The following is a 224,318-nucleotide window of genomic DNA, read 5'->3' on the forward strand; positions in this document are numbered from 1 at the left end:
CGCCGACCCGCAGGCCGGCGCCGGCGCGGCGCCAGGCGGCCAGCGCCGGGCTGTCCGGCAGCGGCGCCGCCCACTGCGCGCCGCCCGCGGCCGGCGAGGGCGCCAGGCGAAGCTGCAGGCTGAAGGGGGCGGCGGGCGGCACGGCGGTGGCCGGGGCCGGATCCGCCTGCGCGGGCAGGCACAGCGCCAGCAGCGACGCCGCGAGGCAGCGGGCCAGGCGGCGCGGCTGCCACGTGGCCGGCAGATGCGTTCCCCGAGGCGGCAGACTATTGGCGGAGCATGGGGGAAAACAGCGGCACATAAGGCATTTCTCGTCAAAGGCAGGGGGGCCGGCAGGAACTGGGTGAGCTGCCGGGGCCTGGAGGAGGCCGCTGGATCGGGGGCGGCAATTGTGACAAATGTAAAGGCCGCCTTGGGCAGTTGCGTTGCGAAATATCCGAAATAGATGTCGGCCCTTTCCGGTGCTGGGGTACGCCATTGCCTAGGACGCGCGGCCTGGGAAGGGCAGGTGCTTTCCCCGTGCCTCGGCTCCGGCGCCGGCCTCGTTCCGGCGGGCCGTTGGCGAAAATGGCTTGCGTTGTGGCGCTTTGCGCGGTGACGGAGGAATCCGACGCGGTCCGAGGACGGTGCTTTCGGCGGTATGCCGTGGCGATGTTTTGCGGCATTCCGATATTCGGAAATTCGAATGAAAAATCAAATTCACCTGTCACGGAATTGACATGGGAGATGCGACAAGCATTTCGAATATCAGATGTAAATATTGGTTATTGGGTAATTCCCGGCCATTGCACATAATTCCCAGCAACCGGTGGACGGCCTTCGCCGCGCGCGTGCCCGCGGGCCGCCTGCGGCCAACGGCCAGGGCACGAAGAGACGAGCGGACGGAAGCACGAAAGGGTGGGAAGACCCGCGCGTCCCGGCACCGGACCCACCACAAACGCCACGCAGGAGGGGAGCCCGTGGACCGATTCGCGCGCCGCACCGAATTCAAGTCGCTGACCGTGCAGGACCTGCTCGAAGCGCGGGACCGCTATCACGTCCACATCGCCAACCTGCCGCACGTGGTGGGCACCGCGGTGGGCCGCTACCGCATCCGCAAGGACGACGACAACGCCAGCGACCCGCGGCTGAGCCACCGCCCGCCGGGCGCGGGCGCCCCGCCCAGGACGCTCGAGAACAGCGTCATCCGGGACTGGTCGTGGCCCGCGGTGCTGGTGTTCGTGGATATGTGGGTCGGGCTCGACACGCTCAGCCGGCATCCGGAGGCCATCGTCCCGCCCCGGCTGTACCTGCCGGACGGGCGCGTGGTGCCCACCTGCGTGGTGCTGGCCTCGCGGCGGCAGGCCGACCTGTCCGCCGGCGCCGGCCTGTCCTTTCCGACCGGTCTCGTCGGCGGCGGTTATCCGATCTTCCGCGACGCGCAGGGCACCACCCTGCGCGGCACCATCGGCGGCATCGTGTCCGACGGCGCGTACTCCTACGCGCTGACCAGCAGCCACGTGGCCGGCGATGCCGGCGAGCGCCTCTACACCTACGACCGCGGCGGCAAGCGCCAGCTCGGCACCGCCGAGGGCCGCATGGCGGGCAAGTACCCGCTGTCCGACCTCTATCCCGGCTTCGCGGGCGTGCAGACGCTGGTCACGCTGGATGCCGGGCTGGTGCTGATCGACGACATCCAGTCGTGGACCTGCCAGGTGCTCGGCGTCGGGCGCATCGGGGCGCCGCTCGACATCAACGCCAACACGCTCAGCCTCGACATCATCGGCTGCCCGGTGTTCGCCCGCGCGGCCGGCGCGGACAAGGGCGGCGCGCGCGGCGAGATACAGGGGCTGTTCTTCCGTTATGCCACGCTCGGCGGCACGGACCACGTGGCCGAGCTGCTGATCGGGCCGCGGGCCGGCGCCGCCTCGGTGGACACGCGCCCGGGCGATTCCGGCAGCCTGTGGTTCTGGGACGAAGCCGCGGACGCGCTGGCGTTCGGCGACGGCAAGGCCGGGGAGGAGGGACCGGGCGCGGAGGACGGGCAGGGCGGGAACGCGCGCACGCGGGCGTACCGCCCGGTCGGCATCCAGTGGGGCGGGCAGGGCTTCTTCGGCGCCGGCGCGCAGCCGGTGGAGTTCGCGCTGGCCAGCACGCTGAGCGCGGTATGCCGCCAGCTCGACGTCGAGATCGTGCGCGACTGGAACGTCGGGCACAGCCAGTACTGGGGCAAGGTCGGCCACTACAAGATCGGCTACGCGGCCTGCTTCATGGCCGGCGCGCCGGAGCTGGCCACGCTGCTCGCCGCGAACGCGCAGCGCATCTCGGTGAGCGACGAGGACGTCAGCGCCGGCAACCTGCCCGGCGCGAGCGACCGCACCGCCTTCGTCGCGCTGGCCGACGTGCCGGACCTGGTGTGGCGCTACACGCGCAAGATGGACGAGGCCAACCACTTCGCGGACATGGACCAGCCCGGCGAGGGCGAATTCGCCGGGCAGACGCTGCTCGCGCTGTGGGCGGCGGACAAGACCTCGCGCACGGCGCAGGCCTGGACCCGCTTCTACGATGCCCTGGCGCCGTCCCCGGCCGACAAGCACCGCGGGGCGCTGCCGTTCCGCGTCAGGCAGCTCTACGAGGCGATGGTCGGCTTCGCCGGCGACGGCGACGTGGCGGGCTACGTCTGCGCCGCCGGCGTGCTGGCCCACTACATCGGCGACGGCTGCCAGCCGCTGCACGTCTCCGAGCTGCACCACGGGCATCCGGGCCACCCGGAGGAGGAAAAGGTCCATTCGGTCTACGAGACCGCGATGCTGGACGCGAACGCGCCCGACCTGGTCGCGCGCATGGCGCGGCAGGCCAGGGGCAAGCGCGTGAAGAAGCGCTTCACCGGCGGCGACGCCGCGGCCGACGCCGTGGTCCAGCTCATGCGGCGCACGATCGCCGCGCTGCCGCCCGAGACGGTGGTGGACTGCTACCTCAGGAACAAGGGGCGCGGCCAGCTCGACGCCATGTGGGCGGAACTCGGCGAGGCGACGATCGCCCGGATGGTCGACGGCGCGCTGACGCTGGCGACCGTCTGGGAGTCCGCGTGGGAGGAGGGCGGCGGCGGGAAGATCGCCAAGTCGCGCCTCAAGGCCGTTCCCAAGGACACGCTGATGCGCCTCTACAACGACCGCGGCTTTGTCGAGTCGCGGTGGCTCAAGGACATGTAGCGCCCGCTTCGCCTCCCCTCGCTTCCCCTCGCCCGGGCGCCCGCCCGGGTGCCTTCCTTCCCTCCCGCATCGCTTCCCCCGCCTCCCCGGTCCGCCGGACCGCGCCGAAGACGCGCCGGCCCGGCCCGTTCGCGCGCCGCTTTCGGCGCGATAGGTCCGTGCTATGGTGTGTCGATAGTAATTTGCGATCGCCGTATTTGTGACGATAAATTGTACAAATAAAGACCGTCCCCCCAGAATCGGGTCTTCGCTGCAACACGCGGCCATCCACCCCCAAGCCACCCAGGAGCCCTACCCATGCTGCAATCCCGTGAAGGTCAACGCGTCCCCAACGTCTCGTTCCGCGTCCGCGAAAACAATGAATGGAAGACGGTGACCACCGCCGACCTGTTCGAGGGCAAGACCATCGCCCTGTTCTCGCTGCCCGGCGCGTTCACCCCGACCTGTTCGTCGACCCACCTGCCGCGCTACAACGAGCTGGCCCCGGTCTTCGCCAAGCACGGCGTGGACGCGATCCTGTGCGTCTCGGTCAACGACACCTTCGTGATGAACGAATGGGCCAAGGACCAGGAATCGGAAAACATCGTCATGATCCCCGACGGCAACGGCGAGTTCACCGAAGGCATGGGCATGCTGGTCGACAAGACCGACCTCGGCTTCGGCAAGCGCAGCTGGCGCTATTCGATGCTGGTCAAGGACGGCGTGGTCGAGAAGATGTTCATCGAGCCGGAAGAGCCGGGCGACCCGTTCAAAGTCTCGGACGCCGACACCATGCTGGGCTACATCGCCCCGGACGCCAGGAAGCCCGACCAGGTCGTGGTCTTCTCCAAGGTGGGCTGCTCGTTCTGCGCCAAGGCCAAGCAGATGCTGTCCGACAACGGCTACGAGTACATCGACGTGCCGCTCGAGCACAAGGTCCGCGGCAAGGTGCTGGGCGCCGTGTCCGGCAACATGACCGCGCCGCAGATCTTCATCAACGGCAGCCTGGTCGGCGGCGCCGAGGCGCTCGAGGCCTACCTCGCGCGCTGAGCGCGCCGGGCGTCCGCGCACGCCCCACGTTTCCAGTTTGACGCTTCACCGCCGCAAGGGCGCGGCACGCCGAGTGCCGCGCCCCCAGTCGGCGGACCCGATGGCGGCACCGGCTGCCGCCATCGGGTCCGCTGATTGAAGCAGACTCCACCAGGAAAGACATCGTCATGACCACCACGCAGAGCGAGCAGACCGTGCAGACCATCCACACCGACGTGGCCGTGATCGGCGCCGGCACCGCCGGCCTGGCCGCGTACCGCGCCGCGCGCGCCGCCGGCAAGCGCGCCGTCATCATCGAAGGCGGCCCCTACGGCACCACCTGTGCCCGCGTGGGCTGCATGCCCTCCAAGCTGCTGATCGCGGCGGCCGAGGCCGCGCACGAGCTGCGCCACACCGCGCCGTTCGGCGTGCACGTGGACGGCGCCATCCGCGTCGACGGCCGCGAGGTGATGGACCGCGTCAAGCGCGAGCGCGACCGCTTCGTCGGCTTCGTGGTGCGCAGCGTGGACGGCATTCCCGCCGAGGACAAGATCCGCGGCTACGCCCGCTTCATCGACAACACCGTGCTGGCGGTGGACGGCCACACCACGGTGCGCGCCAGCCGCGTGGTGATCGCCACCGGCTCCAGCCCGATGGTGCCGCCGCCGCTCAAGGCGTTCGGCGACCGCCTGGTGGTCAACGACGACGTGTTCGCGTGGGACGACCTGCCGCGCCGCGTGGCGGTGTTCGGTCCCGGCGTGATCGGCCTCGAGCTGGGCCAGGCCCTGTCGCGCCTGGGCGTGCATGTGCGCGTGTTCGGCCTGCGCGGCGGCGTCGGCCCGCTCACCGATCCGGCCATCAAGGCCAACGCCGTGGCCAGCTTCAGCCAGGAGTTCTACATCGATCCCGATGCGGCGCTGGGCGAGATGCGGCGCGACGGCGACGAGGTGGTGATCAGCTTCACCGGCCTCGACGGCAACCCGGTCACGGAGCGCTTCGACTACGCGCTGGCCGCCACCGGCCGCGTGCCCAACGTGCGCAACCTGGGGCTGGAGAACAGCGGCCTCGAGCTCGACTGGCGCGGCGTGCCGGTGTTCGACCCGGCCACGCTGCAATGTGGCACGGCGCCGGTGTTCATCGCCGGCGACGCCAACGACGTGCTGCCGCTGCTGCACGAAGCGGCCGATGAAGGCAAGGCCGCCGGCGAGAACGCCGCCGCCTATCCCGCGGTGCGCCCGCTGGCGCGCCGCGCGCCGATCGGCGTGGTGTTCTCCGACCCGCAGATCGCGATGGTGGGCCAGCGCCACGCGGACCTCGCGCCGGACAGCTTCGTCACCGGCGAGGTCAGCTTCGAGGACCAGGGCCGCAGCCGCGTGATGCTGAAGAACCGCGGGCTGATGCACGTCTATGCCGACAAGCGCAGCGGGCGCTTCCTCGGCGCCGAATGGACCGGCCCGCGCGCCGAGAACATCGCGCACCTGCTGGCCTGGGCTTACCAGCAGGCGCTCACCGTGGAGCAGATGCTGGCCATGCCGTACTACCACCCGGTGGTGGAAGAGGGCCTGCGCACCGCGCTGCGCGACGCGGCGGCGAAGCTCGCCGCCTAGCCCGCCGCCGCCGATGTCTGCCTCCCGCTGCCCGCCGCCCGCTGCCCGCCGCGCGGGTTTGCCGGTGCCTGCCCGCGTGGCCGGGGCGGCGCGCCGCCCACGCGGGCACGCGCTCACTTCGGCGCCGTTTTCCCGCGCGCGCCCGGCGCGGCATCGCATGGCGCGAGCGCCCTTCACATTCCTTGACGCGCGTGTCCGTTCCAGAGTAGGCGGGCCGCCGGCGAACCCGCCGCGCGGCAGTTGCCCGTTTTGTGGGCAGTCCGATGGGGTCCGCCTGCCAGCGCCGTTTGCGGAGCTTGTCGACAGTGTTATCCACACAAAGTGTGGATAACAGGGAGCGGCCGGGCGCCGGGCGAAAGTCGGAATATGTGAAATCTTAAGGAATTGTCAATAGCGGCAGCCGGCATCGGTACTCGATGCCGGCAACCGGTGCCCGCGGTCAGGGCAGGCAGGCCAGCCGCATCGGCAGCTCGCCGCCCGCGTAGACGGCGCGGATCTCGTGCGTGCCGGGCGGCACGTCGAACGGCCGGGTCAGGGTGCCGGTGGTGATCACGGCGCCGCGGCGCAAGGTGATGCCGCGCTCGGCCGCATGCGCCAGCAGCGCCTGCAATGCTTCGAGCGGATAGATGGCGTCGTCGCCGGCCAGCGGCAGCGCGCGCACCTCGCCGTCGAGCGTCACGCTGGCGCTGGCGCGCACGTCCTCCATGCGCTCGGCGTCGATGCGCGGGCCCAGCACCAGCGCGTGGAAGCCCACGTTGTCGCCGGCAAAGGCCGGCATGCCGACCGCGCCGCGGTCCTCGTAGCGCGACAGCACGACCTCGAAGGCGACCTGCGCGCCGTCGACGAGCGCCGCCAGCGTGGCCGGCGCGAGCGCTTCCGCCTGCGGCGGCACGTCGCGCGCGAGCCGTACCGCGATCTCGAATTCGATGGTGGCCACGGCGCCCGCGGGAACCGTCACGGTGCCGCCCGCGTCCAGGCAGCGCGAGGCGCCGACCTGGCCCGCCAGCGGGCGCGACAGCCCCGCGCGCCGCATGGCGCTGGCGCTGCCCACGCCCAGCTTCCAGCCCGCCACCGGATCGCCGAGGGCGGCGATGAAGCGGTCCTGCACGTCATAGCCCTCGGCCAGCGTGGCGGGCTTGGCCGCGGCGGGCAGGTCGCGCATTTGCGCACCGCGCTGGCAGGCGTCGGCCAGCAGTGCGGCTGCCGCGCCGGGATTGAAGTTCGCGCTCACAGAGTCTTCCTGTCGTTGATGTCGTTTGATGTGGTCGATGTCGTTGCGTTGCGCTCCCGCCGGCGCGGGCCGCGCGCTCAGAGGCGGTGCCGCTCCGAGGTGCGCGCCACGATCGACGCCCCCGCGATCAGCTCCTTGAGCAGGGCCTGCGAGGCCAGCCCGCTGGTGCGGTAGGGATCGAGCTCGCCGTGCGCGGAGTATTTCAGGATGGTCGCCATGTTGACCTTGCCCGTGTTGACCAGGCCCATCGCCCAGCCGGCGAACTCGCGCGCGAGGATCTCCTCGTAGTGCAGCAGCACCACGTCCTCATGGCGCGCGTCGCGCGCGATCAGCCGATACAGGCGCGAGACCTCGTTGCGTCCGCCTTCGAGCGCCTGCATGAAGATGCCGTTGCCGTAGCACAGCACGCCGGTGATGCCGTGCTTCGGGTTGTTGGCGACGCTGGTGGCGACGATGTCGTCGACCAGCGCGGGATAGGCCGGCTGGCATGCGCGGCTGGCATAGAGCAGGCGTACGAGCATGATGTCTCCCGTGGTGTCGGTGGTCGGGTCGGTGGCGCGCGCGGCCCGGGCTAGTCCCGGTGCCGGCCCAGCAGGGTCAGGAACTCGCGGCGCAGGCTGTCGTCCTTGAGGAAGGAGCCGCGCATCACGCTGTTGGTCATCTTGGCGTCGGTGTCGCGCACGCCGCGCCAGTGCATGCAGAAGTGCTCGGCCTCCATGACGATGGCCAGCCCGTCCGGGCTCATCTTCTCCTGCAGCAGGTCGGCCACCTGGGTCACGGCCTCCTCCTGGATCTGCGGGCGGCACATGATCCATTCGGCCAGGCGCGCGTACTTCGACAGCCCGATCAGGTTCGAATGCTGGTTGGGCATGACGCCCACCCACAGCTTGCCGATGATCGGGCACAGGTGGTGCGAGCACGCGCTGCGCACGCGCAGCGGGCCCACGATCATCAGCTCGTTGATGCGCTCGGCGTTGGGGAACTCGGTGACGTTGGGCTGGCTGACGTAGCGCCCCGCGAAGATTTCCTTCAGGTACATCTTGGCCACGCGGCGCGCGGTCTCGCGCGTGTTGTGGTCGCTCTCGGTGTCGATCACGAGGCTGCGCAGCACGTCTTCCATGCGCGACTGCACTTCCTCCTGCAGCGCGTCGAGCTCGCCCGGCTCGATGTACGCCGCGATGTTGTCGTTGGCGTGGAAGCGTTCGCGCGCCGCCTGCAGGCGCGACCGTATGCGGGACGACACGCTGTCTGCCGCCTCGTCGCGTTGCGGCGGAGATGCCTGGTGGTCGGATTCCATATCGTGCGGTGGTGATCGAAGGTGAAGGACGGGCGCCGCGCGGTCTCGCGCGGCGCCGGCAAGGCCATATCCTACGCCGTTCCGCGCGCCGGGGTGCGCCGCGCGCAACAGCGCGCGGCGGGGCGGCGGCGCCGCACGGCAAACGAGGGCGGCGCGGGGCCGGGCGCGCGCCGCGCTAGAGCGCGGCCTGCATCACCGTGGCGCAGGACGGGCAGGCCTCGCGCAGCGAGATGGCGTCGCGCAGTTCCTGCGGCATGCAGGCGCGCTCGATCCGCTCGAAGCCCAGCCGCGCGAAATAGCCGGCCGCGGTGGTGGTCTGCAGCACCACCGACTGCGCGCCGCGCGTGCGCGCCTCGGCCAGCATGGCGGCCACCAGCAGTTCGCCGAGCCCGGCCGAGCGCGCGCGCCCGGCCACGGCCACCGAGCGCAGCACCGCCACCTGCCCGTGATTCTCCACGCCGGCGCAGCCAAGCAGGCCCGCGTTGTCGCGGACCACTAGAAAGTTGCCGATCTGGCTCGCCACGCCGTCGAGCGGCAGGCCGCAGGCCGCCAGCAGATCCAGCACGTCCTGGCAATCCTTTTCCGTTGCATTGTGCGGGCGCATCATGCCCTCCTGTACTTCGGGCTGTCCTCCCTATCTTAAATTCAGACCACTCTCATCGTGCCTAGGGAAACTTCTTAAGTAGATTCGCGTATCGCGTTTTCGCCACCCGCGTGTGGCGGGGTGTCCCGCCGCGCCACCGGGGCGGGGCCGCGCGCGTGCCGCCGCGTGCCCTGCGCAGCCTGCGCGCGGTCGGGGCCGGTGCAAATCCGCTACCATTGCCCGCAGGCAGGACGCCCCGCGCGCACCCGGCGCGCCCGCGTCCGCCAGGGAACCCGCCGCGGTTCCGGGGAGCGACCCGCATGACCTCACCATCCCCTTCGCTGCTGCGCGCGCGCCGCGCGGGCGCCTTGACGACCGGCGAGCTGGGCAGGCGCGCGGCCCGCTCGCCCGACTACGCGGCGGAGTGCGTGGCGCTGCGCCGCCTGGCGCGCGCGCTGGTGTCCTCCGACCTTGCGCTGCTGCAATCGCTGGCCGATTCCGCGCTGCAACTATGCGGCGCGGGCAGCGCCGGCATCAGCCTGCCCGAGACCGAGGGCGACGGCACCGCGGCGCTGCGCTGGACCGCCACCGCGGGCCTCGCCGCCGCCGTGGCCGGCCATGCCGTGCCCTGCGACGACAGCCCCTCCGGCATCACGCTGGAGCTGGGCAGCGCGCAGCTGTTCGCTTATCCGCAGCGGTATTTTTCGTGCCTGCCCGCGCTCGCGCCGGAGATGGTCGAGGAACTGGTCGTGCCGATTCCCGGCGACGGCGAGCCGTGGGGCACCATCTGGGTCGCGGCCCACGCGCCGGGGCGCCGTTTCGACGAGGAAGACGGCCGGCTGCTGGACAGCCTTGCCAGCTTCGCCGGCGCGGTGCTGAGCATGTCGCGCAGCAAGGATGCCGCCATCGCCGAGGCGGCGCAGGCCAAGGCCGCGCGCGAGGCGCTGCAACTGTCGGACACGCGCAAGGACGAGTTCCTCGCCATGCTCGGGCACGAGCTGCGCAATCCCATCGCCGCCATCGACAGCGCGATCAAGGCCGGCCGCCGGCTCGCGGCGCAGCAGCAGTCCGCGGCCGGCATGCTCGATATCGCCGAGCGCCAGATGCGCCAGCTCAAGCGGCTCACCGACGACCTGCTCGACGCCTCGCGCATCAAGCAGGGCAAGATTCCGATCGTGCGCACCCGGGCCGGCATGCAGGACATCGTGGCCGACGCGCTGGCCGCGGTGGCGGCCGACATCGAATGGCACGGCAACGTGCTCACGACCGACCTGCCCGACGCGCCGGTGACGGTCCATGCCGACGCGGCGCGGCTCACGCAGGTCGTGACCAACCTCTTGTCCAACGCGATCCGGTACACGCCGCGCGGCGGCGCGATAGACCTGTCGGTGCGGGTCGAGCCGGCGGAGGCAGCGGCAGAGGCGGCAGAGGCGGCAGAGGCGGCAGAGACGGAGGACGCGCAGGCCGGGGCCGCCGGCTGCTTCGACATGCTGGTGATCACCGTCAAGGACAACGGCATCGGCATCGAGCCGGCCGACCTGCCCAACGTGCTCGACATGTTCAGCCAGTTCGCGGGCGACGCCCACGGCGGCGGGCTCGGCGTGGGGCTGGCGATCGTCAAGCGCATGGTCGAGCTGCACCACGGCACGGTCGCCGTGCGCAGCGAAGGCAAGGGGCTCGGCACCGAGGTGCAGGCGCGGCTGCCGGTGGTGTGCGCGGCCGCGGCCGGGGTGCCCGCCGCGCGCGGCGCGCTGGCGCCGCTGCGCATCCTGCTGGTCGACGACAACGCCGAAGGCCTGAGCGCGCTGGGCACGCTGCTCGAGCTCGACGGCCACGAGGTCAGGCTGGCGGTCAGCGGCGAGGACGCGCTCGCCATCGCGGCCGGCTGCGCGCCCGGGCTGGCGCCCGACCTCGCGCTGATCGACATCGGCCTGCCCGGCATGGACGGCTTCGCGCTCGCGCGGCGCCTGCGCGAGCTGCCGGCGTTCGCGCGCACGCGGCTGATCGCGCTGAGCGGCTACGCCTCGGAGGCCGACCGCGCCCGCGGCGCGGCGGCCGGCTTCGATTTCCACCTGGCCAAGCCGCTCGCGATGGAAGCGCTGGCGGACCTGCTGGGCCAGCCCTGACCTTGATGCGGGCGCGGGTGATGGCCTGTAGGACACCCGCCGCCGCGAATCAGCCATCGCCCTACGGCAGTGCCGTGGCGGCCTCTCCATACTGAAGGCACGCCCACATCACCTGCTGCCGATGCTTGCTTATCTTCTGCTCACCCTGGCAGGCCTCGGGATCATCGCCATCATCATCTGCCTGACGAAATGATCCCGCCGCGGTCCTGACCGTCCGTCACCACAGCAGGCAGGCCAGCGCGGGCACCAGCGCCACCGGCATCACTAGCGCGCCCAGGCGCAGGAACTGCCCCGCGCCGACGTTCTGGCCCTCGCGCCGCAGCGCGGTCAGCCACAGCAGCGTGGCCAGCGAGCCGGTGACGGACAGGTTGGGCCCGAGGTCGATGCCGATCAGCACCGCGCTGGCGACGCCGGTGCCGGCATGGCCCGCCGCCAGCGCGGACGAGGCGATCAGCCCGGCCGGCAGGTTGTTGACCACGTTGGCGGCCAGCGCCACCACCGCGCCCGGCAGCCACGTGCCGGCCGCGGGCGCGTGCCGCGCCAGCGCCTGCATGGTGGCCGCCAGTTGCGCGATCACGCCGGTCTTCTCCAGTCCCGCCACCAGCACGAACAGGCCCGCCACCAGCGGCAGCACGCCCCAGGAAATCTCGCGCAGCGCCGGCATGCACAGGGCGGGCCGGCGCGCGCACACCAGCGCCAGCGTGGCCACGCCGGCCAGGCAGGTCGGCCAGCCGAGATCGGCGCCGAGCAGCGACGCGGCCAGCAGCACCACGCCCATGACCACGATGCCGGCCGCGGTCAGCCGGGCCTCGGGCGACAGCGGCGGCACCGGCACCTCGGTGGCGATGCGCTCGGCGAGCGCGTGGCGCTGGGTCCAGTACAAGGCGGCGAAGGTGGCGGCGATCGCCAGCGCCGAGGGCAGCGCGAAGCGCGCCAGCCAGCCCGCGAGCGTGGGCATGTGCTCGCCGAACACCACCAGGTTGGCGGGGTTCGAGACCGGCAGCACGAAGCTCGCGGCATTGGCGATGAAGGCGCAGCTGTACAGGTAGGGCAGCGGGTGCCTGACGCGCGCGGCGCGCGTGGCCGCGAGCACGGCGGGCGTGAGCACCACCGCGGTGGCGTCGTTCGACATGAACACCGTGACCAGCGTGCCGATGCCGTAGACCAGCACGAACAGGCGCCGCGCCGAGCCGCGCGCGCTGCGCACCGCGAGCGCCGCCACGTGGTCGAACAGCCCGGTCTTGCGCGCCAGTTCGGCCGCCAGCATCATGCCGCCCAGGAACAGGTAGACGTCGTAGCCGCGCGCCACGGCGGCCAGCGCGTCGGGCACGGCCAGCAGGCCGGTCACGCACAGCAGCAGCGCGCCGGCCACGGCCCAGAAGGCCTCGGGCAGGCGGAACGGCCGCGTGATCACGCCGACCGTGGCCGCGGCGGCCACGGCCCAGATCAGCAGGCCGTTGTAGGGGGACAGGCTTGTCGGCATCGAAGAGGGGCGAGCGGGTCGGTGTGGCCGGCGGCGTGGGCGCGCGGCGGGGCGGTGGTCAGGTGCTCGGCTGCGGCGCGCGCGGCGCGGTCGCCGCCGGCGTGGCCGGCGAGGCGGCCTTGAGCGGGTCGGCGGGCGCGCCGAAGGGCGCTCCGGGCGCGGCCATGCCGTCCTGCTGCGCGTCGGCGGCGGGGTCCGGCGCCGACGCGGGCGGCGGGAAACCGAGCGAGGCGATGCCGTGGCTGCCGTCGGCGTATTCCGGATAGAGCCAGTCGTCGCCGCTGCGCACCAGGTCGGCGGGCGTGGCGAGCGCTTCCTCGGGCTGGCCGGCGAGGCGGCCCTCCATGTACGAGGCCCAGATCGGCAGCGCCGTGGTGGCGCCGAATTCGTGGCGGCCCAGCGTGCGGTTGTCGTCGAAGCCCATCCACGCCACCGTGACGACGCCGGCCGCGTAGCCGGCGAACCAGCCGTCCACCGAGTCGTTGGTGGTGCCGGTCTTGCCCGCCACGTCGGCGCGGTGCAGGTAGCGCTGCAGGCCGGCGCCGGTGCCGCTGGTCACGACGCTGCGCAGCAGGTTGTTCATGACGTAGGCGTTGCGCGCGGGGATCACGCGGCGCGGCTGCGGCTCGCTGGCCGCGCTGAACAGCACGTTGCCGGTGCCGTCGCTGATGCGGTCGATCAGGTAGGGCTCGGTGCGGTAGCCCTCGCTGGCGAACACGCCGTAGGCGGCGGCCAGCCGCAGCGGCGTGGTGGTGCCGGTGCCCAACGCCATCGGCAGATAGCGCGGCAACTGCTGCTCGGCGAAGCCGAACTTGCCGGCGTAGTCCACCGCGTAGGGAATGCCGATGGCCTGCAGCGTGCGGATGGCCGGCAGGTTGCGCGACTCGGCCAGCGCCTGGCGCAGGCTCACCGCGCCCAGGAACCTGCCGTCGTCGTTGCCGGGCTGCCAGCGCGACGACGCATCGAGCGGCGCGTCGTTGATGATGGTGTTGGACGACAGGCCGCGCTCGAGCGCGGCCGAATAGATGAACGGCTTGAAGGTCGAGCCCGGCTGGCGCTCGGCCTGGGTGGCGTGGTTGAAGCGGCTGGTGCCGAAGTCGGCGCCGCCGATCATGGCCTCGATGGCGCCGGTCCTGCTGTCGAGCGAGACCAGCGCGGCCTGCGGCGGCTGCGCGCCGGCGTGGCGCCGGCCGTACTGGTCGAGGCCGGCGTGCACGGCCTCGTAGGCCAGGCTCTGGCGCACCGACGACACCGTGGTGTAGACGTTCAGCCCGCGCGTGTAGGCCTCGTCGCCGAAGCGCTCGTAGGCAAGCTGGCGCGCCAGCTCGGCCACGTACTCGGCGTGGCCGTCGAAGCGGCCGTTGCGCCCGCCCGTCACCTGCAGCGTTTCCTGGCGGGCCGCCTGGTATTGCTCGTGCGTGATCATGCCCAGCGCCTGCATGCGCCCGAGCACGTACTGCTGGCGCAGCTTGGCGCGCTGGAAGTTGGCCACCGGGTTCATGGTCGAGGGCGCCTTGGGCAGGCCCGCGAGCATCGCCGTCTCGGCCAGCGAGAGCGCGTCCAGCGGCTTGCCGAAATACGCCTGCGCGGCGCTGCCGAAGCCGTAGGCATGCTCGCCCAGGTAGACCTGGTTCATGTACAGCTCGAGGATGCGGTCCTTGGGCAGCGAATGGTCGATCTTCCAGGCCAGCAGGATCTCGTACCACTTGCGCGACAGCGTCTTCTCGCGCGAGAGGTAGAAGTTGCGCGCCACCTGCATGGTGATGGTGGAGGCGCCCTGCGCGTAGCCCTCGCCGATGTTGGCCAGCGCGGCGCGGAAGATGCCGGGGATGTCCACGCCGGCATGCTGGTAGAACTGGTCGTCCTCGGCCGCCAGCAGCGCGCCCGACATCAGGCGCGGCATGCGCTCGAGCGGGACGAAATCGCGGTGCTCGGTGCCGAATTCGCCGATCAGGACGTTGTCGCTGGTGAAGATGCGCAGCGGCAGGTCGGGACGGTAGTCGCGCAGGGCGTCGACGTCGGGAAGCTGGCGCAGGCTCACCACGGCGGCGAACCCGGCAAGCAGGGTGGAGGCGGCGGCCAGCGCCAAAGTGGCGATGGCTGCCTTTGCTACGACTCGTTTCATGCGCGCATTCTACCTTGGCGCCCACGCCGGCATGCCGCGCAGGTCCGGGGTTTCGTCGTCGTCGGCCGCCAGCGGCGCCGGGCGCTCGCCCGGCAGGCCCACCTGCTGCGCGAATGCCGCCAGCGCCCGCCAGGTCTCGGCCCGCTCGATGATGGTGAAATGATCGGTGCCCGGCACCGTTTCCTGCGCCACCGGCATCGGCCACGCGGCCATCAGGCGCTCCGAGCAGGCGTGCGGCACCACGTCGTCGCTTTCGGCCAGCAGCACCTTGGTGCTCTGCACCACCTTCTTGCAATGGGAGATGGAATCGAAGTGGTGGCGCATCAATTGCCGCAGCGGCACCAGCGGAAAGCGCTTGCGCACGATCTCCAGCAGCGAATCGTAGGGCGTGATCAACTGCAGGCTTTCGAAATCCTGCAGGTCCGCAAGCTGGATGGCCACGCCGGTGCCCAGGCTGCGCCCGACCACATGCACGCGCGTGCCGGGAAAGACGCGGCGCAGGTGCAGCAGGAACTGGCTCGCGTCGGCCACGGCGGCGGCCTCGGACGGCGCGCCGTCCGAATGGCCCACGCCGCGGTAGTCCAGCGTGGCGAAGCCCACCCCCGGCGGCAGCCACGCCAGGTATTGCATGGTGACGAGGACGTCCTCGCCGCGCCCGGGCAGGTAGAACAGCAGGTCGCGCGCGGTTTCGCGCACGGCTTCGCGCGCGGTTTCCTGCGCCATTTCCCGCGCCATTTCCCGCGCCAGCGTCCGCTCGCCGTCCGGCGCCGGTGGCGCGCCGTACACATAGCCGCGCAGCAGGCCGCCGGGCACCTCGTGCGAATAGGCGGCGACGCCGGCGGGCAGCGCGCGCGGCGGCCGGCGGCGCGCGTCGAACAGCAGCCGGCCCTGGTTCACCGTGAGATAGGTCCAGTAGAAGGTGAAGCCGCCCGCCGTGAGCAGGGCGGCGGCGAGCGTCTTGCGGGAAAGGGATGACGACATGCTCGGTTCGCGAAATTATCCGGCGCCGCCGGGGGACGGCGCGCAGGCCCGCGGCATTGCGCGCGGCCACGGCTTCGACCGGGCCGGGCCCCGCCAGGTTCTTGCGCGCCCGGTTCCCGCGCGTCTTCTTGTACGATACGGCCACACATCAACGGCGGCCCGTGCGGCCGCGCACGGAGCCAGTCCCATGAGCGAGCAGAACGACCCGGCCCAGGCCGGCCAGAAACGCACCGAGGAAGCGCAGGCGATGGAGCGCGTGGTCGGCGCCACGCGGCAGGTGCAGGTGGCCTTCACGGCGCTGCAAGGGCAGTTCCCGCCACAAGGCACCGGCAATCCCTCCAAGATGGCGCTGACCACCTTCGACGCCGCGCTGCAGGCGCTCGAAGACGCGCAGGCCGCGTTCGACGACCTGCTCAACGACCTGCTCGACGGCAAGCGCTAGCCCGGCTCAGTGCGCCGGGTAGGACGCGACTTCGATCAGGTTGCCGTCCGGATCGCGGCAGTAGACCGACGTCATCGGCCCCAGCGCGCCGGTGCGGTGCACCGGCCCGGCCTCCACGGGCACGTGGTGCGCCAGCCAGTGCGCGATCACGCTCTCGGGCGAATTGCGCGTGATGAAGCACAGGTCGTCGCTGCCGGAGGTGGGACGCGCGCCCGTGAACCACGCCACGGTGTCGGTGCCGAGCGGGCGCAGGTTGATCTTCTGCTGGCCGAAGCGCAGCGAGACCCGCTTGCCGGTGCGCGAGTCGAAATCCTCGCGCGTCATGCCGAGCACGCTCTCGTACCACGCGGCGCTGGCCTCGACGTCCTTCACGTTGAGGACGATGTGGTCGAAGCGGTCTATCACGATGCTCATCATGTGCCTCTCGAAAGCGCGCGCGCCACGGGCGCGGCGGTAGCGGGGAAAGCACGTACTTTACACCCGGCCCGCGGCCGGCGCCGGCGCGCTGGCCCGGCCCCGGCCGCTTGTGATAAGGTTTCGCGGCAAGGCTGCCATGCGCGCCGGTCGCGCGCATCGAGACGGCCAGACCCGGCCAGGCCGGGATCCAGAACAGGAGACCAGCCGCCATGAGCAGCCCGCTTGCCCGCCACGCCGCGACACCATCCGACGACCAGGAGCGCGCCTCCCTGCTGGCCCGCGCGCACGCGCGCTCGCTCGGCTTCGGCCTCGAAGCCGCCCACGCGGGGGATTTCCATCCGCTGCCGCAGCGCGCGCTGCACGAACTGGTCGACGCCAGCCAGATGCTGTACAAGCACGCGCTGCCGGTGATGGAAACGCTTCATGCGCAGATCGCCGGCACCGACAGCATGGTGCTGCTCACCGACAGCGGCGGCGTGATCCTGCACAGCCTCGGCGACAGCGAGTTCGCCGAGCGCGCCCGGCGCGTGGCGCTGGCGCCGGGCGTGTCGTGGGCGGAGTCGAGCAAGGGCACCAACGCCATCGGCACCGCGCTGGCCGAGGCCCGCCCCGCCGTGGTCCACGCCGGTGAGCATTTCCTGCGCGCCAACCGGCTGCTGACCTGCTCGTGCGCGCCCATCGCCGGGCCCCACGGCGAGATCCTCGGCGCGCTCGACGTCAGCGGCGACCACCGCGGCTTCCACAAGCACACGATGGCGCTGGTGCGGATGTCGGCGCAGATGATCGAGAACCACCTGTTCGCCACGCATTTCACCGAAGGCGCGCTGGTGCGCTTCCATGCCAGGCCGGAGTTCGTCGGCACGCTGTTCGAAGGCATGGCCGCGTTCGCGCCCGACGGCACCTTCCTCGCCGCCAACCGCAGCGGGCTGTTCCAGCTCGGGCTGTCGCCGGGCATGCTGGACCGGCAGGACTTCGCCACGCTGTTCGGCATGCCGCTCGGCGCCGCGCTGCAGCGCGGCGGCGCGGACAGCGGGCAGTTGCTCACCCTCACGCTGCCGAGCCGCGTGCACGTATTCGCGCGCACCGCGCCGCTGCTGCCCGCGCGCCGCGCGGCGCCGCCCGCCGCGCCGCCGCGCCAGGCCTCGCCGCTGGCCGCGCTGGACACCGGCGACGCGCGCATGGCCGCCGTGCTGCAGCGCGTGGAGAAGGTGCGCGGGCGCGACATCCCGATCCTGATCCTCGGCCGCACCGGCACCGGCAAGGAATGGCTGGCGCGCGCCATCCACCGCGCCTCGCCGCGCGGCGAGGCGCCGTTCGTGGCGGTCAACTGCGCGTCGATTCCCGAATCGCTGATCGAGGCGGAACTGTTCGGCTACGAGGACGGCGCCTTCACCGGCGCGCGCCGGCGCGGCAGCCCCGGCAAGCTGGTGCAGGCGCACGGCGGCACGCTGTTCCTCGACGAGATCGGCGACATGCCGCTGGCGCAGCAGGTGCGGCTCATGCGCGTGCTGCAGGAGCGCGCGGTCACGCCGCTGGGAGCCGCGCGCGCGGTCCCGGTGGACCTGCGCATTATCTGCGCCACCCACCGCGACCTGCGCGCGATGATCGCCGCCGGCACCTTCCGCGAAGACCTCTACTACCGCATCAACGCGCTGGCGGTCACGCTGCCGGCGCTGCGCGAGCGCACCGACCTGCCGGTGCTGGTGGCGCGCATCCTGGCGCAGCAGCTCGCGCCGTGCGAGGCCGCGCACGGCGGCGGCGCGCACCCGCTGCGCGTGTCGGGCGAGGTGATGGCGCGCTTCCAGCGCCATCCGTGGCCGGGCAACCTGCGGCAGATGGTCAACGTGCTGCGCACCGCCGCGATCATGGCCGAAGGCGAGGACGAGATCGGGCTGGCGCATCTGCCGGAGGATTTCCTCGACGAGCCGGCCGCGGTTGCCCCGCTCGCCGCGTCCTCCGCGTCTTCCGCGCCCGCCGCGCCGTGCGGCGCGGCCGCCCCGCTGCGCGATGCCGAGGCCGGCCTGATCCGCCAGGCGCTGGCCCGGCATGCCGGCAACGTCAGCCTGGCCGCGCGCGAGCTTGGCGTGTCGCGCAACACCATCTACCGAAGGCTGAAGCAGGGCGGCTAGGATCCTCGGCAAGATCCTGGCCCGGAAGCGGGTTTTTCTTCGGGCTGGCGGCCATCGCGTCCGTCGCCCGGATTGCGGGTACGCCGCCGGCCATCAGCCGCCCGTCAGCCGGCCGCCACCTCGCCGAGCACCGCGTCCAGCGTGTCCGCCAGCAGGTCCGCCTGCGCGGCGCTGAACACCATTGGCGGCCGGATCTTGAGGATGCTGGCGTGCGGGCCGGTGGTGCCGACCAGCACGCCGCGCCGCCGCAGTTCGTTGACGACGCGCGCGGCCAGCGCGGTGGCGGGCGTCTTGCGCGCGTCCGCGACCAGCTCCACGCCGACGAACAGCCCCGCGCCGCGCACTTCGCCGACCGGCGCGTGGCGCCGCGCGAGCTGGCGCAGCCGGCCGCGCAGGTGCTCGCCCACGCGCCGCACGCTGGCGCCCAGCTGCTCGCGCTCGATCACGTCCAGCACCGCCATGCCCGCCGCCACCGCCACCGGGTTGCCGCCGAAGGTGTTGAAGTAGCGGCACCGGCGGCCGAACGCGGCCAGCACCTCGGGGCGCGCGGCCAGGCCGGCCAGCGGGTGGCCGTTGCCCATCGGCTTGCCCACGGTGACGATGTCCGGCACCAGGCCGTGGCGCTGGAAGCCCCAGAAATGATCACCGGTGCGGCCCAGCCCGGGCTGCACCTCGTCGGCGATGAAGATGCCGCCGGCGGCGCGCACGGCCGCCACGGCCTCGGCCAGGAAGCCGGGCGGGTCGGTGAAGATGCCGTCGCTGGAGAACACCGTGTCGACCAGCAGGGCGGCGGGGCGCATGCCGTGGGCGCGCAGGTCCCCGATGGCCGCGCGCACGCCGTCGGCGAAGGCCGCGCCGATCTGCCCGGGGGTGCCGCGGTAGCTGTCCGGCGCGGGCACCGTGCGCACGCGCTCGCCCAGCGTGACGTACTGCCCGAGCGAGGGCGATGCCTCGGCGAGCGCCTCGGTCACGCCGTGATAGGCGAAGCGCGTGACGATCAGCCCTTCGTGGCTGGTGTGGGCGCGCGCGATGCGCATGGCCAGGTCGTTGGCCTCGCTGCCGGTGCAGGTGAACATGGCGTGGCCGAGCGCGTCCGGCATGGTGGACAGCAGGCGCTCGGCGTAGTCGAGGATGCCGTCGTGCAGGTAGCGCGTGTGCGTGTTCAGCACGGCCGCCTGGCGCGCGATGGCTTCCACCACGTGCGGATGGCAGTGGCCGACCGCGGCCACGTTGTTGTAGGCGTCCAGGTAGCGCCGGCCCGCGGCGTCGTACAGCCAGGCGCCTTCGCCGCGCACCACGTGCAGCGGCTCCTCGTAGAACAGGCGGTAGGCCGGCCCGAGCACGCGCGCGCGGCGTGCCAGCAGGGCGGCGGTGCCGGGGTCGGCCGGGGCGGTGGTCATCTCGTTCCTTGTCGGTTGCGTGGTGTGCGCGTTCACGCCATGCCGCAGGCGCGGCGCAGCGCCGCGCGGGCCTGCGCGGCGCCGATGGCATCGCAGGCCGCCAGCCGCGCCCACGACACCGCGTTGTTGCGCAGCAGGTAGTCGGCGTTGTCCGGCTGGCGCGCGGCGCGCCAGCCGCTGATGGCCACCACCATGACCAGGCGCGCCTGCACCAGGTCGAACAGCACGTCGATCTCCTCCGCGCGCAGCGGCAGCACCGCGTGGTAGGCGGCGACGAAGCCGGCCAGCGTGGCCAGCGTGTCGGCGGCGGGATCGACCTGGTAGGCGGCGGCCACGGCCAGGTCGTCGACCAGCGGCGCGTGCACCATGTCGCCGAAGTCGAGGATGCCGGCGATGCGGTCGTGGTCGTGCGGGTCGACCAGCAGGTTGTAGATGTTGAAGTCGTTGTGGATGGGCTGGGCGCGCAGCGCGGGCAGGCGCGGCTTGACCTGCGCGTCGAAGCGGTCGAGCGCGCGCAGGGCCAGCGCGCGCCGCGCCGGATCGGCCACGCTGCCGAGCAGGCCGCGCACGCGGTCGGCGCGCTGGATGTCCCACGGCAGCGCCAGCGCGCCGGCGGGGTGGCGGAACTCGCGCAGCGCCAGGTCCAGCCGCGCCAGCATGCGCGCCAGCGCGCGCGCCTGCTCCGGCGAGCGCCGCGCCTTGGGCAGCGGCAGGCCCGGCAGGTAGCTGAACAGGCGCACCACGCGGGCCTCGCCGGCCGGCGCCTCGGCCAGGAAGGAAGGGGCGCCGTCGCGCGTCGGCACGATGCGCTGCACCGGCAGCGCCGGGTCGGCGCGCGCCACGTGCAGCAGGGCCTGGGTCTGGAAATCCGCCACCAGCGGGGTTTCCGCCGGGTGGGAGATCTTGAGCATGTAGCGCGCGGGCTCGCCCGCGCCGGCCGGCGTCTCCAGCAGGAAGTTGCGGTCGCGCTCGCCGGTGAGCGCGCTCAGGCTGCCGGCCAGCCCGTAGTGCCGGGCCAGCAGCGCGCGCGCCCACGCCAGCGGCGCCTCGGGCGAGCCCGCTTCGAGCACGCCGATTTCCGGTACGCCGGCTTCGGGCAGCGCGGCCGCCGCCGCGCTCATGCCGCCCCCGCGAAGCCGCGCAGCGCGCTCGACAGGTTGGGGCCGAGGTCGTCGGACAGGTAGCCGCCTTCCTGCACCAGCACGGTGGGCAGGCCGAGCCGGGCGATCTCGGCGGTGATGCGGGCGAAGCCCGGCGTGGTCACGGCGAGCGCCTGGTACGGGTCGCGCTCGTGCGCGTCCAGCCCCAGCGCCACCACCAGCGCGCCGGGCGCGTAGGCGCGGATGGTGGCGCAGGCCTCGGCCAGCGCGGCCAGGTAGGCGTCGTCGCCGGTGCCGCGCGCCAGCGGCAGGTTGAGGTTGTAGCCCAGCCCCTCGCCTTCGCCGCGCTCGTGCGCGTGGCCGGTGAAGAACGGCGTGAACAGGCGCGGGTCGCCGTGCAGCGACACCGTCAGCACGTCGCTGCGGCGGTAGAAGATGCCCTGCGTGCCGTTGCCGTGGTGCATGTCGATGTCGAGGATGGCCACGCGCGCGTGGAACTGGCGCAGGTGCTGGGCGGCGATGGCGCAGTTGTTCAGGTAGCAGAAGCCGTTGGCGCGGTCGACGTAGGCATGGTGGCCGGGCGGGCGGCACAGCGCGTAGGCGGCGCGCTCGCCGTCGGCCACCAGCTGGGCGGCGTGGGCCGCGGCGTTGGCCGCGCCGGTGGCGGCGCGCCAGGTGTCGGGGCCGATCGAGCAGGCGGTGTCGCCCATGTGGAAGCCGGCCTGGCCGACCACGCTGTCCGGATAGGTGCAGGGCTGGCCCGGAAACGGGTGGATGTTGGGCAGCACCTCCTCGGAGGCGTCGGGCAATTGCCGCCAGCGCGCGTAGGCGGTTTCCAGGAAGCGCAGGTATTCCGGCGTGTGGACCGCCGCGCGCGGGCCGGCGCCGAGGTCGGGCGGCGCGATCACTTCGTGGCCGTCGGCGCGCGCGGCCGCCAGCAGGCGCAGCGCGCGCTCGGGCTGCTCGTTGCTGCGCTGCATGCGGCCGCGCACGATGAAGGCGCGCGGATCGTGCGCCAGGTGATGATCGCTGTAGACGACTTTCATGGGGTTGGCTCCATCTGCGGCGCCTCGGCGGCGCCCTGCTTTTGCATGAACACGGCCCGCACGCGCACGCGGGCATCCTCGATGTGCAGGCGCAGCGCCGCCGCCGCGGCGGCTTCGTCGCGCCGCGCCAGCGCCTCGACGATCGGGCGGTGGGTCTCGGCCACGGCTCTGGGATCGTGGTAGACGCTGTCGATCAGCGCCACGATCATGCGGATCTCGGTCTGCATGTGCGAGAACACGCGGTGCAGGTAGGCGTTGCCGGACAGCTCGCAGATCGCGGTATGGAAGGCCAGGTCGCGCGCCACGCGCTCGATCTGCGGCAGCGACTCGGCCTCCTGCACCATGCGCTCGACCATCTCGCCGAGCAGCTGCAGGCCGGCCTCGGGCGCGTGGCGGCAGGCCAGTTGCGCGGCCATCGTCTCCAGGTTCAGGCGCACCGCGAACAGGTCGTCGATCTCGCGCGCGGTCACGGTGCGCACGGCAAAGCCGTGGCGCGGGCGCGAGACCAGCACGCCCTGGCGCTCCAGCCGGCGCGCGGCCTCGCGCACCGGCGCGCGGCTGACGTTCATGCGGCGCGCGATGTCGGCCTCGACGATGCGGCTGCCGGGCGGCAGGCGGCCTTCCACGATGGCCTGGGTGAGCTGGGCTTCCACCGCCGCCACCAGGTCGGAGACTTCGATGGAGGCGAACGGCGAGGCCGGCTCCTGCGGCGGGGTCGACGGCTTGGTCATGATCTCGATCCTTCGGTGTCCGGCATGGCCACGCCGCCGGCGGGCCGGCCGCGCCAGGCCAGATAGCCGCCCGACAGCACGATCAGCACGATGCCGCCCAGCGCCACGGCGTCGGGCGCGCGCTGGAAGACGAAGGTGCTGATCAGCACGGCGAGCAGCAGTTGAAAATAGTTGAGCGGCGCCAGCGTGGAGGCCGACACGCGGCGGAACGCGGCCAGCAGCAGCATCTGCGCCGCGCCGCTGCAGGCGCCGCCGGCGGTCATCAGCAGCAGCTCGCCGGCCGGCGGCAGGGTCGCGGGCAACAGCAGCAGCGCCGGCACGCCGGTTGCCAGCAGGCAGATCAGCGCGGTCCACGCGTACATGGTGGCGCCCGCCACCTGGCCGGCCAGTTGCCGCGTCAGCAGCTGGAACAGCGCGTAGCACACGGCCGACACGATCATCAGCGCGGTGCCCAGCGCGGGCAGGTCGCCGCCCGGGCGCACGATCAGCAGCATGCCGGCGAAGCCCGCCAGCACCGCGCCCCACTGCGCGCGCCCGACGTGCTCGCCGAGCAGCGCCGGCGACAGCGCCACCATCATCAGCGGCGCGGTGAAGTAGATCGCGGTGGCCTCGGCCAGCGGCATCTGCACCAGCGCCGCCATGAAGCAGGTGGCGACGATGGCCAGCGCCAGCCCGCGCGCCAGCAGCCGCCACCGGCACGGCGTGCGCCACAGCCGCAGGTCGCCCTGGCGCAGCAGCCACGCGAGCGCGATGGCGCTGACGCTGAGGTAGCGCGCCAGGTTCATCAGCGACGGCGGGTTGCCGCGCATCAGCATCCACTTGCAGAAGGCGTCGTAGGTGGCGAACGCCACCAGCGCGCAGAAGAACAGCGCGATGCCGTCGCGGCGCGCGCGGGCCGGGCAAGCCGGCAGCGCGCCGGCGGCGCCCGGTGCCGGGGCGGTGGCGGCGGTGGCGGGGGTGGGCATCAGCGCGGGGCCAGGCGCGGGCACGTCATGCCGCGCTCCCGCCGTGCCCGTGCTCGCGCTCGAAGGCCGTCATGGCCTGGTCGAAGCGCGCGAACAGCTCGTCGAGCTGCGCGGCGGTGATGATCAGCGGCGGGCAGAAGGCGATGGTGTCGCCCATCGCGCGCACGATCAGGCCGGCTTCCTGCGCCAGTTGCGCTAGCCGCGCGCCGGCCTTGCGGGCCGGGTCGAAGGCGCGGCGCGCGGCCGGGTCCTCGGCCAGCTCGATGGCGCCGATCAGGCCCACGCCGCGCGCCTCGCCCACCAGCGGCCGTCCGGCGTAGCCGCGCAGCAATTGCTGGAAGCGCGGCGCGAGCTCGCGCACGTGCGCGAGCAGGTGCTCTTCCTCGTAGACCCGCAGCGTTTCCAGCGCCACCGCGGCGGCGACCGGATGGCCGGAATAGGTGAAGCCGTGCCCGAAGGTGCCGATCCTGCCGCTGTTGGCGGCCAGCGCCTCGTGCACGGATTCCGTGACCATCACCGCCGAGATCGGCATGTAGCCCGAGGAAAGCGCCTTGGCGCAGGTCAGGATGTCGGGCCGCATGCCGAACGTGGTGGAGCCGAACATCTCGCCGGTGCGGCAGAAGCCGCAGATCACCTCGTCGGCGATCAGCAGCACGTCGTGCCGGCGCAGCACCGCCTGGATCTCCTCGAAGTAGGTGGCCGGCGGCACGATCACGCCGCCCGCGCCCATCACCGGCTCGGCGATGAAGGCGCCCACCGTCTCCGGCCCTTCGGCCAGGATCAGCGCCTCGAGCTCCCGCGCCAGCCGGCGCGCGAAGTCCTGCTCGCTCTCGCCGGGCGCGCCCTCGCGGTAGTGGTGCGGGCAGGCCGTGCGCAGGATGCGGTCGATGGGCAGGTCGAAATCGCGGTGGTTGGCCTGCAGCCCGCTCAGGCTGGCCGCGGCCACGGTCACGCCGTGGTAGGCGTTGCGGCGCGCGATGATCTTCTTCTTGGCCGGCTTGCCGATGGCGTTGTGGTAGTACCAGACCAGCTTGGCGGCGGTGTCGTTGGCCTCCGAGCCGGAGTTGGCGAAGAACACCTTGGACATCGGCACCGGCGCCAGCGACAGCAGCTTCTCCGCCAGCAGGATGGCGGGCGGATTCGAGCGGTGGTTGAAGGTGTGGTAGTAGGGCAGCGTGCGCATGGCCGCCACGCCGGCTTCGACCACGCGCGCGTGGCTGAAGCCGAGCGACGCGCACCACAGGCCGGACATGCCCTCCAGGTAGCGGCGGCCCTGGTCGTCCTCGACGTAGACGCCGTCGCCGCGGGCGATCACGAGCGGCCCCACGTCGGGGTGGGCGGCGAGATTGGTGAAGGGGTGCAGGTGCGCGGCGATGTCGCTGGCGGCAAGGCCGGCGTGCGGGGGCAGGGCGACGTTCATGTCAGGTGGGGTCCGGGGTCGGCGTTGGTATCGGTATCGGTATCGGTATCGGGAGATCGGTGGCGGCGCGTCTCAGTAGCCCAGCTGCGGGTCCACCGCCATCGCCGGGCGCTGGCCGCGCCGCAGCTGCGCCAGGTTGTCCAGGGTCTGGCGCGCGATGGCGGCGGCTTCGGTGCGCGCGGCGATGTGCGGCGTCACCACCACGCGCGGATGATGCCAGAACGGATGGCCGGCGGGCAGCGGTTCCTGTGCGAAGGCATCCAGCGTGGCCGCGCCCAGCGTGCCGTCGTCCAGCGCGCGCAGCAGGTCGGCTTCGACCAGGTGGCTGCCGCGGCCGACGTTGACCACGTGCGCGCCGCGCGGCAGCCGGGCGAACACCGCGGCGTTGAGGAAGCCCTGCGTCTGCGCGGTCAGCGGCAGCAGGCACACCAGCGTGTCGCAGCCGGCCAGGAAGGCGTCGAGCCCGTCCGGGCCGTGGAAGGACTCGACGCCGGCCGGCAGGCCGGCCTTGGGGCCGCGGCTCCAGCCGCGCACGCCGTAGCCCACCGCCAGCAGCGCCCGCGCGCAGGCTACGCCGAGCGTGCCCAGCCCGGCGATGCCGACGCGGTGGCGCGCCGGCGGCACGATGGGCTGCTCCTGCCACCGCCGCGCGGCGGCGCTGTTCAGGTAGGCGCCCATCGCGCGCTGCCGGTGGATCACCGCCCAGGTCACATAGGCCGTCATGGTGCCGGCCATGTCGGTATCGACGATGCGGCACAGCGCCGGTTCGCGCGGCAGCTCGGGGTCGGTGTGGAAGTGGTCGATGCCGGCGCCGAGCGACTGCACCAGGCGCAGGCGCGGCATGGCGGCGAGCACGCCGGGCGGCGGATACCAGCACACCGCGGCCTCGATCTCGCCGAGCGCGCCGAGGCTCTCCGGCGTGCTGCCCAGGCGCAGGTCCACCCCGGGCAGCAGCGCGCGGAAGGCCGCGGCCAGGTAGTGCATGTCGAGCACGCTGCTGAGCAGGGCGATGCAGGGCGGCTTGCCGGCGCCGCCGGCCGCGATCTCCGTCGGCTGCGCGCTCATGCGTAGCCTCCCGCGCCGCTGGCGCGCAGGCCGCCCGGCGCGAAACCGTCGGCGGCAGCGGGTATCGGCATGGCTGGCGGCGCCGGCTGCGCGGCCGGCGCGGCCTCGCGCGCCAGGCGCGGGATGGCCTCGATCAGCTTGCGCGTGTAGGCGTGCGCCGGCGCGTCGAGCACGCGCGCGGTGGCGCCGTATTCCACCACCTCGCCGCGCTGCATCACGGCGATCTGGTCGCACATCTGCGCGGCCACGCGCAGGTCGTGGGTGATGAAGACCATCGCCAGCTGGAACTGCTCGCGCACCTGGGCGAACAGTTCCAGCACCTGCGCCTGCACCGAGACGTCGAGCGCGGAGACCGGCTCGTCCGCCACCAGCAGCTCCGGCTGCATGGCCAGCGCGCGCGCGATGCCGATGCGCTGGCGCTGGCCGCCGGAGAACTCGTGCGGGTAGCGCTCGGCGGCCTCGGGCCCCAGGCCCACCAGCTTGAGCAGCGCCAGCGTGCGCGCGTGCGCCTCGGCGCGCGGCACGCCCTGGGCGATGGGGCCGGAGGCGATGGCCGCGCCGATGCGGTGGCGCGGGTTGAGCGAGGCGTAGGGATCCTGGAACACCATCTGGATCTTGCCGCCCGAGCGCTGCAGCAGGCCGCTGCCCTGCGACAGGTTGCGCCCGTTGAAGAGGATGCGGCCGCTGTCGAACGGCGCCAGGCCGACGATGCAGCGGCCCAGCGTGGACTTGCCCGAGCCGGATTCGCCCACCAGCCCCAGCGTCTGCCCGCGCAGCAGCTCCAGGTTGATGTTGCGCGCGGCGGGCACTTCGCGCGGGGGCCTGAACAGGCCGCCGCCGCTGCGGTAGGTCTTGCACAGGTCCTGCACCTGCAGCACGCGGTGGAATTCGGCGCCGTCCCCGGGCGCGCGCGCCTGGCCGCCCGGGATGGCGGCCAGCAGCTTGCGCGTGTAGGCGTGCCGCGGCGCGCCCAGTACCTGCGCGGCCGGGCCGGCCTCGACGATGGTGCCGGTCTGCATCACCGCCACCTGGTCGGCGATCTCGGACACCACGCCGAAATCGTGGGTGATGAACAGCACCGCCATGCCGCGCTTGCGCTGCAGCTCGCGGATCAGCTGCAGGATCTGCGCCTGGGTGGTGACGTCGAGCGCGGTGGTGGGCTCATCGGCGATCAGCAGGCGCGGCTGCAGCGCCATCGCGCAGGCGATCATCACGCGCTGGCGCTGGCCGCCGGACAGGCGGAACGGGAAGCTGTCGTAGAGCAGCCCGGGATCGGGCAGGCCCACGTCGGCCAGCGCGCCGACGATGCGCCGGCGCTTCTCGGCGGCGCCCAGGCTCTGGTGCGCGTCGAACACCTCGGCGATCTGCTCGCCGATGCGCATGACCGGGTTGAGCGCGGTCATGGGCTCCTGGAACACCATGCCGATCTGCTGGCCGCGCAGCTCGCGCAGGGCCGGCTCGCCGAGCTGCAGCAGGTCGCGCCCCCCGAACAGGATGCGGCCGGCCACCGGCTCCACGTGCGGGCGCGGCAGCAGGCCCATCACCGCGTTGGCGATCATCGATTTGCCCGAGCCGGATTCGCCCACCACGCACAGGGTCTGGCCCGCGTGCAGGGTCAGCGAGGCATCGGTGACGGCCAGCGCGCGGTCGCCGCCGGCCGGCAGGCGGATGCTGAGGTTCTGGATGTCGAGCACCGGGCTCGTGGCGGGGCCGTTCATCGTCCCCTCCCGCCCAGGCGCGTGTTGAGCGCGTCGTTGAGGCCCTCGCCGACCATGTTCAGCGCCAGCACCGTCAGCAGGATGGCCAGGCCCGGGAACACCGCCATCCACCAGGCCTGGCGCAGCACCGTGCGCGCCGAGCCCACCATGTAGCCCCAGCTCATGTGGTTGGGGTCGCCCAGGCCGAGGAAGCTCAGGCTCGATTCCAGCAGGATCGCCGTGGCCACCATCAGCGAGGCCATCACCACGATCGGCGAGGCGGCGTTGGGCAGGATCTGCGCCACGATGATGCGCAGCGTCGACTGCCCCGCCAGTTGCGCCGCGGCGACGAAATCGCGCTGGCGCAGCGACAGGAACTCGCTGCGCACCAGGCGCGCCACCGGCGGCCACGACACGACGGCGATGGCGCTGACGATGGAGGCGACGGACGGCTCGAAGATGGCCACCAGCACCAGCGCCAGCGCGAAGCTCGGCACCGCCTGGAACAGCTCGGTGAAGCGCATCAGCGCGGCGTCGATCCAGCCGCCGAAATAGCCGGCGATGGCGCCCAGCGTCACGCCGATCGCCAGCGAGACCACGGTCGAGACCACGCCGATCAGCAGCGAGATGCGCGCGCCGTGGATCACGCCGGCCAGGATGTCGCGGCCCATCGTGTCGGTGCCGAGCGCGAAGCCGGCTTCCTGCATGGGATGGAGGAAGGGCTGCTGCACCATGTCCCACGGATCGTGGCCGGCCAGCAGCGGGCCGAACAGCGCCAGCACCGCGATGCACGCCATCACCAGCAGGCCGAGCAGGGCCGCCTTGTTGCGGCAGAAGCGCCGCCAGAATGTGTTTTTCATTGCATCTCGATCCGTGGGTCGACCAGGGTGTAGACGAAATCCGTGATCAGGTTGAACACGACCGCCATCGCGGCGGTGACCAGGAAGCAGCCCAGCAGCAGGTTGTAGTCGCGCTGCAGCAGCGCGTCGAACATCAGGCGGCCGATGCCGGGCCAGGCGAACACGGTCTCGGTCAGCACCGCGCCGCCGATCATGCCGCCGGCCTGGATGCCGGCCAGCGTCACCACCGGCAGCAGCGCGTTGCGCAGGATGTGCGCGCGCTGGATCCGTCCCGGGCGCACGCCCTTGGCGCGCGCGGTCTTGACGAAGTCCATCTGCGCCACTTCCAGCATCGAGGCGCGCGTCATGCGCGCGTACACGGCCATGTAGAACAGCGCCAGCGTCAGCGCGGGCAGTACCAGGTGCGCGGCCACGTCGGCCACGCGCGCCAGCCCGTGCAGGTCGGCGCCCACGGTGAAGTAGCCGAAGCCGGGCAGCCATTCGAGCTGCACCGAGAACAGCAGCACCGCCATCATCGCCAGCCAGTACAGCGGCGTGGCGTAGAACACCAGGGCGAAGGTGGTGATGGCGCTGTCGGTCCAGCTGCCGGCGCGCCGGCTGGCCCACGCCCCCAGCGCCACGCCGAACAGCACCGAGAGCAGGAAGGCGCTGCCGGTCAGCAGCAGCGTGGCCGGCAGGCGGTCCAGGATCAGCTTCAGCACCGGCTGCTGCTGGCGGTAGCTGTAGCCCAGGTCCAGCTGCGCCACGTGCAGCAGGTAGTTGCCGAGCTGCTGCGGCAGCGGCTGGTCCAGGCCGAACTGCGCGCGCAGCTGCGCCACGAACTGCGGGTCGGAGGCGCCGGCCTCGCCGGCCATGACCGAGACCGGATCGCCGGGCGCGGCGCGGATCAGCAGGAAATTGACGGTGGCGATCACCAGGATGGCGAGCACGCCCTGGACCACCCGGTTGAGCATGCGCTGGGTACGACTCATGGCTTCCCCCTCGAACAGGAACGCGCCGCCATCACGCCAGCCAGGCGCGGCCGAGGCCGTCGTTCAGGCCGATGCCGGAATTGATCGGGTTGTTGACGCGGCTGCGGTACAGCGTGGGGAAGTTCAGCTCGTGCATCCACACCACCGGCATTTCGTCGAGCAGGATCTTCTGCACGTCGCGGTAGAGCGCCGCGCGCCGGGCCGGGTCCATCTCGCGCGCGCCGGCCTGGAACAGTTCGTCCACGCGGGCGTTGCGGTAGCCCTCCACGTTGTTGAAGGGCGAGCCCTGGGCGATGTTGTCCGAGGTGTAGTTGCGCGCCACGCCCAGCGCGGGGTCGCCGTACTGGTAGACGTAGGTGAAGGCGAGGTCGTAGTCCCACTTGTTGAGGCGCTCGCCCCAGCCGGCCACGTCGGTCGGCGTCATCTCGATCTTGACGCCGGCCTGCAGCAGGTTCTGCCGCACGATCTCCGCCGAGCGGGTCCAGGTCTCGCCGTAGGGCAGCGGCAGCAGGCGCAGCGCCTCGCCCTTGTAGCCCGACTCGGCCAGCAGCGCCTTGGCCCTGGCGAGGTCGCGCGGGTATTTGGCGACGTCGGTGCTGTAGTACTTGATGTGGCTGTTGAAGGGGCCGATGGCGGTCCTGGCGTAGCCCTGCCAGGCTACCTTGGCGATGGCGTCGCGGTCGATGGCGAAGGCCAGCGCCTGGCGGAACTTGACGTTGTCCATCGGCGCGCGGCGGTTGTTGACCCACAGCCACGAGTGCGGCGCGAAGAACTCCCAGCCCTTGGTGGTGACCTGCACGCCGGGCAGCTTGGCCAGCCGCGCCACGTCGAAGTATTCCACCGCGCCGCCCGGCACCAGGTCCACCTTGCCGGACTCGAACGCCGCCGCGCGCGCGGCCGCGTCGGGGATCACGTGGAAATAGACCGAGTCCACCAGCGGCACGTCGGGCAGGTGATAGTGCTCGTTGCGCACCAGCTGGATGTAGGAGCCGCGCACCCACTCCTTGAACTTGAGCGGGCCGGTGCCGATCGGGGTGGCGTTGGCCGGGTTGGTCAGGAAATCGGTTCCCTCGTAGATGTGCTTCGGCACCATCGGCATCGAGCCCACCTCGAAGATGCCGAGGAAGGGGCCGAACGGGTACTTGAGCTTGAACTCCACCGTGTACGGGTCCACCGCGCGGATGGTTTCCACCGCGGCCAGGTTGGCGCGCAGGCGGGCGTGGGTCTTGCGCAGGAACACGTCGGCGGAGAACACCACGTCGGCGGCGGTAAACGGCTTGCCGTCGTGCCAGGTCACGTTGCGCTTGAGCTTGAAGGTGTACAGCGTGCCGGCCGGGTTGACCGTCCAGGACGTGGCCAGCGCCGGCTGCGGGTCCAGCTTCTCGTCGTAGCGCAGCAGGCCCTCGTAGATATTGCCGGAGATCAGCTGGGTCGGGCCGTTCTGGGTGATGCCGATCATCAGCCCGGACGGCTCGGGCTGCACCAGCGCGTTGATCACGCCTCCCTTCTTGCCCTGCGCAAGCACGTGCAAGGGCACGCCCGCGAGCGACAGCCCCGCGGTGGCAACACCCATCTTGATCAGTTGGCGACGATTCATGGCGAGACTCTCCTGGGGCTAGGGATGTGTGGGTCAGGCAAGAAGGGAAAAACGGGGCGAAGCGCCGGCGCCGGGTCGCCGGCGTTCAGCCGCTGGTGTCCAGCCGCTGGCGCTCAGTCGCGGAACGAAGGCGCGGCGGCCGGCTCCAGCCGGCGCAGCAGCGCGCGCCATTCGCGCGCGTAGGGATCGGGCGCGCCCGGCAGGCGGTTGGTGTCGCCGCTTTCGTACTGGCGCGCGGTCTTTTCGCGGACCGCCTCGGGTACCGGGTATTCCGGCTGCCCGCTGGACTGGATCGCCACCTGCACGCGGCAGGCGCGCTCCAGGTTGTGCATCAGGATGAAGGCCTCCGCCACGCTGCGGCCCAGCGTGAGCAGGCCGTGGTTGCGCAGGATCAGCGCGCGCTTGTCCGGGCCGAGGTCGGCCACCAGCCGCTCGCGCTCGTCGAGGTCCAGCGCGATGCCCTCGAAGTCGTGATAGGCCACGCGCTCGTGGAACTGTAGCGCCCACTGGTTCGACGGCTTGAGGCCGCACGCCAGCGAGGACACCGCCACGCCCGCCACCGTGTGGGTGTGCAGCACGCAGGCCGCGTCGTGGCGCGCGGCGTGCACCGCGCTGTGGATGGTGAAGCCGGCGGGGTTGACGTCGCAGCCCGGCGGCGCGCTGATGATGCGGCCCTCCAGGTCGATGCACACCAGCGACGACGCCGTGATGTCGCGGAACAGCGTGCCGAACGGATTGATCAGGAAACGGTCCTCGGTGCCGGGCACGCGCGCCGAGATGTGGGTGTAGATGCTGTCGTCCATGCCGTACAGCGCGACCAGGCGGTAGGCGGCGGCGAGATCCTCGCGCACGCGCTGCTCCGCCGCGGAGATGGTCGCAACCGTGGCCGCAGCCGCGGCCTGGATGTGGAGGGAGGGGACCGTGTTGCCCATGTTTTCTGTCCTTTGGCTAGGCGTGGATAGGCGCCATCGGTGGCGCGCTGATCTGGTTGCCAACTGTCGACAGCCGGCAGTCGTCGCCGATACGCAAAGTTCAGGCCATGCCGGCCGGGACTCGGGCAAGGCGCCGCGAGCCGGTGGCAACTGTTTGATTTATCAGGGATTTACTCGGGCGAGGCGGGCGGCATGCACGCGCGTGGGGCGGCGCGCGCATGCCCGAGGCTGGCGCGCGGCGGCATGCCGGGCCCGGCATTGGGGAGCGATGCACGAGAGATGCGCCGGTCGGGATGCACCGATTGGTGCGTGTCGTGGCGCAAGGGACGCGCGGGACGGGGTGCCCGCGTGGCGGCGATGCGTGGCGCAGGCGCCGCGCCGCCGTGCGCCACGGATTGGCTGGCGGCTCAGTCTTCGTGCTCCAGCCGCGCCGCCTCCTCGTCGCTGAACAATTCCGAGCGCGTCAGGAAGCGCAGGCCGGTCGGCCCTTCCAGCGAGAACATGCCGCCGGAGCCGGGCACGGCGTCGATCACCAGCCGCGTGTGCTGCCAGTACTCGAATTGCGCGCGCGTCATGTAGAACGGCACGCCGCCGATTTCGCCCAGGCGGACGTCGGCCTCGCCGAGGATCAGCTCGCCGGCCGGGTAGCACATCGGCGCGCTGCCGTCGCAGCAGCCGCCGGACTGGTGGAACATCAGCTCGCCGTGCTGCGCGCGCAGGCGCTCGATCAGCGCCAGCGCGGCGGGCGTGGCGACCACGCGCCGCACGGCGCCGGTGGGGATGGCTTCGGACATGGGGGCGCTCCTTGCCGGGTCGGGATGCTCAGCTTGCGGCGAAGTCCATCACCACGCGGCCTTCGATGTCGCCGGCGCGCATGCGCGTGAAGATGTCGTTGATCTTCTCCAGCGGCGCGGTGGAGACCGTGGCCTTGACCGCGCCGTGCGCGGCGAAGTCCAGCGATTCCTGCAGGTCGCTGCGGGTGCCGACGATGGAGCCGCGGATGGTGATGCCCTTGAGCACCACGTCGAAGATCGGCGTGGGGAAGTCGCCCGGCGGCAGGCCGTTGAGGGCGATGGTGCCGCCGCGCCGCACCATGCCGATGGCCTGGCCGAATGCCTTGGGCGACACCGCCGTCACCAGCGCGCCGTGGGCGCCGCCGATTTCCTTCTGCAGGTAGGCCACCGGATCGGTGGTGCGCGCGTTGACGGTGACTTCGGCGCCGAGCTTGCGCGCCAGCTCGAGCTTCTTGTCGTCGATGTCCACGGCCGCCACGCGCATGCCCATCGCGCGCGCGTACTGCACGGCCACGTGGCCGAGGCCGCCGATGCCGGAGATGACCACCCACTGGCCCGGGCGCGTCTCGGTGACTTTCAGGCCCTTGTAGACGGTCACGCCGGCGCACAGGATCGGCGCGATCTCGACGAAGTCCACGCTGTCGGGCAGCAGGCCGACGTAGTTGGGGTCGGCCACCACGTATTCGCCGTAGCCGCCGTTGACGGAGTAGCCGGTGTTCTGCTGCTTCTCGCACAGCGTTTCCCAGCCTTGCAGGCAGTGCTCGCAATAGCCGCAGGCGCTGTACAGCCACGGCACGCCGACGCGGTCGCCTTCCTTGACGCGCGTGACGCCCGCGCCCACGGCGGAGACGTAGCCCACGCCTTCGTGGCCGGGAATGAAGGGCAGGGTGGGTTTGACGGGCCAGTCGCCTTCGGCGGCGTGCAGGTCGGTGTGGCAGACGCCGGAGGCTGCGATCTTGACCTGGATCTGTCCGCGGCCGGGCTCGGGCACGGGGACTTCATCGATCGTGAGCGGGGCGCCGAATTCGCGCACCACGGCGGCTTTCATCATCGCTGTCATGTGTCGACTCCTGAAGCTGATTCGGTTGGCGGTCGCGCCCGCCGCGCGGCGGGCGCCGATCCGATCATGCGCGCGCGGGCCGCGCTGCACCAGCGGTGCCGCGCGCGCATTCTTGCGCTGGATCAAAAGAAGCCGAGAGCGTTGGGGCTGTAGCTGACCAGCAGGTTCTTGGTCTGCTGGTAGTGGTCGAGCATCATGCGGTGGTTCTCGCGCCCGATGCCGGACTGCTTGTAGCCGCCGAAGGCCGCGTGTGCCGGATACGCGTGGTAGCAGTTGGTCCACACGCGCCCGGCCTGGATGCCGCGGCCCATGCGGAACGCGCGCGCGCCGTCGCGGCTCCACACGCCGGCGCCGAGGCCGTAGAGCGTGTCGTTGGCGATCTCCAGCGCCTCGTCCTCGTCCTTGAAGGTGGTCACCGCGACCACCGGGCCGAAGATTTCCTCCTGGAAGATGCGCATCTTGTTGTGGCCGGCGAAGACCGTGGGCTTGACGTAGTAGCCGGTGGACAGGTCGCCGCCCAGCGCGTTGCGCTCGCCGCCGATCAGGCATTGCGCGCCTTCCTGCTTGCCTAGGTCGAGGTAGGACAGGATCTTCTCCAGCTGCTCCTGCGACGCCTGCGCGCCGATCATGGTGCTCTTGTCGAGCGGGTGGCCCTGCTTGATCGCCGCCACGCGCTTGAGCGCGCGCTCCATGAAGCGCTCGTAGATGGATTCCTGGACCAGCGCGCGCGACGGGCAGGTGCAGACTTCGCCCTGGTTCAGCGCGAACATGGCGAAGCCTTCGAGCGCCTTGTCGAAGAAGGCGTCGTCGGCGGCCATCACGTCTTCGAAGAAGATGTTGGGCGACTTGCCGCCCAGCTCCAGCGTCACCGGGATGATGTTCTGCGAGGCGTACTGCATGATGAGCCGCCCGGTGGTGGTCTCGCCGGTGAAGGCGATCTTGTTGATGCGCGGGCTGGACGCCAGCGGCTTGCCCGCTTCCAGGCCGAAGCCGTTGACCACGTTGAGCACGCCCGGCGGCAGCAGGTCGCCGATCAGCTCCATCAGCACCAGGATCGAGGCCGGGGTCTGCTCGGCCGGCTTGAGCACCACGCAGTTGCCGGCGGCCAGCGCCGGCGCCAGCTTCCAGGTGGCCATCAGCAGCGGGAAGTTCCACGGGATGATCTGGCCGACCACGCCGAGCGGCTCGTGGAAGTGATAGGCCACGGTGTCGTGGTCGATCTCGGAGATGCCGCCTTCCTGCGCGCGGATGCAGCCGGCGAAGTAGCGGAAGTGGTCCACCGCCAGCGGCAGGTCGGCCGCGGTCGTTTCGCGGATGGGCTTGCCGTTGTCGATGGTCTCGGCCACCGCCAGCGTGACGAGGTTGGCCTCGATGCGGTCGGCGATGCGGTTCAGGATGTTGGCGCGCTCGGTGGTGGAGGTGCGGCCCCACGCGGTCTTGGCGCGGTGGGCGGCGTCGAGCGCGGCGTCGATGTCCTTCTGGTTGGAGCGCGGCACGCGCGTAAACGGCTTGCCGGTGACGGGCGTGATCGCCTCGAAGTACTGGCCGTCGGCCGGGGCCACCCAGGCGCCGCCGATATAGTTCTCGTACTGGTCCTTGTAGGGGTTCGCAACGCCCAGCTGGGCGATTTCCGCCATGTCCATGTCTCGCTCCGTTCTTTGATGTGGTCCGCTGTCGGGCGACAGCCGCCGTGCGGCGATGCCGCGCGCACGCCGCCTTATCCGCAAGAGGCATGCCCGCGGCGGGCGGCGGCGTGGCAAGGGCGTGGCGGCGCCACGCGGCGCGCAGATGCGGGCGCCCGCCGGGCGGCGCGGCGCGCGCGGGTGTGTCAATCTGGAACAGCGCGTGCGCCAGCGTGACACGGCGGTGTCACAGGCGCGGGCTAGCTGCCGCTGGCGTGGATCAGGAACTCGCGCAGCGCGTCGGCCGGCTTGTCGAGCGCGCGGCCGGGCTGCCACAGCAGGCCCACTTCCATGTCCGGCACGCCGTCGGCGATCGGCCGCGCCTCGATCTGGCGGCCTTCGAGCGACCACGGCCGGTACACCATGTCGGACAGCACGGTCACGCCGAAGCCATGCGCCACCAGCCCGCGCAGCGCCTCCATCGAACTGGTGCGGAACGCGACCGATGGCGCCAGCCGCTTGCTGCGCCAGTAGCGCAGGGTGGCGCGCTCGCTCTCGTCCACGGTGATCTGGATGTACGGATGGGCCGCGATGTCCTTGAGCGTGAGGCGCGGCAGCGCCAGCAGCGGATGCGAAGGCGAGGCCCACAACTGCCGCCGCGAGCGGATCAGCGTGTGATGGGCGAAGCGCTGCAGCTTCTCGATATTGGACAGCAGGCAGATGCCCAGCTCGATCTCGCCGTTCAGCACGCCCTGCTCGATGCCGGGGCGGTCCATGTCGTGCAGGTCGAAGTCGATGTCCGGGTAGTTGCTGCGAAAGCGCGCCAGCAGCCCCGGCAGCAGGTAGCCCAGCACGGTGTACGACGCCGCCAGCCGCACCGTGCCGGCGAGGTTGTGCGCCTGGAAGCGCGGCTCGCGCAGGGTGTCCTGCACCGCGTCGAGGATGTCGCGCGCGCGCTGATGCAGGCGATGGCCTTCGGCGGTGAGCGCCACGCCGTGCGGCAGGCGGTCGAACAGGCGCACGCCGAGCTGCTGCTCCAGCATCAGCACGGCGTTGGTGATGGCCGACTGCGACACGTGCTGGGCGGTGGCCGCCATCGAGAACTGCCCGGTCTCGGCCGCCGCGGCGAAGTAGCGGAACTGCCGCAGCGTGATTTCCTTGGCAAGGCGCGGCGCGCCGTCCTGTCTGCTGCTGCGTTCCTTCGGCATGGCTGTGCTCCCGATGGGTCACAGGGTTAACGCGTATTATCTGTCTCGCGCATACCTGTTCTCTGAATTCTTGATTTTACGATAACGGGCCGCCTTCCTACACTCAGCGCAGCCCCACAGAGCGCAGAACGGAGACCGCATCGATGAATGCCCCCCTATCCCCCGCCCAGCAAGCCGAACTGGCGTCCCTGGAAACGGTTTCGCTGGACGACAAATACACGCTGGAGAAGGGCCGGGTCTACCTGAGCGGCACCCAGGCGCTGGTGCGCCTGCCCATGCTGCAGAAGGCGCGCGACCGCGCCGCCGGCCTGAATACCGCCGGCTTCATTTCCGGCTACCGCGGCTCGCCGCTGGGCGGCGTGGACCAGGCGCTGTGGAAGGCCAAGGCGCACCTGGCCGCCAGCGACGTGGTGTTCCAGCCCGGCGTCAACGAAGACCTCGCCGCCACCGCGGTGTGGGGCTCGCAGCAGGTCAACCTGTTTCCCGGCGCCACCCGCGACGGCGTGTTCGCCATGTGGTACGGCAAGGGCCCGGGCGTGGACCGCTCCATCGACGTGCTCAAGCACGCCAACTCGGCCGGCTCGGCCAGGCACGGCGGCGTGCTGCTGCTGGCCGGCGACGACCACGCCGCCAAGTCCTCCACCGTGGCGCACCAGTCCGAGCACGTGCTGATGGCCGCGGGCATCCCGGTGCTGTACCCGTCGGACGTGCAGGAATACCTCGACTACGGCCTGCACGGCTGGGCCATGAGCCGCTACTCCGGCCTGTGGGTGTCGATGAAGTGCGTGACCGACGTGGTGGAGTCCAGCGCCTCGGTGGAGATCGATCCCGAGCGCGTGCGGATCAAGCTGCCGGAAGATGTCGCCATGCCGCCGGACGGCCTCAACATCCGCTGGCCCGACCCGCCGCTGGTGCAGGAAGCGCGCCTGCTGGACCACAAGTGGTACGCGGCGCTGGCCTACGTGCGCGCCAACAAGCTCAACCGCGTGGTGCTCGATTCGCCCGACGCGCGCTTCGGCATCATGACCGCCGGCAAGGCCTACCTCGACGTGCGCCAGGCGCTCGCCGACCTGGGCCTGGACGACGACACCTGCCGCCGCGTCGGCATCCGCGTGTTCAAGGTGGGCTGCGTGTGGCCGCTCGACGCGCAGGGCGCGCGCGAGTTTGCCACCGGCCTGGAAGAGATCCTGGTGGTGGAGGAGAAGCGCCAGATCCTCGAATACGCGCTCAAGGAAGAACTCTACAACTGGCGCGACGACGTGCGCCCCAAGATCTACGGCAAGTTCGACGAGCGCGGCAACCACGGCGGCGAATGGTCGTTGCCGCGCGGCGACTGGCTGCTGCCGGCGCACTATGAACTGTCGCCGGCGCTGATCGCCAAGGCCATCGCCACCCGCCTGGAAAAGCGCGACCTGCCGGCCGACGTGCGCGCGCGCATCGCCGCGCGCGTGGCGCTGATCGAGGCCAAGGAGCGCGAGGCCGCGCGCCCGCGCATCGCGGTCGAGCGCAAGCCGTGGTTCTGCTCGGGCTGCCCGCACAACACCTCGACGCGCGTGCCGGAAGGCTCGCGCGCGATGGCCGGCATCGGCTGCCACTACATGACGCTGTGGATGGACCGCAATACCGACACCTTCAGCCAGATGGGCGGCGAGGGCGTGGCGTGGACCGGCCAGATGCACTTCACCGGCGAGAAGCACGTGTTCGTCAACCTCGGCGACGGCACCTACTTCCACTCCGGCCTGCTGGCCGTGCGCGCGTCGATCGCGGCCAGGGCCAACATCACCTACAAGATCCTGTTCAACGACGCCGTGGCCATGACCGGCGGCCAGCCGGTCGACGGCGTGCTGACGGTGCCGCAGATCGCCCACCAGGTGCTGGCCGAAGGCGCCAGCAGGATCGTGGTCGTGACCGACGAGCCGGAAAAATACGGCGACGGCGCCATGCTGCCCGCCGGCGTGACCGTGCATCACCGCGACCGGCTCGACGAGATCCAGTTGCAGTTGCGCGATACCGCCGGCGTCACCGTGCTGATCTACGATCAGACCTGCGCCACCGAGAAGCGCCGCCGCCGCAAGCGCGGCACCTATCCCGACCCGGCGAAGCGCGCCTTCATCAACGACGCGGTGTGCGAAGGCTGCGGCGACTGCTCGGTCAAGTCCAACTGCCTGTCGGTGGAGCCGCTGGAGACGGCGCTCGGCGCCAAGCGGCAGATCAACCAGTCGTCGTGCAACAAGGACTTCTCCTGCGTCAACGGCTTCTGCCCGAGCTTCGTCACCGCCGAAGGCGCGCAGCTCAGGAAGCCGGCCGCCGCGGGCGGCAAGGGTGCCGATGTCGATTTTTCGGCGCTGCCGCTGCCGGTGCTGCCGGCGCTTGAGCGCGCCTACGGCGTGCTGGTCACGGGCGTGGGCGGCACCGGCGTGGTCACGATCGGCGGCCTGCTCGGCATGGCCGCGCACCTGGAGAACAAGGGCGTGACCGTGCTCGACATGGCCGGCCTCGCGCAGAAGGGCGGCGCCGTGATCAGCCACGTGCAGATCGCGCCGACGCCGGCCGCGCTGCACGCCACCCGCATCGCGATGGGCGAGGCACGGCTGGTGATCGGCTGCGACGCCATCGTCTCGGCCTCGGCCGAGGTCCTGTCCAAGACCCGGCCCGGCGTGACGGCCGCCGCCATCAACAGCGCCAACACGCCCACGGCGGAGTTCATCCACAACCCCAGGTGGAAATTCCCGGGCGCCTCGGCCGAGCAGGACCTGCGCGCCAGCGTCGGCGACGCCTGCGCGTTCATCGACGCCAACGCCTGGGCCGTGACGCTGCTGGCCGACTCGATCTACTCCAACCCGCTGCTGCTCGGCTTTGCGTGGCAGAAGGGCTGGATTCCGCTGCGCCGCGAAAGCCTGGCGCGCGCGATCGTGCTCAACGGCGTGTCGGTGGAAAAGAACCAGCTTGCGTTCGACTGGGGCCGCTACCTCGCCCATCACGGCGAAGCCGCATTGGGCGCGCTGCTCAGGCCGGCCGCGCGCGCGCAGGTGGTGTCAATGCCGGAAACGCTCGACGGCGTGATCCGCCAGCGCGAAACGATGCTCACCGCCTACCAGAACGCCGCCTATGCCGCGCGCTACAGCGCCGTGGTGGCGCGCGTGCGCGGCGCGGAGAAAGCGCTCGGCGCCGGCGGCCGCCTGCCGCTGACCGAGGCGGTGGCGCGCAACCTCGCCAAGTTGATGGCCTACAAGGACGAATACGAGGTCGCGCGCCTGTACGCCGACCCGGCCTTCCTCGACAAGCTGCGCGCCCGGTTCGAAGGCGAGCCGGGCCGCGACTACCAGCTCGGCTTCCACCTCGCGCCGCCGCTGCTGGCCAGGCGCGATGCCAGGGGCCACCTCGTCAAGCGCCGCTTCGGCCCGGCCACGCTCGGCGTGTTCCGCCTGCTGGCGCGCGCCCGCGGCCTGCGCGGCACCGCGTTCGACGTGTTCGGCAAGACCGCCGAGCGCCGCGCCGAGCGCAGGCTGATCGAGGACTACATCGGGATGGTGGACGAGTTCTGCGCCACGCTCGACGCCGCGCGGCTCGATACCGCCGTGGCGCTGGCCAGCCTGCCGGACGACATCCGCGGCTTCGGCCACGTGAAGGAAGCCAGCATGGAGAAGGCGGCGGTGCTGCGCGGGCAGTTGCTGGCGCGGTATCGGGAGGGTGGGGCGCGGGTGGCGGCTTGAGTTTTTTTTGAACCGTTGGCTTCGCTTGAGGTGGCGCCTAGCTAAACCGCCCCTCTCCCCGGCCCTCTCCCCGTGAGGGGAGAGGGAGGACACCTTGCTTGAGCTAGCTCTCGCGGCGTGGGCCCATTCGCGGGCTTCGTCAATCGCTCGGGGTTTGCTCCCCTCTCCCGCCCGCGGGAGAGGGGCCGGGGGAGAGGGCCGGCGCCCGCAAACAGCGCCACCGCTCAAACCACCCCAGCCCGATCACTCACCGCGGCTGCAGCACAATCACCGCCATCCCCGCAATCGCCACCGCCACGCCGGCCAGGTCCCACGGCGTGGGCCGCACGCCGTCGACCAGCCACAGCCACGCGATCGCCACCGCGATATAGACCCCGCCATACGCCGCGTAGACGCGCCCGGACGCATCCGGATGCAGCGTCAGCAGCCACGCGAACAGCGCCAGCGACAGCGCGCCCGGCACCAGCACCCAGGCGCTGGCGTTCTGGCGCAGCCACAGGTAGGGCAGGTAGCAGCCGAGGATTTCCGCGCAGGCGGTGATCAGGTAAAGGCCGAAGATCTTCACGCCGCGGGTTCCTCCGCCGGCGCGGCGGCGGGCGCTTTCCTGGCCCGCCTGCGCGTCTTGCTGCTGCCGAGCTCGCCGCCCTGGTAAGGCACCCGCCCCGACGGCACCACCGCGGAGGCCAGTTCCACGTGGCCTTCCTGGTCGTCGAAGAACATGTGCGCGCCGAAGGCTTGCAGCACCTGGTCCTTCGGCAGGCCGCCGAGGAAGAACGCTTCGTCGATGCTGACGTTCCAGGCGCGCAGCGTGTGCACCACGCGCGTGTGGGCGGGGCTGTTGCGCGCGGTCACGATGGCGATGCGCACCGGGCTCTCGCCGGGCGGGAAATGCGCCTGGATCTGGGCCAGGCGCAGCAGCAGCTTGGCGAACGGGCCTTCGGCCAGGGCCTTGTGGCGATGGCGCTTTTCGTTCTTGATGAAGGCCTCCAGCCCCTTTTCCTTGTAGATCCGCTCGGACTCGGGCGAGAACAGCACGGCGTCGCCGTCGAAGGCGATGCGGATCTGCCCGGGCGGGGCGCGGTAGGCGGCGGGAGCGTCGTACAACTGCGCCGCGGCCACGCCGCCGTCGATGGCGGCCTGCACGTCGGCGGCTTCGCGCGACAGGAACAGGTCGACCTTGAAGGCCTTGAGGTAGCGCGCGATCGGCGCGCCGCCGGTGAAGGCCGCGCGCGTGATGTCGAGCCGGTGCGTCTCGATGGCGTTGAAGGCGCGCAGTCCGGTGTCGGGCGAATTGCGCGAGATCACCACCACCTCCACCGGGCGCAGGTCCGGGATCAGGCTGTTGAGCCCGAGCAGGGCCTCCACCAGCGGGAAGGCGGTGCCGGGCAGCAGCGGCTGGTCCTCGTTCTCGCGCTGGTAGGCGGCGTAGGCCGCCACGCCCTGGGATTGATAGATGCCGTTCTCGTGCTCGAGGTCGAACAACGCCCGGGACGAGATGCCGATGACGAGTTTGTCGGTGAGATCGTAGGCCATGAGCGCGAGTATAAGGGCATCGAGGCGGGGCACCGAGGCAGGGCACCGGGTCCGAGCATTGCGGCAGGGCACCGGGTCCGCTGTTTACAAACTTTGACACTTTCCCGCTTGGCCGCGGCACCCCGCGCGGGTATCCTCGCCCGCATTTGCGAATGCGCCGGCCGACGTGCCGGTCAACGTGCCGGTCCGCTGCTGCCATGAATCGTCCCGATCTTCCCCTGCATGCCTTGCGTGGCGTGGCCGTGCTGGCCGCCGCCGCGCTGTGCCTGTCCGCCGCGGGCTGCAGCTCCCTGCTCAACGAGGGCACGGCCGCCGGCGCGGGCATTGCCGGCGCCGCGGTGGCCGGCGCGGTGACCGACAACGCCGCTGTCGCCACCGGCATCGGCCTGGGCGTGCAGGCCGGCGCGAAGGCGGCCCTGCAATACAGCCAGCGGCGCGTGCATGCCGCCGCGCAGGACCGCATCGCCCAGGCCGCCGGCGGCCTCGCGGTGGACGCGGTGGCCGACTGGAAGACCGACCATGCGGTGCCGCTGGAGCCGGCCGAGCATGGCCGCGTCACCGTCAGCCGCGAGATCGGCGGCAAGTCGCTGCCGTGCAAGGAGATCCTGTTCTCGGTGGACGAGGACGGCAAGCCGAGCGCCTTCTATATCGCGGCGATCTGCCGCGACGGCCAGAACTGGAAGTGGGCCACCGCCGAGCCGGCCACCGAGCGCTGGGGCTCGCTGCAATGAGCGGCCGCCGGCGGCCGCGCATCCTGGTCTCCGCGCCGGCCTCCGCCCTGGCCGCGCTGCTGGCCGCGGCGCTGGCCAGCGGCTGCGCCTCGGTGGGCGACCTGACCGGCGCGGTGGCCGGCGTGGCCACCGGCGCCGTCACCGGCAACCCGGCCATCGGCGCCAGCGTGGGCATCGGCGTGGCGGCGGCGGCGGATGCCGGCGCCAAGTACGTGTTCCGCAACTGGCAGCGCGCCGAGCAGGACAGCATCGCCGCCACCATCGGCGCCATGCCGGTGGACGAGCAGCAGCGCTGGGAAATCCGCCATCCCATTCCCTACGGCAACCAGCATGGCTGGGTGCGCGTGGTGCGCGTCATCCGCACGCCGCTGGCCGAGTGCCGCGAGGCGTTGTTCTCGGTGGACGACGACGGCAAGCGGCAGCGCAGCTGGTTCCTGACCACGGCCTGCAGGCAGCCCGGCGGCTGGAAGTGGGCGGCGGCCGAGCCGGCGGTGCCGCGCTGGGGCAACCTGCAATAGCCCGTCGCCACCGGCCGGTGGCCGGCGCCGCGCTGGCCTGACGCGCGCGCGCCGCGGCACGTCGTTCCGGCATTTCTCCGCTTCACGGCACAAGCACGCCGCCGCCGCGCCACTTCGCAGCACGTTCCGCTGCGCGCGGCCCGCCGGTTGCCCGAATTCGGCAGCTTCTGCGGCACCCCTCTCCCTACAATGAATTCCTGCCCGCGCGGCCCCCGGACCTTGCCGGAAAGGCGGTCCGCGCCCCGGTGCGACGCGGCGCCATCGATGCCGCCGCCCGCCACGCAACCCCACGGAGACAGCCATGCACGCGCAGCACCAAGCCGCCGCCGGCGACCTTGCCCACGGCGAGGACACCGATCACGAAGAAACCCGCGAATGGCTCGACGCGCTGGCCGGCGTGGTGCGCGCCGGCGGCGCGCCGCGCGCGCGCTTCCTGCTCGAGCGGCTGGCCGAGCATGCCAGCCATCTCGGCCTGGGCCACCGCGCACATCCGTACTCCGCCTACCAGAACACCATCGGCGTGGCCGAGCAGCCGCGCTATCCCGGCGACCTCGACATGGAGCAGCGCCTGACCTCGATCATCCGCTGGAACGCGCTGGCGATGGTGGTGCGCGCCAACAAGGCCTACGGCGAGCTCGGCGGGCACCTGTCCAGCTATGCCTCGGCGGCGGAAATCTTCGAAGTGGGCTTCAACCATTTCTTCCGCGCCGACGAGGGCGGGCGCAAGGGCGACCTGGTCTACTTCCAGCCGCACTCGGCGCCGGGCGTCTACGCGCGCGCGTTCCTCGAAGGCCGGCTGTCCGAGAGCCAGCTCGCCAACTACCGGCAGGAGGTGGCCGGCGGCGGCCTGTGCTCCTATCCCCATCCGTGGCTGATGCCGGATTTCTGGCAGTTCCCGACCGGCTCGATGGGCATCGGCCCCATCAGCGCGATCTACCAGGCGCGCTTCCTGCGCTATCTCGCGCATCGCGGCATCGCCGAGACCGCCGGGCGCCGCGTGTGGGGCGTGTTCGGCGACGGCGAGATGGACGAGCCCGAATCGCTGGCCGCGCTGTCGCTGGCCGCGCGCGAGCAGTTGGACAACCTGACCTTCGTCGTCAACTGCAACCTGCAGCGGCTGGACGGTCCGGTGCGCGGCAACGGCCAGGTCATCAATGAGCTGGAGGCGCTGTTCGCCGGCGCCGGCTGGAACGTGGTCAAGGTGGTGTGGGGCTCGGAGTGGGACACGCTGTTCGCGCGCGACACCAGCCACGCGCTGCTGCGCCGCTTCGCCGCGATGGTCGATGGCGAGTACCAGAACCTCGGCGCCAGGGACGGCGACTACAACCTCGCCAACTTCTTCAACCGCGCCCCCGAGCTCAAGGCGCTGGCCGCCGGCATGAGCAGCGCCGACATCGACGCGCTGCGCCGCGGCGGCCACGACTTCCGCAAGCTCCACGCGGCCTTCCGCGCCGCGCAGGAGCATACGGGCGCGCCCACCGTGATCCTGGCCAAGACCAAGAAGGGCTTCGGCATGGGCGAGGCCGGCGAATCGCGCATGACCGCGCACCAGCAGAAGAAGCTCGACGTGGACGCGCTGCGCGCCTTCCGCGACCGCTTCAAGCTGCCGCTGGACGATGCCGCGGTGGAGACGCTGCGCTTCTACAAGCCCGCCGAGGACAGCGCTGAGATGGCCTACCTGCATGCGCGCCGCCACGCGCTGGGCGGCTACCTGCCGGCGCGCAGCCGCCACGCCGACGCGCTGCGCATGCCGGACCTGATGCAGTACGCGCGCTTCGCGCTGGAGCCTGACGCGCGCGCGGTCTCCACCACCACCGCGGTAGTGCGGCTGTTCACCAACCTCATCAAGGACCGCGAAGTCGGCCCGCGCGTGGTGCCCATCGTGGCCGACGAGGCGCGCACCTTCGGCATGGCCAACCTGTTCCGCCAGATCGGCATCTACTCGCCGGCCGGCCAGCTCTACGAGCCGGAGGACGCCGGCTCGATGCTGTACTACAAGGAAAGCCGGCAAGGCCAGTTGCTCGAGGAAGGCATCACCGAGGCCGGCGCGCTGGCGTCCTGGACCGCGGCGGCCACCTCGTACAGCGTGAACGGCGTGGCCATGCTGCCGTTCTACATCTACTACTCGATGTTCGGCTTCCAGCGCGTGGGCGACCTGATCTGGGCCGCGGCCGACCAGCGCGCCCGCGGCTTCCTGATCGGCGCCACCGCCGGGCGCACCACGCTGGCCGGCGAAGGCCTGCAGCACCAGGACGGCACCAGCCAGCTGATCGCCTCCACCGTGCCGAACTGCCGCGCCTACGACCCTGCCTTCGCCAGCGAGGCCGCCGTCATCATCGACCACGGCGCGCGCCGCATGCTCGAAGACCAGCACGACGAGTTCTACTACCTCACCGTCAACAACGAGAACTACGCGCAGGCGCCGCTGCCGGCCGATGCGCGCGAAGGCGTCATCAAGGGCATGTACCGCTTCGGCACGCGCGGCCCGGGCGAGGGCGCCGCCGCGGTCAGGCTGCTCGGCGCCGGCGCCATCCTGCGCGAGGTCATCGCGGCGGCGGAACTGCTGGCCGAAGACTGGGGCATCCGGTCCGAGATCTGGAGCGTGACCAGCTTCTCCGAACTGGCGCGCGACGCGCGCGAGTGCGAGCGCGGCGGCCTGTTCGCGGCCGGCGGCGAGGCCCGGAGCTACGTGCAGCGCTGCCTGCCCGGCACCACGCCGGTGGTGGCCGCCACCGACTACGTGCGGGCCTGCGCGCAACTGATCGCCTCCTATGTGCAGGCGCCGTTCACCGCGCTGGGCACCGACGGCTTCGGGCGCAGCGACACGCGCGACGCGCTGCGCGGCTTCTTCGAGGTCGACCGGCATCACGTGGCGCTCGCCGCGCTGCGCGCGGTGTCGCCGGCCCTGCATGCGCAGGCGCTGGCGCGCTACGGCGCGGGCGGCGGCCAGGACGCGCCCTGGCTGCGCTAGGCCAGGCCGCGTGCCTGGCCCGCTCAGTCCGCGCCGGCCTCGGCGCGGAAATGCTCGATCGACTGCCCGGCGTTGACGGCGCGCTGCAGCCAGTGCGGCATCGCGCCGTGGCCGTCCCAGGTCTGGCCGTCGGCGTTGCGGTAGTGCTTCTGTTCTCTCTTTGGCGGCGGCTTGGTGGTCCCGATCGCGGTCGGGATCGCGGCCGGAAAGCAGCCGGCCGCGGCCAGCGCATCGATGGTCAGGCCGTATGCGGCCATGCGCTCGCGCACCCAGATGATGGCCGAGAGGCGTTCGATTTCGACGGACATGCGGGGGACCGGGAGTTGGACGACGACAACGTGGCGATGCGGCTCAACTGCCGCGCTGGTCGGCCGCGCCGGCCTGTTCCGGCTGCGGCCTGACGGCGGCCGGCTCGCTGGCGGCGTCGCTCTGCAGGACCCGTCGCTGGGCGCGCTGCTCGGCCCGCTTGGCCGCGCGGCCCTTTTCGATGACGGCGAAGTCCGGGCCGGCCAGTGCCGCGAGCGAGCATGCGAGTGCCGCCAGGCCGGCGGCCATCAAGGTCAGATTTTTCACGAGCGTTGCCTGTTCGGTGTGATTGCGGTCGGGTTGCGCAGCAACGCCGTGCGCCGGCGGCGCAACGGGGCGCGCATGCCGTCGCTAGGAAAAAAAACGGGGAGCGGGCCCTGGGCCGCTCCCCGCGGCTGGAGATAGCTCAGCCGTCAGAAGTGTGGCCGCACTGGAGCAAAGGAGAAGCACGCGGCCACAGAGCCACCTGTCTACCCGGATATCCATCCGGCGCGGGCCGGCGCCGGTGCCGGGCGCCGCCGGCAAACGGGCCTGCCGTCGTTCGCGCCGCCGGCAAGGGCGGCGTGGCCCGAGGCATGGGCCGCGGCGGCGCGGAACGCTGTGGCGGGCGCCACGGCTGCCAGGGCGATACCTCGGGTCTTCATGATGCGTCATCTCCAGGGGCGGCGGCGTGGCGGCGTCCGGTCCGACCGGCTCTTGGGCCTGTCTTGAACCTGACGAATCACGCTGGAACGACGGCAGTGTATGCCTGCGCGATGAATTCGAATAACGATATAAAACTATGTGTACCAGTCGTTTTTTTCATGGGGAAAAAACGCCATGCGCGACGCGGGATGACGGACATTTACGTCCCTGCAGCGGCATGTTCCTTGCCGGCGAGCCGCTGCCACACCACGGCGGTGCGGTACGCCAGGCCCGGCAAGAGAAGGAACCCATCCGATGAAAACACACGTCCGATTCTGCGTCGCCACAGTCCTGACGGCATTGAGCGCCGGCCCCGCCGCCGCGTGGGCGCAGGACCAGCCGCAGCAGGCGGCGGCCGAGGCCGGCCAGCAGCCCGCGCAGGAAGCGCAGGAAGCGCCGGCGCCGGCGCTGCAGCCGGCGATCGCGAGCACGTTGAGCGCGGCCCCCGTGCGCATCGACGCGGGCGCGCTCGGGCCGCTGTACGTGGGCGGCGTGCTGAGCGGGCTCGGGCTGGCGCAGAGCCACGCCGTGCCGGCGGACCGCAGCCGGCAGTTCGACCTCGGCAACGCCCAGGTCTTCGTCAACAAGGCCGATGGCCTGCTGCAGTTCTTCGTCCAGGCCGGCTACTACTCGACGCCGGTGCTCGGCGTGCCGTACCTGCGCACCTCGGATGCCACGCCGGCCTTGTTCAGCCCGCTGGCCCAGGGCTATCTCAAGATCGCCCCCACCGACACGCTGTCGGTGATGGTCGGCAAGCTGCCCACGCTGATCGGGGCGGAGAGCACCTTCTCGTTCCAGAACATGAACATCCAGCGCGGCCTGCTGTGGAACCAGGAGAACGCGGTGAACCGCGGCATCCAGGTCAACTACGCCGCCGGCCCGCTGACGCTTTCCGCATCGGTGAACGACGGCTTCTACTCGAAGCGCTATAGCTGGATCTCGGGGCTGGCCAGCTACGCACTGGACAGCAGCACCACCATCACGTTCAGCGCCGGCGCCAACACCGGCCACACCGACGTATCGACGACCGCGACGCCGCTGTACCAGAACAACCAGCAGATCTACAACCTGATCTATACGCGCACCCGCGGCGCATGGACCTTCCAGCCCTATCTGCAGTACACGCGCGTGCCCAGGCTGCCCGAGTATGGCACTAGCGAGGCGGCCTCGACCTACGGCGGCGCGCTGCTGATGAGCTACGACTTCGGCGCCGACGCCACGCCCGCCGGGCTGCGGCTGCCGGGGTTCAAGCTGCCGGTGCGGCTGGAGTACATCGCCTCGACCGGCACCGCGGCGGGCGGCGCGCCCAATCTCCTGTACGGCGCGGGCAGCGAGGCGTGGTCGGTCACGTTGACCCCGACGTACCAGTACAAGCGCTTCTTCGTGCGTACCGAGTTCGCCTACGTGGGCGCGCGCCGGACCGCGCCGGGCGCGGCCTTCGGCACCGACGGCAACCGCCGCGCGCAGGTGCGCGGCCTGTGCGAGATCGGCGTGCTGCTCTAGTCCGCCTCGGGGACGTTGCCGGAGGTCGGCGCCATGCGCGCGGGCCGCCCCGCTTCCGCGCCGAAGTATCGCTTGAGCGCCAGCAGCCTTGCCTCGAACAGATGCCACGTGGCAAGGCTGATCAGCATGCACGCCAGCAGGGAAACCAGCACGAAGCACAGGTAGCCGGCCGAGAACACGCTGCCCTCGTCCGGCAGCAGTTGCAGCCGCGCGCGGAACAGCCAAGCCACGGCATACAGCACCGGCGGGTGGAACACGTAGAGCGAATAGCTGTATTTCCCGAACGTGGTCAGCACGCGGTGGCCGAGGAACCGGTTCAGCCGCGCATCGGGCGGCAGCAGCAGCGTGGCCGCGATCAGCAGCGCGGCGCTGGCGCCGATGATGCTGAAGCCCAGCGTCTGCAGCGCCAGCCCGTTGCGCCGCAGCCCGCCGTCGAGCACGTCGACCAGTGCCGCGCCGGCGAATGCCAGCACCGCGAGCGCGCCCAGCACCTGCCGCGCGCTGGGCAGCGGCGCCCGGCAGCGCGCATACGACGCCACCAGCGCGCCCCACAGGAGCGGGTCGACGTGGGTGAGCGTGGACACGTAGATTGCCATCTGGTCCCAGCCGCGCGCGATCAGGGCCAGCCTGAGCAGCGGCGACGCCGCGCACAGGGCCAGCGACAGCAGCGCCACGCGCCGGGCCGGGCACAGGAACACCACCAGCGGCCAGGCCAGGTAGAACTGCTCCTCGATGGCGAGCGACCACAGTTGCGTCACCGGCACCGGCGAGCCCTGCGGCAGCCTGGCGAAATACCAGTTCTGCAGATAGCTCCAGAACCACGCCTGCGCGCGATGGAGGTCCGCATAGGCCTGCCCGGGCTGGTAGATGTCGGCCAGGAATGGCCGCAGGACCAGAAAGAACAGAACCAGGAAGAAGTAGTACAGCGGGAAGATCCGCAGCGTGCGCCTGGCGTAGAAATTGACGAAGTAGCGCGGCGCGCCTTTCGCGTCGAGCAGGATGCCGGTGATCAGGAAGCCGGACAGCGCGAAGAAGACGTCCACGCCGATCCAGCCCGACACCAGCAGCTTGAGCGCGAGATGGCCGATGGTTCCGCTGTCGCCGAGCGCGGCCGGCACCACCGAGTGATGGAAGAAGACCAGCAGGATGGCGATGCCGCGTATGCCGTCGAGCGGGCGCAGGTGGCCGCGCGCGAGGCGGCTTGCGGGCGCTGCCCGCGGGCCCGCGGTCGTGGCGCCGTTGCGCCGTGCGCCGCGCGGCTGTGAACGGGGATACTCGCTGCGCATTGACGCCCCATCCAGGTTTCCCGTATCGGCACGAGTGTACCGGCGTCCCCTAGGCATCGTCCGCCAAGTTCAACGCACGGCGCGCCGCGCCGCGTGGGCGGCACGGCGCGCCGTGCGCAAGGCGTCATGCGCCGATGCGTGGCATCGGGCCGGCCGCGCGCGGCGGCCGGGCAGCTTCGCGCGTGAGCGGGCTCAGCTCTTGGAGCCGTCCGCGCCGGCCTGCGGCGCGGCCGTGCTACGGGCGGGCGCGGCCTGCTGGCCGATGGTGTCCCGCGCCGGCACGGCAGCCACTTCGTGCTTGTAGACCACGCCGCGCGGCGTCACCGACGCCTGGGTGGTGGTGGCGGTGGTGGCCACGGGCTGGCTGACGGCGGCATGCTGCTGGGCGCGCTTGGCCTCGCGGGCCTTCTCGATGACGGCGAAATCCGGGCCGGCGAGGGCCGACAGCGAGCAGGAGAGTGCCATCAGGCCGGCACCGGCGAGAGCGATCTTTTTCATGATGTGTTTGTCCGGGGTAGTCGAGCCGCTGCGCGGCGCGCCGCATGCGGTGGAGGGGGCGGGCGGGCTCGTAAAAGTCAGGGGGCGACGGGTCTGCCGCCCCCTGCGGCTAGTGAATCATCAGCCGGGAAAGAAGCGGCCGCGCGCGAGCAGGGAGGGAGGTGCGCGGTCACTGGGTTCTGCATGATGGTTCGTCTTCACGGACGAGCACGGCGGCACCGGATGGTTCCGGGCCTGCATGCCGCGCCCGATGGAAAGCAGTGTAGGCCCGGGCCAGTAATTCCAGAAGCGATTTAAAACTATGAGATGAAGTCGTTTTTTTCATGGATGCCGGCGGGCGGGCGCGCGATCCGGCTGGCCACAGGACGTGGCGCGGATGCCGCCGCTCAGGCGCCCAGCACTTCCTCGCACACCGCGAACCACGCGCGCGCCGCGTGGGACAGGTAGCGCCCCGGCGACCAGATGTGCGCCAGCGTCCAGTCCATCGCCGGCTCGGACAGGCGCGCCACGGCGAGCTTGTCGTCGAGCTGGAGCCGCGCCAGCAGCGGCTGCGGCAGGAAGGTGGTGCCCAGGCCCGCGGCCGCCATCGAGGCGAGGAAGTCCCAGTGCCCGCTCTGCGCCACGATGCGCGGCTCGAAGCGGGCCTCCATGAAGGCCACGCGCAGCTTGCGCGTGAGCGAGAATTCGTCGGTCAGCAGCAGCAGCGGCTCGTCGCGCAGCGCCGCGAGGCTGACGGTCTTGTTCTTGGCCCAGCTGGCCTTGCGCGGCCCCGCCACCCAGACCGGGTACTTGGCGAACTCGCGCGTGGCCAGCGCCAGCCCGCTGTCGCCGGGCAGCACGGTCGCGCCCACTTCCAGCTCGCCGCTGGCCACCTGCTGCTCCACCATGTGGCCGCCGTGCTCGGCCATGCTCAGCTCCAGGTTGGGGTAGCGCTGGCGGAAGGCGCTCACGGCGGGCGTGAAGAACAGGTTGGCCATCGGCGGTATGCCCACCGTGAGCTGCCCGCGCCCCAGCGACGACAGGTCGGCCACTTCCAGCGTGAGCCGGTGCACCACGCCGAGCGCCTCCTGTCCGCGCTCGTAGACCACGCGCCCCACGTCGGTCAGCCGCACCTGCTTGCCCTCGCGGATCAGCAGCGGCTGGCCGACTTCGTCCTCCAGCTGGCGCACCATCTTGCTGATGGTGGACTGGGTGACGTACAGAGAGGTCGCGGCCTGGGTAAAGCTCTGCAGGCGCACGGTCTCGACGTAGTAGCGCAGGGCACGGATATCGATGGGCACGGGGGGCGTCCTGTTACCGGAGGGTGGGGGCTGGGGTTCGCATGAAAAAAGCGAATATGAAGGGTAATTTTAAATCATGTTCGGAATGACCGCCAGTTGGCTACACTTGCATCCCACTGCAGTTACTACAGGTTTGCGTCCCCATGGCATGGCCGAGCGCACGGCAATGGCTCTTTTCGCTCAAAGCGTTTGCCGCTTCGATGCTCGCGCTCTATATCGCGCTGGCGCTGGGTCTGCCCCGCCCTTACTGGGCGATGGCGACCGTCTATTTCGTCTCCCATCCGCTGACCGGGGCCACGCGCTCGAAGGCCGCGTACCGGGTGGCGGGCACGCTGCTTGGCGCCACCGGCGCGGTGGCGACCGTGCCGCCGCTGGTCAACGAGCCGGTGCTGCTGATGGCGGCCATCGCGCTGTGGACCGGCGCCTTGCTCTATTTCTCGCTGCTGCAGCGCACGCCGCGCAGCTATGTGTTCCTGCTGGCCGCCTACACGCTGCCGATCGTGGCGCTGCCCGCGGTCAGCGAGCCGGCCCAGGTCTTTCCCATCGCGGTGGCGCGCATCGAGGAGATCGTGGTCGGCATCGTGTGCGCCGGGATGGTCGGCTCGATCGTGTTCCCGGCCAAGGTGGCGCCCGCGCTGCGCGCGCGCTCGGCCACCTGGCTGGCCGACGCGGCGCTGTGGGCCTCGGACATGCTCTCGCCCGAGCCCGACGCCAACGTCGCGCGCCATGACAGCCGGCACCGGCTGGCCGCCGACATCCTCGCGCTCGACCAGCTGATCGCGCAGCTTTCCTACGACACGGAGAGCACCGACACCCTGCGCCATGCGCGCGCGCTGCGCGAGCGCATGACCATGCTGCTGCCGGTGCTGTCCTCGCTGGGCGGGCTGCTGCATGCCCTGCGCTGCCATGCGCAGGGCATGCCGGAACAACTGGCGCGCCACATGGCGGACATGCGCGCGTGGATCGACGGCGGCTTCACCGGCCCGTCGCCGGTGCTCGAGCCGGCCGCCGCGCCGTGGCGCGCCTACGGCAAGGCGCCCGGCTGGCATGCCGGGCTGGTGGCCACCGCCAACGACCACCTGCGCACGCTCGCGGCGCTGTGCGAAGACTGCCAGGCGCTGCAACGCTGCATCGGCGACCAGGCCGGCAACGGCGCCGCGCCCGCGCCCGCGCTGCGCTACCGCGCCGGCGCGGCCGGCCGCGCGCACCACCACGACCACGGCATGCTGCTGTACTACGCCTGCTCGACCAGCCTCGCGGTGTTCTGCGCGGGCCTGCTGTGGATCGCCTCGGGCTGGGAGGACGGCGCCGGCGCCGTGGTGGTGGCCACCATCGCCAGTTGCTTCTTCGCCACCGTGGAGGAGCCGCGGCCGGTGGCGCGCGCGTTCATGCGCTGGAGCGTGGTGTGCTTCCTGGTGTCGTGCTTCTACCTGTTCCTGGTGGTGCCGCAGGCCCACAACTTCGAGACGCTGGTGGGCATGCTGGCGGTGCCGTACATGGGCATCGGCCTGCTGATCTCGCGTCCGGGCTTCAACCTGATCGCCATGCTGCTGTCGGTCAACACGGCCTCGTTCGGCAATTTCCAGAGCCTCTACGACGCCAACTTCCTCGGCACCTTCAACACCAGCCTGGCCAGCGTGGGCGGCATGCTGTTCGCGCCGCTGTGGTTCATGGCCACGCGCCCGTTCGGCGCGCGCGTGGCGGTGCACCGGCTGATCCGCGCAAGCTGGAAGGACCTAGCGCAGGCCGCCACGCGCGGCGAGGCGCCGCAGCAGGGCAAGCTCGGCGCGCGCATGCTGGACCGCCTCGGCCAGCTGGTGCCGCGCCTGGCGGCCAGCGACGACAAGCTGTCCTCGGATGGCTTCGCCGAGCTGCAGGTCGGCTTCGGCGCGCTGGCGCTGCAACGCAACCTGGGCGCGCTGCGCCCGCCCGCGCGGCGCGCGGTCACGCGCGTGCTCAACGGCGCCGCCGGGCACTACCGCGCGCGCCTGAAGGCCGGCCACGCGATGGCGCCGCCCGAGGCGCTGTCCGCGCGCATCGACAAGGCCATGCACGAAGTGGCCGCGCAGGCCGACGACACCGCCGGCCACGCGGTGCGCGACACGCTGGCCGCGCTGTTCGTGCTGCAGGTCACGCTCTACCACGCGCAGCCGCATCCGGCCGCGCCCGCGCCGCTGCCTCACATTCCCGCGGCGGCGCCGGCCGCCGCGCGCGCGCAGACCGCATGCTGAACGCCGAGCTCGACCTGTACGGCGTGTTCGTGCCCATGCTGCTGGCGCTGATGCTGCTCGCCTTCGCCATGACCGCCAGCCTGCGCGCGCTGCTGGCGCGCCTGGGCTTCTACCGGCTGGTCTGGCACCGTTCCCTGTTCAATCTCGCCCTCTACCTGATCGTGCTCGGTGGCGTGGTCGCCCTGGCCCGCTCGCTGCAATCATGAAATTCAAGATCCGTTTGCTGGTTCCCGTGGTCCTGACCCTGCTGGCCGCGGTGGCGGCGCTGTTCGTCGTCAGGCATCTGTGGGATTACTACACCGTGGCGCCGTGGACGCGCGACGGCCACGTGCGCGCCGACGTGGTGCAGGTCGCGCCCGACGTGTCGGGCCTGGTCACGCAGGTGCTGGTCAAGGACAACCAGCGCGTGCGGCGCGGCCAGGTGCTGTTCGTGATCGACCAGGACCGCTACCGGCTGGCGCTGCAGCAGGCCCAGGCCAGCGCCGCCGCGCTGCGCGCGACGCTGGCGCAGGCGCGCCGCGAGGCCGCGCGCAACCACGCGCTCAACGAGGTGGTCGCCACCGAGGTGGTGGAAGAAGGGCAGGCCCGCGTGCAGCAGGGCGAAGCCGCGCTGGCGCAGGCCGAGGCCGAGGTCGGCGTGGCGCGCCTGAACCTGGCGCGCACCAGCGTCACCAGCCCGGTGGACGGCATGCTCAACGACCGCCTGCCGCGCCTGGGCGACTACGTCAGCACCGGCCGCCCGGTGCTGTCGATGGTCGACGCGGACTCGTTTCACGTGGAAGGGTATTTCGAGGAAACCAAGCTGCACCGCATCCATATCGGCAGCGCGGTCTCGGTGCGCATCATGGGCGAGCGCACCACGCTGCACGGCCACGTGCAGAGCATCGCCGCCGGCATCGAGGACCGCGACCGCAGCGCCGGCGCCAACCTGCTGCCCAACGTCAACCCGACCTTCAACTGGGTGCGGCTGGCGCAGCGCATCCCGGTGCGCATCGTGCTCGACGCCGTGCCGGCGGACGTGCAGCTGGTGTCGGGCCGCACCGCCACGGTGTCGGTGGCGGAGCCGCGCCAGATGGTGGCCGCGCGGCGCGCCGACGCATCCATCGAGGCCATCGATGCCATCGCGGCCAGCGAGGCGGCGCGATGAACCGGCTCGCCCTGGCCGTGCTGCCGGCGCTGGCGCCGCTGCTGTTCGCCTGCACCACGGTCGGCCCCGACTACAAGGTGCCGGAGCACGCGGCGGTGCGCGCGCCCGAGGCCAACGGCCCGCTGCTCGGCACGCAGGACGCGGCCGTCTCGGTGGCGCCGGTGCCGGACGACTGGTGGCGGCTCTACGACGACCCCAAGCTCAACCGGCTCGTGCAGGAAGCGCTCACCGCCAACACCAGCCTGCGCGTGGCCGCCGCCAACCTGCGGCGCGCGGTGGCGGTCTATCACGAGATGGAAGCCGAGAACCTGCCGCAGGCCGCGTTCTCGGCCAAGGCCGAGCGCGCGCAGGTGGCCGGCGAGAGTTTCCTCATCAAGGAGAAGATTCCCGTCTTCAGCCTTGGCGACTTCGGCTTCTCGGTGTCCTACCTGGTGGACTTCTTCGGCAAGCTCGCGCGCGCCGACGAGGCCGCGCTGGCCAGCGCCGAAGCCAGCCAGGCCGCGCTCGACATGGCGCGCGTGGGCGTGGTGGCGCAGACCGTGCGCGCCTACGTGCAGGGCTGCGCGGCCACGCACGAGCTGGAGGTTGCCGAGCACCAGCTCGCGCTGCAGGAGCGCGGCGCGGAAATCGCCGGCAAGCTGGTCGCCGCCGGCCGCGGCCAGCCCGCCGACCTGCTGCGCGCGCGCTCGCAGGCCGAGACCCTGCGCGCCGCGCTGCCGCGCTTCAAGGCCGAGAAAGAGGGCGCGGCCTACCGGCTGGCGGTGATGCTGGGCAAGCCGCCCGCCGCGCTGGCCGAGGATGCGTTCGCCTGCGAGGAGGAGCCGCGGCTGCGCCAGGCGCTGCCGGTGGGCGACGGCGCCGCGCTGCTCAAGCGCCGGCCCGACGTGCGCCAGGCCGAGCGCGAGCTCGCCGCGGCCACCGCCAGGATCGGCGTGGCCACGGCCGATCTCTATCCGTCGATCCGCCTCGGTGCCTCGGCCGGGCTGAGCGGCCTCATGGGCGATCTCGGCACCGGGCCCACGGCGCGCTGGGGCATCGGCCCGCTGGTCACATGGAACCTGCCCACCAACGGCGTGCGGCCGCGCATCCATGCGATGGAGGCGGGCGCCGACGCCGCGCTGGCGCAGTTCGACGGCGTGGTGCTCAAGGCCTTGCAGGAAACCCAGGGCGCGCTGAGCGAGTACACGCGCGAGCTGGAGCGCAACCAGTCGCTGCGCGTGGCGCGCGACGACGCGCGCGAGGCTGCGCATCAGCATCGCCAGTTGTACCGGGCCGGGCGTACGCCGTACCTGTCCAGCCTCGACGCCGACCGCACGCTGGCCGCGTCGGAGGCGGCGCTGGCCGCGTCGGACAGCCAGGTGGCGCTCGACCAGATCAACCTGTTCCTGGCGCTCGGCGGCGGCTGGCAGAACAGCCCGCAGGTGGCGCGGCGCGATGGCGCCGGCCACGCCGACGGGCACGACTAGCGCCGCGCGCCTTCCTTCCGATTCCCTTGCGCACCCTCTCCCGTTCGCGGGCGAGGGCGCGCGCGCGTCCGTGTCCGGCGCGTGCGCCGATGCGGCGGATTCCCGCGCCCGCGCTGGCCGGCAGGCATGTCGGGCCGTTCCCGGCGCCTCGTTGCCACTGTGAAAATTTCGACTGAAAACCAGAATTTTAATTCATCACAGGAATGCTTCGCGATGGCTACACTGCTGTCTGTGCCGGCGCCCCCAACTGTGCCGGTGCAAGCAAAAAGGCGAAACAGACGACATGCGGGACGCAAGACTCCGCCTATCCCGCTCCACCACAAGTGGAAAGTGCCGCCCCAATCTGGAATCCAGCAGCAATCATGAACAAGAAGCTCTTCACGACCCTCGTTTCCGCAGCAGCATTCGGCCTTTGCGTCATGGCATCGACGCAGGCCAACGCACAGGGTCCGAAAGACAGCGTCAACGCCGGTGACAAGTACGGCTACAACCTCCATAACGGCAAGCGCGATCCGTTCACCGACGGTGCGCGCGTCAACGACCGCCGCAACCCGTTTACCGACGGCGCGCGCGTCAATGACCGCCGCGATGCGTTCACCGACGGCGCTCACGGCGCCACGGCGCTCGACCTCGCCGGCCGCGACCTGACCGGCGTGTCGGCGGCGCCGGCCTACAGCGGCGACACCAGCGGCGCCAGCGCCTGACGGCGCTGGTCGGCCCGGCCGCGGGAGCCCTCCACCCGCGGCCGGGCCGGCCGATGCGGATTTTCTTGCATCATCCGCATCACCTGCATCACCCGCATCCTCTTCACGGCGCGCATTCGCCGCCCGCCGGTTCCGGCCAGCAGATTCCCCTCCCCGCCAACGCCATCGGCAGCCTCCCGCCGTTGCACTGCGCCGGCCCTGCGACCGGCCCTACGGCGCCTTCACCGCGATCACCATCCACGACACCCCGAAGCGGTCGGCACACATGCCGAAGCGCTCGGCGAAGAAGGTCTCGCCCGCCGGCATCAGCACCTGGCCGCCCTCGGCCAGCGCGTTGAAGACGCGGTCCACGGCGGCCGCGTCGGGCACCGTGACCGACAGCGAGAAGCCCTGGAAACTCGGCTCGCCGCCGCAGCGCCCGTCGGACATCATCACCGTGGTTTCGCCGATGCGCAGGGACATGTGCATCACCTTTTCCCCGTCGATGGGGCCGGGCGCGCAGCCCTCCGGCGCGGCCGACTGTTGCGGCGGCGCTTCCTTGAAACGCATCAGCATCTCGACCTGCGCGTTCAGTACGCGCTTGTAGAACTCCGCCGCTTCCTCGCAGCGGCCCTCGAAGAACAGATAGGGTTGAACCAGCATCGTCTCGTCTCCTTGCGGGATGTCCCGCGGTGGCGCATGCGCGACTTGCCGCAGCGCTGTGCAGGCCGCGCGGGCGGCCACCATCCCAGCATAGTCCGCAAGGTTGACGCCGCCGTGTCGCGGCGCCCGTTTTTCGCGCGCGGCGCCCGGTGCGCACCCCGCCGGCGAGCAGGGAGCGGCGCGGCATCGACGTTAGAATGCCGCTCTCGTTCCCTCGTGCTGCGGAGTTGCCGTGCTGGCTGAACAACGACAAAAATTCATCCTCGACCAGCTTGCCGCCAGCGGCGCGCTGGCGATCAGCGAGCTGGTCAGCGAGCTCGACGTCTCGCGCGAGACCATCCGGCGCGACCTCAACGCGCTCGCCGCGCGCGGCCTGCTGATCCTCACGCACGGCGGGGCGCTGTCGCCCGAGCGGGCCGAGCCCGACGCCCAGACCCGCGCCGCGGTCAATGCCGAAGGCAAGCGCGCCATCGGCATGCGCGCGGCGGAACTGGTGCCCGACGGCGCCTCCGTGATCCTCGACTACGGCACCACCACCCACACGGTGGCGCAGGCGCTGCACGGCCACCGCAACCTCGTGGTCTACACCAACGACATCGCCATCGCGCTGCTGCTGGGCCGGCGCAACGGCAACCGCGTGGTGTTGCTGGGCGGCGAGCTGCAGGAGAACGAAGACGCCACGCACGGCTGGGACGCCATCGAGCAGTTGTCGCGCTATCACGCCGATTTCGCCTTCGTCGGCACCGGCGGCATCACGGCCGAAGGGCAGATGAGCGACTTCTCGCGCGCCGCCGCGGAACTGCGCGGGCGCATGCTGCTGGCCGCCAGCGTGGCCTGCGTGGTGGCCGACCACACCAAGTTCGGCCGCCATGCCGGCGTGCTGGTCAAGCATTTCGACAAGGCCGCCTACCTGATCTCCGACATGGCGCCCGAGCCATCCATTGCCGCCGCGCTGAACGCGCGCGGCCCGGCGCTGCGCCTCGCCTGAGGCGCGCCGCTCTCCGGCTCGATTTCCGGCCTGGCTTCCGGCGCGCATCCGATGCGAATCCGGCGCGCGTCGGCGTCCGCCAGCGCGGCCGTTGATCGCACGGAAAAAGCGGCCGGTTCCGCTCTCCGGGTGGCGTTTCGTCATCGTTTGCCGCCGCCCCCATGCCTGCCAAGGCACAGCGGATGCTAAGCTTCCGCCTTGTAGATACATTCAGGATCACATATGAATGTATCTTCATGTCCGCGGCGGTGCCGCCCCTGAACGTCCCCGGGGCACGCCGCGGCATCTTCCGGCACGCCGGCGGGCACGTATCCGCGGCGGCCGTCCCGACCGAAGCTTCAGCACACAACCCGATACGAAGAGACACCCGTGAGACCTGCCTCCCTCGAAACCTTCCTGGCCGGCGTTGCCCGGCGCGATCCCGACCAGCCCGAATTCCTCCAGGCCGTGAAGGAAGTCATGATGACGCTGTGGCCGTTCGTCGAACAGCATCCGCGCTACGGCGAGCAGGCCCTGCTCGAGCGGCTGGTCGAGCCCGAGCGTGTGATCCAGTTCCGCGTGGCGTGGACCGACGACCGCGGCCACGTGCAGGTCAACCGCGCGTTCCGCGTGCAGCACAGCTCCGCCATCGGCCCCTACAAGGGCGGCATGCGCCTGCATCCCACCGTCAACCTGTCGGTGCTCAAGTTCCTCGGCTTCGAGCAGACCCTCAAGAACGCGCTCACCACGCTGCCGATGGGCGGCGGCAAGGGCGGCTCCGACTTCGATCCCAAGGGCAAGTCCGACGGCGAGGTCATGCGCTTCTGCCAGGCGCTGATGACCGAGCTGCACCGCCATCTCGGCCCCGACACCGACGTGCCCGCCGGCGACATCGGCGTGGGCGCGCGCGAGGTCGGCTTCATGGCCGGCATGATGAAGAAGCTCTCCAACCACGCCGCCTGCGTGTTCACCGGCAAGGGCTTGTCCTTCGGCGGCAGCCTGATGCGGCCCGAAGCCACCGGCTACGGCACGGTGTACTTCGCGCAGGAAATGCTGCACCGGCGCGGGCGCGGCCTCGACGGCCTGCGCGTGCTGATCTCCGGCGCGGGCAACGTGGCGCAGTTCGCCGCCGAGAAAGCCATCGAGCTCGGCGCCAAGGTGCTCACCGTGTCCGACTCCGGCGGCGTGTTGCACTATCCCAGGGGCATGGACCGCGCGCAGCTCGCCGCGCTGATGGCCTTCAAGAATGAAACGCGCGGCCGCCTGGCCGATTTCGCCGCCGCGCACGACCTGCACTTCGAAGCCGGCCGCACGCCGTGGCACGTGCCCGCCGACGTGGCGCTGCCGTGCGCCACCCAGAACGAGCTCGACGGCGCCGACGCCGAACGCCTGCTGGCCAACGGCGTGTTCTGCGTGGCCGAAGGCGCCAACATGCCATCCACGCTCGACGCCGTCGACCGCTTCCTGGCCGCGCGCATCCTGTACGCGCCGGGCAAGGCCAGCAACGCCGGCGGCGTGGCCACCTCGGGCCTGGAGATGTCGCAGAACGCCATGCGCCTGGCGTGGCACCACGCTGAAGTCGACGAAAAACTGCACGCCATCATGAAGGACATCCACGGCAACTGCATCCACTACGGGCAGAAGGCGGACGGTTATGTCAACTACGTGGAAGGCGCCAACGTGGCCGGGTTCGTGAAGGTGGCCGATGCGATGCTGGCACAGGGGGTGGTGTAGCGGCGGCCGCGGCCCGGTCTCAAAGATCGAGCTGCAACGACATGGAGCCGCTGCCCTCGTCGCCCGCCGCCGGCACCGCGCAGCAGATCAGCGCTTCCCCGTCCGACACCTCGAATTCCGGCGTGCCGGCGTAGGCCACCGCGCCCTGCACGATGCGTGTGCGGCAGGTGCCGCAACTGCCGTTGCGGCAGCCGAACTCGGGTGCGAGTCCGCGCTGTTCGGCCAGTTCGAGCAGCGAGCCGGCGGCGGGCGACCAGCGCGCTTCCTTGCCGGAGCGGGTGAAGACCACCGGCACCGGCGCCGTGGCGGGCCTGGCGGTGGGCGCGGCGGCGGGCTGGGCGGCGGGCTGGGCGGCGTTGTCGCGGCGGCGGCGGCGCAGCGCGGCGGGGCCGAAGGCTTCGGCGTGGATGCGGTCGTCGGCCACGTTGAGCGCGCGCAGGCCGTCGTAGAGGGACTGCATGAACGGGCCGGGGCCGCACAGGTAGAAGTCGTAGTCGCCGAAGGGCAGGTGGCGCTGGAGCATGGCGATGTCGATGCGGCCGGCTTCGTCGAAGTCCTGCTGCGGCTCGGCGTCGCGCGGGTCGCTGAGCACGCGCACGTATTGCACGGCGCCCTGGGCGCTGTCGGCCAGCGCGCCCAGTTCGCGCGCGAAGGCGCGTTCGGGCAGCGTGCGCGCGGCATGGAAGAAGTAGGCCGGGCGCGTGCGGCGGGTGCGCAGTCCTTCGTGGACGAGGTGGCGCAGCATGGCCAGCATGGGCGTGACGCCGATGCCGGCGGCCAGCAGCACGGCGGGGCGCGGCGCGGCTGCGTCGATGGTGAACGTGCCGGCGGGCGCGCGCGCTTGCACGATGTCGCCGACCTTGACGTGGTCGTGCAGATGCTGCGACACCGTGCCTTCGCGCTTGACGCTGATGCGGTAGACGCCGTCGGCCGGCGCCGACGACAGCGTATAGGTCCGGATCGCCGGCGCGGGCGGCGAGCCGGCCGTCACGCGGATCGGCAGGTACTGGCCGGCGCGGTGCGGCAGCAGCCCGGCGCCGTCGGCGGGTTCGAGGTGGAGCGAGCGGATGCCCATGCTTTCCTCGACCAGCCGCGTCACGCGGAACGGGCGCCACGTATCGGCCAGCGGACGCGCGCGCAGGCGCTCGGCGGCTTCGCGCCAGTCGCCGGTGAGCTCGACCGAGGGCGACGTGCCTTCGGGCTCGGGCGTCCAGCGCAGCGGCAGCGCGTCTTCGCGCCGCACCACGCTGGCCGGCATGAAGCGCCACAGGCGCTCGGCGCCCTGGAACGCGGCGATTTCCGGCGAGTCCAGGATGACCTGCGCCGAGCCGGTCATCTGCAGGAGTTCGCCGCTGGCGAAGTCCGCGAACACCAGCCCGGCGCGCGGGTTGGCCATGAAGTTGCCGAGCGTGTTGAAGAACAGGTTGCCGGAGAAATCCGGGATGGTCATGCCGCCGTCCTCGTCCAGCCGCACGAAGCCCGGCTTGCCGCCGCGATGGGATACGTCCACCTGGCGCGTGCCGTCGGGCAGGTCCACGTACGAGGCCACGAAGAAGGTATCGGCGCCGGCCACCAGCGCGCGGGCGCGCGCGTCCAGCCCGCTCATGCGCTGCGGCTGCGCGGCGCCCGGCGCGGCGGGGTCGCGCGTGAAGGCGTAGTTGCGCTGCTGGATGTATTGCGGGCAGTTGCCGAAGCTCTGTCCCACCATGATCTCGAACACCGCGGCGTCCGCCGCCGGCGCGTCGCGCCGGATGGTGCCGTTGAGGCGGTTGCGGCGCCGCGTCAGCAGGTCGATGCCGAGCAGGCCGATGGCATCGCCATGCTCCATGCCGCGCTCGGCGGGGTCGGCCGCCTCGCGCGGCAGGCGCGCGGCGAGCGCCTTGTCGTGCGGGGAATGCAGGAAGCCCGGCCTGCCCGCGCGCAGCGTGGCCCACACGTCGCCGTCCGGGTCCACCGCGCCGAGCACCACCACCGGCAACTGCGCGAAGAACTGGCGGTGCTGCTCCGGCATGTGGTCGCGCACGAAGCGCGCGCCGAGTTCCTCCATCTTGCGCGCCACCCCGGCGCGCTCCTGCAGCGTGCGTTCGCCCGCATGCCAGGGCAGCGGCGGGACCTGTGTCGGCGCGAGGGGCGAGGGCTGGGACATGATGGCGATCTCCGGAATGCGGCGCGGCCGCGGTGAGAACGATGGCGCGATGGCGCGGTGGCGCGGTGGCGCGGTGGTCAGGCGCTCAGGCGGCCAGGCCGGCCGGCGTCTGCTGGAAGGCGACGAAGCCGGGCAGCGCCTCGACGCGTGCGAGCCACGCATTGACGTTGGCATACGGCGCGAGGTCGACGAAGCCTTCGGGCGCGCGCGCGATGTAGCCGTAGAGCGCCACGTCGGCCAGCGTGGGATGGTCCGCCGCCAGCCACGGCGAGGCGGCCAGCGCATCGTCCACGCGCTTGAGCACGACGTGGGCGCGCGCGATGACTTCCTCCGCGTTCAGCGGCGCCCCGAACACCGTGATCAGGCGCGCGGCGGCGGGGCCGTAGGCGATCTCGCCGGCGGCGACCGACAGCCATTTCTGCACCGCCGCGGCGCCGGCGGGCGAGGCCGGCAGCCACGCGGTCTTGCCCAGGCTGGTGGCCAGGTAGACCAGGATCGCGTTGGAGTCCGAGACCACGTTGTCGCCGTCGACCAGCACGGGCACCTGGCCGAACGGGTTGAGCTCCAGGAACGCGGGTTCCTTGTGCGCGCGCTTGGCGAGGTCGACGTGGATGAACTCGGCATCCGCGCCGATCAGCGACAGGAACAGGCGGACACGGTGCGAGTGGCCGGAGAGCGGGTGGTGGTAGACCTTCATGGCTGGCATTCCTTGGGCAAGTGTGAGGGGGAATCGCCGCAGGCCGCGCGCCGGGCCGCGGTGGCCGCCGGCGTCTTGCCTGAGTGCGTGAAGGCATATTAGGAGCGCCGCCGCGCGGGAAAAACGGCGCCGGCGAGAAAGGACTCTTCTCGCTGGCCCAATAATGGGCGGCGTGGCGGGCGGTGTGCGGAGGGCGTGAAGCGGCGCGCAGGGCGCCGCGCTTCAGCGCAGCGAGGGATCGGCGCGCAGCGTGTCGATGGCCATGTCGAGGAAGGCGCGCACCTTGCGCGTGGCATGGCGGCCTTCCCGGTGGATGACGTTGATGGGCAGGGCCGGCGGCTCGAACTCGCGCAGCACCACCTGCAGCGTGCCGGCGCGCAGGTGGCCGGCGATCTGGTACGACAGCAGCCGCACGATGCCGAAGCCGGCCGCCGCCGCGACGATGGCCGACTCGTTGGTCGAGGTGGTCAGGCGCGGCTGCAGGCGCGTGACCACCTGGCTGCCGCCGGCGTCGAAGCGCCACTCGGGCGAGGCCGAGACCGCGCTGGCCACGATGACCGTGTGCCGCGCGAGATCCTCCGGCGCCTGCGGCACGCCATGCCGCTCGAGATAGGCGGGCGCCGCGCACACCACGCGCCGCACGCGCCCGACCGGCGCCGCCTGCAGCGACGAGTCCGGCAGCTCGCCGATGCGGATGCCCACGTCGATGCCTTCCTCGACCAGGTTGACGGTGCGGTCGAGCAGCAGGCAGGTGGCGTCCACGTCCGGGTAGCGCCGCAGGTACGCGGTGACGATCGGCATGGCGTAGGCCGCGCCGAACAGCACCGGCGCGGTGATGGTGAGCTGCCCGCGCGGCTCCGCGTGGGAGCCGGCGGCCAGCAGTTCGGCGTCGTCGATCTCGCCGAGGATGCGCCGGCAGTTCTCGAAGTAGGCCGAGCCGGTGTCGGTCAGCCGCACCAGCCGCGTGGTGCGGGTCAGCAGGCGCACCGCGAGATGCGCCTCGAGTTCGTTGACGATGCGGCTCACCACCGACGGCGAGACGTCGAGCTTGTTCGCGGCGGCGGTGAAGCCGCCGGTCTCCACCACGGTGACGAAGGTCTTCATGGCTTGCAGTCGGTCCACCCCTCGCTCTCCCCGTTCCGTGCGCCCGGCGGCGCTTCGTGGCGGAGTATAGCGCCGGTGCCGGCGCCGGCGCGGCCGGTGTTCAGCCCACGGCCAGCACGATGTTGCCCACGCCCAGGTTGGATTCCATGCGCCGGTGCGCATCGGCGGCGTCGGCCAGCGCAAACACGCTGTCCACCACCGGCGCGAGGCCGCCCGTGCCGAAACGGTGCAGCCACTGCCCGGCAAAGCGCTGCGTCATGGCGCGCTTGGCCTCCGGCGCGCGCGACTTCATCACCGTGCCGATGATCTGCAGGTGGCCGTACAGCAGCCGCTCCAGCGGCAGCACCGCGCCCTCGGTGCCGCCCAGCAGGCCCACCTGCACCAGCCGGCCGCCGTCGGCCAGCGCGCGCACGTTGCGCTCCAGGTAGGGCGCGCCGATGAAGTCCACCACCACGTCGACGCCGCGCCCGTCCGTGGCCCGCGCGACCGCCGCGGCGAAATCCTCCGTCTTGTAGTCGATGGCCACGTCGGCGCCGAGCGCGCGCACGCGCTCGAGCTTGCCCGCGCCGGCGGTGGCGAAGACCGTCGCGCCGGCGGCGCGCGCAAGCTGCACCGCCGCCGAGCCGACGCCGCCGGCCGCCGCGTGGATCAGCACCGCGTCGCCGGCCTGCGCGCGGCCCAGGTGGAACAGCGCCTCGTGCGCGGTGACGAAGACCTCGGGGATGGCCGCGGCCTCCACGTAGCCCATGCCGTCGGGGATGCGCATGGCCATGCGGTGGTCGATGCGGGCCAGTTCGGCATAGCCGCCGCCGCCCACGACGCCCATCACGCGGTCGCCCGGCGCGAAGCCGCGCACCTCCGCGCCCATGCCGATCACTTCGCCGGCGATCTCCAGCCCCATGATGTCCGAGTCGCCGAAGTGCTCGCGGCCGTAGCCGCCGCGCCGCTGGATCACGTCGACGCGGTTCACGCCGGCGGCGTGGTTGCGCACCAGCAGGTCGTGCGGGCGCAGCGCCGGCGCGGGCACGGTCTCCAGGCGCAGCACATCGGCTTCGCCGAAGTCGCGGAAGGTGATGGCGTTCATGGTGTTGGTCTTGTTCATGTGTGTGGTGCCCGGTTCCGGGCTGCGTGGTTGGATGGACCGAGTATAGGTTTGCGTGCTGATGTATTTGTGCTGCATTATTCCGCTCGACAAATGCAAATTTGCATCACACGGGAGCGGCTTTCCATGAACTGGGACGACACGCGGATCTTTCTCGCGGTACAGCGCGAGCGCACCTTGCGGCGCGCCGCGCGCACGCTGGAGCTCGACCAGGCCACGGTCGGCCGGCGCCTCGCGGCGCTGGAGCGGGCGCTCGGCGCCACGCTGTTCCTGCGCACTTCCGATGGCTACGCGCTCACGCCGGCCGGCGAGGCGGTGCTGCGCTCGGCGCTGAAGATGGAGCAGTCGGCGCACGAGCTGCTGCGGCAGGCGCAGGGCGCGGACACGCGGCTCGAGGGCGAGGTGCGCGTGACCACCACGGACTCGCTGGCGCTGGCGTTCCTGATCCCCGCCATCGGGCGCCTGCACGCGGCGCATCCTGACGTGAAGATCCTGCTCGACACCTCCACCAACGTGCTCAACCTGGCGCGGCGCGAGGCGGACATCGCCGTGCGCACCATGAAGCCCGAGAACCCCGACCTGGTGGCGCGCCGGCTGGCGCGCTGGCCGGTCGGGCTCTATGCCGCGCCGGCCTATCTCGAGCGGCACGGCGAGCCGGTGCCCGGCACCGCGTTCGCCGGGCACGACCTGGTGGTCTACCAGCCGCTGATGGCGGGCAACCGCGCGCCCACGCTGGCCGGCGAGCCGATCCACGGCGGGCGCATCGTGGCCGGCATGTATTCGAGCCTGATGCTGCGCAACGCCATCAAGGCCGGCATCGCCATCGGCGAAGTGCCGGTCCACCTGGGCGAGCGCGACGGGCTGGTGCGCGTGTGGCCCGGCAGCACGCGCGCCCAGCATTACGAGGTCTGGCTCGTCACGCACCAGGACCTGCGCCACACGGCGCGCGTGCGGGCGATGATCGACGAGATCGTGCGCGCGTTCGAGAGCCCGGAGGAGGCGGTCTGGTAGGTGGTCCGGCAGGCGGCCGGAGACGCGGCCTGAACGGGCGGGCGGCCCGCGCGTCGCGGGCGGCGGCGGTATGATCTGCGCTCGGCGCCCGCCGCGGATGACGCCGGCCCGAGCGCATTCCCCCAATGCACCGCGAAGAACAGGAGATCGCCAATGACCCGTCCCGCCGCCGAGAAGCGCGCCGCCTTCCGCGCCCTGCACCAGCAGGGCTGCTTCGTGCTGCCCAATCCGTGGGACGTGGGCAGCGCGCGCATGCTGCAGCACCTGGGCTTTGCCGCGCTGGCCTCGACCAGCTCGGGCCTGGCGTGGTCGCTGGGCCGCGCCGACAACGCGGTCGGCCGCGACGACGTGCTGCGCCACCTGGACGCGCTGTGCGCGGGCGTGGACCTGCCCGTCAACGCCGATTTCGAATCCGGTTTCGCGCACGCGCCGGAAGGCGTGGCGGGCAATGTGCGCCTGGCCATCGGGACCGGCGTGGCCGGCCTGTCCATCGAGGATCTCGATGCGCGCAGCGGCGCGCTGTACGACAAGGCGCTCGCGGTCGAGCGCATCCGCGCCGCGCGCGCGGCCATCGACGCCTCGGGCGAGGACGTGCTGCTGGTTGCCCGCACCGAAGGCATGCTGGCCGATCCCGCCGCGCTGGCGCCCGCCATCGACAGGCTGGTCGCCTTCGCCGAAGCCGGCGCCGACTGCCTCTACGCGCCGGGCGTGGTGGCCAGGGCCGACATCGAGGCAATGGTGCGCGCTGTCGCGCCCCGGCCGCTCAACGTGCTGATGATGCGGCCCGGCATGAGCGTGGCCGAGCTGGCCGGCCTCGGCGTGCGGCGCATCAGCGTGGGCGGCGGCCTCGCGCGCGCGGCCTGGGCCGGCATGCTGGCCGCCGCCGAGCAGCTCAAGGCGGGTTCGTTCGACGGGCTGGGCAAGGCGCTGCCGTCGCGGCAGCTCAACGACGTGTTCGGCGGTTTCCCGTGAGTCCCGTGAGTCTCTCTAGCCCTCGACGCTGCCGGCCAGCGCCGCCTTGGCGAAGTCGATGAAGACGCGCAGCTTCTTCGGCATGCCGGTCCGGTTGTAGTAATAGAGATAGAGGCCGGCGCGCGGGATCCAGCCGTCCAGCACGCTCACCAGCCGCCCGGCCTGGAGGTGCGGCTCGGCGATGCTGTGCTGGAGGTAGCCGAAGCCGAAGCCGTCCAGCGTGGACTGCAGCAGCAGCCCGCTGTCATTGGTGGCGATGCGCCCGGTCACGGCCATGCGCAGCTTCTCGTCGCCTTTCTCGAACTCCCAGCGGTACAGCGCGCCGTTGTCGGCGCTGCGGTAGTTGACGCACTCGTGCGCGAGCAGGTCGCGCGGATGGCGCGGCCGCGGCCGGGACTGCAGGTACGCCGGCGCGGCGACCACGCAGAAGCGCATCTGCGTGACCAGCGGCACCACCACCATGTCCTCTTCCAGCACGTTGTCGTAGCGGATGCCCGCGTCGAAGCCGCGGCCGACGATGTCCACCAGGCTGTTGTCCGCGATCACGTCGACGTTGATGTCGGGGTAGGCGGTGAGGAAGTCCTTCAGCACCGGCTCGATCACGCGCGGGATGGCGGAGTGGGGCACGTTCAGGCGCAGGGTGCCCATCGAGCGGCTGGAGGCGCCGGCCACGTCGTGCATCGCCAGCTCCAGCTCCTGCAGCAGCGGGGCGATGCGCGTGAGAAACTTGGCGCCGGCCTCGGTCAGGCTGACGCTGCGCGTGGTGCGGTTGAGCAGGCGGGCGCCGAGGCGCTCCTCGATCTTGCGCACCGTGTAGCTGACCGACGTGACCGGGATGCCCAGCGCGCGCGCGGCGGCGCTGAAGCTCTGTTCCTGCGCCACCCGGGCGAAAACCGACAAGGCCTGGAAATCAGCATGGTTCATTGTGCAATTTTCCTGCAAAGTCCTTTTGGATTATCTTCCTTCTTGATACGGTTCGCAACGTCCATACTCCGATGTGCCGGAGCCGCCCGCGGTGGCGACTCCATGCAGGCAACCGCATTTCAAGCAAACCATCTGGAGAAGTGATGAAAACCTGGTTCATTACGGGCGTGAGCACCGGTTTCGGACGTGCGCTGGCGCAAGCCGTCATCGCGCAGGGCGACAAGGTCGCGGGCACGCTTCGCAACGAAGCGCAGCGCGCCGAGTTCGCCGCGCTGGCCAAGGGCCAGTCCTTCGGCTACATCCTCGACGTGCGCGACGACGCGGCGATCCCCGGCGTGGTGGCGCAGGTCGAGCGCGAGGTCGGCCCCATCGACGTGCTGGTCAACAACGCCGGCTACGGCTACGAAAGCAGCATCGAGGAAGCCCCGCCGGCCGACGTGCGCGCGCAGTTCGACGTCAACGTCTTCGGCGCGCTGAGCGTGGCGCAGGCGGTACTGCCCTACATGCGCCAGCGCCGCCGCGGCCATGTCCTGAACGTGACCTCGATGGGCGGGCTGATGACCTTCCCCGGCGTCGGCATCTACAACGCCAGCAAGTTCGCGCTCGAAGGCATCAACGAAGCGCTGGCCAAGGAAGTGAACGGATTCGGCATCAAGGTCACGGCCATCGAGCCGGGCGCGTTCCGCACCGACTGGGCCGGCCGCTCGATGCAGCGCACCGCGTCGGAGATCGAGGACTACGCCACCATGCTCGCGCCGCAGCGGGCCGCGCGCGCGGCGCGCTCGGGCAAGCAGCCCGGCGACCCCGCCAAGGCCGCGCAGGCCATCCTGCGGGTAGTGGCCGCCGAAGACCCGCCGGTGCACCTGCTGCTGGGCACCGACGCGCTCGGCTTCGTGCGCGAGAAGCTCAAGGAGCTGAACGCGGAAATCGACAAGTGGGAACACCTCACCGTGAGCACCGACTTCACCGAGTGAGCGGTTCGGCGCGCAGGGCAATGAACGAAGCCGTCAGATACGCCCACGCCGTCAGCGCTGGCCCAAGCAAGGTGTTCTCCCTCTCCCCTCACGGGGAGAGGGCTGGGGAGAGGAGCGGTTTGACTAGGAGCCACATCAAGCGGGGCCAGCGGTGTGGTCCAGCACAGAGGCCACAAACGAAGCCAATGGTGGTGTCCAGCCCGGCTGCATTCGCCAGCCCCCGCCCTCTCCCCCGGCCCCTCTCCCACTTCGCGGGAGAGAGGAGCAGACCGCCGGTCGGCAGCCTCTGGCTGCCGGCCTACGCCAGCCCCTTGTTCGGATTGACCAGGAATTTCTCCCCGGTGGCGCGCTTGTTGTAGACCGCGATCTGCTTCAGGTCGAGCACCTCGGCCAGCGAGATTTCGCGCGCGTAGTGGCTGGCGAAGGTCGTCTTCAGTTCCGCCACCACGCGCGCCTTGAGCGCGTTCGCCGCTTCCGGGCCGATCTTCTGCAGGAACGGGAACACCAGCCAGCCGCCCATGCTCCACGCCATGCCGAAATTGCGGACGAACTCGGTCGGGCTGGGGTCCAGGCTGCCGTAGAGGTAGACCTGCTTGTGCGTCGACGAGCCATAGCGGCTGTAGGCGCGCGCGTTCCTGCTCAAGGCCGCTTCCATCGCGCCTAGGATCTGCCCGGCCAGCTTGCCGCCGCCGGTGGCGTCGAAGGCGATGGTCGCGCCGGTGGCGGCGATCGCCTCGGTCAGGTCCTGCGTGAAGGTCGGCGACGACATGTCGCACACATGGGCCGCGCCGAGCGACCTGAGCAGGTCCGCCTGTTCCTGCCGGCGCACGATGTTCACCAGGCCGATGCCGTCCTTCTGGCAGATCTTGTTGAGCATCTGGCCCAGGTTGGACGCGGCGGCGGTATGCACCAGCGCCTTGTGTCCCTCGCGCCGCATGGTCTCGGTCATGCCGAGCGCGGTCAGCGGATTGATGAACGACGAGGCGCCGTCCGCGGGCGTGGCGTCCGGCGGCAGCGCCAGGCTCTGCGCCACCGGCACGCAGCGGTACTGCGCGTACATCGCGCCGCCCAGCACCGCCACCGTCTTGCCGAGCAGCGCCTGCGCCGCGGCCGACGCGCCGGCCGCCACCACCACGCCCGCGCCTTCGTTGCCGACCGGCATGGCATCGTCGAGCCGGCCGGCCATGCTCTTCATCGCGCCCTCGGGCACGCGCGCGCTCACCACCGGCCGCTCCCGCGTGCCGCCGGCCTTCGCCGTGCTCATGTCGGCCGCGCCGAACAGCAGGCCGAGGTCCGACGGATTGAGCGGCGAGGCCTCGATGCGGACCAGCACTTCATCGGGACCCGGCGCGGGCACGTCGACGCTGGCGAGGGACAGTTCGAGTTCGCCGCTGGCCTTGATCAGCGAGCGGAGCTGGAGGGCGGTGCGTGGGATGTCGGCTGGCATGCGGGGTCTCCTGGTTGGCTGGGCGCGGCGAGCGGCGGCCGCGGAGCCGGCGCCCGTTTCGCGATGCGCCATCCTACTGCAAGATCGGAAACCGGGTCGGCGGGCTTGCGGCTGGCGCCGGCATGCGGGTTTGCGCGGCGGCAGGAGAAAGAACGGCGCCGCGAAGGCGGCGCCGGGGGCGGCAGGCTGGTGCCGTGGAAGAGAAAGGGCTGGTGCTTATCGAGGAGGGCAGAGCCGGCTTCGCGGTGGCGCCTGCCCTTTTCCCCGATCCCTCTCCCGCGCGCGGAAGAGGGGAGACCACACGTGTTACGGGCGGCTCCCTGTGGTCTCTTGCCGTCTTCTGCTTATCGCCTGTTGTTGACCAGTCCGCCGAGCAGGCCGCCGGCCGGGGCGTTGTTGCTGCCCGCGGTGCCGCCCGCCGCGCCGGTCAGGCCGGAGACCAGGCTGGTGACGGGGGCCAGCACGCCGGACAGCGGGTTGTTGCCGCCCGCCGCGCCGCCCACGGCGCCGGTCACGCCGGACACCACGCTGGTGACGGGCGTCAGCACGCCCGCCAGCGGACCGCCGCCGCTCCCGCCACCGCCCACGGCGCCGGTCAGGCCGCCGACCGTGTTGTTGAGCAGGGTCGTGACCGGCGCCAGCAGGCCCGCCGTGCCGCCGGTGCCGCCGCTGCCCGGCAGCGGCGGCAGGCTGCCCTGGAGGCCGCCGGTCAGGTTGCCCAGCAGGCTGGTGATCGGGTCGAGCGGGCTGCCGCCCGGCGTGCCGGACGGCGGGTTGAGCAGGCCGCCCAGCGACGCCACCGCGGTGCCGGCGGTATTCACGATGCCGCCCACGTTGGTCACGATGGGCGCGTTGGTATTGGTCAGCGCTGTGCCGAGCGAGGCCACGCCGCCGCCGACGGTGCCGAGCAGGTTGTTGGCCACCGGACCCAGCCCCGTGGCCGCGCCCAGCGTCTGCGTGGTGCTGACCAGCGTGGAGGTCAGCGGGACGATCGCCTTGCTCACGCCGCCGACGACCTGGTTGACCGGATCGGCCAGCGTCTGCGGCGACAGGCTGCCGACCAGCGCGCCGGTCTGGCTGACCACGGAGCCCACCGGCGCCGTCACCGCCGCCAGCGGGCCGGTGCCCAGGCTGCCGACGGTATTGCCGACGCTGCTGACCGCACTGCCGACCTGATTGAGCAGCGATGCCCCGGCGGCGCCCGTCGCGCCAGTTGCGCCGGTCGCGCCCGTGGGCCCGGTCGCACCCGTTGCACCCGTCGCGCCGGCGGGGCCGGTCGCCCCGGTCGCGCCCGTTACACCCGTTGCACCCGTTGCACCCGTCACGCCGGTCGCGCCTGTCACCCCCGTGGCGCCCGTGGCGCCGGTGGGCCCCGTGGCGCCGTCCGCGCCGCTGGCGCCAGTCGCCCCCGTCGCCCCCGTCGCCCCGGCCGGGCCGGTCGCCCCCGTGGCGCCGGTCGCACCGCCAGCCGGTCCGGTGGCGCCGGTCGCGCCGTTGTCTCCCTTGGCGCCGGCGGCGCCGGTCGGACCAGGGGTGCCGGCCGCGCCCGCGGCGCCGGTCGCGCCCGGGTCGCCCGTGGGCCCGGTGGCGCCCATCTTGCCGTCGTGCCCGTTGGCGCAGCCGCCAAGCAGCACCAGGGCACCCAATACACCAAGCAGATATTGCTGATTACGCACGGTCGACCTCTCTCCGGTTATCGTTCTCGACCAGGCGTTCACGCAATAGCTGTGCCCGACGCCGGCGGCGTCTTCCGGGCCCGCCGCGCGCGTCTCGCGGTCTGCCGGAAACCCGCGCGCGGCCTGGCTTTGCGGGCAGGCGGCGATGTCGTGGCAGGGCGTTTCATGCGGCCCATGTGTCGGCCGTTCCCGTTACGTGTTACGTAACGCGGCACGGCCCGCGCATGCGCCGGCGCGCTTGTCGATACAGGCGCCCCCCACCACGCGGCGCCCCGGCGTGCGGCGGATTCGGCGATACTTCTCCACCTCGCCACGCCGCATGCAGGGCGCCCCGCATGACCGCGCCGCGAGATGCCTTTCGTGGATTGCCTTCGAGGATTTCCTTCAAGACCGCCCTGAGCCATGCACCCGATCCGGCCGGACAAGACCCAACCCATCACCTTCCAGGGCGCGCTGGCGCTCACCTTCGTGGCCTGGTTCGCGGAGGTCATGGTGAGCATGCTGCTGCGCCCGTTCCTGCTGCGCCACGGCATGCAGCCGATGGCCGCGGCCAGCCTGGTGCGCGTGGTGTGCTACGGGCTGGTGTTCAGCGCCATGCTCCATGTCAACGGGCTGACCTACCGCCGCCTGTTCCATGAAGGGCCGGCCAGCGTGGGCGCGACGCTGGGCGTGTTGGGGCCGCCGCTGCTGCTGATGGTGCCGCTGATCCTGCTGCTCGACAGCCTCGCCATGATGGTGGTGGACGCGCTGCTGCCCATGTCGCGCGGCGAGGCGCAGATGATGTCCGAGATGGCGAACGGCAGCATCGGCGCGTGGGCGCTGGTCTGCATCATCGCGCCGTTCATCGAGGAGATGTTCTTCCGCGGCATCCTGCTGCGCGGCATGCTCAAGCGCTACGGCCAGGCCGACGCGACCGTCTACTCGGCCTTCGTGTTCGGCGTGGCCCACCTGAACGTCTACCAGTTCGTGATCGCGTTCGCGGTGGGGCTGTTCGTCGCGGCGCTCTATTGCCGCACGCGCTCGCTGTGGCCCGGCATCGTGCTGCACATGGGGCTCAACACGGGCGCGACGATCTATGCGGCGGTGGCGCCGGACGGCAACGCGCTGGAAACCCCGCTCGGCCTGTGGGCCATCGCCGTGCCGCTCGGCCTGCTGGGCGCGCGCATCCTGTGCCGGCTGCTGTGGCGGCCGACCGCGGACGCCGCGCCGGGCGGGACCGAGCCGCCGCCGGACGCGGCCTGAGCGGCGGCCCTGTCCGGGCTGCCGACGAAATCGATTGGCCGCTGGTTATCTCCCCTCTCCCGCGCGCGGGAGAAGGGAGACAACCTCCACACCCCGCTAGAACGGCTTGGACACCGCCACGTAGAACGCGCGCCTCGGCGCGTACTGCGGCGCGCCCACGCCGATGCCGGTACCGTCGCGCAGCTCGTACGAGTGGTTGAACAGGTTGATCACCGTCAGGCGCACCTTGAATTTGCCGGCGACCGGCGTATCGAACGTATGCGCTGCGCCGACGTTGACCTGCAGGTACGGCGGCAGGTGGCCGGTATTGGCGAAGCCGTTGCGCAGGCCGCTGCCGAACAGCGCATCGGCGGTGAGCAGCGTGCCGCGCCACAGGTAGGAGGTGCCGAACGAGCCGGCCACGGTCTGGTCGTGGTCCAGGTGCACCCAGTTGCTGGCGATGAAGGCCAGCTCGTCGGCCTCGAAGTTGAACTGGCCGGTCTCGATGCCCTTGGCCACCGCGTGCGACAGGCTCACGTTGGCGTAGGCGCCGAAATTCCCCTGCCGGTAATTGGCGGTGCCTTCCAGCCCGTAGATCTTGCCTTCGTCATAGTTGAACGAGGAGAAGATCAGCGCGTTGCCGAACTGGCCTTCGTCCTGCAGGTGGCGCACCTTGCGGTAGTAGGCGTCCAGGCCCAGCGTCAGGTTGCGCGTGGCCTGGTGCGAGATGCCCAGGTCGAAGTAGTCCGAGCGCTCCGAGCGCACCGCCGTGTTGGCGTCCGACGGCAGCGCGTTGGTGGTGCCCGTGAACCTGTCCACCGAGGTGGTGTCGATCTTCTCGGTCGCCGGCGGCGTGAAATAGCGCGCGTAGCCGGCGTGCAGCCGGGTCGCGTTGGTGAGCTCGTAGGTCAGGCCCAGGCGCGGGCTGAGCTGCTGCTCGCTGACCACCGTGTTGACGTGGTCGTAGCGCGCGCCGTAGTTGATCGTGAGCTTGTCGGTGGCCTTCCATTCGTCCTGCAGGTAGAAGCCCAGCGTGGTGCCCGTGTTGCTGGAGTTGTCGACGATGGACAGCGGCACGCCGCTGGTCTGGTTGCCGTCCGCGTCGGCCGGCAGCACGGTGGAGCTGTTGTCCACGCCGAACCGCTCGCGCTGCAGGAACAGCCCCGCGCGCAGCGTGTGCGCCGGGTTGAGGATGTAGCTGCCGTCGGCCTGCACGCCGTAGGCCTCGTTCCTGCGGGTGATGTCGGCGGCCACGCCGTTGTAGGCCAGGTCGCCGATCGGGTCCGGGTTGTAGTCCACCCGGCTGGTGCGGTGGAACAGCGAGACCTGGTAGTCGAGCGCGGACGAGACCTTGTTCTGGAACGAGAGGATCTGGAAGTCGGTCTTCTCGCGCTGGTTGGCGTTGAGCGCGTCCGAGGCCGGCGGGACCACGCCGTCGATGGAGAACGAGGGCGACAGGCCGGGCCGGTTCGGGATCTGGAAGCGGTTGTCGGCGCTGCCGAACATGAAGCTGATGCGGCTGTCCGGGTTGACCAGGTACGACAGCATGCCGAAGGCCTTGCCCTGGTCGGTGTGGTCGTGGATCGCGTTGCTGCCGCCGGTCGGGTTCTCGATGCCGAGGTTGTTCTCGCTGAACGAGCCGCTCAGGAAGTAGCTCCACGGGCCTTTCGCGCCCTGGATGTAGCCGTTGGCCTCATGGTCGGCGTGGCTGCCGATCACGGTGCCGATCTCGCCGCCGAAGGCACGCGGCTGGCCCTCGTCGTCGGTGGCCGCGCCCTTGGTGCGGATGTCCACGATGCCGGCCGTGCGGAAGCCGTATTGCGCCGGCAGCGCGCCAGTCACCAGCTTGATCTCGTCGGCGAAGCGCGTGTCCAGCATCTGGCCGAAGCCGCTGATCGGCTCGGGGATGGTGACGCCGTTGATGCGGTACTGCAGGTTGGCGTGGTCGCCGCGCACGTGCAGCTGGCCGAAGGAATCCTGCACCACGCCGGGCGCCTGCAGCAGGACCTGGTTCAGCGGCGTGTTGTCGCCCTGGGGCAGCGCGTCGATGTCCTCGCTGTCGAAGCGGTAGACCGAGCTGCCGGTCTCCGGCGACAGGGCGTTGCGCGCCTCGTCCAGGCGCTTGCTGGTGACGACGACCGCGTTGAGCGACTTGTCGCTGGCGGCTGCAGTGGCGGGGGTGGCCGGGGTGGCGGCCTGCGCCTGGGCTTGCCGCGCGGCGGGCGGCGTGGAAGGGACGTCGGCTGGCGCCGACTGTGCGTGCGCCGAGACGGCGAGCGCCGACGCGGCGCCGGCCGCAATGGCTCGAAGCTGGAAAACTGACATGGCAATGCCTCTGACGATATGGGAGTGTCGCGCGGGGACTCCTTGCCCGCGCCAATGCACTACGTGAACGACAAGCGGGTCAGAGGCGGGCCGCGGCTGCGGGGCCGCGGCGAGAATACGGGCGCGAGGTGGCGCTCGGCGGGCAGGGGATAGTGCCAGCGGCGCGAGCAGGCGATGAGCAGCCACGACGCCAGCGCCGGCATCGCCACCGCCAGCGCCGCGAAGGCCAGGCACTGCAGGCAGACATCCTGGTCGGGCTCGCACTGCCCGGCGTCGTCCGCCGCCACGCACGCGCTGCTTTGCAGTTGCGCGTGCAGGTGGGACAGCGCATGGACGTAGTTGCCCGCCTGCCCGAAGAGCAGGGCCACGACCAGCAGGAGGGCGAGCGAGCGTCGAAACACGGATGACTGCGGGGAGGGCGGGCGGCCGGTTTTCCGGAAAACAAACCGGCTATTGCAACAGAGTTGCGAGTTTGCCATCTGTTGGCGCGCTTCGCAATGGCTGATGCGGCACGTTGCGGCCAGCCGGCGGCGCCGGGGCCGGGGCTGGCTGGCGCGCAGCCGGTGTCGGAGCGGCTGTTGTGCGGCAAGCGCCACGCCGGTTTCCGCGGGCCGCTTGCCGCGGCGGGCCGGTTCGCATCCGCTCCACAGCGCGATTGCCCGCATCGGCCATCGAATTTCATCGGTTTAATTTTTCCTTAAGGAAACCATTCCTACACTGGCGGCCAAGCGCGCGCACCCACAGCGCAGCGCCTTCACCGCACCGCGCCCGCCGAGGCAGCGGGCGATGCCTGGATCGGGAGTCTTCCATGCAGGTGTTTTCCCATTTGGCACCGGCCGGCACCGCGCTGGCGTGCCTGGCCACCGCCTATGCGGGCGCCGCCGCCGCCGCCACCTGGCGGGCTCCGGCGCGGCACAGGTCTTGCGCGGCGCCGGCAGATGCCGGCCCGAAGCCGGTCAGCGTGCTCAAGCCACTGTGCGGCGCCGATCCCAATCTCTACGACAACCTCGCCGGCCTGTGCCGGCAGCGGCATCCGGCGTTCCAGCTGGTATTCGGCGTGCGCGCCGCCAACGACCCCGCCATTGCCGTGGTCGAGCGCCTGCGGGCGGAGTTCCCGGCGTGCGACATCGCCCTCGTGGTGTGCCCGCTCGTGCACGGCAGCAACCTGAAGGTCAGCAACCTGATCAACCTGCTGCCGCGGGCGCGCCACCCCTGGCTGGTGGTGGCCGACAGCGACATCGCGGCGGACCCGGACTACCTCGCGCGCGTCACCGCGCCGCTGGCCGATCCCGCCGTGGGCGTGGTGACCTGCCTGTACCGCGGCCGCCCGGTGGGCGGGCTGTGGCCGGCCCTCGGCGCGCAGTTCATCGACGACTGGTTCGCGCCCTCCGCGCGCGTGGCCCACGCCTGCGGCTCGCGGCGCTTTTCCTTCGGCGCCACGATTGCGCTGCGGCGCGAGGTGCTCGACGCCGTCGGCGGCTTCGCCGCGCTGTCCGACCGCCTCGCCGACGATTTCTGGCTTGGCGAGCTGACCCGCCAGCGGGGGCTGCGCACGGTGCTGTCGGAAGTGGAAGTCAGCACCGACGTGACGGAGACGCATCTGGCGGCGCTGTGGAGCCACGAGTTGCGCTGGCTGCGCACCATCCGCTCGATCAACCCGTCCGGCTTCGCCTTCATTTTCATCACGTTTACCTGGCCGATGCTGGCGCTGGCGGCATGGCTGGCGCCGCAGCCGCCGGTGCTGGCCGTCGCGCTGGCCGGGATAGGCGCGCGCAGCCTGCTGGCGGGCAGTCTCGGCGCGGCCCTGCGGGCGCCGCTGCGCGACGTGCTGCTGCTGGCCGAGTGGGTCGCCGCGCTGTTCGGCGACCAGGTGCGCTGGCGCGGGCAGATGCTGTCAACCCGCGACCGGCACGCGCCCGCCGCGCCGGCCGGCGGTGGCGGCGCGACAGGCGCGTACCCCCTTTCCCCACGGCCCGCGGGCACGGACAATGGCGAGCATGGCGCTTCGTCGTCCGTCCTGTCCGTCGATGGCAAATGAACCGGATGACCCATCAGAGACCGCTATGAGAACCCTCTTCCTGCAGGCTCCCTCTTTCGACGGCTTCGACGGCGGCGCGGGCTCGCGCTACCAGGCCAAGCGCGAGATCAAGTCGTTCTGGTATCCCACCTGGCTGGCCCAGCCCGCCGCGCTGGTGCCCGGCAGCCGCGTGCTGGACGCGCCGGCCGACGGCCTCGGCGTGGCGCAGGTGCTGGAGATCGCCGCCGGCTACGAGCTCGTCATCATCCACACCAGCACGCCGTCCTTCCCGACCGACGCGAAGTTCGCCGAGGCGCTGAAGCAACGCAAGCCCGACGTGATGATCGGCATGGTCGGCGCCAAGCCGGCGGTCGATCCCGGCGGCACGCTGGGCGCCAGCGCGGCCATCGACTTCGTGTGCCGCGAGGAATTCGACTACACCTGCCGTGACGTGGCCGCGGGCCTGCCGCTCGAGGACATCGCCGGCCTGAGCTACCGGCTGCCCGACGGCTCGTTCGGGCACAACGGCCCGCGCCCGATGATCGAGAACATGGACGAGCTGCCGTTCGTGGCCCCCATTTACAAGCGGGACCTCAAGGTCGAGAACTACTTCATCGGCTACCTGAAACACCCCTACGTGTCGATCTACACCGGCCGGGGCTGCCGCTCGAAATGCACCTTCTGCCTGTGGCCGCAGACCGTGGGCGGGCACCGCTACCGCACGCGCTCGGCACAGAGCGTGATCGCCGAGGTGAAATGGATCAAGGAGAACATGCCCGAGGTCAGGGAGATCATGTTCGACGACGACACCTTCACCGACTTCAAGCCGCGCGTGGAGGAGATCGCCCGCGGGCTGGGCGAGCTCGGCGTGACGTGGTCGTGCAACGCCAAGGCCAACGTGCCCTACAGCACGCTCAAGATCATGAAGGAAAACGGCCTGCGCCTGCTGTTGGTGGGCTACGAGTCCGGCGACGACCAGATCCTGCTGAACATCAAGAAGGGCCTGCGCACGGACATCGCGCGCCGCTTCACCGAGGATTGCCGCAAGCTCGGCATCACCATCCACGGCACCTTCATCCTGGGCCTGCCGGGCGAGACGCGCGAGACCATCGAGAAGACCATCGCCTACGCCAAGGACATCAACCCCCACACCATCCAGGTGTCGCTGGCGGCGCCGTATCCGGGCACCGCGCTGTACCGCCAGGCGGTGGACAACGGCTGGCTGGCCGAGAACAAGGTCATCAACCTGGTCAACGACCAGGGCATCCAGCTGGCCGCGATCAGCTACCCGCACCTGTCGCGCGAGGAGATCTACCACGGCGTGGAAACCTTCTACAAGCGCTTCTACTTCCGCCCGGCCAAGATCTGGGAGATCGTGCGCGAGATGCTCGGCAGCCGCGAAATGATGAAGCGGCGGCTGCGCGAAGGCGTGGAGTTCTTCCGCTTCCTGCGCTCGCACGAGGCGTGACGACGGCCGTGGGCAAGGCAACCGTGGAAACCGCCGCCGCAGCGCGGCGCGCCCTGATCCTCACCGCCGACGACTTCGGCCTGCACCCGGCGGTCAACGAGGCGGTGGAACGCGCCTGCCGCGACGGCGTGCTCAATGCCGCCAGCCTGATGGTGGGGGCCGGCGCCGCGGCCGACGCGGTGGCGCGCGCGCGGCGCCTGCCCGGCCTGCGGGTGGGCCTGCACCTGGTGCTGGCCGACGGGCCCGCGGTGCTGCCGCCGGCCCGCATCCCGGCGCTGGTGGACGCGCAAGGCCGCTTCGGCTCGGCGATGGCGCGCGACGGCGCGCGCTTTTTCTTCCTGCCTCACGTGCGGCGCCAGCTGGCCGCCGAGATCCGCGCGCAGTTCGCCGCGTTCGCGGCGACCGGGCTGGCGCTGGACCACGTCAATGCCCACAAGCATTTCCACCTGCATCCCACCGTGCTGGGGCTGGTGCTGCGGATCGGCCGCGAGTTCGGCCTGCGCGCCGTGCGCCTGCCGGGCGAGGCGCGCGCGCCGCGGCTGCTGCGGCCCTGGCTGGCGCTGGCGCGGCGCCGGCTGGACGCGGCCGGCGTGGCCCACAACGATTACGTGATCGGTATCGCCGACAGCGGCGCGATGGACGAGCGCGCGCTGCTGCGCGCATTGGCCCGCCTGCCGGCCGGCGTGGGCGAGATCTACTTCCATCCGGGCGTGGTGTCCGGCGCCGAGATCGCGCCCGCCATGCACGGCTATCGCCATGCCGACGAGCTGGCCGCGCTGCTGTCGCCGCGCGTGCGCGCCGCGCTGGACCACGCGGTGCCGCGCCGCGGCGGTTTCAGCGACCTCTTCCCCGATCCCCTCGATCTCCCCGATCCGCCGCCCGGCGGCGCGTCGGGAGCCGGCATGACCGCCGCATGAAGCGCCTGGCCTGTCTCGCGGGGCTGCTCGGCCTGCTGGCGCTGATCGCCCTGGTGATCCACGAGGGCGCCGGCGACGTGGCCGGCATCGTCGCCCGGGCCGGCTGGCCGCTGCTGCTGCTGGTGCCGCTGCACGCGCTGCCGCTGCTGCTGGACGCGCGGGGCTGGCGCGTACTGCTGGCCGCGGCGGACCCGGACGGGCGGGCCGGGCTGGGTTTCCTGTGGTGGGTCGCCGCCGTGCGCGAAGCCGTCAGCCGCCTGCTGCCGGTCGCCAGCGTGGGCGGCGAGCTGGCGGGCATCCGCCTGGCCCGCCTGCGCATCCGCGACACCACCGCCGTGACCGCCAGCATCGTGGTCGAAGTCATGGTCACGCTGTTCGCCCAGTACCTGTTCTGCGTGCTCGGCACGCTGCTACTGGTGGCCGCCCTGCACGACGGCACCCAGGCCTGGGTGGTGGCGCTCGGGCTGGCGCTGTCGCTCCCGGTGCCGGTGCTGTTCGCGCTCTCGCTGCGCTACGGCGGCATCTTCGCGCGGCTGGAGAGCGCGGCCGGGCGCCTGCTCGGCGCCGATCACCGCCTCGTGGCCATGCTCGACGGCGCCCGCCTCGACGCCGCCATCCGCGCCCTTAACCGGCGCCACGGCAGACTGGCGGCGGCGCTGGCCTGGCAGCTTGCCGGCTTCGCCGCCGGCGCGCTGGAAACCTGGTGCGCGCTATGGCTGCTCGGCCATCCGCTGCCGTTCTGGCAGGCCGTCGCCATCGAATCGCTGACCCAGGCGGCGCGCCAGGTGGCCTTCTTCGTGCCGGCGGGCCTGGGCGTGCAGGAGGCGGTGATGGTGCTGCTGGGCAACCTGCTCGGGGTCGATGCGCAGGTCGCGCTGTCGCTGGCGCTGGTCAGGCGCGCGCGGGAAGTGCTGTTCGGCGTGCCGGCGCTGCTGTCCTGGCAGTGGGTGGAGGTGCGGGGTTGGCGGCGGGGAGAGGCGGCGCGGCAGGTTTCCGGGAAGGCGCCGTGACGCCATGACGCTAGGTCGCCAGCGTCCACTGCGCCTTGCCGCCGAGCTTGGCCAGCGTCAGGGCCTTGTCCGCCGCGGTCAGCGCGGCCATCACGTCGGCGCCGTGCTCCGGTATCAGCGCGACCCCGACGCTCGCGCCGATCTCCACGCTGACGTCGGGCTCCAGCGTGAACGGCACCGGCACTTCGCTGACCAGCCGGTCGGCGAAGCTGGCGATCTCGGCCTGGTCGCCGGCGCGCACGATGACCACGAATTCGTCGCCGCCGATGCGGAACACCATGTCGTCCGGGCCCTTGAGCGCATCGAGCCGCTTGCCGATCGTGACCAGCAACTGGTCGCCGGCCTCGTGGCCGTGCTGGTCGTTGACCGGCTTGAAGCCGTCGAGGTCCATGTACAGCACCGCCGTCTTGCCTTCGCCGATCTGGTCCGCCTTGTACAGATGCGCGGAGGCGTGGACCAGCCCCGCGCGGTTCGGCAGGCCGGTGAGGGCGTCGTGGCGGGCGCGGTGGTCGTTTTCCCGCTCCGCCTTCATGGTGGTGACCAGCAGCTTGTTCAGGTGGAAGGCCGCGATGCTCATGGCGACCAGGTAGAACGGGATCTGCACGAGGGTCAGGCGCATCACGGCCTCGCCGGAAAGCACCGCGGCGATGCAGCACGGGCCGAGCGACAGCAGGATCATGATCGCCACCAGCCGCGGCGCGCCGAAATTGCGGAAGCAGATGCCGCCCACCATCGCGGCGGCGGACAGGCAGGACATGGTTGCCGCCACCCAGTCGCCGCTGAGGATGCTGATGAAGGTGCCGTAGCCCACGCTCGCGCCCCACAGCACCGCGAGCAGGATGTAGACGTCGGTGAAGGTGGAGCGGCCCGCCGTCGCCGCGCGGTGCGCCGCCGTCAGGACGCCCAGCCGCGTGCCGCACAGCAGGATCTCGATGATGACCCAGGCCACGAAGGCCGGGCTGGGGTCGCGCCAGGCGATGGCTATCGCCACGGCGACGGTGTTGAGCACGCCGCCGGCGAAGATGGGCAGGGTGCCGAACAGGCTGCCGATCAGCTTGATGCGGATGTCTTCAGGAACGTTCGCGCCCGGGTCGCATAACCAGGCCGTAGAGCGCCAACGTGGCAGGCTGAAAGCCGCTGTTTCCATGTTCCTCGATTCCCGTGAATTCCGCGCGTTGTGCCGCCGGTTCGCGTTGCAGCAATCGGAAAGGCAGGATTCTATCGGAAAGCGCTTTCATTTCCCCAACCGGATGGGCATTGGCGGCCCGTTCCGGGCCATGCCGCGCCAGCCGGGACGGCTTCGCCCGTGCCGCCGCGCGGGCGGACGGAGTCGCGGAAAGGCATTTCATACCCGTCCAATATCCGCGCGCGGCCTGCGCTGATACCGTGCTTTGCCGGTTGGCGCAGCGCCGGCAGGCATCCGTATCTCAACCCGCAGGCAAGAAAGGAGCAACCATGTCCCAGGACATTTTCCTGAAGCTGGCGGGCATCGACGGCGAATCCGCCGATGCCCGCCACCCGAACGAGATCGAGGTGCTGACATGGGACTGGTCGGTCAGCCAGCCGGCCAGCATGCACGAAGGCAGCGGCGGCGGCGCCGGCAAATGCAGCGTGGATGACCTCGCCTTCGAGCACTACGTCGACCGGGCGACGCCCGCCCTCGTGCAGTATTGCCTGGCCGGCAGGCACATCGACACCGCGGTGCTGGTCATGCGCAAGGCCGGCGGCACGCCGCACGAATACCTGAAGATCACGATGGAGGACGTGCTGGTCACGCGGGTTGCCGTGGCCGGCAACCACAACATGGCCATGCCGCGCGAGGAGGTCCGGCTGTCCTTCGCCCGCGTGCGGCACGACTACGTGCTGCAGAACGCGCAGGGCGGCAGCGCCGGGACGGTGGGCGCGGGATACGACATCAAGGCCAACAAGGCCATCTGACCACCGGAGGGAATGCCATGCTGTTCATTTCGAAGCAAGGCCATGTCGACGCGGAGCGCGTCAGGCTGGCCATCCATCCCGCGATCGAGCGCGGACCGATGCACAAGGTGAATGGGATTGTAGTGCATCAGACGAACGGGCCGACGGCGCAGAGCACGTTTCACAGCTACCAGCACAAGGATGCCAACGGCGCGCACTTTTTGATCGACAAGGATGGGACGATCTATCAGACGGCATCGCTGTCCACGCGGACCGATCACGTCGGGCGGTTGAAATCGCGATGCTTGTCGACGCACGAGTGTGCGCCTGCTGAACTCAAGGCAGTCACTACGATGCAGTACAAATACAAAAAACTCTCGAATCGGGAATATCGGAAGAAGTTTCCGGAACGTTATCCATCAAACATGGACTCAATCGGCATTGAGTTGGTCGGTGTAGCTCATGAGAGAGATGCCGCGGGAGGGAAAAAGAAGGAAAAGGTATATGAGACCGTGACAATAGAGCAGAACGCTTCGCTCCAATGGCTTGTGCGGGAATTGATCGAAACCTTTGGCGTCGAGGCGGACGAAGTCTATCGACATCCGGATCTGTCCAGAAAAAACCTCACCGAAGCGACTACAGCAAAATGGTAAGGCATACCTTGATCAAGGCCGTAGTTGTCGCAGGACTCATCGTGCCATCCATGCCCAGCCTTGCCAGGTCGGTTGTAAAGGTGGTCATTGACGAGGTAGGCCAGAACGCAGAGGAGAATGACAGGAATCTGACAGTGGGGTGCAAGGCGTTTGCGCCGACGGTTTCTCAGGTAAGGCGTTATTTCCTGAAAGCCTATCCCGTCGAAAGCCATGTGCTTACCACTGAACGATATTCCCCTTGCTATGCGACCGGGACCGTGGAGTTCAGCGATCACAGTTCAGGCAAATTTCAGTTGTACTCGGGAGGAGCCGCGACTCTTTTCTGGTCCAGGGGTGGTTCTGTGGACTTGCTGTACAAGCAGAATCGGTGGCACGACCCACTCGCCTGCACATATGGCTTGGGCGACAAGCCGGGGTGCTGATTCATGTTAGCCATTTCGAAGCAAGGTCATGGTATTTGCCAGGAACAAGACGGGGGCGAGTGCGGAAAAAGGTAAATCGACGTTTTGCAGGGGGGGGCGTCGGTCTCATGCTGCTTTGCGCCGTATTACTGTGCGAGGCCAGGACCGTGACAAAGGTCGTCATCGACGGAACGGGGCTGGCCCGGGGCGACTCCGATCCGTATGTCCAGGAAGAGTGCAGGAAATTCGTCCCGAACAAGAAGCAGGTCGCTCGCTTCTTCTCGAAGGCCTATCCAGTGGAGGGCCGCATCATCCATCATGATCGCTACTCTCCCTGCTACGCGAAAGGCACGGTGGAGTTCAGCGATCATAGTTCGGGCGAGTGGTGGCTTTATTCCGGCGGTACGGCCATTCTGGAGTGGCTGAGCGGCGACAAGGTGTACTTGCTGTACAAGCAAAACAGGTGGCGGGACCCGTTTGCCTGCATGTACGGCATGGATCCGGACGTTCCATGCAAGGACCAGTGACCGGGGCAGGCGGTGCCGGCAGTATTGCCGGCCGCCCCGACACTCACCCGTTCGCAATCCTCAACACCCGCGTGAATTCAGCCGGGTTCTCCGTCCTGAGCCGGGCCAGATGCCCGAGCAGCGCGTCGGACGACAGCGTGCCGTCGTCGGTCTTGAGCCATTCGATCTCGTCGCGGATGCGCTTGAGTCTCTCCAGCGAGTCGGCGGCGCGCTGCGGGTCGATGGCGGCGGGGTCCACCGCGTGCAGCAGCACTTCGGTGATGAGGCCGAGCTGGCGCCCGTAGGAGGCGATGTGGAAGGCCCGCCGTTCGATGTCGGCGTCGCCGGCGGAAGGCGAAATGGCGTTGAACAGCAGGTCGGGGTCGATGCGCTGGGCGACTGAGCCGCTCCAGGGGAAGTGAAGGTTGGGAGACCACAGCCAGATCCACGGAAACATTTTCCCTCCTGTATTCAGCCGGACACGGCGGACGTTGCGCCGCAATAAAGATTAGCAGACCGGCTGGCGGAGGGAAGGGCGGAATCGGCCGGTGTGTGGGGACCGAAACCGAAACCGGGTCCGGCGCCGGGCGCGGCCGGCCAAGGCAAGCGCGGGGATGGCAACCCATCCCCGCGCCCGGGATTCGCGCCGGCCGGCGCGCCGCTATTGGTCGCGCCAGCCGCCGCCCGCCGCCGCGAAGATGCGCACGAGGTCCTTGCGCAGGCTCGCATCCGAGGCGGCCTGCTTCGATTCGGCGTCGAGCAGGTCCCGTTCGGCGACCAGCACGTCGAGCAGGCCGACGTAGCCGTGGCTGAACTGCATCCTGGCCAGCTCGACCGCCTTGCGGTTCTGCGCCACCCCGGCCGAGAGCGAGGCGTTGCGCGTGTTCTCGTTGAGGTAGCCGGACAGCGCGTTCTCCATGTCTTCGAGCGCCTCCAGCACGGTCTGCTGGTAGCCGAGGAAGGCCTGCTGCTGGCGCGCGTCGGCCGCGTCGATCTGCGACGAGATGCGGCCGAAGTTCAGGATCGGCTGGACCAGGCCCGCGCCGATGCCCCAGGGCGTGGACGAGAACGGCGTGGCGTTCTGCGCGCCGAACAGCGCGGTCAGCGAAATGTTGGGGAACAGCTCGGCGACCGCCGCCTTCCGCCCGGAGATGCTGGCGGCGAAGCTGCGCTCGGCCACGCGCACGTCGGGGCGCTCGGCCAGCACCCTGGCCGGGGCCGAGACCAGGATGCCGTTGTCGAGTGGCGGCACGGTCGCGCGCGCCGCGGCGGCGCCGTCGAACATCCCGCCCATCGATTCCGGCGTGCGCCCGAGCAGGCTCGCCAGCCGGTTGACCGACTGGTCATAGCCGGTCTGCAGCGCGGGGATCAGCGCTTCGGTCGCGGAGACTTGCGCCGCCGCGCGCTGCACGTCGAAGTTGCTCGCCATCGCACCCTGGAACTGGGCCTGGATCAGGCTGAGCGTCTTGCGCTGGGTGGCGAGGTTGTTGCGCGTCAGCTCGATCTGGCGCGCGTAGTTGCCCAGGTCGAAGTAGGTGCGCGCCACCTCGGCCAGCAGCGCCACCCGCACGGCCTGCCGGCTCGCCTCGGCTGACTGCAGGATGGCGCCGGCCTGCGCGGCGCGCGCCTGGTTGCGCCCGAACAGGTCGAGCTCCCAGGTCGCGGCGATGTCCACCTGGTTGATGGTCACGGCCTTGTCGCTGGTCAGGAAGCCGCGGTTGCCGCGCTCGCTGCTGGCCTCGGCGTTGATCTGCGGCGCCAGCGCGGACTGCGCCAGCAAGCGCCCGGCGCGCGCTTCGTCGACGCGCGCCCTGGCAATCTTCAGCGTCTTGTTGTGGTCGAGCGCTTCGCGGACCAGCGCGTCGAGCGCAGGGTCGCGGAAGCGGCCCCACCATTGCTGGTCGACCTCGGCATCGGTGCTCGCCACCAGGAGCGCCGCGCCGGCGGTCTTGCCGTCGTTGGCGCCATCCTTGCCACCGTCCTTGCCGCCCTCGAGCCGGCTCCATGACGCGGCCGTGTCGATGCCCGACGGCTGCGGCCCGACCGGGCTCGTGCACGCGGCCAGGGAGGCGGCCAGCAACGCGGCGGCGGCGAGCGCCGCCATCACATTAGTCTTCAACATGGTGATGTACCTTTTCGGTTTTCGTGAGGCGCTTCTCCAGGCCGCGGGCCAGCACGTAGAAAATGGGAGTCAGGAAGAGGCCGAAGAACGTCACGCCGATCATCCCGAAGAAGACCGCCACGCCCATCGCATGCCGCATTTCCGCGCCGGCGCCGTGCGACAGCACCAGCGGCAGCACGCCCGCGATGAACGCGATGGAGGTCATCAGGATCGGGCGCAGGCGCAGGTGCGCCGCCTCGATCGCCGCCTCGTAGGTGGACTTGCCGTGTATCTCCAGCTCGCGGGCGAACTCGCCGATCAGGATGGCGTTCTTGCACGCCAGCCCGATCAGCACGAAGAAGCCGATCTGCGTGAACAGGTTGTTGTCCCCGCCCGTGAGCCACACGCCCGTGATCGCGGAGAACAGGCACATCGGCACGATCAGGATGATCGCCAGCGGCAGGAACACGCTCTCGTACTGCGCGGTGAGCACCAGGAAGACCAGCAGGATGCAGATCGGGAACACGATCAGCGCGGTGTTGCCCGAGAGGATCTGCTGGTAGGCCAGCTCGGTCCATTCGAACGCCATGTCGCCGGACAGCGTGTCGTCCAGGATCTTCGTGATGGCGGCCTGCGCCTGGCCGGTCGAGTAGCCGGGCGCCGGGCCGCCGTTGATGTCCGCCGAGCGGTAGCCGTTGTAGCGCGAGGCGCTGTCCGGGCCGGTGGTGTCGCTCAGGGTGACGACCGCGCCGAGCGGCACCATCTTGCCCTCGAAGTTGCGCACCTTGAGGTCGAGGATGTCGTCGCGCCTGGAGCGGAAGTCCTTGTCGCCCTGGGCGATGACCTGGTACGTGCGGCCGAACTTGTTGAAGTCGTTCACGTAGAGCGAGCCCAGGTAGATCTGCATGGTCTTGAAGACGTCGTCCACGTCGACGCCGAGCTGCGCGGCCTTGGTGCGGTCCACGTCGGCGAACAGCTGCGGCGTGGTGACGTTGTAGGTGGTGTACACCCCGGCCAGCTCGGGCGCCTTGCGCGCTTTCTCCAGCACCGCCGTCACGGACTTGCTCAGGGCCTCGTAGCCGGCGTCGCCGCGGTCCTCGATCTGCAGCTTGAAGCCGCCCGTGTTGCCCAGCCCCTGCACCGGCGGCGGCGGGAAGACGGCGATGAACGCATCCTTGATGGCGCCGAACTTGGCCTGCAGGCTATGCGCCAGGCTCGGGCCGCTCACGCCGAGCTTGCCCATCTCGTCGAAACTCTTCTCGCCGAAGAACACCGTGGCCGCCGACGGGCTGTTGATGAAGCCGTTGAGCGACAGCCCCGGCTGCTGCACGGCGTTGCGGTAGCCGGGCTCCTTGGAAGCGATGTCCGTCATCTGCCGCACCACGGCCTCGGTGCGGTCGAGCGTGGCGCCGTCGGGCAACTGGATCAGGTTGACCAGGTAGCCCTTGTCCTGGATCGGCACGAAGCCGGTCGGCACGTGGCTGAAGCCGAACACGGTGGCGCCGAGCAGCACGGCGTAGATCAGCAGCGAGCCGCGCTTGCGGTGCAGCGCGCGGGTCACGCCGCTGCTGTAGTTCTCCGAGCCGCGCTGGAAGACCCGGTTGAAGCGCGCGAAGAAGCCGCCCAGGCAGCGGTCCATGAAGCGCGTGAGGCCGTCCTTGGGCGCGTCGTGCGAGCGCAGCAGCAGGGCCGCCAGCGCCGGCGACAGCGTCAGCGAGTTGAAGGCCGAGATCACCGTCGAGAAGGCGATGGTCAGCGCGAACTGGCGGTAGAACTGGCCGGTCAGCCCGCTGATGAAGGCGATCGGCACGAACACCGCGCACAGCACCAGCGCGATGGCGATGATCGGGCCGGTCACTTCCTTCATGGCCTTGATGGTGGCTTCCCGCGGCCGGAGGCCGCTGGCGATGTTGCGCTCGACGTTCTCCACCACCACGATGGCGTCGTCCACCACGATGCCGATGGCCAGCACCAGCCCGAACAGGGACAGCGCGTTGATCGAGAAGCCGAAGCCGTGCATCACCGCGAACGTGCCGATGACCGAGACCGGCACCGCGAGCAGCGGAATGATGGCCGCGCGCCAGGTCTGCAGGAACAGGATCACCACCAGCACCACCAGCAGGATGGCTTCGAGCAGCGTGTGGATCACGGCGTCGATGGAGTCGCGCACGAAGGTGGTCGGGTCGTAGGCGATCCGGTACTCGAGGCCCTTGGGGAAGCGCTTGCTGAGCTCCGCCATCCTGGCGCGCACGTTGTTCGAGATCTCGATGGCGTTGGCGCCCGGCGACTGGAAGATGATCAGCGCCAGCGCCTGCTTGTTGTCGAGCAGCGCGCGCAGCGCGTACTCGGACGCGCCGATCTCCACGCGCGCCACATCCCGCAGGTAGGTGACGACGCCGTTCTCGCGCTTGATGATGATGTTCTCGAACTGGTCCACGTCGGTGAGCCGGCCCTGCACGTTGACCGGTAGCTGGATCTCGACGTTGTCCTTGTACGGCGCGCCGCCGACCACGCCGGCCGCGACCTGGATGTTCTGCTTGCGGATGGCGGCCACCACCTCGTCGGGGTTCATGTTGCGCTGGGCGATCTTCTGCGGGTTGAGCCAGACCCGCATGGCGTAGTTGCCCGAGCCGAACATGTTGATCTGCCCGATGCCGGTGATCTTCGACAGCTCGTCCTTGACGTTGATGAGCGCGTAGTTGCGCAGGTACAGCATGTCGTACTGGTCGTTCGGCGAGACCAGGTGGACCACCATCGTCAGGTCGGGCGAGCTCTTGACCGTGCTCACGCCGAGCTGGCGCGTCACGTCCGGCAGGCGCGGCAGCGCTTCGTTGACGCGGTTCTGCACGAGCTGCGTGGCGAGGTCCGGGTCGGTGCCCAGCTTGAAGGTGACGGTCAGCGTCAGCACGCCGTCGCTGGCGGCCTGCGAGGACATGTAGAGCATGTTCTCGACGCCGTTGATCTGCTCCTCCAGCGGCGTGGCCACGGTGGCGGCGATGACCTTGGGGTTGGCGCCCGGGAACTGCGCGCGCACCACCACCGAGGGCGGCACCACTTCGGGATACTCGGAGATCGGCAGGCGCGGGATCGCGATCAGGCCGGCGAGGAAGATGAGGATCGAGATGACCGCCGCGAAGTTGGGGCGGTCGACGAAGAATTTGGAGAGGTTCATCGCATCAGTCCGCCGTTTTCTTGGCCGGGTCCGCGTGGACCGCGGCGGTGGTCACGGGTTTGGGCGGCGCCGCGGCGGCTTCGGTGGGCGAGACCACCGCGTCCGGGCGGATGAACTGCAGCCCCTTGGTGACGACGCGGTCGCCGGGGTTGAGGCCGGCCAGCACGATGTGCCGGCCGTCTATGCCCGCGCCGAGCGTGACTTCGCGGTAGGCGACCTTGTTGTCGGGGCCGACCACGAAGACGAACTTCTTGCTCTGGTCGCTGCCCAGCGCCACGTCGGGCACCAGCAGCGCGCGGGTGTCGCTGCCGCTGGCCAGCCGCATCGAGACGAACATGCCCGGCACCAGCGCGCCGTCGGCGTTGGCGAACTTCGCGCGGGCGCGGATGGTGCCGCTGGCCGCGTCGATGCTGTTGTCGAAGGTGTAGATGGTGCCCTGGTAGGTGTGCCCGGCGTCGCCCAGCACCGTCATCTCCACCGGCAGCTTCTGTTCCTTGCTGTGCGTGTCGGCCTGGCCGCGGATGCTGCGGATGTAGCTCTGCTCGTCGACCTCGAAATCGGCGTAGATGCCGTCGCCGGAGACGATGCGCGTGAGCACCGGCGCGTTGGGCCCGGCCTGCACGAGGTTGCCCAGCGTGATCTCGGCGCGGCTGACGCGGCCCGCGATGGGCGCCTTGACGTAGGCGTAGTCCAGGTTGATGCTGGCCTGGCGCAGCGCCGCCTCGGCGGCGAGCACGGCGGCGCGGCCGACGCGGTCCTCGTTGCCGCGCTGGTCGTACAGGCTGCGCGGGATGGCCTCGGAGCCGATCAGGCCGCGGGCCCGCTCGTATTCCGTCGCGGCGAAGTCCGCGCGGGTGCGCGCCGCGGCGAGGTCCGCCTTGGCCCTGGCCACCGCGGCCTCGTAGGTGCGCGGGTCGATCACGAACATGACGTCGCCCGCGCGCACGGTCTGGCCGTCCTTGATGCGGACCTCGACGATCCGTCCGCTCACCTCCGGCCGCACCAGCGCCTCGTCCACGGCCTTGAGCCGCCCCGAGAAGCTCGACCAGACGCGCACGTTCTCCGGCGCCACCGACTGCACCTGGACCTCGGTCGGCGGCGGCGCCGACGACGGCGCGGCCCTGGTCTCGGTGCCGGCAAGGCCGGCAATAGCGGCTACCGCCGCGGCCACGGCCAGCGAAATGCCGGCCAGGACCGGCGGCTTGCGAAACAGGGATCTCTGACTGAGCATCTCACTACTCCTTAGTTGGATTCGGAAACCGGATTCGGGAACGGGTCGTCACGGCGCGGCGAGCCGCCGGCTGAAGAAGGCCGCGACCGCGGCCAGCGCGGCCGGGTCGGTGGCGATCGACCGGTGCGACGCCGCGGCATAGCGCGTCGTCTCGGTCGGCACGCCGGCGGCGATCAGCTCGCGGGCGTACGTCTCTCCTTCCACGTGTAGCAGGTCCTGCCCGGCGCTCACGATCAGCGCGGGCGGCAGCTGGGCGAGCCGGCGCGACTCGAGCGGCGCGGCATACGGATGCATGCGGTGCCGCACCTCGGGCAGGTAGCACCGGTAGCCGAGCGCGCATTCGCTGGCGGGCAGGTCCGGCGCCGCGATCTTGCTGGCGTCGGCCAGGCGGGTCATGCTCGGGTCCAGCAGCGGCGCCAGCAGCGCCTGCGCCCCCAGGCGGACCTCCTTGCGGTCGCGCGCCATCGCGGCGATGCCCGCGGCGATGCTGCCGCCGGCATCGTGTCCCGCCACGCCCATGCGCCCGGCATGGATGCCCAGCGTCCTGGCGTTGGCCAGCGCCCACGCGGCCGCGAGATGGCCGTCTTCGAGCGCGGCCGGAAACGGAAAGCGCGGCGAGAGCGAATACCCGACCGAGACGACCACGGCGGGCGTGAGGCCCGCGATGGCGCGCGCGGCGACGTCGGCGCTATCGAGGTCTCCGTGCATGAAGCCGCCGCCGTGGAAATACAGCACGACGGGCAGGCACCGGCTCGCCTGTACCGGGGTGTACGTGCGCAATTGAATGCGCTGGGCATGGCCACTGATTGTGGCGCTCTCGATGCTCAGGACCGGATTGCGGAGGGTCTTCATACATAGCCGGGCAATCCCTTTCGGTATATGCGCCCATGCCGACTGTTGCGATGCACGAATTCTGGTACATTGCCTTGCACGAATAAACGCCAATAACTTTCAACACAATTTGGCGAAACGGAACAGTGGCCGGCTTTTGCGCGGGTTTGCATGAAAGCGGCGTATTCCGGCATGACATCCCGGTGAGGAAAATGGATCGCCTGCAGGCAATGGAAGTATTTACGCGCGTAGTGGAAATGAGCAGCTTCGCGCGCGCGGCGGAATCGCTCGACCTGTCGCGCACATCGGCGACCACCATCATCAAGAACCTGGAGGCGCACCTGCACGTGCGCCTGCTGCATCGGACCACGCGCCAGCTCAAGCTGACCGCGGAGGGCGCCGAGTACTACGAGCACTGCATCCGCATCCTGGCCGAGGTGGCGGAGACGGAAGTCGCGCTATCGACGCTGGGAAAAGGCCCCAAAGGCAAGCTGCGCGTGGACATGCCGGGCACGCTGGGCCGGCTGGTGGTCACGCCGCAACTGCACCGGTTCCACCGCGGCTATCCCGACATCGACCTGATGGTCAGCCACAGCGACCGGATCGTCGACCTGATCCAGGACGGCGTGGACTGCGCCATCCGCGTCGGCGAGCTCGACGATTCCAGCCTGATTGCGCGCCGGCTGGGCGAAATGCGGTTTTCCACGGTGGCGTCGCCGGCTTATCTGGCGCAATACGGTATTCCGCGCACTTTGTCCGATTTGCAGCACCATACCGCCATTCACTATGTATCCAATAGAACCGGCCGGATAATCGACCTGGCTTTTATGGTGAACGGGGAAATGACGGAAATCCGCATGCCCGGAAAAGTCAGCTTCAACGATGCCGATTCCTACGTCACTTATGGATTGAGCGGCACCGGATTGCTGCAGGCGCCGCGCTTCATGCTCAAGGAATATCTGCAATCGGGCGCGCTGGTGGAGATCCTGCCGCAATGGCGCCCGCGCTCGCTGCCGATCTCGATCGTCTATCCGCAGAACCGGCACCTCGCGCCCAAGGTCCGGGTCTTCGTCGACTGGGTGGCGCTGGTGTTCGAGGAATGTCCGCTGGTGGGCGACGACTGCGCCACGGTGCCCGCGGACCCGACGCTGCTGGCGATGACCGAGCCGCGGCCCGCGTAGAGGCGGATGCGGTGCGGGCCAACACGGGCCAACACGGGCCAACACGGGCCAACGCGGGCCGGCGCCCGCCGCGCCGCTACTCCATCGCCGCGACGAGGTTGGCTCCCACGCCGGCGCCCTTGACCGGCGCCGTATCGGCCTCCCGCACCAGCGCGAACGCCAGCACGCCGGCAATGGCCGCCACCGCCGCGGCAACGAGGCTCGCCGCGGCGAAGCCGCCGGCGAACGCGCCGGCGGCCGCGGCATGCACCTGCGCCTGCAATCCGGCGGGCACGGCACCGAGGACGCCCGCCGTGTCGCCGGAAGCCACGCGCCTCGCGGCGGCCGCCGCCACGCCGGGATCCAGCCCCAGCGCCGCGCCGGCCGCCACGAAGCGCTGCGTGACGCCGTGCGACAGGACCGCGCCGAGGCCGGCCACGCCGAGCAGCAGTCCGACGAAGCGCGTGGTCGCCGACAGCCCCGACGCCATGCCGGCGCGCTGCACCGGCACCGCGCCCTGCATGACCTTGGCCGTTTCGCTGTTGAGCAGCCCGGCGCCCGCGCCGGCCACCAGCATGCCGGCGACGAACAGCGGATACGCCGCGTGCGCGGAGGCGAACGCCCACAGCAGCAGGTCGCCGCCCACGGTGGTCGCCAGTCCGAGCGCAAGCAGCGTCCGGCCCGAATGGCGCGTCGCCAGCCCCGCGCCGAGCCGCGGCGTGAGGAACATCGGCAGCGCGAACGGCAGCATCGCCAGGCCCGCCGCCGCGGGCGCGAAACCGTAGGTGTTCTGCAGATACAGCGGCAGGAAGAAGATCAGCACCTGCGCGCCCGCGGCATAACCGAGCATGGCGAACGCGGCGCCGAGGAACGTCGGCTGCCGGAACAGGCGGAAATCGACCATCGGCCGCGCCTGCCGCAGCTCGATCGCGACGAAGGCGGACAGCAGCGCGGCCGAGCCCGCGATCCGGCCCAGGATTGCCGCCGAGGTCCAGCCCGCGCCGGTGCCGTCGATCAGCGCCCAGATCAGCAGGAAAAGCCCGCTGCTGAAGGTCAGGATGCCGGCGAGGTCGAGCCGCTTGGCGTCCGGGTCGCGCGATTCGGTCAGCACCGCGGCGGCCGCGACAAAGAGCACCGTGCAGATCGGCAGGTTGATGAGGAAAGCCCAGCGCCAGCCGAACAGATCGGTGATCACGCCGCCCACGATGGGCCCGCCCGTGATGGCGATGCCCAGGCACGCGCCCCAGAACGCATAGGCCCGCGCGCGCTCGGCGCCGGCGAAGGCGTGGTTGATGATGGCCAGCGAGGCGGTCAGCAGCAGGCTCGCGCCGATGCCCTGCAGCGCGCGCGCCAGGTTCAGCATCAGGGCGGTCGACGCCAGCCCGCACAGGCCGGACGCCACCGTGAAGACGGCCAGCCCGATCAGCGTGGCGAGCTTGCGCCCGTGCCGGTCCGCATACGAGCCCGCCGCCAGCAGCAGCGCGGCGAAGGTGAGCACGTAGGCGCTCACCACCCATTCGATCTCGGTGAAGTTCGCCCCCAGCGTCTTCGCGATCGATGGCAGCGAGACCGCCACGATGTTGGAGTCCAGCATGATCAGCGAAGACACCAGACCCGCCGTCAGCAGGACCAGGAATTTCTTCTTCTTGTCTGCGGCCGCCTCGTCGGGCTCGGGCCGCTTTGCATCCGTGACCATGGCGGCCTTTTCAATGTGGGGTGGGACCGTTCTAGGCCGGGTTGACGAGGGTCTCGTCGGCGGCGATGTCGAGCAGCACCGCGCGCAGCGCCGCCGCTTCCGCCACGCCGAAACGCTGCTCGAAGCGCTTCTGTACTGCCTGCCAGAGCCGCCGCGCTTCGGCGAGTCTGGCGCGTCCCTGCGCGGTAAGGACCACATGCTTGCTGCGGCGATCCGTCTCGCTGGCCGCCAGCGCGACCAGGCCGTCGCGCTCCAGCGGCCCCAGGTTGTGGCCCAGAGTGGAGCGGTCCATGACCATCGCGTCGGCCAGCTCGCGCATGGTCGGCGGCTCGCCGCGCCGCCTGATCTCGGCCAGGATGGAGTACTGGGTGGACTTCAGGCCGGTCGGCGCCAGCGCGTTGTCATACATCTGCGACAGCCGCCTGGAGGCCTTGCGCATGGCCGTGCAGTTGCACGGGCTGGCTTCCGGGATGTCTGGGGAGCTTGTCATGTATCCGGTCGGGTGCGGTTAGGTGTATATGCACCTTTTAAGAGGGTATATGCCCGTATTGGGGGAGTCAAGGGATTTCGCCGCGCGTGCCGGGATGGGGCTCCGCCTTGGCGCATGGCTGCCGTGATCCATCCAGATCACGCCGCGGGCAGCCGCAGAATGCCAGCGCCTCAGTGCACGCCGAGCCGCTCGGCCAGCGAATACCGCTGCATCGTGCGCTCGAGACCATCGAGGAAAACCTGCTCGGCGGCGGTCATCTTGCGCGAGCGGCGCTGGAGTAGGTGAATGTCCACGTCGGCGATGCCCTCGTCCGGGGGCAGCCGCCACAGTCGCTGCTGCAGGAGATCGTCGCGGACGATGTGTTCCGGCAGGCAGCCGATGCCGTAGCCGGCGAAGATCAGCCGCCGGATCTCGTCCAGGCTCGACGACACCGCGACGATGCGCCCGGTAAAGCCCTGCTGGTCGCGGAACACGGCCAGCGGCGACAGGCTGTCGCCCAACTGTTCGGTCGTGAACGACACGAAGTTCTCCTCCAGTAGGTCCGCGACCGTCAGGCCCGGCCGGCCGAACAGCCGGTGATGGCGTCCGCAGAAGATGGCATAGCGCTGGTGCAGGAAGCAGCGCTGCTCCAGCTTGTCCTGCGGCGCGCGGCACAGCGCCAGGCCCGCGGTGGCGGTATTGCGCAGCAACGAGGAAACGATCTCCGAAGAGCGCATCACCTCGATCTGTAGGTCGACGCGCGGATGGGCGCGGTGGAATTCCGCGAGGAATTCGTCGTACACGGGCGAGTCCATGCGGCTTACCGTCAGCAGCCGCACCGTGCCGGTGATGTCGCCGCTGCGGTCGTCGAGTTCGGTTTCGAGCCGGGACATCTGCCCGTAGATCTCGCCGGCGAGGCGGTACACCTCCTCGCCGGCGCGTGTCGGCCGGAAGACCGTGCCGTGGCGCTGGATCAGCGTGCGGCCGAGCGTGTCTTCGAGGCGCTTGAGCGCCAGGCTGACCGCGGGCTGGGTGAGGTACAGCCGCGCCGCGGCGCGGCTCACGCTGCGCTCCTGCATGATCACGAGGAAGGTGCGCAGCAGGTTCCAGTCGAGCCGGTCATGCAGGAAGCGGGCGGCTTTGGTGCGGGGAGTCGTCATGGCGGGAGGGCGGCAGCTAGGCCGTCAACATAAGTCATGCTAATGATGTGAATAATAATTAGAAATTGGATTAATGTCAGTCAGCCGCTTATAAATCTCCCACTGCACTGCCATCCGACGCGCGCAGTACCAAGAGAGGAGACTTCCCATGACTTCCACGCTGCCCCCGCTGCGCCAGCCCAAACGGGCTGCGGCGGCCGCCTTCATCGGCACGGCGATCGAGTGGTACGACTTTTATATCTACGCCACCGCCGCCGCGCTGGTGTTCGGCGAGCTGTTCTTTCCGTCGGACGACCCGTTCATCAGCACCATGGCGTCGTTCGGGACCTTCGCGGTGGGCTTCTTTGCCCGTCCGCTCGGCGCGGTCGTGTTCGGCCACCTGGGCGACCGCTTCGGGCGCAAGCGCGCGCTGATGACCACGCTGGTGATGATGGGCGTGGCCACGGTCGGCGTGGGGCTGATGCCGGCGCGCCTGCCGGTGCCGTGGCTGGCGCCGGCGCTGCTGGTGCTGCTGCGCATCGTGCAGGGGATTTCCGCCGGCGGCGAGTGGGGCGGCGCGGTGCTGATGGCGGGCGAGCATGCGCCGGAAGGGCGCGGCACCTTCTTCGCCTCGTTCGCGCAGCTCGGCAGCCCGGCCGGGCTGCTGCTGTCGCTGCTGGCGTTCCGCGCGGTGAGCTCGATGGACCACGCCGACTTCATCGGCTGGGGCTGGCGCCTGCCGTTCCTGGCCAGCGCGGCGCTGCTACTGGTCGGCGTGATGATCCGGCTCGGCGTGGGCGAGTCGCCGGAGTTCGAGAGCGAGCGGCACAAGCAGCCCGCCGCGCGGCTGCCGGTGGTGGAGGTGTTCCGCGGCTCCGGGGGGCTGGTGGCCTTGTGCATCGGCGCCAATACCTTCGGCATCGCGGGCGTCTATTTCACCAACACCTTCATGATCTCGTACACCACGCAGTATGTCGGCGTGACGAAGTCTCTGATCCTCGATTGCCTGTTCGCCGTGGCGGTGATCCAGTTCTTCACGCAGCCGCTGGCCGCGTTGCTGGCGGAGAAGCTCGGCGAGGCGCGCTTCCTGAAGGCCGCCGCGCTGTGCGCGATGGTGTCGCCGTATCCGATGTTCCTGCTGGTGCGCAACGGCGACGGGCTTTCGCTGACGGCCGGCATCGCGCTGGCGGTGGTTTTCCTGGCTTCGTTCTACTCGGTGATCGCCGGTTTCGTGGCCGGCGTGTTCCCGATCCGCGTGCGCTACTCGGCCATCTCGCTGTCGTACCACGTGTGCGGTGCCATCGCCGGCGGCATGACGCCGCTGGTCGGCACCTGGCTTGCGCACCGCTACGTCGGCCAGTGGTGGCCGCTCGCGGTGTTCTATTCCTGCCTGGCTGCCCTGTCCCTGGCCTGCATCGTGGCGCTCGGCGTGCTCAAGCAGCGCCACGCCGCAGCCCGGGGCGCCGTCGCGCAGGCAGTCCATCAATGAGGAAAGACATGCTCACCTATTTCCACCCCGAACAGTTGCGGCACCATCCCCGCACTTATTTCTCGCGCGGCCAGATGCGCACGCCGCAGGAAGTGCCCGAGCGCGCGCTGCGCCTGCTGGAGGCCGTGAAGGCGCTGGAGTTCGAGGTGCGCGAGCCCGCCGACGCCGGCCACGCCCCGCTGGCCGCTGTGCACGGCATGGACTACCTGCGCTTTCTCGAAGAGGCGCATGCGCAGTGGAAGCAGATGCCGCCGGACTGGGGCGACGAGGTCATGTCCAACATCTTCGTGCGCGAGAACAATCCGCTGCGCGGCATCCTGGGCAAGGCCGCGCGCTACCTGACCGACGGCAGTTGCCCGGTCGGGCCGCACACCTACCGCTCGGCCTACTGGTCGGCGCAGAGCGCCGTGGCCGGCGCGCGTGCCGTCATCGGCGGGGCGCGCCAGGCCTATGCGCTGTGCCGCCCGCCCGGCCACCACGCGCGCGTCGAAGGCGCCGGCGGGCTGTGCTACCTGAACAACGCGGCGATCGCCGCGCAGGCGCTGCGCGAGCGCTTCGGCCGCGTGGCCATCCTCGACACCGACATGCACCACGGCCAGGGCGTGCAGGAGATCTTCTACCGCCGCGACGACGTCATGTACGTATCGATCCACGGCGACCCGGTCGACTTCTACCCGGTGGTGGCCGGCTACGAGGAAGAGCGGGGCGCCGGCGAGGGCGACGGCTACAACGTCAACCTGCCGATGGCGCACGGCGCGGACGAGGAGGTGTTCTTCTCGCAACTGGACGTGGCGCTGCGCGCGGTGGCGCGCTTCGACGCGGACGCACTGGTGCTCGCGCTCGGTTTCGACATCTACCAGGACGACCCGCAATCGGCGGTCGCCGTGACGACGCCGGGCTTTGCCCGCCTCGGCGCGGCCGTCGCCGCGCTCGGGCTGCCCACGCTGATCGTGCAGGAGGGCGGCTACCACCTCGAAAGCCTGGACGCGAACGCGCGGGCCTTCTTCGGCGGCTTCCTGGAAGGCTGCCGCGCAACGTGACGGCACCGCGCATCGGCAACGCCGCGCTCATAGCCATGACAAACATCTTCATCGACCCGGAGACCAAATGACCACCACCCCGACCAACCAGTCGCTCCATGCCAGGCGCCTCGCCGCCACGCCGCGCGGCGCTCCCGCCCAGGCGGATTTCTTCGTCCGCCGCGCGCGCAACGCGGAATTGTGGGACGTGGAGGACCGGCGCTACATCGACTTCGGCGGTGGCGTCGGCGTGCTCAACACCGGCCATGCGCACCCGCGCGTGACGGCCGCGGTGCAGGCGCAGGTGGAGGCGTTCTCGCATACCTGCTACAGCGTGGTGCCGTATGAGAGCTACGTCGGCCTGGCCGAACGCCTCAATGCGCTGGCGCCGATCGGCGGCGAAAAGAAGACCGCGTTCTTCACCACCGGCGCCGAAGCGGTGGAGAACGCCGTCAAGGTGGCGCGCGCGCATACCGGACGCGCGGCCGTCATCGCGTTCACCGGCGGCTTTCACGGGCGCACGCTGCTCGGCATGGGACTGACGGGCAAGATGCATCCCTACAAGGCCGGCTTCGGTCCGTTTCCCGGCGACATCTTCCATGCGCCGTTTCCCTCGCACGGCGTGTCGGTGGCGGAGTCGCTGGAGGGCGTCGAACAGTTGTTCCGCACCGTGGTGGAGCCGTCGCGCGTGGCTGCGCTCATCGTCGAGCCGGTGCAGGGCGAAGGCGGTTTCAATGTCGCTCCGCCGGCGCTGATGCAGGGCCTGCGCAGCCTGTGCGACCAGCATGGCATCGTGCTGATCGCCGACGAGGTGCAGGCCGGATTCGGCCGCACCGGCCGCTGGTTCGCCACCGAGCATAGCGGCGTGGAGCCGGACCTGATCACCGTGGCCAAGAGCCTCGCCGGCGGTTATCCGCTGTCGGGACTGATCGGCAAGGCGGCAATCATGGACGCCGCCGAGCCTGGCGGCCTGGGCGGCACCTACGCGGGCAGCCCCGTCGCCATCGCCGCGGCGCATGCCGTGCTCGACGTGATCGCCGACGAGCAACTGCTCGCGCGTGCCGATGCGCTGGGCGGCAGGCTGGTGAGCCGCCTCGAGGCGCTGCGCGGCGAAGTGCCTGCCATTGCCGACGTGCGCGGCCAGGGCAGCATGGTCGCGGTCGAGTTCGGGGTGCCCGGCGAAGGCCCGCGCGCGTTCGACCCGGCGCTGGCCAGGCGCGTGCAGTCGCTGGCGTGGCAGAAGGGGCTGATCCTGCTGATGTGCGGACCGGGGCCGAGCGCGATCCGCTTCCTTTATCCGCTTACTGTCGAGGACCGCGTGTTCGACGAAGCCCTGGATATCCTGATGGACTGCATCCGGGAGGCGGCATGACACTGGAACGCTTTGCGCACTACATCGACGGCGCATGCGCCGCGCCGGCCGGCGGCCAGTATCTCCCGAGCGACAATCCGTTCACCGGCCAGCCATGGGCGGAAATCGCCAGGGGCGACGCCCGCGACGTGGACCATGCCGTGCAGGCCGCGCACCGGAACCTGAAGTCCGGCGCGTGGCCGGCGCTCACGGCCAGCGAGCGCGGCCTGTTGCTGCACCGGCTCGGGGACCGCATCGCCGCGCGCGCCGCGCAGCTCGCCGCCCTCGAGGTGCGCGACAACGGCAAGCTGCTTTCCGAGATGTCTGCCCAACTGCACTACGTGCCGAAGTGGTTCCACTACTTCGGCGGGCTGGCGGACAAGGTCGAAGGGCGCGTGATTCCGCTGGACAAGAAGGACTACTTCAACTTCACCCGGCACGAGCCGCTCGGCGTGGTCGCCGTCATCACGCCGTGGAACTCGCCGCTGATGCTGCTGGCGTGGAAGCTCGCGCCGGCGCTGGCGGCGGGCTGCACGGTCGTCATCAAGCCCTCCGAGTACACCTCGGCGTCCACGCTCGCGCTGATGAAACTGGTCGAGGAAGCCGGTTTCCCGCCCGGCGTGGTGAACGTAGTCACGGGCCTGGGCAGCGAGGCCGGCGCCGCGCTGGTGGCGCATCCGCTGGTGCGCAAGGTGACCTTCACTGGCGCCGACGGCACCGGCCGGCTGATCGCGCAGCAGGCCGCGCGCGACCTGAAGCACGTCGGGCTGGAGCTGGGCGGTAAGTCGCCCAATATCGTGTTTGCCGACGCCAACATCGAGGATGCGGTCAATGGCGCCGTGTCCGGCATCTTCGCCGCGACGGGACAGACCTGTATCGCTGGCTCGCGCCTGCTGCTGCAGGACGAGATATACGACGACGTCATGGCGCGCCTGCTGGCGATCGCGCGCGCCGCGCGCATGGGCGATCCGATGGCCGCGGGCACGCAGATCGGCCCGGTCACGACGCGCGCGCAATATGAGAAGGTGCTGTCGTACATCGACATCGGCCGGCGCGAAGGCGCCCGGGTGGTGCTCGGCGGCGGGCCCGCCAGCCGTCCGGAATGCGGCCAGGGCTGGTTTGTCGAGCCGACCATCTTCGCCGGCGTGGACAACCGCATGCGCATCGCGCAGGAAGAGGTCTTCGGGCCGGTGCTGTCGGTCATCCGCTTCGAGGATGAGGCAGAGGCGGTCGCCATTGCCAACGACGTGCGCTTCGGTCTGGGCGCGGGTGTCTGGACCGGCGACATCGGCCGCGCCTTCCGCATGGCCGAGCGCGTGGAGTCCGGCACGGTATGGGTCAATACCTATCGCGCGGTCAGCTACATGTCGCCGTTCGGGGGCTACAAGGACTCAGGCCTCGGGCGGGAGAACGGGGCCGACGCCATGCTCGAATACCTGCAGACCAAGAGCGTCTGGATCAATACCGGCGCGGCAACGGCAAATCCGTTCGTGATGCGCTAGCGGTGCCGATGCTTTGACAGCCGGCCAGACGCGCCGGCGTGCCGCATCGGCTTTTCCGCTGCGCGCGCCTGCTTCCGACCGACATGGCGACACGGGCCAGCCCCCGGTCGGCGCTATACTTCCGCGTTTTCATTGTCGCCGCCAGGCCCAAGGATGACCCATGAGCACATTGCCCTCCTGCCCGAAATGCAACTCCGAGTTCACGTATGAGGACGGCGGCGTCTACATCTGCCCGGAATGCGCGCATGAATGGTCGGCGCAAGCCGCCGCGCCGGCCGAGACCGGCGAGCGGGTCTATCGCGACGCGGCCGGCAATGTCCTGCAGGACGGCGATACCGTCACCGTCATCAAGGACCTGAAGCTGAAGGGCTCGGCCGGCGTGGTCAAGATGGGCACCAAGGTGAAGAACATCCGGCTGGTGGACAGCGATCACGACATCGACTGCAAGATCGACGGCTTTGGCTCGATGAGCCTGAAGTCGGAGTTCGTCAGGAAGGCCTGATCGCGCTCGCGCGCATGGCGCGTGGCAGCTGCGGGGGCGGTCATTCCTGCCGGCGCAGGTCCGCCGGAAGGTCGAGGCCGCCGATGCCCTGGCACTCGCGCGCGAAACGGCCCGGCGGCTGGCCCACGTGCCGGCTGAACGCGGTGCTGAAGGTGCTGGCCGAGCCGTAGCCGACGCGCTCGGCGACCTCGGCGATGCCGCAGTCGTGGCGGCGCAGCAGGTCCTTGGCCACCGCCATGCGCCAGGCGAGCAGGTATTCCATCGGCGGCATGCCCACGGCGCGCAGGAAGCGCTCGAAGAATGCCGAGCGCGACAGCGCGGCTTTCCTGGCGAGCTGGGCCACCGTCCACGGGCGCGCGGGGTCGGCGTGCATGTGGCGCAGCGCCTGGCCGAGCCGCGCGTCGGCCAGGCCGCGCAGCAATCCGGGCGGCGCGTCGTCGCCCGAGGTCGCGCGCAGCGCTTCGATGAGCAGCACTTCCACCAGGCGCGTGAGCACGAGCTCGCGGCCCGAGCGCCGTTCCCCCGCCTCCTCGCCGACCAGGCGCACCAGCACCGACAGCCGCGCGGCGCCGCGCACGTGCACGAGCGCCGGCAGCAGCGGCACCAGCAGCTCCGCATCGGACGAATCGAAGACGAAATAGCCGCCGAGCAGCCGCACGTCGGGGCGCCCGCCGCGCGTGCCGTGGCGGACTTCGCCGGCCGGCGCGGGCTTTACCTTGGGGTCGATGCGCTCGGGCGTCACCGGCGCGAAGCCCGACAGCACGAAGCCCGGCGTTGCCGGCAGCAGCACGAAGTCGCCCGCCTCGAGCGTGAGGGGCGGCTGGCCGTCGACGGCCAGGCGGCAGCTTCCTTCCAGCACGGCGCAGAAGCTCGGCTGGCCGAAGTCGGCGTAGCGCACGCCCCAGCGGCCGGCGCCGCTGATGGACTTCGAGAACACGGCGCGCGGCTGAAGCAGCGAGATGACCTGCGAGAGAGGGTCGTTCATGGCTGGAATGGGCTGGAAGGATTGGACGATGGCAAACGAAATCTGGACTTTCCATTGTAGGAAGTCCGCCGTGCCGACGCTATCGTGGCGGACATCGCAACCACCAAGGGATGACTGATGAAAACCGTGCTGATTACCGGCTGCTCCTCCGGCTATGGCCTGGAGACCGCGCGCCATTTCCACGCGCAGGGCTGGAACGTCGTCGCCACCATGCGCACGCCGGACGAGGATGTCCTGCCGTGCTCGGACCGCCTGCACGTGCTCGCGCTCGACGTGACGAAGCCGGCGGGCATCGCCGCCGCGCTGGAGGCGAGCGGCCCCGTCGACGTGCTCGTCAACAACGCGGGCATCGGCCTGTTCGGCGCGTTCGAGGCCACCCCGATGGCCACGGTGCGCGAAGTGTTCGAGACCAACACCTTCGGCGTGATGGCGATGACGCAGGCGGTGCTGCCCGGGTTCCGCGCGCGCGGGGCGGGCGTGGTGGTGAACGTGACCTCGAGCGCGACGCTGGCGCCGATGCCGATGGTGGCCGTCTATACCGCGAGCAAGACGGCCATCGAGGGGTTCACCGCGTCGCTGGCGTTCGAGCTCGAAGCGTTCGGCGTGCGCGTGAAGCTGGTCGAGCCGGGCTACGGGCCGGGCACGCGCTTCACCGCCAACGGCGGCGCGCGCATGGCCGGCCTCGTTCCCGAAGCCTACGCGCCCGCCGCGCAGCGCATCTTCGCCGCACTGGCGCAGCCGGCCGCGCTGACCACCGAGGCCGAGGTGGCCGAGGCGGTGTGGCGCGCGGCGAACGACAAGTCCGGGCTGCTCCGGTTTCCGGCGGGCGCCGATGCGGTGGCGCTGGCCAATTCGAGGTAGGCGGCGGCAATTGCAGAGAAGGGGCCGGCGCGTGGCGGTGGTGGCGGCATCCGGTCTCGGCGGGCTTGCCGGTCAATGCCGCGCTTCGTTCTCGGACCTTTCGCCGAGCGTCCAGCGATCCGGCTGGAAATTCACCTCGAACTGCGACAGGAACGACTGGCCCAGCAGGCCATCGATCTTCGGGCCGAACGGCGTGCCCTTGACGATCGCGACGGACACGCCGGCCGCCTCGGCGGTGCCCAGCGTCACCGTCTTCGACGTGGTCAGCATCGCGTCGGTCAGGCCATTCGCGGTCCGCAACTGTATGCGGCGCGCCTTTTCCGCCGACACGCCGGCCTGCTGCGCGAAGGCTTCGCTGAACGACACGAAGCTGGCGCCGGTGTCCACCACGAACGTGCCCGGATGGCCGTTGACCGAGACGCGCGCCATCACCACCTCGCCGCGCTTGCGCGCGAATGTCTGGGGGCGCTTCGCCGTTGCCCGCTCGCACTGTCCCGCCTGTGCGTACTTCTCCGCCAGCGCGCGCGCCTGCGCGGTATTGCGCCGCGTCGGATCCCAGCCGATCCACATGCGGATCAGTCCGCTCGCCTCGCACGGCTGCCCGGTTTTCGCCCTTGCCTCGGCCGCGCCGGCAAACACATCGCCCGACACGCGGGCGGGCTGATCGGCGAGGGACAGCACCGCCATGTAGTCGTCGAGCGCTTCACTGTACCGGCCGGCGCCGCGCAGCACCTCGGCGCGCGCGAAGCGCGCCTGCGGGCTCGTGCCGTTCTCGGCCACCACGCGGGTTGCCGCCTCCAGCGCCGCCGGCAGGTCGCCGATCGACGTCAGGATCGGGACGGCGCCGGGCAGGAGCGCCACGCCCTGCGGGCATTTGCCGGCGAACTTCACCAGCACGTTGGCGGCCTCGCGGCGATACCCGGCGTTGAGCAGTGCCCGCGCCAGCGAAGACGCGGCCTGCCTGTCGCAGGCCTCGCGGGTCAGCTCGTCGAGCGGCTTCCCGATCTCCGGGCGGGAAATCTGCCGCGCGGGCACGGCGTCGAGCTCGTAGTCGCCGATGGTCTTCGCGTAGCGGCTGGTCTCGTCCGAGCAGCCGGACAGGACGGCCTGGACGGCGAGGCCGGTGCAGGCGGAAAGCAGATATCGGGTAGTCCGGGTGGTCCGGGGATTCCGGGTAGTCGATGGCCTTGTCATGGTTCCGTGGTTCGCGCCTCAACCGGCGCCGCTTTCGATCGCCTGACACGCTACTGGAAACTTTGTTGCGTTGCTACCTCATGGGGCAACACGCATGGGGCAACGCGCATGCAGCCCGCGCCGGGCCGGCCGGGCGATTGCCACGTCGTCTCGCGGCCGCGAGACCGCCGCGCGAGCCATGCCGGCAATGGCGCCGGCGCGGGAAACGGTGGCTTGCCCGCCGGGACAGGCGGCGGTTTGCGCTAGGCGGTCTTCGCCGCCCAGTAATGCGACTCGACTTCGCGCAGATGCTCCAGCATCGCGGTTTCCGCCGCGTCCGGCTGGTGCGCGGCGATGGCCGCGTGGATGCGCTCATGGGCCCGGAAGGCGGCCTGCTCGGCGCCGGCCGATTGCAGGGAGGTCGCGCGCTGTTCTTCGAGCCAGCGGGCCATCGCGGTATGCAGCGCCAGGAAAATGGGATTGTTCGGAATCCTGGCAATGGCCAGATGGAATTCGACGTCGGTCCTGGTGAATTCCGCGGCGTTGCCCAGCGCGTTCCGGTTGGCTTCGAGCGCCTGCCCGAGCGCCGCGATGTCGTCGGCCGAGGCGTGCTGCGCGGCGTAGCGCACCAGCGAAATCTCGTGCATGGTCCGCGCCTGCTGGAAGTCCCGCACGCCTTCCGCGGTCGACAGCAGATGGCGCACCGCGCCCGACAGCTCTCCCACGAGGGCGTCGGCGGACGGGCGCGTGACATAGGCGCGCTCGCCGTTGCGGATCACGACCAGCCCCATCTTTTGCAGCGCGAACAAGGCTTCCCGGATGGACGAGCGGCCTACCTCGAACGTGTCCATCAGCTCGCGCTCGGGGGGGAGGGTGTCTCCCGGGCGCAGCACGCCGCTGAGCATCATCGATTCGAGGCGCGACGCGACCTCTTCGTAGAGCTTCTTGCGGCGAATCGGCTGGTTGGGGATCGAAGATTGCATCTTGTGCGGTAACTAGGTCGGCTGTCTGCCTATTAGACCATAGGCCCAACCTTCTGTGGGCCTGCCCGGCGCCGTGGTTCCGCGCCGGGCCGCGCGTGCCGCCACGGCCATCCGGCGGACGATGCGCCACGCGAAACCGCTTCCTTTCCGCCCGCCCAAGGGTATACCCGGTTTTGCGCAAAGATCCCTGGCGTTTGGTCTGATAGGTGGATAGGATGTGGTCTGATAGGTCCGAACAAGTCCGATTAACAGACGCTCGAACGCATTGGAGACGGCATGAAAGCGCGGAAGAAACTGATCATCGAGGCACGCATCAACGAGTACATGCCCAGGTCCGAAAATCCGAACATCCCCTACACCCCGGAGGAGATCGGACGGGAGGCCGCCAAGGCGCGAGAGGCCGGGGCCAGCATCATCCATTTCCACGCGCGGCAGCCCGACGGCAAGCCGGCCCACGACGCGGAGACTTTTGCCGCCTGCATCCGCGCCATCCGCGCCAACTGCGACTGCCTGGTGTTCCCGACGCTCGGCCAGATTTCCAACGAAGGCGAGATGAGCCGGCTCGCCCATATCGAGGTGCTCGCGCAGTCGCCGGAAACGCAGCCCGACCTGGCGCCGATCGACTGCGGCAGCACCAACATCGACCGCTTCGACTACATCGCGAACCGCTACCTGACGGGCCATCTGACCTACAAGAACGAGACCAGGATCCTCGAGGCATTCGCGCGGCGCCTGCCCGAGCTCGGCGTCAAGCCGCAGTTCGTGAGCTGGACGGTGGCGTTTACGCGCTGCTTCAGCGCGCTGCGCGACATGGGGCTGGTGAAGGACACGCCGTACTTCATGTTCGAGCTGACCGACCACGGCATCCTGGGCGGCCACCCCGGCACCATCCAGGGCCTCCACGCGCATCTGCCGTTCCTGCCCAAGGCGCCGCTGGAATGGACCGTGTGCAACAAGATCGGCAATCCCACCGCGCCGGCGGTGGCGGCGATGGAGCTCGACGGCCACATCGCGATCGGCCTTGGCGACTACGGCTGGCCGGAACTCGGCACGCCCAACAACGGCGACGTGATCCACCATTTCGCGAAGATCGCCAGGATGATGGGACGCGAGATCGCCACGCCCGCCGAAACCCGCGAGATGTTCCGCATGGCATAGGCAGCAAATCAAAATAAAGGAGACAAGACAATGCAGAAGCATCAAAAGATACTGGCCGCGGTAACGCTGTCCTTCTTCAGTGTGGTCGCTGCCGCGCAGGATTACCCCACCAAGCCGATTTCTCTCATCGTCCCGTTCTCGCCCGGCGGCACCAACGACATCGTCGGCCGGCTCGTGGCCAAGGACATGTCCACCACGCTGAAGCAGTCGATCGTCCCGGAAAACCGTCCCGGCGCCAGCGGCACCATCGGGGCCAACTACGTGGCGAAGGCGCCCAACGACGGATACACGCTGCTGGTCACGGACCTGTCCTTTGCGATGGCGCCGGGCCTGTACAAGCACCTGCCCTTCGATCCGGTCAAGGACTTCTCGCACATCACGACGGTGGCGTCGGTGCCGTTCGTCATGGTCGTCAACCTCGGCGTGAAGGCCAGCACCGTCAAGGAGTTCGTGGCGCTGTCGAAGGCCGCGCCGGGCTCGATCAACTACGGCTCGGCCGGGCGCGGCACCAACACCCATCTGGGCGGCGAGCTGTTCCGGCTCAAGACCGGCGCCGATCTCACGCACATCCCGTACAAGGGCGCGTCGGCGGCGATGCAGGATCTGCTCGGCGGCCGCATCCAGGTCATCTTCACCGCGCTGCCGACCGCGCTGAACTTCATCCAGTCGGGCAAGGTGCGCGCGCTGATGGTCACGGGCGACAAGCGCGTGCCGATGCTGCCCAACGTGCCGACCGCCAGGGAGGCGGGCGTGCCCGACATGGCGCTCAAGTTCTGGGTCGGCATTGCCGCGCCGGCCAACACGCCGCCGGCGGTCGTGGAGAAGCTGAACAAGTCCGTGCTCGCGGGGCTTGCCGACCCGGAGGCCAAGAAGACCTTCGCCGATATCGGCATGGACGTGATCGGCGACAACCCGGCGCAGGCGACGAAGTTCGTGGAGGCCGAAGTGAACAACTGGCGCCAGGTCATGAAGGCGGCAAACATCACCGCGGAATAACGCGCGCTTGAGGCCGTGCGGCCGCGCGCTCGCGCGCGCGGGCCGGTCATCGAAGGCGCCCCGGCTGCCGGGGCGCCCTGGGGATAGTCAATTCGTGGAAGGAAGGGCGAAGCATGGAAGCCGCAAACACAGTTCGCGTGAGCGAATCGAGCTTGAAGACATACTGCGTGGAGATTCTCACGCGCGTGGGCGTGCCCGCCGGCGAGGCAGTTGAGATCACCGACAACCTCGTCGAGGCGGATCTGCGCGGCGTCGATTCGCACGGGGTCGTGCGTTTCCCGATCTACATCAAGCGGATCCTGGACGGGGGAACGAACGCCACGCCGAAGATCTCGCTGGTCCGCGACGGCCTGACCAGCGCGGTCATGGACGGAGACAACGGACTTGGCCATCTGGTCGGGATCCGCGCGATGGCGCTCGCCATCGAGAAAGGCAAGGGCGGAAACTGCGCGTTCGTGGCGGTGCGCAACAGCAACCACTTCGGCGCCGCGGCGTACTACTCGGAGATGGCCGCGCGCAACAACATGATCGGTTTCAGCTTCACCATCGGCGCGATCAACCACATGACGCCGTGGGGCGGCGCGGAAGCCGTGCTGGGCAACAACCCGTTCGCGGTCGCCTTCCCGACCCCGGGGGCGTTCCCGATCGTGCTCGACATGGCGTGCAGCATCGCCGCGCGCGGAAAGATCATCGTCGCGGCCAAGGAGGGCACGCCGATTCCGGCGGAATGGGCCACCGGCCCCGACGGCCTGCCGACCACCGACGCGGTCGAGGCGCTCAAGGGCTTCGTGGTGCCGGTGGGCGGCCCCAAGGGATATGCGCTGACGCTGATCGTCGGCCTGCTCAGCACCATGCTGTCCGGCGCGTTCTTCGGCCGCGACGTGGGCGATCTCTACGAGAAGACCACCACCGCGCAGAACAGCGGCCACCTGTTCGGCGTTCTGCCGGTGGACGCCTTCGATGATGTCGATGCCTACATGCAGCGCATGCAGAAGGCCATGACCGACGTCACCGGCGCCCGGCGCGCGACCGGCGTGGAGCGCATCTACCTGCCCGGCGAGCGCGAGTACATTTCCCTGGGTGCGCGCCGCCGCGACGGCATTCCGCTCGGCAATTCCCTTCTCGGGGAACTGCAGGAGCTCGGCGCCCAATACGGCGTCCCGCTGCCGCTGGCCTGACCGTTCGACCCTGGCGCGCGCGCCCCGGACGGCCCGGGGCGCGCCGCCGCAAGCATGGCGATCCGCCTTTCTCCTGAACCTCCACCGACAACGAGGTTACGCATGCACGCAGTCGTCGTGACTATTGAGGTGCTCCCGGAAAAGCGCAATGCGTTCCGGGACGCGATCCTGACCAATGCCGCGCAGTCCCTTGCCATCGAGCCGGGCTGCTTCACCTTCGACGTTCTCGAGAGCCCCACGGAGCCGGCGTTCCTGCTGTACGAGATCTACCGGGATGCCGCTGCGTTCAAGGACCATCTGGCGATGCGCCATTTTCACGATTTCGATCGCACCACCAGCGCATGGCTGGTGAGCAAGAAGGTCGCGGAATATGGCAGGCTCGAAAGTGAAAGGCTCGAGAGCAAGCCGTAGCCGCGGCCGGCCATTGCTGCCGATGAGAAAAATATAGACGCTGTTTTCGATTCACCGAAAGCCCCCGCGATATTTCCATCCTCGTTCCCGCCCCGGGAACGGATGCGCCTTTCCCGTCCAATCCAATTGGCTGCCGGTCCGATGCCGGAGGACCCTGCTTTCCCGCGGGGCCCGGCATGCCGGCCGCCGCCGCGGTCTTGTCACCGGAGAAACACATGAGCTTGCGTCGTGAACGCCACACAAAGATCGTGGCGACACTCGGGCCCGCCTCGTCGACCCATGAGGCGATCCGGCAGTTGTTCCTGGCGGGCGCGGACACCTTCCGCCTGAACTTCAGCCACGGCACGCAGGAAGACCACGCGATGCGCCTGCGCCTGATCCGCGAGATCGAGTCCGAGGTGGGCCGGCCGATCGGCGCGCTGCTCGATCTGCAGGGGCCGAAGCTGCGGCTGGGCACCTTTGCCGCGGGGCCGGTGGCGCTCGCGGCCGGCCAGCCGTTCAGGCTGCAACTCGCGCCGGTGCCGGGCAGCCAGGAGGTGGTTCAACTGCCGCATCCGGAGATCTTCGAAGCCCTGCAGCCCGGCAACGCGCTGCTCATCGACGACGGGCGGGTCCGCCTGCGCGTGACCCGCTGCGGCGCGGACTTTGCGGAGACGACCGTAGAGACCGGCGGCAAGGTCTCGGACCGCAAGGGTGTCAATGTGCCGGACTGCGCGCTGAAGCTGTCGGTGCTCACCGAAAAGGACCACCGCGACCTGGCCTTCGGCCTGCAGCTCGGCGTCGACTGGATTGCGCTGTCGTTCGTGCAGTCGGCCCGGGACATCGCGGCGCTGCGGCAGCTCGTCGGCCCCGGCATCGGCATCATGGCGAAGATCGAGAAGCCCGCAGCCCTCGCCGACATCGACGCCATCGTCGCCGCGGCCGACGCGATCATGGTGGCCCGCGGCGATCTCGGCGTGGAAATGCCGCCCGAGGAAGTGCCGGCCATCCAGAAGCGCCTGACGCGCCTGTGCCGCGAAGCCGGCAAGCCGGTGGTGGTGGCGACCCAGATGCTCGACTCGATGGTGAGCGCGCCCGCGCCCACCCGGGCGGAGGCGTCGGATGTCGCAACCGCCGTCTATGATGGTGTGGATGCGGTCATGCTGTCGGCCGAATCGGCAAGCGGCAGTTATCCGGTGGAGTCCGTCCAGATGATGGCGAGGATCATCCGCAACACCGAGAAGGACCGGCTCCAGCGGGACATCATGGGCGCCGTTGCCGCCACGCGGCACGCGGACGCCATCGATGCCATCGGGGCCGCCATCCGCACCGTCGCGGACGTGCTGCCGCTTTCCGCGTGCGTGACGTACACGCTCTCCGGCGCGAGTGCCTTGCGCGTGGCCCACGAGCGGCCGAACGTGCCGGTCATCGGCATGACGCCAAGCATCGAAACGGCGCGCAGGCTGGCGGTCGTCTGGGGCGTGCATGCCGTCCACGCGGCGGATGCCGGCAACGTGGAGGAAATGGTCAGCCAGGCGACCGACGTCGTGCGCGCCGAAGGGCTCGAGCCCGGGTCGCGCCCGTTCGCGATCGTCGCGGGCATGCCGTTCGGCACCCCGGGGTCGACGAACCTCCTGCGCATCGTTTTCCCTCCAACCGATTCCGCTCACTGAGGGTGGCACAGATGAATGCTCTCCAGACACACGCCGGGCTGGCGGCGCGCTTTCCGCGCCTCGAGGACATCCCGCCCGAATATCGCCTGCCCGGGCCGCTGCACCAGCGCACCATCCTGATCGGCGGCCAGCTGCGGGAGTGGGCGGGGCCCGCTCACACGGTGCTCTCGCCGGTGCGCGTGCGCGATCCCGACGGCGGCCTGCGGCCGTTCGAGCTCGGCAGCTATCCGATCACCACCGCGGCGGAAAGCCGCGAGGCGCTCGCGGCGGCCGTGGCGGCGTATGCGTCCGGCACCGGCCTCTGGCCGACCATGTCCGTCGACCAGCGCATCGCCCACGTCCAGGACTTCACCTGCCGCCTGTGCGAGAAGCGCGAGCTGATCGTGAAGCTGATCATGTGGGAGATCGGCAAGTCGGCGGTCGATTCGGCCAAGGAGTTCGACCGCACCGTCGACTACATCCGCCAGACCATCGATGCGCTCAAGGAGCTCGACAACAACAACTCGCGGTTCCAGGTCGCGGAAGGCACCATCGCGCAGATCCGGCGCGCCCCGCTGGGCGTGGTGCTCTGCATGGGGCCCTACAACTATCCGCTCAACGAAACGTTCACCACCCTGATCCCGGCGCTGATCATGGGCAACGTGGTGCTGTTCAAGCCGCCCAGGTTCGGCACGCTGCTGTTCGCGCCCATCCTGGAGGCTTTCCGGGACGCCTTTCCCACGGGGGTCGTGAACACCGTCTACGGCCGCGGCGAGGAGGTCGTGCCGCCTTTGATGGCGTCCGGGCAGGTCAACGTCCTGGCGCTGATCGGGTCGTCCCGCGTGGCCGACAAGCTCAAGAAGCTGCACCCGAAGACCAACCGCCTGCGCGCCGTGCTCGGACTGGACGCCAAGAATGCCGCCATCATCCTCGCCGACGCGGACCTCGACCTGGCCGTGCGCGAATGCGTGCTCGGCTCGCTCTCCTTCAACGGCCAGCGGTGCACGGCGCTGAAGACGATCATGGTCCATCGCTCGGTCGCCGAGGCATTCCTCGCCAGGTTCTGCGCCGCCATCGCGGCATTGCGCATGGGCATGCCGTGGGAGGATGGCGTCTTCATCACGCCATTGCCCGACAGCAACAAGCCGGCCTACCTCGCCGAGTGCCTGGCCGACGCGCAGGCGAAGGGCGCGACGATTCGCAACGCCGATGGCGGCCAGAGCTGCGAATCCTTGTTCGTCCCCGCGGTGGTGTATCCCGTGGACGAGACCATGAAGCTGTACCGGGAGGAGCAGTTCGGCCCGGTGGTTCCGGTCGTGCCGTTCGACGACATCGGCACCGCGCTGTGCTACGTGGAGAGCTCCGACTACGGCCAGCAGGTCAGCATCTTCGGCTCCGACCCCGACACCATCGCCACGCTGGTCGATCCGCTGGTCAACCAGGTCTGCCGCGTGAACATCAATTGCCAGTGTCAGCGCGGGCCTGACATCTTTCCGTTTACCGGGCGCAAGGATTCGGCGGAGGGCACGCTCTCGGTGTCGGACGCGCTGCGGGCGTTCTCGATCCGCACCATGATCGCCGCCAAATCGACCGCCGCGTCCAAGGCGCTGCTCGACGAGATCGTGCTCGGCCACAAGTCCGCGTTCATCAACACGCGGTTCATTTTCTGAAGGCCGCCGCCGCGGCCGGACCTGCGGGATTTCACTGGGAAGGACTGGATAGTGTCGAGACCACTGCTGGGCTGCATCGCCGACGACTTCACGGGCGGCACCGATCTGGCGAGCATGCTCGTCAAGGGCGGCATGCGAACGATTCAGACCATCGGCATCCCGCAACGGCGGCTGACCGGGACGGATGCCATCGTGGTGGCGCTGAAGACGCGCACCATGCCCGCCGCGCAGGCGGTGCGCGAGTCGCTGGACGCCCTGCGCTGGCTCAGGCAGGAAGGCTGCAGGCAGTTCTACTTCAAGTACTGCTCGACGTTCGATTCGACGCCGCGCGGCAACATCGGGCCGGTGCTCGATGCATTGATGCGCGAGCTGGACACGCGCTTCACCATCGCGTGCCCGGCGCTGCCCGACAATGGCCGGACCGTCTACAAGGGCCATCTGTTCGTGGGCGACGAGCTGCTGAGCGAGTCCGGCATGAGGAACCATCCGCTGACGCCGATGACGGACGCGAACCTGGTCAGGCTGCTCGCGCCGCAGACGGCGCATCGGGTGGCGCTGGTCGACCACGGCGTCGTGGCCAAAGGCCATGAGGCGATCCGGGCCGCGTTCGACCGGTGCCGGCAAGGTGACGCGCAGATTGCCATCGTCGACGCCATCGACAACGACGATCTCCATCGCATCGGCGCCGCCGCGGCGGACATGCCGCTGCTGAGCGGCGGTTCCGGCCTGGCGCTGGGCCTGCCCGAGAATTTCCGGCGGGCGGGGCTGCTCGCCGCCTCGACGCGGGCGGCGAGCCCGCGGGCGCGCCCCGGGCGGATGGTCCTGCTGTCGGGAAGCTGCTCGGTCGCCACCAACGTTCAGCTGGAGCAGTGGCTCAGGCACCGCCCAGGGCTGAAGATCGACCCGCTGGCGCTGCATCGCGGCGAGGATGTGGTTGCCGGCGCTGTCGCATGGGTTCTCGGGCACGACGAACCGGTTCTCGTCTACGCGAGCGCGCGGCCCGACGAAGTCGCCAGGGTGCAGGCCGAACTCGGCGCGGGGCCGGCGGGCCTGCTGGTGGAGGCGGCGCTGTCGTCGATCGCGGCAAGGCTGCGGCAGGCGGGATTCGACAAGTTCGTCGTCGCCGGCGGCGAGACCTCCGGGGCCGTGGTCAAGGCGCTCGAAGTCACGGGCCTGCGCATCGGCGAGCCGATCGCGCCCGGCGTGCCGTGGACGCAATCGATCGACGCGGCGCCGCTTTCGCTCGCGCTCAAGTCGGGGAACTTCGGCACCGCCGATTTCTTCGCGGAGGCAATGCGGCAATGTCCGTAGGGGCGTGCCCGGCGCTTTGTCCGGGCGCCGGCCCGCATTGCCCGCACCGTCCCGTCACTCGCGCGGACGCGGCGTGAAGACTGTCCGCGCGAGGCTGTCCGCGTTTTCCCAGTAGCGGCTCAATGCCGCGAGCGGGACCGCCTCGGTCGCGATCTGGAGTCCGGCGGGTACGGCCGCATCGAGCACCGCCTTCACCGCATGCAGCAGGCGCGGCAGGGCGATGCTGCCGATGCCGCTGCCCAGCAGGGTGATCGGGGCGGCGCGCAGCACCGCGCCCGGCAACTGGAGGTCGGCGCCGCTGACCGAGCCGATCTGGACGAAGCGGACCGGATCCGCCTCGGCGGCGGCTTTTGCCGCGGCGATCAGCAGCGAGCGCGCGCTGGCGCCCCACAGGTAGTCCAGCACCACGTCCACGCCCGCGCGGAAATGCGATTCGAAGGCCCGGCTCAGGCTGCTCTCGTCCTGTTCCAGCGAAATCGTGGCGTCGGCGCCGAGGCGCCCGAGCATAGCCAGCGCGGCCGCGTTGCGGCCGGTCGCGATGACCTTGCCGGCGCCGAGATATTTCGCGATCTGCACGGCGAGCCGCCCCGAGGCGCCCGTCGCGCCGTTGACCAGCACCGTCTCGCCCCGCGCGAAGCGCGCCCGCTCGGTGAGCGCCGCCCAGGACGACATGCCCGGGATCGCGATCGCGGCCGCGGTGACGTCGTCGAGCGCATCGGGCAGGGGAACGCAGTGCGCCGCGCGCGCGAGGGTGCGTTCCGCCATCGCGCCGAACGGCGCCTGCGGCCCGAAGAAATAGACGCGCTGGCCGTCTTCGCGCCGCCCGGTGCCATCGAGGCCCGCCACGAACGGCAGGACCTCCGACGACGAATAGTGCGAGCCCGCCGCCTTGGCGCGCGTGACGCGGCTCAACGCGGCGGCGGTGACGTCGACCAGATGATGGCCGTCCTGCGCGGCGGGGCAGGGGAAGTCGGCGTAGACCGGAGGCTGGCCGGCTTCCTTGACGACAGCGGCTTTCATGGCGGTTCCTTGGCAATGGCGATCAGGTGCGGCCAGTGTAGGCGTGCGCATGCGACCGGTCTCCGGTATAAATGCCATTCCATACCGTGTTTTGGCCATGTTCACGCCCATCATTCGCCCGGACCTCATGACCTCGCCGGCCGGCCCGTTCCTCGTCGCGGCCGAGCTCACGCAAAGCGAGGCGCGCGCCAAGTCGTCGCACAGCCACGCGCGCGGGCAGCTCATGGGCGCGCTCAGCGGCCTCGTCTCGGTCGGGCTGGACAAGCACCAGTGGGTCGTCCCCGCGATCCACGCGATCTGGATTCCGCCGCATTGTCCCCACGCGGTGCGCTCATACGGCCCGTTCTCGGGCTGGAGCGTGTTCATCGCCGAAGAGCGCTGCGCGCCGCTGCCGCGGGAGCCGCGCGCCATCCTGGCCACGCCCTTGCTGCGCGAAGCCGTGCGGCGCGCCGCGACCTGGCCCGGCGCCGCACTCGATCCGGCGCAGGCGCGCGTTGCCGAGGTCATCCTCGACGAGCTCGCCGCCTCGCCGGCGGCATCGCTCGGCCTGCCGCTTCCCGAGGATCCCAGGCTCATCCGCATCACGGACGCGCTGGCCGGCGACCTCGCGGACAACCGCCACCTCGGCCAATGGGCCGCGTGGGCCGGCGTCGCGCCGCGCACGCTGAGCCGCCGCTTCGTGGCGGAGACCGGCCTGACCTTCGCGCAATGGCGCCAGCAGGCCCGCCTGCTGCGCGCGCTCGAGCTGATCGCGGACGGGTTGCCGGTGACGACGATCGCGCTCGAGCTCGGCTACGACAACGTCAGCGCGTTCATCGACATGTTCCGCCGCGCGCTGGGGACGACACCCGGGCGATACATGGCAGACGCCGCGCCGGAGAACGGGCGCGCCGCACAGGGCGAGCACGGGCGGCCCGCCGCGCTATGATCCGTTACCTTGCCGCGGCCACCGCGTTATCCCGATCCCGATGAACCACCGCCCTCCACCGCATCCGGCACAAGACCAGCCCACTTCCTACTTCTGGAGCGGCGACGCCATCCGCAGCCGGCGCGTGAGCGGCGTCGTGCTGGCCGGCACGGTCGACATACCCGCGCCGCCCGCGCGGCTGCTGGCGGACTGGACCAGGGAATTGTCGTCCCGCCTGATCCTGGAACCCGGGGACGTCGAGGCCATGCCGCTGGCCCGGGCGCGGGCGCGCTGGCCGGACTACGCGCGCTGCGTGCAGGCGATGGCCGACTGGGCGGGCGCGCTCGGGCTGCCCGGCGTGCTCGCCGCCAGCGACGTCGCGCTCATGGCCTGCCGCGGCGCGCGGTATCACCATGACGGCACGCAATACGGCGGCGCGGCTTTCTGCAATCTCTTCGTGAGCGAGGACAAGGGCCAGGACGTGCATTTTCCCGCGCTGGATCTGCGCATCCCGCTGACCCGCGGCACGGCCCTGATATTCGATACCTGCCAGCCTCATGGCGTCATCCGGCGCGGCGGCAGCGGCTTTCACGCGGCCGACTTCCCGGCCGATCCGGACTGCACCCAGCTGTTCCTGACCTGGGAGCTTCCCATCGAAGACCCCCGCGTCGGGCAGGCGCTCGGGGTTGTCTTCGACGTGGCCTCCGCGACCGCGCCGCAGCCGCAGCCGCAGCCGCAAGAAGAGCAGGTCTGGCTGAACGGCGCCAGCGCCGGCGTGTGCCCGGATTCCGGCCGGTGGCGCCCGGCTGACGAGGTATAAGTTCGACCGTGGTGTGCGGCGGCGCGCCGCTCACTTGCGCTGTTCGGCACGCCACGCCGTCGGGAAGACGCCCACGATCCTCCTGAACACCTCCGAGAACCCCGTCGCCGATCCGAAGCCGCACAGGCCCGCGGTCTCGGCGACCGAGTCATCTGCGGCGTCCTGAATAAGGCCGGGGCCACTATCCACCGGGATGGAGGATGTTTCCACCCGGCGGCATTTATCTCCATTGCCCGCTCACTTACACTGCGACGCAGTTGAAGCGTTGCCCGCCAGGCCGCGGGCGACGGGCGGCAATGCCGCGCGCGGGCGGCGCCCGGCGCTTTTTCGCCGGCGCGCCGAATACGCGCCGGCACCGACTCCCCAGGTCCGTCATCCGTCTCGTCCCCCGCAACTCCAGCGGGTCAGGGGCCGTGCCTCGCACGCCGCCCGTCTCCCGATTTTCCGCCGCAAGGTCCCGCAAAAAGGTGATTCACATGAAAGTACACGACATAACCGGTTTTCCCAATCCGGCACGCATCCGCATCGCATTGGCCGAGAAGGGAATGGAATCGCAGGTGGAATTCGTTCGCGTCAATCTCTACGGCGCGGAACATCAGCAGGGCGCGTTTCGGGAGAAGAATCCGACCTCGACCGTTCCCGTGCTCGAACTCGACGACGGCACGTTCATCTCGGAGTGCATCGCGATCACCGAATACCTCGACAATCTCGACGGCAATCCCATCCTCACCGGACGCACCGCGCGCGAGAAAGCCGTCATCCACATGATGCAGAAGCGCGCCGACGATCAGCTGATCAACGGGATAGGCGTATTCTTCCACCATTCGACGCCCGGCCTCGGCAAGGCCAACGAAGCGTTCAAGAGCGCCGACTGGGCTTTCAGGAAGCAGTGGGGCGACAAGCATGGAGAGCGCGCGATGGCGGGCATGCGGTACTTCGACGGCGTGCTGCGCACGCAGCCCTACGTGGCCGGCGAGCAGTTCTCGGTCGCGGACATCACCGTATGGGCCGCGCTGATGCACGGCGACTACGCGGGGCTCGCGGTCCCGGCGGATCACACCGCGCTGCTCGAATGGCGCGCCCGCGTCGGCGAGCGTCCGAGCGTGAAGAACCGCAGCGGGCAGGACCTGATCGCCGAGGATCTGCCGTACCTGGAGCCGCTGATTGCCTACCTGAACGGCAAGGCGGAGCCGGCCGCGGCCGCCGGCTGAACGCCGGCGCGGGGGTGGTGACGCGGTGACGCAATGATGAAAAGGGGACTGGATTGAACAACCTGATGGCGATCCGCGTGTTCGCACGCGTCGTCGAGACGGGCGGCTTCACCAAGGCGGCGGACTCGCTCGGCATTCCGCTGGCCACCGCCAGCAAGATCATCCAGGACCTCGAAGCCGAGCTCAAGGTCAAGCTCCTGCGGCGCACCACGCGCATGGTCGCCGTCACGCCGGAGGGCGCCGCCTACTACGATCGCACCTTGCCCCTGCTGCACGCGCTGGACGAGGTCAATGCGTCATTCGGCGTGGAAAACGCCAGCCCGGCCGGGAAGATCCGGATCGGCGTGAGCGCCTCGCTGGCCAGCAGCTTCCTGATTCCGGTGCTGCCGGCGTTTCACGCGCGCTACCCGGACGTGGAGGTGGAACTGTGCGTGCGCGACGGCTTCACCGACATGATCCAGGAAGGCATCGACTGCACGGTGCGGGGCGGCCCGATGCGCGACGAGTCTCTCGTGGCCCGGGAAGTCGGCCGTGCGAACTGGACCACGTGCGCGACGCCGGAATACATCGCGCGCCACGGCATGCCCGCCGACATCGCGGACCTCGGCCGGAATCACATCCTGGTGGGGTATATCTCGCAACGCACCGGCCGCGTCGCGCCGTCGCCGTTCGGCGTCGGCAGCGCGGCCACCGAAGTGCAGCCGAACGCCTTCCTGAGCGTCAACGAAGGCAACGCGCACCTGGCGGCGGGCCTGGCCGGCATCGGCATCATCCACCTCTTTTCCTTCAAGGTCCGGCCGTATATCGAGAGCGGCAGGCTGGTCGCCTTTCTCGAGGACTGGCGGCCGCCGCCGTATCCGCTGCACGTGGTCTACCCGCAGAACCGGCACCTGAGCCAGCGGCTGAGGATATTCATCGACTGGCTCGTCGAGGTGTTCGACGAACTGGACCCCGGCCAGAAGCAGAAGGCGAAGGCGGGCGCGGCGAGCAGGAAGAGGGGATGAGCGCATCATCCGGCGCGTCGTCCGGCCGCGGGTCAGGCTTCGTCGCGATGGTTTTTCTCGGCAGTGGCGACTTCCGTCCCGCGACCGGGCTGGCTGTCGTCGGATTCGATGCCGGCGCCAAGGCCGGTTTCCCATCCGGTTTCCCACCCGGCACGGCGTTCCAGCGCGGCGAGCAGTTCCGGGCGCAGCCCGTCGCCGCGATGGGCCACGAGCGCATGCAGTGCGAGCAACGGCAGCATGATTGGACTCCCTCGGATCGGTGAACACGGGCCGGGAGCCGGAGCAGGATGCTTGAAGACGTATTCCGCGGCTCCCGGCGATTGCAGGCTATGGCAATCCGCCGGCGGGCGCTCGCCGTTTCTTGCTGTGAAATCCATTTGCCGCGCCGCGCCTTTTCGGTGGCGCCGCGCGCCGGAACCCGGCGCGGAATTCGACCGCAAGGAGCGGAGTTCGCGCAAACGACGGGCTTCCTACACTGGCGTCATTGCAGGCGGGCAATGCCGTCCTGCTGCGAAGGAGGATCACATCATGCAACTGTTCCTGAGCAAGCTCGCGTCGCCGCTGGGCGAGATGCTGCTCGTCACCGATGCGCAGCAGGTCATCCGCGCGCTCGATTTTGCCGATCACAAGGCCCGTCTGCATCGCGGCCTGCGCGAGCACTATGGCGAGCCGGACCTGGCGGATGCCGCCGCGCCGGCGCAGATCGCCGGGGCCATCGCCAGCTATTTCGCCGGGCACCTCGACGCACTCGACGCCCTGCCGACGGCCACGGCCGGCTCCGGGCTGCAGCGCCAGGTCTGGGCCGCGCTGCGCCGCATTCCGGCCGGGACCACCACGACCTACGGCAAGCTGGCGAAAGACCTGGGCTTCGGCGATCCGCGCGCGGCCATCGACATCGGCGCGGCCAACGGCGCCAACCCGGTCGCCATCGTCGTGCCGTGCCACCGCGTGATCGCCAGCAACGGCGACCTCAAGGGCTATGCGTGGGGCCTGCACAGGAAGCGCTGGCTGCTCGAACACGAGAAGGCGATCCAGCCGCCGCCCGTGGTGCCCCGGACCCAGGCGCTGCCGGGGTTCTGACTTGAACGGCACGGTCGCGGCCGGTGCCCGGACCTGGACCCTGATCGGCCGGGACGGCAGGCCATATCGGAGCCGCACGCCGGGCACGCTCGGCGGCCATCGGCGCGGCCGGATCTATGGCCGCCTCGACTGCCGCACTGCCTTGCGGGCCGTCGCCCGTGGCGGCTATGTGAAGCACCGCGTGTTCTTCGCCGACGAAGCCACGGCGCTCGCCGCGGGCTACCGGCCCTGCGCCGTCTGCCTGCCCGAGCGGTATGCGCAGTGGAAGGCCAGCGCAACGGCTGGCGGGCGCGCGTGGCCGTGACTTCAGCGGCGCCGTTTCCGTGATGGCGATGGCGGCGATGCCAGCGTGTCCGCAAGCACCGCTTCGATCGTCGTGGCGGCAAGCGTCCTGCGGACGCTGTCGTCGATCGACGCATAGACGTGGCCCAGCGCCGGGCCGATGCCGCGTCCGATCGGGCACGCCTGGCTGGGCCTGGAAGGGTGCAGCGCGAAGTGCGCGCCTTCTTCCAGCGCATCGAAGACGTCGAGCAGGCTGATGGCGTCCGCGCCGCGGGCCAGGCGCCATCCCGCGTTGGCGCCGCGATAACTCTCGACCAGGCCGGCTTTCGCCAGCAGCCCGAGCGTGCGGCGGATCACCACCGGGTTGGTATTGACGCTGGCGGCGATCCGGTCCGACGTGACCGGTTCAGGATGGTTCCGCGCGACGAGCGCCATCCACGCGAGGATGTGGGTCGCCACGGTCAGGCGGCTGTTGGCGCTCATGGCAGGCCTGTGATAGTCGGTTTGGTTGTAACCATATTCGTTACGGCATGGGTTGTCAATCCGGCTCGCCGGCAGCGAACGTTCACGACGAAAGACTTGTGCCGGCGGCGCGGATGGTTTATGTTGTAACCGATATTGTTACAACGAAGGCGGCGCGGCGATGCCAGCGGGCCTTGCGACGTGCCATAGCCAGCCGAAACCGAGCCACCGCTCCTTTCTTCTTCCATGCGCTGTTCCACACCGAAACGAGAAACCCGCAGATGTCCTCACTCTTCGATCCCGTCCAGATCGGCGCGCTGAAGCTGCCGAACCGCATCATCATGGCGCCGCTCACGCGCATGCGCGCGTTCGCCGAGCGCAGCCCGGGTCCCATCAACGCGCGGCACTACGCGCTGCGCGCGAGCGCCGGACTCGTCATTTCCGAAGCGACTTCGGTCACGCCCCAGGGCGTCGGTTATCCCAACACGCCGGGCATCTGGACCGAGAAGCAGATTGCCGGCTGGCAAGAGGTGACGGCGGCGGTGCACGCCGCGGGCGGCCTGATCGTCTCGCAGCTGTGGCACGTCGGGCGCGTCTCCGATCCGGTCTACCATGACGGCCAGCCGCCGGTCGCCCCGAGCGCCATCGCGCCGGAAGGCCACGTCAACCGCGTGCGCCCGCAGCGCCCGTACACCGTGCCGCGCGCGCTGGAGACCGAGGAGATTCCCGGCATCGTCGAGGACTTCCGGGTCGGCGCCGAAAATGCCAAACGTGCGGGCTTCGACGGCGTCGAGCTGCACGCGGCAAACGGCTACCTGTTCGACCAGTTCCTGCACGACGGCTCCAACCAGCGCACCGACCGCTACGGCGGCGCCATCGAGAACCGCGCGCGCTTCCTGCTGGAGGCCGTCGACGCGCTGCTCACGGTCTGGCCCGCGGACCGCGTCGGCGTGCACCTGAACCTGATGTCGAGCTCCTACTCCATGCGCGACTCGAACCCGCGCGCGCTGTTCACCTATGTCGCCGAGCAGCTCAACGCGCGCCACCTCGCCTTCATCTTTGCGCGCGAGTCGCTCGACCGCGGCGAGAACCGCATCGGCCGCGACGTGCGGCGCATCTTCAAGGGGGCCTACATCCTCAACGAAGGGTTGACGCGGGAGAGCGCGGAGGCCGCCATCGAACGCGGCGAGGCGGACGCGGCGGCGTTCGGGCGCCCGTTCATCGCCAACCCCGATCTGGTGGAGCGCTTCCGCCGCGGCGCGCCGCTCAACGCGGTCAACGCGGAGACGATCTACGCGGACGACGAAACGGGCTACAACGACTATCCGCTGCTGGACGAGGCGGTCTGAGCGGATGGCGTCTGCCGATGCCCCCGTGTTTCAGCAGGCGCTCGCCGGACGCTCCTTGAACTTCGCCGCGGCGGCTTCGGCGCCGCGCGCGAGCATCACCATGTCGACCGCCACGGCGACGAACAGCGCGCCAAGCGCCAGGCATTCCCTGGCGCGCGCCTCGTCGACCATCAGGATGCCGGGCGCCTTTCCGCAGGCGGCAACGCGCCGGATGGCCCTGTCGATCTCGGCACGGACCGCGGGATGCGCCGGCTGGCCCGGATACCCCAGGCTCGCGGCGAGGTCCGCCGGGCCGATGAACACGCCGTCCACGCCGTCGACGCCGGCGATGGCTTCCAGGTTCTCCAGCGCCTGCGCGGTTTCCACCTGGACCAGCAGGCAGATCTCGTCGCCGCACTGCTGCATGTAGTCGCGGGTGCGGCCGAAGCGCGTGGCGCGCACCGTGGCGCCGCCGACGCCGCGAATGCCGAGCGGCGGATAGCGGACCGCCCGGACCGCGGCCGCCGCTTCCTCCGCCGTCTGCACATAGGGAACGAGCAGCGTCTGCGCGCCGATGTCGAGGAAGCGCTTGATCAGCACATGGTCGTTCCAGGCCGGCCTTACCACCGCGGCAGTCTTGCGGTCCGGATCGGCGGCCACGGCCTGGAGCTGTTGCAGCACCATCGGCACGTCGTTGGGCGCATGCTCGGTATCCAGCATGATCCAGTCGAATCCCGCGCCGGCGAGGATCTCCGCGGTATAGTGGTTCGCCAGCGCCGACCAGATGCCGATCTGCGGTCGTCCCGCGCGCAGTGCCTGCTTGAAATGATTGGCGGCAATCGCCATTGCGGTGCTCCCCGAAGTCAACCGAAGTAGCACGAGACCGTGCCGAAGTCGCCATAGTCGGCGATGATCGTGTCGCCCTTCGCGACCTCCAGCGGGCGGATGAACGAGCCGGCGAGAATCACCTGGCCGGGCGCGAGCGCCACGCCGTAGCGGTGGAGCCGGTTGGCGAGCCACGCCACGCCATAGCCGGGATGATTGAGCACCCCGGCCGCCAGGCCGGTTTCCTCCACTTCGCCGTTCTTGCTGACGATGGCGCCGATGCGGCGCAGGTCGACGTCCTGCACGGCGGGGCGGAACGGGCGCCCGCCGAGCACGAGCGCCGCGTTGGCGGCGTTGTCGGAAATGGTGTCGAGCACGGTGCGCGTGCGCTGCGTCTGCGGGTCCACGCGCTGGATGCGCGCGTCCAGGATCTCCAGCGCCGGCGTGATGTAGGCGGTGGCGTCCAGCACGTCGAACAGCGTGCAGTCCGGGCCGGACAGCGGCTTGTCCAGCACGAACGCCAGCTCCGCCTCGATGCGCAGCTGCATGAAGCGCTCCGAAGGAATCGCCGCGCCGTCGCGGTAGAACATGTCGTCGAGAAGCACGCCGAAATCCGGCTCGCCGATGTTGACCGCCCGCTGCATGGCCTTGGAGGTCAGGCCGATCTTGTGTCCCTTGATGGTGCGGCCGTTCTCCTGCTTGAGGGCCATCCAGGCGTGCTGGATGGCGTAGGCGTCCTCTATGCGCATCTCGGGATAGTCGAGCGAGAACTGGCGGCAGGGCACGCGCGTGCGCTCCGCCTGTTCGAGCCGCAGCGCGGCGTCCTTGAGCTGCCCGGGCGTCATGGCCGCACCTCCTCGGCGCGCACGACGTTGGAGAGCACGCCGACGCCGGCGACCTCGACCTCGACCACGTCGCCCGCGACCAGGAAGCGCGGCGGGTCGAAGCGCACGCCGGCGCCGATCGGCGTGCCGGTGGCGATGATGTCGCCGGGATTGAGCGTGGCGAACTGCGACAGGTAGGCGATCAGCGCGTCGAACGGGAACATCAGGTTCGCCGTGGTGTCGTCCTGGCGCACTTCGCCGTTGACCCGGGTCGTCAGTCGGATGTCGCCGAAGTCCGGGAATTCGTCCGCGGTGACGATCCACGGGCCGATCGCGCCGGAAGCGTCGAAGTTCTTGCCCTGCGTCACGTTGAACTTGCCGTGGTGCAGCCAGTCGCGGATGGTGCCCTCGTTGATGCAGGTCAGGCCCGCGACATGGGCGCGCGCCTCCGGCCTGGCGATGCGGCGCCCGGTCTTGCCGATGACGATGCCGATCTCGCCTTCGTAGTCGAGCTGCTTCGATTCCGGCGGCAGCAGCAGGGATTGCCCGTGACCGGCGAGCGAGGCCGGCGCGCGCATGAAGACGCTCGGATACCTGGGCAGGTCGCTGTTGTCCTTGTACTCCGCGTTGCGGTGCGCGTAGTTGACGCCGATGCAGAAGATCTTCTCGGGGTCCGGCACCGGCGGCAGCAGCTGCACCGACGACAGCCGGTGGTCGATGCGCGCTTCGGCCGCGGCTTGCCTGGCCCGCGCGAGCAGGGGTTCGCCGCCCGCGAGCAGCGCCTTGACCGAGTGGATGCCGGGCAGGCGGCGCGCGAGGTCGACCACGCCCGCGGCGGCGCCTTCGCCGACCACGGCGCCCCAGGAAATGCCGGCGTCCACGCTGAACGTTGCGAGTTTCATGCTTCGAATCCGAAGAAGTTGGCGGGATTGTCCACAAGGATCTTGTGGCGCACGGCGGCGTCCGGCGCGAAGCGATACAGCAGCTCCAGCAGCTCGCCCTCGTTCGGCGGCTGCTTGACGGAAACCGGATGGGGCCAGTCGCTGCCCCAGACGCAGCGGTCGGGCGCGGCCTCGATCAGCCTCTGGGCGAGCGGCACCACGTCGTCCCAGGGCGCGCCTGCGCGCGAGATCTTCTCGCTGAGCGAGAGCATGACCCAGTAGTTGCCGCGCGCGAGCCGCTCCAGGACGGCGGCGAGCGTCGGGTCCGCATCGCCCCTGGCGGGATCGGCGCGCCCCATGTGGTCGAGCAGGATCGGCACGTCGAGCTTGTCGTAGGCGGCCAGTTGCGCGGCGATGCCATCGGGCTCCGGCTGGAGCTTGACGTACCAGCCCAGCTCCCTGATGCGCGCGAAGGCCTTGTCCTGTTCGGCCGCGCTCATGCTGATGCCGAGCCCGGCCCGCGTAAAGCGCGCGCCGCGCACGCCGGCGTCGTGCAGCCGCGCCAGATAGGCGTCGTCGCATTCGGTCAGCACGGCGGCGTTGGCGCATCCGAGGTAGGTGCGCGGTCCGGTGGCGGGGTTGAGATGCGCCAGCGCGTCCAGCACGACGGCGTGGTCGGCGCCGTAGGTGGTCGCCTGCACGATGACGCCGCGGCCGATGCCGAGCGTGCGATGCAGCCGCTGGGCAACCTGCCATGTCGCGCTCGGCATCTCGTAGGCCGCGCCGGGCCGCACCGGAAAGCGCTCGCGCGGGCCGAACACGTGGAACTGGCTGTCGCAACTGCGCGCGGGCGGCAAGGGCACGGGCGCGCGCGGATTCGGATCGAAGGGAAGATAGTCTGGCATGTCTGCTGGGTGGAAATGTGGGCCGGCTTCGGTGAAGAAGCCGTCTTCGTGGAACTGGCCTGGCGCGCGCCACGCGCTCACGTGGCCATGCGCTCATGCGCTCATGCGCTCACGCAATGTAGGCCGTGAAGTCGCATTCGATCAGCTTTCCCATGTCGAGGTCGGCTTGCATCGTGTGCCGCGCCGGGCGCGATTCCGGATCGGGGAACATCTCCAGCCAGGGCTTGTTGAGCGCCGGGCGCTGGTTGCGGTCCTGCATCCAGACCGTGAGCTTGACGATGTCGCCGGTGGTGCCGCCGGCCGCCTCGACGATGCGCCTGACGTTGGCCAGCATGTACTCGCATTGCGCCTCGATGGTCTGCGCCGGTTTCCCCGTGGCCGGATCGTTGCCCTGGATGCTCCCGCTCATGAGCAGCGGGCCGATGCGGCAGCCGGCGGGAATCGGGTTCTTGTGGCTGAACCCGGCCACGTAGACGCTGGCGCGGCGCGCCGGGGAGGCCGGCGCTTCCGCACTCATTCCGCGGTGATGTTGGCTTGCTTGATCAGCGGTGTCCATCGCTTGTCCTCATTGGTCAGGAATTGCTTGAATTGCTCCGGCGTGCTGCCGCGCGCTTGCGCGCCCAGCGCTTCGAACTTGGCCTGCACGTCCTTGTCGGCAAGGATCTGCCGCAGCGCGCCGGACAGTTTCTGCACGATGTCCTGCGGCGTGCCGGCCGGCGCGAGCAGGCCGGTGAAGGTTTCCACCGTCATGTCGGGGAAGCCGGACTCCTGGAAGGTCGGCACGTTGGGCAGCTGCGGCAGGCGCTTCGCGGAGCCCACGGCGAGGGCGCGCGTGCGGCCCTGCTGGATGAAGGGCAGCGCGACGGAAAGCTGGTCGAAGTTGAACTGGACCTGGCCGCCGAGCAGGTCGGTCGTCGCCGGCGCGTTGCCCTTGTAGTGCACGGTGATCCAGTGCGCGCCGGTCTTGTGCTGCAGGTATTCGCTCGCCAGGTGGTTCTGCGTGCCGGCGCCGGGCGAGGCCATCGTCAGGTCGTTGCCGGGCTTCCGGGCGGCGGCGATCAGCTCGCCGACGGTCTTGAACGGCACCGCGTTGTTGACCTGCAGGATCACGGGCGTGAACGACACCGAGCTGACGGGAATGAAGTCCTTCTTCCAGTCGTAGTTGTTCTTCCTGTAGATCATGGGCGAGAACAGGATCGGGCCGTTGGCGCCCAGGAACAGCGTATAGCCGTCGGGCCGGGCTCTCGCCACCGCTTCCGCGGCGATCATGCCGCCGGCGCCGGGCTTGTTGTCGACCAGGAACGGCTGCTTGAAGATCTCCTGCAGTTTCGCGCCGATGATGCGGCCGGCCGAGTCCACGTTGCCGCCCGGCGGATAGGGCACCACCACGCGGACCGGCTTGTCCGGCCATGCCTGCGCCAGTATCGGTGAAGCGAGGGAAGCCAGGATTGCGGCAACGGCGGCCCTGGCCGCGCTGCGCGCAAATTGCGCTTTGGTCATAGTGTCTCCGTTATGTCATCTGTTTGCCGGACGCTTCGATCCGGCCTGTGACAGCCTCACTTTACAAATCGGAGCGGATCTGCTGCAATGCAAAAACACCCAGATAGTCCATAAAGTGGACTATCGACGCATTGCGGGTTTCCGGCGCCACGGCCGCGTGGGCAGAATGGCCCCATTCCAACCCGAATGCAGGAGACAAGATGCAAGTCCTCGCCGAATCGCTCTCGCCGGAAGCCACCTACCGTCTGATGAGCGGGGTCGTCGTGCCCCGCCCCATTGCCTGGATCACCTCGCAGTCGCCCGCGGGCGTGGTCAACCTCGCGCCTTTCTCGTGCTTCACGTTCGTCTCGAACAAGCCGCCGCTGATCGGCGTCAACATCGGGCGCAAGGCCGGCGTGCGCAAGGACACCGGAGCCAACATCCACGCGAGCGGCGAGTTCGTGATCAACATCGGCGATGCCACGCAACTGCAGGCGATCCACCTGAGCAGCGAGGAACATCCCGCCGACGTGAGCGAGGTCGAAGTCCTCGGCCTGGCCACCGCGGCGTCCACCCTCGTTCGCACGCCGCGCCTGGCCGACGTTCCCGTCAGCATGGAATGCAGGCTGGAGCGCGTCATCGAGTTCGGCGAGACTGGCGCCGAATTCGTCGTTGGCGAGGTCCTGGCGTTTCATATCCGCGACGACCTGTACCAGGACGGCAAGGTCGACACGCGCGGGCTGAATCCGGTGTGCCGCATCGGCGGCCCCAACTACGCGAGCCTGGGTGAGATCGTGACGTTGCGCGCGGTGGCGCAGACGGCGAAGTCGGTCATGAGCGGGAATGGCCAGGCGGGCTAGCGCGGCGGCATCGGCGGCCGTGGCAACCGGCGACGGCGGCAGCCGGAACATGGAGACCGAGGTGGTCGACGTGGCGGAAAAGGGCAGGGGCTCCGAGGGAGCGCAGAGCATCCGCCGCGCGCTTGCCATCCTGCGGATCGTCGCCGCGGGACAGGAACGCGGCGTGCGCCTGATCGACGTGGTGACGAGCACGGGACTGAGCCAGCCCACCGTCCACCGGATTCTGCGCGTGCTGATCGAAGAGGGCGCGGCCGAGCAGAATCCGAAGACACGCCGCTACGCGATCGGCAACGAAGTCACGCTGCTGGGGCTGGCCCGCGTGGCCCGCTTTCCGCTGCGCGCGGCGGCCGAGCCATACCTGCAATACCTGAGCGAGACCCTGGGCGACACCATCTTCCTGACGATCGCGAACGGCGACGACTCCGTCTGCATCGGACGCTGGCCGGGCAGCTATCCGGTCAAGGTGCTGTCGATCGACGTCGGCGCGCGGCGCCCGCTCGGCGCGGGCGTAAGCGGGCTGGTGCTGCTGTCGTCCCGGACCGACGGCGAGATTCAGGCCATCGTCCAGCGCAACGCGAGGCGGCTGGCCGCCCTGAAGGTCGATCCCGCCGCGCTGATCGAGCGCGCGCACGAGGTCCGCGAACAGGGCTACAGCTATACCGCCAAGGGCGTGGTGCAAGGCTCGAGAGCGGTAGCCGTGCCGGTCTACGACGGCACCGGCGCCGTCGTCGCCGGGATCGCGCTGGCCACCATCACGGCGCGCCTGCCCGCCAGCCGGCTCTCGCCGGTGATTCAGGAAATGCAGAAGCAGGCGGAACTGCTGCGGCAACGCATCGCGGAGATCGGGCGCTCGCGCATCTGAGCCGCGCTCCGGCCACGGAAGATTACGGAAGATGCTGGCCGGCATCGCGGGCGGGCTGGCGGTCTCGACGGCGCGCGGCGGGGCTGGCGGCGGCTGGTTTTCACGAGCCGCCGAACCAGTTGTAGCCCTGGTCCACCCAATACCCGCCCGGATAGGTATTGGTCACGAACAGTTCCATGATGTGCTTGGGGTTCTTGTAGCCGAGCTTGGTCGGCATCCGCAGCTTCATCGGGTAGCCATACTTGGGCGGCAGGCGCTCGCCGTCGTAGGTGAAGGTCAGCAGGGTCTGCGGATGCAGCGCCGTGGCCATGTCGATGCTTTCGTAATAGTCGTCCGCGCACCTGAAGCCCACGTATTTCGCCGTGGGGTCCGCGCCGATGCGCCGGAGAAAGCCCGCGAACGGCGTGCCGCCCCAGCGCCCGATGGCGCTCCAGCCCTCCACGCAGATATGACGGGTGATCTGCTCGGCCCTGGGCAATGCGTAGAGCGCGTCGAGCGTCCAGCTGCGCTTGTCCTGCACCAGGCCGCCGACCTTGAGCCGGAAGTCGTCGCCGTTCACCACGGTCACTTCGTCGATGCCGTAGAACGCATTGAACGGAAACGGGCGCGTGATCTGCGCTTCGGTGTAGGTGGGCGCAAGCCGGTTCGGGTCGAACAGCCAGCCCTGCACCTTGTCGTTGACGCGCGAGACGCGCGTGAGGAAGGTCTCGACCGATGCCTCGTCGCTCAGGCTGCAGCCGGTGAGCATGGCGAGGCCGCCGAGCGTGAGGAGGCGCTTGCCGAACAGCCGGCGCGCGGGCTGGTCGAGTTCGCGGCGCACGTCGATGATCAGCGACGCGCGGTCGATCGCCGCGCGCTTCGGCCCTGAAGGTTTTGGGTTCACGGTTCGGGCTCCTGTGTCCTGGGTGGCGATGCGGTGATGGGGCGGCGAGGCGATGGGACGATGTGGCGATGTGGCGATGTGGCGTCAGCGTCCGCGAATCATCGTCAGCAGGCTGCGTGGCACCAGCGCCACCATCACCAGATGCACGACGACGAAGGCGGCCAGCAGCGACATGGCGCAGAAATGGACCACGCGCGCGAAGTCGTAGCCGCCCATGAGCTCGCGCAGCAGCGGAAACTGCACCGGTTTCCAGATCGCGATGCCCGACAGCACCAGCACGAGCAGCACGGCCATCACGAACAGGTAGGCCAGCTTCTGCACCGCGTTGTACCGGCTCGGGTCGGCGTGGGAGAGATGACCCTTCAGCGCGGCCGCGAGATCGCGCAGCACGGCACGCGGCGTCACCGGAAAGAACTTCCTGGCGAGCCGTCCCGTGACGATGTTCATGGCCAGGTAGAACAGCCCGTTGAAGAACAGCAGCCACATGGCCGCGAAGTGCCATTGCAGCGCGCCGCCGAGCCAGCCACCCAGTGTGATGCCGTTTGCAAAACGAAAGCCCGGAAAAACCGGCGAAGCGTTGTAGATGCGCCAGCCTGACAGCAGCATCACCACCGCGGCCAGCGCGTTGAGCCAGTGCGCAATGCGCACCCAGCCGGGCTGGATCACGTGCGGGGCGGAGGGCGGGGCGATCGCGTGAGGAGCGGTTTCCATCTCGGTCTCCAGAGTCCGGGCACCGCGCGAGGCCTGTCCCCGCGGCACCCGGTCCAGCCTGTTGGTCCTGCCTTACTTGCCGGCGCCGCCGGACATGGCGTCGCCGTCCTTGCCCATCTTGTCGTGCGGCTTCGACTTGCCCATCTTGTCCTTGTGCATGGCGTCCTTCGACATCGCATCCTTGGCCATGCCATCCTTCGACATGCCATCCTTGGACATCGCGTCCTTCGACATGCCTTCCTTGGCCATCGCGTCCTTGGCCATCGAGCCGCCGGTCTGGGCGAATGCCGGGGCGCCGCCCATCAGGAAGGCGGCGGAAAACACGGCGATTGCGATCTTGTTCATTCGTAACTCCTCATTGTGGTGACATCGGCCGGGACTGCCCCGGCCTCCGGAACGTCGCGCCGGCCAAAGGGGGTGGCCGGGGCCAGATTCACACGCTGTCGTGTGCGTCTGAAGGGGAATTCGCCGCCGGCGCGCGGGCGGTTACAGCCGGCGGAAATTTTTTCGCGGGCACGCCGCCCGGCCATTTCCTGGTGAAGCGCCTCGCACCACACACGATGGCAAGTGCGGCGTAGAATTCGGGCAAATCAACCGGCCCGGTGTAACCAACGCGAGCGATGGACCGAACTACAGACCAGGGAGCACTGCAAAGGCGCGAGGCGCACCTGCAGTCTCTCTTCGCGAACGGTCTGGCGGGAGATCAGGCCGCCTACGCGCGCTTCCTGGCCGAGCTGGCCACGTTGCTGCGCGGTTATCTGCGCAACCGGCTGCGGCGGCAGCCCGAAGACGTCGAGGATCTGACACAGGAGGTCCTGCTGGCCGTGCACAACGCACGGCACACCTACCTGCCGGGCCAGCCGCTGACGGCGTGGGTGCACGCCATCGCGCGCTACAAGCTGGCGGACCACTTCCGCGCGCACGCGCGCCACGACGCGCTGAACGATCCGCTGGACGAAGCGCACGAACTGCTGGCCGCCCCCGATCTCGAACCGGCGCAGGCCCGGCGGGACCTGAACGTGCTGCTCGACGCGCTGCCCGACAAGCAGCGCTTGCCGATCGTGCACGTCAAGCTGGAGGGGCTCTCGGTCAGCGAGGCCGCGCGCATGACCGGCTTGTCGGAGTCGGCGGTGAAGGTGGGGGTGCACCGCGGGCTGAAGGCGCTCGCGGCGAAGATGCGAGGAACGCGATGAAAACGGACGACCTGATTTCCATGCTCGCCACCGGCGTCACGCCGGTGGAGCGGCACCCGCTCGCGCGCCGCTTCGGCACCGCGATCGCCGCGGGCGCCGCGATGGCGGCCGTCCTGGTCGCCGCCACGCTCCACGTTCGCGCCGACCTTGCCGAGGTCGCGGCCACGCCGCTGTTCTGGGCGAAGGTGGCGCTGCCGTTCTCGCTGCTGCTGGGCGCGCTGTGGATGGCCACCCGGCTGGCGCGGCCCGGCGTGGCGCCGGGCGCCAGCTGGCTCGGCATCGGCGTGCCGTTCGCGTCGATCTGGCTGGCCGCGCTGTACGTGGCCGCGCGGACGCCGGACGGCGAGCGGATGGCGGCGGTATTGGGGCAGACCTGGCGGGTCTGCCCGTTCAACATCGTCATGCTGTCCGTGCCGGTGTTCATCGCCGTGTTCTGGGCGCTGCGCGGCCTGGCCCCGACGCGGCTGGCGCTGACCGGCGCCGTGGGCGGCCTGCTGTCCGGCGCGGTGGCCACGCTGGCCTACTGCCTGCACTGTCCCGAGATGGGCGTGGCGTTCTGGGGCGTCTGGTACGTGCTCGGCATGCTGCTGCCCACGGCGATCGGCGCGCTGCTCGGGCCGCGGTTGCTGCGCTGGTGAGCCGGCGGCGGCGCCGGCCGGGCGCTGTCGGGCTTTGCGCAGATCATCGCATCGCATGACGGCCGCCGGCGTGGCGGGAAGCGGATACCGCTAAGATACGGATGTTCTTGGCAAGGTATCCGTACATGACTACGTTAGCCGGTCGCCCCAACACAGCAGTCATCGTCATCGGTCTCGGCGGGGTCGTCGAATCCGTCGACGCCGGTTTCGCGCTCCGCGCTTCCTGACGCGAAGGCGTGACGACCGCATGACGGCTTCCGATTCCACCACCCAGCCTGCCGCCATCGGCCTCGGCAGCGCGGCGCGCGACCTCTATCGCGCGCTCTGGCGCCACGCGCACGGCGTCCGGGCCCACATGCTCGGCGCGGCCGGCCTGCTGTCGGCGGCGCAGTTGCTGCGGCTGACCATGCCGTGGCTGGCGGCGCAGGCGATCAACGCGCTGCAGCGGGACAGCATGGAGACGGCCGGGCGCTGGATCCTCTACCTCATCGGCATCTATCTGTTGTCGTGGCTGCTCCACGGCCCGGGCCGGGTGCTGGAGCGCAACGTCGGCGTGCGCGTGCGCGAGCGGCTGGCCGACCAGCTTTATGCGCGCATCGCGGCGGCGCCGCTGGCGTGGCGCGACGGCCGCCATTCGGGCGAGCTGCAGCACCGCGTGGTGCAATCCAGCCGGGCGCTGTCCGACTTCGCGCAGAACCAGTTCGGCTACCTGCAGAGCGCCTTCAACTTCGTCGGCCCGCTGGTCGCGCTGGCCTTGCTGTCGCGCACCAGCGGCGTGATCGCGGTGAGCGGCTACATGGTCATCGCGCTCATCATCCTGCGCTTCGACCGCGCGCTGATGCAGCTTGCGCGCGCCGAGAACGACGCGGAGCGCCACTATGCCGCCGCGCTGCTCGACTTCATCGGCAATGCCGGCACCGTGATCGGCCTGCGGCTGCAAGCCGCCTCGCGCAAGCTGCTGGACCGCCGCATGGCGGCGGTGATGGCGCCGCTGCGCCGCGCGGTCATGGTCAACGAAGGCAAGTGGTTTACCGTGGACCTGCTCGGCATGGGGCTGACCTGGATCCTGGTGGTGGTCTACGTGCTGCAGTCGCGCCAGCCGGGGCAGGCGGTGCTGCTGGGCACGATCTTCATGATCTACCAGTACGCGCAGCAGGCCGCGTCGGTGGTCGGGGCGATGGCCTCGAACTTCCAGAGCTTCGCGCGCATGCACACCGACTACGGCAGCGCCGGGCCGATCTGGGAAGTGCGCTGCGATCCGGATGCGCCGGTGCCCGCCGTGGTGCCCGACGCGCCCTGGCACACGCTGGAGCTGCATGGCGCCAGCTGGCGCCACGGCGACGACGCGCGCGGCGGCCTGCATGGCATCGACCTGTTGCTGCGGCGTGGCGCGCGCGTCGCGCTCATCGGCCCGAGCGGCGGCGGCAAGAGCACGCTGCTGCGTTTGCTCGCCGGCCTCTACCGCCCGCAGCACGGCGAACTCCGGCGCGACGGCGCGGCCCAGGACTGGACCGAACTGCGCACGCTCGCCACGCTGATCCCGCAGGAAGCCGAAGTGTTCGAGGCCAGCGTGCGGGAGAATCTCACCTTCGGCGAGCCGGCCGACGCGGCGGCGCTGGACGCCGCGGTACACACGGGCGTGTTCGACGAGGTGCTGCAGCGCCTTCCCGAGGGCCTCGCCAGCGCGCTCAGCGAGCGCGGCGCCAACCTCTCCGGCGGCCAGCGGCAGCGGCTGGCACTGGCCCGCGGCGCGCTGGCGGCGCAGGGAAGTTCGCTGCTGCTGCTCGACGAGCCGACCAGCGCGCTCGACCCGCAGGCCGAAGGCCGGGTGTTCGATCGCATGTTCGCCGCGTTCCCGGCGGCGTGCATCGTGGCTTCGGTGCATCGGCCGGGCTTGCTCGCGCGCTTCGACACGATTGTCGTGGTGGAGGCCGGGCGCGTGGTCGATGCGGGGCCGCGGGACGAGGTGCTTGCCAGGCGCGCGGGATGACTGGCGGGATGGCTGGCGGGACAAGCGGGATGCGCATTGGGCGCGGCCCGGTCGTCCACACCGCATCAAGCGCGCATCTGGACATCCTGTACTGACACCACGTGGAGCGGCGGGGCCGCAATCCACGCCGAAACTGCGCGTCCCCGCGTATGTTCCGCTCAGTAAGCCAGCCGCGCCTGGATGTACACCATGCGGGGCGCGCCGACCATGCGGCCGCCGTTGGTGTCGACATTGCGCGAGTAATAGCGCCGGTCGAACAGGTTGTTGATGCCGAAGGCGAGGTCGCTGCCTTTCCTGCCCGGGATCTTGTAGTTCACCTGCGCGTTCCACACGCTGAAGCCTGGCACCCGGCCATTGGTTGCGTCGGCCGATTCCTGCACGGTGTTGGCCGTGTCGGCGTATTGGCTGCTCTGCACCGTGGCAAACACGTTGAGCGCCCAGTTCTGCCTGGTGTAGCGTCCGCCCCATGTCGCCGTCTGGCGCGAGTAGAACGGCACGTCCTTGCCGTCGAAGTCGCCCGACTTCTGAATCGCGCGCACATAGGTGTAGTTGGCGTACAGGTTCAGGCCGGCGAGAAGACTCGCCTTGTCGAAGTCGTAGTCGATGGCGAATTCCACGCCGTTGTGGTTCGTCGCGCCCAGGTTGCGGAACACGGCGGGGTTGGTGCCGGGAATCGAGAGGATCTGGTTGTCGAAGCGCAGGTCGAAGGCCGTCAGTTCGGAGTGGACCTGTTCGCCGGCGAAGCGCGCGCCGACCTCCACCGTCTTGGCGACTTCCGGCTTCAGCGGATTCGCCGCCGACATCGAGTTCAACTGCGTGTACTGCACGGCGCCGAACGACGTGCTGTACGAGGTGTAGAGCGTGAGCTTGTCGTTGACCAGGTAGGCGACGTTCAACGAGGGCAGCCCACGGCTATTGCCGACGTCGAAGGGGGTGTCGTTGGTGGTCCCGCTCGGTTGCCGGTCGCTGCTGATTTTCTCGTAGCGGATGCCGGGCGTGACGCGCCAGCGCCCGTAGGCGATCCGGTCGTCCAGATAGACCGAGTGCGCGTTGGTCCCGTTGTCGAAGACCTGCGACGGACCGACCTGGAGCCCGGTGGCCAGCGACGTGGCGTAGCGCGTGTCGGTGCCGCTCTCGTGGATATAGCGGTAGCCGACCGTGAAGTCGTGCGTGGTGGGACCGAACTGCAGGCGCTGCGTGTAGCGCGGCTCGATGCCCAGCACCTGGTTGTCGCGCGGCTGGAAGTCGTTGCGGCCCTGGTCCGGGTTGATCAGGGAGCTCTTGCGCGAGCTCTCGTAGTAGTAGCTGCGGATCTCGAATTCCTGCGTGTCGGAGATCGAGTTGACGTAGCCGATGTCGACCTGGTCGCGCTTGCCCCGCCAGGAGTCGGTGGGGTGGGTATTCTGGAACGGATTCTGCCGGTACTGCGCCGCGGTCAGGCCGCCCGGCGTCATCGACTTGACGTCGTAGTGCGAGAGCTTGCCGTAGACCTCGGAGGTCGGGCTGATGGCGTAGCGCCATTTCAGTGCCACGTCGTTGTAGTTGTCGTGGCTGCCGTCCCGCCACTGCTCGCCGTCCAGGCCCGAATAGAGCAGCGCCACGCCGAAGCCGTTGTCCATCTGCGTGCCGGCGAACGCGCTGTACTGCTTGTTGGATCCGCCGTGGCTGTAGATGTTGTAGCGCGCGGACCCGTCCGCGGTCAGGCCCGGCGCGTTCGGAATCGCGCGGGTCTTGAAGTTGATGATGCCGCCGACGTTCTGCGGGCCGTAGCGCACGGCGCCGCCGCCGCGGACGACGTCGATCGAGTCGAGATTCCCCATGCTGACCGGCGACATGACCAGGTTGGGCTGGCCGTAGGGCGCCATGGCCAGGGGAATGCCGTCGATCAGCATGGTGGAGCGGAACGAGTTGCGGGGGTTCAACCCGCGAATCCCGACGTGCAGGCCGACCGAGCTGCCGGTGGCGCTGGTGCTGCCGCTGATTTGCACGCCCGGGATGCGGCGCAGCACATCGGAGATGTTCGACGCGCCGCTGTTGACGATCTCATCGCGTTTCACCAGCGTGCGGGCGCCGCCGAACGTCTGCACGCTGTTTTCCAGGCCGGTGCCGAGCCAGTCGCCGCTGACGGTGATGGCTTCGAGGGTGGAGACATCGGATTGGGGATTGGCCTCGGCGGCCGCCTGCGCGCGGGCGGCTCCGTTTGCCGGAGCCTGGCCGGCCTGGATCACGAAGCCTTCGCGAGCTTGCGGTACGGCCCGCAGGCCGGTGCCCGCCAACAGCGCCGCCAGGCCCTCGGCCGCCGTGTACCGGCCCTGCACGCCCTTCGTGGTCAAGCGCGCCGCATCCTCGGGGCGGAAAGACACCGTGACGCCGGCGTCCCTGGCGAATGCCGAGAGCGCGTCCGCGAGCGGGCCGGCGGCAATCCGATAGTCCCGGGTTTCCTGCGCTGCGGCTTGCGCATGCGCCTGCGGCGCGTGCATCGCGGTACCGGCCGTGATGCAGGCTGCAATTGCCGTCAGCGCGAAACGCCCGACGGTTTTTTTCCTGACGCGGCGTGCTCCGGCTGCGCTCCCAATGGCTTCAAAATGCGACGGCACCACTTCGTTTCCTCTCTGTGTACTTCGTTGACGCCCTGTATGCCGAACGACCGGGGCAAAAGGGGACACGAAGTCGGGCAGGAAACGAAAAAAATCCGGGCGTCCTCCCGCTCACCGGGTATTGGATGTCACCGTGACCCAGTACGCGGTGCGTCGGACGATCCGCACGGGAAGCGTCTCGCCGATGATGTCGAGGATGTGGTCGGTATCCCCGAGCACGAACATGCCGGAGACCCGGAGGCTCGCCACCTCCGGCTCGCAGCGCAGGATCCCCGGGCGGTAGCGCGCCAGCTCCCGCAGGAAGGCGTCGAGCCGCACGTTGTCCGCCTGCAGCATGCCTTTGGTCCAGCTTGGCGCGGCGGCGGACGGCTGGCCGGGAGGCTGCCGCGGGGACTCCGCCGCTTCGAAGGCCTGGTCCGAGAAGACGACGGTTTCACCGGCGCCGACGATCCTGCGCGAGCCGCTCGACTTCAACGTGATTTCGACGCGATGCTCCAGCACGGTCAACGCGGTCACGTCCTTGTCGCCCCGCGCCAGTTCCCTCACCACGAACCGCGTACCCAGCGCGCGCAGGCGGCCCTGCCTGGTTTCCACCAGAAACGGCCGTGACGGGCTCCGGAGATCGGCGGCGGTCTCTATATAGATCTCTCCTTGCCGCAATTGCAGCACGCGAGCCTCGTCGGAATAGCGCACCGCGATGTCGGTCGAGGTATTGAGCTGCACCAGGCTGCGATCCGCCAGGGCGACGCGCCGGTTCTCGCCCACGGCCGCGCGGTAGACGTCGCCGGTTTCGCCGCGCCACAGGCTGGCGCCCAGCCATCCGGCCGGCGCCACCACGCCCAGGATCGCGAGCGTCTTCACCACGGCACGCCGGTTGACCGTGCCCTGGCGCGTGAGGACGGGCACGCCGAGCGCGGGAGATACTGCCCCGAACTTCGCACTCAGCTTTTCGGCGCGCTCCCAGGCCCGTTCGTGATCCGGGCTGGCGCGGCGCCAGCGTTCAAACGCTTCATGGTCCGCGGGACCCGCTTCCCCGGAATGGAGGCGCACCAGCCAGCCCGCGGCCTCGCGAATGACGGCAGGGTCCAGCGCGGTGGTGGAATCGGGGGTGGGCACGGCAGGTCAGCGCATCAAGTCAGCACATCAGGGTCAGGCACAACGTAAAGCCCTGCGCCATGTAGCGCTTGACGGTGCGGTCGCTCAGCCTGGTGCGATCGGCGATCTGCTTGTAGGTGAGGCCCTCGAGCTGCGACAGCACGAAGACTTCGCGGGCCTTGGGGGCCAGCTCGGCGAGCATGGCGTCCAGATGCTGCAGCTCTTGCTGCATGGATACCAGATTCTCGGGGGACACGGCCATTTCGACGGGCAGCGCGGCCAGCGCTTCCAGCCAGGCTTCCTCGAGGGAGCGCCGGCGCCAGTGGTCGTTCAGCAAGCCGCGGGCGATGGTGGTCAGGAAGGCGCGCGGCTCGCCGATGCCGGGGACTTCGTCCGGCCGGCGGAGCAACCGCAGGAAGGTGTCGTGCGCCAGGTCCACGGCTTCGTCGCCGCAATCGAGCCGGCGGCGCAACCATTGGCAAAGCCAGTCATGGTTGTTCTCGTACAGAACTCGAATGGTGGTGGACATGGTCGTTGACCGGAGACACGGTGCTGAGCGCTGGATAATATCGAGAATTGTTCTTATTTGCAATACGGGGCCGGGGCGATTTGCTGGGACGATTCGGAGCGCTGCCCCGTGCTGGCCGCTCCCCGGCATGGTCGGAGCGGCACTCACCCCATCTGATGATATTTACATATTGACATATCTCAATATGTAAATTAGAGTGAAAACACAGCGCATATGGATGGCGCTAGCTTCCTGGGCCCGGAACGGCAGAGCAGTCGGGGCCCTGTTCTCAAACTTCTGGAGGTACGCAGTGCAAACCTTGAAAGACATTCCGCCGAGCTATGTTCCGGACCGCAGCTATGGCCTGTTCATCGACAATCAGTGGGTTGATGGTGCAACGGGCGAGACGCTGGATAGCATCAATCCTGCCAACGGTGAGTTCCTTACCCGGATTCCGAACGCGTCCGCGGAAGATGTGGATCGTGCCGTGAAGGCGGCCACCCGTGCATTCCGCGCGTGGCGTACAACCACAGCGATCGAGCGTTCCACCGCGCTGCTGAAGATCGCCGACCTGCTCGAGGCGGATGCCGAGCGTTTCGCCACGCTCGAAACGCTCGATGTGGGCAAGCCCATCCGTGAAAGCCGGGCTATCGATGTGCCGCTCGCCATCGATCATTTCCGATACTTCGCTGGCGTCATCCGAAGCCATTCGGACGAAGCGGTGATGCTCGATGAGAAGACGCTCAGCATTGTGCTGAGCGAGCCGCTAGGCGTTGTAGGGCAAGTCATTCCATGGAACTTTCCCCTTCTGATGGCGGCCTGGAAGATTGCTCCGGCAATTGCGATGGGCAACACCGTTGTGATCAAGCCGTCCGAGATGACGCCCGTCACCATCCTCGAACTGGCAAAGATCTTTGCCAAGGTGCTACCCGCGGGCGTCGTGAACATCGTGACGGGTACGGGTGTTTCGGCCGGCCAGCCGCTGCTCGACCATCCCGACATCAGGAAGCTGGCGTTCACTGGCTCGACCCGTATCGGCGAGGCCGTTGCCGTCGCGGCTGCAAAGAAGATCATTCCCGCCACGCTGGAGCTGGGAGGGAAATCCGCCAACATCGTGTTCCCCGATGCGAACTGGGACAAGGCCGTGGAGGGCGCCGCGCTCGCGATTCTCTGGAACCAGGGCCAGGTCTGCGAATCTGGCGCCCGCCTGTTCGTTCATGCGTCGATCTACGAGCGGTTCCTCGAAGAGCTGAAGGAGAAGTTCCGGGCAGTGCGTGTCGGCGATCCGATGTCGCCGGCGACGCAAATGGGTGCTCAGGTCAGCAAGACGCAGATGGAGCGAATTCTCGACTACATCGATATCGCCCAGGCTGAAGGTGCCCGCGTGCTCGTTGGCGGCGGCCGGCTCGTCGGTGGCGACCATGACGCCGGATATTTCATTCAACCCACCATCCTGGTGGACGTGCGAAACGACATGCGCGTTGCGTACGAGGAGATCTTTGGACCGGTTCTTTGCGTCATCCCGTTCAAGGATGAAGCAGAAGTCATCGCCATGGCGAACGATTCCGAGTACGGGCTGGCGGGGGGTGTCTGGACACAAGACCTCAACCGTGCGCTGCGGGTTGCCCGCGCCGTGGAAACCGGGCGGATGTGGGTGAATACCTATCATGACATTCCTGCTCACGCGCCGTTCGGTGGCTACAAGAAGTCCGGTCTGGGGCGCGAGACGCACAAGTCCATGCTGGAGGCGTACAGCCAGAAGAAGAACATCCTCGTGAGTCTGAGCGAGACGCCGCACGGTCTGTTCTAGGCAACGATGCTTTTCGACCCTAAACATCTATTATTCTCAATATCTAGGAATATGAAAATTAAGGCTACCTCACTGTTTTCCGCGACCAGCCTGGGGCCATACAGGCTGAAGAACCGGATCGTGCTCCCGCCGCTGACGCGCTCGCGGAGCACGCAACCGGGCAATATTCCCAACGATCTGATGGCGACCTACTACCGTCAGCGCGCCGGGGCTGGTTTCATGGTCACGGAGGGTACGCAGATCGAACCTCGCGGCCAGGGCTATGCCTGGACGCCAGGCATCCATAGTCCCGCGCAGGTTGAGGGATGGCGGAAGGTCACCAAGGCGGTTCACGACGAGGGCGGCGTCATTTTTGCGCAGTTGTGGCACGTCGGACGGGTTTCGCACACCTCGCTGCAGCCGGGCGGCGAAGCGCCTGTGGCGCCATCGGCCATTCCGGCCCAACAGGTCAGTGTTTTCATCGAAACCGGCCCCGGGGCAGGCACTTTGGCGCCGCCTTCCGAGCCGCGTGCCCTGACCACCGCGGAAGTCAGGGAGCTGGTCCAGCTCTATGCGCAAGCCGCCCGCAATGCCCTGGAGGCGGGGTTTGACGGTGTCGAACTCCATTGCGCCAACGGATATCTGGTCAACCAGTTCATCTCCGCGCATAGCAACAAGCGTGATGATGAATATGGCGGCTCGCTGGAGAACCGTCTGCGGTTCCTGCGCGAGATCGTGGCGGCCGTTGCGGAAGTGGTCGGCAAGAGTCGACTGGGCGTGCGGTTCGCGCCGTTGTTCGAAAGCACGGACGAAGATCGCGTTTACCTGGGTCTTGTCGAAGCGGATCCGCATACCACGTACATCGAAGCCATCAAGCTCCTGGAGCAATCGGGCATTGCCTATCTGTCGATTGCCGAGGCCGATTGGAACAACGCTCCTGACCTGCCAGAAGACTTTCGGCGAGCAGTCCGCGAGACGTTCAGCGGTCGCATCTTCTACGCGGGCCGATATACCGCCGAACGCGGTGTGCGCCTGTTGGATGCCGGTCTCGCGGATCTCATCGCTTTCGGCCGCCCATTCATCGCCAATCCGGACCTGCCGGCACGCATCGCGAACAACTGGCCGCTGAATCCGGTAGATCCCGGCACCATGTACGGAGGCACGGAGAAGGGCTACACGAGCTATCCGACCTATCAGGAGTAAGAGCCGGGTCCTTGTCCTGCATCAGGGCAAGGACCCGATTGGGTTCGGGTCGGACCTCGAGCCATAGCCGCTTTTCGTGGAGACGTGGCGCCAAGAAGTTCGTAGGCAATCTGGTGAGGCGTACAAGTCTTTCCTGCAATCGCTTGACATCGATCTTGATACTTCGCCATCGTTGCCGCCGTTACCGATGCATTTGGGATATAGGCCCGGAGCGGAATATGTTTTCGAGTTGCCGGAGGCGTTTCGGAGCGTCGGCGTGGATCGTATTATCTTGAATTTAAAGTACGGTCGCCGGCCCGCGGATGAGGTCATGGAAAAAAATGGTGCAAAAATCCTGACCCGATTCCATAAGTCATTTTGAAATTGTTAATGATGACAGGATGTGATGCATCGTTTGCGCGGGCAAGGAGCTTGGCATTCTCATCCCGTGAGGCGGTTGCAGGTTGCTATCGCATTGCGATCATCAGCCGACATCGGGGCCGACAACGCGAGCATTGGGTAACGGTCGCTTCTGGTGAGGCCTGGCGCGGGGTTGCTGTCGCAATGGCACGCAGGCCGTCGTTGCCGTCCTCGGCGCGATGGTAGCGATGCCTGATACTATACAGTCCGGAGGGATGGTATCGATCCCAGGTTTATTTTTCTCAAGCTAATGTGCAACTTATGAGCATCGATGTCGGCGAGGTACTGAAGGCTCTGGATAATCCAACTCGTCTGGCGATATTGGGTTGGTTGAAAGACCCGGGGAAGAGTTTTCCAGACCAAGAGTTTGACGCGGACAAATATGGGGTCTGCGTGAGCAGCATTCAGGAGCGGGCAGGACTGTCCCAGTCCACGGTGTCCCTGTATCTCGCATCGTTGCAGCGGGCTCAGCTGGTCACTTCGCAACGCATGGGGCCGTGGACCTACTATAAGCGGGAGGAGAAGAATATCGCCGCGTTTCTGAAGAAGCTCGGGGGATTAATCTGATGCCTAAGGGGCTTGCGAGCAGATGAGGCTGGCTGTCCGACATTGCCTGGGCGGAAAGAGAGCGCCGTTACAGGCGCCAGGCAAGCTGGCGAACTCCGACGACTTACCCATGACCAGTAGCCGGCCGCAAGAATGCCATTCGGAAAATGCCGTGTTGCTTACTCGGCTGTGACGCCTGAGCTTCGGATCACCACGGCCCATTTGGTGACTTCCTGCCCCAGATGCTTGCGCATCGCCTCGGGCATCCCGCCTTCAGGGGACGCACCCAGGGCAGCCAGATTGCCGCGCACGGAAGCTTCCTGCAAGGCGGCATTGATCTGCTGATTCAGCGCGTTCACGATCGCCGGCGGCGTGCGGGCCGGGGCAAACAGCCCATACCACGACTTCACCTCGTAGCCCGGCAGCGCCGAACCGCTTACCGTTGGCACCTGCGGCGCAAACGCCTGCGGCTGGCCGCTGGTAACGGCAAGCGCGCGCAGTTTGCCACTGCGGATGAACGGCAGCACCGACGGTGCGTTGTCGAACATCACCTGAACCTGGCCGGCCATGAGGTCGGTAAGGGCCGGCGCACTACCTTTGTACTGGACATGCTCCATCTTGATGCCAGCCATCGACTTGAACATCTCCGCTGCCAGGTGCGTGGACGAGCCGATTCCCGAGGACCCGTAGTTCACGCCGTCCGGGTGCGACTTCGCGTAGGCGATGAACTCGCCAACAGTCTTCACAGGCAGTGCGGGATTGACCACCATGACGTTCGGGAAACTTGTCACCAGAGCGACGGGAGCGAAATCCTTCTGAATGTCGAAGGTGAGCTTCTTGTAGAGCGTGGTATTGATGGCATTCGCGTTGGACCCAAGGAACAGCGTGTACCCATCGGCAGGCGCGCGCGCGACGCCGCTGGCGGCGATGCTGCTAGCTGCTCCGGGGCGGTTCTCGACCACGAACGATTGTCCCATCTGGATCGAGAGCCGGTTGGCGAGCAGGCGCGCGACCGTATCCGCCGATCCGCCGGGTGCGTAACCCACTATGATCTTGACAGGTTTGGACGGGTAGGCGGGTTCGGCGCTTGTGAGAGCCGTTGTGGTTGCGGCCAATATAGCCAATGCAATGCGGGAAACGTGCTTCATGGCGGGACGATGGATCTGATGTTGCAGGGAATGGGATGGAATGCGCGGCTCACGCCACAGGCAGGTATCGCTCGACCAGCCGGGCCCAGAAGGCGGCGCCAATCGGGAGGTTCGCGTCGTTGAAGTCGTAACGCGGGTTGTGGACCATGCAGCCTCCCTCGCCCATGCCCTGGCCGATGCCGTTGCCGAGTCGCAGGAAACACCCGGGGCGCTGCTGCAGCATGAACGCAAAGTCCTCGCTGGCCATGACCGGCTCGAAGGCCGCGTCGACATCGGCATCGCCCACAAGCTCACGCGCCACTTCGATGGCGAAGGCAGTCTCGGCGTCGCTGTTGACGACGACCGGGTAGCCGAGGACATAGTCAATCTCGACCGTGGCGCCGTAGCCGTGAGCCTGGGCATTGGCCAGCGCTTCGATGCGCTGGCGCAGCAGTTCACGAACCCGCGGGTCAAATGCACGAACACTCAGTTCCAGCCGGGCCGAAGCGGGAATCACGTTGTTCGCGGTACCGGCCTGGAGCACGCCTACCGTGACCACCGCCGCGGCGCCCGGATCGACATTGCGGGCCACGACCGTCTGCAATGCCATGACGATGCTCGACGCCACGACAACCGGGTCCACGCTCAGGTGCGGGCGTGCCGCGTGGCTCCCTTTCCCGCGCACCGTGATGGTGACCTTGTCTCCGGAGGCCATGAACGGCCCGCTCCGAAACAGGAATCTGCCGGCAGGCTGGCCGGGGTGGTTGTGCAGGCCGAACACCGCATCGCAATGGAAGCGCTCGAACAGTCCTTCGGCGATCATCCGCTCGGCGCCGCTGTTCACGCCGGCTTCTTCGGCCGGCTGGAAATAGAGACGCAGCGTGCCGTCGAAGCGACGATGCGTGGCGAGGTACTGCGCCGCACCCAAAAGGATGGTGGTATGGCCGTCGTGTCCACACGCGTGCATGACGCCGGAAACCGCACTCGCATAAGGCAGGCCAGTGGCCTCCTGAATCGGCAGTGCATCCATGTCCGCACGTATGCCGATGCTGCGGCCACCGTGGCCGGCTGTCAGGGTTGCCACCACGCCCGTGCCACCGATGCCGGTTGCTACGTCATAGCCCCATCGGCCGAGCAATTCGCCAACGAGCGAAGCGGTCGCGTGTTCCCGATAGGCGAGCTCGGGGCGTTCATGGATGTACCTGCGGAGACTCGTCAGAGCCTCCGCCTGCGACATGAGATCTTCCACCTGACATAGGTGCGCGTCGGGCATGGCATTTCCTTCTGCATTCGATGGCCGCTGTTGTGTACAGCATCATCGGTGCAACGGACCGTGCGATCAATGTATGATTTCGGTGAGTTTCGTTGCTCTAAAGTCAACAGTAGAGGTCGGCGCAATGACTGCGGGAACGCTGAATGAAAAGCGGCTGGGATATTTCTACGAGGCCGCCATGTGCGGATCGGTGCGGGGCGCTGCGGACAGGCTCAACGTTGAGCCGTCCGTGGTCAGCCGGCAGATCCAGTTGCTGGAACAGGATCTGGGAGTGGCGCTGTTTGAGCGCAAAGGCCGAGGGATCATTGCCACCGAGGCGGCTGCGCTGGTCATCGCGCATTGCCGCAATCGCATGGCGAGCGAAGAGGCGCTGCGGGAGCGTATCGACGACCTTGCCGGGCTGCGGCGTGGCACGTTGAACGTGGTGGCCGGAGAGGGGTATATGGATCTGCTGATGAACGGCATCGTCGATACGTTCGGCCAGCAGTATCCCGGGGTGCAGGTCAATGTCGAACTGGCGAGCGCAGCGGAGGCAGTGCGGAAAGTCGCCAGCGACGAAGCGCACCTGGGTATCGCCATGAATCCGCCAGCGCATCCGGATGTTCAGATCGTGCGGGAGCAAAGCCAGCCGGTCTGCATCATTGCCTGGCCCGACCATCCGCTGGCACGGCGTCGTGCAACCCCGTCATTGCAGGACGCGAGCCGCTACTCGCTGGCGACGATGGGCCCGGGCTTTGGCTTGCATCAGTTGATCCGGTTGGCCGAGTTCGCGGAGAATCTTCAGCTTGCGCCGACGCTCACCAGCAGTTCGATCGAGTTGCTGAAGCGGTTCGTGATGAAGCGGCTGGGCTTGACCTTTCTGTCCGCGGGAGCCGCGGCCAGCGAAATCGCACGCGGCGACCTCGTTGCGATTCGCACCGCCAACGCCGCGCTCGAATCCGCCAAGATGCGCGTGATCGTGCGAGCCGAGCGGATCCAGACCGCGGCAGCCCGCCGCATGCAGGAGCTCGTTGGGGCTGCGCTGGATGCACCGGCTGTCGCAAGGTCCGCGAGGAGAGCCAGGACCTGAGGAGGCGCTTATCGATGAGGTCGACGAGCAGCGTGCAGATGGTCCCGATGGCTTCTCTGTCAAGCCTCTCTCGTCGTCGTCTCGCGCATTGCGCTGCAAGCCACCGGGCGGAGGATCGGCCATCCGATCGGCTGCCTCGATCGGCGCGGTGACTTCCTGCTGGCACACCGCTGGAACAAGTTCGTCGCGCGTCGGGACGTGGCGGCAGGGCGTGGCGAGCTGACGTCCGCATCGCGTGTCTTCGAGGCCGACCCCCGAGCTTTCTTACGCTCGGGACGACTTGCGCGCCGTGGATCGTCCGCGCCCGCGCGGCGCCGGAGCCGCGAACATCGACATGTCGCGCAGGATGTGGTCCAGCAGCGTGTCCGCTGCCATGCCCAGCGGCCTTCCCGTTTTCACCAGCAACCGTGCCTTGGCAGCCTCGAACAGCGGATGGGCAATCGGTAGTGTCACCAGTTCGCCCGAGGCCAGTTCGCGATAGGCGGCAAACGCGCCGATCAGCGTGATGCCGTGATGGCGCTTGACGAAGTGCCGCAGCACGGCCAGTGAATTGGTGGTCAGCGTGGGACGGATCTGGATGTTCTCGGCATACGCCAGCATCTGCACGATCTGCCCGAGCCCGAACGCCGGCGGCATCATCGCCAGCGGATAGTCGGCCAGTTCCCGCACATCGACATTCGTGCCGCGCAGTGCCAGTGGATGTTCGGCATGGACCAGCAGTACCACCGGCTGCGACGACGTGGCCACCCAGCGCACGTCGGCATGCGAGGGCGGGTTGTAGGCCAGGCCGAGATGCGCCCGGCTTTCCGCCACCTCCTGCAGCACGTTGTTGACGGGCAGGACATCCACCGTGACATCGAGCCGCGGATACTGCGCGCAGAAGTCGGTCAGCACTTCGTCCATCAAGCCATCGACGTAGCCTTCGCTCGTGGCAATGCGTACCTGGCCGTGCTGCAGGCCGCGCAATGCCTGCAGGCGGTCTTCGAACAGCTCCTGCTGCGCGCGGCACCCCCGCCAGTATTCGAGCAGATGCAGAGCCACTTCGGTAGGCTGCACGCCGCGTGCGTGGCGGTCGAATAGTGGCGCGCCCACTTCCTCTTCCAGCAGGCGAATCTGGCGCGTGACGACCGATGGCGACGTGTTGATGCTGTCGGCCGCGCCCCGGATCGATCCGTGTGTGAGCACCTCGTGGAAATAACGCAGCCTGCGTTGGTTCAGTTCTCGCATATCGACGTCCGCCTGATGCATCGTGTTGCTGAATAGGCAACGATAACCGACTTAAGTTGCTCTTGCTATGTCGTTTTGTCTAACTCACGATGCTTGAAAACTAAAACACAGCTCCAGCACAACGTTCATCGCATCCACGAACGACCACGGGAAAAATCGTATGACTGCCACACTGCCCCCACGCACCACGCCGGCGCACGACAGCGCCGCGCAGCAGGCCCTGTACCGCAAGCTGAACTGGCGCCTGCTGCCATTCCTGCTGCTTTGCTACACCTTTGCCTACCTGGACCGCGTCAACATCGGGTTCGCCAAGCTGCAGATGCAGGGCGACCTGGGCTTTTCCGACGCCGTGTACGGGCTGGGCGCCGGCATTTTCTTCTTCGGCTACGTGCTGTTCGAAATCCCCAGCAACCTGCTGCTTCCCCGTATTGGTGCGCGCAAGACCATCAGCCGCATTCTGGTGCTCTGGGGCCTGACGTCGGCCTGCATGTTGTTCGTCCGCGACGAAACCACGTTCTACGTGATGCGCTTTCTGCTCGGCGTGTTCGAGGCCGGCTTCGCGCCCGGCATGATTTTCTACCTGACGTACTGGTACGGGCAGCAGCGCATGGCGCGCGTGATGGCCATCGTGATGCTGGCCGGGCCGCTCGGCGGCATCTTCGGCTCGCCGCTGTCGACGTGGCTGATGACCGGACTGTCCGGCACGCATGGCCTGGAAGGCTGGCAATGGATGTTCCTGGTGGAAGGGCTTCCGTGCGTGCTGCTGGGCGTGTTGGCCCTGCGCGTGCTGGCAGATCGCCCGGCCGATGCCAAATGGCTGACCGACGAGGAAAAGCGCATGCTCGCCGCCGAGCTGCACACGCCCGGCGCAGGCCACCACTCGTTCGGCCAGGTGGCGCGCGACCCGCGCGTCTACCTGCTGGCCTTCGCCTACTTCACGATGATCTGCGGCATCTACGCGGTGAGCTTCTGGCTGCCTTCCATTCTCAAGGCAGATGGCGTTACCGACACGATGAAGATCGGCCTGTATTCGATGATCCCGTATATCGCGGCCGCCATTGCCATGGTCGTCATCGGCCGGCGCTCGGACCGGCGCGGCGAGCGTCGCCTGCATAGCGCAGTGCCCGCATTCATCGGCGCCGTGGCGCTGGCCGTGGCCACGCTGTCCAGTGGCAACCTGGCGGTGTCGCTGTCCTGCATGACGATTGCCACGGCGATGATGTGGGCGGCCTACACGGTGTTCTGGGCCATTCCGTCCCAGTACCTGAAGGGCGACGCCGCGGCCGGCGGCATCGCGCTCATCAACACGATAGGCCTGATCGGCGGCTTCCTGAGCCCGACCATCATCGGCTGGGTGCGCACGGCCACGGGCAGCATGCAGGCCGGCCTGCTGGTGATGGTGGCCCTGCTGGTGGCCGGCGCGGTGACGTTGGTGGCCAACCGCATGCCCGCGCCGCAAGGCAGCCCGGCGACGGCCTGAAGATAACCATGAAGATGGAGAGTCCTGTGGTACCCCAGATCCTGATTGCCGGTTTCCAACACGAAACCAATACGTTCGCGCCGTCCAAGGCCACCTACGCCAGCTTCGAGCGCGGCGAGGGCTTTCCGGCCTTGGTGCGCGGCAACGATGTGCTGGCGCTGCGCGATGTGAATATCCCCGCCGGTGGCTTCATCCAGGCCGCGCAGCGCAATGGCTGGTCCCTGAGCCCGGTGATCTGGGCCGGCGCAAGTCCGTCGGCGCACGTGACCGAGGATGCGTTCGAGCGCATCGCGGGCGAGATCGTCGCGGCCGCCCGCGCGGGCGGCTTCGATGCCATTTACCTGGACCTGCATGGCGCGATGGTGGCCGAGCATGCCGACGATGGCGAAGGCGAACTGCTGGCACGGCTGCGCGACGTGATCGGCCCGGACGTGCCGCTGGTGGCGTCGCTCGACCTCCACGCCAACGTCACGCAACGCATGCTCGATGCCGCGGATGCGCTGGTGGCCTACCGCACGTATCCGCACGTCGACATGGCGGAAACCGGCGGGCGCGCCGCGGCACTGCTGAAGACCTTGCTGGCCGGCCCGCGCCGCTGGCGCGCTGCCGCCCGCCGCCTGCCGTTCCTGATTCCCATCAACGGCATGTGCACGATGCTGGAGCCGGCGCGCGGCTTGTACGCGGCGCTGGCCGAACTGGAGTCCGGCGCAGTGGCGTCGCTGTCGTTCACGCCAGGCTTCCCGGCGGCCGACTTTCCCGAGTGCGGACCTGTGATCTGGGGCTATGGCGAGGATGACGCCGCCGCCGAAGCTGCCGTGCAGGCGCTCTACGACAGGATGCTGGCCGAGGAGTCTGCCTGGGAGGTACCGTTCCTCTCGCCTGACGACGCGGTGCGCGAAGCCATGCGCATGGCGGAGGGGGCCACGCGTCCGGTGGTCATCGCCGATACCCAGGATAACCCCGGCGCCGGCGGCGATTCCAACACGATGGGCATGCTGCGCGCGCTGCTGCGCAACGGCGCGCGGGGCGCGGCCATCGGGCTGATCTGGGATCCGGCGGTGGCAGCGGCCGCGCATCGCGCAGGCGTGGGTGCGATGGTCGACGCGGCGCTTGGTGGCGTGTCGGGCGTGCCCGGCGACGAGCCGCTGCAGGCGCGCTTCGAGGTGCTGGGGTTGTCGGACGGTGTGTGCCGTTTTGGCGGCCCGATGATGCACGGCATGCAGGCCGATGTCGGGCCCGTGGCGCTGCTGGGCATCGAAGGCGTGCAGGTCGTGGTCAGCGGCGGCAAGGCACAGATGCTCGACCGCAATCTCTATCGCGTTGGCGGCGTCGAGCCCGAGGCGATGAAGATCCTGGTGAACAAGAGCTCGGTCCATTTTCGCGCGGACTTCCAGGGCATCGCGCACGCGGTGCTGGTGGCAAAGGCCCCCGGGCCGATGACCGCCGATCCGGCCGATCTGCCCTGGACGCGCCTGGCGCCCGGCATCCGCCTCAAGCCAATGGGCCAGCCGTTCGGCGGCTGACATCCGGCGCAATTCCGATTGCACGCTCGCCCGGTCGATGCCGGATCGCTGGCCGGCGGAGCCACCGGTGGCTCCGCCGGCATTGCGCCGTCACCGGCCCGTGCCCAACGGTACTCCGGGAATGTCGTGCCGCTGTTGACCTCGTCATACGCCGCGGAGAGGGCCGCGGGGCCAGTCGCATAGACGAGGCTGCCGCCATGTTCGCGGCCGAGCTTGCTGTTGCCTCGTCGTGATGACGGGCGTGGCAAAGCGCCTCTGGAGGTCGACACCTGTTCTGCATACTATGACCTCACTTTCAGAGGAAAAAATCATGCAGCGGACGACCTTGGAGAAGCAACTGAATTTTCTGAGAGAGATCGATCGGTTGAAGTCCGTCATGCGGCAATCACCGCTACTCGATAAAAGTCGAAAGGAGAATTCCGCCGAGCACTCATGGCACCTGGCAATGTACGCACTGGTGTTGAGCGAGTATGCCAATGGGCCTGTAAACGCCTACCGCGTGATACAGATGCTCCTGCTGCATGACGTCGTCGAAGTTGACGTCGGCGACTTCCCGATTCACGGGAAGGTGTGTGGAGAATTGCAGGCTGAACAAGAATTCAAGGCCGCGGTACGGCTGTTCGGGCTTTTGCCGCTGTCGCAACGAGACATGTTTCTCGATCTGTGGCAGGAATTTGAGCGTGCTGAGACTGAGGACGCGAAGTTCGCGAAGGCGCTTGATCGCTTTCAGCCGCTGCTCATCAACATATTCACCGGCGGCGGGACCTGGACGGAGAATGGCGTCTCGCTTGAGCAGGTTATCTCCCGATATGGTCCCGTCATCAAAAGGGGGGCACCCGAGCTATGGGACATTTGCGAGCGGTGGGTAACGCAACATTTTGCCGGACGTGGGGCGGGGAAAGTCGATGCGCTGCCCGGCGACGGAACCTGACATCGCAAGGCCACGTCCCGGAGGCCGCGTGACGTCATTCCGGTCGGGATGGATCAACAACGGCCATCCGAAGGATTGACACGGAACCGACCAACTAGTAGATTGGCTGGGTTGGTTGAGATAGCAAGCGCGCATGACACATTCCATGCGTGCCTTATAAGTAACTCGGATGAGTATCCATGAGCGTTGATCTGTCCCCCCGGGCGACCGAAATTGCAGAGCACACGAAGCAACTGCTTGTCGCAGGCGGCTATCACGGGTTCAGCTATGCGGATCTGTCCAAACTGGTGCACATCGGAAAGCCCAGCATCCATCATCATTTCCCGAGCAAGGCGGACTTGGTGCTGACGGTGGTCACGCGGCACCGGCAGCAGGCTCGGGAAGGATTGGCAGCTCTCGACCGGAACATCGAGGATCCCTTGGCACGATTGATGGCCTACGCCAATTATTGGGCCGAATGCATCCGCGATGGCACATCGTCAATGTGCATTTGCGTCATGCTTGCTACAGAATTGCCCATGATCCCGCAGGAGATTGCGGACCAGGTCAGGGGTTATTTCAACGACTTGACGACCTGGATCGCCACGGTTCTGGACAGTGGCGTGGCAAGGTCTCAGTTCAAGTTGTGCGACAGCGCGTTTGTTGAGGCTCAGACCTTCATGTCCACGATACATGGCGCGATGCTGACGGCAAGAGCCTTGGGCAATGCGGAGTCGTTTCAGGCCATTTCGAGAGTGGCAATAAGTCGCTTAAGCGCGGTCAGTTGAACATCCACCACCCATGCGGGCGCTACGGCGCCTAATTTTTGAATTGCTGTATCGACCAACTAGTTGGTTGTTTGTTTTGTAAGTCGTCATTGTCGCCCGTGCATTCATCCATGCTGCCGCCCGCGTTGCGGCGATCGGGGGGCCTTTCTTACCTTCAGAAGGAGTCATTGTCCTATGCCTAATCCCATCTCCGCGTTGGGCGCGAGTCACACCATTCTCAGCCTGGCGACTTTCGCAGCGGGTCTCTATAGCTTCGCCCGATATCAGAAAATGGATAGCATCAACCTGTCCACCAGGATCTACTTGTCCGGCATGGTGGTCTCGGTACTCACATCGTTTGGCTTGTCCAGCACAGGCGGTTTCAATGTCGGCCACGCACTGGGCATCGTTGCGCTGGTTGCGATATTGGGCGGCGTATTCGTTCCGCGGATAGGAATCCTGGGGCATGCGCGGCGATACCTGTCCCAGTTCGCATTCACGTTCAGCTTCTTTCTGTTGTTAGTCCCCGGGATCAATGAGACGCTGACGCGGTTGCCTGTCAGCCATCCCCTGGCGAGCGGTCCTGAGTCCCCCGTCGTGCGGGGCGCGCTTGCCGCGTGGCTGGGGATTTTCTTGCTGGGATCGTTATTGCAGTTCCTGTTGCTTCGTTCGTACCGCGGCCGTGCATAAGCGGAGTTTTGCGCCAACGACATTTCCCGACACGATCTTGTCGGGAAATGAAGTGCGATCCGTCGATCCTCTGGACTTCACGCCGCATCGATGCGGAGGCATGAATCTGGGAGCGAACCATGCATGCTGACAATGGCATAGTAGAGAACAACGGGAATCTGGAGAGCATGAAAATCATGCTTGACGATGACGAAGCTTTGGAGGGCGTGGAGGCGTGGCTGAATGGGCAAGGATTGACCATCAAACTAAGCGCAGGATACCCGGGGCGAAAAGCTGACGAGTACGTGGAGTCGTGCGCGGGTTGGTTGCTGCGCCTGATACAACATGCGCGCGCGGCAAACAACAAATAGCTGGCTGGCGGCCCGGGCAACTACGTGTATTTCCGTATCTTGTATCAGGGTATTGGCTGTTTCCGATGCCGACAAAACGCTACTGGCGCGAGAATCGAATGCGCGCGTCTGGTCCACCGGAAAGACATGGAGTCTCTATGGAAGAATCGTCGGCACACGGGGCCTTGCGGGACGCCTCTGAGAGAGCCATATCGTACTTGCAGTCAGTAAAAAATCGGTCGGTAATCGCCTCGCCCGAGGCCATGCGCCGTCTCGACGAACTGAGGCATGCGCTACCGCAAAAGGGCGTTGATTCGATCGAAGTCCTGCGACGCCTCGACGAGATCGGATCTCCTGCGACTGTCGCCACCGTAGGCGGACGTTATTTCGGTCTGGTGATGGGTGGCGCTTTGCCAGTTACCGTCGCGGCGAGCTGGCTGGCGACGGCGTGGGACCAGAATGCCTGCTTCCGATGGACTTCTCCGATTGCGGCGACGCTGGAAGATGTATCGCTGCAATGGCTTCGCGACTTGTTCGGCATGCCGGAAGGCGTCGCAGGGGCGTTTGTCAGTGGCGCATCCATGGCCAGCCTGACCGGGCTGGCATCCGCGCGCCACGCGCTTCTTTCGCGTCTGGGTTGGGACGTGGAAGCCAAAGGCATTTATGGGGCGCCCGAACTCCGTGTTGTTGTCAGTGAAGAGGTTCACGTGACGGTGTTGAAGGCGCTCTCGTTACTCGGCCTCGGACGCGAGCGCGTTATCCTGGTCCCGACCGACCGCCGCGGGCGGCTCAAAGTCGATAGCATGCCGGCGCTCGATGGCCGCACAATTGTCTGCATCCAGGCTGGTAATGTGAACACCGGTGATTTCGATCCGGCGGCGGAAATCTGCCTTCGTGCAAGGCAGGCCGGCGCCTGGGTCCATGTCGATGGTGCTTTCGGTCTCTGGGCACTTGCGAATCGGAATTTCGATGCGTTGACGGCTGGCCTGGCCGAGGCGGATTCCTGGGCGACGGACGGCCATAAGTGGCTCAACGTTCCTTATGATAGTGGCATCGTCCTTGTTCGGAACGCAGCGGATCTACGGGCAGCAATGTCGGCGAATGCGGCGTACCTGGCCGAGGGTGCCGAGGAGGGACGTGAGCCTTCCCACTACACACCGGAATCGTCCAGGCGGGCGCGTGGCGTCGAGATATGGGCCGCGTTGCTGCATCTCGGCCGCGACGGTATTGCAGAGCTCGTCGGGCAATTCTGCAGCCTTGCACGTCAGTTCGCTGACGGCCTTTCGAGCCACGGATACGAAATACTCAATGATGTCGTGCTTAACCAGGTGCTCGTATCATTCGGATCGTCCGAGGCAACGCGAGCCGTCATCGATTCGCTCCAGGCAGAGGGCGTCTGTTGGTGTGGCGGAACATCATGGCAGGGCCGCACTGCAATGCGCATCAGCGTTGCGAATTGGGCAACGACCGAGACAGACGTCGACCTCAGCATTCAAGCCATGGTAAGGGCCGCGACAGGTTCCCCGCGCGTGTGAGTGCTTGGAGCCTGTTTCGAGATTCGAGGATGGGCGATTCTGCGCAGCGGCACACCGCCCATCGCGATGTAGCGCGTCGCCTCGGATACATCCGGGCGTCGCTCGCGGTTCCTCACGAGACGACGCCAACGCACCGTCTGCCAAGGCCAGAATTCCTGGGCAACATGCGCCAGCCGCAACCGGAGCGCACCAGGTAGCACGGTGCATTGATCACCTCGCGCAGATAAGGCGAGTGTTTCGGGCGTTCTCATCAAATCGATCGTTGTCGTGCGCGCCCGGTGCGCCCTGGCGGGCCAGGACTTGCCTCGTCGACGACGCCGGCGATGCTGGACTCGTGGGAGTCGCTGGTTTCGGGCGGCAACCGGCCCCGATCCGCCGCCGCCAGTCCTGCGCCTGGCTCTCTTCCATGACGATGCCGCCGTGCTGCCGGCGACCGATCCCTCCCCGCGGGTCCCGATCGCGATCAGGGCGTGCGGCGTGGCCGACGCCAACCTCTTCCTTGGGGAACGACAGCCGCCGGTGTGCTTCCACAAGCACAATGATCTCCATTCATGGGAAACGTTTCCTCAAAATGGCGGGCGACGCTCAATTGGCCGCCATGCTGTCTGGCGGAAGATCAGCGCATACCCACGGAAATCAGGGATAAATAGGGGTAATCCCGGGCATCGTATGGTTTGACTTCCATGCCTGATGCGGCGAATATGAGAAAACGTTTTCTCAACAGGCTTTCCCCAGCCCAAAAAAGTCCCGATGCGTACCTCCCGCTTTCCCGCCGACACCCTTCCCCCCACTGGTAATCTGATCAACGGCAACTGGGTCGACTCCGGCGACCGCTTCGACGTGGACGACAAGTTCACCGGCGAGACCATTGCCACGCTGTCCTCCGCCACGCGCGAGCAGGTCTCGCAGGCCGTGCGCATTGCCAAAGAGGCGGTCGATGCCGGCCCGCAGGCGCCATACGACCGCAGCTTGGTGCTGCGGCGCGCGGCGGATCTGCTGGAAGCGTGGCGCAGCCGCTTTGTCGATGCGATGACCACCGAAGCCGGCTTCACGCTGGTCGACGCCAACAACGAGGTCGACCGCGCCAAGGTCACGCTGACCCTGTGCGCCAACGAATCCACGCAGTTGACCGGGGAAGTGGTGCCGTTCGCCGCCAGCCCCGGCGCGCACAAGCGCATCGGCTTCACGCAGCGTTTCCCGGTGGGCGTGGTGTGCGCCATCACCCCGTTCAATTCGCCGCTCAATACCGTGCTGCACAAGGTGGGGCCCGCGTACGCGGCAGGCAACGCGGTCGTCCTCAAGCCGTCGGCCTTCACGCCGCTGACCAGCGCGCTGCTGGGCCAGGTGCTGCTGGAGGCCGGCATGCCGGCGCCGTTCCTGTCGATCCTGCAAGGCGAGGGCGACACGGTGGGGGCGTGGCTGCTGGAAGAGCAGGACGTAGCCTTCTACACGTTCACCGGCAGCACGCGCGTCGGCCGCATCATCCAGCGCGCGGCCGGCCTGCGCCGCACGCAGATGGAGCTGGGCAGCATTGCCAGCACGTTCGTCGCGGCCGATGCCGATCTGGATCGCGCCATTCCCAGGATCGCCAATGCCGGCCTGCGCAAGGCCGGGCAGGTCTGCACGTCCGTGCAGCGCCTGTATGTGGACCGCCGCATTGCCGACGAGGTCGCGCAGCGCCTGGTCGCGTTCGCCGGGACGCTGGTGGCCGGCGATCCGCGCGATCCGGCCACGCGCGTGGGGCCGCTGATCAGCGAACAGGCGGCGATCCGCGCCGAGACGTGGATCGGCGAGGCCGCCGCCGCGGGCGCGCGCGTGCTGTGCGGCGGCGCGCGCCGCCGCTCGGTCATCGATCCGGTCGTCATGACCGACGTGCCCGACGAAGGCCGCGTGTGGTGCCAGGAAGCGTTCGCGCCGCTGATCGCGCTGCGGCCGTTCGACGATTTCGACGCGGCGCTGGCCAGCGCCAACAGCACGCCGTTCGGGCTGGCGGCGGGCATCTTCACGCAGGACATCGATCGCGCCATGAAGGCGGCGGCAACGCTGCGCTTCGGCACGGTGCAGATCAACGAGACGTCGAGCGCGCGCTCGGACGTGATGCCGTTCGGCGGCGTCAAGGACAGCGGCTTCGGCAAGGAAGGGCCGCACTACGCCATGCGCGAGATGACCGAAGAGCGTCTCGTCGTCTTCAATCCTTGATGAGGCCCGCCATGACATCGCGCGCATCCGGCCGCCGCATGGTCCTCAAGGCGGGCGGCGCGGCGGCGCTCGCCTTGCTCTCGGGCGGCGCTTTCGCACAGACGTATCCCGCCAGGCCGCTGACGCTGATCGTGCCGTTCGCGGCGGGCGGGCCCACCGACATTCTCGGGCGCGTCATCGCCGAGGGCATGGCGCGCGATCTCGGCCAGCCCGTGGTCGTCGAGAACCTGCCCGGCGCGGGCGGCACGCTCGGCACGGCCCGCGCGGTACGCGCCGCGCCGGACGGCTACACGCTGGTGATCGGCAATGTCGGCACGCTGGCCGCCAACGCCACGCTGTACAAGTCGCTGTCTTACAACGTGCTGAAAGACCTGATCCCGCTGGCCTCGGTCGGCGACGCGCCGCAGGTCATCACGGCGCGCAAGGATTTTCCGGCGACGGGTCTCGATCAGTTCGCCGCCTACGCGCGCCAGAACGCCGGCAAGATGAACGCGGGCGCGGCCGGCGTGGGCTCCGGCTCGTTCCTTGGCAGCGTGCTGGTGAATGCCAGGCTTGGCGTCAACGTCAATATCGCCAACTACCGCGGCGCGGGCCCGGCGCTCAACGATGTGGCCGCCGGCCACATCGACTACCTGGTGGACAGCACCACCACGTCCACCAGCTTCATCAAGTCGGGCATGGTCAAGGGCGTCGTCGTGCTGCGCCCCAGGCGGATCAGTGCGCTGCCCGACGTGCCGGCCGCCGGCGAGTCGGGCATCAAGGACCTGAACTACGACATCTGGAACATGGTCCTCGCGCCGAAGGGCACGCCGGCCCCGGTGGTGGCGCGACTCAACAAGGCACTGCGCAGCGCGGTGCGCGACCCGCAGACCCAGGCGCGGCTCGCGCCGGCCGGCGTGGAAGTGCCGGCCGAGCGCCAGCAGACGCCGGAAGGCGCGGCCGAGCTGCTGGCCGGCTCGGTGGCCACCTGGCGCACGCTGTTGTCCGGGCTCAACGTCACACTCGATTAGCATCCCCGGCCACAGGCCGAAACATAAGAAATTCTGGAGACAGACCATGATGCATTCCCTCAAGAAGATCGCGCGCACGGCAGGCGCATTCGTTGCGCTGGCCGCTGCGGCAGGTGTCGTGGCAGGTGTCGCGGCAAGTCCGGCCGTCGCCGCCGACTGGCCGACCAAGCCCATCACCATCGTGGCGCCGTTCACGCCCGGCGGCACCACCGACATCGTGGCGCGCGCGATCGCGGCGCAGCTGCAGCGCGAACTCGGACAAGCGGTGATGGTGGACAACCGCCCCGGCGCGGGCGGCACGCTCGGCGCCGCGATGGTGGCGCGCGCGCAGCCCGACGGCTACACGCTGCTGCTGGCGAACGTGGGCCACGCGGCGGCGCCGGCGCTCTACAAGAACCTGCCTTACGACTTCGAAAAGGACATGACGCAGATCACGACCGTCGCGGTCGTGCCGAACGTGCTGATCGTGCGCAAGTCGCTGCCGGTCAACAACGTCAAGGAACTGATCGCCTACATGAAGGAGCATCACGCCGAGGCGACGTACGGCTCGGCCGGCATCGGCACCACGCAGCACCTGTCCGCCGAGCTGCTGAAGAAGCAGGCGTCGTTCGATGCCGTGCACGTACCGTACAAGGGCGCCTCGCCGATGATGACCGACATCATCGGCGGCCGCGTGACCTTCGCGCTCGACTCCGCCGCCTCGGCCAACGCCCAGCTTGCCGGCGGCAACATCAAGGCGCTGGCGGTGACCACCGCGCAGCGCACGCGCTTCCTGCCGAACGTGCCGACGCTGAGCGAATCCGGCGTGCCGGGCTATCAGATGAGCACGTGGTACAGCCTCGCCGCGCCGCGCAACCTGGCCGCGCCGATCCGCGACCGCATCTACCAGGCCGTGGTGGCCAGCATGAAGGATCCCGCCATGCAAAGCACGCTGCAAGGCATGGCGGCGGAGCCGGGCGGCATGGCGCCGGCCGCGCTGACCACGTTCGTGCATGCGGAAACCAAGCGCTGGACGACCATCGCCGCCGGCTTCTCCGCGGCCGACTGATCGATCCCCATCGATTCCCTGTCGATTCGACTATCTTTTCATGTCCATTACCGATATCTCCACCTTCTTTTGCCCGACTCGCATCTACATGGGCGCCGGGTCCCATGAAAAAATCGCCACCATCGTGCGCGATCGTGGCTGCAAGCGCGTGTTCATCGCGGTGGATGCCGCGCTGCTCGCCAGCGATTTCTACGGGCGCGTGGCCGCGCTGCTGGAGCGCGAAGGCGTGGCCATCGCCACCTACTCGGAGATCGAACCCGACCCGAGCGCGCATACCGTGGCGCGCGCGCTGGAGGTCTGCCGCGCGCACGAGGCCACGGCCATCATCGCCATCGGCGGCGGCAGCACCATCGACGTGGCCAAGGCGGTCGGCATCGTGCTCGCCAACGGAGGCCGCATCCATGACTACGAGGGCATCGAGGCATTCTCGATCGCGCCGCCGCCGCTGATCGCGATTCCGACCACGGCGGGCACGGGCTCGGAGGTATCGGGCTCCTGCGTCATCACGGATACGGAAAAGAACCTCAAGATGTCGATTCGCCATGCCGCGCTCAACCCGGCGGCATTCGCGATCCTCGATCCGCTGGCACTGCGCACCGTGCCGGGTCATGTGGCGGCGCACTCCGGCATCGATGCCTTCGTCCATGCGTTCGAGTCGTACATCTCGCGCCAGTCCAACCTGATCACCGACGCCATCAATATCCAGGCGATCGAACTGCTGGCGGGGAACATCCGCCAGTTCGTGGCCGACCGGGAGAACCTGGAGGCCGCCACCAACATGCTGTGCGGCTCGGCGCTGGCCGGCATCACGTTCGGGCAGACCGGCCTGGGGAACGTGCACTGCATGGCGCGTTTCGTCGGTGCGGAGTTCCACCTGTCGCACGGGCTGTCCAATGCGCTGTGCCTGCCGGCGGTGGCGCGCTTCAACCTGATCGCCAATCCCGCCAAGTATGCGAAGGTGGCGGCGGCAATGGGACGGCCCGTGCAAGGGCTGCCGGTGCTCGACGCCGCGCGCATGGCGGTGGAAGCCATCGAGGCGCTTTGCGCGGACCTTGGCATCCCGCGCCGCCTGCGCGACGCGGGCGTGACCGGGGACAAGCTGGAGGGGATGGCGCAGTTGTGCGTGCAGGCCAACTATAATCGCTGGAATCCCCGGAAGACGACCCTTGCCGATTTCCGGAATCTGTTCCAAGAAGCCTTTTGATTCTGATCCGGAAGCCGATTTGACCAAGCGCGTGACTGTCCATGACGTCGCCCGCGCGGCGGGCGTCGCGATAGCGACCGTCTCGCGCGTGGCGAACGGGGTGCCTACCGTGGCGGAGGACGTGCGCGTGCGCGTCCAGGCCGCCATCGACGAACTGGGATGGAAGCCCAGCGTGGCGGCGCAGAGCATGCGGGGCGTGTCCGCGCGCATGATCGGCTTCATCTTCTCCGACATCCGCAACCCGATCTATTCGGCGATGGTCAAGGGTGCCGAAGGCATCCTCAGCGAACACGGCTACATGATCATGGTGGCCAGCAGCGACGGCAGCAGCGAGCGCGAACTCGCGCTGCTCGACCTGTTCCGGCAACGTGGCGCCGACGGCGTCATCTTCGCGGTGCAGGACGAATCCAACGGCAAGGTGCTGGCCAACATCCGCTCCGGCAACCTGCCCGTGGTGCTGCTCGAGCGCGAACTCGACGCCCCGGTCAATGCCGTCGGCGCCGATCACCTCAGCGGCACCCGGCGCGCCGCCGAATACCTGATCAGCCTGGGGCACCGCCGCATCGCCATGATCACCGGCGGCAGCGGCACGCGCGTGGCGCGCGACCGCCTGCTGGGTTTGCAGCAGGCCTACGACCAGGCCGGCCTGGCCGTGGATCCGCAACTGCTGCGGCTCGACAGCTTCTCGACCGAATACGCATACCGGGAAATGCAGATGCTGCTGAGCCTGCCGGAGCCGCCCACCGCGGCGATCGTGCTCGGCATGCCGCTTCTGTCCGGCGTGCTCCCGGCCATCCGCATCAGCAATCGCCGCATTCCCGAGGATATTTCGCTGATCGCCTCGAACGACAGCGAACTCGCCCAACTGGCCACCCCGCCAGTCTCCGTGATCCGCTATGACGCCCACGCGCTCGGCAACGAAGCCGCGCGCATACTGCTGCGGCAGTTGAAGGGCGAGGTGCCGCCTGACCGGATCCGCATCCAGATTCCGACGGAGCTGGTCCTGCGCGGGTCGTGCGCGCCGCCGGGGGGATGATTCGGGTCTGTTTCGTGCGCGTGATGACTCGGCAGCCGTTGGCGCATCTTTGGGAATGGCTTCGTGACCGGCTTACGCCACGTATCTTCTACGATGATCCGAAATCTTTGTGCGCGCGCGCTTCTTGTCACTGCGGTGATGATCCATTAGCAGGAATATAGGTTTCCGCGAAACGCTCGCTTTTTTCGGCCTTATTGCCGGGAATGCCGACGCTGACACCCTGCTTATGCTTGTGCAACCCATTACTAATAGCCCTTTAAAGATAATTTTTTAGGCTTTATAAGTTATGTAAAAATCTGATTTAAGAAATTTTCAGATCAGGGCGACAGGGGGCTATGGAATGCATCGCTCCTGGATCAAATCCATTCACTTTCCAACGGTGTGGACCTGCAGTCAACGGGCGCGCTGGTCGCCGGCAATGCCGTGTCAATCAATGCTGCCGGCAGCGTGGAGAACAGCGGAACGATCGTCGGTGACATCGCCACGCAGGTGGTGGGTACCGATATCGTCAATCGGGGCAGCATCGGAGGCACGGGTACGACCGTGGTGAGCGCGACGCAGGACGTGCGCAACCTGGGCGGCCGCATTGGCGGACAGGATGTGGTGGTCGCCGCCGGCCGCGATGTCGTCAATGAATCGCAGACGATCACGAATACCACCGTGCTTGCCAACGGCAATAGCGCGAGCGCCACCGGGATTGGCGCGGTGGCGTCGATCTCGGGGACGAACAATGTGGCCGTGATGGTCGGGCGCGACCTGACGTCGACGGGCGCCACGCTCAGCGCCGGCAACGACCTCGCGCTGGGCGCGGGCCGGGACATGCGCTTCGGTACCGTGGCGACGGGCACCACCCAAGATGCCACCGCGCATGGCGGACAGGACTATCTGCACGGCCAGACCGTCGTCAATCAGGGCAGTACCATACAGGCCGGCCAAAGCGTCACCGCCGTCGCCGGCCGCGACATGACGCTGACGAACACCAACGTCCAGGCGGGTGCCAACGCGGCGCTGGTTGCCGGGCAGAACGTTGCCATCGTCAATGCGACCGATGCGCATACGCACAGCGAAGCGGCGCAATCGAACCGGCAGCAATCGAGCTACACCCAATCGTCGTATGACGAAACGGTGCAGGGCAGCAACGTCCAGGCGGGCCGCAATGTCTCGATCGGCGCGGGGCAATCCACGCTGGCCGCCATGGCTCTCGCGGCGAACGGCATTACTGCGGCGTCGACGACCGGGTCGGGCAGCGTCGCGATCACGGGTAGCGCCGTGTCCGCAGGTAATGACGGCAAGGGCGGCGGCACGCTGGCGGTTGTGGCAACGGACGGCGTGACAGTGAGCGAAGCCCGCGAGGTACACGATGCCGCGTCGGAGAGCCGCACCCGCAGCAGCGGTTTCCTTTCGCGCAGCTCCACGCACGACCAGAGCAGCAGCCATGAGGACCTGGGCGTGGGTAGTACGCTCGCGGGCGATAGCGTTGGGCTGAAGGCCAACAACGACGTCACGATCCGTCAGAGTGCGGTCATTGGCTCGGATGCGGTGAATCTCCAGTCCACCCAGGGCAACGTGCTGATCACGGCGGGCCAGAACGTGCGGGAATCCAGCGTCTCGCACGAGGAATCGAAGTCTGGCGTGTCCGCCTTCGCGGGAGCCGGCGGCATCGGCGTGTCGGTGGGCAGCAGCGGCGGCAGCGCAAGCGGCCATGTGCTGGCGGTGACGCAGAGCGACGCGCGCTCGACGGTCGGGGCGACCGATGGCAACGTGACCATCCTGGCCGGCCAGGATGCCACCGTCATCGGCAGCGACGTGATCGCGGGCCGCAAGGACGGTAACGAGGATGTCGGCCATATCGACATCCTGGCGAAGAACGTGACGATCGCCGAGGGCATCGACCGCATCGCGCGGGAATCGAGCGCCAGCAGCCGGTCGAGCGGCCTGTCGGTGGCGCTGGTGGGCACCCCGCTGGATACGGCCAACAATCTGCGGGATGCGCAGCAGAACCCGAGCGGCGTGACGCGCGCGAAGCAGACGCTGAGCGAGCTTGGCGCCGCGGCCGGTACCACGCCGCAGGTCGCCATATCGTTCAGCAACAGCAAGAGCAGCAGCCAGTCGTCGAGCGTGGCCACCATCAGCAGCGGCAGCAGCCTGAGCGGCGCGGGCGACGTTCGCGTGCGGGCCACCGGCAACGGCGAGACCGATGCCAACGGGCGCGCATTGGACGGGAACATTCTCGTCTCGGGCAGCACCATCAGCGCCGGCCAGGCCGCGGTGCTGGACGCCGCACGCGACGTGGCGCTGCGGGCTTCCACCGATACCTACACCGAGTCCAACAGCGCCACTAGCAGCGGCTGGAAGATCAGTACCGCGACGCCCAGCCTGGGCGATATTGGCCGGCACATCGAGGGCGGTCCCAACAACAGCGGCGTGAGTATGGTGCCCTACGGCAGCCAGCGCGCCGATGCCAGTGGCGATCTGGCCAGCAGCCAGCAGAACGCAGGCGCATGTGGATTGGGCGGGCAACGCGAACCTGCTGCAAAGCGGGGCCAACAGCCTCGCGGCCACCGCGGCGGGCAACGCGCAGAAGCCGATTGACGGCAATGCCGCAGGCGTCACCAAGAGCGCGATTGCGGCTGGCTCTGTCGAGATTACCGACAGCGCGGGCCAGCAGGCGAAGACGGGCAAGAGCGCCGAGGAGACCGTTGCCAGTCTGAATCGCGACACGGCCAACGCCAACCAGAGCATCGACAAGATCTTTGATGCGCAGAAGGTGACGGATCAGCGGGAGCTGAACCAGTTGCAGAGCCAGGTGGCACAGCAACTGGCGCCGATGGTGTATGACCAGGTCGGCATGTTGACGCGGGATCAACCGCCGGAAGTGAAGGTGGCGGTCCATACCGTCATCGGTGGCCTGCTGGCGCAAGCGATGGGTGGTAGCTTCGCGGCGGGAGCCGCTGGCGACGCGGTGGCCACCGCGGCAGCCGAACTGGTGGGCCAGCAGATCCTGAATAACCCGGACTTGCAGACACTGTCCGAGCAGGACCGCAAGGCGCTGGTGCAGATCGCGGGGACCATCGTGGCGGCGGGGGCTGGCGCTGCGGTGGGCGGTACGATACAGGATGCGGCGGCGGCGGGGGCAGCGGGGGGGCTGGGGACGCAATACAACTACCTCAACCACACTCAGAAGAAGGAACGCGCTGAAGCAACGACCGCCTGTAAGGACGCAGACTGCAAGAAGCAGGTGCAGGCTAAGTATGCTGCGGAGTGGGAGAAGAATCGGGCAAGCGTAGAGAATTGCTCAAGCCAGTCCGAGTGCCTTTCGGTCGCCCAAGGATTGCGAGAGGAACAGCAGGCTCAGGGGCAGCGCATGGCTGAGCTGCAAGCCAAAGGGCCGCTCAACTGGACCGAGGCTGAAAGCCTAGAATACACTGATTTGCGCTTTGGCGACGCCAGCTTGAATCGAATGCGCAGTGTCGCAATTGGCAATGCGAATCGATTGGCAGGAAACGACCCGCTTGATGTAAAGGCTGTGGCCGATCTGGTTGCCGACATTGGAATCGGAGCGGCTTCTGGCTTCGGCGTCACCACAGGAAAGTACTCGCCGAATGTAGGTGCGGTCGGGAATATGAAGCAGTACCTTTCCAGCGATGGATTTGGGTCGGAACTGAGCGAATCGGTTCGAAAGACCTCGCAGCAATACCAAGGGCAGAGTATTTATAAAGCGACAAGTGATATTGGGGAAAATATTTCGCGAGGGGGCCAGCTGTATTTAGATGGGTTGCACAAAGATCATATTGAGGTTTTCGACAGAAACGGAAAATTCAAGGCATCACTCAATCTCGATGGGACGATAAATGAGGCCAAAACAACATCAGGTCAAGGGAGGGCGATAAAGTGAGGCGAAATTTTGAGATTTTTAAATCACTATTATTAGATTTGGCAAAATCGAAAGGAATAACAGAGGATGATCTGGATGGATATGATGAGGCTAGGGACGAGTTCAATTGGCATATAAACTGGAAACGAAATCTTGACGATTGGTTTGAGATGAAGATGCAGCGCATTTGTGATGCCATTGAGCTTTATGAGGCGGCAACTAAGCAGGGGGACCTGTTGGCTGCACGCGCCGGCTTGCAGGACGTGCGATTAGCCACTCACGATCTGATGAATTTCTTCGATGATATTCGCGAGGATTTGATAAAGATTTCTTCAGATAGTAGATTCGGTTGGCCTGATTTTCCTGATGATTATAAGATTCCGGAGGTCTACAACTATTCAAAAAAATGATTTGAGGTCAATGATGAGAGAGGCGTCCATCAAAGATCGCAGCCTTAAGATTCACGTGCCTCACTTGCGATGGGGTAAGCGATTACGCTTGACTCTTGTGATCGCCAGGCTTCCTGTGGGTTTTGTGGGCGACTTGGTTAGTAGGTGCGATGCCGCGCCAGCCCGCATTGCATGCAGTTCCGTAGTATGTATCCGAACATTCAACTAAATATATTCATGAAATAATGAATGCATCTGACTCCTATTCTTCCTTGTGCAACTTGGTAAGGGGAATATTTAGTTCGGCTATTAGCGGGCACGGCCTGCGTCCATACCAATCGTTTGCGTATACCTACGATGAGATAGAAGGAGAATTCTCCAATGGGGAGTTCTCGCGACTTTACTTGCTAGTCGCGCTGCTCGTCTGCGCAAAGGAAGTCAGTCTCTCCTTGGATTATGAAGACCCCTTCACGCAGGATGTACTCTGCGAGCTTAAGAAGGCGGTCAAAGGATTTGAGGCGCAAAGCGGTGATGGCAAACCTTTCGACGATGATGACCTCGTCACCGATATAAGATCAGTTCGAGATACGTACTTAGCGAAAGTTTGATCCTCTGTAGATTGATTCATTTGTTGTCCCCCCCGCCGTGAGCTAAGGATGTTCCCGCAGGGTGTCCATCCCATTCTGGACGCCGCGTGTCTATTCTACGTGCCATGGTATTGGCGGTGCATCCATACTGCATATTCAAACGAGAGCGCTGCTATAAAGGCCTACAGCGGATATCAAATGGAATAATTAGTCCAACGGCGATACAGTTCAAAACGCAATGAGAAAAATTGGATTTCATGGAGGTCATTCGATCTATGAACTCGGACCTGCTCCGGATGTGGCACTGTTCTTTGGTTGCTTGAAGACCTACGCAGAAAATGACCACCTGGAACAGGACTGGAGTCTCCTCACAGATCGGCTGTATCGCCGCTATCTTCGGCGAGAGGAGCTTGACGAGACGTTGGTGCTGATGGAACAGGTGCGGCAGATTTTTGCGCAGGTTCCTGCCAAATCGGGCGTCGAGTGGGATTCGAAGATGATAGGTGATCCCCAAAAGAGCTGGTTAGATCCTTATCAGCCGACCTTGGCGGAAGTATTCAGCAGATTCTTCGAGAATTTCGCGAAAGCATGTGATTCGGAAAAATCTTTTGTCGAAGTCTTTAATATTTATCAACCAGTGAGGGTGGTCATCTCCGACCTACCAGGATTCGCTCGTGATAAGAGTAAGCCTCTGGAAGATTACGACGCCCTAGAAGGCGAGCCGTTCTGGCTACGGTAACTGCAAGACATAGCGCCTAATCGCACCGCACGCGGATGCGTGGAAATCTTCCTCACGACCTACGGCAAGGCAAGGTGCTGAGCCGGCAGGACATGTTGGACCGTGGCCTGTTGACCGGCCAGTTCCAGCCTAGGTTTGGTGGTCAAGAGAGCCTTGTCAACCAAGCGCAGAGCCAAATTAACCAGTCCAATGGGTTGTTGCAGAGCCTGCTGCTGCCACGGCTATGCAGCACCTATTCGAACGCAACGGTGTGAATGGCATCAAAATCGTCATTCAGCCACTACAGTAAAGGATACGACGAAAGTGGAATCTTTTTGCTCCGCAGCGTATTGGGGCGCACGGCAAGAGAGTGTGGAATCCTGCGCGGCCAGAACCCAGAGGCCTCTGGCCGCGATTGAGATCGTATCACCCGACTTTAGTTGTTGGCGAAAGAGAGGGCGAAGCAAGAAAGATGCACTGGCTTCTGAGCGCATCACGGCAGATTCGCTGGAAGCGTTTGTGTCCTTGCTTTCAAAGGGAGGAAATCGGAGGGATATCGGCGGCGACGTTATTGATGAGCTTGGATATTCCATGTCGGCTTGGAATGGAGGAGATAAAGAGAATGTTTCTGGCCTATCAATCAAATGTGGCCTGTATTCTTGCGTAGGTGGCTGCCGAATGCTGTGATACTTGATCTTCCACAACGATTCGATGGTGGTTCGAATGAGAAAGTCTGCAATCTCTTGCGCGCATTTGCCGAAGCTTGGGAGTCAGATTGGGCAATTGTCACATCGCAGTCCGCGCGGGCTCGGCGGACCGAGCATGGTCCATACCTGGATCGTGCACTGTACATCAGTACCACCACGCCAGCGCCGTCCGATCTTCCTGTTGCGGCCACCCAGCACGTGCTGCTCGGCGGCACCTTATACATCGCATAGTTCGAGTAATACAGCAAGTGTCCCTGGCCGTGCGGAACATGAAGACTGAACGCACTGCGCGCGAATGTGCAGAGATCGTTCTGGCTGCTCTTCGTCAGAGCAAGGCGTTAGGTCGTCAGAGTATTTCGGTACGGGGTTGCCGATCGCTCGCGACGCCGACCGTGTTTTCTTTCGCTCGAGTTCAGCAGTTGGTACATCAGGGGCACAGGCGAGATGGACAGTAGATGTGATCAACACCCCTTCGATACAATCCGTGGTGCTTACGATCGTGCATGGAAATAAAGTTCCAATAGGAGTGTGATGATGCTGTCCAATGCTCAGTATGAGTTCATCGCGGAGGGATGCGAGGATATGGAGCTAGATTCCATCTGGGATTATTTTTCGTCTCCGTTCGGGAGCAAATTTTTGCCGAACCGTTTGCAGTCATTTGAAGAAAGGCGCGATGGATTTCTTTGGGTTTTGAATAGGTTACTTTCTGAAAAACGTATAATTTTGGTGGATCTGACGACGCATGCTTGTCTTCGGTGCAGCGCTGAAGCGCAACTTTATTTGTTTCGGAAAGCATTCCCATCGAATGACGCGGAAATGGACGGAGGGCTGTGGTTCTTCTCACCAGCCTGTCCTGGCGGTGCATCTTGGCAACGGTAGCATACCCACATCCCAGGCGCGCTTTCATGAGACGATGCACGCTAGTCGAATCATTTCTTGCTGCCGCATACTGGGGCACTTGAAAAGAAGGCATGGAGTCTTGTGCCACGAGAGTTCAGCGCTTCTTGAGTGAAGTTGCGACTTTGTCGCCTGACTTCACTGGTTGGCGAAAAAGGAGAGATTCCCGAAAGTAGGTACTTAGTGCTGATCGGCTTGCGGGAAGCTCCCTTGATCACTGGTTGCCCTGCTGCCGAAAGGAAGGCATAGGAAAGACGTTGGTGGCGACGTCATTGAGGAACTGGGGTACTCCGTATCCGCCTGGAACGGAGGAACCAGCGAGCCGGTCTCTTTCGTGTCCATTTCATGCGGCATGTATTCCCCAAGTAGCTGGCTTGTCCAATGCTGTGGTGTTGCATTTGCCGAAACGATTTGAGATTGACTCGAACGATCAAGTGTGTCGTCTTCTTGGCGCATTTGTAGAAGCGTGGGAGCCGCGGTGAGCAATTTAGATATCCAAGGCAACTGAGTCGCCACAAGCCAGCTTCGCCTGCGTCACGTTCTAGAGAAGCGTATCCGTCCTGGCTCCTTGTTGATCAAATCCATTTTCCGTTGTTTGAGCGGGTGCAAAGGCATCCGCCGGGTCTTCATTACTCCGATGTCTTTCAAACCGCTGCACATTGCAACTGCTGCATCACTCGCGATGGGTCTTTCGAGTATCCCGTCGCATGTGATGGCTCAGGTTCCACCCAGCCCAGGACAGGCCGCCGCGCTGTCTAATGCCGAACAAGATCAACGCACTCGCCAGCAGCAGGAAGCGCGCGAGCGCGTAGCGCTCGTGCAAAAGCCGACGGTCCGAGCCGAAGCGATTGCCCGCTCGGAGTTTCCTGAGTTGCCGACGGAGACGCCGTGCTTCCGCATCAGCCAGTTCTTGCTCGAAGTCCCACGGGACCTGCCCACAGATCTCCAGGCGCGCGGTGCGTCGGCGCTGCCGATGGACCCGTTTGCGTTTGCGCTGCAATGGCTCAATCACTATCAGGGCGAATGTGTCGGCCAGCAGGGCGTGGAGATGCTGGTCAAGGGTCTATCGCAGACGATCCTGTCGAGGGGTTATGTCACCACGCGGGTACTGGTGCCTCAGCAGGACCTGTCCTCCGGTGTGCTCAAACTGGCGTTGATTCCGGGGGTGATCGGAGAAATTCGCTTTGCGGAGCCGGATATCTGGGGCACGTGGAAGACCGCGTTCCCGACCTCCCGGGGTGAGCTGCTGAACCTGCGCGATCTTGAGCAGGGACTCGAGCAGATGAAGCGCGTGGTGAGCCAGGACGTCGATATGCGGATCGTGCCCACCTCTGTGCCGGGCCGCAGCGATGTCGTGATCGCGGTGAAACGCAACAAGCCCTGGACGCTGGTGGCCTCGGTCGATAACTCGGGCTCGCGTTCCACCGGAAAGTGGCAGGGCAATCTCAGCGTCGGTATCGACAACCCCCTGGGCCTGAACGACATGTTCAACATCGGCTACAACCAGGATCTGATGTTCAGCAACAAGGCGCACGGCACGCGGGGCTGGAATGGTTTCTATTCTGTGCCGTGGGGGTACTGGACGGCCACGCTGTCCGCCTATAGCAGCAATTACTTTCAGCAGATTGCCGGCGTCAATACGACGTTCGTTTCCAGCGGGCAATCAGAGACCGTCGACCTGAAGCTGCATCGCGTGCTGAGCCGGGGCCAGAACGATGTGTTCGGCATGCAGGTGCGCCTGACGCGTCGTTTCGGAAAGAGCTTCATCGAGGATACGGAGATCCCGCAGCAGCACCGGAACAACACGATGCTGGAATTTGGCTTCACGGATCGCCATTACTTCGGCCAGTCGCAGCTCGACGCCACGCTGGCATTCCGCCAGGGCATCGGCGCATTCGGTGCACAATCCGATGCGCTGGCCGCCGACGATGGTCCGACGTGGCGCTTCCGCATGATGGTGCTCGATGCCAACCTGTCCGTGCCGTTCAAGGTGGCCGACCAGCCGTTCCGGTATGTGACCACGCTACGCGGCCAGTTCACCAATGACCGACTCTATTACATCGACGACTTGACCATCGGCAGTCGCTATACCGTGCGTGGCTTCGATGGCGAAAACCAGCTCGCGGGCGAACGCGGGTTCTACTGGCGCAACGAACTGCAGGCGCCGCTCGGTGGAAGCGGGCAAGCATTCTATGTCGGGTTGGACTACGGAAGGGTGCACGGACCTTCCACGCAGGGCCTGGTTGGCACGCAACTGGCAGGCGCGGTCATCGGCATGCGGGGCGCTATCGGAACGCGGAAACTCGGAGGGGCTTCGTATGACGTGTTCTTGGGCACGCCCGTGTACAAGCCTGCTGCTTTCCATACAGCGGGTGTCACGGCTGGCGTCCAACTGACGTACCAATATTGAGTTGGACAATGGAGGCGCACGAACCAGGAGAGAACGGCGGAACGCGAGAGAGAGAACGGGTCCGGCTGCTCGCCAAGCAGCCGTCCGGAGCAAGCAGATCGCTTTGTCCGGGTCCGAGCGCGACGACTGCTTCCTGCCTCCAGGCACCCGTTGGCGCAGCCGTGCGGCCAGACTATCCGCCAGCTTCCCGGAGCGCCTCCCTGCTTCATCCTGTCTCCAGCCCGGCATGCCGTTCTCCGCAAAGGTGATTTTCCCGACGAGCGCTTCTGGCGAAGGGCGCGGATTCTTATAGTGGCTACCAGACGCTGGCGATGGCCGGCGGACTGTCCGGGGATGCCGGTTGTCGTTTCCCCGGCCCTTTTTTGGGAGCTACTCATGTTGGACCGTACCGCAACTTCTACCTTGAACCTCGACGCGCCGGCGACTACCGAAGACGCCCGGTATTTCGAATACACGTCCTCGGCCAACCCGATCGGCGCGAAGCTCATTTCGCGCGTGCCCTACCGCTCGTTCCCGGCGTCGCTGTATGACGGCGGGCCGACCCGCGTCGTGCCGCTCGACCTCGCGGCCGAGCTCGGCTGCGAGGGCCCAGCGACGGGCCCCGGTCTCTGCGCGAACTTCGTGCGGGTGCTGGCGGGCGAGAAGGTTTCGCTTGAGCCGAATGCAACGTCGCTCGTCTTCTATGTCGTCGACGGCTCCGGCATCGCGTCGCAAGACAGCACGGGCCTGCGCTTTTCCAAAGGCGACTTCTTTACCTTTCCGGGCGGACAACGCGTGGAACTGGCCGCCGATTCGACGGCGCGTCTTTACTACGTCAACGACGCGCCGCTGCTCGCCTATCTTGGCGCGAGCGCGACCGTGCGGCGCTTCGTCCCGACCCTCTATCCGGCCACCCGTGCCGAGGAAGAGTTGCGCAAGGTGTTGAAGGCGCCGGGCGCCGGCCAGCGCAACCGCGTGAGCATCCTGCTCGGCAACGCCAACTTCCCGCAGACGCGCACCGTGACCCATACGATATGGGCGATGTTCGGCGTGGTCGCGCCGAAGACGATGCAGAAGCCGCACCGCCACCAGTCGATCGCGCTGGACTTCATCTCGGAATGCCAGCCGGGCTGCTATACGCTGGTGGGCACGGAACTGGACGACCACGGCAATATCCGCAACCCGCAGCGGGTGGACTGGGAGCCCGGCATGGTGTTCGTCACGCCGCCGGGATACTGGCATGCGCACTTCAACGAGTCGTCCGAGAACGGCTACGTGATCCCCATCCAGGATGCCGGGCTGCAGACGTACCTGCGCGCGCTCGATATTCGATTCGCGCATTGATGCGCCGCCGGGCCAGCGCCGCCCGGCCGGGCGCGCGGCCCGGCGCGCAGCGACGCGCCACCAGCGACAGGCGCGGGCCTGCCGCGCGGCAAGCCCGCATCGTGCATCGGTCCCGCGGGAGCGGGCTGGCTAGCTGCCGCCCCGGCCGTTCGGCGGGGCGTGTTCGTCTTCGTCCTTCAAGCGCTCGGCGAAGAAGTCCACGAAAGCACGCACCTTGGAGGAAACCACCTTCTTGGGCGGATAGACCGCCCAGATCGCCGGCGCGGGCTGGCCTGCTCCGGCCTGCCAGCCGGGGAGCAGGTGAACGAGCTCGCCGCGGGCGAGCTCCGTGCCGATACTCCATGCGGGCAGGAGCGCGACGCCGCACCCGGCTACCGCCAGGGCAATCAGGGCGTCGGTGTCGTCGGCCCTGACCTGGCCGCCGACCGGAACCGCGCATTCCCTGGGTGTCTTGCCATCGGCACGGGCGAGAGTCCACTTGTCGTCGTGGGCGCGGGAAAAGCGCAGCGCCGTGTGCCGGGTCAGGTCGCCGGGTTCCGAAGGCTCGCCATGCGCGGCGATGTATGCCGGGCTCGCGCAGACGATGCGCCGGTGCGAAGCGAGCCGCCGCGCGACCAGCCGGGAATCGGGCAGCACGCCGATTCTCAATGCGAGATCGATCTCTTCGTCGATAAGATTGATGACGTCATCCGTGAAGACGAGATCGACGCTGATGCGGGGATACTGCCCGATGAAGGCGGGCAGATGTCTGACCACGTGCTTGCGGCCGAACGACGTGGGCACGGTGACGCGCAGCATGCCTTGCGGCGAGGCGTTCAGGGACGACGCCATGCTGCGGGCTTCTTCCATCGCTTCCATCGCCACCATCGCGCGCTCGCGGAACACGCGCCCGCCCTCGGTCAGCACCAGGCCGCGCGTGGAGCGATTGAACAGGGCAATGCCGAGATCCGCCTCGAGCTCGGACACGTACCGGGAGACGGTCGATGTCTTCAGCGACATCTGCTGCGCGGTCTTGCTGAAGCTCTGGAGATCGCCGGCGAGGAGAAAGGCGCGGACGGCCGAGAAGTAATCCATGAGTCGGGGGCGGTGGTATCGGGCGCTGGTATCGGGGGCTTGTATCGGGCGCATCACGTGGCCCAATGTTACCCGCATCCGCTCGCCTCGGGCCCGTCGGAATTCCTCCAGTCGGTTGCTGCGGCGCCGCCAGTTTCGCATTTGGACTGGTTCCCGCGGCGTTCCATTAGAATCACAGGCGCCGACTACATCGCGACGCGAATCACGCAACATGAACAAGAGGCTTACCAGTATCGACATCGCTCGCCTGGCCGGTGTGTCCCAGACCACCGTGTCCCGCGTGCTGCAGGATCTGCCGTCGGTAAAGCCCGCGACGAAGGCGCGCGTCCTGAAGGTGATCCAGGACCACGAATATTCGCCGAGCGCGGCCGCGCGGCAGATGAAGACGCGCCGCAGCGGCACCGTCGCGGTGGTGGTCGCCAGCCTGTCGAATCCGCTGTACCCGCTGCTCCTGCAGCTCCTGGTCGAGCGGCTCGCCAGCCGGGATTTTCGCACCACCGTCTGGGAGGTTGACGGAAAGATGGACGATGCGACCGTGCGCGCGCTTGCGGAAAGCGCGACGGACGGCGTGATCTTCGCCGCCGCGCTGGACGAATCCCGGGAGATGCTGAGCCGCGTCGCCGCCGAGAAGCCGATCATCCTGATCAACCGCTCGGTGGGGACGGACCTCTTCGACACCATCGTCAGCGACAACTATGCCGGCGGCCGGCGGGTCGCCGAGTACTTCCTGTCGGCGGGCCGGAGGTGCATCGGGCTGATTTCCGCCGATTCGGGCCGGGGCTCCAAGGCGAGCACGATTCGCGAGCGGGAGAGGGGGTTCATCGAGGGGTTGGGCGGCCAGTTCAACAGCCGCGCTTTCGTGCGTGCCGATGCCACCGACTTCGGCTACGAGTATGGACTGCGGGCGATGCAGACATTGCTCGCCGAGCGCCCCGAGCTTGATGCCGTGTTCTGCACCAACGACATCGTGGCGATCGGTGTCCTCGATGCTGCCAGGCGAACCGGGAAGCAGGTCCCCGACGATCTCTGGATCGTCGGATATGACGACATCCCGATGGCGCGATGGGATTGCATCAGCCTGAGCACCGTGCAGCAGCCGCTGCCCGCGATGGTCGAGCAGGTGGTGGAGCGGCTAGAGCAGCGCATGGCGGCACCGGAGCTTCCGCCGCACACGTTTGTGCTGCCGAACGACCTTGTGCTGCGTCGCACAACATCTTGAGGTTGGCAACCGCTTTTTTTCCTATAAAATGACTACGTAACCATATGGGTTAAGGGCGCGATCGAACCAGCATCGCCTGGGATCGCGTATTTCTTTGGAGATAAAATGACTACGTATTCATTTGGCGTGGTATCCGAGCCAGCCCGGTCCACGCCAGTGTTCCGCACCGCCGATGTCTGCGTGGTGGGCGGCGGTGCCGCCGGCGTGGCGGCCGCCGTCTCGGCGGCACGCGCGGGCGCCAGGGTGCTGCTGCTCGAGCGCGAGGGCTTCCTGGGCGGCACGCTGACATCGGTCAGCCTGGGCAGCATCTGCGGCCTGTACGCCGTCACCGAAACGCAGGTCCGGCAGATCGTGGGCGGCTTCTGCAACGAAGTCATCGAGCGGCTGCGGGGGCTCGACGGCCTCGGGGCGCCGACCCGGTGGCTGGAGACGGCATCGCTGCCCTACGACCTGTTCGCCATGAAGATCGCCCTCGACCAGCTTGTCCAGGAGGCAAAGGTCGAGGTGCTGTTTCACGCGATGGTGGCCGGCGTGGCGATGAACGGCCGCGAGGTCGATGCCGTGCTGATCGAGACCAAGGAAGGGCGCCTGGCCATCCGCGCAAAGGCGTTCGTCGACTGCTCGGGAGACGCCGACCTGGTGAACTTCGCGGGCGCGCCGTGCGAAGTATCGGCGGGCGATCTCCAGTTTCCGACCACCATGATGCGGTTCGGCGGGGTGGACACCGATGCGCTGGCCGGCTTGAGCCGCCCCGCGCTGCGCGAGCGGCTGGAACAGGCCGTCGCCGACGGCTATGACCTGCCCCGCACCGCCGGCGGGGTGTTCGCGGAGCGTCCCGGGCTCGCGCACCTGAACATCACGAAAGTGGCGGTGGACGGCAAGTCGCCCGATCCGTTCGATCTGAGCGTCATGTCGCGCGCGGAAATCGCCGGGCGGGAACAGGCCTGCACCTACCTGAAGGCATTCCGCAAGTACGTGCCCGGATTCGAGTCCGCCTTTGTCATGGATACGGGCGCGGTCATCGGCATCCGGGAAAGCCGGCGCACCGTCGGCAGCTATGTCCTCACCGACCGGGACGTGCTGGAGGGCGCGCGCTTTGACGACGCCATCGCCTGCTGCGCGTGGCCGATGGAGGATCACGCCGCCGGCCGGGCCACCAAGTGGATCTGGCTGCCGCCCGGCACGTATTTCCAGATTCCCTTGCGCTCGCTGCTGCTGGAAGGCTTCGACAACCTGATGGTGGCGGGCCGGTGCGCGTCGGCCACCCACGGCGCGCAGGCCTCGATCCGCGTGACCGCGCAATGCTTCGCGATGGGCGAGGCGGCCGGACATACCGCCGCGGCTGCCGCGGCGCGCGGCACCAGCGTCCATCGCGTGCCGGTATCCGATATCCAGCAGGTGCTGGAAAACAATGGTGCCTTCCTTGGAGCCCCGCAATGACTTCCCCGAAATACCGTAGCAATTTCGACCCGGGCACCACCCGATGGGCGCTGCGCAAGGCCCAGTGGCAGGCGCTGGGCCTGAGCGACGCGGACCTGGACAAGCCGAAGATCGCGGTGGTCAACACGTCCTCGGAGCTGTCGAGCTGCTTCAGCCATCTCGACGGCGTGTCCGCGCAGGTCAAGGCGGCAATCCGCGCGGCGGGGGGCGTGCCCTTCGAGATCCGCACGGCCGCGCCCAGCGACTTCATCACCAGCGCGGGCAAGCAGGGGCGCTACATCCTGCCGTCGCGCGACCTGATCGTCAACGACATCGAAGTGCAGGTCGAGGGCGCGCAACTCGACGGCATGGTCTGCCTGGCGTCCTGCGACAAGACCACGCCGGGGCAGATGATGGCGGCGGCGCGGCTCGACATACCGACGCTCATGGTGATCTGCGGCTACCAGGCCAGCGGCCAGTACAAGGGCGAGCATGTCGACATCGAAGACGTCTTCGAGAAGGTGGGCATGCACGTGACGGGCCAGCTTTCCTTCGAGGACCTGGACGGGATGTGCAAGCGCGCCGTGCGCAGCCCCGGGGTGTGCGCCGGTCTCGGCACGGCGAATTCGATGCACATCGTCTGCGAGGCCCTGGGCCTGACGCTGCCGGGCGCCAGCCCGGTGCTGGCGAACTCACCCGCGATGGTCGACCAGGCCCGGGCAGCCGGCGCGCGCATCGTCGAGATGGTCAATGAGGGGCTGACCCCGCGCAGCATCCTGACTCCGGCGGCGTTCCGCAACGCCGTGCGGGTCGCGCTGGCGCTGTCGACGTCGATCAATGTGCTGCGCCACCTGCAGGGCGTCGCGGAAGAGGCCGGAACGGAGGTCGATCTCTACGAGCTGTTCGATCGCCTCGGGCGCGAAGTCCCGCTGCTGGCGACGGTCAAGCCCAATGGCCCGCACCGCACCGAGGCGCTCGAAGCGGCGGGCGGCACGCTGGCGACGATCAAGCGGCTGGCGCCGATGATCGAGCAGACCTGCCTGACGGTCTCGGGCAAGACGTGGCAAGCGATTCTCGATGCGTACGAGGCGCCGTCGCCGTCCATTCTCCGGACGCTGGACGATCCGGTCTCGACCAAGCCGTCGCTGGTCATCCTCAAGGGCTCGCTGGCGCCGGAGGGCAGCATTCTCAAACTTGGCAATGCCGGCGAGAAGGCGGAGAGCTTCCGCGGCAAGGCCGTGGTCTTCCACTCGCAGGAAGAAGCGCTTGCCGCCCTGGCCGATGGCCGGATCACGGCCGGAACCGTGGCGTGCCTGCGCGGCATGGGGCCCATCGGCGGCCCGGGCGTGGCCCTGGCCTCGTCGTTCGTCGCCGCTGTCGAAGGCGCCGGCTTCAACGGCAAGGTCGCGGTAGTGACCGATGGGCAGTTGTCGGGCCTGAACCGGGGCGTCGCCGTGGGACAGGTCTGCCCCGAGGCCGCCGCGGGCGGTCCGCTGGCGCTGGTCAAGGACGGCGACGACATCGAGATCGACATTCCCGGCCGGCAGATCAACCTGCTGGTCGACGAGAGCGAGATGGCCGCGCGCCGCGCCGTGGCGACGCCGATTCTGGGCGCCGCCGAGCAGGGCTGGCTGAACATCTACAGCAAGACGGTCAAGCCGCTCGCAAGAGGCGCAGTACTGATACCCATCCAACCTCGATAATCAAAACCTGGAGGAGACACCCATGAAAACACGAATCCACATTTCCTGGCGCCTGGCGATCGGCGCGGCAGTCCTGGTCTCGGGCGCGGCGGCGGCGGCCTATCCGGACAAGCCCGTGCGCATTGTCGTGCCATACCCCCCGGGCGGGGCATCCGATACCACCGCGCGTGTCCTGAGCGAAAAGCTGAAGGATGTCACGGGCGGCACATTCGTCGTGGAAAACCGGCCGGGCGCCAACGGCAACATCGCGGCGGAGTTCGTCGCCAAGTCGCCCGCCGACGGCTACACGCTCCTGATGGCGAACGTCGGCCCCAACGCCATCAGCCAGACGATCTATCCGCGCCTCAACTACGACGTCAACAAGAGCTTCGCGCCCATCGGCCAGACCACCACCGTGCCCATCGTGCTGGTGGCCGGACCCAAGGTTCAGGCGGCGGACATCAGCGGGCTGGTGGCGGAGGTCAGGGCGAATCCGGGCAAATACACGTTCGCTTCCGCCGGCAACGGCTCCTCCAACCACCTCGTCGGCGAGATGTTCAAGTCCGGGCTGAAGCTGGACATGATGCACGTGCCCTACAAGGGCGATGGTCCGGCGATGACGGATGTCATGGCCGGGCAGGTGTCCATGATGTTCACCACCGCCGTCGCCGCGCGCCCGTTCGTGACGGGCGGCAAGCTCAAGCTGATCGCGGTGGCGAGCAAGAAGCGCGTGCCGGCGTTCCCGAACGCGCCAACCATCGACGAATCGGTGCTGAAGGGCTTCGACGCATCCTCGTGGGGCGGTCTCGTCGCGCCCGCCGGCACCTCGCCGGAGATCGTCAGGCAGCTGAACGCGGCCCTGACCAAGGTGCTCGCCATGCCGGAGGTGAAGAGCAAGCTGGCGACACTCGGCGCGGAAGTGGTGGCGACCAGGCCGGAGGAGTTTGCCGGCTACATCAGGAGCGAAACGGACAAATGGGGCGCCGTCGCCAGGTCGGCGAATGTCGTGGCTGAATAAGGTCTCTCCACCTTGCACCGTTGAGGCAGGCTTCGGCCTGCCTTTTTTGTCGGGGTTGGCGGCGACGGGCGGCGTTCTTCCTGTTCCCGGACGCCGGTATTGCGCATTCTTCTGAGCGACCCTATACTTAGCCTTATGGATAAGTATTTACCGCCGATCAGCGAGGTCTTCCAGGCACTGTCGGATCCGACACGTATCGCCATCGTTTGCGCGCTGGTCGGCGGTGCGCAAACCGTTTCCGCATTGGCAGCGCCTTTCGACATGGCGCTGCCGTCCTTCATGAAGCACCTGACAGTGCTTGAACGCAGCGGCCTTATCCATACGCAGAAGGCCGGCCGCACGCGCACCTGCGAGCTAAGGCCGGAGACACTTTCGATGGCCGAAAAGTGGATAGCGGAACAAAGGGCCATGTGGGAAGCCAGATCGGATCGCATGGTCCGGTTCGTTGAACGACTTCATCAAGCGGAGCAAAAGAAATGACCCAGAACGTAGCCGATAGCGCTGATTCCCGTGATCTCGTCATCACCCGCGTCCTGCGCGCCCCCCGCGCCGCGTTGTGGCGCGCATGGTCGGAGCCCGAGTTGTTGAAAGAATGGTGGTGTCCGAGACCTTGGCAGACTGAGGTTGTCGCCTTCGACCTGCGGCCGGGCGGTGCCTTTCATACCTTCATGACGGGTCCGGACGGGGGTAGCAGCGACAACCCGGGCAGCTTTCTCGAAGTTGTTCCGCAATCGCGCCTGGTCTTCACCTCGCTGCTTACCGCGGGCTGGCGTCCGACCAGGCCCATGCTGGGCTTCACGGCGGTGATCACGATGGAAGACGAAGGCGAGGGAAGCCGCTATACCGCCCGCGTAATGCACCAGGACGAAGAGGGCCGCGCCACGCACGAACAGTATGGCTTCTTCGACGGCTGGAACAGCGCCATCACGCAGCTTGACGAATTCGCGTACTCGCTTCGTTGAGTGCTTTCCGCTACCGAAGGCGCGGCAGCCCGTGGCGAGCCCGGGGAGATCGCGCGCCGCCCGCCAGACTATGCCCGGCCGATGCCTGTCACGTCGCCAGCGATTGTTCCGCGATCGACCTGACATCGATGCGCTTCGGAATGATGTTCCAGGCGGACGCCGCGTCGGACACCTTCTGCAGCGTGGCCACGTCATCGTCGGTAAAGCGGCGGATGTTGATGAACGACCGGTTCGTGATGAGCTTGGCCGCTTCCGGCGGCACGCGCGTCAGCTCGCCGTAGATGCGTGTGTAGGCTTCCGCGTTGTTCTTCGCCCAGGCGCCGGCTTGCTGCAGGCGGCGAAGGTACTCAGCCAGCGCGGCGCGCTTGGCCGGGTCGGCCAGCGACGTCTGCGGCGCGGTGACGAAGAACAGCCCGCTGTTGATCCGGCTGCCGTCGCGCAGGATGCGGCCGCCGCGCTGCTGCGCCACGCCGAAATACGGGTCGAAGGTGCCCCACACTTCGATCTGCCGCGACGCGAACGCGGCCGCCGCATCGGTCGGCAGCACAAAGCGGACCTGGACGTCGTCGGGTTTCAGGCCGGCCTCCGCCAGCGCGCCATACAACTGGTATTGCGCCACGCTGCCACGCGCGGACGAAATCACCACGGTCTTGCCCTTCAGGTCGGCGACCGACCGGATTTTGGAGTCGTCCTGCACCAGCAGGCCCAGCGACGATGCCTGCCCGCCCAGCGTGGTCACGATCTTGAAGGTGGGGTCGCCGACCGATGCGGCGAGGATCGGCAGGTCGCCGCCCCAGGCAACGTCCACCGCGCTCGCGCGCTGCGCCTCGAACAACGGCGCCGCGCCCTGGAAGCTGGCCCAGCGATACTTGAAGCCCGCGTCCTTGAGTACGCCGGACGCCTCCACCAGGCCACGCAGCAACCCGGCCTGATCGCCGAGCACAAGCGTGGTGTCGGCGCTGGCGGCGCGCGAAGGCAGGCTGACGCCCAGGCCAGCCGCGGCGGCCGTGGCAAGCGCCGGCGTGGCGATGAGGAATTTGCGGCGGGACAGCGAAACGTGACGACTCATGACTTACCTCTTTGGAATGGTTGAGAGACGGGGGATTCGATAAAAATGCGCGGCTGGCCGCTCCCTCACTGGTTGTCCCACCATTGAGGTCCGATCGGTGATGCGTCGCGCGACGCCGATGTGTCAGCGCACGCGGTATTTCTCGACGATGGCCGGATCCGGATCGAGGCCAAGGCCCGGGCCTGTCGGCACCTGGATATTGCCGGCCACCGGATTGGCGCGGCCGCCGTAGAGGTCTTCGTCGAAGTCGCAGTACAGCCGCTCCACGACCGGCGTGGACCGGGTTGCCGCATTGATGTGGAACGTCGCCACCTGCCCCGGCCCGAACAACGCGCAGTGCGGCACGAAATCGACGCCGGCGGCTTCGCACAGCGCGCGGATTCTCAGCAGCTCCGTCACGCCGCCCGTCTTGGCCACGTCGGGCTGCGCGATGTCGATGGCGCCGGCGGCAATCATCGCGGCAATATCGAACAGGCTGCCCTGATTCTCGCCGGCGGCGATCGGAAACGGCCCCGCGGCCCGCACCTGCGCCAGGCCGCTGTAGTTCTCCGGCGGCCACACCGGCTCCTCGAACCAGATCAGGTCGACATCCGACAGCGACTTCGCCTGGCGGATGGCTTCGGAGACCGGCCACGGGCAATTGGTGTCGAGCATGAAGCGCGCACGTCCCGCGCCCAGGTTCACGGCAAAGCGGATCAGGCCGGGATCGATCTCGTGCAGCTTGATATACCGGTAGCCGCGCCCGATCGCCTGCTCGATGGCATCGCCGAGATGCGTTTCGTCGGCGTAGCGCAGCAGGCTTGCATATGCCGGCAAGGTGTCGGCGAACGCGCCGCCGATCAGGTCCACCAGCGGGCGGTTCACGGACTTTCCCAGGATGTCCCATAGCGCGATATCCACGGCCGAGATGCCGTTCATGACGCCGCTCACCCGCCCGAAGTTGTGCAGGTTGAATTCGAGATCGTGCTTGATCCGGCCGATGGCCGACGCCTCCTTGCCGATGACGAGCGGCAGGATCTTCGTGCGGATGGTCTCCGCCAGCGCCCGGTCCTTGTTGCGCGAGAACGCCTCGCCCCAGCCGACGATGCCGGTGTCCGTCTCGATGCGGACCAGCAGCGTGTCGAAGCAGTTTTCCGCCTTGTCTCCCCAGCTCCACGGGGGAATGCCGATGGGCTGGAACGGGATCGAAACGAGGATGGCGTCGGCGTTGACGATTTTCATGATGAAGAGGGTGAGGGGGAAGGCAAGGGATGCGGTTACAGGGCGGACGCGGGCGCGCTGGCCAGCATGTCGGCGATCATCGCGCCGGCGATGCGGCTATGGTCGCGTGCGGCGCCTTCCGCGTCGGCGGCGTGGCCGGCCAGGATCGCGTCCTTCATCGCATCGTGGTCATGCACGATGTCGCGGAAGCGCCCCCGGATGCGGTTGGCGGTGGCCACGTAGATCTTGATGTGCTGCTGCACGAGCTGATACTGGTCGACCAGCCTGGGATTGCCCGACTCCAGCACGATCTGCGTATGAAAGGCGTGGTCGGACGCACTCATCCGCTGCATGACGCCTTCGGTCGCGGCGGCCTGCATCGCCTCGTATTGCATGGCGATGCGCGCCAGGCTGGCCGGATCCGCGCGCTGCGCCACCGTGGCGGCCGCGACCCCCTCCAGCGCGCCGCGCAGCATGTAGAGGTCGAGCGCATCCTGCGCGGTAGGCATAAAGATCCGCCAGCCTTTGTACTGCTGCTGGACCACCAGCCCCTCCAGTTCGAGCAGCCTCAGCGCGGTGCGCGCCGTGCTCCGCGAGATGCCCAGCATGGTGCCGAGCGCCGTCTCATTGACCGCCCGGCCGGGATGCAGCGCGCCGTCGATGATGGCTTGCCGGATGGCGGTGGCGCCCTGGACGTCGAGAGAGACACGGCCGGGCAAGGGCGGTACGAGGAGAGTGGAATCGGAAGGCATCGGACAAGCGAAAGCGTCGTTTTCCGAGAGTGTTAACACTTAACACTTCGGCGTCCAAGACTCATTTCGTCGTTCGATAGCCACCGGATGCATATGGAGGCGGAGCGTTCCTGCATCCCGGCAGGGCCGGATCCCGCCGCGCCGGATGCCTGGTGAGCCGCGTTCCCTCATTGCCATCGAGGGCGCCTGGCCCGATGCCTGGCGGGCCAACCGCTACGTGCAGGGAGAAGCTGGCGACAGCGCGAAGCCGGCCTGAATGCTCTACGCCCGCCGCGCTCGGTGTTCTGCTTTCCACATCCCAGCCGTAAGACACCGCCGCGCATCCGCGGCGGATTTTCCCCACGGGCGCCTGTTTGCCTGTCTCAGGCTGACATGACCACCTTCGCCACCATGCCGATGGCAATCAGCCCTGCCACCACGGCAAAGCCTTGCTGAAGCCTGGCGCCGCTCAGCCGGCTCGCGACCAGCCGGCCGCCCAGCATGGCCAGCACGGCGCCCGCGGCGAACGGCATGCCCACCTGCCAGTTCATGTGCCCGGCAATGGCGGTCGAAACCACGCCTGATGCGGATACCAAGGTGATGACTGCGAGCGATGTCGCCATGATGGTGTGCAGCGGCGCATTGGTGGCTTTCTTCAACGCGGGAACGATGACAAATCCGCCGCCCACGCCCAGCAAGCCGGAGAGAAACCCCGCGCTCACCCCCGAGAGCGCGAGTGCGCGGCTGCACGAGGCGGTCCAGACAAAGCGCCCCGAGCGGTTGTCCAGTTGGCAGGGCTGGGCGGACTGGCCTGCGTCCGCCACGCGCGCCGTCCCGCTGCCGGCGGCCTGCCTGAACATGCGCAATGCCACGAACGCCAGCACCGCGGCGAAGAGCAGCGTCAACGGTCCGTTCGGCAGGCGATGCGCGAACCATAGGCCGACGGGCGAGAACAGCGTGCCGGACACGGCCATCAGCAAGGCGGCGCGGTAGCGCACAATGCCGGCGCGCAGTCCGAGCAAGGCCCCGACGGCTGCGGACAGGCCCACCGCGAGCAAGGCAACCGGCGCGGCCTGGGCCACGCTCAGATGCAGGACGAAAAGCAGCAGAGGGACGGCGAGAATGGCGCCGCCCGCGCCGGTAAGCGCCAGGATGAGGCCGACGACGGCACCTAGTGCCGCACTGTTGGCAACGACGTTTTCCATCTGTTCAAGGTCGGGATCGAGGGGGACGGGATCGGGGACACGATCGGGGACACGATCGGGGACACGATCGGGGACACGATCGGGGCCGGGAGACTACACGAAGCGCGCGGCAAGGCAGCCGGCCAGCGCCGCCGCGCTCGCCCAGGCGGAGAGCAGCCAGCGTCCCGCCGGGTGCGCCGGGACAAAGCCGACACCGCGCACCAGTGCCGCGCTCATGGCCCAGCACAGCAGGGCCGCGGCAAGATGCGTGCGGCCGGGACTCGCCGAAATCAGCGCGCGGGGATCGACGCTGACGACCAGCATGACGGCGACGCCCGCCAGCAATGCCGGCCAGTGCATGCCGGGCCGCTGCGCTTTCGCCCGCGGGCTCATACGTGCTCTTCCCGGCTGGCGCGGCGCGCCTCCTCGTTCTCGCCCCACATGGCGTTCATGATGGCGAGCAGGACAGCAAAGCCCACGCCGAGAACCCAGCTGAAGTACCACATTCGCAAACTCCGTTGATGTCAGTAGGCGCTATGCTCGTTGGCTTTGACGTATTCCACGGTGACCTTGCCGCGCATGACGCGATAAGCCCAGGACGTGTATCCGATCACCAGCGGCATGAACAGGACGGTCGCGCCCAGCATGATCGTCAGCGTCAGCTGGCTGGACACGCTGTCCCAGACCGTCAGGCTGTGGGCCGGCACGCTGCTGGATGGCATGACGAACGGGAACATGCTCGCCCCCGCCGTGCCGATCACGCCGGTCATGCTCAGGCCGGTGGCCACGAACGCGGCCAGCGTGCGCCGCGCGCGCTGGAGCCAGGCGCCGGCCAGCGCGCCCGCCACGCCTAGCAAGGGCAGCAGCCACAGCGCGGGCACGCGCGCATAGTTGGCCAGCCAGCCGCCGGCCTCGCGCACGACGGCCTTGGCGGTCGGATCCGCGACGGCGGCCGTATCGAGCGCCGAGACGATCCGGTATCCGTCTAGCTTGCCGACCCACAGCCCCGCGGCGACAAAGGCCACGCACATGACCAGGGCCGCCCAGCCGTTGGCGCGCACCGCGCGCGCCTGCAGCCGTCCCTGCGTGCGGTGGGCAAGGTACGCGGCGCCGTGCATGGTGATCATGGCGCTGCTGACCAAGCCGGCGAGCAGGGCGAAGGGGTTGAGCAGGCCCCAGAAGCTGCCCGTGTAGGTGGAGACCATGTACGCGTCGAAATGGAACGGCACGCCCAGCAGCAGGTTGCCGAACGCCACGCCGAAGATCAGCGGTGGCACGGCGCCGCCGATGAACAGGCCCCAGTCCCATGTGCGGCGCCAGCGCGGATCATGGATCTTGCTGCGATAGTCGAAGCCGACCGGGCGGAAGAACAATGCCCACAGCACGGCAAGCATGGCCCAGTAGAAACCGCTGAACGCCGTGGCATAGACCAGCGGCCAGGCCGCGAAGATGGCGCCCCCCCCGGTGATGAACCAGACCTGGTTGCCGTCCCAGTGCGGGCCGACCGTGTTGATGACGACGCGCCGTTCTTCGTCGCCGTGGCCGACGAAGGGCAGCAGCGTGCCGACGCCCATGTCGTGCCCGTCCATGACGGCGAAGCCGACGAGCAGCACGCCGACGAGGAGCCACCAGACCAGCTTCAGGGTGGTGTAGTCGAACATCCGGTTCTCCTTATGCGTGCGCGTGGACGTGGACGGGCTCGCGCTCGTAGCGCCCGGTGCCGAGACTGCCCGGCCCCTGCCGCGCAAACTTGACCATCAGATAGATCTCGACGACCAGCAGCACGGTGTAGAAGCCGACGAAGCCCGCCAGCGAGCCATACAGGCTGGCCGCGCTCAGGGTGGAGACGCTCAGGTGCGTGGGCAGCACGCCATAGATGGTCCACGGCTGGCGGCCGTACTCGGCGACGAACCAGCCCAGCTCGCAGGCCAGCCACGGCGCCGGCAGCATCCAGATCGCCCAGCGCAGCAGCCACGGGCGCGAGCGGAACCGGCCCTTCAGGGTCGTCCAGAACGACAGGGCGAACAGCGCCAGCATGGCAAAGCCCAGGCCCACCATGACGCGGAACGCCCAGAACATCGGCGTGACGCGGGGAATGGTGTCGCGCACGGCGCGCTCGATCATGGCCGGCGTGGCCTGGCGCACGTCCGTCGCATAGCGCTTGAGCAGCAGGCCGAAGCCAAGGTCGGCCTGATGCCGCTTCAAGGTCGCCAGCGCACGCGCATCGTCGCGATGGCTGCGCAGCGTCTCCAGCGCGGTCACCGCTTCGATGCCGTTGCGGATCCGCTCGCGGTTGCGCGCCTGGATCTCGTGAATGCCCGGGATCTCCCTGGTGGCCGACCGGGTGCCGATCAGGCCCATGACCCAGGGAATCCGCACCGCCCAGTCATTGCGCTGCGCGGCCTCGTTGATGCCGGCCACCACGTTGAACGACGCAGGCGCGGGCTCCGTCTCCCACATGGCCTCGATCGCGGCCATCTTGGTCTGCTGCGCCTCGCCGACCGTGTAGCCGCTTTCATCGCCCAGCACGATGACCGAGCAGACGCTGGCCAGCCCGAACGCCGCCGCCACGCGGAAGCTGCGCTTGGCGAACTCCACGTCGCGCCCGCGCAGAAGGTACCAGGCCGACACCGACAGCACGAACATCGCCCCGGTCACATAGCCGGCCGACACCGTGTGCACGAACTTGGCCTGCGCGTCGGGATTGAAGACGATGGCCCAGAAGTCGGTCATCTCCATGCGCATCGTCTGCCAGTTGAATTCGGCGCCGACGGGGTTCTGCATCCACCCGTTGGCGATCAGGATCCACAGCGCCGACAGGTTGGTGCCGAGCGCCATCAGGCTGGTCACGACGAGGTGCTCGACGCGCGAGAGGCGGTCCCAGCCGAAGAAGAACAGGCCGATGAACGTGGATTCGAGGAAGAACGCCATCAGCCCCTCGATCGCCAGCGGCGCGCCGAAGATGTCGCCCACGTAGTGCGAGTAGTAGGCCCAGTTCGTGCCGAACTGGAATTCGAGCGTGATGCCCGTGGTCACGCCCAGCGCGAAGTTGATGCCGAACAGCTTGCCCCAGAAGCGGGTCATGTCCTTCCAGACCACCTTGCCGGTCATGACATAGACGGTCTCCATGATGACGAGGAGCCATACCATGCCCAGCGTGAGCGGGACGAACAGAAAATGATAGAGAGCGGTGGCGGCGAACTGCAGCCGGGAAAGGTCCACCAGTTGTTCCGAAATCACGGACGGGCTCCTTGCAGGCGTGTGTGGCTGGACACGATGGGCGCGGAGCGCAGGTGCGCGGAAGCGGCGGCGGCGTCGACCGGCACGCGCTGCCCGGCGACGAAGGCCAGCCAGAGGCTCGCCAGCAGCAGCATCTTGATCGCCAGGATCCAGCACAGGTGACGTAACAGGTTTTGATCGGGATCGTTCATGACGGCATATGAACAAGTTCCGTGCCATCCCGGCGCGTGGGCCGAAAGGGCAGACAAAACAATCACTTGCGCGGAAATGGCGTGGCAACGCCGGCACGGCGGGGCTGTCAGCCGGGTGTCAGTGCTGCCAGCGGTGGCAGTGAATGGCAGTGCGCTGGCAGGGAAATGCCAGCTGCCGACGAAGCGCGGCTCAGCCGATGCCCAGTTCCTTGAGCCGGCGATACAGGCTGCGCTCGCTCATGCCCAGCGCGTGGGCAAGCGCGCGCCGCGTGCCCTTGAAACTGCGCACCCGTTCGCGCAATGCCTCGTCGTCGCTTTCCCGGGCGCCCGGCATGTGGCGCCTGGCCACCGGCGCCAGAACCGGCTCGCCCAGCCCCGGTGGCAGGTCCTTCACGCGGATGACGCCGTCATCGGCATAAAGGCGCGCGCGGTCCAGCACGTTGCGCAGTTCGCGGATGTTGCCGGGCCAGTGGTACGCGCGCATCCACGCCAGCGCCTCCGCACTCAGGTGAAGCTGGTCCCGCAGCCCGCCGCCGCGCTGCAGGATCGATTCAGCCAGCAGCGCGATGTCGCCAAGCCGCTCGCGCAGCGCCGGCAGGTGGATCGGGAAGGCGGCGATCCGGAAGAAAAGGTCCTGCCGGAACAGTCCCTGGCTGACCATCTGCTCGAGCGGCTTGTGCGTGGCCGCGACCAGCCGGAAGTCCGCCCGCCGCGTTTCCACGCTCCCCACGCGCCGGTAGGTGCCGGATTCGATCAGCCGCAGCAGCTTGACCTGCATCGACAGCGGCACGTCGCCCATTTCGTCGAGGAACAGCGTGCCGCCCTCGGCCGTCTCGACCAGGCCCGGCTTGCGCGTGAGCGCCCCCGTAAATGCCCCCTTTTCGTAGCCGAACAACTCGCTCTCGAACAGGGACTCGGTCAGGCCCGAGCAGTCCACCACGACGAACGGCCCGCCGGCGCGGGCGCTGGCCTCGTGCACCGCGTGCGCGAACATTTCCTTGCCGGTGCCCGATTCGCCCAGCAGCAGCACCGGCAGCGAAGACGGCGCCACGCGCTGCACGGCCTCCAGCGCCGCGTTGAACGCCTCCGAGCGGCCCACCAGCCCTTCCGCGCTCGGCCGGGCCGATGCGCTGCGCACGGTGCTCAGCCGCTCGACGTAGGCAACGATCCGCTGGTCCTCGTCGAGGATCGGGCGCAGTTCGACATTCACGTGCTCCGGCCCGCGCGGCGTGTGGTGGATGTGCAGGACGCGGTCCGGGCCGCGCGTCTCGAAGGCCTTGCGCATCGGGCAGTGCTCGCCGGCCTGGTCGCACGGCACGTCGTAGCCATGCGAAATCCGATAGCAGGGCTGGCCCAGGTAGGGGCGCTGGACGGCGCCGAACTGCCTCCGGTAGGCGGTGTTGGCGGCCAGGATGCGGTAGTCGGTGTCGAGGACGATCATCGGCTGGCTTTCCTGCTCCAGATAGGAGAGGAGAGCCTGGAGACTGGCTTGGGGATCCATTGGGGGGGAGCCTGGGGCTGGCGGCGGGCCGGCATCATGCCGGCATCGGGAAGGTGCCATTCTGCCAAATCCTGCCATCACTGCCAAGTGGCAGCGCCGCCTGGCGCCCGGCAGCGCGCAATCCGGCATGGCGCACATGGAAATCACAAGAAAATCAGCACCTTGCGGCACACCTCGCCGTTGGCACGAGTCTTGAGACAGGGGAGCCGATCCCGTCTCAACCCCAAATCGACAACGCATGACGCCGACCGAGCCCCGTACCTCGCAAATGGAGATCGAAGCCTTCTTCGATCCCGACACCTCGACCCTCAGCTACCTCGTGCTGGACCGCACCAGCCTGCAATGCGCGCTGATCGACAGCGTGCTGGACTATGACCCGAAGTCGGGGCGCACCCGCACCGCCAGCGCGGACCGCATCGTCGGGCGCGTGCGGGAACTGGGCGCGACCGTGCGCTGGATCCTGGAGACCCACGTACACGCCGACCACCTCTCGGCCGCCCCGTACCTCAAGGAGCGGCTGGGCGGGCAGACCGCCATCGGCAGCCACATCACCACCGTGCAGCAGGTGTTCGGCGAGCTGTTCAACAGCGGCGCCGACTTCGCGCGCGACGGCCACCAGTTCGACCTGCTGCTGCACGACGGCGACGCCTTCCGCATCGGCGAACTGCAGGCACTCGCCATGCACACGCCGGGGCATACGCCGGCCTGCATGACCTATGTGATCGGCGATGGCACGGACACCGCCGCCTTCGTCGGCGACACGCTGTTCATGCCCGACTACGGCACCGCCCGCTGCGACTTCCCCGGCGGCGACGCGCGCACGCTGTACCGCTCCATCAACAAGGTGCTGAGCCTGCCGCCGGACACCCGCCTGTACATGTGCCACGACTACCAGCCGGGCGGACGGGAAATGCAATATGCGACCACGATCGCGGACGAGCGCGCGCACAACATCCACGTGCGCGACGGCATCAGCGAAGAAGAGTTCGTCGCCATGCGCCAGGCGCGCGACGCCACTCTCTCGATGCCCGTGCTGATCCTGCCCTCGGTCCAGGTCAACATGCGCGCCGGCGAATTGCCGCCGCCGGAGGACAACGGCGTGCGCTACCTGAAGATACCCCTCAACTTGCTCTGAGCCACCCGCCCCAGAAGGAACAGACAGACCATGCAACCCCGCGCCCTCACCAGTGAACTGTCGGTCAGCCCGCAGATTCTTCCCGACGACGTACATACTCTCGCCGCCAGCGGCTTTCGTTCGCTGATCTGCAACCGCCCCGACGGCGAAGGCCCCGACCAGCCCGGCTTCCAGGAAATCGAGCGCAATGCCTCCCTGCTCGGCCTCCAGGCGCACTACCTGCCGGTGGAGTCGGGCAAGGTAGGCGACGAACAGGCGCAGGCGTTCGGCAGGCTCATGGACAGCCTGCCGAAGCCGGTGCTGGCCTACTGCCGCACCGGCATGCGGTCGGCCACGCTGTGGGCCTTGTCGCAAGCCACGCACCGGCCCCTGCCGGACATCATCGAGCGCGCCGCGGCCGCCGGCTACCAGCTCAAGGGCGTGGTCAGGCGCATTGCCAATGGCGGCCGCACGCCAACGGACATTGCCGACGCCAGCCATGCCGTCGTCGTCATCGGCGGCGGCGCCGCGGGAATCGCGGTGGCATCGAGCCTGCTGGCACGCAGGCCCGGGCTCGACGTCGCCATCATCGACCCCGCGGATATCCACTACTACCAGCCCGGCTGGACGCTGGTGGGCGGCGGGGTCTTCGAGCCGGCCCATACGGCTCGCACCATGGCTTCGGTGCTGCCGCGCGGCGTGGCCTGGATCAAGGCGGCCGTGGCGGCCTTCGAGCCCGAGCACAATACCGTCATCCTCGACGGTTGCCGCGTGGTGAAGTACGACCAGCTCGTGGTGTGCCCCGGACTCAAGCTGGACTGGGAGGCGATCGAAGGCCTGCCCGAAACGCTGGGCCGCAACGGCGTGACCTCCAACTACCGCTATGACCTCGCTCCCTACACCTGGCATCTCGTGCGCGAGCTGACCCGCAAGGGCGGCGGCAAGGCGCTGTTCACGCAGCCGCCCATGCCGATCAAGTGCGCGGGCGCGCCGCAGAAGGCCATGTACCTGTCCGCGGACGCGTGGCGCCGCGCCGGCATGCTTGACCGCGTGGACATGGATTTCTGCAACGCCGGCAACGTGCTGTTCGGCGTAGCCGACTACGTGCCGGCGCTGATGCAGTACGTGGAGCGCTACGGCATCGCCCTGAACTTCGGCGAGACGCTGGTGAAGGTAGACGGCGCCGCGCGGCGGGCGACGTTCCGGCGCGCCGTGGCCAACGGCGCGCCGGAGATGGTGGAGCGCGAATTCGACATGCTGCACGCCGTGCCGCCACAAAAGGCGCCGGATTTCATCCGGGTCAGCCCGCTGGCGGATGCCGCCGGCTGGGTCGACGTCGATCCGGCAACGCTGCGCCACAAGCGGTTCGACAATATTTTCGGGCTGGGCGATGCCGGCAACATGTCGAATGCCAAGACGGCCGCCGCCGCGCGCAAACAAGCCCCGGTGGTCGCGCACAACGTGCTGGCCACGCGCGGCGAGGCCAGGGGCGAAGCGCGCTACGACGGCTACGGCTCCTGCCCGTTGACGGTGGAGCGCGGCAAGATCGTCCTGGCCGAGTTCACCTACGGCGGCAAGGTCGCGCCGAGCTTTCCGCGCTGGCTCATCGATGGCACGCGGCCCTCGCGGCTGGCGTGGTGGCTCAAGGAGCGCATCCTGCCGCCGCTCTACTGGCAGGGCATGCTCAAGGGACGCGAATGGCTTGCAACGCCTGAACTGCAAGGATGACGCCAGGGATTTCCAGCGTTCACACGCCCGCCCTGGCGCCCGGGCAGCAGCCCGTCTTGTCGAGAGGCGTCGGCATCGCAACCTGCTGCGGAACGAACGGCTGGTGGCGATTGCCGGGCGCCACGGTTCAGAACCGGTGGTCGACGCGCACGTGCACCGACTGCGCCGACACGTGGCCGGTATTGAGCACCGCATCCACCCCCAGCGCCACGGTAGTCGCCTTCGACGCCAGCAGGCTGACGCTGGCGCCAGTGGTCAGGAACGAGCGTGGCAGGTCCGTCCCCGGGGCGGCGAACACGGTGCCATCCTGGCTTTGCACCAGCGCAACGCGGCCCCCGCCCAACGCTTCGTGCGCATAGCCCAGGCGCAGCTGCACGTTGACGGGGCGCGCGGCATCGCCAAAGGCTTTGTCGAGCGCCACGCCGACGTAGGGCTGCAGGCTGCGCGCGTTGTCCGCATCCACTTGCAGGTTCTGGCCGCCGGCACCGCTCTCGCCGAAGCCATTGGCGCGGATGTAGGCATAGCGCAGGCCCGCTTGCGGCGTCAGCACGAATCCGCCGGCCTGCATGGGCAGGCTCGCCTGCATCGCCGCCGTGAATTCGTGGCCGATATGGTCGCCCTCGGCCGTGCCCAGCCCGGCAAACGGCCGCTTCTGCGACAGGAAATCCAGCCCATAACCCAACGTGGCCGACAGGTTGACCACGCCCACGGGCTGGTTGCCATAAAGCGCCAGCCGCAGCGTATCGATGTCGCCGGAGGACCCGGTGCCATCCTCGCCGATGGACGTATGCGTGTAGCCGCCGGCAGCGCCGACCGTGGCACTGCCGAGCTGCCCGTCGGCGCCGGCCAGGAAACCGTAGGCGTGTGTCTGGAACCCCGGCGCGCTGCCGGTGCCGCCCACCTTGTTGCGGGTGCCGTTGGCCTTGATCCACACGTCCCTGGACGTCTCCAGGCCGTGCTGCACATTGGCCAGCCGCTCGAGCAGCGTCGCGCTGGCGCCCTGCGCCTGCGAGAGCGCCGTCGTGCCAAGCGCCGTATAGATCGACGTGTTGGCAGGCGCCACCACCAACGGGTCTGTCGGCGAGGTCGCCGCCAAGGTCAGGGCAACGTCGCCAAGACCATAGGTGACGGACGGCTGCAGCGTGCCGAGGCTGGCTCCGGCGGTTGCCGTGGTGACGTTGGCAAAGCGGCCCGTCACGCCATTTGCCGCGCTCAATACCGTGTACTGTCGCGCCGAGTAGGTACCCGGCGTGAACACCACAGCCAACGTGCCGCCCAGCGCGGCGGAACCGCTCACGCGCAGTTGCGACGCGTCCGTCGGACTGACTTCGATCGACAGGGTGCCACTCGCCGCCTGGGCATAGTTGCCGCCGACCGACAGCGTGCCGATGGAGCCGCCCGGCGCCACGAAGCCGCTGTTGTCGACATTGCCCAACACTGTGCCGTGGCCGCGCAGCGTGCCAGGCGCGTTGACCAGCACGTTGCCGCCGAGCGTCGCATTGGCGTTGGCCGCGTCACCCACGGCCAGCGCGCCGCCCGCCACGGTCGTGGTGCCGGCGAAGGCGCTGTTGGTGCCGTTGAGCGTGAGCGTGCCGCTGCCTTGCTTGATCAGGCCACCGGTACCGGCCAGGCTGCCGCCGAACGTTTGCGAGGTGTTGTCGGTCAGCGTGAGCGTATTGGTGCCCAGCGCCACCTGGCTTCCCCCCACGCCAGAGAGGTGTCCCACGGACTGGCTGCCGCCGGCGGACAGGTCCAGCCTCGCGCCGGTACCCGCCAGCGCCACGCCGGTATCCGCGGCCAGGCGGCCCGCGCCGGCCAGGGCCAGCGTGCCGGCGTTGATGGTGGTGGCGCCGGTGTAGGTGTTCACGCCGGACAGCGTCTGCGTGCCGCCATCGAGCGTGAGGCCGCCGGTGCCGCCAATCGCGCCGCTGAATGTGCCCGCGGCATTGTTGACCGTCAGCGTCTGGCTGCCCAATGCCACGGTGCCGCTGCCCGACAGTGCGCGCACCGCCGCGCCGCCCGTCGTGCCGGAAATGTCGAAGCTGCCGTTGTTGATCAGTCCGCCGGAGCTTGCAATGCTGCCCGCGCCCGTCAATGCCAGGGTGCCGGCGTTGACCGTGGTGGTGCCGGCGTAGGTATTCAGGCCGGACAAGGTCTGTGTGCCGCCGCCAAGCGTCAGGCCGCCCATGCCGCCGATCACGCCGCTGAATGTGCCGCCGCCCGTGCCGCCGCCCGTGCTCACCGTCAGCGTCTGGCCGCCCAGCGCGACGGCACCGGTGCCGGACAACGCAGCGATGGTCGCACCGCCGGACTTGCCGGAAATATCGAAAGTGCCGTTGTTGACGAGGCCACTGGAACTGGCAATGCTGCCCGTGCCGGTCAGCGCCAGCGTGCCGCCGCTGATGGTGGTGACGCCCGCATAGGTATTCAGGTTTGTCAGCGTCAGCGTGCCGGCGCCCGCCTTCGTCAAGCCGCCCGCGCCGGCGAGGGCGCTTGCCACGGTCACATCGTTGCCATTGGTGTCGAACGTGCCGCCAGCCGTGCCCAGCGCATTCAGCCGGCCGGAAATATCCGTCGTGTTCCCCGAGGCCCATTGCAGGCCCCCGCCATTCAGCGTGATGTTGCCCGATCCCAGGTTGCCGCCATTGCTGAAGCTGATCAGGCCGGCGTTGACGGTCGTGCCACCCGAGTAGGTATTCGCGCCGGTCAGGAAGGTCGTGCCGCTGCCGTTCTGCGTCACCGTGCCGGTGCCGGAGATCGCCGTGGAAAACGTATATGCCGCGTCGGACTGGTTGAAGTGGATCGCGCCGGCATTGTTGATGCTGCCGGCCAGCCCGTTGATCGTACCGGCGCTCGCCCCATTGGCCGTGGCGTTGCCGATGTTCAGCGTACCGTTGCCGGTGATGGTGAAGGTGGCGCCCGCCAGGTTCAGCGTGCTGCCATCGCCGAGGTTGAACACGCCCGCGCCACCGGCGCCGCCATTGCCGGAGCAGCCGCAGTTGCCGCCCGCGCCGCCCAGGCCGCCAATGTATAACTGAGTGCCGACCGTGATGGCCGTGCCGCCCGTGGCCGTCAGCGTTCCACTGCCGCCCGTGCCGCCATTGCCGCCGCGAGTATCACCGGCGCCCCCCGAGCCGCCACCGCCACCGGCGCCTCCGATGAGCAGCGCGTTGGCAACGTTCAGTGTCGTCCCGTTGAGGTCCAGCACCCCGTCGCCGCCGTCGCCGCCATTGATGCCGCCCAGGTTGGCGCCGTCCCCGCCGCCGGCGCCGCCTCCGATGCCGACATAGTCGTAAGTCGGCAGGAGGCTGCCGCCATTGGCGGTGCCGGGAATCGTCTGCGTTGGAGCGGGAACGCCGCCGGCACCGCCGGGGCCCGGAAGGAAAAAGTCCGCCCCGCCGCCACCGCCGCTGATGCCGCCATTGCCGCCGTCGCCGCCACCCACGCCCCCGGTACCCACGAGAAGCACATCGACCGCGCGCGCCATCGGCGCGGCCAGGCTCAGCGAGAGCGCCACTACCGCACTCGCTCCGGCCCGCCGCCGGAGATGGCGCCTCCCTCCCTTGCCGGATCCCTTTGCGCGCGGCGCCGCCAGTTCCGATACAGCCTGCCAGACACCCAACGCCCCGTTCCACACCAGCCGGTAAATGCAATTCATCCCGATAACCCCTCGTCTTTTTTTTGGACTACGTGGTCATAGCCGCGTTTGTTCCGCGTGACACAGGCGCGGCAAGCACATCAAGGCGCGCTAATGTAAGATTTGCCGCAGAAAAATGCCATTACCCGAACGAGTAGTCATGCACACCGACCCCATCCTGCTGCAGGAAATCGTGCGTCTGTATGAAACCGAGCCTGACCTGCTGACGTTGCCAGGCGTTCTGTTCGATGGGGTAATCAGGTTGACCGACGCCGACGTCGTCGCCTGGACGGAGATTCACCATCGAAGCGGAGAACTGCGCGCGCTGCTGTCGATCGAAGACGCCCCCGGCCGGCGCGAGCAGGCCTTCGCGGCCTACGCGCGCCATGCCGGCAGCCATCCTTTCTGGCAGAAAGACCCGGCCTTCTATGGCGAGCGGGCCATTCGCGAGTCGGACATCTTCAGCGACGACGAATTCATGGCGCTGCCGATGGCCCAGGAAGTGTTCCTGCCATCCGGCGCCCGCCGCATCATGGGCGTGCTGATCCAGCACGGCGAATACTCGCTGGATCTGAGTGCGCATCGCATCGTTGGCCGGTCGGCGTATAGCGATGCCGAGCGCGACCGGCTGCAGACCTACCGCGCGCACGTGCTGCGCGTCTATCGCCAGGCACAGCAGCGCACGGTCGACAAGCTCTCCGCCGCGGACCGCCTTCACTTTGCCTTTCCCGGCCTGACGCAACGGCAGATCGAAGCGGCCGTATGGCTGGCCCAGGGCAAATCCAACGAAGCCATCGCCGCCGCGATGAACGTCGGCCTCGATACCGTCAAGGCGCACCTGAAGGCCATCTTCAGCAAGATCGGCACGGACAGCCGCCTTGCACTGGCCAGGCTGGTCCATACCGTGCCGCCGTTTTCGCAGATGCCGCCGTTGTGGAAGCTGCCGACGGAGTCGTGGAAGACGCAGACGGTGCCGGTTGTTGTGGATGCGAAGTAGGCGCGAGTCCTGCCGAACCTCGCCGCGATGCTACCTGCTTGCTAGCCGCGCGCTTCCACCGGATATTGCATTTCCGTCGGCATCCGCGTGCTGCAGAACGGAGGGCCTCAGCCTTAACCGGCTGTAGCCGCCGCGTTTGCCCGTGCCGAGTGCAATTTTCTGTAGCTGTCAATCAGGCGGTGGTGTCTGTCGAGGCCCTCCAATTTCATACTGGTTGGCGTCAGACCAAAGAAACGCACGCTGCCGTCCACTGAACCCAGCACCGCGTCCATCCGCGCATCGCCATACATCCGACGGAAGTTGACCGCGTAGTCGTCCAGGTTCAGGTCGTCATCCAGCAGCACCTCCAGCACCACATTCAAGGCCTGGTAAAACAGTCCGCGCTCGACCGTGTTGTCGTTGTACTGCAAGAAGGCGCCCACCAGTTCGTGCGCCGCCTCAAACTGCTGCAAGGCGAGCTGAATGAGCAGCTTCAGCTCCAACACCGTCAACTGTCCCCAATCCGTATTCTCGTCAAATTCGATGCCGATCAGCGTGGCGATGTCGGCGTACTCATCGAGCTCGCTGTTGTCCAGACGCTCAAGCAGAGCCTCCAGGCTTGCGTCGTCCAGGCAATGCAGGTTCAGGATATCCGCGCGGAACGACAGTGCCTTGTTGGTGTTATCCCAGATCAAATCTTCTACAGGATAGACTTCCGAATAGCCCGGCACCAGAATCCGGCAAGCAACGGCGCCAAGCTGGTCATACACCGCCATGTACACCTCTTTGCCCATGTCCTCAAGAATGCCGAGCAAGGTCGCTGCTTCCTCGGCATTGGCGTTCTCGCCCCGGGCGGAAAAGTCCCACTCGACAAAATCGAAATTCGCCTTGGCGCTGAAAAAGCGCCACGACACCACGCCGCTGGAATCAATGAAGTGTTCAACAAAATTGTTTGGCTCAGTCACGGCGTTAGTGACAAAGGTGGGCTGCGGCAAATCGTTCAGGCCTTCAAAACTGCGACCCTGTAGCAATTCTGTCAGACTCCGTTCCAGCGCCACTTCGAAGCTGGGATGCGCGCCGAACGAAGCAAAGACACCGCCAGTTCGCGGGTTCATCAAGGTGACGCACATCACCGGATAAATTCCACCCAACGAAGCGTCCTTCACCAATATCGGAAAGCCTTGCTCTTCCAGCCCCTGAATGCCAGCCAGAATGCCAGGGTATTTCGCCAGCACCTCGCGGGGCACATCGGGCAGTGCCATTTCGCCTTCCAGAATTTCGCGCTTTACCGCCCGTTCGAAAATTTCCGACAGGCATTGCACCTGCGCTTCGGCCAGTGTATTACCGGCACTCATGCCATTGCTGGCGTAGAGGTTTTCGATCAGATTGGACGGGAAATACACCACTTCGCCGTCCGACTGCCGTATATACGGCAGCGAACAGATACCGCGCTGCAAATTTCCCGAGTTGGTTTCGTACAGGTGCGAGCCGCGTAACTCGCCATCGGGATTGTAAATGGGCAGGCAGTATGCATCGAGAATTTCAGCCGGCAGCGCATCTTTGGGCCCAGGCTTGAACCAGCGCTCGTTCGGGTAATGTAAAAATGCGGCATTGGCGAAGTCTTCGCCCCAAAACGTACCTGCATAAAAATGATTGCAACTCAGGCGCTCGATAAATTCCCCCAGCGCCGATGCCAGCGCGCTTTCCTTGGTCGCTCCCTTGCCATTGGTAAAGCACATTGGCGAGTGCGCATCACGGATATGCAGTGACCAGACATTGGGAACGATATTACGCCATGAAGCGATTTCTATCTTCATCCCCAGGCCCGCCAAAATGCCCGACATATTGGCGATGGTCTGCTCCAATGGCAGATCCTTGCCCGCAATATAGGTGCTGGCGTCAGGTGCCGGCTTCAACGTCAGCAACGACTGAGCATCGGCATCCAGGTTCTCAACCTCTTCGATCACGAACTCGGGTCCGGTTTGCACCACTTTTTTTACCGTGCAGCGATCGATGGAGCGCAAGATGCCCTGGCGGTCCTTGGCGGAAATATCCGTCGGCAGCTCGACCTGAATCTTGAAAATCTGCTGATATCGGTTTTCCGGGTCGATAATATTATTCTGAGACAGGCGGATGTTCTCGGTCGAAATGTTGCGGGTTACGCAGTACAACTTAACAAAGTAAGCCGCGCACAAGGCCGACGAGGCCAGAAAATAATCGAACGGACCCGGTGCGGAGCCATCGCCCTTGTAGCGGATAGGCTGGTCGGCTATTACCGTGAAGTCATCGAACTTGGCTTCAAGACGTAGCTTGTCGAGAAAGTTGACCTTGATTTCCATGGGGGAATTCCAAAAAAATGGTGCTAAAAATGATGCGACCGCTATTGTCCGGCTCCGTGCCGGAGCTGCTTTATTCGTCGTGGGGGCGGAGTGTGATGGTGATGCTGTCCGGCCCTTTGCCGTGACGCCACCGCGCTCGGGTCCTCCGCGATGTCCTCGGTGACCGCGATGTTCGCCTTGCCGCCCGGCTCGAGTCTGGCACGACGTTCAAACCGCGATTGAAACACTTTTCGCCACAAGGCGAATGTCCCTTCAGGCCGATTCCTGCGCTGGAGCGCGCTTGTCCGCACGATAGCTGAAATGGTTGAAGGTGGCGGACGCGCGGTCGAGTACGACATTGACGCCGCCGCGCAGCGTGACCGCGGCGCAGCGTGACCAGCGTGACATTACGGACGGAGATCATGGGGGCCACTTCGGAGAGGATTGGCATCATAGCCGACCGGACGTGCGGGGCCGTCTCTTTTCCGAGCCGCTGCGCCCGCCGGCCGGTCGCGGTCCCTGGCAGGCAGGTCAGCGTCCGGCCGCCGTCATGACCTGGGATTGCCGCCACCGTGCGCGACCCGGGTGAACTGACAACGATCCCTTGGTCGGCAGACTTACAATTAGTTACTATCCCGTCTCCCATCACAAGACACCAACCCGACGCTGATCGTCGAGATCCCCCAATGAACCCTGCACGGCAATTCGTAGTTGCGTTGATCGCCTCCTTGTTCGCTATCGGCATAGCCGAAAATAGCGCATATTCGGCGGAGCCGGCTTCGGATGCCGGCGCCGACGCGGAAGTGGATATCTCCAAAGACGGCGAAACCCCGGCGAACGATCTTCACGGCGACCTCGGCGAATTCTGCTTCTTCGCGCACCTCCCTCCCGCCAGCCAGAAATACAAGATCATCAAGAACATCAAGATCGGCAAGGGAACCTACGGCAGCGTGCAGGACATTCTGCCGAAAATGGCGGAGTACGCCCAATTGCGCGGAGCGGACGCAATCGTCCAGTACACCGGATCACAGCGGTTTGGCTTCTGGCCGTGGCGCATGGTCCGGCCGGTCGTTCGCGGCGTCGCGGTCCAATGGACTGATACGAAGCCTTCCAGTTGCGAATCCATTGGCGGCACAAGACTGAAGACGATACTTTCCTCGGGGCAGCCGCCCGCGCAGTAAGAGGGCGGCACTCACCGCCCGGCGCGCCCGGCGATCCTCGATCTCAGTTCGTCGAGCCGGGACAGGAACAGCCGCAGCGTTGGCGCGGTATTGCTCGGGCTATACCCGACGACGAGATCGATGGTCGGGATTTCACCGGTCAGCGGCCGGCTGACCACCGACCACGGCATCAGGTTCTCCACATAGGCCGGGATCAGCGTCACGCCCCGGGTCGATGCAATCAGCGACATCACCATGGCCGGATTGTCGACGCTCTGCGCGATCTCGACGTCTACGCCCGAACTGGCCAGATAGGCGTCGACGACCTGCCGCAGCACTCTCGCCTTGTCTCCCATCGCGATGAACGGCTCGTTCCGGAGATCCTCCGCGCGCAGCGCGTCGCGCGCGGTCAATGCATGGTCGCTCGGCATCAGCACGACCAGCGGTTCCCTGGCAACGACCTGGTATTCGAGGTCGTATCCGGGCTCGGCGCGCATGAAGGCGACGTCCAGCTTGCCGTGGGCCACCGCGGCGGCCAGCTCCGTGGAGTAGTCGCTCGACACGCTCACCTCGATATTCGGCAGCTCCGCGCGCAGCAAATGCATGGCGTCCGTCAGCCATGTCATCTCCTGGCCGGTCAGAAAGCCGAGTGCGAAGCGCGGCTTGGCGGGTTGTGCCGCGCGGCGGGCCGCTTCCACCGCGGCGTCGACCTGCGCCATGGCCAGCCGCGCATGGTCGATGAAGGCCCGGCCTGCGTCCGTCAGCGTCACGCCGTGCGCGCTGCGGCGCAGTAGTTCCACGCCGACCTGTTCCTCCAGATCGCGGATCTGCCGGCTTAGCGAGGGCTGTGACGTATGAAGCCGATTGGCCGCGGCCTCGGTCAGGCTGCCCGCTTCCGCCACCGCGATGAAATATCGAAGATGTCTCAGTTCCATCCGTGTGCCATCCGCCTCATGCCTGACAGGCATGCCTACAGGCTTACAAAGTCTTTTTCGCGGGTGCTGAAAGCCCCTAGATTGGCTCCTGTAGCGACCGTGTTCCGCTATCCGCGCAACGCCAACCCATGCGTGGCAGCGATACTTTACAGGAGTTTCCCATGAGCAATCCCGTCGTTCTCATCACTGGCGCACTGACCGGCATCGGCCGCGCCACCGCCGTCGCATTCGCCCGCACCGGCGCGAAGCTCGTCGTCTCGGGCCGCCGGCCCGCCGAAGGCGCCGCGCTCGAAGCCGAGCTGCGCGAGCTCGGCGCCGATGCCTTCTTCGTGCAGGCCGATGTGCGCCACGACCAGGACGTCCGCCATCTCGTCGATCAGGCCGTGACGCGCTTCGGCCGGCTGGATGTCGCCGTCAACAATGCCGGCACCGAGGGCAGGCCAGGTCCGGTGACCGAGCAGACCGCCGACAGCTATGCGGCCACGTTCGACACCAACGTGCTGGGCACATTGCTCAGCCTCAAGCACGAGCTTCGCGTCATGACGGCGCAGCGTTCCGGTGTCGTGATCAACATCTCGTCCACCTACGGCCACGAAGGCGCGGCCTATGCCTCGGTCTACGCGGGCAGCAAGCATGCGGTGGAAGGCATCACGAAGTCGGCGGCGCTCGAAGTCGCCGGCACCGGGGTGCGCGTCAACGCGGTAGCGCCGGGACCCACCGAAACCGGCATGCTCGACCGTTTCACGGGGACGCCGGAGAACAAGGCCGCGCTGGCCGGCGGCGTACCGCTGGCCCGCCTCGGCAAGCCCGAGGACATCGCGGCGGCCGTGATCTATCTCGCGTCCGCGGGCGCGGCGTTTGTCACGGGCCAGATTCTCACCGTCGACGGCGGCAAGACCGCCGGCTGATGCACGCCACCTCATTCTGGAAAGAACCATCATGTCCAACACCAACACACTGTTCAGCTCGCTGGAGCTGGGCGAGATCCGGCTGGATCATCGCGTCGTCATGGCGCCGCTGACCCGGCTGCGCGCCGACCGGGACGGCGACGTGCCCAATGCCCTGATGCGCGACTACTACGCGCAGCGCGCGTCGGCGGGCGGCCTGATCATCGGCGAAGCCACCACGGTCTCGGCCACGGGCCGGGGCTACCTCGGGGCGCCCGGACTGTACACCGATGCCCAGATGGCAGCCTGGAAACCGATCGTGGCCGCCGTGCATGCGCGCGGCGCGCGTATCGTCGCGCAACTGTGGCATGTCGGTCGGACCTCGCACGCGAGCCTGACCGGCGGCGCGGCGCCGGTCACGGCCTCGGTCGTGCCCTACGAGGGCGTCGCCTTCACGGCGCACGGGTGGACGCCGGTCTCGCCGGCGCGGGCGCTTGCAACCACGGAGATTCCCGCTGTCGTCGACGACTATGCCAGCGCCGCCAGACGTGCCCTGCAGGCCGGGTTCGATGGCGTGGAGATCCACGCCGCCAATGGCTATCTGCTCGACCAGTTCCTGCAGGATGGCAGCAACCGGCGTACCGATCGCTACGGTGGCTCGATCGAAAACCGCGCGCGCCTGCTGATCGAGGTGGTGGATGCCGTCCGCACGATCTGGGGCGCGGGACGTGTCGGCGTGCGGCTGTCGCCGAGCAGCGGGTTCAACGGCATGTCCAACGGCGATTCCGAGTCGGATTTCCGCTATGTGGCGCAGGCGCTGTCGGGCCGGCAACTGGCCTACCTGCACGTCGTGGAGCCGCGCGTGGTGGGCTCGGAAGAGATCGCCGCCGGCCTGCATGCCGTTGCGGCGCGTGACCTGCGCGCGCACTTCGGCGGACCGGTGATCGCCGCGGGCGGGTTCGACGGCACGGAGGCGCAGGCCGAAATCGCGCGCGGCCATGTCGACGCGGTGGCCTTCGGGCGGCACTTCATCGCCAATCCGGACCTGCCGTCGCGCCTGCGCACGGGATTGCCGCTGAATCCCTACGATCGCGCCACGTTCTACGGCGGCGACGCGCGGGGCTACACCGATTACCCGGTCTGGAAAGCGGCATGAAATCGGCATAAGAGCAGCACGAAAGCGGCATGAAATCGGCACAAACGAGGGAACCATCGATCATGAACACATTGACTGGTAAGACCGCGCTCGTGACGGGCGCATCGCGGGGCATCGGCCGCGCCAGCGCGCTCGCGCTGGCCAGGGCTGGCGCGCAGGTGCTGGTTCACTACGGAAAGGCGGCGCGCGACGCGGATGCGGTCGTGGCCGAGATCCGTGCACTCGGCGGCAAGGCCGAGAAGATCGCCGCCGACCTGCGCGCTCCCGATGGTCCCCACGCGCTGGCAAAGCAGGCGCGCGCCATCATCGGCGGCCGGCTCGACGTCCTCGTGGCCAATGCCGGCATCTCGCGCGCGGCGACCATCGAGGACACCACGGTGGAAGACTTCGACGACCTGTTCGCCGTGAACGTAAGGGCGCCGTTCTTCCTCGTCCAGCAATTGCTGCCGGTCATGTGCAAGGGCAGCAGCGTGGTGCTGCTGTCGTCGCTCGCGGCGCATGCCGCCGTGGGCACACTGCCGGCGTACTCGGCAACCAAGGGCGCCATCGACACGCTCGTCAGGCACTTCGCCTCGGCCCTTGGCGAGCGCGGCATCCGCGTCAACGCCGTGGCGCCCGGCGTGGTGCCGACCGAGATGTCCAGCTTCGCCAGGAGCGAGGAAGGCAGGGCCTTCACGCTTGGCATGCAGGCACTCAAGCGCATGGCCGAACCCGACGACATCGGCGCGGCGGTCGAGTTTCTCGCATCCGACCGGGCGCGATGGATCACCGGCGAGACGCTGCGCGTCGACGGCGGCTCGAAGCTCTGAAACTCTGAAATTCCGAAACGCCAAGTGGAGAAAACAATGAAGCTTTATCATGCCAACGGCTCGCCAAACTCGCGCCGCGTCAGGATGCTGATTGCGGAAAAGGGGCTGGAAGTGGAACGCGTGCCGGTCGATCTCGGCACGCGGGAGCAGCTCTCGGACGCCTATCGCGCGATCAATCCGCGCGGCGTCGTGCCGACCCTGGTGCTCGACGACGGCACGGTCATCGGCGAAGCATCAACGATCATGCGCTATCTCGACGATGCCCACGCGCGGCCATCGCTGTATGGCAAGACCGCGGCAGACAAGGCCGTGGTCGCGATGTGGGAACGGCGCATGGAGATCGAGGGGTTCGCCGCAGTGATGGAAGGCGTTCGCAATGCCGTCGCGGGACTCAAGGGGCGCGCCATTTCGGGGCCGCACGGGTACGACCAGATCCCGGCGCTGGTCGAGCGGAGCAAGCAGCGGGTCGCGAATTTCTACGACGATCTGGAGGCGCAGCTGGGTCGTGCCGCGTTCATTGCGGGGGACGGCTTTTCCGCGGCGGACATCACCGGACTCGCTGCCGTTGACTTCGCGACGAAGGCGTTCGCGATGCCGATTCCCGAGACGCACGTCGCGGTGAAGCGGTGGCATGAGGTTGTTTCCGCACGACCTAGCGCCGCAGCGTAGGGGGGGGGCCGCGGTAGCGTGTGGATCTGTGCCGCCGGGAGGCATTGGCTGGCGGCATGGGATATGCGGGATGCCGCGGCCGTTGCCGACCCTGAGCGGTCTCTCGACAGACTCAAAAGCAGTCAGCCATCTGTGCACGATTCGAGCAGCGATCGCGCGCGGATTTCCTTCATAGGAACAGTCATCACTCACGCGACTGTGCGCGAACCCCGTGATGCCGGTCCCTATGTCGGATCATCCGCTTGCTGTCAGGCTATTTCGCTGGCAGCTTCGCCAGCCAGCGCGACTTCCGTCTCGTTGGTCGCGGTACTTTTCGCTATCGCATTGTCGACTTCGGAAACCATGTCGCCCAGACCGATGGCGACCGTGATATTCGGTGTCCAGTTCTTGCGGTCGGTGCTGACCTCGGCAAACGTGGTCACCGTTGCGGTGTAGCCCTGCGCTCTGAGGTCGTCGGCTAGCCGTTGCGCGCGCGGTTCTAGCGCTGCTTGCGGATTGTCTTCATTGATGTCGAGTACCAGTCTGGTCTCGAATTCTTCCTTGCCCTTCTGGATTGCCGTTTGCATTGCCTTGAGTTGCTTGTTCGCCAGCGCGACGAGCTTGCTGTACCTGGATTCTTCCTGGCTGGCGCGCAGGGCCTTGGCGGCGTTGATGATTTCGGTGCGGTCCACGAACATGATTGCCTTTCGAGGTGGGGAGAGAAAGCACGGGCGCCGCACAGGATTGACTTCAGGAGCCAGCTTTTCCTGTATGCGACGACAACTGTATAAATATACAGTACCAGCCAGCTGACCGGCAAGGAGCAAAGGCGAAAAGTCCCTGACAGCAGAAGATCTGGCGAATCGCGCTATGGTTGACGCGTCTTGACCAAAAGCGGCGTCGCTCGGAAGTGATTAAGTCCCGCACATGGTGGAGGCGCACGACATCTCTTCGATACCTCTTCTGGCTCTGGCTGGGTAGCCTGTAGCTGCCCGATGCAGGCTGTTGCGCAAGGTCCGCCGTAGGGAAGCAACCGCCTGCTCAAGCCCAAACGTCACGAAGACCAAGTTAAGCGGCGCCGACAGGTACCTTGCGACCCATGGCGGCCTGCCAGATTTCTCCAAAGCGGCCATTCACAAGGCCTGGTTCGGGGCCGCGCAAGCCATGCTGCGTGAAGCAGGGTAGAGGGGTTGCGCACCGGCGCGGGCCAGGTATGCGCCCGACCTGGGCGCCGCTCCAACTGCAGCGCACGCGAGGCTGGCGTGGTGCTCACGCGCGGGCAGGCCCACCGGCTTGGGCATGCGGGAGAGCGACTAGATCCGTGCGTCGTACAACCACTTCCGAATCTTCGTGGCCTTGATCTTCTTGGCGTCCGGGTGACCGGGGTTGATGAGTACGTTCGTCTCTTCCGGGACGATTACCGACGGGACCACCAACAATGCACTCTTCCCCGAGGCAAGCCATTCGTCCCCGGCATCGAGGCTCACCTTGCCGGCAGGTTCCGCGTCCCAGCCTACGGTCAGTTTGAGCGTCAGACGCACGTCCCACACTTCATCCGGGATCTCGATCTGCACCAGATAGCGATTGAGCGGGAGACCGTCGTTGACCAGATGGACAACGGTCTCGAGGCATGCCAACGCGATATTGGTCGACGTGTATGCCACGGCGTTGCCCTTGCGATTCCACCGCCCCCCCGAGACCTTGGCTCCGGTGCCGCTCAGATCATCGGCCTCGTAAGTCGGCGTATCCGTCGCGATGCGCCATAGCGAAACCGTCATGCGTATGCACCAGTTTGCATCTTCAGGAGCAGGTTAGAGACGATCTCAAGGCCTTGCACCGTATCCATCAGATCAGCGGGGCGGCGCTTGCCAAGCGCGGGGTTGGGTTTCTGAATCCATTCCCCGACCCATTGCGCAGCATCGAAGCCCTCCGCATCACCAGACTCATCGACCATGGTCTGGACCTGGCCGATCAACTTCATCAAGCCAATGATGCGTTCGGATTGATCCTGCGAAAGGTTCTCCTTGTTGCGAGCCTTTCGGTCGACGGTAGCCCGCGCGAATCCGAGATGCTTGTACAACTGGTCGGCTGTCAGATGGAGCGTCGTCGCCAACTTGCCAGGGGCTTCTGCCGTAACACCGGACTTGATCAGATCCACCTGTTGAATCGGATCGGCCTTGTAGACAGTAACGAAGACCTGCCGAGTGTTCAACTTTGACAAATGCTTGTGAAACATCGCGATGAATTGATCCCGATGCTTCTGTTCTGCCGCTGAGTCGGCCACGTTGACCCACTCGTCCGTGGGGGCGACCCTTGAGGCGCCCTTGGTACGTGCCGGGGCCTTTGTGCGCAATGTTGCTTCAGCCATAGCCACCTCCTGTTCATTTGAGGATAAATTTTAGCTCAAATGAGGAGTTGGTGCGTACTTGCCTGAAAGAACCTGCGCTTTGCGCCTTTGGCACCGCTTTCCTTGGTGGGAAGGCGGCACTAGCGCTCAGCAGGCCGCTCGTACTCGGAAGCGTTGTCCCTGCAGGTAAGCCAAGCAAAGCCGCACACTGCTTTCACCGGGTCGGCAAGGTTGGACTCGACCTCAAGGTCCGGCATCCAGATGCCGATCCGTCTTCCTTGGCATGGTCAATCCTTCATGCCCGGCCCGGGCGGCCCGTCCTTCCATCCAGCGGCGATAGCGGCGGGCGCGGCGCCCGGCGTCCGCTTGCGAGACGATCAGCGCCCAGACCGGCGAAACACCGGGAGCCGTGCGCCGTTGGCGGCTGAGGCGGGTCAGTTGGTATTTGACGGCCGCCATGTGCGCGGTGGCGGCCAGCGGCTTGTTTTGCCAGGTGATCGGCTTGAGCGTGGGGACATCCGGCCGGCCGAGCCGCCAATTGCGGGGCAGGCCCGGTTCGATCGCGAGCGCGGTACCGATCCCCGCCATGGCGATGCCGCTGTCGATCACTTTCTGCGCTACCTCGCGTCGCCGAATGCCGCCGGTGACCATGAGGGGCATCTGCGCCACCGCGGCGATTTCGCGGGCGAATTCGAGGAAGTACGCTTCGCGCGCCAAGGTGTGCTCGTCCCGGCCAGGGCCCATCATCGCCGGTGCTTCGTAGCTGCCGCCGGAAAGCTCCACCAGATCGACGCCGAGCGGAGCGAGCATCTCGACCACGGCTCGCGCATCCTCGGGCGAGAAGCCGCCGCGCTGGAAATCGGCGGAGTTGAGCTTGACGGCGACGGCGAAACCGGGCGCGACGGCAGCGCGCGCGCCACGCACGATGTCGAGCAGCAGGCGCGCGCGGTTCTCCAGGGAGCCGCCCCAGCGGTCGTGCCTGCGGTTCGACAAAGGCGACAGGAACTGGCTCAGCAGATAACCATGCGCGGCATGGATTTCCACGCCGGTGAATCCCGCGCGCTCCGCAAGGCGCGCGGTGGCCACGAAGCGGCGCTCGACCTGTGCGATGTCGTGCTCCGTCATCTCGCGCGGCATGCGGAACCGGCTGGACTGCCTGCCGAGGTCCAGCGCGATGGCCGAAGGCGCCAGCGTCTCCTGGCCGAGCGCGGCCGGCATCTGCCGGCCGGGATGGTTGATCTGCATCCACACCCCGGCGCCGCGCGAGCGGGCGGCGTGGGACCAGGCCCGGAAGCGGTCGAGGTGGCAGTCATCCTCCAGCACCACGCCGCCGGGGCCGGTCATGGCGCGGGCGTCGACCATCACGTTACCGGTGATGATCAGTCCCGCTTCGCCCTCGGCCCAGGCTTGGTAGAGCCGCAGCAGTCCGGCCGAGGGCGCATGGTCGTCGTCGGCCATGTTCTCTTCCATCGCAGCCTTGGCGATGCGGTTCGGGATCATGGCGCCGCAGGGCAGCGTCAGTCGGGAAAAAAGGGACACGGAAATCTCCAATCACGAGGATTTGACACACCATAACCTTCAAGTTAAGTTGAAGGTCAAGTAAGTCTTGAGGAGATCCGACTTGAACATCGGGGAGTTGGCGAAGCGCACTGGGCTGACCAGTTCGCGCATTCGCTTCTACGAGCATGCTGGCTTATTGAAGACAGTGGACCGACGGCCGAATGGGTACCGGACTTATCCGCCCGAGGCGGTACTGGCCCTGGAACTGATCACGACCGCGCAGAAAGCCGGTTTCAGCCTGGATGAAATCCGTGCGCTACTGCCGGCTGATCTGCAACACTGGGAGCACGACGCTTTGATCGGGGCGCTGCGCCGAAAAGTGGGCGATATCGAAGCGCTCGAAGCGAGGCTTGCGCAGAGCAAAGCGCAACTGGTCGCCCTCATTCAAGACATCGAGGCAAAGCCCGGCGACATGGACTGTGCCGCCAATGCACGCCGGGTACTGTCGCGCGTGCTGGGTAAAGAAAAAGAGGGGGCGGCCATGGCAGCCAGCGAAGTCAAGCTGCCAGGCGAGGCCGGAGGGCGTCGATCGGGCCAGGCCCGCTAGCCGGTTGGGAACCTGTTCGCCACGCCTGTCCATGCTGCCGGCGCCTGGTGGTGCTGGCCGTGGGGCGGTCAACTGGCCAGTGCCGGAATCGCCTCGTCTCCTGCCGCATTGTGAGTCAGCTTGCTGGTACTGGCCGGCTCGCATGCTGGCCGCTTGAAGGGCAGTGCTTCCATCTACATTAGGGCGGTAATCATTGCCAGGTGAGATGGGGGCGGCTGACGCCCCTTGTGAGACGTCCGCCGCTGCGGATCGACCGTCCGTAGTCGCTCAATATTCGGCCATTCATCTCATTTAAGATCGCTGCACCGTGCATCACTACGGTTTTCTCTAACTTGCTTGATCTTGCCCGACGGAAGGCACCGCCTCCATCCCGTCTGAAATGCACTATCAGCGCAGTTATGAAGAGCAATTTCCCCAAACTGGCCGCCACTTCGCCAGCAAATACCGTCAACGGTGATGCGGTATCGCGCGGGGGATTTCAATGAAAAGTAATGCGCTAAATTTTACGGTGTTGTAAGCTTATCGCCGACCCTATCAGTATGACATGGCGACACCGAATATGCAGATAACAGAGCCGATTTCTGAGCTGCAAAGCACGGGCCTTTATCGCGTGCTCTGCAGTCTCGACGATAAGTATGCGGAGCGGATTTCTCGCTTTGTCACGGCGATCGCGCCGATTCTCGCCACCACGGAGCGATACTTTCCTCTCTATACCCGACATGATGCGCACCATGGATTCCGAGTCGTGCGACGCATCGAAGCGGTGATCGAGCGAACTTGTCTGGAGCCAAATGCGGAAAATGCGCTGGCTCCGGCAGAGATCTTTCTTTTGATTGCCGCCGCGTATGCCCACGATCTGGGTATGACGATCTTCCCAGGCGAAGAAGATGAGCTGCTACGTGCGCTCGATGTCGAACGATTATCGGGCTGGGAGACAAGCGTAACGCTTCAAGCCCATCTGCGCAGGGAACACTCTAAGCGCGGCGGTGCATTCATACTCCAAAACGCTGGCAAGCTCGGCGTCCCTCTGAACTTGGTTCATGCGCTGGATACGATGATGCAGGCGCATAACTTCGCCATTGCTGAGCTCGATGCCCTGTGTGGCCGGTTTGCGGCCCAAGAGCGGGAGATCGACGTCCGGCAGCTTGCGGCAATCGTATGCGTGGGCGATGCGCTCGAATTCAGCGACACGCGCGTCATGGACGGCGTTTTCGAGCGTATCAGTTCGGACCCAAGCGAGGCTGCACAGATCTCGTATCGAGAGAACATGAAGCACATCTGCGTTGGAGATAGCTTGGCTGTGGACGCGGATGGTCGCATCATCGTGTCGGGAACCTTTCAAGACGAAGCGGTACTCGCCTTGACACACCAGACCTTTGATGACATAGAGGGATGGGTAAAGGGATACTGCGACATCGACCGTCGATCCAAGCAGCCACGTCTTGCGATCCGGCCGGAGGATTTTCTCCGTAATCTCGTGCTTGCCGGTGGCAGATTTGAACGACTGGGCGTCCGTCTGAACAAGAGGAGCGTGATTGACCTCATCGCGTCTAATGCCGTCTGGAGATCGAATGCGGGCGTTGCTGTGCGGGAACTGATCCAGAACGCAGTCGAAGCTTGCCGCTACCGCGCCCATCACTCCGCAACCGCCGATCTCTATGAGCCGGAAGTGAGGGTTGAATTTGACCGAGCCAGGCGCACCGTGACGGTCACGGACAATGGCTGTGGTATGTCAGAGCGAACCGTCCTAAACAACCTCCTGACGGTCGGAAGCAGCCGGTCTAAAGAGGTAGGCTATAGGGAGGCCGACTATGCCCCCATCGCGCGTTTCGGCATCGGCTTCTGGTCGGTATTCACCATTGCCAAACAAGCCAGGGTCGAGACCGCGGCATTCGAGCCGCATCGGGGCTCTCCGCAGGCAGCTTCCAAAGCCGCTGGCGTTGCATTTGACGTTTCCCTAGAGGATCTTAAGGACTACACCGTCTTTAGACCCGTTACGCGATTCGTTGGCACACGCGTCGAGTTGACCCTGCGCGATGGTGCGGTATTCGACGACATTGTCGCGCGTAGCCGCGAGATGCTACTTTGCTCGTGCATTCCCGTGACGCTGGTCTTCGACGATCAGGAGATCCGCGTGCCGCAGTCGGTCCCGGATGTATCAGACGTCGAGCTCTTCGGTAGTCGCGCTCGCGCACTAGAGGAGTTTGGCGTACACATCTTCCGTTGGCGAGGGGAGATCGATGACACCGAACTTTCCTTCGGGCTTGCCTATCGTCTTGTGGATGGAAAGGCGACCTTTCTCTCGCAGCCATCGTCTTCGCTGCTGAATGTCCTCGGCGGAACTCGCCATTCCAGGACCGGCATCTGCGGGTTCTCTGTACCACTTCAACCCGAAGCGCTATGCATTGATTTGCTGCGCGTCGGCACATTCGTGGCCAACCATCGCAGCCCAGAGGGATTTGAGTTTGCACTTGATCGGCAGCAGCTCTTGCCGAACGCGGCTACGGCGCGCTTCGCTCGGAACATTGCTGCACTGTTCCACACAGGTTATCGCGAATTTCTTAATGCGACGAATTCGCGCGATTCCGCCACGATCGCAGCTCTTCGAGAGCAAGCTCAGATGCACGGCGGCAACGTGTTCGATTTCTGCACAGGAAACGAACTGGCCAATGCCGACAAGTATCATCCCGATCTACTTTGCTTTCGGCTTTATCCGGTAAGCCAGGATGTCAGCTTTTCTCATGTCACGCCTGTCTTCGCGAACCTGACGGATCTGAAAAAGATGAAGGGGACGGTGTGTACGCTACAGAAGACACCGGAAATTAGACGACCTGGCTCCTCGCAATTCGCCTACTTCGATGTCGAAGGACCCCGCGCCTTAGACATCATCTACCGAATTGTTCAACAGGGTGTCGCATGCGGCGATATCGGGTCACCAGCCTACATCATGGAGGCTGACAGGCTGGGTTCCATGCTGTTTGACGCAGACGAGCAAAGCTCCGTGGCCTTCTCGACCTATGGCGTCCACGAACCGCCCTTCGTTTTCTGCGTACAGACCATCAACCTGGAGCGTGCGACGCCGAAAGAGTCTCTCCCCGGCATACTTGCGCGTGTGCAAGGCCGATGGAGTGGCGCCGTCTATATCCGTACATTCAACGCGCCCCATGGCAAGCCCTATCTGTTTCTGGGCCGTGGTCGCGTGCTGGTGGATGGCTCGAGCCGGCTCTGTGAGCATCTTCGTGAACTGGCTGAAGCGGGCCGATGGATGCGTGTCGCGGAAACAATCGAGTCCCTTCGCGACGATGAGGCAGGCTATCCACCCGCGCCCATCAGTGAACTCTTAGAGCTGGTAGAGGATGTCGGGCCCCCGGGGCAGTAATAAACTGCGTCAGCAACCGACCACGGCAGCTCGTCGAAGGGGGCAGTAACGTCTGTGACGTTCGCGCCTGGAGGTGGCCTCCTCGGCTTCGCTCCTGGCGGCCCGACGCGCCTTCCGTGCAGCCGTCGTCCTGATGCAAGCTTGTCCGCCGGGTCAAGGGGCGGCAATGCCTTTCCGGCCTGGCCACTCACACAGCACTTGTGCCGGCTGGTCACAGTAGATGCGCTTGGACGCATTCTGTGTAGGACCGCGCAAACTCGATGAGCAGCAACTCGGCTTTGTATTCGCGCTCGCGCAGATCCAGACCATAAGTATGCAGGATGGGATTCAGATAGCTCCGTCCACGTCCGTTATCCTCGGTATCGAACCGGATACGCGAAGCATGGATAATCTTGTTGCAGGCTTCCCGTAGCGTTAGGGGGTCGGGTGGTTCTCCACCCGCCAGGTCTCGCCAGAAGCGGCCACAGGAACGCACGTCGTCAGCAAATCCAACCCCATCGTCCAGAACGCGCGCCGTGATTGCGACGGTCAGCAGGTTGCGCTTGATCTCATCCTCCTCGACCTCCTGCAGTGTGACCATCGGGTGATGGAGCGCACCCTCTGCGTCGTCTGCAAACGGCACCAAGTCTGCATATGACCGGCTAGCCAGAAAGATTGATAGTAGTCGATGCAGATCCACCAGCACGGCAGACGCATCGGGCAGATGTCTAGGGCGACCGAATCCTTCGGCGGGAGGAATGTATTCGGCCAATTGAAAGCTCCGTGTACAAAGCCGTCTCGTTAAGCCCTGTCAGTATCGTTGCTCTATCCGGTACAGCCGTGGAGTAAAGCGCGGACCACCCGCCGCCCCGACTACATCCATGCGAGGCTAGACATGGATGAGTGGATCTCGGTCCATGTACGATACCATCCGTTCAGATTATTGGACAATACAGACCCATATCTTTAGCGTCTTAGGGTTGGGTATCGTATGGCTGAATTTGCTCGCTTGCCTGACGCTCAGCGGTCGAATTCAATTGGCTGTTTCTGGCCGATATCAGCCATCCCCACCAAACAAATATCCCCCCATCCCTCACCCCCGCCTAACCCCCACCACCTTCCCATCCCTAACATCCAACGTCCGCCGCTGCGGGTTGTAATCCATCGCCCCGGGCATATGCTGGCCTTCCCGATTACCGAAGCGCCACGCGCAGCCTTGGAGCAGGGCGATGGCATCAGCTTCGGTCTTGCCAATCAGGGCGTCGTCGCCGAGCTTGTCGGCTTGGCAGCCTTCGGGGGTGCCGCGGGCACCTTGTGGGCCGGGATTGGGGATTGGGGTCATGGGGGATTGGGTGGCGCAGCCTGCGAGGAGGGTGGCAAGTGCGATGGCGCCGGCGGCGGTGTGTCGGGTCCAGGGGCGTGGTTGCTTGGGCATGTGTGTCCTTGCCGCGTAGTTCGAGCCTCTAAATTAGCAGGCCGGCACTGGAGGAGGTATGGGCGACCCTCGGTATGTTGTAAGCGGCCAACTGGATGGCGGTGTACCTCCCATGTAGTGCATGATGTGGTCGCTGGCGAATCGGAATCAAAAGTTTACACATCCGTTCCCTGGCGCGGCTTCCAGCCTAGTGCGGCCAAAGGTATACTTCGTGGGTCGCTGAAACAACAGCGACAGGGTTTGACAGCCCGAACACAGGCGGATGGCCGCCGATTTCCTGGCGGCTTTTTTTTCGTCCGTTATGCCTTCGCACGCCCCTACGGGCGGGCCTGGGTGGGGGAGCCTTCGGGCTCGCCGGTCCTGTGTCGGTCTGTCAACCCTGCCTTGCGCCCGCCCACCTCGATTGACAGCGGGGTGCGGGATTGAAGTCCCGTTCACAGGAGGCACTCATGCCGAAGTCTTCATTCGCCCATTCCAGGCACTCATCTCTCTTCATCGTCCGTATCTCCGCCCACCCGCCCATCCCCCAAGCGGAGGCCACCCATGCCTAAGCACACCCGCCAAGGCATTACCGTCGAGCACACCGGCGCAGACATGTTCGTGACCGCCCACATGCCGTGCGAGACGCCGCTGAGCGTGGCTGCCGAGAAGGCGGCGCAGTTGCATGCGCTGTTGTCGGTGGCAAGCGATTACGCCGCGTCGGGCGGGAACAATCCGGCGGCGGAGCTGCACGGGCGGCTGTTGTCGCTGGCGGCCGGGCTGGCGCAGGAGACGCTGGTGCTGAGCGAGATGGTCGCGCCGGACGCGCGGCAGGCGCTGCCCTGACCGGCCGCTGAGCCGTACCGCGGGCGGCCGGGGCTTACCCGTGCCGCCTGTGGGGATACAGCGCTTCGAGCCGGGCGCGCACGGCGGAGATGTGGTCGCCCACGCTGGCCACGGCTTCCTGCAGTTCGGCGGGCGAGCAGTTGAGCTCCGCGCACCAGTATTGCAGTTCCACGCCGTCCATGGTGTTCACACGGCCGGGGTCCAGGGGCCTGAAGTGCTTCGGGTCGTGGGGCATGCGGTTCTCCGGGCGGTTGCGGGCCTCGCCGGAGGCGCCGTCGCGCTTTGCATTGTAGCCGCCCGCGCGCGGCGGATATCGCCGAAGTGCTTCCTTGACGTGCTCTGGCCACCGCGCGTGGCGCTCTCTTCGCTCGTACCCGGGAAAACCATAAATTGAGTCACTATCAAAATTAACCTACATTAATTGCCATGCTAGCAATATGAGGGGTGGGATGTAGCGGTAGAGGTAGATGGCGGCGGTGTAGACAAAACATAAATCAAAGGAGGAGACCAGACATGAAGTGCAGACAGTACGGGCGGCATGGGCAGTACGGGCGGTATGGGCGATACGGACGGATGGCGTTGGCTTGCCTGCTCGCCGGTTCGGGCGCGGCGTGGGCGCAGTCGGGGGTGACGCTGTATGGCGTGGCGGACATGAACCTGGAGTTCGTCAATCACGCGGGCGTGGTGCCGACGGCGGCCAACGGCTTTAATCCGGGGGCGTCCAACAACGTGTACCGGCTGAGTTCCGGCGGCTTGTCCGGCTCGCGCTGGGGCTTGCGCGGCGTGGAGGATCTGGGTGGCGGGCTGAAATCGCTGTTCGTGCTGGAGACGGGGTTCAACCTGGATACGGGCACCACGCAGCAGAGCGGCCGGTTGTTCGGCCGCCAGGCCTATGTGGGCTTGCAGAGCGCGCGGTATGGGCAGATCACGCTGGGGCGGCAGTACACCTCGCTGTTCGACAACATCGCCAACTTCGTGCCGGCCTACTTTGCGACGCAGTACGAGCCGATCGTGATGCTCACGGGCGCGAACTTCCGCGAGGACAACGTGGTGAAGTACACGGGCACGTTCGGCCCGCTCACGGCGGTGGCGCACTGGTCGTTCGGCACCGGGCTGGCGTTGCCGCAGGTGGCGGCCGCGGGCACGGCGATCGGCGGCAATGGCGAGGTGCCGGGGCAGTTCCGGCGCGACAGCGCTTATGGCGTGGCGGCGGCGTATTCCGCCGGGCCGTTGAGCATGACGCTGGGCTATGACCAGTTCAACCCGACCATCGGCGCGGGCAGCGGCACGGTCAAGAAGGCGGTGGCGGCGGCAAGCTATGCGTTCGGGCAGGCGCGGATCATGGGCGGCTACCGCTGGGGGCAGAACCGGGACCAGAACGGCACGCTGACCGGGCGCGACGATTTCTACTGGGTGGGCGCCATCTACCAGGTCACGCCGGCTTTCGGGCTGACCGTGGAGTACGACTATGACAACCTCAAGAACCTGTACGGCAGCAGCCAGGTGGCCAATCCGTGGCAGGTCTCGCTGATCGCGGACTACAACCTGTCCAAGCGCACCGATGTCTACGTGACCACGGCCTATGCGCGCAATGCCGGACTGATGCTGGATTCCGCCTCGATCGGGTTTGCCAACAGCCTGTCGCTGGGCAACAGCTATGCGCTGGCCAACGGCAGGAACGCGATGCTGGGCGTTGCGCTGGGCATCCGCCACAAGTTCTGAGGCATGCGGTTCGCCGGCCAGTGGCGCGTTATTAATTGACAGTATATCAAATGAAGTCTAGATTATTGAGATGGTGGCATTTAAACGAGAAGAAACGAAAGGAGACGTCGTGGCGGACAACGGCAAGGCGCAGGTGACTGCGGGCATGCGGGGCGCGTCGTGGGACGCAAGGCTGATGACGCGCCCTTATCAGATGGTGCCTTACGCGCTGGGCACCGCGGACGGCCAGCGCACGCTGGGCTTCCTGTTCACGGTGACGGGCGCGGAGAAGACCGTGGTCTGCCTGATGCATCCGCGCGAGATGGCGATCACGCATTACCTCGTGCCGTTCATCCTGGACGCCGGCTGCGCGTGCTGGGTGCAGGGGCCGCGCTCCATCGGCAACGACCTGCGGCTGGAGCACGAGATCGCGCTGTTCGACGTGGCGGCGGGCATGTCGCACCTGCGCGAGCTGGGCTACGCGCGCATCGTCCTGCTCGGCAACTCGGGCGGCGCCGGGCTCTACACCTTCTACAACCAGCAGGCGCTGACGCCGCGCGAGCTGCGCATCGCCCGCACGCCGGGCGGCCGCCCGACCAACCTGGGCGAGCTGCACATGCCGGAGGCCGACGGCATCATCCTGGTGTCGCCGCACCCGGGGCAGGGCAAGCTGCTGATGAGCGGGCTCGACCCGTCGGTCGTCGACGAGGACGATCCCATGCGGACGGACCCGTCGCTCGATCCGTTCTCCGCGGCCAACGGCTTCGATGCCGCCAGCGGGCGCGGGCAGTATGCGCCGGCATTCGTGCAGCGCTACCGGCAGGCGCAGGCCGAGCGCGTGGCGCGCATCGACGCGCGCGCGCGGCAGATGCTGCGCGCCAAGCACGAGGCGCGGCAGCGCCTCAAGGCGGGCAGCGGCGCGGATGAAGACCGCCGCCTCGCCGCGCACGCGCCGGTGTTCGAGGTCTGGCGCACCGATGCGGACCTGCGCTCGTGGGACATCTCGCTCGATCCGTCCGACCGCAAGACCGGCTCGCTGTGGGGCAAGGACCCGTTCGTCTCCAACTGGGGCAGCGTGGGCTTTGCGCGCGTGGTGACGCCCGAGTCGTGGCTGTCGACGTGGTCCGGGCTGGCGTCCAACGCGGCGCTGGACAAGACGCTCGGCGCGGTCCACCAGCCCACGTTGCTGCTGGAATACACGGGCGACCAGTGCACCTTCCCGGCGGACATCGAGGCGATTTACCGGCAGATCCCCAGCGAGCACAAGCGCCACATCCGCGTGCGCGGCAATCACCACGGCATGGCGCTGGGCCGCGACGAGGAACCGGGCCAGCAGGTTGCGGGCCGGCACATCGTGGCGTGGTTGCGCGAAACGATGGTGTAGGCGCAACAATGCGGACAACGCGGCGCGCCCTCGCCGGCGGCCCGTGAAAAAACAGACGAGGTAGACAAAACATGCAGCAGATTTCAATCGTGCGCCCCGCCGAGCCCCTGGCGGGCGTGAGATACCCGGACGAGCAGCGCCTGCGGCGCTACGTCGCCGAGGGCGTGTTGACGCAGGAGACGCTCACCGGCGGCTTCCAGGCGTCGTTCCGGCAGCATGCCGCCCGCGTGGCGCTGGCCGGCCCGGAGGGCGACATCACCTATGGCGAGCTGGACGAGCGCACCGACCGCCTCGGCGCGGCGCTGCTGGCGCTGGGCATGAAGCCGCTGGACCGCGCGGTGTTCCAGTGCGGCAACTGCAACGAGCTGCTGCTGGCTTTCTTCGGCTGCCTCAAGGCGGGCATCATCCCGCTGTGCTCGCTGCAGGCGTTCCGCAAGCTGGAGATCGGCTACCTGGGCAACCTGTGCGAGGCGCGCCTGCACTTCGTGCAGGGCGACGACCCGAAGTTCGACGACGTGGCCTTCGCCGAGGAGATGCAGGCCGAGGTGCCGAGCCTGGCCTACATCCTCCAGGCGCGCGGCGAGCGCCGCGGGCGCGCCGTGCTGCTGGCGGACCTGATCGACGGCATGCCGCTGGAACGCGCCCGCGCCATGCTGGCGGACGTCACGCACGACCCGTTCCAGGCCGCCGTGTTCCAGCTCTCGGGCGGCACCACCGGCGTGCCCAAGATCATCCCGCGCTTTCACAACGAGTATCTCTACAACATGCGGGCCGTGGCCGCCTGCAACGGCTATACGGCGCAGGACGTGCTGTTCTTCCCCACGCCGTACATGCACAACCTGAACATGGGCTGCTTCTTCGGGCCGTTCCTGCTGATTGGCGCCACCGTCACCGTGACGCCCGACATCGGCGAAGAAAGCCTGCAGGCGCTGGTGCGCAACTACCAGCCGACGTGGTTCGGCGTGGCCGGCCCGATCCTCACGCGCATCGCGCCGGAGCTGGCCCGCGCGGACGCGGCGGGCCGCGCGCGCCGGAATTTCGTCGCGCCGAAGAATGCCGCTGGCCTGACGCGGCTGACCGGCTCGCCGGCGCACCACATCTTCGGCATGACCGAGGGCGTGATCATGTTCGCGCGCCGCGACGACCCGCAGGAAATCCGCGATACCTCCGTCGGCAGCCCGGTCTGCGCCCACGACGAGGTCAAGATCGTCCACCCCGGCACCGAGGACCCGGTGGCCGACGGCGAGGTGGGCGAGGCGCTGTTCCGCGGCCCGTACACCATCCGCGGCTACTACAAGTCGGAGCAGGAGGACGTCACGCGCTTCACCGCGGACGGCTTCTACCGCTCGGGCGATCTGATGTCGTCGCGCGAGGTCGAGGGCAAGCGCTATTACTTCTTCTGCGGACGCATCAAGGACGTGGTGGACCGCGGCGGCGAGAAGATCAACGCCGAGGAACTGGAGAACGTCATCAACCTGCACCCGCTGGTGCTGGCCTGCGCCGTGGTGGGCATGCCCGACCGCGTGTACGGCGAGCGCGTCTGCGCCTTCGTCATCCCCAAGCCGCCGGCCACCGACCTCACGCTGGCGCAGCTCACGGCGTACCTGCAGGAGGCCGGACTGGCCAAGTTCAAGTGGCCGGAGCGGCTGGAAGTCGTCCGCGAGTTTCCGCTCACGGCCTCGGGCAAGTTGAGCAAGGCGCTGCTGCGCGAGCGGATCGTCGGAATGCTGGCGGCCGAGGCGGCCAGCGGCACCACAAGCACCACCATCAGCACCACAACCGAAGGGAAGTGACATGACAGAAGCGAAAAACCTTGGCGCGGCGCCGTCCGTGCAACTGCATGGCGTGCACCACACCGCGCGCCCGACCTGGAAGCTGGGCGAGACCGTGCACTTCTACCGCGACCTGCTCGGCCTGCCGCTGGTGCACGCGATCTCGGCGAAGGGCTGGGGCCCGGACAACCATGCCGATTTCCTGCACTTCTTCTTCGACAGCGGCAACGGCAGCACCATCGCCTTCTTCTACTACATCGGCACCGAGCGGCCGGACTGGCTGACCGTGCGCGAGCACTACCAGGACCGCGCCACCCACACCGCCTGGCGCGTGCGCGACGAGACCGAGCTGCTGCAATGGCGCCAGCGCGTGGAGGCGGTGGGCATTGCGCTGCGCTACCAGATCCGCCACGAGGTCATCGAGTCGATCTACTTCAACGATCCCAACGGCTACCCGATCGAGATCACCTGGCAGGTGCGCCCGTTCAGCGCGGCGGACGCGCGCGACGCGCAGCTCACCATCGACGCCGCCATCGAGCTGGAGGAAGAGGGCGCGGGCTTCGGCTCCATCGAGCCCGTGTGGCAGCGCAAGGCCGCGCGCATCGGCGCCGCGCCGCAGCCGGGCGGCAAGGCCTCGGTCTACGTGCTGGACGTGCCGGAGTTCGCCGCGCTGATCGACGTGGCGCGCGGCACCGAGGGCTACGCCACCACGGCGCTGGGCAACGGCTATGTGCGCATCGACGGCAACCCGCGCATCGCGCTGCGGCGCAAGGCGCTCGGCTTCAAGCCGGCGGTCTGGTATGGCGCGCTGACCGGCGGCCTGGCGGGGCGCATCGAGCAGTTCGACATGGATGCCTTGCTGATTTCGCCGGAGGATGCGTGATGAAGGGCGTGATGAAGGTCGCGATCATCGGCGGCGGCCCGTCGGGGCTGTTTCTTGCCATCCTCCTCAAGGAGCGCCTGGCGGCGGTGGAGATCGACATCTACGAGCAGAACCCGGAGGATGCCACCTTCGGCTTCGGCGTGGTGCTGGCGGACACCGGCCTGTCCAGCCTGCGGGCGGCGTCGCCCACGGTGGTGGACGCGCTGGCCGGCGCCATGCGCTTCAGCGACCGGCATTCCATCGTCAGCCACGAGCACCCCATCACCATGAAGCGCCCGGGCGCGGGCGGCGGCGCGATTCCGCGCATCCGGCTGCTGGCGATCCTGCAGGCGCGCGCGCGCGAGCTGGGCGTGCGCATTGCCTACCACACGCGCATCACGGATTTCTCCACGCTCGATGCCGACCTCGTGGTGGGCGCCGACGGCGTGAATTCGCTGCTGCGCGCGGCCAACGAGGCGGGCTTCGGCACCACGCGGCGCAACCTGACCAACCATTTCGCGTGGTACGGCGTGGAGAAGGCGTTCGCGAACCCGGCGCTGGTGTTCCGCAAGTACGAGGGCGGTTATTTCATCGCGCACTATTATCCGTACTCCGACACCATGAGCACCTTCGTGGCCGAGTGCGATCACCAGACCTGGACCGACTTCGGCATGGAGGCCATGCCGCAGGAGGCGCGCCAGGCGCTGTTCGAGCGGATCTTCGCCGCCGAGCTGGGCGGCTACAGGCTGGTGTCCAACAATTCCGTGTGGCGCCAGTTCCCGGTGATCGTCAACCAGACCTGGCACTGCGGCAACCAGGTGCTGATCGGCGACGCGCTGACCAGCGCGCATTTCTCGATCGGCTCGGGCACGCGCATCGCGATGGAGGACGCCATCGCGCTGGCCGACGCCGTGGTCGCGTTCCCCGGCGACGTGCCGGCGGCGCTGCGGCGCTACGACGCGGTGCGCCGCCCGGAAAAGGCCAAGCTGATCAGCGCGTCGGAAGCCTCGTACAACTGGTACGAGCGCATCCGCGAATGGATGGATCTGCCCACGCCGCACGAGTTCGTGTTCCGCTTCATGACGCGCACCGGCCGCGTGGACCTCAACCGCCTGCGCGAGCAGTATCCCAACCTGATGGCCGAGCTGGCCGCGGGCGGGGTGGGTGGCATGGGTGGCATGGGCGGGTCCGCCGCGACGCAGCCATGATGCGCGCCACCGAGTACGTGCTCGGCGAACAGCCCTTCGTGGTGCGCCGCGTGGTCCGCTGGGGCGACTGCGACCCGGCCGGCGTGGTCTACACCGGCCGCTTCACCGACTACCTGCTCGGCGCGGTCGGCCTGTTCTCCGACCACCTCGCCGGCGGCGCCGGGCGGCTCGGCGCCGTGCATGGCGTGGGCACGCCGTGCAAGGGCATGCGCTTCGAGTTCATCGGCACGCTGTGGCCGGACGACGTGATCGACATCGAGTGCTGGGTGGAGGCCATCCGCACGCGCTCCTACGACATCCGCTGCGTGGCGCGCCGGCCGGACGGCACGCCGGTGTTCGACGCCATGTTCTCGCCGATCTGCGTGCGGCTGGACGCGCGCGTCGGCACGCCGATTCCGGATTCGCTGCGCGCGGCGCTCGCCGCCTTCCAGCGCACCGCGGGCCACGCGGCAGAAAGCGCGTAGGCACATAAGCGCATAAGCGCGCATCACATTCACGACATCATGCAATACAGAATCGGACAGATCGTTCCCAGCTCCAACATCACGATGGAGCGCGAGGTGCCGGCCATCTTCGCCGGCCGCATGCAGGCGCTTCCCGAGCGCTTCTCGTTCCACGCCAGCCGCGTGCGCATGCACCGCGTGGTGGCGGAGGAGCTGGCGCGGATGAACCAGGACATGGGCCGCTGCGCGCTGGAGCTGGCCGACGCGCGCGTGGACGTCATGAGCACCGCGTGCCTGGTGGCCACCATGTGCATGGGCAAGGGCTATCACCGCCGCGTGGTCGAGGACCTGCTCGCCGCGCTCGAGGACGTGCCGTACCAGCCGGCCATCATGACCTCCGCCGGCGCGCTGGTGGAGGAGCTCAAGGACTTCGGCGCGCGCCGCATCTCGCTGCTGGCGCCGTACAGCGACGCGCTCACGCGCACGGTGGTGGAGTACGTGGAGAGCGAGGGCATCGAGGTCAAGGACGTGCTGAACTTCTCGATTCTCGACAACCTCGCGGTCGGCGAGCGCGACCCCATGCAACTGCTGGAGGACGTCAAGCGGCTTGACACCGCCGGCGTGGATACGGTGGTGCTCTCCGCCTGCGTGCAGATGCCGTCGCTGCCGGCGATCGAGCCCGCGCAGCGCGCGCTCGGCATCCCGGTCACGTCCACGGCGGTCTGCACGGCGCGCCAGATGATGCGCCGGCTCGGCATCGAAGCGGTGGCGCCGGATGCCGGCGCCTACCTCGGCAGCAGAACGGGTCTCGCATAACGGCCACGGTTTCACCGGCATCACCTCATCGCAGCCGCCCGCAGAGGCGGCTTCACCCGAAACGGAGACAAGCACCATGCAGCATTCCCGCCAACCGGCCGGCGCCCCCGGCCGATGGACCTATATCGCCGTGATCTTCGGCGCCGCGCTCGGCATGCTGGCCGGCTACGCGCCCCTGTTCAACGCCACCGCCGGCGTGTTCGTGCGGCCGCTGGCCACCGAGTTCGGCTGGGGCCGCTCCGAGGCGTCGCTGTCGTACGCGGCGTCGATGTTCGGGCTGGCGGTGGTCAGCCCGCTGGTGGGCACGCTGATGGACCGCTTCGGCATTCGCCGCGTGATCGCGGTGTCGGCGCTGGTGTTCGGCGCCGCCACCGCCTGCATGGCGCTGCAGAACGGCAGCAAGGCGTTGTGGATCGGCTTGTCCGCCGTGGTGGGCGTGTTCGGCGCGGCCACCTCGGTGCTGGGCTATCTGGCGGTGCTGCCGCAATGGTTCGACCGGCGCCTGGGGCTGGCGCTGGGCATCGCCATGTGCGGGCTGGGCGCGGGCACCGTGCTGATGCCGGCGGCCGCGCAGTACCTGGTGACGGGCTTCGGCTGGCGCACGGCCTATGTGGTGCTGGGCATCGGCTCCGTCGTGCTGTCGCTGGCGGCCTGCGCGCTGCTGCGCGAGCGCAGGGCGCCCGGCAGGGGCACGGCGAAGGCGCCGGCCGGCGAGGGCGTATCGTTCGGCCAGGCGCTGCGCAGCTACCGCCTGTGGGCGATCTGGGCGGTCTTCGTGCTGGCCTCGTCGGCCACGCTGTCGCTCGGGCCGCACCTGCCGGCGATGTTCGCCGACCGCGGCTTCAGCCCGGCCGATGCCGCGCGCAGCGCGTCGATGGTGGGCGTGGGCCTGCTGGCGGGCCGCATCCTGACCGGCATCCTGATCGACCGCATCCACGCGCCGTTCGTGGCCTGCGTGTTTTTCGTCGGCGGCGCGCTGGGCATCTTCCTGCTGCGCGCGTCGCACGACTACCAGATGCTGCTGCTGGCCACCACGCTGATCGGCCTGACCATCGGCGC

199 protein-coding genes and 2 pseudogenes (2 of these 201 cut by a window edge) are annotated in these 224,318 nt (G+C 68.0%); 104 read left to right on the forward strand and 97 right to left on the reverse strand.

The window, feature by feature from the left end; all coding sequences use genetic code 11:
* Positions 1 to 142 carry the start of an ATP-binding protein gene (locus ACWTPI_RS22655; protein WP_020204078.1) on the reverse strand. 3,131 nt of this gene lie to the left of the window's left edge, so only the first 142 of its 3,273 coding nucleotides appear in the window; it begins with the start codon at positions 140 to 142; its stop codon lies off the left edge, out of view.
* An 817-nt stretch (positions 143 to 959) separates the two neighbouring features.
* On the opposite strand from ACWTPI_RS22655, the gene ACWTPI_RS22660 reads away from it, so the two are divergent.
* From ACWTPI_RS22660 to ACWTPI_RS22670, 3 genes are all read left to right on the forward strand, one after another.
* Positions 960 to 3,191, forward strand: a complete 2,232-nt coding sequence (locus ACWTPI_RS22660; protein ID WP_454732776.1) for a hypothetical protein — start codon at positions 960 to 962, stop codon at positions 3,189 to 3,191.
* A gap of 297 nt (positions 3,192 to 3,488) precedes the next feature.
* On the forward strand, positions 3,489 to 4,220 hold the full coding sequence (locus ACWTPI_RS22665; RefSeq protein WP_454732777.1) for a glutathione peroxidase: 732 nt from the start codon (positions 3,489 to 3,491) through the stop codon (positions 4,218 to 4,220).
* Positions 4,221 to 4,414: 194 nt separating this feature from the next.
* Positions 4,415 to 5,806, forward strand: a complete 1,392-nt coding sequence (locus tag ACWTPI_RS22670; RefSeq protein ID WP_454733996.1) for a dihydrolipoyl dehydrogenase — start codon at positions 4,415 to 4,417, stop codon at positions 5,804 to 5,806.
* A gap of 439 nt (positions 5,807 to 6,245) precedes the next feature.
* Here ACWTPI_RS22670 and ACWTPI_RS22675 read toward each other — a convergent pair whose 3' ends face one another.
* From ACWTPI_RS22675 to arsN2, 4 genes are all read right to left on the reverse strand, one after another.
* The gene (locus tag ACWTPI_RS22675; RefSeq protein ID WP_454732778.1) at positions 6,246 to 7,037 is read right to left on the reverse strand and encodes a fumarylacetoacetate hydrolase family protein; all 792 of its coding nucleotides are present in this window, start codon (positions 7,035 to 7,037) and stop codon (positions 6,246 to 6,248) included.
* Positions 7,038 to 7,114: 77 nt separating this feature from the next.
* Positions 7,115 to 7,558 (reverse strand): BLUF domain-containing protein, encoded by a 444-nt coding sequence (locus ACWTPI_RS22680; protein WP_020204073.1) that lies wholly within the window; start codon positions 7,556 to 7,558, stop codon positions 7,115 to 7,117.
* 50 nt (positions 7,559 to 7,608) lie between these two features.
* Positions 7,609 to 8,334 (reverse strand): GTP cyclohydrolase I, encoded by a 726-nt coding sequence (gene folE, locus ACWTPI_RS22685; protein WP_020204072.1) that lies wholly within the window; start codon positions 8,332 to 8,334, stop codon positions 7,609 to 7,611.
* A 175-nt stretch (positions 8,335 to 8,509) separates the two neighbouring features.
* The gene (arsN2, locus tag ACWTPI_RS22690; RefSeq protein WP_454732779.1) at positions 8,510 to 8,941 is read right to left on the reverse strand and encodes an arsenic resistance N-acetyltransferase ArsN2; all 432 of its coding nucleotides are present in this window, start codon (positions 8,939 to 8,941) and stop codon (positions 8,510 to 8,512) included.
* 296 nt (positions 8,942 to 9,237) lie between these two features.
* On the opposite strand from arsN2, the gene ACWTPI_RS22695 reads away from it, so the two are divergent.
* Positions 9,238 to 11,043 carry a hybrid sensor histidine kinase/response regulator gene (locus ACWTPI_RS22695; protein WP_454732780.1) on the forward strand — a complete coding sequence of 602 codons (1,806 nt, stop codon included), beginning with the start codon at positions 9,238 to 9,240 and terminating at the stop codon, positions 11,041 to 11,043.
* Positions 11,044 to 11,260: 217 nt separating this feature from the next.
* Here the strand turns inward: ACWTPI_RS22695 and ACWTPI_RS22700 are convergent, their stop codons facing one another.
* From ACWTPI_RS22700 to ACWTPI_RS22710, 3 genes are read right to left on the reverse strand one after another with little or no spacing between them, the layout of a single operon-like run.
* A complete protein-coding gene (locus tag ACWTPI_RS22700; RefSeq protein WP_059413826.1) occupies positions 11,261 to 12,526 on the reverse strand; it encodes an arsenic transporter in 1,266 nt (421 codons plus the stop codon).
* A 58-nt stretch (positions 12,527 to 12,584) separates the two neighbouring features.
* Positions 12,585 to 14,651 carry a penicillin-binding protein 1A gene (locus ACWTPI_RS22705; protein WP_454732781.1) on the reverse strand — a complete coding sequence of 689 codons (2,067 nt, stop codon included), beginning with the start codon at positions 14,649 to 14,651 and terminating at the stop codon, positions 12,585 to 12,587.
* A 9-nt stretch (positions 14,652 to 14,660) separates the two neighbouring features.
* Complete coding sequence (locus ACWTPI_RS22710; RefSeq protein ID WP_454732782.1) at positions 14,661 to 15,632, reverse strand: alpha/beta hydrolase; 972 nt, start codon at positions 15,630 to 15,632, stop codon at positions 14,661 to 14,663.
* A gap of 187 nt (positions 15,633 to 15,819) precedes the next feature.
* Here ACWTPI_RS22710 and ACWTPI_RS22715 point away from each other — a divergent pair, with 187 nt between their 5' ends.
* Positions 15,820 to 16,074, forward strand: a complete 255-nt coding sequence (locus tag ACWTPI_RS22715; RefSeq protein WP_059413819.1) for a hypothetical protein — start codon at positions 15,820 to 15,822, stop codon at positions 16,072 to 16,074.
* Between the two features lie 6 nt (positions 16,075 to 16,080).
* Here the strand turns inward: ACWTPI_RS22715 and ACWTPI_RS22720 are convergent, their stop codons facing one another.
* The gene (locus ACWTPI_RS22720; protein ID WP_029043832.1) at positions 16,081 to 16,488 is read right to left on the reverse strand and encodes a VOC family protein; all 408 of its coding nucleotides are present in this window, start codon (positions 16,486 to 16,488) and stop codon (positions 16,081 to 16,083) included.
* A gap of 212 nt (positions 16,489 to 16,700) precedes the next feature.
* Here ACWTPI_RS22720 and ACWTPI_RS22725 point away from each other — a divergent pair, with 212 nt between their 5' ends.
* Positions 16,701 to 18,620, forward strand: a complete 1,920-nt coding sequence (locus tag ACWTPI_RS22725) for a sigma-54-dependent Fis family transcriptional regulator (RefSeq protein ID WP_454732783.1) — start codon at positions 16,701 to 16,703, stop codon at positions 18,618 to 18,620.
* A gap of 104 nt (positions 18,621 to 18,724) precedes the next feature.
* Here the strand turns inward: ACWTPI_RS22725 and ACWTPI_RS22730 are convergent, their stop codons facing one another.
* From ACWTPI_RS22730 to ACWTPI_RS22805, 16 genes are all read right to left on the reverse strand, one after another.
* Positions 18,725 to 20,020 carry an aspartate aminotransferase family protein gene (locus tag ACWTPI_RS22730; RefSeq protein WP_454732784.1) on the reverse strand — a complete coding sequence of 432 codons (1,296 nt, stop codon included), beginning with the start codon at positions 20,018 to 20,020 and terminating at the stop codon, positions 18,725 to 18,727.
* A gap of 32 nt (positions 20,021 to 20,052) precedes the next feature.
* Positions 20,053 to 21,141 carry a phosphotransferase gene (locus ACWTPI_RS22735; RefSeq protein ID WP_454732785.1) on the reverse strand — a complete coding sequence of 363 codons (1,089 nt, stop codon included), beginning with the start codon at positions 21,139 to 21,141 and terminating at the stop codon, positions 20,053 to 20,055.
* A complete protein-coding gene (locus tag ACWTPI_RS22740) occupies positions 21,138 to 22,166 on the reverse strand; it encodes a histone deacetylase family protein (protein ID WP_454732786.1) in 1,029 nt (342 codons plus the stop codon). The genes ACWTPI_RS22735 and ACWTPI_RS22740 overlap by 4 nt, the downstream gene beginning before the upstream one ends.
* On the reverse strand, positions 22,163 to 22,897 hold the full coding sequence (locus ACWTPI_RS22745; protein WP_059413810.1) for a GntR family transcriptional regulator: 735 nt from the start codon (positions 22,895 to 22,897) through the stop codon (positions 22,163 to 22,165). Before ACWTPI_RS22745 ends, ACWTPI_RS22740 begins: the two co-directional genes overlap by 4 nt.
* Entirely contained in the window at positions 22,894 to 23,862 is a 969-nt protein-coding gene (locus tag ACWTPI_RS22750) for a DMT family transporter (protein WP_454732787.1), read from the reverse strand. Before ACWTPI_RS22750 ends, ACWTPI_RS22745 begins: the two co-directional genes overlap by 4 nt.
* Positions 23,863 to 23,887: 25 nt before the next feature.
* Entirely contained in the window at positions 23,888 to 25,282 is a 1,395-nt protein-coding gene (locus ACWTPI_RS22755; RefSeq protein WP_454732788.1) for an aspartate aminotransferase family protein, read from the reverse strand.
* 72 nt (positions 25,283 to 25,354) lie between these two features.
* Positions 25,355 to 26,347, reverse strand: coding sequence for a 2-hydroxyacid dehydrogenase (locus ACWTPI_RS22760; protein ID WP_454732789.1), 993 nt, complete (start codon positions 26,345 to 26,347; stop codon positions 25,355 to 25,357).
* A complete protein-coding gene (locus ACWTPI_RS22765) occupies positions 26,344 to 28,065 on the reverse strand; it encodes an ABC transporter ATP-binding protein (RefSeq protein ID WP_454732790.1) in 1,722 nt (573 codons plus the stop codon). The genes ACWTPI_RS22760 and ACWTPI_RS22765 overlap by 4 nt, the downstream gene beginning before the upstream one ends.
* On the reverse strand, positions 28,062 to 28,904 hold the full coding sequence (locus ACWTPI_RS22770) for an ABC transporter permease (RefSeq protein WP_454732791.1): 843 nt from the start codon (positions 28,902 to 28,904) through the stop codon (positions 28,062 to 28,064). Before ACWTPI_RS22770 ends, ACWTPI_RS22765 begins: the two co-directional genes overlap by 4 nt.
* Complete coding sequence (locus ACWTPI_RS22775; protein WP_059413800.1) at positions 28,901 to 29,875, reverse strand: ABC transporter permease; 975 nt, start codon at positions 29,873 to 29,875, stop codon at positions 28,901 to 28,903. Before ACWTPI_RS22775 ends, ACWTPI_RS22770 begins: the two co-directional genes overlap by 4 nt.
* Before the next feature lie 31 nt (positions 29,876 to 29,906).
* The gene (locus ACWTPI_RS22780; protein ID WP_454732792.1) at positions 29,907 to 31,472 is read right to left on the reverse strand and encodes an ABC transporter substrate-binding protein; all 1,566 of its coding nucleotides are present in this window, start codon (positions 31,470 to 31,472) and stop codon (positions 29,907 to 29,909) included.
* Between the two features lie 113 nt (positions 31,473 to 31,585).
* Positions 31,586 to 32,404, reverse strand: coding sequence for a class II aldolase/adducin family protein (locus ACWTPI_RS22785; protein WP_059413796.1), 819 nt, complete (start codon positions 32,402 to 32,404; stop codon positions 31,586 to 31,588).
* A 407-nt stretch (positions 32,405 to 32,811) separates the two neighbouring features.
* Positions 32,812 to 33,198, reverse strand: coding sequence for a DUF779 domain-containing protein (locus ACWTPI_RS22790; RefSeq protein WP_020204054.1), 387 nt, complete (start codon positions 33,196 to 33,198; stop codon positions 32,812 to 32,814).
* Between the two features lie 28 nt (positions 33,199 to 33,226).
* Complete coding sequence (adhP, locus tag ACWTPI_RS22795) at positions 33,227 to 34,258, reverse strand: alcohol dehydrogenase AdhP (RefSeq protein WP_029043829.1); 1,032 nt, start codon at positions 34,256 to 34,258, stop codon at positions 33,227 to 33,229.
* Positions 34,259 to 34,380: 122 nt separating this feature from the next.
* Complete coding sequence (adh, locus tag ACWTPI_RS22800) at positions 34,381 to 35,901, reverse strand: aldehyde dehydrogenase (RefSeq protein ID WP_454732793.1); 1,521 nt, start codon at positions 35,899 to 35,901, stop codon at positions 34,381 to 34,383.
* Between the two features lie 239 nt (positions 35,902 to 36,140).
* Entirely contained in the window at positions 36,141 to 37,088 is a 948-nt protein-coding gene (locus tag ACWTPI_RS22805) for a LysR family transcriptional regulator (protein ID WP_020204051.1), read from the reverse strand.
* A 143-nt stretch (positions 37,089 to 37,231) separates the two neighbouring features.
* Between ACWTPI_RS22805 and ACWTPI_RS22810 the strand changes: the two genes are divergently transcribed.
* Complete coding sequence (locus tag ACWTPI_RS22810) at positions 37,232 to 40,801, forward strand: indolepyruvate ferredoxin oxidoreductase family protein (RefSeq protein WP_454732794.1); 3,570 nt, start codon at positions 37,232 to 37,234, stop codon at positions 40,799 to 40,801.
* A 247-nt stretch (positions 40,802 to 41,048) separates the two neighbouring features.
* On the opposite strand, the gene ACWTPI_RS22815 is transcribed toward ACWTPI_RS22810, so the two are convergent.
* Together ACWTPI_RS22815 and ACWTPI_RS22820 are read right to left on the reverse strand one after the other, a co-directional pair.
* Positions 41,049 to 41,366, reverse strand: a complete 318-nt coding sequence (locus tag ACWTPI_RS22815) for a YnfA family protein (RefSeq protein WP_020206811.1) — start codon at positions 41,364 to 41,366, stop codon at positions 41,049 to 41,051.
* Positions 41,363 to 42,334, reverse strand: a complete 972-nt coding sequence (locus ACWTPI_RS22820) for a 5'-nucleotidase (RefSeq protein WP_454732795.1) — start codon at positions 42,332 to 42,334, stop codon at positions 41,363 to 41,365. The genes ACWTPI_RS22815 and ACWTPI_RS22820 overlap by 4 nt, the downstream gene beginning before the upstream one ends.
* A 197-nt stretch (positions 42,335 to 42,531) precedes the next feature.
* On the opposite strand from ACWTPI_RS22820, the gene ACWTPI_RS22825 reads away from it, so the two are divergent.
* The 3 genes from ACWTPI_RS22825 to mdeB all read left to right on the forward strand — a co-directional run bounded on the left by ACWTPI_RS22825 (position 42,532) and on the right by mdeB (position 46,554).
* Positions 42,532 to 43,065 carry a hypothetical protein gene (locus ACWTPI_RS22825; RefSeq protein ID WP_029044415.1) on the forward strand — a complete coding sequence of 178 codons (534 nt, stop codon included), beginning with the start codon at positions 42,532 to 42,534 and terminating at the stop codon, positions 43,063 to 43,065.
* Positions 43,062 to 43,583, forward strand: a complete 522-nt coding sequence (locus tag ACWTPI_RS22830; RefSeq protein WP_020206814.1) for a hypothetical protein — start codon at positions 43,062 to 43,064, stop codon at positions 43,581 to 43,583. Before ACWTPI_RS22825 ends, ACWTPI_RS22830 begins: the two co-directional genes overlap by 4 nt.
* A gap of 301 nt (positions 43,584 to 43,884) precedes the next feature.
* Positions 43,885 to 46,554, forward strand: a complete 2,670-nt coding sequence (mdeB, locus tag ACWTPI_RS22835) for an alpha-ketoglutarate dehydrogenase (RefSeq protein ID WP_454732796.1) — start codon at positions 43,885 to 43,887, stop codon at positions 46,552 to 46,554.
* Positions 46,555 to 46,577: 23 nt separating this feature from the next.
* On the opposite strand, the gene ACWTPI_RS22840 is transcribed toward mdeB, so the two are convergent.
* Positions 46,578 to 46,862: an H-NS histone family protein gene (locus tag ACWTPI_RS22840; RefSeq protein WP_454732797.1), complete on the reverse strand. Its 285-nt coding sequence runs from the start codon at positions 46,860 to 46,862 to the stop codon at positions 46,578 to 46,580.
* Positions 46,863 to 46,905: 43 nt separating this feature from the next.
* On the reverse strand, positions 46,906 to 47,127 hold the full coding sequence (locus tag ACWTPI_RS22845) for a hypothetical protein (protein ID WP_029044416.1): 222 nt from the start codon (positions 47,125 to 47,127) through the stop codon (positions 46,906 to 46,908).
* Between the two features lie 672 nt (positions 47,128 to 47,799).
* Between ACWTPI_RS22845 and ACWTPI_RS22850 the strand changes: the two genes are divergently transcribed.
* Positions 47,800 to 49,047, forward strand: a complete 1,248-nt coding sequence (locus ACWTPI_RS22850; RefSeq protein ID WP_454732798.1) for an outer membrane beta-barrel protein — start codon at positions 47,800 to 47,802, stop codon at positions 49,045 to 49,047.
* Here the strand turns inward: ACWTPI_RS22850 and ACWTPI_RS22855 are convergent.
* From ACWTPI_RS22855 to ACWTPI_RS22865, 3 genes are all read right to left on the reverse strand, one after another.
* Positions 49,044 to 50,333 carry an acyltransferase family protein gene (locus tag ACWTPI_RS22855; protein ID WP_454732799.1) on the reverse strand — a complete coding sequence of 430 codons (1,290 nt, stop codon included), beginning with the start codon at positions 50,331 to 50,333 and terminating at the stop codon, positions 49,044 to 49,046. The genes ACWTPI_RS22850 and ACWTPI_RS22855 overlap by 4 nt on opposite strands.
* 192 nt (positions 50,334 to 50,525) lie before the next feature.
* Positions 50,526 to 50,831 carry a hypothetical protein gene (locus ACWTPI_RS22860; protein ID WP_155887916.1) on the reverse strand — a complete coding sequence of 102 codons (306 nt, stop codon included), beginning with the start codon at positions 50,829 to 50,831 and terminating at the stop codon, positions 50,526 to 50,528.
* A gap of 386 nt (positions 50,832 to 51,217) precedes the next feature.
* Positions 51,218 to 52,111, reverse strand: a complete 894-nt coding sequence (locus ACWTPI_RS22865; protein WP_020200760.1) for a LysR family transcriptional regulator — start codon at positions 52,109 to 52,111, stop codon at positions 51,218 to 51,220.
* 200 nt (positions 52,112 to 52,311) lie between these two features.
* Between ACWTPI_RS22865 and ACWTPI_RS22870 the strand changes: the two genes are divergently transcribed.
* From ACWTPI_RS22870 to ACWTPI_RS22890, 5 genes are all read left to right on the forward strand, one after another.
* Positions 52,312 to 54,342 (forward strand): FUSC family protein, encoded by a 2,031-nt coding sequence (locus ACWTPI_RS22870; protein WP_454732800.1) that lies wholly within the window; start codon positions 52,312 to 52,314, stop codon positions 54,340 to 54,342.
* Positions 54,336 to 54,548 (forward strand): DUF1656 domain-containing protein, encoded by a 213-nt coding sequence (locus tag ACWTPI_RS22875; protein WP_020200758.1) that lies wholly within the window; start codon positions 54,336 to 54,338, stop codon positions 54,546 to 54,548. The genes ACWTPI_RS22870 and ACWTPI_RS22875 overlap by 7 nt, the downstream gene beginning before the upstream one ends.
* Positions 54,545 to 55,489: an efflux RND transporter periplasmic adaptor subunit gene (locus tag ACWTPI_RS22880; RefSeq protein ID WP_454732801.1), complete on the forward strand. Its 945-nt coding sequence runs from the start codon at positions 54,545 to 54,547 to the stop codon at positions 55,487 to 55,489. The genes ACWTPI_RS22875 and ACWTPI_RS22880 overlap by 4 nt, the downstream gene beginning before the upstream one ends.
* Positions 55,486 to 56,955: an efflux transporter outer membrane subunit gene (locus ACWTPI_RS22885; protein ID WP_454732802.1), complete on the forward strand. Its 1,470-nt coding sequence runs from the start codon at positions 55,486 to 55,488 to the stop codon at positions 56,953 to 56,955. The genes ACWTPI_RS22880 and ACWTPI_RS22885 overlap by 4 nt, the downstream gene beginning before the upstream one ends.
* Before the next feature lie 362 nt (positions 56,956 to 57,317).
* Positions 57,318 to 57,659, forward strand: coding sequence for a hypothetical protein (locus tag ACWTPI_RS22890; protein ID WP_020423633.1), 342 nt, complete (start codon positions 57,318 to 57,320; stop codon positions 57,657 to 57,659).
* Between the two features lie 210 nt (positions 57,660 to 57,869).
* Here ACWTPI_RS22890 and ACWTPI_RS22895 read toward each other — a convergent pair whose 3' ends face one another.
* Positions 57,870 to 58,301, reverse strand: a complete 432-nt coding sequence (locus ACWTPI_RS22895) for a VOC family protein (protein ID WP_454732803.1) — start codon at positions 58,299 to 58,301, stop codon at positions 57,870 to 57,872.
* 232 nt (positions 58,302 to 58,533) lie between these two features.
* Here ACWTPI_RS22895 and ACWTPI_RS22900 point away from each other — a divergent pair, with 232 nt between their 5' ends.
* Together ACWTPI_RS22900 and gdhA are read left to right on the forward strand one after the other, a co-directional pair.
* Entirely contained in the window at positions 58,534 to 59,289 is a 756-nt protein-coding gene (locus ACWTPI_RS22900; RefSeq protein ID WP_020200752.1) for a DeoR/GlpR family DNA-binding transcription regulator, read from the forward strand.
* Positions 59,290 to 59,658: 369 nt separating this feature from the next.
* Positions 59,659 to 61,002, forward strand: coding sequence for an NADP-specific glutamate dehydrogenase (gene gdhA, locus ACWTPI_RS22905; protein ID WP_020423632.1), 1,344 nt, complete (start codon positions 59,659 to 59,661; stop codon positions 61,000 to 61,002).
* 19 nt (positions 61,003 to 61,021) lie between these two features.
* Here the strand turns inward: gdhA and ACWTPI_RS22910 are convergent, their stop codons facing one another.
* The 4 genes from ACWTPI_RS22910 to ACWTPI_RS22925 form a co-directional block, all read right to left on the reverse strand.
* The gene (locus ACWTPI_RS22910; protein WP_454732804.1) at positions 61,022 to 63,148 is read right to left on the reverse strand and encodes a 2Fe-2S iron-sulfur cluster-binding protein; all 2,127 of its coding nucleotides are present in this window, start codon (positions 63,146 to 63,148) and stop codon (positions 61,022 to 61,024) included.
* An 85-nt stretch (positions 63,149 to 63,233) separates the two neighbouring features.
* Entirely contained in the window at positions 63,234 to 63,845 is a 612-nt protein-coding gene (locus ACWTPI_RS22915) for a glutathione S-transferase family protein (RefSeq protein ID WP_454732805.1), read from the reverse strand.
* 222 nt (positions 63,846 to 64,067) lie between these two features.
* On the reverse strand, positions 64,068 to 64,967 hold the full coding sequence (locus tag ACWTPI_RS22920; protein WP_029043128.1) for a LysR family transcriptional regulator: 900 nt from the start codon (positions 64,965 to 64,967) through the stop codon (positions 64,068 to 64,070).
* 82 nt (positions 64,968 to 65,049) lie between these two features.
* Entirely contained in the window at positions 65,050 to 66,033 is a 984-nt protein-coding gene (locus tag ACWTPI_RS22925) for an NAD(P)H-quinone oxidoreductase (RefSeq protein ID WP_454733997.1), read from the reverse strand.
* 144 nt (positions 66,034 to 66,177) lie between these two features.
* On the opposite strand from ACWTPI_RS22925, the gene ACWTPI_RS22930 reads away from it, so the two are divergent.
* Both ACWTPI_RS22930 and ACWTPI_RS22935 read left to right on the forward strand, forming a co-directional pair.
* On the forward strand, positions 66,178 to 67,062 hold the full coding sequence (locus tag ACWTPI_RS22930) for a LysR family transcriptional regulator (protein WP_059413761.1): 885 nt from the start codon (positions 66,178 to 66,180) through the stop codon (positions 67,060 to 67,062).
* A 153-nt stretch (positions 67,063 to 67,215) separates the two neighbouring features.
* Positions 67,216 to 68,034: an isocitrate lyase/PEP mutase family protein gene (locus ACWTPI_RS22935; RefSeq protein ID WP_454732806.1), complete on the forward strand. Its 819-nt coding sequence runs from the start codon at positions 67,216 to 67,218 to the stop codon at positions 68,032 to 68,034.
* A 15-nt stretch (positions 68,035 to 68,049) separates the two neighbouring features.
* On the opposite strand, the gene ACWTPI_RS22940 is transcribed toward ACWTPI_RS22935, so the two are convergent.
* A complete protein-coding gene (locus ACWTPI_RS22940; protein ID WP_020200743.1) occupies positions 68,050 to 68,958 on the reverse strand; it encodes a LysR family transcriptional regulator in 909 nt (302 codons plus the stop codon).
* Positions 68,959 to 69,101: 143 nt separating this feature from the next.
* Here ACWTPI_RS22940 and ACWTPI_RS22945 point away from each other — a divergent pair, with 143 nt between their 5' ends.
* Positions 69,102 to 69,932: an oxidoreductase gene (locus ACWTPI_RS22945; RefSeq protein ID WP_454732807.1), complete on the forward strand. Its 831-nt coding sequence runs from the start codon at positions 69,102 to 69,104 to the stop codon at positions 69,930 to 69,932.
* 298 nt (positions 69,933 to 70,230) lie between these two features.
* Here the strand turns inward: ACWTPI_RS22945 and ACWTPI_RS22950 are convergent, their stop codons facing one another.
* Together ACWTPI_RS22950 and ACWTPI_RS22955 are read right to left on the reverse strand one after the other, a co-directional pair.
* Entirely contained in the window at positions 70,231 to 71,379 is a 1,149-nt protein-coding gene (locus tag ACWTPI_RS22950) for a zinc-binding dehydrogenase (RefSeq protein ID WP_454732808.1), read from the reverse strand.
* Positions 71,380 to 71,723: 344 nt separating this feature from the next.
* Positions 71,724 to 73,055, reverse strand: a complete 1,332-nt coding sequence (locus ACWTPI_RS22955) for a collagen-like triple helix repeat-containing protein (RefSeq protein WP_454732809.1) — start codon at positions 73,053 to 73,055, stop codon at positions 71,724 to 71,726.
* A 402-nt stretch (positions 73,056 to 73,457) separates the two neighbouring features.
* Between ACWTPI_RS22955 and ACWTPI_RS22960 the strand changes: the two genes are divergently transcribed.
* Positions 73,458 to 74,297 carry a CPBP family intramembrane glutamic endopeptidase gene (locus tag ACWTPI_RS22960; RefSeq protein WP_454732810.1) on the forward strand — a complete coding sequence of 280 codons (840 nt, stop codon included), beginning with the start codon at positions 73,458 to 73,460 and terminating at the stop codon, positions 74,295 to 74,297.
* A gap of 96 nt (positions 74,298 to 74,393) precedes the next feature.
* On the opposite strand, the gene ACWTPI_RS22965 is transcribed toward ACWTPI_RS22960, so the two are convergent.
* Positions 74,394 to 76,601, reverse strand: a complete 2,208-nt coding sequence (locus tag ACWTPI_RS22965; RefSeq protein ID WP_059413755.1) for a TonB-dependent receptor — start codon at positions 76,599 to 76,601, stop codon at positions 74,394 to 74,396.
* A gap of 59 nt (positions 76,602 to 76,660) precedes the next feature.
* Positions 76,661 to 77,002, reverse strand: coding sequence for a hypothetical protein (locus tag ACWTPI_RS22970; RefSeq protein ID WP_020200737.1), 342 nt, complete (start codon positions 77,000 to 77,002; stop codon positions 76,661 to 76,663).
* Between the two features lie 407 nt (positions 77,003 to 77,409).
* On the opposite strand from ACWTPI_RS22970, the gene hpnI reads away from it, so the two are divergent.
* Genes hpnI through ACWTPI_RS22990 form a run of 4 tightly spaced genes read left to right on the forward strand, consistent with a single transcriptional unit; the run spans position 77,410 to position 82,013 of the window.
* Positions 77,410 to 78,639 (forward strand): bacteriohopanetetrol glucosamine biosynthesis glycosyltransferase HpnI, encoded by a 1,230-nt coding sequence (gene hpnI / locus ACWTPI_RS22975; protein ID WP_454732811.1) that lies wholly within the window; start codon positions 77,410 to 77,412, stop codon positions 78,637 to 78,639.
* A gap of 25 nt (positions 78,640 to 78,664) precedes the next feature.
* Positions 78,665 to 80,086 (forward strand): hopanoid biosynthesis associated radical SAM protein HpnJ, encoded by a 1,422-nt coding sequence (gene hpnJ / locus ACWTPI_RS22980; RefSeq protein ID WP_020200735.1) that lies wholly within the window; start codon positions 78,665 to 78,667, stop codon positions 80,084 to 80,086.
* Positions 80,087 to 80,139: 53 nt separating this feature from the next.
* Positions 80,140 to 81,003 carry a hopanoid biosynthesis-associated protein HpnK gene (hpnK, locus tag ACWTPI_RS22985; RefSeq protein WP_454733998.1) on the forward strand — a complete coding sequence of 288 codons (864 nt, stop codon included), beginning with the start codon at positions 80,140 to 80,142 and terminating at the stop codon, positions 81,001 to 81,003.
* A complete protein-coding gene (locus ACWTPI_RS22990; RefSeq protein WP_454732812.1) occupies positions 81,000 to 82,013 on the forward strand; it encodes a lysylphosphatidylglycerol synthase domain-containing protein in 1,014 nt (337 codons plus the stop codon). The genes hpnK and ACWTPI_RS22990 overlap by 4 nt, the downstream gene beginning before the upstream one ends.
* 10 nt (positions 82,014 to 82,023) lie before the next feature.
* Here ACWTPI_RS22990 and ACWTPI_RS22995 read toward each other — a convergent pair whose 3' ends face one another.
* Entirely contained in the window at positions 82,024 to 83,160 is a 1,137-nt protein-coding gene (locus tag ACWTPI_RS22995; RefSeq protein ID WP_059413744.1) for a GGDEF domain-containing protein, read from the reverse strand.
* A 308-nt stretch (positions 83,161 to 83,468) separates the two neighbouring features.
* Here ACWTPI_RS22995 and ACWTPI_RS23000 point away from each other — a divergent pair, with 308 nt between their 5' ends.
* The 3 genes from ACWTPI_RS23000 (at position 83,469) to ACWTPI_RS23010 (ending at position 85,511) form a co-directional block, all read left to right on the forward strand.
* Positions 83,469 to 83,951, forward strand: a complete 483-nt coding sequence (locus ACWTPI_RS23000) for an Hcp family type VI secretion system effector (RefSeq protein WP_020200731.1) — start codon at positions 83,469 to 83,471, stop codon at positions 83,949 to 83,951.
* A gap of 17 nt (positions 83,952 to 83,968) precedes the next feature.
* Complete coding sequence (locus ACWTPI_RS23005) at positions 83,969 to 84,583, forward strand: peptidoglycan recognition protein family protein (RefSeq protein ID WP_454732813.1); 615 nt, start codon at positions 83,969 to 83,971, stop codon at positions 84,581 to 84,583.
* 568 nt (positions 84,584 to 85,151) lie between these two features.
* Complete coding sequence (locus tag ACWTPI_RS23010) at positions 85,152 to 85,511, forward strand: hypothetical protein (RefSeq protein WP_454732814.1); 360 nt, start codon at positions 85,152 to 85,154, stop codon at positions 85,509 to 85,511.
* Positions 85,512 to 85,554: 43 nt separating this feature from the next.
* Here the strand turns inward: ACWTPI_RS23010 and ACWTPI_RS23015 are convergent, their stop codons facing one another.
* The 5 genes from ACWTPI_RS23015 to ACWTPI_RS23035 all read right to left on the reverse strand — a co-directional run bounded on the left by ACWTPI_RS23015 (position 85,555) and on the right by ACWTPI_RS23035 (position 92,846).
* The gene (locus ACWTPI_RS23015) at positions 85,555 to 85,947 is read right to left on the reverse strand and encodes a hypothetical protein (RefSeq protein WP_020200729.1); all 393 of its coding nucleotides are present in this window, start codon (positions 85,945 to 85,947) and stop codon (positions 85,555 to 85,557) included.
* 204 nt (positions 85,948 to 86,151) lie between these two features.
* Entirely contained in the window at positions 86,152 to 87,612 is a 1,461-nt protein-coding gene (locus tag ACWTPI_RS23020; protein WP_454732815.1) for an efflux transporter outer membrane subunit, read from the reverse strand.
* Positions 87,599 to 90,763 (reverse strand): efflux RND transporter permease subunit, encoded by a 3,165-nt coding sequence (locus ACWTPI_RS23025; RefSeq protein WP_454732816.1) that lies wholly within the window; start codon positions 90,761 to 90,763, stop codon positions 87,599 to 87,601. Before ACWTPI_RS23025 ends, ACWTPI_RS23020 begins: the two co-directional genes overlap by 14 nt.
* 4 nt (positions 90,764 to 90,767) lie before the next feature.
* Positions 90,768 to 91,994: an efflux RND transporter periplasmic adaptor subunit gene (locus ACWTPI_RS23030; protein ID WP_020200726.1), complete on the reverse strand. Its 1,227-nt coding sequence runs from the start codon at positions 91,992 to 91,994 to the stop codon at positions 90,768 to 90,770.
* A gap of 48 nt (positions 91,995 to 92,042) precedes the next feature.
* Positions 92,043 to 92,846: an alpha/beta hydrolase gene (locus ACWTPI_RS23035; protein ID WP_454732817.1), complete on the reverse strand. Its 804-nt coding sequence runs from the start codon at positions 92,844 to 92,846 to the stop codon at positions 92,043 to 92,045.
* 209 nt (positions 92,847 to 93,055) lie between these two features.
* On the opposite strand from ACWTPI_RS23035, the gene ACWTPI_RS23040 reads away from it, so the two are divergent.
* A complete protein-coding gene (locus tag ACWTPI_RS23040; RefSeq protein WP_082079855.1) occupies positions 93,056 to 94,006 on the forward strand; it encodes a LysR family transcriptional regulator in 951 nt (316 codons plus the stop codon).
* Positions 94,007 to 94,082: 76 nt separating this feature from the next.
* On the opposite strand, the gene ACWTPI_RS23045 is transcribed toward ACWTPI_RS23040, so the two are convergent.
* The 3 genes from ACWTPI_RS23045 to ACWTPI_RS23055 form a co-directional block, all read right to left on the reverse strand.
* Positions 94,083 to 95,681 (reverse strand): MFS transporter, encoded by a 1,599-nt coding sequence (locus ACWTPI_RS23045; protein ID WP_454732818.1) that lies wholly within the window; start codon positions 95,679 to 95,681, stop codon positions 94,083 to 94,085.
* A 31-nt stretch (positions 95,682 to 95,712) separates the two neighbouring features.
* Positions 95,713 to 96,171, reverse strand: coding sequence for a MarR family winged helix-turn-helix transcriptional regulator (locus ACWTPI_RS23050; protein WP_029043119.1), 459 nt, complete (start codon positions 96,169 to 96,171; stop codon positions 95,713 to 95,715).
* 170 nt (positions 96,172 to 96,341) lie between these two features.
* On the reverse strand, positions 96,342 to 97,310 hold the full coding sequence (locus tag ACWTPI_RS23055; protein ID WP_454732819.1) for a LysR family transcriptional regulator: 969 nt from the start codon (positions 97,308 to 97,310) through the stop codon (positions 96,342 to 96,344).
* Between the two features lie 148 nt (positions 97,311 to 97,458).
* On the opposite strand from ACWTPI_RS23055, the gene ACWTPI_RS23060 reads away from it, so the two are divergent.
* The 5 genes from ACWTPI_RS23060 (at position 97,459) to ACWTPI_RS23080 (ending at position 103,152) form a co-directional block, all read left to right on the forward strand.
* On the forward strand, positions 97,459 to 98,778 hold the full coding sequence (locus ACWTPI_RS23060) for an MFS transporter (protein ID WP_454732820.1): 1,320 nt from the start codon (positions 97,459 to 97,461) through the stop codon (positions 98,776 to 98,778).
* A gap of 8 nt (positions 98,779 to 98,786) precedes the next feature.
* Positions 98,787 to 99,818 (forward strand): histone deacetylase family protein, encoded by a 1,032-nt coding sequence (locus ACWTPI_RS23065; RefSeq protein WP_454732821.1) that lies wholly within the window; start codon positions 98,787 to 98,789, stop codon positions 99,816 to 99,818.
* Between the two features lie 67 nt (positions 99,819 to 99,885).
* Complete coding sequence (gabT, locus tag ACWTPI_RS23070) at positions 99,886 to 101,169, forward strand: 4-aminobutyrate--2-oxoglutarate transaminase (protein ID WP_454732822.1); 1,284 nt, start codon at positions 99,886 to 99,888, stop codon at positions 101,167 to 101,169.
* Positions 101,166 to 102,650, forward strand: a complete 1,485-nt coding sequence (locus ACWTPI_RS23075) for an aldehyde dehydrogenase (protein ID WP_454732823.1) — start codon at positions 101,166 to 101,168, stop codon at positions 102,648 to 102,650. Before gabT ends, ACWTPI_RS23075 begins: the two co-directional genes overlap by 4 nt.
* A gap of 160 nt (positions 102,651 to 102,810) precedes the next feature.
* Positions 102,811 to 103,152 carry a zinc ribbon domain-containing protein YjdM gene (locus ACWTPI_RS23080; RefSeq protein WP_020200721.1) on the forward strand — a complete coding sequence of 114 codons (342 nt, stop codon included), beginning with the start codon at positions 102,811 to 102,813 and terminating at the stop codon, positions 103,150 to 103,152.
* A gap of 40 nt (positions 103,153 to 103,192) precedes the next feature.
* Here the strand turns inward: ACWTPI_RS23080 and ACWTPI_RS23085 are convergent, their stop codons facing one another.
* Positions 103,193 to 104,137 (reverse strand): cupin domain-containing protein, encoded by a 945-nt coding sequence (locus ACWTPI_RS23085; RefSeq protein ID WP_454732824.1) that lies wholly within the window; start codon positions 104,135 to 104,137, stop codon positions 103,193 to 103,195.
* A 117-nt stretch (positions 104,138 to 104,254) separates the two neighbouring features.
* Here ACWTPI_RS23085 and ACWTPI_RS23090 point away from each other — a divergent pair, with 117 nt between their 5' ends.
* Positions 104,255 to 104,998 (forward strand): SDR family oxidoreductase, encoded by a 744-nt coding sequence (locus ACWTPI_RS23090; protein WP_454732825.1) that lies wholly within the window; start codon positions 104,255 to 104,257, stop codon positions 104,996 to 104,998.
* A 72-nt stretch (positions 104,999 to 105,070) separates the two neighbouring features.
* On the opposite strand, the gene ACWTPI_RS23095 is transcribed toward ACWTPI_RS23090, so the two are convergent.
* Positions 105,071 to 106,192 carry a retroviral-like aspartic protease family protein gene (locus ACWTPI_RS23095; RefSeq protein ID WP_454732826.1) on the reverse strand — a complete coding sequence of 374 codons (1,122 nt, stop codon included), beginning with the start codon at positions 106,190 to 106,192 and terminating at the stop codon, positions 105,071 to 105,073.
* Between the two features lie 242 nt (positions 106,193 to 106,434).
* Complete coding sequence (gene nanR, locus ACWTPI_RS23100; RefSeq protein ID WP_020200718.1) at positions 106,435 to 107,154, reverse strand: transcriptional regulator NanR; 720 nt, start codon at positions 107,152 to 107,154, stop codon at positions 106,435 to 106,437.
* A gap of 276 nt (positions 107,155 to 107,430) precedes the next feature.
* On the opposite strand from nanR, the gene ACWTPI_RS23105 reads away from it, so the two are divergent.
* The 7 genes from ACWTPI_RS23105 to otnK all read left to right on the forward strand — a co-directional run bounded on the left by ACWTPI_RS23105 (position 107,431) and on the right by otnK (position 115,509).
* Positions 107,431 to 108,312: a BKACE family enzyme gene (locus ACWTPI_RS23105; protein WP_059413720.1), complete on the forward strand. Its 882-nt coding sequence runs from the start codon at positions 107,431 to 107,433 to the stop codon at positions 108,310 to 108,312.
* 30 nt (positions 108,313 to 108,342) lie between these two features.
* Entirely contained in the window at positions 108,343 to 109,308 is a 966-nt protein-coding gene (locus ACWTPI_RS23110) for a Bug family tripartite tricarboxylate transporter substrate binding protein (RefSeq protein ID WP_454732827.1), read from the forward strand.
* 113 nt (positions 109,309 to 109,421) lie between these two features.
* Positions 109,422 to 110,486 carry an Ldh family oxidoreductase gene (locus ACWTPI_RS23115; RefSeq protein ID WP_029043118.1) on the forward strand — a complete coding sequence of 355 codons (1,065 nt, stop codon included), beginning with the start codon at positions 109,422 to 109,424 and terminating at the stop codon, positions 110,484 to 110,486.
* A gap of 102 nt (positions 110,487 to 110,588) precedes the next feature.
* The gene (locus tag ACWTPI_RS23120) at positions 110,589 to 110,897 is read left to right on the forward strand and encodes a putative quinol monooxygenase (RefSeq protein ID WP_454732828.1); all 309 of its coding nucleotides are present in this window, start codon (positions 110,589 to 110,591) and stop codon (positions 110,895 to 110,897) included.
* Between the two features lie 221 nt (positions 110,898 to 111,118).
* Positions 111,119 to 112,549 (forward strand): pyruvate kinase, encoded by a 1,431-nt coding sequence (pyk, locus tag ACWTPI_RS23125; RefSeq protein ID WP_454733999.1) that lies wholly within the window; start codon positions 111,119 to 111,121, stop codon positions 112,547 to 112,549.
* Positions 112,550 to 112,560: 11 nt separating this feature from the next.
* A complete protein-coding gene (locus tag ACWTPI_RS23130; protein ID WP_454732829.1) occupies positions 112,561 to 114,198 on the forward strand; it encodes an NADP-dependent glyceraldehyde-3-phosphate dehydrogenase in 1,638 nt (545 codons plus the stop codon).
* 51 nt (positions 114,199 to 114,249) lie between these two features.
* Positions 114,250 to 115,509 (forward strand): 3-oxo-tetronate kinase, encoded by a 1,260-nt coding sequence (gene otnK, locus ACWTPI_RS23135; protein ID WP_454732830.1) that lies wholly within the window; start codon positions 114,250 to 114,252, stop codon positions 115,507 to 115,509.
* 54 nt (positions 115,510 to 115,563) lie between these two features.
* On the opposite strand, the gene ACWTPI_RS23140 is transcribed toward otnK, so the two are convergent.
* Positions 115,564 to 116,529, reverse strand: a complete 966-nt coding sequence (locus ACWTPI_RS23140; protein WP_454734000.1) for a quinone oxidoreductase family protein — start codon at positions 116,527 to 116,529, stop codon at positions 115,564 to 115,566.
* Positions 116,530 to 116,626: 97 nt separating this feature from the next.
* On the opposite strand from ACWTPI_RS23140, the gene ACWTPI_RS23145 reads away from it, so the two are divergent.
* Both ACWTPI_RS23145 and ACWTPI_RS23150 read left to right on the forward strand, forming a co-directional pair.
* Positions 116,627 to 117,457 carry an AraC family transcriptional regulator gene (locus ACWTPI_RS23145; RefSeq protein WP_454732831.1) on the forward strand — a complete coding sequence of 277 codons (831 nt, stop codon included), beginning with the start codon at positions 116,627 to 116,629 and terminating at the stop codon, positions 117,455 to 117,457.
* A gap of 40 nt (positions 117,458 to 117,497) precedes the next feature.
* Positions 117,498 to 118,256, forward strand: a complete 759-nt coding sequence (locus tag ACWTPI_RS23150; RefSeq protein WP_454732832.1) for a hypothetical protein — start codon at positions 117,498 to 117,500, stop codon at positions 118,254 to 118,256.
* 30 nt (positions 118,257 to 118,286) lie between these two features.
* Here ACWTPI_RS23150 and ACWTPI_RS23155 read toward each other — a convergent pair whose 3' ends face one another.
* A complete protein-coding gene (locus ACWTPI_RS23155) occupies positions 118,287 to 118,466 on the reverse strand; it encodes a helix-turn-helix domain-containing protein (protein WP_454732833.1) in 180 nt (59 codons plus the stop codon).
* Positions 118,467 to 118,732: 266 nt separating this feature from the next.
* On the opposite strand from ACWTPI_RS23155, the gene ACWTPI_RS23160 reads away from it, so the two are divergent.
* Positions 118,733 to 119,467 (forward strand): glutathione S-transferase family protein, encoded by a 735-nt coding sequence (locus ACWTPI_RS23160; protein WP_081651290.1) that lies wholly within the window; start codon positions 118,733 to 118,735, stop codon positions 119,465 to 119,467.
* Positions 119,468 to 119,520: 53 nt separating this feature from the next.
* Positions 119,521 to 120,471: a LysR substrate-binding domain-containing protein gene (locus ACWTPI_RS23165; protein ID WP_454732834.1), complete on the forward strand. Its 951-nt coding sequence runs from the start codon at positions 119,521 to 119,523 to the stop codon at positions 120,469 to 120,471.
* 32 nt (positions 120,472 to 120,503) lie between these two features.
* Here the strand turns inward: ACWTPI_RS23165 and ACWTPI_RS23170 are convergent, their stop codons facing one another.
* A complete protein-coding gene (locus ACWTPI_RS23170; RefSeq protein WP_454732835.1) occupies positions 120,504 to 120,710 on the reverse strand; it encodes a hypothetical protein in 207 nt (68 codons plus the stop codon).
* A gap of 289 nt (positions 120,711 to 120,999) precedes the next feature.
* On the opposite strand from ACWTPI_RS23170, the gene ACWTPI_RS23175 reads away from it, so the two are divergent.
* Positions 121,000 to 121,551: a methylated-DNA--[protein]-cysteine S-methyltransferase gene (locus tag ACWTPI_RS23175; RefSeq protein ID WP_454732836.1), complete on the forward strand. Its 552-nt coding sequence runs from the start codon at positions 121,000 to 121,002 to the stop codon at positions 121,549 to 121,551.
* A 1-nt stretch (position 121,552) separates the two neighbouring features.
* On the forward strand, positions 121,553 to 121,855 hold the full coding sequence (locus ACWTPI_RS23180; protein WP_020200702.1) for an Ada metal-binding domain-containing protein: 303 nt from the start codon (positions 121,553 to 121,555) through the stop codon (positions 121,853 to 121,855).
* A 2-nt stretch (positions 121,856 to 121,857) separates the two neighbouring features.
* Here the strand turns inward: ACWTPI_RS23180 and ACWTPI_RS23185 are convergent, their stop codons facing one another.
* The gene (locus ACWTPI_RS23185) at positions 121,858 to 122,316 is read right to left on the reverse strand and encodes an Rrf2 family transcriptional regulator (RefSeq protein ID WP_454732837.1); all 459 of its coding nucleotides are present in this window, start codon (positions 122,314 to 122,316) and stop codon (positions 121,858 to 121,860) included.
* Positions 122,317 to 122,576: 260 nt separating this feature from the next.
* On the opposite strand from ACWTPI_RS23185, the gene ACWTPI_RS23190 reads away from it, so the two are divergent.
* Positions 122,577 to 123,644, forward strand: a complete 1,068-nt coding sequence (locus tag ACWTPI_RS23190; RefSeq protein WP_454732838.1) for an alkene reductase — start codon at positions 122,577 to 122,579, stop codon at positions 123,642 to 123,644.
* Between the two features lie 30 nt (positions 123,645 to 123,674).
* Here the strand turns inward: ACWTPI_RS23190 and hpaI are convergent, their stop codons facing one another.
* From hpaI to ACWTPI_RS23220, 6 genes are all read right to left on the reverse strand, one after another.
* On the reverse strand, positions 123,675 to 124,469 hold the full coding sequence (gene hpaI / locus ACWTPI_RS23195) for a 4-hydroxy-2-oxoheptanedioate aldolase (protein ID WP_454732839.1): 795 nt from the start codon (positions 124,467 to 124,469) through the stop codon (positions 123,675 to 123,677).
* Positions 124,470 to 124,486: 17 nt separating this feature from the next.
* On the reverse strand, positions 124,487 to 125,293 hold the full coding sequence (hpaH, locus tag ACWTPI_RS23200) for a 2-oxo-hept-4-ene-1,7-dioate hydratase (RefSeq protein ID WP_454732840.1): 807 nt from the start codon (positions 125,291 to 125,293) through the stop codon (positions 124,487 to 124,489).
* The gene (locus ACWTPI_RS23205) at positions 125,290 to 126,174 is read right to left on the reverse strand and encodes a fumarylacetoacetate hydrolase family protein (RefSeq protein ID WP_020200697.1); all 885 of its coding nucleotides are present in this window, start codon (positions 126,172 to 126,174) and stop codon (positions 125,290 to 125,292) included. Before ACWTPI_RS23205 ends, hpaH begins: the two co-directional genes overlap by 4 nt.
* Positions 126,171 to 127,058, reverse strand: a complete 888-nt coding sequence (locus tag ACWTPI_RS23210; protein ID WP_020423628.1) for an amidohydrolase family protein — start codon at positions 127,056 to 127,058, stop codon at positions 126,171 to 126,173. Before ACWTPI_RS23210 ends, ACWTPI_RS23205 begins: the two co-directional genes overlap by 4 nt.
* A gap of 109 nt (positions 127,059 to 127,167) precedes the next feature.
* Positions 127,168 to 127,575: a RidA family protein gene (locus ACWTPI_RS23215; RefSeq protein WP_059413691.1), complete on the reverse strand. Its 408-nt coding sequence runs from the start codon at positions 127,573 to 127,575 to the stop codon at positions 127,168 to 127,170.
* The gene (locus ACWTPI_RS23220) at positions 127,572 to 128,558 is read right to left on the reverse strand and encodes a Bug family tripartite tricarboxylate transporter substrate binding protein (RefSeq protein WP_454732841.1); all 987 of its coding nucleotides are present in this window, start codon (positions 128,556 to 128,558) and stop codon (positions 127,572 to 127,574) included. Before ACWTPI_RS23220 ends, ACWTPI_RS23215 begins: the two co-directional genes overlap by 4 nt.
* A 200-nt stretch (positions 128,559 to 128,758) precedes the next feature.
* Here ACWTPI_RS23220 and ACWTPI_RS23225 point away from each other — a divergent pair, with 200 nt between their 5' ends.
* Both ACWTPI_RS23225 and ACWTPI_RS23230 read left to right on the forward strand, forming a co-directional pair.
* Positions 128,759 to 129,397, forward strand: a complete 639-nt coding sequence (locus ACWTPI_RS23225; RefSeq protein WP_454732842.1) for a flavin reductase family protein — start codon at positions 128,759 to 128,761, stop codon at positions 129,395 to 129,397.
* A 49-nt stretch (positions 129,398 to 129,446) separates the two neighbouring features.
* Positions 129,447 to 130,259, forward strand: a complete 813-nt coding sequence (locus ACWTPI_RS23230; protein WP_454734001.1) for an IclR family transcriptional regulator — start codon at positions 129,447 to 129,449, stop codon at positions 130,257 to 130,259.
* A 100-nt stretch (positions 130,260 to 130,359) separates the two neighbouring features.
* Here ACWTPI_RS23230 and ACWTPI_RS23235 read toward each other — a convergent pair whose 3' ends face one another.
* The 3 genes from ACWTPI_RS23235 to ACWTPI_RS23245 form a co-directional block, all read right to left on the reverse strand.
* On the reverse strand, positions 130,360 to 131,142 hold the full coding sequence (locus tag ACWTPI_RS23235) for a molybdopterin-dependent oxidoreductase (protein ID WP_454732843.1): 783 nt from the start codon (positions 131,140 to 131,142) through the stop codon (positions 130,360 to 130,362).
* A gap of 84 nt (positions 131,143 to 131,226) precedes the next feature.
* Positions 131,227 to 131,853, reverse strand: coding sequence for a cytochrome b/b6 domain-containing protein (locus ACWTPI_RS23240; protein WP_454732844.1), 627 nt, complete (start codon positions 131,851 to 131,853; stop codon positions 131,227 to 131,229).
* A gap of 72 nt (positions 131,854 to 131,925) precedes the next feature.
* The gene (locus ACWTPI_RS23245; protein ID WP_454732845.1) at positions 131,926 to 132,198 is read right to left on the reverse strand and encodes a pentapeptide MXKDX repeat protein; all 273 of its coding nucleotides are present in this window, start codon (positions 132,196 to 132,198) and stop codon (positions 131,926 to 131,928) included.
* A 275-nt stretch (positions 132,199 to 132,473) separates the two neighbouring features.
* Between ACWTPI_RS23245 and ACWTPI_RS23250 the strand changes: the two genes are divergently transcribed.
* From ACWTPI_RS23250 to ACWTPI_RS23260, 3 genes are all read left to right on the forward strand, one after another.
* On the forward strand, positions 132,474 to 133,046 hold the full coding sequence (locus tag ACWTPI_RS23250) for a sigma-70 family RNA polymerase sigma factor (RefSeq protein WP_454732846.1): 573 nt from the start codon (positions 132,474 to 132,476) through the stop codon (positions 133,044 to 133,046).
* Complete coding sequence (locus ACWTPI_RS23255; RefSeq protein ID WP_454732847.1) at positions 133,043 to 133,684, forward strand: DUF1109 domain-containing protein; 642 nt, start codon at positions 133,043 to 133,045, stop codon at positions 133,682 to 133,684. Before ACWTPI_RS23250 ends, ACWTPI_RS23255 begins: the two co-directional genes overlap by 4 nt.
* A gap of 247 nt (positions 133,685 to 133,931) precedes the next feature.
* On the forward strand, positions 133,932 to 135,674 hold the full coding sequence (locus ACWTPI_RS23260) for an ATP-binding cassette domain-containing protein (protein WP_454732848.1): 1,743 nt from the start codon (positions 133,932 to 133,934) through the stop codon (positions 135,672 to 135,674).
* A 158-nt stretch (positions 135,675 to 135,832) separates the two neighbouring features.
* Here ACWTPI_RS23260 and ACWTPI_RS23265 read toward each other — a convergent pair whose 3' ends face one another.
* The 3 genes from ACWTPI_RS23265 to ACWTPI_RS23275 all read right to left on the reverse strand — a co-directional run bounded on the left by ACWTPI_RS23265 (position 135,833) and on the right by ACWTPI_RS23275 (position 139,895).
* The gene (locus ACWTPI_RS23265) at positions 135,833 to 138,154 is read right to left on the reverse strand and encodes a TonB-dependent receptor family protein (RefSeq protein WP_454732849.1); all 2,322 of its coding nucleotides are present in this window, start codon (positions 138,152 to 138,154) and stop codon (positions 135,833 to 135,835) included.
* Between the two features lie 228 nt (positions 138,155 to 138,382).
* Positions 138,383 to 139,387 carry a DUF4880 domain-containing protein gene (locus tag ACWTPI_RS23270; protein ID WP_454732850.1) on the reverse strand — a complete coding sequence of 335 codons (1,005 nt, stop codon included), beginning with the start codon at positions 139,385 to 139,387 and terminating at the stop codon, positions 138,383 to 138,385.
* Between the two features lie 19 nt (positions 139,388 to 139,406).
* Positions 139,407 to 139,895 carry a sigma-70 family RNA polymerase sigma factor gene (locus tag ACWTPI_RS23275; RefSeq protein WP_454732851.1) on the reverse strand — a complete coding sequence of 163 codons (489 nt, stop codon included), beginning with the start codon at positions 139,893 to 139,895 and terminating at the stop codon, positions 139,407 to 139,409.
* Positions 139,896 to 140,184: 289 nt separating this feature from the next.
* Here ACWTPI_RS23275 and ACWTPI_RS23280 point away from each other — a divergent pair, with 289 nt between their 5' ends.
* The 3 genes from ACWTPI_RS23280 (at position 140,185) to ACWTPI_RS23290 (ending at position 143,832) form a co-directional block, all read left to right on the forward strand.
* A complete protein-coding gene (locus ACWTPI_RS23280; RefSeq protein ID WP_454732852.1) occupies positions 140,185 to 141,684 on the forward strand; it encodes an aldehyde dehydrogenase family protein in 1,500 nt (499 codons plus the stop codon).
* Positions 141,685 to 141,735: 51 nt separating this feature from the next.
* Entirely contained in the window at positions 141,736 to 142,866 is a 1,131-nt protein-coding gene (locus tag ACWTPI_RS23285) for an alkene reductase (protein ID WP_454732853.1), read from the forward strand.
* A 666-nt stretch (positions 142,867 to 143,532) separates the two neighbouring features.
* Positions 143,533 to 143,832 carry an ArsR/SmtB family transcription factor gene (locus ACWTPI_RS23290; protein ID WP_441602927.1) on the forward strand — a complete coding sequence of 100 codons (300 nt, stop codon included), beginning with the start codon at positions 143,533 to 143,535 and terminating at the stop codon, positions 143,830 to 143,832.
* Positions 143,833 to 143,990: 158 nt separating this feature from the next.
* On the opposite strand, the gene ACWTPI_RS23295 is transcribed toward ACWTPI_RS23290, so the two are convergent.
* Complete coding sequence (locus tag ACWTPI_RS23295) at positions 143,991 to 144,959, reverse strand: tripartite tricarboxylate transporter substrate binding protein (protein WP_454732854.1); 969 nt, start codon at positions 144,957 to 144,959, stop codon at positions 143,991 to 143,993.
* A gap of 49 nt (positions 144,960 to 145,008) precedes the next feature.
* Positions 145,009 to 146,211 (reverse strand): M20 aminoacylase family protein, encoded by a 1,203-nt coding sequence (locus ACWTPI_RS23300; protein ID WP_454732855.1) that lies wholly within the window; start codon positions 146,209 to 146,211, stop codon positions 145,009 to 145,011.
* Positions 146,212 to 146,284: 73 nt separating this feature from the next.
* Between ACWTPI_RS23300 and ACWTPI_RS23305 the strand changes: the two genes are divergently transcribed.
* A complete protein-coding gene (locus tag ACWTPI_RS23305) occupies positions 146,285 to 147,280 on the forward strand; it encodes a LysR family transcriptional regulator (RefSeq protein ID WP_454732856.1) in 996 nt (331 codons plus the stop codon).
* Between the two features lie 264 nt (positions 147,281 to 147,544).
* Here the strand turns inward: ACWTPI_RS23305 and ACWTPI_RS23310 are convergent, their stop codons facing one another.
* Positions 147,545 to 148,507, reverse strand: a complete 963-nt coding sequence (locus tag ACWTPI_RS23310) for a LysR family transcriptional regulator (protein ID WP_029043113.1) — start codon at positions 148,505 to 148,507, stop codon at positions 147,545 to 147,547.
* Positions 148,508 to 148,667: 160 nt separating this feature from the next.
* Between ACWTPI_RS23310 and ACWTPI_RS23315 the strand changes: the two genes are divergently transcribed.
* From ACWTPI_RS23315 to ACWTPI_RS23345, 7 genes are all read left to right on the forward strand, one after another.
* The gene (locus tag ACWTPI_RS23315) at positions 148,668 to 149,987 is read left to right on the forward strand and encodes an MFS transporter (protein ID WP_059413668.1); all 1,320 of its coding nucleotides are present in this window, start codon (positions 148,668 to 148,670) and stop codon (positions 149,985 to 149,987) included.
* Positions 149,988 to 150,001: 14 nt separating this feature from the next.
* A complete protein-coding gene (locus ACWTPI_RS23320) occupies positions 150,002 to 151,510 on the forward strand; it encodes a M81 family metallopeptidase (protein WP_454732857.1) in 1,509 nt (502 codons plus the stop codon).
* Between the two features lie 310 nt (positions 151,511 to 151,820).
* Positions 151,821 to 152,441, forward strand: coding sequence for an HD domain-containing protein (locus ACWTPI_RS23325; RefSeq protein WP_454732858.1), 621 nt, complete (start codon positions 151,821 to 151,823; stop codon positions 152,439 to 152,441).
* 179 nt (positions 152,442 to 152,620) lie between these two features.
* The gene (locus ACWTPI_RS23330) at positions 152,621 to 153,208 is read left to right on the forward strand and encodes a TetR/AcrR family transcriptional regulator (protein WP_020200671.1); all 588 of its coding nucleotides are present in this window, start codon (positions 152,621 to 152,623) and stop codon (positions 153,206 to 153,208) included.
* A 174-nt stretch (positions 153,209 to 153,382) separates the two neighbouring features.
* Positions 153,383 to 153,877, forward strand: coding sequence for a hypothetical protein (locus tag ACWTPI_RS23335; RefSeq protein WP_454732859.1), 495 nt, complete (start codon positions 153,383 to 153,385; stop codon positions 153,875 to 153,877).
* 119 nt (positions 153,878 to 153,996) lie between these two features.
* Complete coding sequence (locus ACWTPI_RS23340) at positions 153,997 to 154,227, forward strand: hypothetical protein (protein ID WP_156173944.1); 231 nt, start codon at positions 153,997 to 153,999, stop codon at positions 154,225 to 154,227.
* A gap of 137 nt (positions 154,228 to 154,364) precedes the next feature.
* A complete protein-coding gene (locus ACWTPI_RS23345) occupies positions 154,365 to 155,741 on the forward strand; it encodes a pyridoxal phosphate-dependent decarboxylase family protein (protein ID WP_454732860.1) in 1,377 nt (458 codons plus the stop codon).
* 110 nt (positions 155,742 to 155,851) lie between these two features.
* On the opposite strand, the pseudogene ACWTPI_RS23350 reads toward ACWTPI_RS23345, so the two are convergent.
* Positions 155,852 to 155,964 (reverse strand): annotated as a pseudogene (locus ACWTPI_RS23350) (transposase); the annotation flags it as partial.
* A 527-nt stretch (positions 155,965 to 156,491) separates the two neighbouring features.
* Between ACWTPI_RS23350 and ACWTPI_RS23355 the strand changes: the two are divergent.
* The 13 genes from ACWTPI_RS23355 to ACWTPI_RS23415 all read left to right on the forward strand — a co-directional run bounded on the left by ACWTPI_RS23355 (position 156,492) and on the right by ACWTPI_RS23415 (position 173,143).
* Positions 156,492 to 157,940 (forward strand): aldehyde dehydrogenase family protein, encoded by a 1,449-nt coding sequence (locus ACWTPI_RS23355; RefSeq protein WP_454732861.1) that lies wholly within the window; start codon positions 156,492 to 156,494, stop codon positions 157,938 to 157,940.
* An 11-nt stretch (positions 157,941 to 157,951) separates the two neighbouring features.
* Positions 157,952 to 158,950 (forward strand): tripartite tricarboxylate transporter substrate-binding protein, encoded by a 999-nt coding sequence (locus ACWTPI_RS23360; RefSeq protein WP_454732862.1) that lies wholly within the window; start codon positions 157,952 to 157,954, stop codon positions 158,948 to 158,950.
* Between the two features lie 46 nt (positions 158,951 to 158,996).
* Complete coding sequence (locus ACWTPI_RS23365; protein ID WP_454732863.1) at positions 158,997 to 159,998, forward strand: tripartite tricarboxylate transporter substrate binding protein; 1,002 nt, start codon at positions 158,997 to 158,999, stop codon at positions 159,996 to 159,998.
* Between the two features lie 40 nt (positions 159,999 to 160,038).
* A complete protein-coding gene (locus tag ACWTPI_RS23370) occupies positions 160,039 to 161,202 on the forward strand; it encodes an iron-containing alcohol dehydrogenase (RefSeq protein WP_454732864.1) in 1,164 nt (387 codons plus the stop codon).
* Positions 161,203 to 161,221: 19 nt separating this feature from the next.
* On the forward strand, positions 161,222 to 162,238 hold the full coding sequence (locus ACWTPI_RS23375) for a LacI family DNA-binding transcriptional regulator (RefSeq protein ID WP_454732865.1): 1,017 nt from the start codon (positions 161,222 to 161,224) through the stop codon (positions 162,236 to 162,238).
* Positions 162,239 to 162,619: 381 nt separating this feature from the next.
* Positions 162,620 to 164,830: a beta strand repeat-containing protein gene (locus ACWTPI_RS23380; RefSeq protein ID WP_454732866.1), complete on the forward strand. Its 2,211-nt coding sequence runs from the start codon at positions 162,620 to 162,622 to the stop codon at positions 164,828 to 164,830.
* 1,299 nt (positions 164,831 to 166,129) lie between these two features.
* Positions 166,130 to 166,522, forward strand: coding sequence for a hypothetical protein (locus ACWTPI_RS23385; RefSeq protein WP_155887906.1), 393 nt, complete (start codon positions 166,130 to 166,132; stop codon positions 166,520 to 166,522).
* Between the two features lie 224 nt (positions 166,523 to 166,746).
* Positions 166,747 to 167,109, forward strand: a complete 363-nt coding sequence (locus tag ACWTPI_RS23390; protein ID WP_454732867.1) for a hypothetical protein — start codon at positions 166,747 to 166,749, stop codon at positions 167,107 to 167,109.
* A gap of 217 nt (positions 167,110 to 167,326) precedes the next feature.
* A complete protein-coding gene (locus tag ACWTPI_RS23395; RefSeq protein ID WP_454732868.1) occupies positions 167,327 to 167,827 on the forward strand; it encodes a hypothetical protein in 501 nt (166 codons plus the stop codon).
* A 189-nt stretch (positions 167,828 to 168,016) separates the two neighbouring features.
* Complete coding sequence (locus ACWTPI_RS23400; protein WP_454734002.1) at positions 168,017 to 168,493, forward strand: Imm52 family immunity protein; 477 nt, start codon at positions 168,017 to 168,019, stop codon at positions 168,491 to 168,493.
* A 551-nt stretch (positions 168,494 to 169,044) separates the two neighbouring features.
* The gene (locus tag ACWTPI_RS23405) at positions 169,045 to 169,392 is read left to right on the forward strand and encodes a DUF596 domain-containing protein (protein WP_454732869.1); all 348 of its coding nucleotides are present in this window, start codon (positions 169,045 to 169,047) and stop codon (positions 169,390 to 169,392) included.
* A 730-nt stretch (positions 169,393 to 170,122) separates the two neighbouring features.
* Positions 170,123 to 171,820 (forward strand): ShlB/FhaC/HecB family hemolysin secretion/activation protein, encoded by a 1,698-nt coding sequence (locus ACWTPI_RS23410; RefSeq protein ID WP_454734003.1) that lies wholly within the window; start codon positions 170,123 to 170,125, stop codon positions 171,818 to 171,820.
* Positions 171,821 to 172,195: 375 nt separating this feature from the next.
* Positions 172,196 to 173,143, forward strand: coding sequence for a cupin (locus ACWTPI_RS23415; protein ID WP_454732870.1), 948 nt, complete (start codon positions 172,196 to 172,198; stop codon positions 173,141 to 173,143).
* Positions 173,144 to 173,272: 129 nt separating this feature from the next.
* On the opposite strand, the gene ACWTPI_RS23420 is transcribed toward ACWTPI_RS23415, so the two are convergent.
* Positions 173,273 to 174,217: a LysR substrate-binding domain-containing protein gene (locus tag ACWTPI_RS23420; RefSeq protein ID WP_454732871.1), complete on the reverse strand. Its 945-nt coding sequence runs from the start codon at positions 174,215 to 174,217 to the stop codon at positions 173,273 to 173,275.
* A 211-nt stretch (positions 174,218 to 174,428) separates the two neighbouring features.
* Here ACWTPI_RS23420 and ACWTPI_RS23425 point away from each other — a divergent pair, with 211 nt between their 5' ends.
* The 6 genes from ACWTPI_RS23425 (at position 174,429) to ACWTPI_RS23450 (ending at position 180,517) form a co-directional block, all read left to right on the forward strand.
* Complete coding sequence (locus ACWTPI_RS23425; protein ID WP_454732872.1) at positions 174,429 to 175,436, forward strand: LacI family DNA-binding transcriptional regulator; 1,008 nt, start codon at positions 174,429 to 174,431, stop codon at positions 175,434 to 175,436.
* A 105-nt stretch (positions 175,437 to 175,541) separates the two neighbouring features.
* Complete coding sequence (locus tag ACWTPI_RS23430) at positions 175,542 to 176,876, forward strand: FAD-dependent oxidoreductase (RefSeq protein WP_454732873.1); 1,335 nt, start codon at positions 175,542 to 175,544, stop codon at positions 176,874 to 176,876.
* Complete coding sequence (gene ilvD, locus ACWTPI_RS23435; protein ID WP_454732874.1) at positions 176,873 to 178,558, forward strand: dihydroxy-acid dehydratase; 1,686 nt, start codon at positions 176,873 to 176,875, stop codon at positions 178,556 to 178,558. Before ACWTPI_RS23430 ends, ilvD begins: the two co-directional genes overlap by 4 nt.
* A gap of 22 nt (positions 178,559 to 178,580) precedes the next feature.
* On the forward strand, positions 178,581 to 179,555 hold the full coding sequence (locus tag ACWTPI_RS23440) for a Bug family tripartite tricarboxylate transporter substrate binding protein (protein ID WP_020200655.1): 975 nt from the start codon (positions 178,581 to 178,583) through the stop codon (positions 179,553 to 179,555).
* Positions 179,556 to 179,690: 135 nt separating this feature from the next.
* Positions 179,691 to 180,035, forward strand: coding sequence for an ArsR/SmtB family transcription factor (locus ACWTPI_RS23445; protein WP_020200654.1), 345 nt, complete (start codon positions 179,691 to 179,693; stop codon positions 180,033 to 180,035).
* Positions 180,032 to 180,517 carry an SRPBCC family protein gene (locus ACWTPI_RS23450; protein ID WP_454732875.1) on the forward strand — a complete coding sequence of 162 codons (486 nt, stop codon included), beginning with the start codon at positions 180,032 to 180,034 and terminating at the stop codon, positions 180,515 to 180,517. The genes ACWTPI_RS23445 and ACWTPI_RS23450 overlap by 4 nt, the downstream gene beginning before the upstream one ends.
* 88 nt (positions 180,518 to 180,605) lie before the next feature.
* Here ACWTPI_RS23450 and ACWTPI_RS23455 read toward each other — a convergent pair whose 3' ends face one another.
* The 10 genes from ACWTPI_RS23455 to fisR all read right to left on the reverse strand — a co-directional run bounded on the left by ACWTPI_RS23455 (position 180,606) and on the right by fisR (position 189,633).
* Positions 180,606 to 181,586, reverse strand: coding sequence for an ABC transporter substrate-binding protein (locus ACWTPI_RS23455; RefSeq protein ID WP_059413648.1), 981 nt, complete (start codon positions 181,584 to 181,586; stop codon positions 180,606 to 180,608).
* A 123-nt stretch (positions 181,587 to 181,709) separates the two neighbouring features.
* A complete protein-coding gene (locus ACWTPI_RS23460) occupies positions 181,710 to 182,807 on the reverse strand; it encodes a mandelate racemase/muconate lactonizing enzyme family protein (protein WP_454732876.1) in 1,098 nt (365 codons plus the stop codon).
* A gap of 35 nt (positions 182,808 to 182,842) precedes the next feature.
* Positions 182,843 to 183,538: a GntR family transcriptional regulator gene (locus ACWTPI_RS23465; protein ID WP_082079826.1), complete on the reverse strand. Its 696-nt coding sequence runs from the start codon at positions 183,536 to 183,538 to the stop codon at positions 182,843 to 182,845.
* A gap of 362 nt (positions 183,539 to 183,900) precedes the next feature.
* On the reverse strand, positions 183,901 to 184,722 hold the full coding sequence (locus tag ACWTPI_RS23470) for a sulfite exporter TauE/SafE family protein (protein ID WP_454732877.1): 822 nt from the start codon (positions 184,720 to 184,722) through the stop codon (positions 183,901 to 183,903).
* A 93-nt stretch (positions 184,723 to 184,815) separates the two neighbouring features.
* Entirely contained in the window at positions 184,816 to 185,061 is a 246-nt protein-coding gene (locus ACWTPI_RS23475) for a cyd operon YbgE family protein (protein ID WP_020423624.1), read from the reverse strand.
* Positions 185,062 to 185,090: 29 nt separating this feature from the next.
* Positions 185,091 to 185,207 (reverse strand): cytochrome bd-I oxidase subunit CydX, encoded by a 117-nt coding sequence (cydX, locus tag ACWTPI_RS23480; RefSeq protein ID WP_454732878.1) that lies wholly within the window; start codon positions 185,205 to 185,207, stop codon positions 185,091 to 185,093.
* Positions 185,208 to 185,225: 18 nt separating this feature from the next.
* Positions 185,226 to 186,362, reverse strand: a complete 1,137-nt coding sequence (gene cydB, locus ACWTPI_RS23485; protein WP_454732879.1) for a cytochrome d ubiquinol oxidase subunit II — start codon at positions 186,360 to 186,362, stop codon at positions 185,226 to 185,228.
* 10 nt (positions 186,363 to 186,372) lie between these two features.
* Positions 186,373 to 187,941, reverse strand: coding sequence for a cytochrome ubiquinol oxidase subunit I (locus ACWTPI_RS23490; RefSeq protein ID WP_454732880.1), 1,569 nt, complete (start codon positions 187,939 to 187,941; stop codon positions 186,373 to 186,375).
* Positions 187,938 to 188,132, reverse strand: coding sequence for a cytochrome oxidase putative small subunit CydP (cydP, locus tag ACWTPI_RS23495; RefSeq protein ID WP_020200644.1), 195 nt, complete (start codon positions 188,130 to 188,132; stop codon positions 187,938 to 187,940). Before cydP ends, ACWTPI_RS23490 begins: the two co-directional genes overlap by 4 nt.
* A 190-nt stretch (positions 188,133 to 188,322) precedes the next feature.
* Positions 188,323 to 189,633: a sigma 54-dependent transcription regulator FisR gene (fisR, locus tag ACWTPI_RS23500; RefSeq protein WP_029043106.1), complete on the reverse strand. Its 1,311-nt coding sequence runs from the start codon at positions 189,631 to 189,633 to the stop codon at positions 188,323 to 188,325.
* A gap of 238 nt (positions 189,634 to 189,871) precedes the next feature.
* Between fisR and ACWTPI_RS23505 the strand changes: the two genes are divergently transcribed.
* Both ACWTPI_RS23505 and ACWTPI_RS23510 read left to right on the forward strand, forming a co-directional pair.
* Complete coding sequence (locus ACWTPI_RS23505; RefSeq protein WP_454732881.1) at positions 189,872 to 190,768, forward strand: MBL fold metallo-hydrolase; 897 nt, start codon at positions 189,872 to 189,874, stop codon at positions 190,766 to 190,768.
* A gap of 30 nt (positions 190,769 to 190,798) precedes the next feature.
* Positions 190,799 to 192,475, forward strand: a complete 1,677-nt coding sequence (locus tag ACWTPI_RS23510) for a TIGR01244 family sulfur transferase (protein ID WP_454732882.1) — start codon at positions 190,799 to 190,801, stop codon at positions 192,473 to 192,475.
* Between the two features lie 127 nt (positions 192,476 to 192,602).
* On the opposite strand, the gene ACWTPI_RS23515 is transcribed toward ACWTPI_RS23510, so the two are convergent.
* Positions 192,603 to 195,992 carry an autotransporter outer membrane beta-barrel domain-containing protein gene (locus ACWTPI_RS23515; protein ID WP_454740818.1) on the reverse strand — a complete coding sequence of 1,130 codons (3,390 nt, stop codon included), beginning with the start codon at positions 195,990 to 195,992 and terminating at the stop codon, positions 192,603 to 192,605.
* A gap of 9 nt (positions 195,993 to 196,001) precedes the next feature.
* Positions 196,002 to 196,133, reverse strand: a pseudogene (locus tag ACWTPI_RS23520) (ESPR domain-containing protein); the annotation flags it as partial.
* A 139-nt stretch (positions 196,134 to 196,272) separates the two neighbouring features.
* On the opposite strand from ACWTPI_RS23520, the gene ACWTPI_RS23525 reads away from it, so the two are divergent.
* Positions 196,273 to 197,109 (forward strand): helix-turn-helix transcriptional regulator, encoded by an 837-nt coding sequence (locus tag ACWTPI_RS23525; protein WP_454732884.1) that lies wholly within the window; start codon positions 196,273 to 196,275, stop codon positions 197,107 to 197,109.
* Positions 197,110 to 197,222: 113 nt separating this feature from the next.
* Here the strand turns inward: ACWTPI_RS23525 and ACWTPI_RS23530 are convergent, their stop codons facing one another.
* Both ACWTPI_RS23530 and ACWTPI_RS23535 read right to left on the reverse strand, forming a co-directional pair.
* Entirely contained in the window at positions 197,223 to 199,427 is a 2,205-nt protein-coding gene (locus ACWTPI_RS23530) for an OsmC domain/YcaO domain-containing protein (protein WP_454732885.1), read from the reverse strand.
* A 252-nt stretch (positions 199,428 to 199,679) separates the two neighbouring features.
* The gene (locus ACWTPI_RS23535; RefSeq protein WP_269432177.1) at positions 199,680 to 199,814 is read right to left on the reverse strand and encodes a hypothetical protein; all 135 of its coding nucleotides are present in this window, start codon (positions 199,812 to 199,814) and stop codon (positions 199,680 to 199,682) included.
* Between the two features lie 278 nt (positions 199,815 to 200,092).
* Here ACWTPI_RS23535 and ACWTPI_RS23540 point away from each other — a divergent pair, with 278 nt between their 5' ends.
* Positions 200,093 to 200,587, forward strand: a complete 495-nt coding sequence (locus ACWTPI_RS23540) for a hypothetical protein (protein ID WP_454732886.1) — start codon at positions 200,093 to 200,095, stop codon at positions 200,585 to 200,587.
* 11 nt (positions 200,588 to 200,598) lie between these two features.
* Here the strand turns inward: ACWTPI_RS23540 and ACWTPI_RS23545 are convergent, their stop codons facing one another.
* On the reverse strand, positions 200,599 to 201,501 hold the full coding sequence (locus ACWTPI_RS23545; protein WP_020200636.1) for a LysR family transcriptional regulator: 903 nt from the start codon (positions 201,499 to 201,501) through the stop codon (positions 200,599 to 200,601).
* Between the two features lie 161 nt (positions 201,502 to 201,662).
* On the opposite strand from ACWTPI_RS23545, the gene ACWTPI_RS23550 reads away from it, so the two are divergent.
* The 4 genes from ACWTPI_RS23550 to ACWTPI_RS23565 all read left to right on the forward strand — a co-directional run bounded on the left by ACWTPI_RS23550 (position 201,663) and on the right by ACWTPI_RS23565 (position 205,022).
* Positions 201,663 to 202,409 (forward strand): SDR family NAD(P)-dependent oxidoreductase, encoded by a 747-nt coding sequence (locus ACWTPI_RS23550; protein ID WP_059413640.1) that lies wholly within the window; start codon positions 201,663 to 201,665, stop codon positions 202,407 to 202,409.
* Positions 202,410 to 202,440: 31 nt separating this feature from the next.
* The gene (locus ACWTPI_RS23555) at positions 202,441 to 203,544 is read left to right on the forward strand and encodes an alkene reductase (RefSeq protein WP_454732887.1); all 1,104 of its coding nucleotides are present in this window, start codon (positions 202,441 to 202,443) and stop codon (positions 203,542 to 203,544) included.
* 62 nt (positions 203,545 to 203,606) lie between these two features.
* Positions 203,607 to 204,353 carry an SDR family NAD(P)-dependent oxidoreductase gene (locus ACWTPI_RS23560; RefSeq protein ID WP_059413638.1) on the forward strand — a complete coding sequence of 249 codons (747 nt, stop codon included), beginning with the start codon at positions 203,607 to 203,609 and terminating at the stop codon, positions 204,351 to 204,353.
* A gap of 36 nt (positions 204,354 to 204,389) precedes the next feature.
* Positions 204,390 to 205,022, forward strand: a complete 633-nt coding sequence (locus tag ACWTPI_RS23565; protein ID WP_454732888.1) for a glutathione S-transferase family protein — start codon at positions 204,390 to 204,392, stop codon at positions 205,020 to 205,022.
* 248 nt (positions 205,023 to 205,270) lie between these two features.
* Here ACWTPI_RS23565 and ACWTPI_RS23570 read toward each other — a convergent pair whose 3' ends face one another.
* The 4 genes from ACWTPI_RS23570 to ACWTPI_RS23585 all read right to left on the reverse strand — a co-directional run bounded on the left by ACWTPI_RS23570 (position 205,271) and on the right by ACWTPI_RS23585 (position 208,887).
* Positions 205,271 to 205,699, reverse strand: coding sequence for a hypothetical protein (locus ACWTPI_RS23570; protein WP_020200631.1), 429 nt, complete (start codon positions 205,697 to 205,699; stop codon positions 205,271 to 205,273).
* A gap of 615 nt (positions 205,700 to 206,314) precedes the next feature.
* Complete coding sequence (locus ACWTPI_RS23575) at positions 206,315 to 206,779, reverse strand: RES family NAD+ phosphorylase (RefSeq protein WP_454732889.1); 465 nt, start codon at positions 206,777 to 206,779, stop codon at positions 206,315 to 206,317.
* Positions 206,776 to 207,369, reverse strand: a complete 594-nt coding sequence (gene parS, locus ACWTPI_RS23580; protein WP_454732890.1) for a type II RES/Xre toxin-antitoxin system antitoxin — start codon at positions 207,367 to 207,369, stop codon at positions 206,776 to 206,778. The genes ACWTPI_RS23575 and parS overlap by 4 nt, the downstream gene beginning before the upstream one ends.
* Positions 207,370 to 207,591: 222 nt before the next feature.
* A complete protein-coding gene (locus ACWTPI_RS23585; RefSeq protein WP_454732891.1) occupies positions 207,592 to 208,887 on the reverse strand; it encodes an NADH:flavin oxidoreductase/NADH oxidase family protein in 1,296 nt (431 codons plus the stop codon).
* Between the two features lie 82 nt (positions 208,888 to 208,969).
* Here ACWTPI_RS23585 and ACWTPI_RS23590 point away from each other — a divergent pair, with 82 nt between their 5' ends.
* Together ACWTPI_RS23590 and ACWTPI_RS23595 are read left to right on the forward strand one after the other, a co-directional pair.
* On the forward strand, positions 208,970 to 209,455 hold the full coding sequence (locus tag ACWTPI_RS23590) for a MerR family transcriptional regulator (RefSeq protein WP_454732892.1): 486 nt from the start codon (positions 208,970 to 208,972) through the stop codon (positions 209,453 to 209,455).
* A 544-nt stretch (positions 209,456 to 209,999) separates the two neighbouring features.
* A complete protein-coding gene (locus ACWTPI_RS23595; RefSeq protein WP_454732893.1) occupies positions 210,000 to 212,834 on the forward strand; it encodes an HD domain-containing protein in 2,835 nt (944 codons plus the stop codon).
* 211 nt (positions 212,835 to 213,045) lie between these two features.
* Here the strand turns inward: ACWTPI_RS23595 and ACWTPI_RS23600 are convergent, their stop codons facing one another.
* Entirely contained in the window at positions 213,046 to 213,585 is a 540-nt protein-coding gene (locus ACWTPI_RS23600; RefSeq protein WP_454732894.1) for a hypothetical protein, read from the reverse strand.
* Between the two features lie 321 nt (positions 213,586 to 213,906).
* Positions 213,907 to 214,248, reverse strand: coding sequence for a hypothetical protein (locus tag ACWTPI_RS23605; RefSeq protein WP_454732895.1), 342 nt, complete (start codon positions 214,246 to 214,248; stop codon positions 213,907 to 213,909).
* Positions 214,249 to 214,791: 543 nt separating this feature from the next.
* Here ACWTPI_RS23605 and ACWTPI_RS23610 point away from each other — a divergent pair.
* Positions 214,792 to 215,073: a hypothetical protein gene (locus ACWTPI_RS23610; RefSeq protein ID WP_020200626.1), complete on the forward strand. Its 282-nt coding sequence runs from the start codon at positions 214,792 to 214,794 to the stop codon at positions 215,071 to 215,073.
* Positions 215,074 to 215,107: 34 nt separating this feature from the next.
* Here the strand turns inward: ACWTPI_RS23610 and ACWTPI_RS23615 are convergent, their stop codons facing one another.
* Complete coding sequence (locus ACWTPI_RS23615; RefSeq protein WP_454732896.1) at positions 215,108 to 215,308, reverse strand: DUF3606 domain-containing protein; 201 nt, start codon at positions 215,306 to 215,308, stop codon at positions 215,108 to 215,110.
* A gap of 338 nt (positions 215,309 to 215,646) precedes the next feature.
* Between ACWTPI_RS23615 and ACWTPI_RS23620 the strand changes: the two genes are divergently transcribed.
* The 8 genes from ACWTPI_RS23620 to ACWTPI_RS23655 form a co-directional block, all read left to right on the forward strand.
* Positions 215,647 to 216,795, forward strand: a complete 1,149-nt coding sequence (locus ACWTPI_RS23620; protein WP_454734004.1) for a porin — start codon at positions 215,647 to 215,649, stop codon at positions 216,793 to 216,795.
* A gap of 175 nt (positions 216,796 to 216,970) precedes the next feature.
* Entirely contained in the window at positions 216,971 to 218,158 is a 1,188-nt protein-coding gene (locus tag ACWTPI_RS23625; RefSeq protein WP_454732897.1) for an alpha/beta hydrolase, read from the forward strand.
* Between the two features lie 71 nt (positions 218,159 to 218,229).
* On the forward strand, positions 218,230 to 219,951 hold the full coding sequence (locus ACWTPI_RS23630) for an AMP-binding protein (protein ID WP_454732898.1): 1,722 nt from the start codon (positions 218,230 to 218,232) through the stop codon (positions 219,949 to 219,951).
* 1 nt (position 219,952) lies between these two features.
* A complete protein-coding gene (locus ACWTPI_RS23635) occupies positions 219,953 to 220,813 on the forward strand; it encodes a VOC family protein (RefSeq protein ID WP_059413629.1) in 861 nt (286 codons plus the stop codon).
* An 11-nt stretch (positions 220,814 to 220,824) separates the two neighbouring features.
* Entirely contained in the window at positions 220,825 to 222,000 is a 1,176-nt protein-coding gene (locus ACWTPI_RS23640) for an FAD-dependent monooxygenase (RefSeq protein WP_454734005.1), read from the forward strand.
* Complete coding sequence (locus tag ACWTPI_RS23645; RefSeq protein WP_454732899.1) at positions 221,997 to 222,464, forward strand: acyl-CoA thioesterase; 468 nt, start codon at positions 221,997 to 221,999, stop codon at positions 222,462 to 222,464. Before ACWTPI_RS23640 ends, ACWTPI_RS23645 begins: the two co-directional genes overlap by 4 nt.
* 39 nt (positions 222,465 to 222,503) lie before the next feature.
* Entirely contained in the window at positions 222,504 to 223,259 is a 756-nt protein-coding gene (locus ACWTPI_RS23650; protein WP_454732900.1) for a maleate cis-trans isomerase family protein, read from the forward strand.
* 76 nt (positions 223,260 to 223,335) lie between these two features.
* On the forward strand, positions 223,336 to 224,318 hold the 5' portion of the coding sequence (locus ACWTPI_RS23655; RefSeq protein WP_454732901.1) for an MFS transporter. 274 nt of this gene lie beyond the right edge of the window; 983 of the gene's 1,257 nt are visible here — the first part of the coding sequence; its start codon is at positions 223,336 to 223,338; its stop codon lies beyond the right edge, outside the window.

This window comes from Cupriavidus ulmosensis (assembly GCF_977008105.1).

What these genes read in the sequence shown, in the direction of transcription:
- ACWTPI_RS22665 (WP_454732777.1), top strand. Translation starts at nt 3,489, where the DNA reads ATGCTGCAATCCCGTGAAGGTCAACGCGTCCCCAACGTCTCGTTCCGC.
- ACWTPI_RS22680 (WP_020204073.1), bottom strand. Translation starts at nt 7,558, where the DNA reads ATGCTCGTACGCCTGCTCTATGCCAGCCGCGCATGCCAGCCGGCCTAT.
- folE (WP_020204072.1), bottom strand. Translation starts at nt 8,334, where the DNA reads ATGGAATCCGACCACCAGGCATCTCCGCCGCAACGCGACGAGGCGGCA.
- arsN2 (WP_454732779.1), bottom strand. Translation starts at nt 8,941, where the DNA reads ATGATGCGCCCGCACAATGCAACGGAAAAGGATTGCCAGGACGTGCTG.
- ACWTPI_RS22695 (WP_454732780.1), top strand. Translation starts at nt 9,238, where the DNA reads ATGACCTCACCATCCCCTTCGCTGCTGCGCGCGCGCCGCGCGGGCGCC.
- ACWTPI_RS22700 (WP_059413826.1), bottom strand. Translation starts at nt 12,526, where the DNA reads ATGCCGACAAGCCTGTCCCCCTACAACGGCCTGCTGATCTGGGCCGTG.
- ACWTPI_RS22705 (WP_454732781.1), bottom strand. Translation starts at nt 14,651, where the DNA reads ATGAAACGAGTCGTAGCAAAGGCAGCCATCGCCACTTTGGCGCTGGCC.
- ACWTPI_RS22710 (WP_454732782.1), bottom strand. Translation starts at nt 15,632, where the DNA reads ATGTCGTCATCCCTTTCCCGCAAGACGCTCGCCGCCGCCCTGCTCACG.
- ACWTPI_RS22715 (WP_059413819.1), top strand. Translation starts at nt 15,820, where the DNA reads ATGAGCGAGCAGAACGACCCGGCCCAGGCCGGCCAGAAACGCACCGAG.
- ACWTPI_RS22720 (WP_029043832.1), bottom strand. Translation starts at nt 16,488, where the DNA reads ATGAGCATCGTGATAGACCGCTTCGACCACATCGTCCTCAACGTGAAG.
- ACWTPI_RS22725 (WP_454732783.1), top strand. Translation starts at nt 16,701, where the DNA reads ATGAGCAGCCCGCTTGCCCGCCACGCCGCGACACCATCCGACGACCAG.
- ACWTPI_RS22730 (WP_454732784.1), bottom strand. Translation starts at nt 20,020, where the DNA reads ATGACCACCGCCCCGGCCGACCCCGGCACCGCCGCCCTGCTGGCACGC.
- ACWTPI_RS22735 (WP_454732785.1), bottom strand. Translation starts at nt 21,141, where the DNA reads ATGAGCGCGGCGGCGGCCGCGCTGCCCGAAGCCGGCGTACCGGAAATC.
- ACWTPI_RS22740 (WP_454732786.1), bottom strand. Translation starts at nt 22,166, where the DNA reads ATGAAAGTCGTCTACAGCGATCATCACCTGGCGCACGATCCGCGCGCC.
- ACWTPI_RS22745 (WP_059413810.1), bottom strand. Translation starts at nt 22,897, where the DNA reads ATGACCAAGCCGTCGACCCCGCCGCAGGAGCCGGCCTCGCCGTTCGCC.
- ACWTPI_RS22750 (WP_454732787.1), bottom strand. Translation starts at nt 23,862, where the DNA reads ATGCCCACCCCCGCCACCGCCGCCACCGCCCCGGCACCGGGCGCCGCC.
- ACWTPI_RS22755 (WP_454732788.1), bottom strand. Translation starts at nt 25,282, where the DNA reads ATGAACGTCGCCCTGCCCCCGCACGCCGGCCTTGCCGCCAGCGACATC.
- ACWTPI_RS22760 (WP_454732789.1), bottom strand. Translation starts at nt 26,347, where the DNA reads ATGAGCGCGCAGCCGACGGAGATCGCGGCCGGCGGCGCCGGCAAGCCG.
- ACWTPI_RS22765 (WP_454732790.1), bottom strand. Translation starts at nt 28,065, where the DNA reads ATGAACGGCCCCGCCACGAGCCCGGTGCTCGACATCCAGAACCTCAGC.
- ACWTPI_RS22770 (WP_454732791.1), bottom strand. Translation starts at nt 28,904, where the DNA reads ATGAAAAACACATTCTGGCGGCGCTTCTGCCGCAACAAGGCGGCCCTG.
- ACWTPI_RS22775 (WP_059413800.1), bottom strand. Translation starts at nt 29,875, where the DNA reads ATGAGTCGTACCCAGCGCATGCTCAACCGGGTGGTCCAGGGCGTGCTC.
- ACWTPI_RS22780 (WP_454732792.1), bottom strand. Translation starts at nt 31,472, where the DNA reads ATGAATCGTCGCCAACTGATCAAGATGGGTGTTGCCACCGCGGGGCTG.
- ACWTPI_RS22785 (WP_059413796.1), bottom strand. Translation starts at nt 32,404, where the DNA reads ATGGGCAACACGGTCCCCTCCCTCCACATCCAGGCCGCGGCTGCGGCC.
- ACWTPI_RS22790 (WP_020204054.1), bottom strand. Translation starts at nt 33,198, where the DNA reads ATGTCCGAAGCCATCCCCACCGGCGCCGTGCGGCGCGTGGTCGCCACG.
- adhP (WP_029043829.1), bottom strand. Translation starts at nt 34,258, where the DNA reads ATGACAGCGATGATGAAAGCCGCCGTGGTGCGCGAATTCGGCGCCCCG.
- adh (WP_454732793.1), bottom strand. Translation starts at nt 35,901, where the DNA reads ATGGACATGGCGGAAATCGCCCAGCTGGGCGTTGCGAACCCCTACAAG.
- ACWTPI_RS22805 (WP_020204051.1), bottom strand. Translation starts at nt 37,088, where the DNA reads ATGCCGAAGGAACGCAGCAGCAGACAGGACGGCGCGCCGCGCCTTGCC.
- ACWTPI_RS22810 (WP_454732794.1), top strand. Translation starts at nt 37,232, where the DNA reads ATGAATGCCCCCCTATCCCCCGCCCAGCAAGCCGAACTGGCGTCCCTG.
- ACWTPI_RS22820 (WP_454732795.1), bottom strand. Translation starts at nt 42,334, where the DNA reads ATGGCCTACGATCTCACCGACAAACTCGTCATCGGCATCTCGTCCCGG.
- ACWTPI_RS22825 (WP_029044415.1), top strand. Translation starts at nt 42,532, where the DNA reads ATGAATCGTCCCGATCTTCCCCTGCATGCCTTGCGTGGCGTGGCCGTG.
- ACWTPI_RS22830 (WP_020206814.1), top strand. Translation starts at nt 43,062, where the DNA reads ATGAGCGGCCGCCGGCGGCCGCGCATCCTGGTCTCCGCGCCGGCCTCC.
- mdeB (WP_454732796.1), top strand. Translation starts at nt 43,885, where the DNA reads ATGCACGCGCAGCACCAAGCCGCCGCCGGCGACCTTGCCCACGGCGAG.
- ACWTPI_RS22840 (WP_454732797.1), bottom strand. Translation starts at nt 46,862, where the DNA reads ATGTCCGTCGAAATCGAACGCCTCTCGGCCATCATCTGGGTGCGCGAG.
- ACWTPI_RS22850 (WP_454732798.1), top strand. Translation starts at nt 47,800, where the DNA reads ATGAAAACACACGTCCGATTCTGCGTCGCCACAGTCCTGACGGCATTG.
- ACWTPI_RS22855 (WP_454732799.1), bottom strand. Translation starts at nt 50,333, where the DNA reads ATGCGCAGCGAGTATCCCCGTTCACAGCCGCGCGGCGCACGGCGCAAC.
- ACWTPI_RS22860 (WP_155887916.1), bottom strand. Translation starts at nt 50,831, where the DNA reads ATGAAAAAGATCGCTCTCGCCGGTGCCGGCCTGATGGCACTCTCCTGC.
- ACWTPI_RS22870 (WP_454732800.1), top strand. Translation starts at nt 52,312, where the DNA reads ATGCTCGCGCTCTATATCGCGCTGGCGCTGGGTCTGCCCCGCCCTTAC.
- ACWTPI_RS22875 (WP_020200758.1), top strand. Translation starts at nt 54,336, where the DNA reads ATGCTGAACGCCGAGCTCGACCTGTACGGCGTGTTCGTGCCCATGCTG.
- ACWTPI_RS22880 (WP_454732801.1), top strand. Translation starts at nt 54,545, where the DNA reads ATGAAATTCAAGATCCGTTTGCTGGTTCCCGTGGTCCTGACCCTGCTG.
- ACWTPI_RS22885 (WP_454732802.1), top strand. Translation starts at nt 55,486, where the DNA reads ATGAACCGGCTCGCCCTGGCCGTGCTGCCGGCGCTGGCGCCGCTGCTG.
- ACWTPI_RS22890 (WP_020423633.1), top strand. Translation starts at nt 57,318, where the DNA reads ATGAACAAGAAGCTCTTCACGACCCTCGTTTCCGCAGCAGCATTCGGC.
- ACWTPI_RS22895 (WP_454732803.1), bottom strand. Translation starts at nt 58,301, where the DNA reads ATGCTGGTTCAACCCTATCTGTTCTTCGAGGGCCGCTGCGAGGAAGCG.
- ACWTPI_RS22910 (WP_454732804.1), bottom strand. Translation starts at nt 63,148, where the DNA reads ATGTCCCAGCCCTCGCCCCTCGCGCCGACACAGGTCCCGCCGCTGCCC.
- ACWTPI_RS22915 (WP_454732805.1), bottom strand. Translation starts at nt 63,845, where the DNA reads ATGAAGGTCTACCACCACCCGCTCTCCGGCCACTCGCACCGTGTCCGC.
- ACWTPI_RS22925 (WP_454733997.1), bottom strand. Translation starts at nt 66,033, where the DNA reads ATGAACGCCATCACCTTCCGCGACTTCGGCGAAGCCGATGTGCTGCGC.
- ACWTPI_RS22930 (WP_059413761.1), top strand. Translation starts at nt 66,178, where the DNA reads ATGAACTGGGACGACACGCGGATCTTTCTCGCGGTACAGCGCGAGCGC.
- ACWTPI_RS22935 (WP_454732806.1), top strand. Translation starts at nt 67,216, where the DNA reads ATGACCCGTCCCGCCGCCGAGAAGCGCGCCGCCTTCCGCGCCCTGCAC.
- ACWTPI_RS22940 (WP_020200743.1), bottom strand. Translation starts at nt 68,958, where the DNA reads ATGAACCATGCTGATTTCCAGGCCTTGTCGGTTTTCGCCCGGGTGGCG.
- ACWTPI_RS22945 (WP_454732807.1), top strand. Translation starts at nt 69,102, where the DNA reads ATGAAAACCTGGTTCATTACGGGCGTGAGCACCGGTTTCGGACGTGCG.
- ACWTPI_RS22950 (WP_454732808.1), bottom strand. Translation starts at nt 71,379, where the DNA reads ATGCCAGCCGACATCCCACGCACCGCCCTCCAGCTCCGCTCGCTGATC.
- ACWTPI_RS22960 (WP_454732810.1), top strand. Translation starts at nt 73,458, where the DNA reads ATGCACCCGATCCGGCCGGACAAGACCCAACCCATCACCTTCCAGGGC.
- ACWTPI_RS22965 (WP_059413755.1), bottom strand. Translation starts at nt 76,601, where the DNA reads ATGTCAGTTTTCCAGCTTCGAGCCATTGCGGCCGGCGCCGCGTCGGCG.
- hpnI (WP_454732811.1), top strand. Translation starts at nt 77,410, where the DNA reads ATGCAGGTGTTTTCCCATTTGGCACCGGCCGGCACCGCGCTGGCGTGC.
- hpnJ (WP_020200735.1), top strand. Translation starts at nt 78,665, where the DNA reads ATGAGAACCCTCTTCCTGCAGGCTCCCTCTTTCGACGGCTTCGACGGC.
- ACWTPI_RS22990 (WP_454732812.1), top strand. Translation starts at nt 81,000, where the DNA reads ATGAAGCGCCTGGCCTGTCTCGCGGGGCTGCTCGGCCTGCTGGCGCTG.
- ACWTPI_RS22995 (WP_059413744.1), bottom strand. Translation starts at nt 83,160, where the DNA reads ATGGAAACAGCGGCTTTCAGCCTGCCACGTTGGCGCTCTACGGCCTGG.
- ACWTPI_RS23000 (WP_020200731.1), top strand. Translation starts at nt 83,469, where the DNA reads ATGTCCCAGGACATTTTCCTGAAGCTGGCGGGCATCGACGGCGAATCC.
- ACWTPI_RS23005 (WP_454732813.1), top strand. Translation starts at nt 83,969, where the DNA reads ATGCTGTTCATTTCGAAGCAAGGCCATGTCGACGCGGAGCGCGTCAGG.
- ACWTPI_RS23015 (WP_020200729.1), bottom strand. Translation starts at nt 85,947, where the DNA reads ATGTTTCCGTGGATCTGGCTGTGGTCTCCCAACCTTCACTTCCCCTGG.
- ACWTPI_RS23020 (WP_454732815.1), bottom strand. Translation starts at nt 87,612, where the DNA reads ATGTTGAAGACTAATGTGATGGCGGCGCTCGCCGCCGCCGCGTTGCTG.
- ACWTPI_RS23025 (WP_454732816.1), bottom strand. Translation starts at nt 90,763, where the DNA reads ATGAACCTCTCCAAATTCTTCGTCGACCGCCCCAACTTCGCGGCGGTC.
- ACWTPI_RS23030 (WP_020200726.1), bottom strand. Translation starts at nt 91,994, where the DNA reads ATGCTCAGTCAGAGATCCCTGTTTCGCAAGCCGCCGGTCCTGGCCGGC.
- ACWTPI_RS23035 (WP_454732817.1), bottom strand. Translation starts at nt 92,846, where the DNA reads ATGAAGACCCTCCGCAATCCGGTCCTGAGCATCGAGAGCGCCACAATC.
- ACWTPI_RS23040 (WP_082079855.1), top strand. Translation starts at nt 93,056, where the DNA reads ATGGAAGTATTTACGCGCGTAGTGGAAATGAGCAGCTTCGCGCGCGCG.
- ACWTPI_RS23045 (WP_454732818.1), bottom strand. Translation starts at nt 95,681, where the DNA reads ATGGTCACGGATGCAAAGCGGCCCGAGCCCGACGAGGCGGCCGCAGAC.
- ACWTPI_RS23050 (WP_029043119.1), bottom strand. Translation starts at nt 96,171, where the DNA reads ATGACAAGCTCCCCAGACATCCCGGAAGCCAGCCCGTGCAACTGCACG.
- ACWTPI_RS23055 (WP_454732819.1), bottom strand. Translation starts at nt 97,310, where the DNA reads ATGACGACTCCCCGCACCAAAGCCGCCCGCTTCCTGCATGACCGGCTC.
- ACWTPI_RS23060 (WP_454732820.1), top strand. Translation starts at nt 97,459, where the DNA reads ATGACTTCCACGCTGCCCCCGCTGCGCCAGCCCAAACGGGCTGCGGCG.
- ACWTPI_RS23065 (WP_454732821.1), top strand. Translation starts at nt 98,787, where the DNA reads ATGCTCACCTATTTCCACCCCGAACAGTTGCGGCACCATCCCCGCACT.
- gabT (WP_454732822.1), top strand. Translation starts at nt 99,886, where the DNA reads ATGACCACCACCCCGACCAACCAGTCGCTCCATGCCAGGCGCCTCGCC.
- ACWTPI_RS23075 (WP_454732823.1), top strand. Translation starts at nt 101,166, where the DNA reads ATGACACTGGAACGCTTTGCGCACTACATCGACGGCGCATGCGCCGCG.
- ACWTPI_RS23080 (WP_020200721.1), top strand. Translation starts at nt 102,811, where the DNA reads ATGAGCACATTGCCCTCCTGCCCGAAATGCAACTCCGAGTTCACGTAT.
- ACWTPI_RS23085 (WP_454732824.1), bottom strand. Translation starts at nt 104,137, where the DNA reads ATGAACGACCCTCTCTCGCAGGTCATCTCGCTGCTTCAGCCGCGCGCC.
- ACWTPI_RS23090 (WP_454732825.1), top strand. Translation starts at nt 104,255, where the DNA reads ATGAAAACCGTGCTGATTACCGGCTGCTCCTCCGGCTATGGCCTGGAG.
- ACWTPI_RS23095 (WP_454732826.1), bottom strand. Translation starts at nt 106,192, where the DNA reads ATGACAAGGCCATCGACTACCCGGAATCCCCGGACCACCCGGACTACC.
- nanR (WP_020200718.1), bottom strand. Translation starts at nt 107,154, where the DNA reads ATGCAATCTTCGATCCCCAACCAGCCGATTCGCCGCAAGAAGCTCTAC.
- ACWTPI_RS23105 (WP_059413720.1), top strand. Translation starts at nt 107,431, where the DNA reads ATGAAAGCGCGGAAGAAACTGATCATCGAGGCACGCATCAACGAGTAC.
- ACWTPI_RS23110 (WP_454732827.1), top strand. Translation starts at nt 108,343, where the DNA reads ATGCAGAAGCATCAAAAGATACTGGCCGCGGTAACGCTGTCCTTCTTC.
- ACWTPI_RS23115 (WP_029043118.1), top strand. Translation starts at nt 109,422, where the DNA reads ATGGAAGCCGCAAACACAGTTCGCGTGAGCGAATCGAGCTTGAAGACA.
- ACWTPI_RS23120 (WP_454732828.1), top strand. Translation starts at nt 110,589, where the DNA reads ATGCACGCAGTCGTCGTGACTATTGAGGTGCTCCCGGAAAAGCGCAAT.
- ACWTPI_RS23130 (WP_454732829.1), top strand. Translation starts at nt 112,561, where the DNA reads ATGAATGCTCTCCAGACACACGCCGGGCTGGCGGCGCGCTTTCCGCGC.
- ACWTPI_RS23140 (WP_454734000.1), bottom strand. Translation starts at nt 116,529, where the DNA reads ATGAAAGCCGCTGTCGTCAAGGAAGCCGGCCAGCCTCCGGTCTACGCC.
- ACWTPI_RS23145 (WP_454732831.1), top strand. Translation starts at nt 116,627, where the DNA reads ATGTTCACGCCCATCATTCGCCCGGACCTCATGACCTCGCCGGCCGGC.
- ACWTPI_RS23150 (WP_454732832.1), top strand. Translation starts at nt 117,498, where the DNA reads ATGAACCACCGCCCTCCACCGCATCCGGCACAAGACCAGCCCACTTCC.
- ACWTPI_RS23160 (WP_081651290.1), top strand. Translation starts at nt 118,733, where the DNA reads ATGAAAGTACACGACATAACCGGTTTTCCCAATCCGGCACGCATCCGC.
- ACWTPI_RS23170 (WP_454732835.1), bottom strand. Translation starts at nt 120,710, where the DNA reads ATGCTGCCGTTGCTCGCACTGCATGCGCTCGTGGCCCATCGCGGCGAC.
- ACWTPI_RS23175 (WP_454732836.1), top strand. Translation starts at nt 121,000, where the DNA reads ATGCAACTGTTCCTGAGCAAGCTCGCGTCGCCGCTGGGCGAGATGCTG.
- ACWTPI_RS23185 (WP_454732837.1), bottom strand. Translation starts at nt 122,316, where the DNA reads ATGAGCGCCAACAGCCGCCTGACCGTGGCGACCCACATCCTCGCGTGG.
- ACWTPI_RS23190 (WP_454732838.1), top strand. Translation starts at nt 122,577, where the DNA reads ATGTCCTCACTCTTCGATCCCGTCCAGATCGGCGCGCTGAAGCTGCCG.
- hpaI (WP_454732839.1), bottom strand. Translation starts at nt 124,469, where the DNA reads ATGGCGATTGCCGCCAATCATTTCAAGCAGGCACTGCGCGCGGGACGA.
- hpaH (WP_454732840.1), bottom strand. Translation starts at nt 125,293, where the DNA reads ATGACGCCCGGGCAGCTCAAGGACGCCGCGCTGCGGCTCGAACAGGCG.
- ACWTPI_RS23205 (WP_020200697.1), bottom strand. Translation starts at nt 126,174, where the DNA reads ATGAAACTCGCAACGTTCAGCGTGGACGCCGGCATTTCCTGGGGCGCC.
- ACWTPI_RS23210 (WP_020423628.1), bottom strand. Translation starts at nt 127,058, where the DNA reads ATGCCAGACTATCTTCCCTTCGATCCGAATCCGCGCGCGCCCGTGCCC.
- ACWTPI_RS23215 (WP_059413691.1), bottom strand. Translation starts at nt 127,575, where the DNA reads ATGAGTGCGGAAGCGCCGGCCTCCCCGGCGCGCCGCGCCAGCGTCTAC.
- ACWTPI_RS23220 (WP_454732841.1), bottom strand. Translation starts at nt 128,558, where the DNA reads ATGACCAAAGCGCAATTTGCGCGCAGCGCGGCCAGGGCCGCCGTTGCC.
- ACWTPI_RS23225 (WP_454732842.1), top strand. Translation starts at nt 128,759, where the DNA reads ATGCAAGTCCTCGCCGAATCGCTCTCGCCGGAAGCCACCTACCGTCTG.
- ACWTPI_RS23230 (WP_454734001.1), top strand. Translation starts at nt 129,447, where the DNA reads ATGGAGACCGAGGTGGTCGACGTGGCGGAAAAGGGCAGGGGCTCCGAG.
- ACWTPI_RS23240 (WP_454732844.1), bottom strand. Translation starts at nt 131,853, where the DNA reads ATGGAAACCGCTCCTCACGCGATCGCCCCGCCCTCCGCCCCGCACGTG.
- ACWTPI_RS23245 (WP_454732845.1), bottom strand. Translation starts at nt 132,198, where the DNA reads ATGAACAAGATCGCAATCGCCGTGTTTTCCGCCGCCTTCCTGATGGGC.
- ACWTPI_RS23250 (WP_454732846.1), top strand. Translation starts at nt 132,474, where the DNA reads ATGGACCGAACTACAGACCAGGGAGCACTGCAAAGGCGCGAGGCGCAC.
- ACWTPI_RS23255 (WP_454732847.1), top strand. Translation starts at nt 133,043, where the DNA reads ATGAAAACGGACGACCTGATTTCCATGCTCGCCACCGGCGTCACGCCG.
- ACWTPI_RS23260 (WP_454732848.1), top strand. Translation starts at nt 133,932, where the DNA reads ATGACGGCTTCCGATTCCACCACCCAGCCTGCCGCCATCGGCCTCGGC.
- ACWTPI_RS23265 (WP_454732849.1), bottom strand. Translation starts at nt 138,154, where the DNA reads ATGCACGCGCCGCAGGCGCATGCGCAAGCCGCAGCGCAGGAAACCCGG.
- ACWTPI_RS23275 (WP_454732851.1), bottom strand. Translation starts at nt 139,895, where the DNA reads ATGTCCACCACCATTCGAGTTCTGTACGAGAACAACCATGACTGGCTT.
- ACWTPI_RS23285 (WP_454732853.1), top strand. Translation starts at nt 141,736, where the DNA reads ATGAAAATTAAGGCTACCTCACTGTTTTCCGCGACCAGCCTGGGGCCA.
- ACWTPI_RS23295 (WP_454732854.1), bottom strand. Translation starts at nt 144,959, where the DNA reads ATGAAGCACGTTTCCCGCATTGCATTGGCTATATTGGCCGCAACCACA.
- ACWTPI_RS23300 (WP_454732855.1), bottom strand. Translation starts at nt 146,211, where the DNA reads ATGCCCGACGCGCACCTATGTCAGGTGGAAGATCTCATGTCGCAGGCG.
- ACWTPI_RS23305 (WP_454732856.1), top strand. Translation starts at nt 146,285, where the DNA reads ATGATTTCGGTGAGTTTCGTTGCTCTAAAGTCAACAGTAGAGGTCGGC.
- ACWTPI_RS23310 (WP_029043113.1), bottom strand. Translation starts at nt 148,507, where the DNA reads ATGCGAGAACTGAACCAACGCAGGCTGCGTTATTTCCACGAGGTGCTC.
- ACWTPI_RS23315 (WP_059413668.1), top strand. Translation starts at nt 148,668, where the DNA reads ATGACTGCCACACTGCCCCCACGCACCACGCCGGCGCACGACAGCGCC.
- ACWTPI_RS23320 (WP_454732857.1), top strand. Translation starts at nt 150,002, where the DNA reads ATGGAGAGTCCTGTGGTACCCCAGATCCTGATTGCCGGTTTCCAACAC.
- ACWTPI_RS23325 (WP_454732858.1), top strand. Translation starts at nt 151,821, where the DNA reads ATGCAGCGGACGACCTTGGAGAAGCAACTGAATTTTCTGAGAGAGATC.
- ACWTPI_RS23330 (WP_020200671.1), top strand. Translation starts at nt 152,621, where the DNA reads ATGAGCGTTGATCTGTCCCCCCGGGCGACCGAAATTGCAGAGCACACG.
- ACWTPI_RS23335 (WP_454732859.1), top strand. Translation starts at nt 153,383, where the DNA reads ATGCCTAATCCCATCTCCGCGTTGGGCGCGAGTCACACCATTCTCAGC.
- ACWTPI_RS23340 (WP_156173944.1), top strand. Translation starts at nt 153,997, where the DNA reads ATGCATGCTGACAATGGCATAGTAGAGAACAACGGGAATCTGGAGAGC.
- ACWTPI_RS23345 (WP_454732860.1), top strand. Translation starts at nt 154,365, where the DNA reads ATGGAAGAATCGTCGGCACACGGGGCCTTGCGGGACGCCTCTGAGAGA.
- ACWTPI_RS23355 (WP_454732861.1), top strand. Translation starts at nt 156,492, where the DNA reads ATGCGTACCTCCCGCTTTCCCGCCGACACCCTTCCCCCCACTGGTAAT.
- ACWTPI_RS23360 (WP_454732862.1), top strand. Translation starts at nt 157,952, where the DNA reads ATGACATCGCGCGCATCCGGCCGCCGCATGGTCCTCAAGGCGGGCGGC.
- ACWTPI_RS23365 (WP_454732863.1), top strand. Translation starts at nt 158,997, where the DNA reads ATGATGCATTCCCTCAAGAAGATCGCGCGCACGGCAGGCGCATTCGTT.
- ACWTPI_RS23370 (WP_454732864.1), top strand. Translation starts at nt 160,039, where the DNA reads ATGTCCATTACCGATATCTCCACCTTCTTTTGCCCGACTCGCATCTAC.
- ACWTPI_RS23390 (WP_454732867.1), top strand. Translation starts at nt 166,747, where the DNA reads ATGAATGCATCTGACTCCTATTCTTCCTTGTGCAACTTGGTAAGGGGA.
- ACWTPI_RS23395 (WP_454732868.1), top strand. Translation starts at nt 167,327, where the DNA reads ATGAGAAAAATTGGATTTCATGGAGGTCATTCGATCTATGAACTCGGA.
- ACWTPI_RS23400 (WP_454734002.1), top strand. Translation starts at nt 168,017, where the DNA reads ATGGGTTGTTGCAGAGCCTGCTGCTGCCACGGCTATGCAGCACCTATT.
- ACWTPI_RS23405 (WP_454732869.1), top strand. Translation starts at nt 169,045, where the DNA reads ATGATGCTGTCCAATGCTCAGTATGAGTTCATCGCGGAGGGATGCGAG.
- ACWTPI_RS23410 (WP_454734003.1), top strand. Translation starts at nt 170,123, where the DNA reads ATGGCTCAGGTTCCACCCAGCCCAGGACAGGCCGCCGCGCTGTCTAAT.
- ACWTPI_RS23415 (WP_454732870.1), top strand. Translation starts at nt 172,196, where the DNA reads ATGTTGGACCGTACCGCAACTTCTACCTTGAACCTCGACGCGCCGGCG.
- ACWTPI_RS23420 (WP_454732871.1), bottom strand. Translation starts at nt 174,217, where the DNA reads ATGGATTACTTCTCGGCCGTCCGCGCCTTTCTCCTCGCCGGCGATCTC.
- ACWTPI_RS23425 (WP_454732872.1), top strand. Translation starts at nt 174,429, where the DNA reads ATGAACAAGAGGCTTACCAGTATCGACATCGCTCGCCTGGCCGGTGTG.
- ACWTPI_RS23430 (WP_454732873.1), top strand. Translation starts at nt 175,542, where the DNA reads ATGACTACGTATTCATTTGGCGTGGTATCCGAGCCAGCCCGGTCCACG.
- ilvD (WP_454732874.1), top strand. Translation starts at nt 176,873, where the DNA reads ATGACTTCCCCGAAATACCGTAGCAATTTCGACCCGGGCACCACCCGA.
- ACWTPI_RS23440 (WP_020200655.1), top strand. Translation starts at nt 178,581, where the DNA reads ATGAAAACACGAATCCACATTTCCTGGCGCCTGGCGATCGGCGCGGCA.
- ACWTPI_RS23445 (WP_020200654.1), top strand. Translation starts at nt 179,691, where the DNA reads ATGGATAAGTATTTACCGCCGATCAGCGAGGTCTTCCAGGCACTGTCG.
- ACWTPI_RS23450 (WP_454732875.1), top strand. Translation starts at nt 180,032, where the DNA reads ATGACCCAGAACGTAGCCGATAGCGCTGATTCCCGTGATCTCGTCATC.
- ACWTPI_RS23455 (WP_059413648.1), bottom strand. Translation starts at nt 181,586, where the DNA reads ATGAGTCGTCACGTTTCGCTGTCCCGCCGCAAATTCCTCATCGCCACG.
- ACWTPI_RS23460 (WP_454732876.1), bottom strand. Translation starts at nt 182,807, where the DNA reads ATGAAAATCGTCAACGCCGACGCCATCCTCGTTTCGATCCCGTTCCAG.
- ACWTPI_RS23465 (WP_082079826.1), bottom strand. Translation starts at nt 183,538, where the DNA reads ATGCCTTCCGATTCCACTCTCCTCGTACCGCCCTTGCCCGGCCGTGTC.
- ACWTPI_RS23470 (WP_454732877.1), bottom strand. Translation starts at nt 184,722, where the DNA reads ATGGAAAACGTCGTTGCCAACAGTGCGGCACTAGGTGCCGTCGTCGGC.
- ACWTPI_RS23475 (WP_020423624.1), bottom strand. Translation starts at nt 185,061, where the DNA reads ATGCACTGGCCGGCATTGCTGGCGGGCGTCGCCGTCATGCTGGTCGTC.
- cydX (WP_454732878.1), bottom strand. Translation starts at nt 185,207, where the DNA reads ATGTGGTACTTCAGCTGGGTTCTCGGCGTGGGCTTTGCTGTCCTGCTC.
- cydB (WP_454732879.1), bottom strand. Translation starts at nt 186,362, where the DNA reads ATGTTCGACTACACCACCCTGAAGCTGGTCTGGTGGCTCCTCGTCGGC.
- cydP (WP_020200644.1), bottom strand. Translation starts at nt 188,132, where the DNA reads ATGAACGATCCCGATCAAAACCTGTTACGTCACCTGTGCTGGATCCTG.
- fisR (WP_029043106.1), bottom strand. Translation starts at nt 189,633, where the DNA reads ATGGATCCCCAAGCCAGTCTCCAGGCTCTCCTCTCCTATCTGGAGCAG.
- ACWTPI_RS23505 (WP_454732881.1), top strand. Translation starts at nt 189,872, where the DNA reads ATGACGCCGACCGAGCCCCGTACCTCGCAAATGGAGATCGAAGCCTTC.
- ACWTPI_RS23510 (WP_454732882.1), top strand. Translation starts at nt 190,799, where the DNA reads ATGCAACCCCGCGCCCTCACCAGTGAACTGTCGGTCAGCCCGCAGATT.
- ACWTPI_RS23525 (WP_454732884.1), top strand. Translation starts at nt 196,273, where the DNA reads ATGCACACCGACCCCATCCTGCTGCAGGAAATCGTGCGTCTGTATGAA.
- ACWTPI_RS23530 (WP_454732885.1), bottom strand. Translation starts at nt 199,427, where the DNA reads ATGGAAATCAAGGTCAACTTTCTCGACAAGCTACGTCTTGAAGCCAAG.
- ACWTPI_RS23535 (WP_269432177.1), bottom strand. Translation starts at nt 199,814, where the DNA reads ATGTCACGCTGGTCACGCTGCGCCGCGGTCACGCTGCGCGGCGGCGTC.
- ACWTPI_RS23540 (WP_454732886.1), top strand. Translation starts at nt 200,093, where the DNA reads ATGAACCCTGCACGGCAATTCGTAGTTGCGTTGATCGCCTCCTTGTTC.
- ACWTPI_RS23545 (WP_020200636.1), bottom strand. Translation starts at nt 201,501, where the DNA reads ATGGAACTGAGACATCTTCGATATTTCATCGCGGTGGCGGAAGCGGGC.
- ACWTPI_RS23550 (WP_059413640.1), top strand. Translation starts at nt 201,663, where the DNA reads ATGAGCAATCCCGTCGTTCTCATCACTGGCGCACTGACCGGCATCGGC.
- ACWTPI_RS23555 (WP_454732887.1), top strand. Translation starts at nt 202,441, where the DNA reads ATGTCCAACACCAACACACTGTTCAGCTCGCTGGAGCTGGGCGAGATC.
- ACWTPI_RS23560 (WP_059413638.1), top strand. Translation starts at nt 203,607, where the DNA reads ATGAACACATTGACTGGTAAGACCGCGCTCGTGACGGGCGCATCGCGG.
- ACWTPI_RS23565 (WP_454732888.1), top strand. Translation starts at nt 204,390, where the DNA reads ATGAAGCTTTATCATGCCAACGGCTCGCCAAACTCGCGCCGCGTCAGG.
- ACWTPI_RS23570 (WP_020200631.1), bottom strand. Translation starts at nt 205,699, where the DNA reads ATGTTCGTGGACCGCACCGAAATCATCAACGCCGCCAAGGCCCTGCGC.
- ACWTPI_RS23575 (WP_454732889.1), bottom strand. Translation starts at nt 206,779, where the DNA reads ATGACGGTTTCGCTATGGCGCATCGCGACGGATACGCCGACTTACGAG.
- parS (WP_454732890.1), bottom strand. Translation starts at nt 207,369, where the DNA reads ATGGCTGAAGCAACATTGCGCACAAAGGCCCCGGCACGTACCAAGGGC.
- ACWTPI_RS23595 (WP_454732893.1), top strand. Translation starts at nt 210,000, where the DNA reads ATGGCGACACCGAATATGCAGATAACAGAGCCGATTTCTGAGCTGCAA.
- ACWTPI_RS23605 (WP_454732895.1), bottom strand. Translation starts at nt 214,248, where the DNA reads ATGCCCAAGCAACCACGCCCCTGGACCCGACACACCGCCGCCGGCGCC.
- ACWTPI_RS23610 (WP_020200626.1), top strand. Translation starts at nt 214,792, where the DNA reads ATGCCTAAGCACACCCGCCAAGGCATTACCGTCGAGCACACCGGCGCA.
- ACWTPI_RS23615 (WP_454732896.1), bottom strand. Translation starts at nt 215,308, where the DNA reads ATGCCCCACGACCCGAAGCACTTCAGGCCCCTGGACCCCGGCCGTGTG.
- ACWTPI_RS23620 (WP_454734004.1), top strand. Translation starts at nt 215,647, where the DNA reads ATGGCGTTGGCTTGCCTGCTCGCCGGTTCGGGCGCGGCGTGGGCGCAG.
- ACWTPI_RS23625 (WP_454732897.1), top strand. Translation starts at nt 216,971, where the DNA reads ATGACGCGCCCTTATCAGATGGTGCCTTACGCGCTGGGCACCGCGGAC.
- ACWTPI_RS23630 (WP_454732898.1), top strand. Translation starts at nt 218,230, where the DNA reads ATGCAGCAGATTTCAATCGTGCGCCCCGCCGAGCCCCTGGCGGGCGTG.
- ACWTPI_RS23635 (WP_059413629.1), top strand. Translation starts at nt 219,953, where the DNA reads ATGACAGAAGCGAAAAACCTTGGCGCGGCGCCGTCCGTGCAACTGCAT.
- ACWTPI_RS23640 (WP_454734005.1), top strand. Translation starts at nt 220,825, where the DNA reads ATGAAGGTCGCGATCATCGGCGGCGGCCCGTCGGGGCTGTTTCTTGCC.
- ACWTPI_RS23645 (WP_454732899.1), top strand. Translation starts at nt 221,997, where the DNA reads ATGATGCGCGCCACCGAGTACGTGCTCGGCGAACAGCCCTTCGTGGTG.
- ACWTPI_RS23650 (WP_454732900.1), top strand. Translation starts at nt 222,504, where the DNA reads ATGCAATACAGAATCGGACAGATCGTTCCCAGCTCCAACATCACGATG.